Origin of the sequence: Pelomonas sp. SE-A7 (assembly GCF_030345705.1) — a bacterium.
Taxonomy (GTDB): Bacteria; Pseudomonadota; Gammaproteobacteria; order Burkholderiales; family Burkholderiaceae_C; genus JAUASW01.
Genome location: NZ_JAUASW010000001.1, coordinates 510,991 through 741,676, shown reverse-complemented (window position 1 = coordinate 741,676; position 230,686 = coordinate 510,991). Strand labels below are relative to the sequence as shown.

The following is a 230,686-nucleotide window of genomic DNA, read 5'->3' as shown; positions in this document are numbered from 1 at the left end:
TGTAGCTGTCCGACGAGTGGATGATGTTCTGCACCGTGGCCGTGCCGTCGGGGCTCTTGACCAGGGCGCGGCTGAACAGGTGGTCGTGGCCGCTGAGGAAGTAGCGGGTGCCGGTGGCGGCCATGCCCTTGATCAGCTTGTTGCGCTCGGTCGGGCTGGACGAGGGGTTGGCGCCCAACAGGTTGTCGACATGGTTCTGGCCGATCAGCGGCTTGTGGGCGAACAGGAAGGCGTGGGTGTTGGCCGGCCGGTTCTGCAGTTGCTGCACGATCCAGTCGACCTGGTCCAGCGTGGCCGTGTTGGCGCTGGTGCCGGTGTTGTTGGTCCGGACGTACTGGTCGATGGCGATGAAGGTCGCATTGCCGTACTCGAACGCATAGGTCAGGCCGCCGAGGCCGGCCGGCGTGGCCGGGCTGCGGTGGCCGGTGGCACCGACCACGTTGGCACCCATGCCGCGGGTCTGCGGGAAGTTCTGCAGGAAGCGGTTGGCCGCGGCCAGCGAGGGCTCGTGGTTGCCTCGCACCGGATAGAAGCCGATGCCGTTGTTGTAGAGCTGTTGAGCGGCGGTGCTCCAGACGTCGAGGCCGGCATTGCTGCCGTTGTCGGTCAGGTCGCCGAACTGCAGCACGAACTTGACCTTGTGCTCGACGAACTTCGGCAGGATCTGGTTCATGATGCCCAGGGCGACGGTGCTGGGGTTGCGCACGGCGTCGTTGGTCGTCCACTGGGTGTCGGCCATGAAGCCGATCTTGACGGGTTCGGCCAGGGCCAGGCTCGAGGCCAGGGCCAGCGGGGCAAGCAGGAACTTGCCTGCGAAGGATTTGCAGGGGCTCATCATGTCTCCGGGGGGAATTGCGGGGCGGGTACGGCGGCGCCATTGGAGCGACGCACCGTGACGGCGCCGTGTCGGAGCGATGTCAGCGCGGTGGCCGACCTATGATCCGCATCCTGTAGCCCCCCACATCAAGGACATGAGCACTCCTCCCCCACGTCTGAGCAGCCTCTCGCACGGCGGCGGCTGCGGCTGCAAGATCGCGCCGGCCGTGCTGGCCGACATCCTCAAGCACAGCGGCAGCGGCGGCCTGGTGCCGCCCGAGCTGCTGGTGGGCATCGCCACCGCGGACGATGCAGCGGTCTACAAGCTCAACGACGAGCAGGCCCTGGTGGCGACCACCGATTTCTTCATGCCCATCGTCGACGACCCGTTCGACTTCGGCCGCATCGCCGCCACCAACGCGATCAGCGACGTCTACGCCATGGGCGGCAGTCCCATCCTGGCGCTGGCCCTGGTGGGCATGCCGGTCAACGTCCTGCCGGTCGAGACCATAGGCCGCATCCTGGCCGGTGGCCAGGCGGTCTGCGCCGCGGCCGGCATTCCGATTGCCGGCGGCCACACCATCGATTCGGTCGAGCCCATCTACGGCCTGGTGGTGCTGGGCCTGGTCCATCCGGACAAGGTCAAGCGCAATGCCGATGCCCAGGCCGGCGACGTGCTGGTGTTGGGCAAGCCGCTGGGCGTGGGCGTGCTGTCGGCGGCGCTGAAGAAAGAGAAGCTGGACGCCGCCGGCTACGAGCAGATGATTGCCAGCACCACGCGGCTGAACACACCGGGGCCGGACCTGGCGGCCTTGAGCGGCGTGCATGCGCTGACCGACGTCACCGGCTTCGGCCTGGCCGGCCATGGCCTGGAGCTGGCGCGCGGCGCCGGCCTCGCGGTCGAGATCGAATGGTCGAGCGTGCCGTTGCTGCCTGGCGTCCGCGAGCTGGCGGCACAGGGCTTCATCACCGGTGCTTCCAACCGCAACTGGGCCTCCTACGGCCGCGAGATCGAGCTGCCACCGGGATTCGCCGACGTGGACCGTGCCCTGCTGACCGACCCGCAGACCAGCGGTGGCCTGCTGGTCAGCTGCAGCGAGGCTGCTCTGCCCGCGGTGCTCGAGGTGTTCCGCCGCCATGGCTTCGTGCAGGCGGCCACGGTGGGCCGGGTCGGCACCGGAAAAGCAGGCCTGGCTGTCCGCTGATCGTCAATTGCACCTTGGTGCAGGTCGAACTGACCCGTAGCCGCGACAGATTCCGGGGGGTTCCCCAGGATGCTGCTGCACAATCGATTCACCTCGACGCAAGACAGGAGACAAGGCGATGACGCATTCGGTGCTGGTCGTCGACGACAGCCGGGCCGCGCGGATGATGATCTGCGGCTGGCTCAAGCAGGAACTGCCCGATTGGGGCATCTATGACTGCGGCGGCGGCGACGAAGCCCTGGCCCTGTTGGAGGGCGCGGTCTTCGACGTGATCTCCATCGACTTCAACATGCCGACCATGGACGGCCTGACCCTGGCCGAGAAGCTGCGCGAGGCGCGCTGCACTTCCAAGCTGGTCATGTACACGGCCAACATCCAGGAGAGCATCCGCCAGCGCGCCGAATGGCTGGATGTGCGCCTGGTCCGCAAGATGGGCACGCGCGACTCGGTCGTGGCCCTGGCCGAGGCCATCAGGGCCTCGCTCGCATCATGATCGGCGCCCAGCTGGACGAACTCGAGGCCGATGCGCTGGCAGAGGTCTTCAACGTCTCGGTCGCCGATGCGGCCAACCTGCTCGGCGGCCTGATGAACGAGCCGGTGGGCCTGTCGGTGCCCAAGGTCGAGTTGATGCCCATGGACCAAGCGATGCTGGAGTTCGCCCGGCTGACCGACGACCGGGTTTGCCTGGTGTCCCAGCATTGCCAGGGCCTGTTCACCACCGAGGCCCTGCTGCTGTTCACCGAGGCCGGCAGCCTGGAGATGGTGCGCTCGCTGATGTCGCCGCACCTGCCCATCGACAGCTTCGACGACCTCGGCCAGGAGACCATGGCCGAGATCGGCAACATCCTGCTCAACACCTGCACCGGCGCCATCTCCAACCTGTTCGGCGCCGAGCTGGCCACCGACGTGCCCCTGGTCAAGGTCGGCAGCCTGCAGGACGTGTTCGCCGAGCTGCTGCTCAACAGCGAAACACTGAAGGTGCTGTTCATCAGCATCGACCTGCAGCTCACCCAGCGCCAGATCCATGGGCAGGTGGCCTACCTGCTGGACGTGCCCTCGCTGGACGTCCTGAGACACAGCATCACTCGCGTCCTGGCCAGCGCCTCACCATGAGCATAGGACCCATCGCCTCGTCGCTGACCGGAGCCCTGCTGGACGGGCTCAGCGTCGGGATCGTGGTTCTGGACCGGGACAAGCAGGTGCTGCACTGGAACGCCTGGATGGCGCGCAGCTCGGCCATCCCCAGCGCACAGGCCCTGGGCCAGCCGCTGAACCTGCTGCTGCCCGAGCTGCAGCACAGCTTCCTGGCGCGCAGCATTGATTCAGCCTTGCAGCACGGCCGCTCCGCCGTGCTCTCGCAGGCCCTGCACAAGACCCTGCTGCCGCTGAGCCGGCGCATTGGCGACCAGGTCGAGGACATCCAGCAGTCGGTGCAGGTGCGACCGCTGCTGCTGGACGGCGGCGAGCGCGGCTGCCTGATCCAGGTGATCGACGTCAGCCAGTCCTGGCGGCGCGAGAAGCTGTTGCTGGCCAGCGAGCAGCGGCTGCGCGCCCTGCTGGGCCACCTGCCCCAGAAGATCTGCTACCGCGACGGCAGCGACCACTGGCTGGAGGCCAACCCGCGCTGGCTGGCCTGGTGCGGCCTGGCCAATTTCCACTACCGCGGCCTGGACGATGCGCAGATCGCCAAGCAGCGTCCGGCCTGCGCGCTGCAGCTGCACCGCATCGCGGAATGGTCCGAAGCGGCCTGGCAGTCCCGCGATCCGCAGGAGCATGAGCTTGAGCTGCAGGTCCAGGGCGAATCGCGCTGCTACCACGTGCTGCTGGTGCCGGCTTTCGAGCAGGATGGTCGACGCAAGAGCCTGCTGGTGATCGTGCGCGACATCAGCGAAGTCAAGGCCAAGGAGGCCCGCATCCGCCAGCTGGCCGAGACCGATGCGCTGACCGGCCTGGCCAACCGCAATGTCTTGCAGGACCGGCTGACGCAGCAGATCGAGCAGTCCGACGAGCGCCACCAGGTCTTCGGCCTGCTGTTCGTCGACCTGGACGGCTTCAAGGGCATCAACGACCAGTTCGGCCACGAGGCCGGCGACCGGCTGCTGCGCGCCGTGGCCCAGCGCATGCAGGCACGGCTGCGGGCCAGCGACACGCTGTGCCGTTGGGGCGGCGACGAATTCGTGGTGCTGATGTCGGCCGGCAGCCAGGCCGAGGCCGTGGCCCGTGTGGCCCAGCAGCTGATCGGCGTGATTGCGACCCCGGTCCAGCTGGACGACGGGGGCAGCCAGGGCTCGGTCGGCGCCAGCATTGGCGTGGCCGTCTATCCGCACCACGGCCGCTCGGCTGCCGCGCTGCTGCAGGCCGCCGACGCTGCCATGTACCGCGCCAAGACCGAGGGCAAGAGCCGCTACGCGCTGGCCGAAGAGGCGTCGTCGGACTGAGGCGGCAGCAGGCCCAGCAGCGCCTCGGCCATGCGCCCGGCAGCGCCGCGATGGGCCGCGGCAAATCCTTCGGCCCGGGCGGCCATGCTTTCGCGCCGGCCGCGGTCGGCCAGCAAGGCGCAGCCCTGGGCCAGCGCCTGGTCCAGGTCGACCACCCGCAGCGCGGCCCCGGCCTCCAGGGCCAGTTCGGCAGCCTGGGCGAAGTTGAAGGTGTGCGGGCCCATCAGCAGCGGACAGCCGCAGGCCGCCGCCTCGATCAGGTTCTGGCCGCCCAGCGGCAGGAAGCTGCCACCCAGCAGGGCCGCATCGGCCAGGCCGTAGTACAGCGGCATTTCGCGCAGGCTGTCGCCCAGCCAGGCCTCGGCCTGCAGCGCAGCGGCGTCAGGCGCATCGCCAAAGCTGCTGCGGCGGGCCAGCTTGAGGCCGGCCGCTTCGACCAGGCTCGCGACTTCATCGAAGCGCTGCGGATGGCGCGGCACGACCAGCAGCAGCGGTCGTTGGGCGGCAGGCAGGCGAGACCAGGCCTGCAGCAGCAGGCTCTCCTCACCCTCGCGGCTGACCGCAAACAGCAGCACCGGTCGCCCCAGCTGCGCCCGCCATTGCCGGCCGCGCGCCAGCAGGCCTTCGTCGGGATGTAGGTCGAACTTCAGATTGCCGCAGACCCGCACCTCGGCCACACCGCTGTCGCGCAGCCGCCTGGCATCGGCCTCGGTCTGGGCAAGCGCCAGGCTCAAGGCCCGCGCCGCCGGTTCCATCAGCCAGCGCAAACGGCGGCCCTGGCGGAAGCTCTTCTCCGACAACCGCGCATTGGCCAGCACCAGCGGCACGCCGGCCTGCGAGGCCTCGTGCTGCAGCGCCGGCCAGATCTCGGTTTCCATCAGCACGCCCAGGCTGGGCTGCCAATGGCGCAGGAAACGGCGCACCGCTCCCGGCGTGTCATAGGGCAGCCAGGATTGGGCATCACCGTCCCGTAGCAAGGCCTTGCCAGCCTCGCGGCCGGTCGCTGTGCCGTGAGTCAGAAGCAGTCGGACTCTCGGCCGCTGCTGCCGCAGCGCCTCGACCAGGGCCCGGGCCGCCAGCGTTTCGCCCAGCGAGACCGCATGGATCCAGACCCGGCCGGGCTCGGCCGTTCCCGGATGCAGGCCCAGGCGCTCGCCCAGATGCTGCCGGTAGGCCGGCTCGGCCGCACCGCGCCGCCAAAGCCGCAGCAGGTACAGCGGCGTGGCCAGCCGCAGAAGGCTCGCGTAGAGCCAGCGGCTGATCGCTTCTTTCAATGGCCCGCCGCGAAGACGGCGTCGGGCTTGACGCGCTTGAGCTGGGCCACGACGTCATGCTGGATGCGCTCCAGCGCCTCCTTCGTATGGCCCTCGAAGCGCAGCACCAGCACCGGCGTCGTGTTGGACGGGCGCACCAGGCCGAAGCCGTCGGCATATTCGACCCGCAGGCCGTCGATGGTGACCACTTCCAGCGCACCCGGGAACTCGGCGATCTGCTTGAGCTGCTTGACCACCTCGTGGTGCTCGCCTTCCGCGCAGGGCACGTTGATCTCGGGCGTGGCGAAGCTGTCCGGCAGGCCATTCAGCACGGCGCTCGGGTCCTCGTAGCGCGACAGGATTTCCAGCATGCGGCCGGCCGTGTACATGGCATCGTCGAAGCCGTACCAGCGTTCGTTGAAGAAGATATGGCCCGACAGCTCGCCGGCCAGGGGCGCGCCGGTCTCCTTCAGCTTGGCCTTGGCCAGCGAATGGCCGGTCAGCCACATGGTCGGCCTGCCGCCATGCTCGCGGATCCAGGGCGCCAGGCGCTGGGTGCACTTGACGTCAAAGATGATCTCGGCCCCCTTGTTGCGCTTCAGGATGTCGGCGGCCAGCAGCATGATCTGGCGGTCCGGCATGATCATCTGGCCGTCCTTGGTGACGATGCCGAGGCGGTCGCCGTCACCGTCGAAGGCCAGGCCCAGCTCGGCGTCGCAGGCATGGACGATGCGCTTCAGGTCCTCGAGGTTCTCGGGACGCGACGGGTCCGGATGGTGGTTGGGGAAGTCGCCATCGACCTTGGAGTAGATGTCGATCACCTCGCAGCCCAGCGCACGCAGGATGGCCGGGGCGGTGGCGCCGGGAATGCCGTTGCCGCTGTCGACCACGATCTTCATCTTGCGGGCCAGCTTGCAGTCCGAAACGATGCGGTGCTGGTACTCGGCCTCGATGTCCATGCGGGCGACCCGGCCCTTGCCCTTGGCATAGTCCTCGGCCTCGATGCGGCGCCGGATGCCCTGGATCTGCTCGCCGTAGACGGCGGCGCCGCCCAGCACCATCTTGAAGCCGTTGTAGTCCTTGGGGTTGTGGCTGCCGGTCACCTGGATGCCGGAATTGCAGCCATGCTTGATGCGGGTGGCGGCCACGTAGTACAGCATCGGCGTCGTCACGGCGCCGATGTCCACCACGTCCAGGCCGGTCGAGGCCAGGCCGCGGATCAGCGCGGCCACCAGGGAGGGGCCCGACAGGCGTCCGTCCCGGCCGACCACGACCGCCTTCTCGCCAATCTTCCTGGCCTCGGTGCCGAAGGCCCGGCCCAGGTGCTCGGCCATCTCCTCGTTCAGGCTCTGGCCGACGACGCCGCGGATGTCATAGGCCTTGAAGGCGGATGCTTGCACTTGCATGGAAGGTCTTCCTCGTAGGGGTCAACAGCTGGAATGGCGGCGATTGTAGGCAGGGACCCCGGGCCTCCCTGTGCTCCTGCCGTAACCGACCGGCCCCTCGCGTCGTCGATTCGCGCCGACCCTGGACCGGCCACGGCCTTGGGCCTGGCCGTCCGGCGCCGCCTGCCTACACTGCCGGGCATGAGATCCCCCTGGAGAGCCCAGCTCCGAACCGCCTGGCGCGATTTCTGGCGCCTCAAGAAACACCGGCAGGAGCCCTGGTGGATGGGCCTGCTGCTGAATGCCAGCGTGGGCGCCCTGGTCGGCCTCAGCTTCGTGCTGCTGGCCGCCCTGTTCTCGGGCAATCTGCTGGACACCTCGTTCTGGCGGCCCAGCCTGGTGCTGTCCATGCAGCTGGGCACCGTCATCGCCCTGCTGAGCCACGCCGGACTGCGCCTGCTGGAACACCTGCTGTCCGAGGAACGGCTGCAGGCGATCAACGAGGGCACGGGGCGCGCAAGCCTGCTGGTCTTCGTGGGCCTGCCCACCCTTTGCAGCGCCCTGGGCCTGGTGCTGATCGACACCCTGCTGCGCTGGCAGCGCCTGGGCGTGCCGGTGGCGCCACGGATTCCAAACGTCGGCACGCTGATCACTTTCCTGTTCTGCGGTGCCCTGTTCTCCCTGCTGAGCTTCTGGCGGCTGCGCGCCCAGCTCAAGGCCCAGCGCACCCGCGAGCAGGTCACCGAGGCCCAGCTGCGGCTGCTGCAGGCCCAGATCGAGCCGCATTTCCTGTTCAACACACTGGCCAACGTCGAGGGCCTGATCGACTACGAGCCCCGCCAGGCGCGGCAGATGCTGAACGCCTTCACCGACTACCTGCGCGCCAGCCTGCAGCAGATGCGGGCCCAGGACGTGAGCCTGGGCCAGGAGCTGGACCTGGTGCAAAGCTACCTGACGGTGATGCAGTGCCGCATGGGCGAGCGGCTGCGCACCCGGACCGAGGTGCCCGAGGCCCTGCTTGCAGCACGCATTCCGCCGTTGCTGCTGCAGCCGCTGATAGAGAACGCCCTGCACCATGGCCTGGAGCCCAAGGTCCAGGGCGGGCTGCTGCAGCTGCGGGCCCGGCCCGAGGGCGCCGGCCTGGTGCTCGAGATCGTGGACGACGGCGTCGGCCTGCGCCACAGCCACGCCCACCCGCGCCGAGGCAACGGTGTGGCCTTGCGCAACATCCGCGAGCGTCTGACGGCGGCCTACGGCCCCAAGGCCCAGCTGCTCTTGGAGGAAGCCGCCGGCGGTGGCACCTGCGTGCAGCTGCGACTCCCTGCGCTGCAACCGCTGCGGCACCCGGCCCCCGGCCCCTTTGTCACGACCTGATGCCATGACCGCCCTCAATTCCCAGCCCACGGCCGTGCTGGCCGACGACGAACCCCATCTGCTGCGCGTGTTGAGCGACCGGTTGCGCGAGCTCTGGCCCGAACTCCAGATCGTCGGCACCGCGGTCAACGGCCTGGAGGCCGCCGAGCAGATCGGCACACTGCAACCCGACATCGCCTTTTTGGACATTCAGATGCCCGGCCTCAGCGGCCTGGACGTGGCCCAGGGCATCGAAGGCCCCACGCGCGTGGTCTTCGTCACCGCCTACGACCAGCACGCCCTGGCCGCCTTCGAGCATGAGGCCCTCGACTATGTGCTCAAGCCGGTGCGGCCCGAACGACTGGCGATGACGGTGGAGCGGCTGCAGCGGGCGCTTCAGGAGCAGGTCGACGACGGGCAACTGGCACGCCTGCTCGGCCGCCTGATGCCGGCCCCGACCGCCGCGGCCCCGGCCGCCTACCTGCGGCATCTGCGCTGCAGCCAGGGCCAGCTCGTTCACCAGGTCGCGGTCGACGAGGTGATGTACTTCCAGGCCGACGACAAGTACACCGCGGTGCGCACCGCCACCAGCGAATACCTGATACGCACGCCCCTCAGCGAACTGCTGCAGCAGCTGGATCCGCAGCGCTACTGGCAGGTGCACCGCGGCACCGTGATCAACCTCGACCAGCTGCAGTGCACCCGGCGCGACGGCAACGGCAAGCTCTACCTGCGGATGAAGGGACTGGACAAGGAGCTGGCGGTCAGCCGGGCCTTCGTCCACCTGTTCAAGGCCATGTGAGCGGCCACCGGGCTTGCCAACCGTCGCCCGCCCTGTCGATTCGTCGTCGCAGCGCCCGCCCTCCGGGTCGGCCCGTCTAGGCTGCGTCCATGCTCAAGCCGACACTCGCGCCCATGTCTACCGCCTCCCAGCGCCTGCTCGCCGAACTGGCCTATGCCCATGCTCGCTATTTCAGGCTCTACAAGCGCCGCGATGAAAAGCTCTGGGCGCGCTTCGCCATCTCCAGCGCCTTTGCGATCTTCTTCCCCAGCTTTTTCATGACCATCGGGGTGGTCTTCGGCAACACCAAGCTCGACCTGCCGAGCGTGCTGGTTACCTATCTGCTGGGCTTCTTCATCGCGTTCTCAATCCACGGGGCCTACCGCGGCGTCGAGCTGCTGGCCTCGGAGGTGCTGCTGGCCCGGCTCAATCGCGGTGGCTGGAAGAGCGGCCTGTTTTTCGCCGGCGTGCCGGTCCTCGTGATGCTGCTGAGCTTCTGGATCTTCATCCAGCTCTTGCGCCTGGTGGCCGAGGTCGAGGTCCAGGAAACACCCTTCGACTCGGCCCGGGCGGCCGGCCGGTTCCTGTTCTTCATGCTGATGTTCAGCCTGGTCGGCACCTATCTCAGCTGGCAGTCCAGCCGCCGCAAGGCCTTGAAGCTGCAGGCCACCGAGGCCCAGCTGCTGCGCCTGCAGGCCCAGATCGAGCCGCATTTCCTGTTCAACAGCCTGGCCGCGGTGCAAAGCCTGATCGACCCCTCGCCCGAGCGGGCCAAGCGCATGCTGGAATGCTTCACCGACTACCTGCGCGCCAGCCTGGCCATCCTGCGCAGCGAATCCTGCACGCTGGAGCAGGAGCTGCAGGCGGCCGAGAGCTATCTGGCCCTGATGCAGATCCGCATGGGCGAGGACCGGCTGAGCTACGAGATCGCGATCGCCGAACCGCTGCGCCGGCTGCGACTGCCGCCGCTGCTGCTGCAGCCCCTGGTCGAGAACGCCGTGACCCATGGCCTGGAAGGCAAGGCCGAGGGCGGCCGGGTCCGCATCGCGGCCTCGCTTCAGGAAGGGCTGCTGAAGCTGCGGGTCGAGGACGATGGCCTGGGGCTGCGCGCCTCGCAGCGCCGCGCCCGTCCGGGCAACGGCCTGGCCCTGAAGAACATCCGCGAGCGCCTGGCCGCCCGCCACGACAACGCCGCCGGCCTGGTGGTCACACCCGGCGAATCCGGTTGCGTGGCCGAGCTCAGCCTGCCCGTTCATCAGCCACAAGAGGAGGAGAAACTGCCATGACCCGCGCCCTGATCGCCGACGACGAAACCCATCTGGCCGACTACCTGCGCAGCCAGCTGCAGCAGCTCTGGCCGGAGCTGGAAATCGTCGCCCTGGCCCGCAATGGCGACGAGGCGGCGAAGCAGATCGCCGAGCTCTCGCCCGAGCTCGCCTTCCTCGACATCCAGATGCCGGGCCTGACCGGCCTGGAGGTGGCCGAGGGCATCGAGGGTCCGACCCGCGTGGTCTTCGTCACCGCCTTCGACGAGTACGCGGTCGAGGCCTTCGAGCACGCGGCCCTGGACTATGTGCTCAAGCCGATCAAGACCGAGCGCCTGGCCCGCACGGTCGAGCGGCTGAAGGTCGCGCTGGCCACACCGGCCGAGCCCGATGCCTCGCTCGCGCAGGCCCTGCACAAGCTGCAGGCACCGGCGGCCGCCCTGCCCCGGCTGCGCTACATCCGCGCCAGCCAGGGAGAGCTGATGCACCAGATCGATGTGCGCGAGGTCCGCTTCTTCCACGCCGACGACAAGTACACCTGCGTGCAGACGGCCGACGCCGAATACCTGATTCGCACGACCATCGCCGACCTGGTGGCCCAGCTGGATCCGGATGAATTCATGCAGATCCACCGCTCGACGGTGATCAACCTGGCCCATCTGTCGGGCACGCGCCGCGACGAGGCCAGCCGGCTGTTCGTGCGGGTCAAGGGCTTCGGTCGTGAACTGCCGGTCAGCCGGGCCTATGTCCACCTGTTCAAGGCGATGTAGCGCCGCGGCGCCCTGCTAGAGTCGTCGCATGCTGCGACGCCACCGACTGCTGCTGCTTGCCCTGCCGTTTCTGGGCTCGGTCCGGGCGGAGCCTGCAGGCAGCGGCCTGCGCTGGGTCGGTGGCGACCTGCCGCCCTTCGTCTGGCAGGGCCAGAACGGCCCGCAAGGCTACGCCTACGAGCTGGCCCTGACCATGGCGCAGAAGCTGGGCCGCAAGCCCCTGGTGGAGTTCTTCCCCTGGGCCCGGGCGGTCAAGATGGCCCAGGAGGAAGCCGACATCGGCATCTTCCCGCTGGCCCGTACGCCCGACCGCGAGGACTCGTTCCGCTGGCTGATTCCGCTGACCCGGGTCCACTACAGCCTGTTCGTGCAGAACGGGCCCGAACCGCTGCCCAGCATGGAGCAGTTGCGCACGCAGCGCATCGTGGTGCTGCGCGGCTCGCCCATCATCAAGAACCTGCAGGCCGCCGGCTTCACGCAGATCAGCGAAGGCAAGGACTACAAGGACATGCTGCGGCGCGTCCAGCTCGGCATGGCCACGGCCGCCTATGCCGGCGCCCCGATGCTGCAGGCCGCCATCGAGGAATTCGGTTTCCGCGCAGCCGATTTCCGCGTCGCCGCGTCGCTGGGCGAGGCCGAGCTCTACATGGCGACCTCGCTGCGATTGCCCTCCGACGAAGCGCGGCTCTGGCAAGCCAGCTACCGCGAACTGGTCCAGGACGGCACCGTCGCCCGGCTGCAGCGCAAATACCAGATCTCGGCGCAGTGACAGGTCCGGAAACGGCGAGTCTTGGCCGCCGCCGCTGCCTAAGATGCGTCCATGAGCCTTGACGCCGCCCACTGCTATCCCGCCCTCGTGGCCCGCGACGCCCGCTTCGACGGCCGCTTCTTCGTCGGCGTGACCTCGACCGGCGTCTACTGCCGGCCGGTCTGCCGGGTGCGCACGCCCAAGGTCGCCAACTGCCGCTTCTTCGCCAGCGCCGCCCAGGCCGAGGCCGAGCGTTTCCGGCCCTGCCTCAAGTGCCGGCCGGAGCTGGCGCCGGGCCAGGCGTTCAGCGTGATGGACGCCTCCCGCACGCTGGCCCGCCAGGCGGCCGAGCTGATCAACGCCTCGGTGGCCGAGCCACCTTCCATCGAGCAGCTCGCCGAACGCCTGGGCATCACCGACCGCCACCTGCGCCGCATCTTCGCGGCCGAACAGGGCGTGACGCCGCTGCAATACCTGCAGACCCGCCGCCTGCTGCTGGCCAAGCAATTGCTGACCGACAGCGATCTGAACATCACCGAGGTGGCGGCGGCTTCCGGGTTCGCCAGCCTGCGCCGCTTCAATGCCGCCTTCCTCGAGCACTACCGCCTGCAGCCCGGCAGCCTGCGCAAGCAGGCCGCGTCGCCTGGCAGCGAGACCCGCGCGCTGCGCCTGGGCTACCGGCCGCCCTATGCGGTGGAGGCGCTCCTGCAGTTCCTGCACGCCCGTGCCATTCCCGGCGTCGAGCAGGTGGACCTGGCAGCGAGAACGCTGAGCCGCACGCTGAGCATCGAGCAGGCCGGCCAGAGCCTGCGCGGCCATCTTCAGCTGAGCTTCGACGAGCAGCGCCAGCAGGCCCTGGTCCGCCTGTCGCCCTCGCTGTGGCCGGCCGTCGGCCGCTTGCTGCCAAGCCTGCGACGCTGGCTGGACCTGGACGCCGAGCCCGAGGTGATCGCCGAGGCCCTGGGGACGCTGAACCCCACACCCGGCCTGCGCCTGCCCGGCTGCCTGGACCGCTTCGAGCTGGCGGTGCGCGCCGTGCTGGGCCAGCAGGTCACCGTGGCGGCGGCGCGCACGCTGGCCTCGCGTCTGGTCCAGCGCTTTGGCGAGCCGCTGGCCGACGCGCCCGACGGCCTGAGCCATCTGTTCCCGCGGCCCGTGGCCTTTGTCGAGGCCGATGTCTCGCAGATCGCCGAGCTGGGCATCATCCGCCGCCGTGCCGAGACCCTGATCGCCCTGGCCCGGCAATGGAACAGCCTGGCCTTCGCCCAAGGCAGCGGCGACCAGGCTGCTGCTGCGGCCGAGCTCTGCGAGCTGCCCGGCATAGGCCCCTGGACTGCCGGCTACATGCTGATGCGCGGCTGGAGCTGGCCCGATGCCTTTCCGCCGGGCGACGTGGTGTTGAAGAAAATGCTGGACGGACGCCCGTTCCCCCAGGACGGCGGCGCCTGGCAGCCCTACCGCAGCTATGCGGTCCTGCAGCTGTGGCGCGAGGCCGCCGCCGCTGCGCCCAAGACAACGAGGAAATGAAGCCATGCAGGCTCAACAACGCATTGCCACCCCGCTGGGCCCGCTGACCGCGCTGCGCGACGACCAGGGCCTGGTCGGCCTCTGGTTCGATGGCCAGAAGCACCACCCCGGCCCGCTAGAAGCGCCGCTGGTCGAACATGACCCGCTGCTGGACCAGGTCGCCTCCGCGCTGGCTGCCTATTTCGAGGGCCAGGTCTTGCCGAAAGACCTGCCCCTGTCACCGCGGGGCACGGAATTCCAGCAGGCCGTCTGGCGCGCCCTGCTCGAGATCCCGGCCGGCCAGAGCCGCAGCTATGGCGAGCTGGCCGCGCAGCTGGGCCGGCCCGAGGCGGCCCGTGCGGTCGGCGCGGCCGTGGGGCGCAACCCGGTCTCCATCCTGATTCCCTGCCATCGGGTGCTGGGCCGCGATGGCTCGCTGACCGGCTATGCCGGCGGCCTGGAGCGCAAGCAGTCCCTGCTCAAGCTGGAGGGCCTGCTGCAATGAAGTCGTCGGATCTCGCCGAACTGCTGCTGCTCGCCGCCGTCTGGGGCGCCAGCTTCCTGTTCCTGCGCTGGGGCGCGCCGGCCTTCGGGCCCCTGACCCTGGCCGGCCTGCGGGTGCTGGGCGCCGCCCTTTTCCTGCTGCCCATACTCATGCACCGCCAGGGCCTGGCCGAGCTGCGCAGCGTCTGGCGGCCCATGCTGGGCCTGGGGCTCCTGACCAGCGCCATTCCCTTCGTGCTGTTCTCCTATGCCGCGCTGGCAATCACGGCCGGCCTGTCCAGCATCCTCAATGCCACCACGCCGCTGTGGGGCGCCCTGGTGGCCTTCGTCTGGCTCAGCCAGCGCCTGGATGCCATGCGGGTGCTGGGCCTGGTCGTGGGCTTCGGTGGCGTGGTCTTCCTGGCCTGGGACCAGGCCTCGTTCAAGCCCGGCGGCAGCGGCTGGGCCATCCTGGCCTGCCTGGGCGCCACGCTGAGCTACGGCCTGTCGGCCAGCTTCACCAAGCGCTACCTGGCGAATGTCTCGGCCATGACCCAGGCCGCCGGCAGCCAGATCGCCGCCACCGTCTGGCTGCTGCCTTTCGCCCTTTGGTTCTGGCCGGCCACGACGCCGGAGCCGCGCGCCTGGGTCAGCGTGGTCGGCCTGGCCCTGCTGTGTTCGGGCCTGGCCTACATCCTTTACTTCCGCCTGCTGCAGCGCGTCGGCCCGACCAATGCGCTGGCCGTGACCTTTCTGATCCCGGTGTTCGCCCTGTTGTGGGGCGGGCTGTTCCTGGGCGAATCCTTGACGCTGCACATGCTGGCCGGCTGCGCCATCGTGCTGCTGGGCACGGCCCTGGCCGTGGGCCTGATCAAGGCGCCGGCCCGGCAGAAGCTGGCCTGACTCAGGCCGGGCTGAGCGTCCTGCTTCAGCCGGCCAGCAGGCCGGCCCGCCTCAGCACCGGCTCGACCAGGCCTTCGCGGCGCAGCGCCTCCACCGCCTGGCGCCAGGCCTGCAACTCGGGCTCGGGCAGCGCCTTGGAGGCGGCGAGCCAGAGCTGCACCTTCTGCAGCAGGGCGCCTTCGCGCACGGCCGAATAGGGCATGCCCATTTCGCGCAGACCGTGACAGACCGAATGGTCGGCGGTCAGCAAAGCCTCGACGCGTCCGGCCTTGAGCATGCGCAGGGCCGTTTCGTTGCTGGCCACCATCTCGAGCTTCCTGAAGCCGGCGGATTCGATCAGCTCGACCATGCCCGCGGACCGCAGGCCGCCGACCTTCAAGGCTCGTGCGGCATCGAGGCTGGCAATATCGACCTTGCTGTCGGCCAGGGCGAACAACATGAAGCGCACGTCGATCATCGGCGCCAGCCACAACAGCAGATCCTCGCGCGCCGGCAGCCGGGCCGGCGGCATCACCAGCAAGGGCTCAGGCCGCGCGGCCTCGTGCAGGATGCGCGCGAAAGGCATCAACTCCAGGCGCACTTCGCGCTTGAGGCGCGTGGCGGCGAGTTGCAGGATTTCGACGGCCGCGCCTTGCAGCGCGCCATCGGCCCTGCGGTAGGAATACGGCGCCGCATCCCCCACCAGCACCCGGGTTGAAGCCGGCCCCGGCACTGCGCGAAGCAGGCCGGGGCTGGTGGCCAGGGCAAGGCTGAAAGTCCGTCGTTGCATGGCTGCGGCTCCTGCGGCTGCAGCCATGCTAGCGCAGCCCCTACTTCATCAGGACTTCGGCCGCACGGCCCAGGGAATCCATCGTCCAGCTGCTGCCATCCGGTCGATAGCCGAAGGTGTTGGTCATGGCGGCGAAGGCCCGCTTGCCGTCCAGCGTCATGCCGGCGATGGCCATGAAGCCCTCATCGGCGCCGGTGTGGAAGATCAGGGCCCGGCCCTCCACCTCGGAGCCCAGCCAGCCGAGCGCGTACTGCCCCGACTTCAGGCCCTTGATGCGGCTGAGGTAGGCCGCCGGCAGCGGCGTGCCGCGGCCCTAGAAGGCCTGCAGATGCAAGCGCTGCCATTCACAGTAGCCGGCAATGCTCAGATTGGCCGAGCCGGAAGGGCCCATCACATCCATCCAGACCTGCCAATCCTCCCGCAGCGGCTGCCAGGCCCGCAGCTGCGAGGCGGCCTCGCCCACATGGCCTTGGGGCTGGTCGTCGCCCAGCGGATGACGCCATTGCACATCCAGCTTCAGGGGCTTGGCCAGCAGACTCTCGAACATCAGCTCGAAGTCCTGGCCTGCAGCGGCTTCCAGCATCGAGGCGGCCAGGGTGTAGCCGGCGTTGGAATACAGGAACTCCTGTCCCACCTTGGCTGCCGGCGCTTGCGCCAACAACCAGGAGGCCATGAAGCTGCGCCGGCCAGACGGCGTGCCGGGCAAGGCGCCAGCAAAGCCTTCCAGGAAGTCGGCGAACTTCATCGCATCCGCTTCCTCGGAGAAGGCCATGAGGCCGCCCAGATGATCCAGCAGCAGGGCCAGCGTCAGGTCCTGGAAGCCGGCATGCATCTGTCCGCGCAGCTCGGGCAGCAGTTCCGCCGGCTTGCTGTCCCAGCGCAGCAGGCCGCGCTCCACGCACAGGGCCGCCAGGGCCGCGGTCATGGCCTTGGTGTTGGAACCGATGATGAATCGCTCGTTGCCCTTGAGGGCACGGCCGCCACTCAATCGGGTGCTGCCGGCGGCCGAACGCAAGAGTTCGGCATCCGGGCCGTCCAGCCGAGCCAGCACCACGCCGACCAGGCCATCCTGGCGGCTGGCCGCCGCCTGTTCGTCCAGCTTCTGCTGGGCCTTGTAGCGCTCCAGCTCAGCGACCGGGTCGGTCAGCGACTTGCCGCCACCGCCACCGCAGCCCGGCAGGCTTGACGCGGCCGCGGCCGCTCCCAGCCAGGCCATCAGTTGCCGCCTTCTCAGCGGCGCCATTGCCTGCTTTCCCATCTCCCTGCTCCCTCGTCGTTGTCGATGGAAGCATTCTGGAAAACACAGGCTTAAGACTGGCCAAAGATCAGGATCTCGAAGCGGGCGCCATGGCCGCCGCGGGCGTTGGACAGCCCGTCGCGCAGGCTCAGCTTGCCGCCCAGGCGGCGCACCGCCTGCTGGACGATGGCCAGGCCCAGGCCGCTACCCGGCTGGTCGGGATGGTGGCCGCGCCAGAAGCGCTCGAACACCAGCTCACGGCGCTCGGGCGCAATGCCGTCGCCATCGTCGCTGACCGCCAGGCTCAGCCCGGATTCGTGACGCGCCAGGCTGACCTCGATCCGGCTGCCGCGCGGCACATAGCGCAGGGCGTTGTCTATCAGGTTCTGCAGCACCGACTGGAAGGCCGTCAGGTCCAGCTTCCAGCTCAGCTGCTCGGGCGCGTCCAGCTCCAGCAGCACGCCGCGTTCGCGGGCCAGCTTGCCCTGAGCCGCCAGCATCTGGGCGCTGAGGCCGGCCAAATCCACCGGCTCGGCCTCGCGGGTCGGCTCGCGGTCCAGCGCCGCCAGATCCAGCAGCTGCTGCGACAGGTGTGCGGTGCGGCGTATCGAGGCCAGGAGCTGGGCCGAAGCCTGTTGCCGCTCGGCTTCATCCTGGGCCGCCGTGAGCACATGGGTCTGGGTGGCGATCACGGCCAGCGGCGTGCGCAGCTCATGGGCGGCGTCGTGCACGAAGGCGCGCTCGCGCGCCAGCCGCTTGCGCAGGCGCTCCAGCAGCGCATCGAAGGCAGTGCCGAGCGGACGCAGCTCGGCATAGCGCAGATCGACGCCCAGCGGCGCCAGCCTGGGATCGGCATCGACACTGGCCAGGCGGCGCGCCAGCCGGCGCAGCGGCGCCAGGCCGGTGTAGACCGCCAGCCAGATCGGCAGCAGCACCAGCGGGAAGGCGATCAGCAGCGAGCGGCCCAGATCGAAGAGCAGCCAGCTCAGCACGCTGCGGTCCGCCAGCGCCGGTTCGGCCACGCGCACCGACCAGCGCGGCCCGTCCTCGCGCCAGGTCCAGTGGCGCTGGCCCAGCATCTGCTGCTCGGCCAGGCCCGGTTTTTCGATGACCGGCGATTCGGCGCTGGCGTAGAGGCGTCGGCCCTGGCGATCGAACAGCTGGATCAGGATTTCGCCAGGCAGCAGCGCGGCCTCGCGGCGCATCTGATTGGTCCGCTTCAGCAGCGCCGCCACCACCCGCGCCGCGCTGGCTTCGTCATCCACTGCTTCCATCGCCGCCGCCAGCAGCTTGCCGTACTGGCGGACGCCGGGGTTGCTTTCCATCGAGGCCTGGTATTCGAACCAGCTCTGCGCCACCAGGGCGGCCGACACCAGCACAAACGCCAGCATCAGGCTGCCGACCAGGCGCCGGGCCAGGCTGGGCTTCAACCAACTCGGCATCTTCATCAGAGCGACTCCAGCCAGTAGCCGACGCCCCGCTGCGTACCTATGCGCTCGGCGCCAATCTTGCGGCGCAGATTGGACAGGTGCACCTCCAGCGCGCCGAAGTCCAGCGCCTCGCCCAGCGGCTCCAGGCGCTGGGCCAGCAGCGGCTTGGCCAGCACGGCGCCTCGCTCCTTGGCCAGCTCAAACAGCAGCTGGTATTCGCGCGGCGACAGCGCCAGCGCCTCGCCATTGAGCAAGGCCCGGTGCCGGCGCGGCTCTATGGTCAGCGCGCCGAACTGCCAGATGTCACTGGCCTGCTGAGCCGCGCGGCGCAGCACGGCGCGCAGCCGTACCAGCAGCTCGGGCAGCTCGAAAGGCTTGACCACATAGTCGTCGGCGCCGCCGTCGAAGCCCGCCAGCTTGTCCTCGAGGGCCGAGCGGGCTGTCATCACCACGATGGGCGTGCTGGCGCCCTGCTGGCGCCAGCGCTGCAGCAGGTCCTGGCCGCTGCCGTCGGGCAGACCCAGGTCCAGCAGCACGGCCTCCTGTTCAGCGGGATCGAGCTTGAGAGGCGCATCGGCCGCGCGCCGCAGCCAGGTGCTGGTGTGGCCCTCCAGGCGCAGCGCGCTCTGCAGCGCCCGGCCCAGGTCCATGTCGTCTTCGATCATCAGGATGTGCATCGTGGCCGGATTGTCGATGCGGGGCATGACGGCGCTTCTAGGTCATGCCGGTTCGGTGCAGTGACGCTGCCCGATACTGCCGGCCATCGAAAAGAGATGGAGAGAGGCGATTCATGGTCAGGCAGCTGGTGTTTGTGGACGGGATAGGCGGCCGCGCCGCAATGCGGAAACAACTGCGGCGCTTCTTTGCCGCGGAGGGCTACGAAGTCCATTGCTTCGACTACCGGGCCGGCAGCGAATCCATCGGCGACATCGAGGCCCGACTAGCCCAGCTGCTTGCAAGCATCGCTGCCAGCGGCGACTACCAGCTGATCGGCTATTCATTCGGCGGCGTGCTGGCCCGTCGGGTGCTGCTCGACGCCAGCTTCGACCTCCCCTTGCCGCATCGCCTGGTAATGCTGGCCTCGCCGTCCGCTGCCTCGACCTTGTCGAGCCGCTTCCGGCATTGGCGGCTCTATCGGCGGCTGACCGGCGAATGCGGCCAGCTGGCGGCCGACGCGGAGGCCATGCAGGCCATCGGCCGACCGGCCGTGCCGACGGCCTGTGTGTACGGCACCTGGCCTTGGTTGGGTGTGCTGGGTCTGCTGGTCGGCTTCGGCAACTGGCACGACGGCATGCTGACCCGCGACGAGGTTGCGCCGCAAGACTTTGAGCAGGCGGTGCCCATGCGAGTCAGCCATGCCTTCATCCCCGCCCACGGACCCGCCCTGCAGGCCATGCGGGCCTGGTTCGAGGCCGAGTCGGCGAGCGCCCGGGCCGGCTAGCCGGCGGCCAGCAGTTCGCGAAGGCCCTGCTCGTCCAGCACAGTCACCCCCAGCTCCTGGGCCTTGTCCAGCTTGGAGCCGGCCTCGGCCCCGGCGATCACGTAGTGGGTCTTCTTGGACACCGAGCCACTGACCTTGCCACCGGCCGCCTCGATCAGGTCCTTGGCCTCGTCGCGGCTGAGCGTGGGAAAGGTGCCGGTCAGCACCAGGGTCTTGCCCATCAGCGGCTGAGGGCCCTGGGCCGCGGCAGCGCCCTCGCCTTCGGGCCAGTGCACGCCGGCCGCGCGCAGCTGTTCCACCGCCTCGCGGTTGTGCGGCTGGGCGAAGAAGGTGTGGATGCTGTGGGCCACGATGGGCCCCACGTCCTTGACCTGCAGCAGCTGCTCCTGCGAGGCGTCCATCAGCGCATCCAGGCTGCCGAAATGCCGGGCCAGGTCCTTGGCCGTGGTCTCGCCGACCTGGCGTATGCCCAGCGCGAACAGGAAGCGGCCCAGCGTCGTGCTCTTGCTCTTGTCCAGCGCATCGACGATGTTCTGCGCGCTCTTCTCGGCCATGCGCTCCAGCGCCGCCAGCCTGGCCACGCCGAGCTTGTAGAGGCCGGGCAGCGAGGTGACCACGCCGCCATCGACCAGCTGGTCGACCAGCTTGTCGCCCAGGCCCTCGATGTCCATGGCCCGGCGGCCGGCGAAATGCAGCATGGCCTGCTTGACCTGGGCCGGGCAGGACAGGCCGCCCGAGCAGCGGTAGTCCATGCCGCCCTTTTCGCGTTCGGTGGCACTGCCGCAGACCGGGCAGGCCCGCGGCATGCGGAAGTTGGGCACATAGGCGGCGCGCGCCGACTTGACGACGCCCACCACCTCGGGAATCACGTCGCCGGCCCTTCGCACGATCACCTGGTCGCCGATTCGCACGCCCTTGCGGCGGAGCTCGAAGACGTTGTGCAGCGTGGCATTGCTGACCGTGGTGCCGCCGACGAAGACCGGCTCCAGCTTGGCTACCGGCGTCAGCTTGCCGGTGCGGCCGACCTGGATCTCGATGCCGTTGAGCCGGGTCAGCTGCTCCTGCGCCGGGTACTTGTGGGCCACGGCCCAGCGCGGCTCGCGGGTGACGAAGCCCAGGCGCTGCTGCAGCGCGCGGCTGTTGACCTTGTAGACCACGCCGTCGATGTCGAACGGCAGGCTGTCGCGCAGCTGGGCGACCCGGCGATGGAACTCGACCAGGCCGGCCGCGCCCCGGGCCACGACCCGGTGCTCGCAGACCGGCAGGCCCATGGCCAGCATCGCGTCCAGCAGGCCCGAATGGGTCTCGGGCACGTCCCAGCCCTGGATCTCGCCCAGGCCGTAGGCGTAGAAGCTCAGCGGCTTCTTGCGCGCCTGCTCCGGGTCCAGCTGGCGCACCGCGCCGGCCGCCGTGTTGCGCGGGTTGACGAAGGTCTTCTCGCCCAGCTCGCGCTGGCGCTCGTTGAGCTGGTCAAAGTCGTCGCGGCGCATGTAGACCTCACCGCGGATCTCCAGCACCGGCGCGCTCACGCCCTTCAGGCGCAGCGGGATCTGGCCTATGGAGCGGATGTTCTGGCTCACGTCCTCGCCGGTCTCGCCATCGCCGCGCGTGGCGGCCTGCACCAGCAGTCCTTGCTCGTAGCGAAGATTGATCGCCAGGCCGTCGAACTTGAGCTCGGCCGAATACTCGACCGCCGCATCGCCCTCACCCAGCTCCAGCTGCTTGCGCACCCGCTCGTCGAAGCTGATCGCGCCCGTGTCCTCGGTGTCGGTCTCGGTGCGGATGCTCAGCATGGGCACGGCATGCACCACCGGCGTGAAGCCATCCAGCACCTGGCCGATGACGCGCTGCGTCGGCGAATCGGGCGTCAGCAGCTCGGGATGGGCGGCCTCCAGCGCCTGCAGTTCCTGGAACAGCTTGTCGTACTCGGCATCGGGCAGCTCGGGCGCGTCGAGCACGTAGTACAGGTGGGCATGGTGGTGGAGCTGCTCGCGCAGCTCGGCGGCGCGTTGGCTCGCGGTGTCAGGGGCTGTCATGGGGAAACAAGAAACTCTCAGGAATTGGCCGCCGGCACGCGAGTGATCATCACCTGGTCGACCCGGTGGCTGTCCACGTCCACCACCTCGAAGCGCCAGCCCTCCCAGACCACCTGGTCGGTGCGTCTGGGGATGCGGCGCAGCATCACCATCAGGAAGCCGGCCAGGGTGTCGTACTGGCCGGCATGCGGCCAGGCCTCCAGCTCCAGCGCACGCTGCACGTCGGGGATGGGCGTGATGCCGTCGGCCAGGTAGCTGCCGTCGTCGCGGCGCACGATCTGCTCCTCGTCGTGCGAGGCCACCAGGCTGCCCATCACCGTGCTCATCACGTCGTTCAGGGTGATCACGCCGACCACCAGGCTGTATTCGTTGACGATGACGGCGAAGTCCTCGAGCTTCTCGCGGAACTGGATCAGCACCTCGGACAGCGTGATCCGGTCCGGCACGATCAGCACCTTCTTGACCAGGGCGCTGTTGTCGCGCAGCGCCAGTGGCTCGTCGCGCAGCACGCGCTGGAACAGGTCGGTGGCATCGACATAGCCGACCACGGCATCGATCTCGCCGTCGCAGACCAGGTAGGTGGAATGCGGGTCCTCGGCGATGCGGGTCCGTATCAGGGCCTCGTCGTCGTCCAGCGAAAGGTAGACGATGCGCTCGCGCGTGGTCATGGCACTCTCGACGCGGCGGGTGTCGAGCTCGAACACATTGGCGATGACCTGGTGCTCGGCGTCGGCCACCGAACCGGCCTGGTTGCCGGCCTCGGTCAGGGCCAGGATGTCGTCATGGGTGATGCGCTCGTCGCGGCCGGCCGGGCGGCCCAGCAGGCGTATCAGGAGGTCGGACAGCGCGCTGAAGGTCCAGGCCAGGGGCTTGAGCAGGGCCACCAGGAAAAGCATGGGCGCGATCACCGCCATGGCCATGCGCTCGGGCTCGTTCATGGAGAGCCGCTTGGGCAGCAGATCGGCCAGCACGATGAACAGGCCGGTGACCGAGGCGAACGAGGCCGCGAAGGCCCAGCTCGCGGCGGATTCGGGCGCCATGAACAGGCGCAGGCCGGCCTCGTAATGCGGCGACAGCACGCCCTCGCCGACGCTGCCGGCCAGGATGGCCAGGGTGTTGACGCCGATCTGCACCACGGTGAAGTAGTAGCCCGGCCGCTCCTGCATGGCCAGCACCTGGGCGGCGCGGGCCTGGCCCTCGTCGGCCAGCTGCTGCAGCTTCAGGCGGCGGGCCGAGGCCAGCGAGATTTCGGCGATGGAGAAGAAGGCGCTGGCGGCGATCAGCAGCGCGATCAGCAGCAGGCTGGAACTCATGCGCGGCAGTGTAGCTGCCGCTTCCAGGCGTTCAGACGGCCTGTAGCCTCACCAACGCCCGGCAGCCGCGGCCCGGCGCGTTGCCGATTTCGAGGCTGCCCTGCATCAGCTCCAGCAGCTGGCGGGTCAGGGCCAGGCCCAGGCCGACGCCGGGGATTCCGGAGCGCTCGCGGCCCAGGCGGTTGTAGGGCTGGAACAGCTGGGCCAGCTGGGCTTCGCTGAAGCCGGGGCCCTCGTCTTCGACGCTGAGGCAGACCTGGGCGCCTTCGGCCCAGGCCGACAGCCTGACCTTGCCGCCGGGCCGGTTGTACTTGATGGCATTGCTGATCAGGTTCAGCAGCACCTGGCGCAGCCGCAGCGGATCGGCCCGCACCTGCAGTCCCTCTCGGCCGACGGACAGCGGCTGCAGGCGCACGCCCTGGCGCACCGCCTCCTCCTGCTGCAGGTCCTGCACTGCCTGCACCAGCGGTCCCAGCGTCACGGCCTCCGGACTCACACGCAGCTGGCCCAGCTCGATGCGGGCCGTGTCCATCATGTCGTCCATCAGGGCCAGCAGATGCTGGCCGGCCTCGGCGATGTGCTGGAGCCGGCGGCTCTGCCCCGGCGTCAAGGGTTCGGCGGCGTCGGCTTCCATCAGCTGGGCAAAGCCGAGCACGGCGTTCAGCGGCGTGCGCAGCTCATGGCCCATGCGGGCCACGAAGCCGGATTTGGCGGCGCTGGCCGCCTCGGCCAGGGCCTGCTGGCGCTGGGCCTGCTGCACCTGGTGGCGTTCGGTGACGTCGAACACCGTGCCGGCCATGCGGACCGCCCGACCGTCGCCGTTCCAGACCGCCTGGCCGCGCAGCTGCAGCATTCGCTCCGAGCCATCGGCATGGCGGGCACGCAGTTCCAGGTGATAAGGGCGGTGCCAGCGCAGGTGGCCGATCAGGGCCTCGCGCAACTGGGGCCGGTCTTCCTCGTGGATCAGCTCATGCCAGCCGGCGATGGACAGGCCGGCGTTTTGCAGCGGGAAGCCTAGCAAGGAACGCGCGGTGCCCAGGAGGATGCCGCTGCCGCCCTCGATGTCCCAGCACCAGACATTGCCGCTGGTCGCCGCCAGCTCGAACAGCTGCAGGTTGTGGCGCAAGGCGTCTTCGCCGCGTTCGCGCACTTCCTGCATGCGGTTGAACTGCTCTGCCAGGTAGCGCAGCTCGCCGCGGGGCGCCTGCACCCGCACGCCACGGTCGCCACGCGCGCTGGCCCGGGCGGCATCGGTCAGGGCCCGCAGCGGCTCGGAAATGCGGCGAGACAGCACCAGCGCCAGCACCATGGCCATCAAGCCGCAGGCCAGCAGCTGCAGCAACTCCTCGCGCAGCTTGGCACCGTGCCGAGCCACCAGCGGCGCCACCGGTTGGCGCACCGACACCAGCCAGTCGCTGCCCGCCACCTTGGCCACCGCGCCGAAGTGCTCGGCCTCGGGATCGACCGTGCCGACCCGCCGGCTCAGGAGCAAACCCGCCTGGCCGCTCAATTCGACGACGCTGCCCGGTGGCAGCGCTGCGGGCATCCAGTCCTCGGTCAGCCGGTTCGCGTCCAGCGACAGCACCAGCAACGCGTCGACGCGACCCTGGCGGTCGCGGTGCGGATGGGTGGTCATGATGACCGGCCGCCCGACCATGCGGCCCATGCGCAGGTCGTGGGTGGCGAAGCCGGCGGCGGCCAGGCCGCGCAACAGCCAGGGCCGGTTGCGGAAGTTCAGCTGACCGATGCCCGCCGGGCTGACGGACGAGCACAGGGCGACACCATCCACAGCCACCATGCCCAGGTTGGCCCAATGCGGATCCAGCGAGGCCATGCTTTCCAGCAGCTGGCCGCAGGCGCGCGAATCCAGACCCGCGGTCTCCGGCCGCTGGGCCAGGAATTCCAGCATCAGGCGGGCCCGGTCCAGCGTGGCGGAGGCCTGGGCCGCAAGGCGGTCGGCCTGCTCCTGCACCTGAGTCTGGGCCTGGCCGCGGGCCTGCCTCATATCGTCGGTGGCCTGACGCAGTTCCAGCGCCACCAGCGGTGCCACCACCAGCAACGCCAGCAGCAGCAATTGGCCTCGCAAACTGGGCCGCCAGCGGCGCAGGCGCAAACCCCATTGCCGCAGGGCCAGCCTGCGCAGAGGCACGGCCGGCAGCGAGGGGACAGGCAGCTCGGCGGACATGGCGCATTGTTGGCAGCCGCGCCGTGCCGCCCCATAGCCGGAACCGCCAAGCACCAGTCAATTGCAGACATCCTTCTGCGGGGCGGTGTTTGCACGCGTGGACCCGGCACCGACGGCTCGCTAGCATCGCCCGCATGAGCAGCTCAGTCCGCAAGGTTCCGGTCCGCTACTTCGCCCTGGTGTGTGACGCCCTGCGCCAGCAAGGGGTGGACACGGTGGCCCTGCTGCGCATGGCCGGCATCGAGCCCGAGCGTTTCGAGCAGCGTGACTCCACCCTGCTGCCCAGCGAGGTCGAAGGCTTCATCGCCAGCGCCCGGCGTCTTTCGGGCCGCAGCGACATCGGCTTCGAGATGGGGCGGCTGATCAAGATGAACTCGCATGACCTGCTGGGCTTCGGCATGATCAGCGCCCGCAATTTCGACGAAGTCATGCGCCTGGTGGTGCGCCACTACCACCTGATGACCGAGACCTTCCAGCTGCGCTACGAGCGCTCGCCCGGCCGCGGCGAGGCGATCTACACGCCGGCCATTCCCATGCCGCTGGAAGTGCTGCGCTTCTATTACGAGGTGCTGGCCCTGGCCCACCAGAACCAGGTGCAGATGATGCTGGGCCAGGTGTCCTTCGACATCTATCTGTCCATGCCCGAGCCGCCGCATCTGCGCCGCTACGACCTGCTGGCGCCGGTGCGCTTCCATTTCGTCGAGCATGCCGTTCCCGGTGTGCGGGTGGTGATGGACAGCGAGCTGCTGGACCGTCCCCTGCCCATGGCCGACCCGCGCGTGCTCAAGGAAGTGGACGAGCGCTGCAGCGCCCTGGCCCAGCGCCCCAGCAACGACGACCGCAGCTGGGGCGAGTACATCACCATGCTGCTGCGCGAATCGCAGGGCGAGCTGCTGACGCTGGAAGACCTGGCGCGCCGGCTCAAGGTCTCGGTGCGCACGCTGGACCGCTACCTGAAGAAGGAAGACCTCAACTTCCGCGACCTCTCCCAGCAGGTGCGCTTCGAGCAGGCCTGCGAACTGCTGCGCGAGCCCGGCGCCACCGTGGCCCAGGTGGCGCTGCGGCTGGGCTTCAGCGACGCGGCCAATTTCAGCCGCGCCTTTCGCCGCGTGCTGGGCTGCTCGCCCAGCGAATACCAGCAGCGCCTCACTTGAGGCGTTAGCAGATATCAGAATCCAACTCAAGTCCCCAAAGTAGCGGCAAGGGTAAGTTCTGTGCGATGAACGCCCTTTGAGCGCTTCAATAGCACGCTACTGAGGCAGTCACGGCATCCAAAAGGCCGGACCCAAGCCTGAAGTGCAGCCCGCCCGAGCGGCGGCGGCTGCTGGAGAGGGAGTACCCGTCGTACAGGAAACGCCGCCGGCCGACCCTACACCTGGCCGGCGCCAGCGATCTGCGGACCACCCGACCGGGGCGGTCCGCAGGGCGGCCCTGCGCGCGTCCGACCTGGATCGCGCGGTGCCATTCCGGGGGCAACCCCAACCCTTAGAAAGCGTGAGACAACGATGAAAAAGAAACTGTCCAAATCATGGCGTCTGGGTCTGATCGTCGGCGCCGGCCTGACGGCCATGCAGGCGGCCCAAGCGGCCGACCGGGTGATTCTGGAGGACGTGGTGGTGGCCACACCGACTGCAAGCGCGCGAATGGCCGGTGGCACTTCGCCCCTGGCCGCCGCGCTGGGACTCGCCGCCGGCGAGCTGCAGGCGCAGCGCAGCCACACCTATGCCAGCGGGCGGGTGGTCACGCGGCACCAGCAGTTCTACCAGGGCGTGCCCGTCTGGGGCGAGGGCGTGGTCGAGCATCGTGATGCCGGCGCCACCAGCTCGCGCATCAGCGGCAGCCTGCTCAGCAATGTCAGCCAGAACATCAGCGCGGCCCGGCCCGGCCTGAGTCAGGCTGGCGCACTGGCCCTGGCCAAGGGTCTGGCCCGCGCCGCCCTCACCGAGAACGAACAGGCCACGCTCTATGTGCGGCTGAACGACAGCGGCGCCGCCCAGCTGTTCTACCTGGTGTCCTTTGTCAGCCAGGGGGGCTCGGAGCCCAGCCGGCCGCACTTCATGATCGATGCCAACAGCGGCGCGGTGCTGGAGCGCTGGGAGGGCCTGACCCACAAGGACGCCACCGGCCCTGGCGGCAATGCCAAGACCGGCAAGTACGAATACGGCATCAACTACCCGGCGATGCAGGTGACCGACGACTGCCAGATGAAGACAGCCAACGTGATCACCGTCAACCTCAACAACGGCACCAGCGGCTCCACGCCGTTCAAGTTCACCTGCTCGCGCAACGAGTACAAGCTCACCAACGGCGCCTATTCGCCGCTGAACGATGCCCACTACTTCGGCAACGTGATCTTCAACATGTATGGCGCCTGGCTGGGCCTGAGGCCGATCAGCCAGACGCTGCAGATGCGGGTCCACTACAGCAGCGGCTACGAGAACGCGTTCTGGGACGGCACGGCCATGCATTTCGGCGACGGCAAGAACACCTTCTACCCGCTGGTGTCGCTGGATGTCTCGGCCCACGAGGTCAGCCACGGCTTCACCGAACAGAACTCGGGCCTGGTCTATTCCGGCATGTCGGGCGGCATGAACGAGGCCTTCTCCGACATGGCCGGCGAGGCGGCCGAGTACTACAGCCGTGGCCGCAACGACTGGCTGGTCGGCGCCGAGATCTTCAAGGCCAATGGCGCCCTGCGCTACTTCGACGATCCGACCCGCGACGGCCGCTCCATAGGCCATGCGTCCAACTACAACAGCAGCCTGGACGTGCACCTGACCAGCGGCGTCTACAACAAGGCCTTCTACCTGCTGGCCAACAAGAGCGGCTGGAACACGCGCAAGGCCTTCGAGGTGATGGCCGACGCCAACCGCCTGTACTGGGCAGCCAACAGCACTTTCAACCAGGGTGCCTGCGGCGTGGAGAAGGCAGCCGCCAACCGCGGCTACACCGTGACCGACGTGACGGCCGCCTTCAACAGCGTGGGCGTGAGCTGCGGCAGCACGCCGCCCATCGTGCTGAGCAGCGGCGTGGCGGTGACCAACATCTCGCTCAGCACCAACGCCAGCCGGCTCTACAGCATCACCGTGCCCTCGGGCCGCACGACGCTGACCTTCAAGCTCTCCGGCGGCAGCGGTGACGGCGACATCTACGTCAAGCGCGGCGCCACGCCCACGACCACGTCCTACGACAAGAAGTCAGACGGCAGCAGCAACGCCGAGACCATCAGCTTCTCGGCGCCGACCGCAGGCACCTACTACCTGCTGCTGAACGCCTACTCCGGCGTCAGCGGCGCCAGCCTGGTGGCGACCTACTGAGCCCTGGCGGCTCGAGCTTTTCCTTCTCTCTCTTTGGCGGCCACGTGCCGCCTTTTTTTTGCTCACTCGGTCTCGCTGCTCAACCTGAACCTCGCCACCGTCTCCGCCAGCTGGGCGGCCTGCTGGCGCAGGCTTTCGGCGGCGGCGGCGCCCTGCTCCACCAGCGCGGCATTGCTTTGCGTCATCTGGTCCAGTGCGCCGACCATGGATTCCAGCTGGCCGATTCCCTCGTTCTGGGCCGCGCTGCTGCGCGTCACGCCCTGCAGTTTCTGACCCAGCTCCAGCACGCTGGTGACGATGTCCTTCATGGTTGCACCGGCCTGCTCGACCTGACGCGAACCGGCCGCCACGCGCTCGGACGAGTCGTTGATCAGCGACTTGATCTGCTTGGCCGCGTCGGCCGACCGCTGGGCCAGGGCCCGCACTTCGGAAGCAACGACAGCGAAGCCGCGGCCCTGCTCGCCGGCCCGCGCCGCCTCGACCGCGGCGTTCAGCGCCAGGATGTTGGTCTGGAAGGCGATGGAGTCGATCACGCCGATGATGTCGCTGATCTGGCGCGCACTGGCGTCAATGCGGCCCATGGTCTGGACCACCTCGCCCACCGCCGCTCCGCCGCGCTGTGCCACCGATTCGGCGCCATGGGCCAGCACGCCGGCTGCCTCGGCCGCCTGGGTGGCGCCGCGCACCGTCTGGCTGAGCTGGGCAGTCGCGCCCGCGGCTCGCTGCAGTTCGGCGGCGGTGCGCTCGGTGCGCTGGCTCAGGTCCAGATTGCCGTGGGCGATCTCTGCGCTGGCATGGGCGATGCTGTCGGTGGAGCTGCGGATCGCTCCGACCAGGCTGCGCAGCTGCTCTTGCATGCTGGCCAGGGCCGCCAGCAGCTCGCCGGTCTCGTCCTTGCGGCTGGCGTCGATCTCGGCACCCAGGTCGCCAGTGGCGATGCGCTGGGCCTCGGCAATCGCCTGCCGCAGCGGCCCGGTGACGCTGCGCAGGATCAACCAGGTGGCCACGGCACCCACGGCCAGGCCCAGCAGGCTGGTCAGGACCAGGGCCGTGCGGGCGGCGGCATAGCTGGCCTGGGCTTCGGCATAGCTGCCGGCCGCGACCTCGGCCTCGTGGGCCAGCAGCTTGACGAGGGCGGTGCGCCATTCGTTGATGGCCACGCGTGGGTCCATGGAGCTGAATGCCGAGCTGGCATTGCCACCCATGCTGACCATGCGTACGGCATTGCGCGCCATGGTGCGGGCCGGCGATCCCGCATCGTCCAGCTGCTTCAGAAGCGCGGTGGTGGCCTCGTCCGGCTGTTCGCCCATCAAGCCCTGCAGCGACTTGGCCGCGGTCTCGTACTGCTTCAGGGCCGATTCGAACTGCTCGGTCTGGGTCTTGGCATCGACCTCATCGGTCACCAGCAGGAAGCCGTAGAGGGCGACGGCCGTGTCGTTGGCGGCGTTCATCATGGCCTGGGTCGCATCGCTGCGCTTGCCGGCCACCTCGACGATCTGGCGCGTCTGCTCGCTCATCCTGTGCATGCCCAGCAGGCCGGCCGCCATGGTCAGCAACAGCAGCAGGAGCACCAGGCCGAAGCCGGCCGTGAGCCGGCCGGACAGTCGCAGCGAGCTCAGGGCCTGCAGCCGGGTCAAGAGCTTGGTCATCATGGGAACGCCTCCTAAGGGTTGGCCCCATGGTCGCGGCAGCGCCGTCGCGCGGCCATGTCCGCTATGGACAAGCGCCGGTCAGATTCCGACAGCCAGGGGTCAACCCTGGCGCTGCATGACTTCGGCCGCATCGCGGCCCTGGGCCAGCAAGGCCCCCATGCGGTTCATCGCCGGCGTGATGTGGCGGAAGTACTTCAGATAGCCGGCGCAGAGGTAGTTGAGGCCGGCCTCGCCATCGGCCGTGCGGATGAAGCGGTTCTTGGGACATTCGCCCTGGCAGGCGAAGCGGAACTCGCATTCGCGGCACTGGCGCGGCAGCGTGTCGGCCTTGGCATTGCCGAAGGCCTGCTGCTGCGGCGAGGCCAGCAGGGCCGCGGGATCGTCCGTGCGCAGATTGCCGAGCCGGTACTCGGGATACATGAAGTGGTCGCAGCTGTAGACGCTGCCGTCATGCTCGACGATGGCGGCGCGGCCGCAGCGCTCGCTGAAGATGCAGGTCGTGGCCGGCAGCTGGCACCAGGCGGCCAGGGCCCATTCGAAGTTCATCACATGGATCACGCCGACGTCGGCGGCGATCCAGTCGTCGAAGACCTCGACCAGGAAGTCGCCATAGGCCTCGGCCGAGACGCTGTGCGGCGTCACGGCCGCATCGGCTTCAAACGAGCCCGGCACCGAGAGCCGCGGCGGCTTGGCGAAGTGCAGTTGCACCACCGCCTCGTCGGCCGGCCGCGGCTGGCGCTCGACCACCGGATTGAACTGGATGAAGCGCACGCCCTCGGTCTTCAGGAAGCGGTAGATCTCGCGTCCATGGCCCTGGTTGGCCGAAGACACGGTGACCAGCACGTTGAACTCGACGCCCTGCTGCTGCAGCAGGCGCAGGCCCTTCATCACGGCATCAAAAGTGCCGCGGCCCTGCTTGTCGGGCCGCGCCGCATCGTGCAGCGGCTGCGGCCCATCGACGCTGAGGCCGACCAGGAATTTCTCGCGCGCCAGGAACTCGCACCAGGCGGCATCCAGCAGCACGCCATTGGTCTGCAAGGTGTTGCTGATGCGCTTGCCGCCGGCCAGCTGCTTCTGCAAGGCCACGGCGCGCTCGAAGAACTCCAGTCCCATCAGCAGCGGCTCGCCGCCCTGCCAGGTGAACTCGACCTCGGGTCCGCGCTGGCTGGCGATGTAGCGGCTGACATAGGCCTGCAGCACCTCGTCGCTCATGCGGTGGCTCTGGCGCGGCGGGTAGTAGCCCTCCTTCTCCAGGTAGAAGCAGTAGCCGCAGTCGAGGTTGCAATGGGCGCCTACGGGCTTGGCCATCAGGTGCAGGCCGGGCAGTGCTTGGGACATGGTCGGAAGATCTCTAGAAAGCGGTGCGCAGGCCGGCCTGCAGGATCTGCTGCTGGGCCACGTAGGAGCGCAGGTCACCGGTGCTGTGGCCCAGGCCCAGGTAGCTCAGGGTGCGCGGCGAGAAGCGATAGACCAGGGACACGGCCAGCTTGCCGTAGCTGGCGCGCTGGCCGCTGGCGCCAAGGTAGCGGACCTGGGTGTGGTTGAGGCCCAGGATCCAGGGCCCGGTCAGGTTCTGCTCCAGACCGACGGTGATGCCATCCAGCCCGGTGGCGGTGAAGGCCACCGGCCCGTCGACCAGCAGGTTGCTCAGCGCGCCGGCCACGCCGTTGCCGGCCGTGGTCGTCAGCTCGCGGTTGCGCTGCAGGGCCGCCATCAGCTTGAGGCCGGGCAGTGCCTCGTGCTGGCCGGCCAGGGTCCAGCTCTTGTTGGCGGCATTGCCGCTGCGCGGGCTGCTCAATTCATAGCTGAGGCCCCAGTAGCCCTTGGCCAGGTTCTGCATCAGGCGCAAGCCATGGAAGCGGTCGGCCGTGGCCTCGCCGGGTGCCAGCTGGGCGGCCAGGACCAGGCCCTGCCAGGCCGGGCTCTGCCACTGCGCCACGTTGTCGGCGCGTGGCGGGTTGACGAACAGCGGCAGGTTGCGGCCGCGGTTGACGATGGCCGTGTTCGGGTTGTGCAGCATGCCGTTGACGAAGGGATTGGCCCGCGCGATCAGCAGGTCGCTCAGCACATACTGCCGGCCCAGCCGCAGCTCGCCGGCCTCGGTGCTGCTCAGCGAGACAAAGGCCTGGCGGCCCCAGGCCCGTCCGCCCTGGCCCAGCTGGCCGGTATCGGCCAGGATGCCCTGCTCCAGCACGGCCATGGCCCGCCAGCCGCCGCCCAGGTCTTCCTCGGCCCGCACGCCGAAACGCGAGGGAATGCCGTTCAGCGTGCCGTCATTCATGACCGTCATGTTGCCGGTGCCCGAACGGCTGCCGGCGCGGTAGGACGAGACGTTCAGGTCCAGCAGGCCGAACACCGTGAACTGGCCCCAGGCCGGCTGCAGGGCCAAGCCAGTCAAGGCGGCGATGAGAGCTCGCTTCATGATCCTGCCTCTTGTGCGTTCGGCACGGCCACTGCCCCTTGCGCCGCCGAGGCCGTGGACTCGCTCAGCGCTGGCGCCACCAGCGGCAGGCGCAGGCGGAACTCCGTGCCCAGCCCGACCCGGCTGCTGACCGTGATGCTGCCGCCCAGCACGCCGACCACCAGCGTGTGGACGATGTAGAGCCCCAGGCCCGAGCCGCCCGAGCCCATGCGCGTGGTGAAGAACGGGTCGAAGATCTTGTTCAGGTGCTCGGGTGGAATGCCGCGGCCGTCGTCCAGCACGGTCAGCACCACCTTGTCCCCCTCGCGATGGGCCTCGATGCGCAGCAGGCCCTGCCGTCCTTCCTCGAAGGCATGCAGCCGCGCGTTCTCGATCAGGTTGCCCAGCACCTGGGACAGCGTGCCCGGGTAGCCGTCCATCTCGATCTCCGGATCGATCGCCAGCTCGGTGCTGTGCTTGAGCTTGCGCCAGGCCGCCGCATGGGCACCGACCAGCTCCTGGACCGTCAATCGCAGCTGGAACTTGCGCCGGCGCGCGCTCGTCTGATCGACCGCGATCTCCTTGAAGTCGCCGATCAGGCCGGCGGCCCGCCGGGTATTGCGCTCGATCACGTCGGCGCTCTCCACGCAAAGGCAGAAGAACTCGTCGGCCGTGCGGCGACGCAGCGCCCCGGTGCCGTATTCGGTGGCGATGGCAGTCGCGCGCTCCTTCAGGGCACTGGCAACCGCCAGCGCGTTGCCCAGCGGCGTGTTCAGCTCATGGGCGATGCCGGCGACCAGGCGGCCCAGCGAGGCCACCTTCTCGCCCTGCACCAGCTGGTCGGCCGCCAGCTGCAAGTCGTCCAGCGCCTTGCGCAACTCGGCGGTGCGTTGCGCCACGCGCTGTTCCAGGTCGGCGTTGAGCGCCTGGATTTCGGCCTCACGGGCGCGCCGCGCCGCCACCTCGGCGCTCAGCTCGGCCGTACGCGAGCCGACCATGCGCCGCAGCTGGAAGATGAAGGCCATGGCCACCAGCACGGCAATGCCCAGTGCGCCAATCAGGCGGTAGTCGCGCTCGTGCTTGTACTGCACCGAGGTCCAGCGTCGGCGGAAGGAGTCGCGCTCGGCGCGCGGAATCTGGGCCAGCGCCTGGTCCACCAGCGGCAGCAGCTCGGGCCAGTCGGCGCGCACGCCCAGGCCGAAGCTGTAGCTGTAGTCGGTCTCGGCCGAGACCCGGATATCGGTCGCGCCCAGCTCCACCAGCTGGTGGCTGCCGCTCAGCAGTGAGCCCACATAGGCCGAAACCTGGCCGCTGCGCATCAGCTCGATCGCTTCGCGCAGGCCGGCAACCTGCACAAGGGTGATGCCCGGCCAATCGTGCCGCAGCTGCGCCTCGACGCCGCTGTCGCCGACCACGGCCAGGCGGCGTCCCTCCAGGCCGGCCAGACCGCCGCTGTGGCCCGAGGCGACGGTGGAATAGAGCACCACCGGCGTGGACAGGTAGGGCTGGCTGACCTTCAGATAGCTCTCGCGCTCGGGCGCGACCGCGGTCGAGGCCATCAGGTCGATGTCCTTGCGCCGCATGCGCTGCAAAAGGTCGGCCACGCTGTCGGCCACCACGATCTCGAAGCGCACGCCCAGCATTTCCTCGACCCGGCTCAGCATGTCGATGGCAATGCCGTGCGGCTTGCCGTCGTCGCCAATCCATTCCAGCGGGGCGCGCGAGCGGTCGATGCCGACGCGCAGCACCGGATGCTGGTTCAACCAGGCACGCTGCGGTTCGGCCAGATTGAGTTCGCGCTGAACCCGTGCGCCTTCGGCCGCCGTCAGCCAGCGTGAGCGGATCAGCTCATGTTCCTCGGGCGTCAGCGAACCCAGGGCCTTGTCGAACAGTGCCAGCCATTCGGGCTGGTCGTTGCGCAATGCGATGCGGATCGTGGCGGCCTCGGAGTAGTAGTACAGCAGGCCCACGACCAGCTTGTTGCCGGCCTCGGCCAGCGCGCGCTGCGAAACCGGCAGGTCGTCGAAGTAGCCGTCGGCCAGCTTGGCCGCCACCTTGTCCACGCCCTCGCGCGGGTTGTCCACCTCGACCACGGTGCAGTCCGGACAGCGCGAGCGAACCACCGGAATTCGCACGGTGTTGCGCACCACGGCCACGCGCCGGCCACCGAAGTCCGACAGTGTGCGCACCCGGCTCGAGTCCTCGGGACGCACCACCATGGCAATCGGCAGCTCCAGATAGGGCCGCGTGAAGTTCAGCTTCGCGCGCCGCTCGGGCCGCTCGCGCGCCGAGATCACGCCATCGACCTCATGGGCCATGGCACGCTTGAGTGCCTGGTCCCAGTTCGAGCCCACCCAGCGCAGCTTGAGGCCCAGCTTGCGGGCGGCCAGCTCGGCATATTCGACCGACGCACCGGCGTAGGACTCGCCGGCCGCATCGACACGGCGGAAGTTCAAGGGGGCGTTGTTCTCGTCCAGCGCCAAGGTGACGACCGGATGCGCGGCGATCCAGGCGCGCTCGGCCGGCGTGAGCTCGGGCATGGGTGCTGCCCGCGCTTCGATAGCGGCCAGGCAGCCGATGAGCAGGATCCAGAGCAAGCGTGCAAAGGTCACCGAGGCTCCCACGGCGAGGCTGGCGGGCCAGTCTAAGCGCAAATCCCGGCCCCGCCGCAAAGCCAGGGCCCGCTATTACCTCGCTTCAGGGCAGGTAGCGGATATGGACGTCGTGGATGCGCCCGTTGAAGGCAAACGGCGCGCGCTCCCGGTAGTCCAGCGACACCGGCGAGCCCAGGTCGCGGCCCACGTCCAGCGTCTCGGTCACGGTGAAGCCCAGCGGCGGCGTGTAGGGCGTCTGGCTGCGGGCCAGTTCCTTGCCGTCGACGCTGAGGATCAGGATGGCCGGCGCGCCCATCTTGGCCGAGGCCATCTCGGTGCGCAGCTCCACCCTGTGGCGGCCCGGCGAGACCGCACCCTGCATCTTGATGCGCGAGACCATCAGCAGGTTGTACTCGTAGTGCAGCTGGCCCTGCTCCACCCACAGCGTGATGCCGCCCTGGTTGCCGCCCACGGCATAAAGCACGCCCGCAGCCTTGTCGCCGAACTCGGCGTCGACCACCACGCTGCTGTTGCGCGAACGCAGATTGGGCGCGGTGAACTCGGGCACGCGCGTGGTGCTCGCGTCCAGGTGCCATTCGCTGCGGTTGGGCGCGATCAGGGCGCGCGGGTCGAGGAAGGGATACAGGCCGGCGCCCAGCGGATAGACCTTGTTGGCCCGGGCCTGCTCGTCGAACAGCTTGCGCAGCTCGGCCAGCTTGTCCGGATGCTGGGCGGCCACGTCGGTGGACATGGAGAAGTCGCCGTCCACCTTGTAGAGCGACCAGACGTCCTTGGCCGGGTCCCAGCCCTGGAATTGGGCGAAACCGGCGATCCATGGCGTGCGCGGGCCCCAGACCGAGGCCATCCAGCCGTCGGCATAGAGGGCACGGCTGCCCAGATTTTCAAAGTACTGCAGGGTCTTGCGGCCCTTGGCCTTGGCGTCGCCGAAGCTGTAGACCATGGAGACGCCGTCCAGCGGCTCCTGCACCACGTTGTCCACCTTGGTCGGCGCCGGAATGCCTATGGCCTCGTAGACCGTGGCCGCGATGTCGTTGACATGGTGGAACTGGCTGCGGATGGCCTTGTCGGCCTTGATCTTGCGGGGCCAGGAGATGGCCAGCGGCGTGCGCGTGCCGCCGAAGTTGCCCGCCACCAGCTTGGTGCCCGCGAAAGGCGTGGAACCGGCCCAGGCCCAGGCCGCGTGGTAGTGGGGGTCGCTGAGCGAGCTGCCCAGGCCCTGCAGCCCGCCCAGCTCCTGCTTGATGACGGCCAGGTTCTGCTGCGTGGTCAGGGTGATGCCGTTGAGCGCATTCATCTCGGCGATCTGGCCCGACAGCATGCCCTCGGCCGAGGCGCCGTTGTCGCTGAACACGTAGATCACCAGGGTGTTGTCGCGCAGGCCCTGGGTCTCCAGCTCGTCGATCAGTTTGCCAATCTGGGTGTCGGTGTGCTCCAGGAAGCCGGCGAAGACCTCCATCTGGCGGGCATGGAACTGGCGCTCGGCCGCGGGCAAGCTGTCCCAGGCCGGCAGCGTGGCCGGGCGGGCGGTGAGCTGTGCGTCCTTGGGCACCCAGCCCAGCTCCTTCTGGCGCTTGAACACGGTCTCGCGGTAGGCATCCCAGCCGCCGTCGAAGCGGCCCTTGTACTTCTCGGCCCAGTCGCCGCCCACGTGGTGGGGCGAGTGCACTGCCCCGGGCGCCCAGTACATGAAGAAAGGCTGCTCGGGCGCGTTGGCCTTGCGCTGGCGCAGCCAGTGGATCGCGTCGGCCGCCATGTCCTCGGTCAGGTGGTAGTCCGGGTTGGCCTTGCGGTCAGGCGGTTCCACCGGCGTGGTGTTGCGGTACAGGCGCGGCTCCCATTGCGAGGTCTCGCCGCCCATGAAGCCATAGAAGTAGTCGAAGCCATGGCCGGTGGGCCAGCGGTCGAACGGGCCCATGGCCGTGGTCTGCAGCGGCGGCGTGTTGTGCCACTTGCCGAAGGCCGCGGTCTGGTAGCCCCAGTGGTGCAGCACCTCGGCCATGGTGGCCGTGCTCTTGGGGATTTCGCCGGTGTAGCCGTCCCAGTCCGTGCCCAGCTCGGCGACCACGCCGTTGCCGGCGCGGTGGTTGTTGCGGCCGGTCAGCAGCGCGGCGCGGGTGGCCGAGCTGATCGCGGTCGAGTGGAATCGGTTGTAGCGCACGCCGGTATCGGCGATGCGGCTGAGCGTGGGCGTGTGGATAGACCCGCCCACAGTGTCGGCCTGGGCATAGCCGGCATCGTCCAGGATCACGACCAGCACATTGGGTGCATCGGCCGGCAGCGGCACCTGGCTCTTGCGGCGCTGGTGCTTGGATTGCATCAGCGTCTCGCCGGCCACGCTGGCCGTGCCGGGCTTGGGGAAAGGCAGCTCGGTCTGGGCCCAGGCCTGGCCGCAGACAAGGGCCGCGGCGGCGGCCAGCAGGCTGGTCTTGGTCTTGTTCATGGCGCTCTCACTTTCGTCTTGCAGCACAACGCCAGGCCACGAACAGCCAGACGATCAGGGACAGGGCACCCAGCATCCAGCTGAGTTCGGGGATGGCCAGCTCGAAGCTGGTCGGCGTCAGCACCACGGTCAGCGACATCAGCTTGTAGGGCGCGACCGCGCGGTAGGCCGGGTCGGTGATCAGGGTCATGAAGGCCCGGCGGCTGGGATAGCGCACCACCAGGGCCCGGTTCCATTCGTCCAGCCCCGGCTCGTGGACCAGCACATTGCGGCCCTGGGCCTTGCCGCCATAGACCGGATAGCCACCGACCTTGAGCAGCATGGGGATGACCACGTCCTCGTAGTGCCGGTTGCTGGCCTGCGGGCTCAGCTGGTTCTCGGCCAGCGAGCCCTCGTAGCGGCGCAGCTCCGGATAGAAGCGCATCAGATTGAGCATGTAGACCGGCAGGCCGTCGTCGGCCTCCAGCCAGCCCCGCAGGTGCTTGCGCAGCTCCACCCGCTCCTCGGGCGGGAACGGAATCCGCTCGGACTCCGCCATGTAGCGCTCGATCTCGCTGCGGTTCAGCGCGCTGCCCGGGTTTTGCCAGCACCAGGCGGCGACCCACAGGACCAGCAGCGCCAGGCCCAGCAGGGCCTCGACTCGGTAGCGTTTCAGGAAGGACGGACTCATGGGCAGGGCATTTCGGGGTCTTGGCGCGATTGTTCGAAGCCCGGCGCCGCTTGCCATGCTCAGTACCCGCCAGTTGCCTGTCCGATTCCGACAGCCCCGCGATTTCCCGCGGCTGGCGTGACCGGACTTGCGTTTGGCAGCTTGGGAGCGGGCGCCTGGAAACCCGGCGGCGGACCATGGCTTCCTCCCCACTCGGAAGCCCAGCCATGGCGATCAAGGACTTGCAGGACAAACTGGTGCTGGTGACCGGCGCCGCCTCGGGCATAGGCCGCGCCACTGCCCTCGCCTTCGCGCGCGCCGGCGCCCACCTGATCGCCACCGACCTCAACCTGGCGGCCCTGGCCTCGCTGCAGGTCGACATCGAGCAGTTGGGCCGGCGCTGCCGCACCTTGCAGCTGGACGTGAGCGACGAGGCCGCCGTGCGCGAGCTGGCCACGCTGCTGCCCAGACTGGGCGGCGTGCCTCATGTGCTGGTCAACAACGCCGGCATCGCCCGGCTGGGTGCCTTCCTGGAAGACGACCTGGCGAACTGGCGTCGGCTGCTGGACGTCAACCTGATGGGCGTGGTCCACCTGTGCCGCCACCTGGTGCCGCTGATGAAGGCGGCCGGCGGCCAGCGCCAGGTGCTCAATGTGGCCTCGGCCGCCGGCATCTACCCGGCGCCCTCGATGCCGGCCTATGCCGCTTCCAAGGCTGCGGTCATGGCGTTCAGCGAGGCCCTGCGCCTGGAGCTGGGCGGCAGCTCGGTCGGCATCTCCACCGTCTGCCCCGGCGTGATCAACACGCCCATCTTCAAGAACCCCAGCCTGGCGGCCGCCAGCTTTCCGGCCGAGCGGATCCAGAAGCTCAGCGAGCACTACCAGCGCCAAGGTTGCTCGCCCGAGGTGGTGGCCACCGACATGGTGGCGGCCGCGCGCTCGGGCCGCCAGCTGGTGCTGACCGGACCCAGCGCCGGCCTGCTCTACTGGGTCAACAAGCTGTCGCCCAGCCTGCTGCGCTCGCTGATGCTGCGGCTGGCGCCGCGCATGGGCTATCTCTGAGCCGGACCCAGCTCAGGCCGGCACGCGGGCCTGGCGCAAGGTCTCGGAAGGCCGCTCGCCAAAGAGCTGGCCGTATTCCTGGGCAAAGCGGCTCAGGTGGAAGAAGCCCCAGCGGGTCGCCACTTCGGTGACCGATTCGCCGCCGGCCCCGGCCAGCAGTTCCTGGCGCACCGAGGCCAGGCGTCGCATGGCCAGGTAGCGCCGCGGGCCGACGCCGAAGACGTCGTTGAAGGAACGCTCCAGCCGCGAGAGGCTGGTGCAGGCGGCCCGGCACAGATCGTCGATGCGGACCATGGGCTCGGGATGCTCGGCCAGCCAGGCCTCGGCGCGGCGCACCACGCGCAGCCGTTCGCCGGCACTGCAGCCGCGCTCCTGCTCGAAGGCCTCGGTCCGGGCCACCAGTTCGCAAAGCAGGGTCGCCAGCGCCTGCTCGGCGGCCTGGGCCAGTTGCTCGGGGCCGTTGGTCGAAGCATCGGCCTCGGGTGACAGCACCGAGGACAGGCCGGCCATCAGGCGCGGCAGGGCCGTGGCCTCGCCCAGGCGCCAGCGGCCGCGCTCTCGCAGCCTTTGCAGCGGCACGCCGGCCGCCTCCAGCCGCTCCGGCGAAACCTGCAGCGCCAGCCACTGGGCGCCGGGAGGCAGGCGGATCATCAGCTCGCTGTGCTCGGGCTGGACCAGCAGGTCGCCGTTGGCGGCGCTGCCACCATAGACCCGCCAGTCCCCGCAGCCGTCCAGCAGCACGCCGAGCGTGATGCGGTCGCGGGTCAGTTGGCCGCGGGCCATCAGGGCGAGGTTGTAGCTGCCCCAGTCCAGCGCCAGGCCTTCGCTGACCGTGTGGGCCACGCGGCCCTGGAACTGGCCGCTCTCCAGCTGCACATGCTCCAGCTCGCTGTCCTGGATCGCCACCCGCATCGCGCCCGGGTCGAAGCTGAGCAGCCGCGTGCTGGACAGCGCGGGGGCTTCGAGGGGTGTGGACGGGGCGGGCATGGGGGCTTGAGCCGGTGTTTCGGCGCGATTCTGAGGCCCGCCCCACGCGCCCACAAGGGCGCGCGGCCACTCGGAAGCCGGCTGTGAGCAGCAGTCCACACCCGCGCGGCCGGCCGGGCCGATAGACGGAAATCGGATAGTCGCCAAGGCGGCCCGCCGCCACCATGCCGGCGCCGGATGGAGGCTCGCGCCCCGTCCGGAACAAGACCTAGACCGGAGACAAATCGATGCGCTGTACCCTGCTGCTGGCCACTGCCCTGGCCGCTGCCCTGCCCTGCCTGGCGCAAACCGCCAGCCCTGCGGCCGCCCCCACCCCCAACCCCGCCACGGCCGCCACCCGCGCCGCCAACGAAGGCCAGCGCGCCAGCCTGCCGCTGGCCGACAAGCGCTCCTTCGACGATGCCCAGCGCGGCCTGATCGAGTCGCTGGGCGACAAGGTCATCATGCGTGCCGACGGCGCCCGCCCGACCTGGACGCTCAGGGGCTTCGAATTCCTGGCCAAGGAAGACGCCCCGGACACGGTCCATCCCGGCCTCTGGCGCCATGCCCGGGTCAACATGGCCAGCGGCCTGTTCAAGGTCAGCGAGCGCATCTACCAGCTGCGCGGCCTGGACCTGGCCAACATGACCGTGATCGAGGGCAAGACCGGCCTGATCGTGATCGACCCGCTGCTCAGCGTCGAGACGGCCAAGGCCGGCATGGAGCTGTACTTCAAGCACCGCCCGCGCAAGCCGGTCGTGGCCCTGATCTACAGCCACAGCCATGTGGACCATTTCGGCGGCGCCCGCGGCGTGGTCGACGAGGCGGACCTGGCCGCCGGCAAGGTGCAGGTCTGGGCGCCGGCCGGCTTCATGGAGGAAGCGGTCAGCGAGAACGTGATGGCCGGCAATGCCATGTCGCGCCGGGCGCTCTACCAGTTCGGCCCGCTGCTGCCGCGCAGCGCGACCGGCCAGGTCGATGCCGGCCTGGGCAAGAGCGTCGCCTTCGGCTCGATCACCCTGATCCCGCCGACCCGGCTGATCGAGAAGCCCAGCGAGACCCACAGCATCGACGGCTTCGACATCGTCTTCGAGCTGACGCCGGGCAGCGAGGCGCCGTCCGAAATGATCATGTACTACCCGCAGGAGCGGGTGCTGAACATGACCGAGGTCGGCACGCAGAACTTCCACAACCTGCTGCCCATGCGCGGCGCCCTGGTGCGCGATCCGCTGTCCTGGTCCAAGTACCTGGGCGGGGCTCTGGACCGCTTCGGCGCCAGGAGCGACACCCTGATCGCCCAGCACCACTGGCCGGTCTGGGGCGGCGAGCGGGTCCAGGGCTTTTTGTCCAACCAGCGCGATGCCTACAAGTACGTGCATGACCAGACGCTGCGCCTGATGAACCACGGCTACGTGGGCGCCGAGATCGCCGACATGATCGAGCTGCCCGCCAGCCTGAACCTGGACTGGTCGGTGCATTCCTTCTACGGCAGCCTCAAGCACAACATCAAGGCCATCTACCAGCGCTACCTGGGCTACTACGACGGCAACCCGGCCAACCTCGATTCGCTGCCGCCGATGCAGGCGGCGCGCAAGGCCGTGGAGTACATGGGCGGCGCCGAGGCCGCCCTGAAGAAGGCCCGCGAGGACTATGCCCGTGGCGAATACCGCTGGGTCGCCCAGCTGGCTTCGCAGCTGGTGTTCGCCGATCCGGCCAACCAGGCGGCTCGCCAGCTGGCGGCCGATGCCTACGAGCAGCTGGGCTACCAGGCCGAATCGGCCACGGCCCGCAACGCCTACCTGCAGGGTGCCAGCGAGCTGCGCCTGGGCGTTCCCAAGGTGCCGGCGGTCAACACGGCCGCGCCCGACGTGGTGCGCGCCATGCCGCTGGAGCTGTTCTTCGACTACCTGGGCGTGCGCCTGAATGCCGACAAGGCGGCCGGCAAGGCCATGACGCTGAACTGGCGCTTCACCGACACCAAGCAGGACTTCGTGGTCCGGCTGCGCAACAGCACGCTGACGGCCTCGGCCGGCCAGCAGGCCGCCAATGCCGACGCCACGCTGGTGCTGAGCCGCGCGACGCTGGACGAGATCACGCTGCAGAAGCTGACCTTCCCGGCGGCGCTGCAGGCCGGCCGCATCCAGGTGCAGGGCAAGGTCGCCCTGCTGGCCGAGTTGTTGGCCATGTTCGACAACTTCCCGGCCATGTTCCCCATCGTCGAGCCGCGCCCCGCGCGCTGATTCCCTCCAGGAGTTCCCCATGCAAGACACATACGACTACATCGTCGTAGGGGCCGGCTCGGCCGGCGCCGTCATCGCCAGCCGGCTCAGCGAAGACCCGAACGTCAGCGTCTGCCTGCTGGAAGCCGGCGGCAGCGATGCCAGCGTGCTGGTGCAGATGCCCTCGGCCGTGGTCGCCATGCTGCCGACCAAGATCAACAACTGGGGCTTCAAGACCGTGCCCCAGCCGGGTCTGAACGGCCGCCGCGGCTACCAGCCGCGCGGCAAGACCCTGGGCGGCTCCAGCTCGATCAACGCCATGCTCTATGTGCGCGGCCACCGCTGGGACTACGACCACTGGGCCGCGCTGGGCAATGCCGGCTGGTCCTACGACGAGGTGCTGCCGCTGTTCAAGAAGGCCGAGCACAACGAGACCCATGACGACGCCTTCCACGGCCAGCACGGCCCGCTCAACGTGGCCGAGGTGCGCGAGCCCAGCCAGCTGAACGACCGCTTCCTGCAGGCCGCCCAGGCCTGCGGCCTGCCGCTCACGCCCGACTACAACGGTGCCGAGCAGCATGGCGCCTTCCGCTACCAGGTGACGCAGAAGAACGGCGAGCGCTGCAGCGCGGCCAAGGGCTATCTGACGCCAAACCTCAGCCGCGCCAACCTCACCGTGGTCACCGGCGCGCTGAGCGAGAAAGTACTGATCGAGGGCCGCCGCGCCATAGGCGTGCAGGCCCGCATCGGCGGCGTCTCGCGCAAGCTGAAGGCGCGCCGCGAGGTGGTGCTCAGCGCCGGCGCCTTCGGCTCGCCGCAGCTGCTGATGCTTTCAGGCATAGGCCCGGCCGAGGCGCTACAGGCCAAGGGCGTCTCGCCCCTGATCAACCTGCCCGGCGTGGGCCAGAACCTGCAGGACCACATCGACTACGTCTTTACCTACCGCACCCGGGCCGACGCCCAGAGCTTCGGTGTCTCGCTGGGCGGCGGCCTGCGCGTGCTGCGCGGCATAGGCCAGTGGAAGCGCGAGCGCCGCGGTCCCATGACCTCGCCGTTTGCCGAGTCCGGCGCCTTCTTCCGCAGCAGCCCCGAGATCGAGGTGCCCGACCTGCAGCTGGTCTTCGTCCAGGCCATCGTCGACGACCATGCACGCAAGCCCCACCTGGGCCATGGCTTCAGCTGCCATGTCACGCTCTTGCGCCCCAAGAGCCGCGGCGTGATGGGCCTGGCCTCGGCGGATCCGGCCGACGCACCGCTGATAGACCCGCGCTTCTTCTCGCATCCGGACGACTTGCCGGTGCTGATGGAAGGCGCGCGCCGCCAGCGCCAGATCCTCGATGCCGCCGCCTTCGACGAAGTGCGCGGCAAGCCGCTCTATGCGCTGGACCAGGCCGACGCCAAGGCCGTGGAGCAGGACATCCGCAACCGCGCCGACACCCAGTACCACCCGGTCGGCACCTGCAAGATGGGCAGCGACGGCCTGGCCGTGGTCGACGAGCGGCTGCGGGTCCGCGGCGTGGAAGGCCTGCGCGTGGCCGACGCTTCCATCATGCCGACCCTGGTCGGCGGCAACACCAATGCGCCGACCATCATGATCGGCGAGAAGGCGGCCCTGATGCTGCGCGAGGACGCACGATGAACAGCCACGACACGCCCTACCAGGACCTGGCCGAGATCGAACGCCTGCAACTGCTGCTGGCACGCCAGCAGGCGGCCTGCGCGGCCCTGCCCTTTCCCGACCTGGCCTGGCGCGCCCAGCGCCTGCGCGCCCTGATAGCCGCCTTGCGCCGCCATCAGGACGCGCTGGTGGCCGCGGTCGATGCCGACTTCGGCGGCCGCTCGCACAGCGAGACCAAGCTGATCGAGGTCATGGGTCCCATCCTCGAGGCCCGCCATGCGCTGGCCAAGCTGCGCCGCTGGATGCGCCCCAAGCGCCGCCACACCGAGTTCCTGTTCCTGGGCAACAACGCCCGGGTCGAGTACCAGCCCAAGGGCGTGGTCGGCATCATCGGCACCTGGAACTTCCCGGTCTACCTGACCCTGGGTCCGCTGGTCGCCGCCCTGGCGGCCGGCAACCGGGCCCTGATCAAGGGCTCGGAATATGCACCGCAGACCCTGCTGGCGCTGCGCAAGCTGCTGGCCGAGGTCTTCACCGAGGACGAGGTGGCGGTGGTCGGTGGCGGCCCCGAGACGGCCCGCGCCTTTACCGCCCTGCCGCTGAACCACCTGGTCTTCACCGGCTCGCCGGCCGTGGGCCGCCAGGTGATGCGGGCCGCGGCCGAGCACCTGGTGCCGGTGACCCTGGAACTGGGCGGCAAGTCGCCCGCCCTGGTCGCGCCGGGCGCCGACCTGGCGGACGCAGCGCTGCGCATAGTCCACGGCAAGGTCTTCAATGCCGGCCAGATCTGCGTCGCGCCCGACTATGCGCTGGTGCCCCGCGGCCAGGCCCTGGCCTTTGCCAGCGCCGCCAAGGCCGCGTTCGCGCGGCTGGCGCCTCAGGTGGGCGGCAACGGTGAGTACACGGCCATCATCACCGAGCGCCATGCGGCGCGGCTGAACCATCTGGTCAGCGACGCCCTGGCCCAGGGCGCCCGCGTGCTGAGCTGCGGCGTGGAGGCCGGCCCCGACAAGCGCATGGCCCTGCAACTGCTGCTGGACACCAAGCCCGAGATGGCCGTGATGCGCGAGGAGATCTTCGGGCCGTTGCTGCCCATCGTCGAATACGACAGCCTGGACGAAGCCCTGGCCCTGATACGCGAAGGCGAACGGCCCTTGTCTCTCTATGCCTTCGGCTTCGACGGCGCCGGCCGCCGGCGCCTGCTGCGCGAAAGCCATGCCGGCGGCGTCACCTTCGACGACTGGGGCTGGCATGTGTTCCAGCATGACCTGCCCTTCGGCGGCGTCGGCAATTCCGGCATGGGCAGCTACCACGGCGAGGAAGGCTTCCGCGAGCTCTCGCATGCCAAGGCCGTTTTCACCAAGCGCCGCTGGTTCCCAATCGGCCTGTTCTATCCGCCCTACGGCAACATCGTCCAGCGCCTGGCCATGAAGCTCTACCTCTGAGGACACCAAGAAATGAACGGACTGATGATGCAGCAGTCGCTGCTGATCTCCTCGCTGCTGACCCATGCGGAACGCCACCATGGCGAGCAGCTGATCGTCTCGCGCCGCGTTGAGGGCGACCTGCACCGCTACACCTTCCGCGACATGGCCGAGCGCGCCCGCCGCGGCGCCAACGCCCTGGCCGGCCTGGGCGTGCAAGCGGGTGACCGCGTGGGCACCGTGGCCTGGAACGGCTACCGCCACATGGAGCTGTACTACTCGGCCTCGGGCTCGGGCGCGGTGCTTCACACGCTGAACCCGCGCCTGCATCCCGAGCAGCTGGCCTGGATCGTCGGCCATGCCGAGGACAAGGTCCTGTGCTTCGACCTGACCTTTCTGCCGCTGATCGAAGCGGTGGCGGCCAAGCTGGCGTCGGTCAAGCACTTCGTGCTGATGACGGACCGTGCCCACATGCCGGCCGCATCGAAGATCGCCAACCTGCTCTGCTACGAGGAGCTGCTGGAAGCCGCCTCGCCCGACTACGACTGGCCCCAGCTCGACGAGCAGAGCGCGGCCTCGCTCTGCTACACCTCGGGCACGACCGGCAATCCAAAGGGCGCGCTCTACAGCCAGCGCTCCACCGTGCTGCACAGCTTCGCCGTGGCTCTGCCCGACGCGCTGAACTGCTCGGCCCGCGACGTGATCCTGCCGGTGGTGCCCATGTTCCACGTCAATGCCTGGGGCCTGCCCTATGCGGCCTGCCTGACCGGCTCGCGCCTGGTCTTCCCCGGCCCGGCCCTGGACGGCAAGAGCCTGCACGACTTGTTCGAAAGCGAGGGCGTGACCGTCTCGGCCGGCGTGCCCACGGTCTGGCAGGGCCTGCTGGCCCATATGGAAGCCCATGGCCTGAGCTTCTCCACGATGCGCCGCACCGTGATCGGCGGCTCGGCCTGCCCGCCTTCGATGATGAGCGCCTTCCAGCAGCGCTTTGGCGTGCAGGTGCTGCATGCCTGGGGCATGACCGAGATGAGCCCGCTGGGCACGGTCTGTCAGCTCAAGCGCCAGCATGAGGGCCTGGCACAGGCCGCGCAGGAAGCGGTGCAGGCCAAGCAGGGCCGCCCGGTGTTCGGCGTGGACATGAAGGTGGTCGGCGAAGACGGTGCCGAGCTGCCGCGCGACGGCCGCTCGGCCGGCGAACTGCTGGTGCGCGGTCCCTGGGTGATCCAGCGCTATTTCAAGGACGAAGGCGGCGACCCGCTGGTGTATGCGGACGGCCAGGGCTGGTTCCCCACCGGCGACGTGGCCACCCTCGATGCCGACGGCTTCATGCAGATCACCGACCGCAGCAAGGACGTGATCAAGAGCGGCGGCGAATGGATCGGCTCCATCGACCTGGAGAACATCGCCATGGCCCATCCGGCCGTGGCCATGGCCGCCTGCATTGGCGTGGCCCATCCCAAGTGGGACGAGCGCCCGCTGCTGGTGGTGGTGAAGAAGCCCGGCGCAGAGCTGACCGCTGATGCGCTCTTGCAGTTCTACGAAGGCAAGATCGCCAAGTGGTGGACGCCGGACGACGTGGTCTTCGTCGAGGCCATTCCGCTGGGTGCCACCGGCAAGATGCAGAAGAACAAGCTGCGCGAGCAGTTCGCCCGGCAGCTGAGCAACTGATCGATCTCAGGCCGGCGCCGTCAGGCTGCTGGCCGGGTCGATCAGGATCTTGGCGTGGCGGTTGGGATCCTTGAGCGCGGTGAAGGCCGCGTCCACGCCGGCCAGGCCGACCTCGCCGGTCAGCAACTGCTCGCAGCGCACCTTGCCATCGGCCATGGCATGAAGGGTGTCGCGGAACTCCAGCGGCGAATAGCCCAGCACGAAGCGCAGCTCGATCTCCTTGTTGATCGCCATGGCCGGCTCGATCTGGTCGGGCTGCATGCAGACGCCCACGACCACGATGCGCGTCATCTGCGGCGCGCCGTTGATGAGGTTCTGCAGCACGCCGGGCGCACCCACGCATTCGAAGACCACCGGACGCTTAGGAACAGCCCCCAGGGCCTCGGCCAGGCGCCAGGCCTGCCACCAGGGCACGGGCAGCCTGCCCAGCTGCTCGCGGGTCGTCATCGCCAGGTCCAGCAGGCCCGGCAGGTCGCCTATGCAGCCCCAGTCCTTCCAGTCCTTGAACGGCGAGTCCTCGCCCGGATTGAGCACCACGTCGGCACCGCAGGCCTTGGCCAGCGCGCGGCGGCCCGGCGCGAAGTCGCTGGCCACCACCGTCTTGACGCCCTTGGCCTTGAGCAGGCAGATGGTGGCCAGGCCCACCGGTCCGCAGCCGATCACCACGGCCACGTCGCTCTTCTTGAGCTCGCTGCGGCGTACCGCATGCCAGGCCACGGCCATGGGCTCGGTCAGCGCGGCCACGCGCGGATCCAGGCCGTTGGGAATGGCCAGCATCATCGAATCCTGCACCAGCATGCGTTCGGCGTAGGCGCCGCCGCAATGCTCGGACAGGCCCAGCGCCTCGATGCGCTCGCCGCGCCTCAGGAAAGGCAGGGCCACGACCGGCGTGCCCGGCTTCAGTTTCGGCTTCGTGCCGGGACCGTAGTCCAGCACCTCGGCGCTGAATTCGTGGCCGAACACCACGGCCTGGGCCGAGCTCTTCAGCGAGTGGTAGCCGCTGCGGCTCATGATCTGGCCCCAGTGGTCGCAATGCTGGCGCACATGCAGGTCCGAGCCGCAGATGCCGCAGCGCAGCACCTTGACCAGCACCTGGCCCGGCTCGGGAATCGGCTCCGGCAGCTCGCGCACTTCGAGCTGCTGGTTCTGGCAGACGACGGCTTTCATCAAGGCTCCTGGGGCAGGCGCTGCACGGCCGGTGGTACCCAGCGGCCTTCCAGCAACTCGGCCTTGGGGTCGTAGATGCGCAGCATCAGCTTGAAGCGGCCGCTCTTGGGTGCCGGCAGCCAGTTGGCAATGCCTTCGCTCGGGCGCTGCTGCTGGATCACCAGCTCCAGGCTGCCGTCCTTGCCGCGCTTGAGCGAATCACGGTCGCCGAGGGCAAAGCGGTTGATCTCGTTGGCGACGAAGAAGCTGGCTTCGTCGTACATCGTCAGCGACCAGAAGGCCCCCGCCGGCGGCAGCTGGCCCGGCGCAAAGCGCAGGCGATAGCGCTGGCCGGCGTCCAGGAATTCGCCGTCGGCATCCTTGGGCGTCACCGGATAGACCGCGTCGATGGCGCGGTTGGCACCGAAGCCGACCAGGCTGACGATGGCGCGCTGCAGGTAGCGGGTCTGGTAGTCGCCCAGGCCCAGCGGCATCAGCCAGCCGTTGTGGCGATTCAGCGAGCGGTCGATCAGGCCGTTCAGCACGCGTGCAGCGCCCTGGGCCAGGCTGCCCTGGGCCGTGTCGACCTGGGTACCGGCCGAGCGCTGCTCGAACACGGCCTGGGCCAGGCGGCGCGCGGCCTCCAGGCCTTCGCGCGTGTCGGCATCGAGGCTGGCGGGGTCGAAGGGCTGGCCGGCGCGGATGCCGAGCTTGTCCAGCAGGGCCACCGCTGGCGCGTCGGCAGCGGCCGGTGGGTTGTCCACCAGCGCGCGGGCCAGCAGCGAGTAGTAGCTCGCCACGTCGAGCATGGAGACCTGTCGCACGACGGCCGTCAGCGTGTCGACCTTGTCCGCTGCCGGAGCTACCGAGGGCGGCTCGGCGCCGGCGAGGGTGCGCAGCGAATACTGGTCCTGCAGCGCATGGACGGCGGCATAGTCCTGCGGACCCGAGGTCACCGTGCGGCCTATCAGCATCACGTAGCGGGTCGGCGCGTCTATGCGCGTCATGGAGGATGGCACTTCGCCCTTCCAGCCCGGGCCGACGATGGCGTAGTCGCGCGCAGCGCTGCCGTACTGGCGGGTACCCGGCGAGGCGAAGGCGTTGGTCCAGCTGTCCATCAGCTCCAGCAGCAGGTAGCGGCCGCTCATCTCGGGATGGTGCAACACCAGCGGCTCGGCACCCAGGTCCAGCCAGGCGATGGTGTAGAGCGTGTCGGCGTTGGGCGCGACCACGTCGCGGAAGTCCGCATCCGGGAAGGCGCGCACGTGGTTGAGCCGGTTGATCGGTCCGGCCCCTGGCTTGGGCTTGGCCAGCTGCCAGGCCCCGGGCGCGGTCTGCACGCTGCGGGTCAGCTCGGCCGTGACCAGCGGATAGGCGTAGACATAGGCCTGCCAGCCCCGCCACAGCGCCAGAAGCTTGGGGCCCTGCCAGGCCGCGAGCAGCACCAGGATCAGCAGCAGCGCTGTCAGCAGGCGCCGCGCGCCGGTCCGGGATCGGGTCATTCGAGTCCTTGGCAAGACGGGGGCTTGCAGGTGGCAATGATCAGCTGCGCAAAGCGCACGGCGTCGTCCTCCTGCAGGAAATGGCCACCGCGCAAGGTGCAATGCGGCTGCCCGGCGGCACCAGGGACGCGACGGCGGAACTCGCGGTCCAGCCCGCGGGTGATGGGGTCACCGTCGCTGTAGCAGCAGATGAAGGGCTTGTGCCACTGCTCCAGCACGCGCCAGGCGCGACCGTTGTCGTCGCTGCCGCGCGGGTTGAAGCCGAGCACCGGCACCAGCGAGGGATAGACCCGGGCAGCCACTGCATGGGCGGCATCCGGGAATGGCGCGTCATAGGCCGCCCGCTCGGCCCGGCTCAGCCGCCGGCGGGTGCCGCCTTGCACGATCCAGCCGATCGGGAACCAGGGGCTCCAGCGCGAGAAGGCCCGCCACAGCGGAAAGGCCCAGCCGATCTTCAGCTCATGCGTGGGCAGGCCGCCGTTGCCGAGCAGCACACGGTCGAAGCGCTCCGGGCATTCGGCCAGCAGGCGCAGCCCGATCAGCGAGCCCCAGTCCTGGCAGACCAGCGTGACGCCGCGCAGGTCCAGCGCCTCCAGCCACTCGCGCATCCAGGCCACCTGGCCTTCGTAGCTGTGAGCCTCGCGGCGCAGCGGCTTGTCGGACTTGCCGAAACCGACCAGGTCGGGCGCCAGCACGCGCAAGCCGGCGGCCGCCACCGGCGGAATCATGTGGCGGTACAGGTAAGACCAGGTCGGCTCGCCATGCAGCATCAGCACCGGCTTGCCATCGCGCGGGCCCTCGTCCACGTAATGGACGCGCGGGCCGGACTCCAGCGGCAGGTAGTTGGCCTGGAACGGATAGTCGGGCAGATCGGCGAAGCGCTCGTCGGGGGTACGCAGCAGTTCCATCAGGGGCGTCCGTATCAGGCCGACGGGGCGGCCTGCAGCAGATGGTCCTGGAACTGCTCGCGCAGCTTGTTCTTCTGCATCTTGCCGGTGGCGCCCAGCGGGATCGCGTCGACGAAGACCACGTCGTCCGGGGTCCACCACTTGGCGATCTTGCCTTCGTAGAACTGCAGCAAGGCCTCGCGGGTGACTTCGGCGCCGGGCTTCTTCACCACGATCAGGAGCGGGCGCTCGTCCCACTTGGGATGGCGGGCCGCCACGCAGGCCGCCATGGCCACGGCCGGATGGGCCATGGCGATGTTCTCCAGGTCGATGGAACCAATCCATTCGCCGCCGGACTTGATCACGTCCTTGGCGCGGTCGGTGATCTGCATGAAGCCGGCCGCGTCTATATGGGCCACGTCGCCGGTGGGGAACCAGCCGTCCACCAGCGGATTGCCGCCCTCGCCCTTCAGGTAGTCGCCGACCACCCAGGGGCCGCGCACCAGCAGCTCGCCGCTGGTCTTGCCGTCCCAGGCCAGTTCCTTGCCCTCTTCGTCCACCACCTTCATGTCTATGCCGAAGATGGCGCGGCCCTGCTTGGCCTGCACCGCATAGCGCTCTTCCTTGCTGTAGTCCAGCTGGCTGGGCTTGAAGGTGCAGACCGTGCCCAGCGGGCTCAGCTCGGTCATGCCCCAGGCATGCAGCACCTCGACCGCGTATTTCTCCTGGAAGGCGCGCATCATGGCCGGCGGGCAGGCCGAGCCGCCGATGATGGTGCGGCGCATGGTGCTGAAGCTCAGACCATTGGCTTCCACATGGGCCAGCAGACCCTGCCAGACCGTGGGCACGCCGGCCGAGACGGTCACGCGCTCGCTTTCGAACAGCTCATGCAGGCTCTTGCCATCGAGGCCCGGGCCCGGGAACACCAGCTTGGCGCCGGTCATGCAGGCGATGTACGGCAGGCCCCAGGCGTTGACGTGGAACATGGGCACCACCGGGAGGATCACCTCGCGGGCCGAGCAGTTCAGCGCATCGGGCAGCGCGGCCGCATAGGTGTGCAGAACGGTGGAGCGGTGGCTGTAGAGCACGCCCTTGGGATTGCCGGTCGTGCCGCTGGTGTAGCAGAGGCTGGAGGCGCGGTTCTCGTCGAAGCGGGGCCAGATGAAGCCGTCGTCCTGGCCTTCGATCAGCTCCTCGTAGCAAAGCAGATCGGGGATCTTGCTTTCCTTGGGCATGTGGGCCCGGTCCGTCATCAGCACGAAGTGCTTCACCTTCGTCAGCTTGGCGGCCACGGCCTCGACCAGGGGCAGGAAGGTCAGGTCGAAGCAAAGCACCTGGTCCTCGGCATGGGCGGCTATCCAGCACAGCTGCTCCGGATGCAGGCGCGGGTTCAGCGTGTGCAGCACGGCGCCCGAGCCGGACACGGCATAGTACAGCTCCATATGGCGGTCGGTGTTCCAGGCCAGGGTGCCGACGACATCGCCGTCCTGCACGCCCAGCTGGGCCAGGGCCTTGGCCAGGCGGCGCGAGCGCTGGGCCAGCTGCTTGTAGGTGGTGCGATGGATATCGCCCTCGCAGCGGCGGGTCACGATCTCCTGCTCGGCGTGGTGGCGCTCCGCATGGACCAGCAGCATGGAGATCAGCAGCGGCTGCTGCATCATTTGTCCGTTCATATCAGGCCACCTTGATGTGCTTGTCGTTGAGTAGGAAGTGCGACAGGGCCGGAATCAGCACCAGGGCGCCGACCATGTTCCACAGGAACATGAAGGTCAGCAGCACGCCCATGTCGGCTTGGAACTTGATCGGGCTGAAAGCCCAGGTGATGACGCCGGCCGCCAGCGTCACGCCGACCAGGGCGACGACCCGGCCGGTGAACAGCACGGCATCGCCATAGGCCTCGGAAAGCGTGAGGCCACGGCGCTGGCCGGCCAGCTGCACGCTCAGCAGGTAGAGCGCGTAGTCCACGCCAATGCCAACGCCCAGCGCGATCACCGGCAGCGTGGCCACCTTGACGCCAATGCCCAGCCAGACCATCAGGGCCTCGCACAGGATGGAGGTCAGTACCAGGGGCAGCACGGCCACGACGGTGGCGCGCCAGCTGCGGAAGGTCACCAGGCACAGCAGGATCACGGCCGCATAGACGTAGAGCAGCATGGTCGTGTTGGCCTGCTTCACGACGATATTGGTCGCGGCCTCGATGCCGGCGCCGCCGGCGGCGGGCAGCAGCTGCAGCTTGGCGGGATCCAGCTTGTTCTCGGCCGTCTTCTCGGCGATGAAGCGCTCGGTCGTGGCCAGCACCTGGGTCAGGGTCTCGGCCTTGTGGTCGGCCAGGAAGGCCACCAGCGGCATCACCGAGCATTCGGTGTTGAACATGTCGGGGTTGTTCACCGAAGCCTGCTGGGCGCCGTAGTTCAAGACGTCCTGGTTGCGGCTGATGGTCAGCCACTTGGGATTGCCCTCGAAGCTGCCGGCGGTGATCTGCCGAACCACGTCCTGCAGGCCCAGGGTCATGCGCACCTGGGGCAGCTGCTGCAGCTCCCAGGCCAGCTGGTCGACGGTGTCCAGGGTCTCGTACTTGAGGCAGCCCTCGGCAGGCGTCTTGACGATGACGGCGAACACGTCGCTGGACAGCGCGTAATGGCTGGTGACATAGGCGTTGTCCTGGTTGTAGCGCGAGTTCGGCCGCAGCTCGGGCGCGCCCGGGTCCAGGTCGCCGATCTGCAGGCGCTGGCTGACGACGAATCCGGCCACGCCCAGGGCCAGCGAGACGATGACCGTGGCCGCGGCCCAGCTGCGGCGTTCGGCGAAATGGTCGAGGAAGACCCACAGGCCGCGGTGACCGGCCAGCTGGCGCTGCTCGGTCTCCAGCGCCCGCCTGGCGGCGCGCGGGCTGACACCAACGAAGCTCAGCAGCACCGGCAGCAGCAGCAGATTGGTGAACACCAGCACGGCCACGCCGATGCTGGCGGTCATGGCCAGCTCGCGAATGACCGGGATCGGGATCAGCACCAGCACGGCAAAGCCCACGGCATCGGCCAGCAAGGCGGTGACGCCGGCCAGGAACAGGCGACGGAAGGTGTAGCGCGCCGCGACCAGGCGGTGGGTGCCGCGGGCAATGTCCTGCATGATGCCGTTCATCTTCTGGGCGCCATGGCTGACGCCGATGGCGAACACCAGGAAGGGCACCAGCATCGAATACGGATCCAGCTCCAGCTTGAAGATCGCCAGCAGGCCGATCTGCCAGACCACGGCCACCAGCGAGCAGGCCAGCACCAGGGCGGTGGAGCGCATGCAGCGGGTGTAGCCGAACAGCAGCAGCGCCGCGATGACGATGGCGACGCCGAAATACAGCGCCACCTGCAGGAGCCCGGCCAGCAAGTCGCCGACGATCTTGGCGAAGCCGATGATGCGCACCTTGAGGCCCTCGGCCTCGTACTTGGCACGCAGCGAATCCAGGTCCTTGGACAGCTGCCAGTAGTTCAGGCGCGAGCCGTCGGGCTGGCGCTCCAGCAGCGGCAGCACGATGGCGCTGCTCTTGAGGTCGTTGGCGATCAGGCTGCCGACCAGGTTGGCCCGGCCCGCGTTGAGCCGCAGCTTGGCGATGCTGTCGGCCGAGCCGTCGAAGCCGTCGGGCATGACCGGGCCGCCGTTGAAGCCCTCCTCGGTCACCTCGGTCCAGCGCACCGTGGGCAGCCACAGCGACTTGACCCAGGCGCGGTCCACGCCCGGCGTCAGGAACAGCTCGTCGTTGAGCCGCTTGAGCTTGTCCAGGTAGGCCGCCTCGTAGACCGAGCCGCCGGGGTTCTCGACCACGATGCGCAGCTGGTTGCCCATGCCGCGCAGCTCCTTGCGGTGCTGCAGGAAGTTCTGGATATAGGGATGACCGGTGGGGATCATCTTCTCGAAGCTGGCGTTCAGCGCCACCTTCGAACACATGAAGCCCAGGATCAGCGTGGCCAGCGCACACAGGAACAGCACGGTGCGGCGGCGGTTGAACACCGCGCGCTCCAGCCAGCTGCCGGAGTGGCGCGGGAAGTCCGCCAGGTCGCGCACGACCGGCATCTCGGAAGAAGTGGTGGAGATCGCCATGATTACGGGGTGGGCAAGGCCACGCTGCGCAGGCCGCGGGCACCGCCCAGCACCAGGCGGTCTGCCGTCAGGGCCAGGGTCGCCAGCGGCACGCCTTCAGGCAGGGCCACGCGCTGGAAGCTGGCGCCGCCATCGCGGCTGCGCACCAGGTTGCCGCCCTGGTCGGCCAGCCACAGGGCGCCGTCGCGGCTGCGGGTCGAGGCGGTGATGCTGGCCGCCAGGCCGGTGGTGACCGGGGTCCAGCTCTTGCCGCCATCGCGGCTCAGCCTGGCATTGCCGCGCATGCCGTGCGCCAGCAGGGCATCGCCGGCATCGAGCAGGCCGAAGAAGCTGCCCTTGTAGCCGGCGTCCAAGGTGACGAAGCGCTGCGACTTGGCGTCCAGCTTCATCAGCAGGCCGGCCTCGCCGGCGATGAAGAGGCTGCCGCCCTGCGCGCGGATCGCATAGAGGTTCAGCAGGCGCGGGTTGTCGGTGCGCTCGAACCAGGGGGTCCAGGTCTTGCCACCGTCGCGGGTCTGGAAGATCAGGTTGTAGGCGCCGACGACAAAGCCCTCGTCGCCGCTCGTGAAAAACAGGTCGAGGAAGGGCTTGTCCGGGCCGGCTGCCAGGTTGCGCTCGGCCTCGGCCAGCAGGGCCTCGCGTTCCTTGCCGGCTGGCAGCTTCTTGAGATGGTCCAGCAGCAGCTGGTTGGCGCGGCGGCCGTCGAGCAATTGCTGCCAGCTGGCGCCGCCGTCGCTGGAGCCCAGCACCACGCCGTCATGCCCCACGGCATAGCCGCGCTTGGCATCGACGAACTGCAGGGCCGTGAGGTCGGAGGACAGCGGCACGCGCGCCTGGGTCCAGTGCTGGCCCTGGTCATCGCTGTAGGCGATATGGCCTCGCTGGCCGGCCGCCACCAGGCGGTTCAGGCCGGCATGGTCGATGCCGTTGATCAGCCGCTGCTCCAGCAGCCGGCTCTCGCGGGCCGGTCGACCCAGGGGATCGGCCAGGCTGGCAAAGCACAGCGCAAACAGGCAGCAGGCGAGAAGAAGGTGTTGCTTCATGAGCAGAAGGTGGGGCGCGACCCGGACGAGAGAGAGGAGAGAGACAGCAAGAGACCGGGCCGCGCCCCGTAACAGGTGGGAGGGGAAGGCCTGCGCCCTCCCCTGGGCCGGTCAGCGAACGCCGGCGCCGGCCAGCGCTTCGGACGACCACTGGGCCGCGGGCAGCCCATCGATCAGCTTCACGCCGACGTTATAGGCACCCAGCATGCCGGAGACGTTGTAGCCACCGCCGACGAAGTCGTGGAACCACTGGGCGCTCGCCGCCGGAGCCGGATGCTCGTAGGCCGGCGTGACCGAGGCGAAGCCCGAGCGGAACAGCTGGCCACGGGCGTCGTACTGGTCGGAGGCGACGGCATACCAGCTGTCCTCGTCCAGATAGAAGGTCCGCTTGGCGTAGATGTGGCGCTTGCCTTCCTTCAGCGTGGCCTCGACCACCCAGACCCGGTGCAGCTCCCAGCGCACGTAGTCGGGATTCAGGTGGTTGGCCGTGGTCACCGCCATCGGCTCCTTGGCATAGGTCAGCTTGTAGCCGTTGTACGGAATCAGCATCTCGCGCTTGCCGACCAGCTTCCAGTCGTAGCGGTCCAGCGCGCCGTTGAAGATCCAGCCTTCGTCATAGGTCGAGGCGCCGGCCGAGCCCGGGTTGGGCGTGTCGTAGGCGATGTCCGGTGCGAGCTTGACGCGACGCTGACCCGGCAGGTACTGCCAGGCCTTGCGGCCGTTCTTCATCGGGTTGATGTAGTCCTGGGCCAGCAGGGCCTCGCCGGCGCGGCGGGCCGGCGCGACATAGGCGATCTTGGTGCGGAAATAGATGTCGGCTTCACCCGAGGCGCCGCTGCGCTTGGGGTCGTAGTACGGGTACTCGACGTTGATCTGGCCGGTCGTGGCCAGCACGGCCTTGCCCGAGGAGTCCACGTTGATCGAGTCGTACTGCGTGTAGTAGCCGTGGCCGCCGAAGCGCAGCAGGTGGTTCCACATCGCCTCGTTGCCGGTCTTGGGGATGGGGAACGGATAGCCGGCGTAGGTGCCTTCGATGCCCAGGCCACCGTCGTTGGTCTTGACCGAGGTGGCGTTCTTCTGGGTGTTGTCGACCACGTACTTGGGGTAGCCCACGCTGCGGTGCGTCGGGTAGACGTCGATGCGCATGCTGGGATAGCGCTTGAGCAGCTCCTTGGCGCCGGCGGTCAGCTTGCTCTCGTACTTGGCCACGTCGGCGGCCTTGATCGAGTACAGCGGCTTGTCGGCGGCGAACGGATCGGGGCGCACGCCCGTGCCCTTCTGGTAGGCGGCCGGGATGTCCTTGAGGCCGCCGGTGTAGTCGGGAATGCTCTTGTCGGCATTGCCGGCCATCTCGGCGCCGACCGCGGTCAGGCTGGTGCCCAGCTTCTTGGCTTCTTCGGCGCTGACGCCGGCCAGGGCCTGGGACGTGCCCAGGGCCAGCAGCGCGGCCGCGATCAGGGTTTGCTTGGGGTTCTTCATCGCTTGTCTCCGGGTTCTGGTCAGAACGTGGTCTTGAAGGTCAGCAGCGCATGGCCGCGGTCGGTCAGGGCCGAGGCCACGCCGTTGGGCACGTTCATGGCGCCGGTGGCCGTGGTGGTGTAGGAGCCGTAGAAGCCCACGTAACGCAGGGCCAGGCTGTACTTGCTCCGGATGTCGGCCGACACGCCGATCGAGAAGTTGCCGGCGTTCTTGTTGCCGCCCGACATCACGGCCGAGTTGCCCTTCAGGCCGCCGCTCCAGGCCATGGGCATGGAGATGTCGACGCTGGGGAAGACCTGGAACCAGGTCGGCGTGAAGTTGACGCCCATGCCCATGTAGTTCTTGGTCACGGCGTCGATGTTGGCCGCATTGCTGGTGTACGGAGCGCCGCCCTTGAAGGCGCCGGCGTTCTGGGTCACGCTGATCCAGCGGTTGAACACCATCTCGGCCGACCAGGAGGCCGCGTCGAACAGCGGCGTCTTGGCCATGGTGCCGATCAGGCTCAGCACGCCGTGAGCGGTGGTGCCGCGGGCGCCGGGGATGTCGCCGCTGTCCAGGGCCGTGGTCGGCACCTGGCCGGCGGCGGGGTTGACCAGCTTGGCCGGCAGCACGGTGACCGGCGCGCTGTTCAGCGGCATGTTCTTGCGGTAGCTCAGCTCGGCGCCGACGCTGATGCCGAACAGGCTCTTGGACAGGCTCAGGCCGTAGATGTCGATGTCGCGGCCGAAGAAGGCGCGGTACTGGCCGACCTGGCCGGCCAGGATCTGCGGCACGGTGGCGGCCGCCGGATTCACATAGCAGGTGGTGGCGGCCAGCGCGGTGAAGCCCAGCGCGCCGCAGGTGGCGGCCGGCACGGTGGCCACGGCGGGCGCCACGGTCAGCTGCGGCTGGATGTCGGAGGTGCGGCGCACATAGAGGCCGGCCGTGCCGTCCAGCCAGTCCGGGCTCCAGCGGGCCGACAGACCCCAGTCGCCGCTCTTCTTGGGCTTGCCGATCTCGCCCATCAGCATGCGCTGGTTGGGGCCGACGACCAGGGAGCTGCCGCCATTGAGCAGCGCGTCGTTGACGGTCAGGTAGCTGCCCGACTCGGGATAGCGGGCGCCTTCCCAGTCGAAGAAGGCCTGGGCGCCCAGCGTCAGCTCGGGCGTGGGGGTCAGCTGGGCCGTCACCGAATTGCGCGGACGGAACAGTTCCTTGGCTTCCACGCCTGGCGTCGCATAGCCCTTCCACAGGTCCAGCGCGTACTGGCCGTAGGAAATGCCGTGCAGGGCGCCGGCGCCGGTCAGGGCCTCACCCCAGTAGACCGTGTGGCGGCCGGCGCGCACCGACAGCGGCATGTCGCCGAGCTCGAAGTTGCCGAAGACGAAGGCATCCAGCAACTCGCCCGACGCGCCCTTGGCATAGCGGCTGGTCACGCTGGAGAGCGTGCCCGGCGCCGGCTGGCCGCCGACCAGGTTGTTGGCCGTGGCGGCAAAGCTGTTGTTCAGCTTGTTGTAGGCCGCATCGGTCCACAGCGCGCCACTGACGCGGAAGCCATAGCGCTTCTCGACCACCAGGTCCATCTCGCTCAGCAGGTCCAGGCGATTGGCGACCAGGCGGCCCTTGTTGAAGTTGCGGTCGCCGTCGTCGTAGTTCGGGTTGCCGAGGATGGCCGGGTCAGCCTTCTGCGTCCGCACGCCGAGGTTGTAGCGCAGCGTCGTATCCAGGCGCAACTGGGCATCGGGGGTTCCGAGGTCGAACTCGGCGGCCTGGGCGGCACCGCAAAGCAGCGCGCCGATGGCGAGCGCCGAAGCACTCAGTTGGAATTGGTTCCGGGGCACATTCGTCTCCTGTCGGTCGGTTCTTGTGGGAAGGGAAGAAATCGGTTCTCAGCTACTGGCGGTCAGGTCGCGCGGCGTGACGCAATGCAGGCTGCAATAGTCCAGGTAGCGCTGCAGCGCCGTGCGCCAGTTCTCAATGGCCATCACGCCACCCTGCTGATCAAAGAGCACGCGGTCGCCGACCGCGACGGCCAGCACCACCGTCGGCTCGTCCTCGCTCAGCACCTCGGCGCTGAGGCGGCTGCCGGCGGTCTGGAACACCACGCTGCCGGGACCGGCGATCCAGTCGTGCTCGGCAAACTTCCAGCGTCCGCTGACCGTGTAGAGGATGGCGTGACCGCCCTGCTGGTGCGGAGGCATGCGCGTGCCCGGCGCCAGCCGGACCAGGGCGATGACCTCGCCGCGCACCGGGTCGAGGCGGAAGTACTTGAGCTGCACACCTGGCAGCTGCGGCGACAGCACGAGCCAGGGCAGCGACTCGTCGTCGACGACCGCGGTCTGGACCTGCTGGTAGTACATGGCCACGCTCCGGTGACAAGGGTTGGACGGCTGGGGATCAGCCCTGCGAGGCAGTACCCGATCCCATGACGGCAATGGTCGCGACAGCCCCCTTGGCTGCACATATCCTGTGCCGCCACCTGTTGGTCAATTTCCGCCAACCCAGGGCCAACCCCGACCGTCGGCTGCAAGCCATCACAGGCTGCGCCACAGGGCATCAGGCCGGGGCCCGGCCCCCACGCTGATAGCGCGCCGGCGAGACGCCGACCACTCGCCTGAAAGCGCGGCTGAAGTTGGACACGCTGCTGAAGCCCAGCAGCAGGCCCACCTCGCTGGCGCTGGCGCCAGGCTCGGACAGCAGCTCGCAGGCGCGCTCGAAGCGGATCTTGTCGGCCAGGTGGCGGAAGCTGAGCCCCTCCTTCTTGAGCTGTCGGTCTATGGTCCGCGCTGACACGTTGACCCGTTGCGCCAGGCTGCTCAGCGTCAGCAGCAGGCCCTCCGACTCGCGCAGCATCATGCCGATGTAGTCCCCCCAGGAGATGCCCCCCAGGCCGGGCCGCTGGGCCAGGGCCGAGCAGCGCTGGTCGACCTCGCGTACCAGGCGCGGATCGGCCATGGCCAGCGGGCGGTCCAGCAGCTCGGGCGGCATGACGACGCGCACGCCAGGCGGCGCATCCTGCTCGAAGTGGAATCGCACCGGCGCCAGCGCCTGGTAGCGGGCCTTGTGCGGCGGCGCCGGCATGGGCAGGTAGACGTCGTAGGCCGGCACCTCGCCGCCCAGCATCAGCTGCACCTGGTTGTGGTGAGCCAGGGCCAGCGTCTCGTACAGGAAGTGCAAGGTCTCCAGCGGCATGTCGATCAGCGGCGTGTACAGGCTCACGCTGGCGGCCTGGGGGTCGGTGCGCCGGTACCTCAGGGCGAAGGCCTCGTTCATCAGGTGGTAGTGCCGGGCCACCAGCTTCATGGCCTCGTGCCAGCTGGCGCAGCTGAGCATGCCGTAGCCCAGCTGCTGGTGAGAGTTCATCTTGATCAGGCCGCCCAGCTGGAAGCCCAGGTCACCGCGGCCGGTGACACGGCGGGCGGTCGAGACCAGGGCGTCGAGCTCGGCAATGCCCAGCTTGGCGTCGGCGCGCTCGAAGCGGGCCGCTTCAAGGCCGGCCATCCTGAGCAGGCGGGCCACGTCGACGCACTGCTCGCGCAGCGCGTCGAGCATCAGGGCGAAGTAGCGAGCCGGGATGCGCCGGGTGGGACTGAGCATCGTTCGGTCCGAGAAGGACAATGCCGCGGCCAGTGTAGGACGCGGCAGCTTGGAAGGGGAGCGTGCAAGCACGCGCCGCAAAGGGATCAGCGGAAGGCGGTCAGGTCGCGCGGCGTCAAGCCGTGCTGCTCGCAATGGGCCAGGTAGCGCTGCAGGCCGGTCTTCCAGTTCTCGATGGCCAGCACCTGGTTGTCGGGCGTCATGAAGATCAGGTCGCCGACCACGATGTTCAGCACCTGGATATGGCCTTCCTCGCTGACCACCTGGGGCGTGTGGCTGGAGGCGGCCGTCTCGAACACGACGCTGCCGGGGCCGGCGATCCAGTCATGCTCCACATACTTCCAGCGGCCTTCGATGGTGTAGACGATGACGGTGCCCGAATGGTGGTGCTTGGGCAGCTGCTTGCCGGCCGGCGCCTTCATCAGCACGATCATCTCGCCGCGGATGGGGTCGAGCTTGAAGTACTTCAGGAACACGTCGTCCGCATAGGGCGTGAACGGCACCCAGGGCAGGGATTCGTCGGCGATCACGCTGGTTTCGACCTGGTCGCAGAACATGGCGGCAGTCTCCGTTCGGTGATGGGATGCCCAATGCTGAGCCCTGGGCTGGCGGCCGGACAGCTCCGGCCCGGACACTTGGCTGTCCACTTCGGACAACAAGGCCGTCACCAAGTCGTGCGCGACAGCCGACCCGGCCGGTGCTACCTTCGGTCCCTGGCTGTCTGCACTTCGAAGGATCGACGATGAAGCTTTCCAACGTTCGAGTAGGCCTGCGCATGGGCCTCGGATTCGGTGCCCTGCTGCTGATGATGCTGTTCATGGGCCTGTACGCGGTCAGCCGCGTCAACCAGGTCCAGGCCAACGTCACCGACCTCAGCGAGAACTGGCTGCCCAGCACCCAGCAACTGGGCGGCATCAATGAATCCCTGAACCAGATGCGCCGCGCCGAGCTGCAGATGCTGCTGGGCGGCGGCGCCAAGGCCATCGAGGATGAAGGCGCCCGGCTGGCCAAGCAGTGGCAGGTCTTGCCTCCCCTGCTCAAGTCCTATGGAGAAAGCCTCAGCAGCGAGGCCGAGCGCCAGCAGTTCAAGGAGTTCGCCAGCATCATCGACAGCTACAAGAGCTCGCAGAACAAGCTGGTCGACATGGTCAAGGCCGGCCAGCAGGAAGAGGCCCTGGCCTACCTGCGCGGCGAGTCGCGCAAGGTGTTCCGCTCCACCGCCGACGCCATCGGCAAGCTGACCGAGATCAATACCGCCGGCGCCAAGGCGGCCAAGGCCGATGCCGAGAGCAGCTACAAGTCGGTGCTCTGGGGCATCTGGCTGATGGTGGCCGTGGCCATGGGCCTGGGCGGCCTGGTCGCCTGGCTGATGACGCGCTCGCTGACCCAGCCGCTGCGTGAAGCGGCCGACGCCGCCGACCGCATTGCCGGCGGCGACCTCAGTGCCGACGTGCAGAGCGCCCGCGGCGACGAACTGGGCGACCTGCTGCGCTGCCTGGCCCGCATGCAGGAAGCGCTCAATGCCTCGGTCAGCACGGTGCGCTACAGCGCCGACTACATCGCCGAGGCCAGCCGCGAGGTCTCCAGCGGCAGTGCCGACCTGTCGGCCCGCACCGAGCAGGCCGCCTCCAACCTCGAGGAAACCTCGGCTGCGATGCAGCAGCTGACCGAGAGCGCCCGCAACAGCGCCGCCTCGGCCCTGGAAGCCAGCCGCCTGGCCGCCACGGCCTCCACCGTGGCCGAGCAAGGCGGCAGCATGGTGGCCAAGGTGGTCAGCACCATGGACGGCATCCAGCAGTCCTCGCGCAAGATCAGCGACATCATCGGCGTGATCGACGGCATCGCCTTCCAGACCAATATCCTGGCGCTGAACGCCGCCGTCGAGGCGGCCCGGGCTGGCGAACAGGGCCGCGGCTTTGCCGTCGTGGCCGGCGAAGTGCGCACCCTGGCGCAGCGCAGCGCCCAGGCGGCACGCGAGATCAAGGCGCTGATCTCCAGCTCGGTCGAACAGGTCGAGGCCGGCAACCGCCAGGTGGCCGACGCCGGCTCCACCATGGGCGAGGTGGTCGACTCGGTGCGCCGCGTGACCCAACTGATTGCCGAGATCGCCAACGCGGTGCAGAACCAGACCGGCAGCCTCAGCGAGGTCAACACCGCTGTCACCCAGCTCGACGGCATGACGCAGCAGAACGCCGCCCTGGTCGAGGAATCGGCGGCCGCTTCGGAGTCGCTGCGCGAGCAGGCCAGCAAGCTGGCCGAGGTGGTGGCGCGGTTCCGGCTGAAGTCGGTCTGAGCTAGGGTGTGAGCCCGTAACGCTGGGCCAGGCGGGCCAGTTCGCCGCTGGCCCGCAGCTCGGCCATGCCTCGGTCCAGCCGTTCGACCCAGCGCTTGCTGTCGGGGCGGTCGCGGGCAAAGCCGATCACCAGCGGCAGGGTCTGCTCCAGACAGCCGGCCTCGCGCAGCTGCTCGGCGGGCAGGCCCAGCTCGCGGCTGAGGTGGCGCAGCACGGCCTGGTGCTCGACGATCAGGTCCACCCGGCCGCGCTGCAGCTTGGCCAGCATGTTGCGGCCGGCGTTCTCGCCATAGCTCAAGTCCAGCTGCGCACGATCGGCGCGGCCCAGCCAGCGGTCGAAATCGGCGCCGTCATAGCCATAGTCGGCAATGGCGGCCAGGCGCCTGTCCTTCAGCGACTCCAGCCCCGCATAGCGCCAGGTCTTGCCAGCCAGCTGGTAGAAGCAGGCACGCGACCGCAGCACGGGCTGGCTCAGTCTCAGACGGTGATCCAGGGCCGGTGCATAGATGCCGTCGATGCGGCCCGCCAAGGTATCCACCATGGCCCGGTTCAGGGGCATCAGCCGCGGCTTGAGCACCACCTCGGGCAGCGCGCGCTGAACTGCCTCGACCAGCAGGCCACCGCCCAGCTCGCGCCCGCGAGCACAGATGAAGGGGCACCAGTCGTCCGAGGCCAGGCTCAGCGTCTGCGGGCCGGCCAGGGCCGCTTGGCCCGGCAGCCACAGCATCAGGGGCAGCAGGAACCGGCCAAGCATCCGGGTCATGCGGCCAGCCGGTTTCAGCTGAACAAGCGTCGCGCCGCGGCCGAGCCGGCCGCCAGGTCGCGCGAGGCCAGGGCGCGGTACAGCGTGCCCAGCTCCTGGTCGATGGCGGCGAAGGCGTGCAGGTTGAGCACCTGGCCGCGGTCGTCGCAGATGTCGGCCTCGATGTCGCGCGACAGGCCGCGGGCCGCTTCCTGCCAGGCCGCAAAGGGCTCCTGGCCTTCGGCCGTCTGCGGCACGTCCAGCGCCAGCGTCAGCTCGCGCAGCGAGGAGGCCTGGGGATCTTCGGCCAGCGCGGCCTGCGATTCGAAGCTCAGGGTCAGCACCGGCGGCGCGCCCTCCTCGTCCGAAGGCAGGACCAGGCGGCCGGGAATCGCACCCGGCACGAAGCCCTGGCGCAGCGCCAGCTGCTGGACGAAGCCCAGGGTCCAGGCGGCACTGCGGGCCTTGAGCAGCACAGCCAGCTGCGCATCATGGGCACTGGCGAACTGATCCAATTCGCGGGCGCGAGCCACGACCTCCAGCATGTCCGGGAAGTCCACCGAGGCATTGATGCCGTCGGCGAAGGCCTGGACCTTCTGGACGAACTCGGAATACTCGATCTCGTTCAGCGCGCCGCTGCGGTTGGCCAGCTGCAGGCCGGCCTGGAATTCGCTGTAGCGCTGCAAGGGCTGCGGCAGTTCCCAGTCGCCGGATTCGGCATTGAGGCCTTCGATGTGGAAGGGCTTGGTGCCGGCGCGCCGGCTGGGCGGCATCGAGGCCGCAGCCATCTCGCCACTGACCGGGGCATCCAGGCTCAGCGTGGCGATCACGTCGATCAGCGCGTCGATGCGGGCCGAGGGCTTGCGCGGTGCCAGGCGGGCGGCTGAGGGCGCGGTCGAGTCCAGTTCCTCGGCCACGGCGGCGCGGGCCTCGCCCAGGCTGGGCTCCTGGCGTTCGTCGCCCAGCTGGGGTTCGGCCGCCGGTTCGGCGCGGCGCGGGCCGGCCTTGCGGGCGCTCCAAGCGCCATGAGCGACGACACCGGCCAGCAACAGGCCGCCGAGGATGGCAAGCAATGCGGTAAGGGTCATGCGAATCCTTCCGCAGGGCCGCCCCAAGGAAGGATTGCGCCCCCTCGGGGGGCAGCGAGCGAAGTAAGCGTGGGGGTTGTCATGCTTCAGCCATGCTGAGTGCGGCTTCCATATCCACCGCGACGATGCGCGAGACGCCCTGCTCCTGCATGGTCACGCCTATCAGCTGTCTGGCCATTTCCATTGCGATCTTGTTGTGCGAGATGAAGAGGAACTGGGTGACGGCGCTCATCTCCGACACCAGCTTGGCATAGCGCTCGGTATTGGCGTCGTCCAGCGGCGCATCCACCTCGTCCAGCAGGCAGAACGGCGCCGGGTTGAGCTGGAAGATCGCGAACACCAGGGCGATGGCGGTGAGCGCCTTCTCGCCGCCCGAGAGCAGGTGGATGGTCGAGTTCTTCTTGCCGGGCGGCTGCGCCATCACCTGCACGCCGGCGTCGAGGATCTCGTCGCCGGTCATCATCAGCCTGGCCTGGCCGCCGCCGAACAGGCTGGGGAACATGCGGCCGAAATGCTCGTTGACCTGGTTGAAGGTCGTGCCCAGCAGGTCGCGGGTCTCCAGGTCGATCTTGTGGATCGCATCCTCCAGCGTCTTCATGGCCGAGGTCAGGTCGGCGTTCTGCGCATCGAGGAAGGTCTTGCGTTCGCGGGCCGCGGTCAGCTCGTCCAGTGCGGCCAGGTTGACCGCACCCAGCGCCGCGATCTCGCGGTTGATGCGGTCGATCTCGCCCTGCAGGCCGTAGAGCTTGACCGCGCCTTCTTCGATGGTCTTGGCGAGCTCCTCGAGATTGACGTTGGCTGCGGTCAGCTGCTCCATGTACTGGGCGCCGCCCAGCATGGCGGCCTGCTCTTCCAGCTGCAGCTTGGTGATGCGCTCGCGCAGCGGGTCCAGGCTGCGCTCGAATTCCAGGCGCTGCTCGTCGGCCTTGCGCAGGCGCAGGCTGAGGTCGTCGTAATTGCTGCGGACCGCGGCCAGGGCCTGTTCGCGCTCCAGCTTCAGCGCTAGCGCGTCCTGCAGGCCGGCTTGCGCGGCGGCATCGTTCAGCGTGGTGAGCTCGGTCTGCAGGCTTTCGCTGGAGGCCTGGTTCTGCTGGACCTGGGCCTGGGCGGTTTCGATGGAGCGCTGCAGCTCGCCGCGGCGCGAGGCCAGGGCACGGGCGCTGAACTGCGCCTCCTGCGAACGGCGCTCCAGCGCGCGCAGCTGTTCGCGAGCTTCGCCCAGCTTGCGCTCGGCATTGATCACGCCCTCTTCCAGCTCGGCGTGCTTCTCTTGCGTGTTGGCCAGCTGCAGGTCCAGTTCCTCGAATCGGGCTTCGCCGGTCATGCGGCGCTCCTGCAGCTCCTCGGCCTGGGCATCGATCTCGGCCAGCTCCTCTTCGAGCTGGGTGCGGCGCGTGCTGGCGGCTTCGGCCTGCTGGCTCAGGCGCAGCAATTCCACATGCAGCTGATGGGCGCGGGTCTGGGCCTCGCTGGCCTCGCGGCGCACGCCGGCCAGGCGCTGGCTTGCTTCGGTGTAGGCGGCGTCGGCGCGGACCACGCGGCTGCGGGCGTCTTCGGTGATCAGGCCCTGGGCGCGCAGCTCGCGCTCCAGGTTCTCGATCTCCTGGGCGCGGGCCAGCAGGCCGGCCTGCTCGGAATCGGGCGCATAGAAGGCCACGGCGAACTGGCTGACCGCATGGCCCTCGCGGGTCATGATGACCTCGCCGTGGGTCAGCTTGTCGCGGGCGGCCAGGGCCTCGTCCAGCGTGGCGGCGGTGTAGACGCCTTCCAGCCAGTCGTTCAGCAGCGCTTTCAGGCCGCCGTCGTTCAGGCGCAGCAACTCGGAGAGGCGCGGCAGCGTCTGGTGGGTGTTGACGATGCCGGGTTGCGGCGGCGAATAGAAGGCCAGGCGGGCCGGCGGCGCATCGGCCGCGAAGGCGCGGACTATGTCCAGGCGGCCGACTTCCAGCGCTCCCATGCGCTCGCGCAGCGCGGCTTCGAGGGCGTTCTCCCAGCCGGTCTCGATATGCAGCTTGGTCCACAGGCCGGCCAGGCCTTCGAGCCCATGCTTGGCCAGCCAGGGCTTGAGCTTGCCCTCGGTCTGGACCTTTTCCTGCAGCGCGCGCAGCGCTTCGAGGCGGGCCGAAAGCTCGGACTGGCGGGCGATCTGGCTGTTGGCGTCAAGCTGCGCAGCGGCACGGGCCTCGTCCAGCGCCGGCACCTGCTCGGACAGCTCATGCAGACGGGCATCCATCAGCTCGCGCTGTTCGTCGGCGGCTTCGCTCTGGGCCTTGAGTTCGGCCAGCTTGTCCTGGTCGGGCACGGCCAGGCCGGCACGCTCGGTCGCAAGGCGCTCGCGGCGGGTGCGCAAGGTGCGCGACTGTTCGTCGATGTTGCGGCTGTCGGCGGCCAGCACCTGGATCTGCTGCTGGACTTGCGTCACGTGGACCCGCTGCTCGTTGGCGCGGCCCTGGGCGGCACGCAGCAGGTCTTCGCTGTTCGGCAGGTTGAGCGACTGCTCCTCGGCCTGGGCGGCGAGGACCTCGCTCTGCTCCTCGGCCATGGCGATCTGGGCGGCGATGCTTTCCAGCTCGTCGTTCGCCTCGGCGCAGCGCTGCTGCCATTGCTCGTTCTGGGCATTCAGCTCGGCCAGGCGTTGCTCGACGCGGTTGCGGCCCTCGACCACGTAGCGGATGCGTTCCTCCAGCCGGCTCACTTCCAGCTGGGCTTCAGCGAAGCGCCCCTGCGAGGCATGCAGCTCGTCGCCGGCGGCGTAATGGGCCTGGCGCACCGTCTCCAGCTCGGCCTCGACATGGCGCAGCTCGGCCGTGCGGGCCTCCAGCGCATTGACCGCTTCCAGCTGGGCCGTCTTGACGCGCGCTTCCTCGCCCGCGGCATCGCGGTGCTTGAGGAACCACAGCTGGTGCAGCTTGAGCGTGCCCTGGTCCTGCAGCGAACGGTAGCTGGCGGCGACCTCGGCCTGGCGCTCCAGCTTGTCGAGGTTGTTGTTCAGCTCGCGCAGGATGTCCTCGACCCGGGTCAGGTTCTCGCGCGTGTCCTTGAGCCGGTTCTCGGTCTCGCGGCGGCGTTCCTTGTACTTGGAGACCCCGGCGGCCTCCTCGAGGAACATGCGCAGTTCCTCAGGCTTGGATTCGATGATGCGGCTGATCGTGCCCTGGCCGATGATGGCGTAGGCGCGTGGACCCAGGCCGGTGCCAAGGAACACGTCCTGCACGTCGCGGCGCCGCACCGGCTGGTTGTTGATGAAGTAGCTGGAGGTGCCGTCGCGGGTCAGCACGCGCTTGACCGCGATCTCGGTGAACTGGTTCCACTGGCCGCCGGCCCGGGCGTCTTCATTGCTGAACACCAGCTCCACGCTGGCGCGGCTGGCCGGCTTGCGGTTGCCCGAGCCGTTGAAGATCACGTCCTGCATGGACTCGCCGCGCAGCTCGCTGGCCTTGCTCTCGCCCAGCACCCAGCGCACGGCGTCCATGATGTTGGACTTGCCGCAGCCGTTCGGTCCGACCACGCCGACCAGCTGACCCGGCAGCTGGAAATTGGTCGGGTCGGCAAAGGACTTGAAGCCCGAGAGCTTGATCGAGTTCAGGCGCATGGCTTGAGGAATCCGACTTCTAAGCCGTTGATTTATCGAAAGAAAAGCCCCTCGGCGGGGCTTTGTCTCGGGGCCGGATGATACCATCGGCCCCTCCCCGAAATTGCGTTGCGCCTGGCCCTCGGACAGGCGTGCGCCCGCATGGAACAGAACATGGCCAAGACCGCCCCCGCTGCCGCCAAGAAGCCGGCTGCCAAGACCGCTGCCAAGCGCCCGAACAAGGCCTCGAACAAGGCCGCGCCCAAGATGCGGGAGATGCCGCCCAACCCGCCTTCGCGCCCCAGCAAGGAAATCCACGCCTTCCCCAACCCGGCCCCCGAGCGCGACTACGTGATCCAGTTCCAGGTGCCCGAGTTCACCTGCCACTGCCCGCTGACCGGCCAGCCCGACTTCGCCCACTTCACCATCGACATGATCGCGGACCAGTACTGCGTCGAGCTGAAGAGCCTGAAGATGTACTTCTGGAGCTATCGCGACGAAGGCGCTTTCCACGAGAAAGTGACCAACACCATCCTCGAGGACATCGTGAAGGTCACCGACCCGCGCTTCATCCGCATCACCGCCAAGTGGTACGTGCGCGGCGGCATCTACACCAATGTGGTGGTCGAGCATCGCAAGAAGGGCTGGAAGCCCCAACCGCGCGTGGATCTGCCTTCGCACTCGTTCGAGTCCGGCCTGCTGCGCTGATCCCAGCTTGGCCTTCGCCTTTGACCCCAGCACCCAGGCCCGCGCGGTCGAGGTGCGCCGCAGCCGCATCGACGGCTATGGGGTGTTCGCCGCCGAGGCCATTCCGGCCGAGGCGCTGATAGGCTGGCTCACCGGCGAGGCCATCACCGTGGCCGAAGCCCGGCGCCGTGCCGAAGGTCGCCAGCGGCTGATGCTGGTCGAGCTGTCGAACAGCCGCGCCATCGATGCCACGCGCTCGGCCGACGCCATGCGCTTCACCAACCATGGCTGCCAGCCCAATGCGCGGCTGCGGGTCGAGGACGGCGAGATCGCCATCCTGGCCCTGCGCGGTATCGCCTCGGGCGAAGAGATCACCGTGGACTACGGCAGCAGCCACCATGAAGGCAGGCTGGCCTGCCGCTGCGGCGCGGCCGGCTGCGCGGGCTGGCTCTGAACTGGCTCAGCGCTTCATCACCGGGTTGCGCCGCCAGTCCTCGTACTTCTCGTCCACCAGGCGCAGGCTGTTGAGCCCGGCCAGGTGGCGCTTGAGCATGGCGTCGAACTCGGCCAGCCGGTGCAGGCAGGCGCTGCGGCGCGACCAGCCCACGTAGTTCAGCGCCTCGGCCGCGAAAGGCTTGAGCGCCTTGTACTTGGCCTCATTGCCGCTGGAGATCAGGTGCGAGAGCGCCGGGTAATGCGGCGAGATGAAATAGTCGATGCGGCCGGCGTCCAGCTTCAGGAAGTTCTCCTTGATGCCGGGGCCGATCTCGACGTTGAGGTTCTGCTCTATGAACTCGTCCAGCCCGTCGCCGAAGCGGGTGCCGTGCGTGGCACCGCCGCGCAGGCCGCGCAAGTCTTCGCGCTTGGTGAACCTGAGCTCCTGCCCCACGCGAACGAAGACCGAGGTCGGGTTGGTGAAGATCGGCGTCTCGGCATAGACCAGGAACTGCTCGCGCTCGGCATTGCGCTTGAGCTCGGTGATGATGTCCACCTCGCCGAACCTGGCGGTCTGCAGCACCCGGACGAAGGGGCCCACATAGCGCAGCTCATAGGGCAGCTTGATAGCCTGCAGCACCGAGAGCACCACGTCGACGCTGGCACCGCGCAGCGCCTCGCCGTCGTACCAGGCATAGGGCGGGAACTCCGGATCGGCCGTGACCACGACCTTGTTGCAAGCCGGCTGCCCTTGGGCCGCGCAGCCCGGCGCCAAGCCTGCAGCCAGGGCGATCACAAGCAGGATCTGGTGGATGCGCATCGAGTCCTCCCCCAGGCCGGCATCCGGCCAAGACATCGTGGACGCTCCCCTATCATGGCGGCATGTCATTGCCTGTCAATCCGCGCCTCGACCTGTTACATCCCTACCCCTTTGAGCGTTTGCGCGCCCTGACACAAGGCATAGAGCCCAATCCTGAATTCCGCCCCATCTCGCTGGGCATGGGCGAGCCCAAGCATCCGGCACCGGCCGTGGTCGAGCAGGCGCTGGTCGCCGGCCTCAAGGGCCTCTCGAACTACCCGGCCACGCTGGGCACGCCGGCGCTGCGCCAGGCCATAGGCGCCTGGATTGCACGCCGCTATGGCGTCAGCCTGGACGCCGACACGCAGTTGCTGCCGGTCAACGGCTCGCGCGAGGCCTTGTTCGCCTTTGCCCAGACCGTGATCGACCCGAGCCGGCCCGGCGCCACCGTGGTCTGCCCCAATCCGTTCTACCAAATCTACGAGGGCGCGGCCCTCTTGGCGGGTGCGCAGACGGCCTTCGCCAACAGCGACCCGAAGCGCAACTACGCCGCCGACTGGTCGCAGATCGACGAGGCCACCTGGACCCGCACCCAGCTGCTCTATGTCTGCTCGCCGGGCAACCCGACCGGGGCCGTGATGCCGCTGGACGAATGGCGAATGCTGTTCGAGCTGAGCGACCGCCACGGCTTCGTCATCGCATCGGACGAGTGCTATTCCGAGATCTACTTCCGCGAAGAGGCCCCGCTGGGCGCGCTCGAGGCTGCGGCGAAACTGGGCCGCAGTGACTTCCGCCAACTGGTCGTGTTCAGCAGCCTGTCCAAGCGCTCCAACGTGCCGGGCCTGCGCTCGGGCTTCGTGGCCGGCGATGCCGAGTTGCTGAAGAAGTTCCTGCTGTACCGCACCTACCACGGCAGTGCCATGAGTCCCCTGGTCCAGACCGCCAGCGTGGCCGCCTGGAACGACGAGGCCCATGTGGTGGCCAACCGGGCCGAGTACCGCGCCAAGTTCGAGCGGGTGACGCCGCTGCTGGCCGAGGTGCTGGACGTGGCCCTGCCCGACGCCGGCTTCTACCTCTGGGCAGCCGTGCCCGGCGACGATGACATCGCCTTCGCCCAGGGCCTGCTGGCTCAATACAATGTCGCGGTCCTGCCGGGCAGCCTGTTGGCCCGAGAGGCGCATGGGCACAACCCGGGCGCCGGACGGATACGCCTGGCCCTGGTGGCCGACCAAGCCGAATGCCTGGAAGCGGCCGAACGCCTAGCCCGCTTCACCAAGACCTACCTAGCCTCCCTCTCCTCTTCTTCCTCATGAGCCAACAACTGCAATCCGTCATCGACCTCGCCTGGGAAGGTCGCACCTCGCTGAGCCCGACCGCCGCCCCCGCCGAGGTGCGCGAGGCCGTCGAGCATGTGATCGCCGAGCTGGACGCCGGCCGGTTGCGCGTGGCAGAGCGCCAGGGCGTGGGCCAGTGGACCGTCCACCAGTGGATCAAGAAGGCCGTGCTGCTGTCCTTCCGCCTGAACGACAACCACCTGATGGCCTCGGGCGAGCTGAACTTCTTCGACAAGGTGCCGACCAAGTTCGCTGGCCTGAGCGAGGAAGCGATACGCGCCACCGGCGTGCGCGTGGTGCCGCCGGCCGTGGCCCGCCGCGGCAGCTTCCAGGGCAGGAACGTGGTGCTGATGCCTTCCTACGTGAACATCGGCGCCTATGTGGACGAAGGCACGATGGTGGACACCTGGGCCACCGTCGGCTCCTGCGCCCAGATCGGCAAGAACGTGCACCTCTCCGGCGGCGTCGGCATCGGCGGCGTGCTGGAGCCGCTGCAGGCCAACCCGACCATCATCGAGGACAACTGCTTCGTCGGCGCCCGCTCGGAAGTGGTCGAGGGCGTGATCGTCGAGGAGAACTCGGTGATCTCTATGGGCGTCTACATCGGCCAGAGCACGCCTATCTACGACCGCGAGACCGATACCGTGAGCTACGGCCGCGTGCCGGCCGGCTCGGTGGTGATCAGCGGTTCGCTGCCCAAGGCCGAGGGCAAATACAGCCTGTACGCTGCCATCATCGTCAAGAAGGTCGATGCCGGCACCCGCGCGAAAACCAGCATCAACGACCTGCTGCGCGCCTGATACGGTTGCCGGTGGTTCTGTCACACAGGGAGTCCGCATGAGTGGTGGGAACATGGAGCGCATCCTGCGCCTGATGGCCGAAAAGGGCGCGTCGGACGCCTACCTCTCGGCGGCCATGCCGGTGCTGATACGCATCAACGGCCAGATGCTGCAGCTGTCGGACCAGCAGCTGACGCCCTCGCAGCCGCGCCAGCTGATCTCCGAGGTCATCGACCAGGCGGCGCTGGACGAGCTGGACAAGACCGGCGAGCTGAACATGGCGGTCTCGGTGTCCAAGGTCGGCAGTTTCCGGCTCTCGGGCTTTCGCCAGCGCGGCTCCATTGCCGCCGTGTTCCGCCATATCCCGCACCAGATTCCCTCGCTGGACAGCCTCAACCTGCCGGACATCCTGGGCAAGCTGATCCTGGAAAAGCGCGGCCTGATCCTGATGGTGGGCGCCACCGGCACCGGCAAGAGCACCACGCTCGCCTCGATGCTGGAGATGCGCAACCAGAACATGACCGGCCACATCCTCACGATCGAGGACCCGGTCGAGTTCCTGTTCAGCAACAAGCGCTCGGTGGTCAACCAGCGCGAGGTCGGGCGCGACACGGCCTCGCTGCAGGTGGCTCTGAAGAACGCGCTGCGCCAGTCGCCGGACTGCATCCTGATCGGCGAAATCCGCGACCGCGAGACCATGACGGCTGCGATCTCATACGCGCTGTCAGGCCACCTGGTGCTGGCCACGCTGCACGGCAACAACAGCTACCACGCGCTGAACCGCATCCTGTCCTTCTACACGCCGGAATCACGTCCGGCCCTGCTGAACGACTTGTCGGCCGGCCTCAAGGCCATCATCTCGCAGCGCCTGGTGCGGGCCACGGCCGGTGGCCGCGTGCCGGTGACGGAAATCCTGCTGAACACCAAGCTGGTGTCGGAGCTGATCGAGAAGTCCGACTTCAACGGCGTCAAGGAGGCGATGGAAAAGTCCATCGCCGAGGGCTCGCAGACCTTTGAGGAGCATTTCGCCAAGCTGATACGCGACGGCGTGATCACACGCGAGGAAGGCCTGCTGTTCGCCGATTCGCCGACCAATCTGATCTGGCGTCTGCAGAACGAGAACGCCAGCGAGAACAAGCAGGCGCCCAAGAAGGAAGAAGTGGCCAGCGACCAGGCCAGCTTCACCGAGATCCAGCTCGACGTGCATGGTGGGTGAATGAGCGATGCGACGCTGCCCCTGGTCGAGGCGCTGATCGCCCGGCCCTCGGTCACGCCCGAGGACGGCGGCTGCCAGGACCTGATCGCGAACCGCTTGAAGAAAGCCGGCTTCGAATGCGAGCGGCTGGACAGCGGCCCGGCCGATTTCCGCGTCAGCAATCTGTGGGCCATCAAGCGCGGCAGCGCGTCTGACGGCCCGGTGCTGGTGATGGCCGGCCATACCGACGTGGTACCGCCGGGCGAACTGGCGGACTGGAAGTCACCGCCCTTCGTGCCCAGCTACCGTGATGGCCGCCTGCATGGCCGTGGCGCGGCCGACATGAAGACCTCGGTGGCCGCCATGGTGGTGGCGGCCGAGCAGTTCGTCGCCAGCCATCCGACGCACCGCGGCAGCGTCGCCCTGTTGCTGACCAGCGACGAGGAAGGACCGGCGCGCGACGGCACGGTGGTCTGCTGCGAAAGGCTCAAGGCCCGCGGCCAGCGGCTGGACTATTGCATAGTCGGCGAGCCCACCTCGGTGAACAAGCTCGGCGACATGGCCAAGAACGGCCGCCGCGGCACGCTCAGCGGCCGGCTGCGCGTGATCGGCATCCAGGGCCATGTGGCCTATCCGCAGCTGGCGCGCAACCCAATCCACCAGGCGGCTCCTGCGCTGGCCGAGCTGACGGCCACCGAATGGGACCGCGGCAACGACTACTTTCCCGCGACCAGCTTCCAGATCTCCAACATCGCGGCCGGCACCGGTGCCGGCAATGTGATCCCGGGCGAGCTGAAGCTGGATTTCAATTTCCGCTTTTCGACCGAGTCCACGCCGGAAAGCCTCAAGACCCGGGTCCACGCCTTGCTGGACCGCCACGGCCTCGACTACCGCCTGGAATGGACGCTGGGCGGCGAGCCCTTCCTGACTCCGGTGGGCAACCTGACCGAGGCGCTGGCCGCTGCCATCGAAACCGAGACCGGCCTGAAGCCGGCGCTCTCGACCACGGGCGGCACTTCGGACGGCCGCTTCATCGCCAAGATCTGCCCGCAGGTGATCGAGTTCGGACCCATCAACGCCAGCATCCACAAGATCGACGAATACGTGCCGGTGGCCGACATAGAACCCCTGACCGCCATCTACCGGCGCACCCTGGAAAGCCTGCTGCTGTGACAAGCACCCTGATCGCCTGCATAGAGGCACAAGCCGCCCGCCTGACCGAGGCGGGCGTTTCATTTGGGCATGGCACGACCAATGCCTTCGACGAAGCGGCCTGGCTGGCACTGTGGTCGCTGGGCCTGCCGCTGGACCAGCTCGACGAGCATGAGCAGCAAGACCTGGCCCCCGACCAGCTGGCCAGGATAGAGGCCCTGGTCGGTGAGCGCATCTGCAGCCGCAAGCCGGCCGCCTACCTGACCCGCGAAGCCTGGCTGCAGGGCGTGCCCTTCTACGTGGACGAGCGCGCCATCGTGCCGCGCAGCTTCATCGCCGAGCTGATCGCCGACGCCAGCATCGATGCCTGGCTGTCCGACCAGACCCGGCGCGTGCTGGACCTCTGCACCGGCAACGGCAGCCTGGCCGTGCTGGCCGCCATGGCCTGGCCCGAGGTCTCGGTCGATGCCATCGACCTGAGCCCGGAAGCACTGCAGGTGGCCCGCATCAATGTGGACAAGCATGGTCTGCAGGAGCGCATCCGCCTGCTCCAGGGCGACGGTCTGAAGCCGGCCCAAGGCCCCTACGACCTGATTCTCTGCAACCCGCCCTACGTCAACAGCGGCTCCATGGCCAAGCTGCCGGCCGAGTACCGCGCCGAGCCCGAGCTGGCCCTGGCCGGTGGTGCCGACGGCATGGATTTCATCCGCCAGCTGCTGGCCGATGCGCCGGCCTGCCTCAGCGAGCATGGCGTGCTTGTGCTCGAGATCGGCAACGAGCGAGAGTTCTTTGAAGCCGCGTTCCCGAACCTGGAAGTGGCCTGGATGGAAACCACGTCCGGCGATGACCAGGTCCTGCTAGTTACCCGAGAGGCGCTGACCGCCGAATGATCACGTTAAGAAACATCACGCTGCGACGCGGCACCAAGATCGTCCTGGACGACGCCAGCGTCACGCTGCAACCCGGCGAAAAGGTCGGCCTGGTCGGCCGCAACGGCGCCGGCAAGTCCAGCCTGTTCTCGCTGCTGACCGACCGCCTGCAAAGCGACAAGGGCGATATCGAGATCCCGCGCCAATGGGCCGTCGGCGAAGTCGCGCAGAACATGCCCGAGACCGAGATGCCGGCCACCGAGTTCGTGCTGGAAGGCGACACCCGCCTGATGGCCGCGCGCAAGGCACTGGAAGAAGCCGAGGCCGCCGAGGACGGCCATGCCATGGCCGATGCCCACGGCATGCTGATGGACGCCGGCGCCTTCGATGCCAAGCCGCGCGCTCAAGCGCTGCTGATGGGCTTGGGCTTCAAGGGCGCGCAGGTCGATGCACCGGTCAACAGCTTCTCGGGTGGCTGGCGCATGCGGCTGCAACTGGCCCGTGCCCTGATGTGTCCGGCCGACCTGATGTTGCTGGACGAGCCGACCAATCACCTGGACCTGGACGCCCTGGTCTGGCTGGAAGCCTGGCTGCAGCGCTACGAAGGCACGCTGATCATCATCAGCCATGACCGCGAGTTCCTCGACGCGATCACCAAGGTGACGCTGCATCTCGACGAGGCCAAGCTGATGCGCTACGGCGGCAACTACACGGCTTTCGAGGCCATGCGCGCCGAGCGTCTGGTCTTGCAGCAGGCGGCGTTCGAAAAGCAGCAGGACCGCATGGCCCATCTGCAGAAGTTCATTGACCGCTTCAAGGCCAAGGCCAGCAAGGCCAAGCAGGCACAAAGCCGGGTCAAGGCGCTGGAGCGCATGGAAAAGCTGGCGCCGGTGCTCACCGCCTCGGACTTCTCGTTCGAGTTCCGCGAGCCGGTCAGCCTGCCCAATCCCATGCTGATGTTCGATGAAGTGGCCTGTGGCTATGACACTGACGAAGGCGAGAAGATCATCGTCCGCGGCATTGACCGCTCGGTGCTGGCCGGCCAGCGCATAGGCATCCTCGGCGCCAACGGCCAGGGCAAGTCCACGGTGGTGAAGACCGTGGCCCGTATGCAGCGGGCCATGGGCGGCAAGATCACCGAGGGCAAGGGCCTATCCATAGGCTACTTTGCCCAGCAGGAAATGGACGTGCTGCGGCCAGACGAAGGTCCGCTGTCCCACATGGTCCGGCTGGCCAAGGAAGTCAGCCCCTCGGCCCGCGAACAGGAGCTGCGCGACTTCCTCGGCCAGTTCCGCTTCGTAGGCGACATGGTCAACCAGGCCGTGGGCAGCCTCTCCGGAGGCGAGAAGGCACGCCTGGTGCTGGCCATGTTGGTCTGGCAGCGCCCCAACCTCTTGCTGCTGGACGAGCCGACCAACCACCTGGACCTGCAGACCCGCGAGGCGCTCTCGATGGCGCTGAACGAGTTCGAGGGTACGGTGATGCTGGTCAGCCATGACCGCGCCCTGCTGCGCGAGGTCTGCGACGAGTTCTGGCTGGTCACCAAGGGTGGTGTCGGCCCCTTCGACGGCGACCTGGACGACTACCAGAAGTGGCTGCTGGAACAGTCCAAGGAAGCGGCCAAGCTGGCCAAGGAGGCCGCGAAGAAAGCGGCCTCGGCTCCGTCTGCGCCAGTGGTGGTGGCTGCGCCGCCGCCCGCACCCATCACTTCACGCGAGGATCGCAAGGCCAGCGGCCAGGCTCGCCAGAAGCTGGCCGAACAGACCCGCCCGCTGCGCAAGGAGATGGAAGGCATAGACGCCAGGCTGAACAAGCTGGCGGACGAGCGCACGGCCATTGAATCCAAGCTGGCCGATGGCTCGACCACCCCGGCGCAGATTGCCGAACACGGCAAGCGCCTGAAAGCGATCCACGACGAACTGGAGGCCGCCGAGATGCGCTGGCTGGAGCTCAGCGGCCAGGTCGACGCACTGCACGCAGCAGCCGACTAGCGCACCAAGACCGCGGCCATCGCCAGCGCCGCGGGCAGCGCCTGCACGAACAGGATCTTCTTGCCCACCGTGGCCGCGCCATAGACGCCGGCCACGACCACGCAGCCCAGGAAGAACAGCTGAACGTCAAGCTTGCCCGCGACCAGGCCCCAGGCCAGGCCCGCGGCCAGGAAGCCGTTGTACAGCCCCTGATTCGCCGCCAGCACCTTGCTGGCCTCGGCGAAGTCCGGCTCCAGCCGGAACACCTTGCGCCCCAGCGGCTTGGTCCAGAAGAACATCTCCAGCACCAGGAAGTACAGGTGCAGCAGGGCCACCAGGCCCACCAGCAGCTTCGCCACGATTTCCATCTCGCTTCTCTCCTTGGACCCGGGATCGGGTCGAATACCCATTTAAATTGTGTGCAATTAAATTGCCAGCTACATTATTGCCCATGAACCGCAGCAAGACACCCCGCAGCGCCGAGCCGGCCGACGACTGGCTCAAGCTCGACCATCAGCTCTGCTTCGCCCTGTACTCCGCCTCGCTGGCCATGACCAAGCTCTACAAGCCTTTGCTGGAGCCGCTGGGCCTGACCTATCCGCAATACCTCGTGATGTTGGTGCTGTGGGAGCAGGATGGCATCAGCGTTTCCACGCTGGGCCAGCGTCTGACGCTGGACTCGGGGACGCTGACACCGCTGCTCAAGCGGCTTGAAGCCATGGGACTGGTCAGCCGCCAGCGCTCTGCCGAAGACGAACGGCGCGTCGAACTGTTCCTGTCGCCGCAAGGCCGCTCGCTGAAGAGCCTGGCCCAAGAAATTCCGCCGCAGCTGGCTTGCGCCGCTGCCTGCTCGCTGCAAGAGCTCGCTTCACTGACCCGCCGCCTGCACGAGCTGCGTGGCGCCCTTTCCTCACCCCCACCCTCCTCCACTGAAAAGGAATGAAGACCATGGCCCTCGACAAAGTCCTCTACACCGCCCGTGCCACTTCGACCGGCGGCCGCGAAGGCAAGTCCGCCTCCAGTGATGGCGCACTGAACGTCGCGCTGTCGACGCCGCGTGAACTCGGCGGCGCCGGCGGCCCCGGCACCAATCCCGAGCAGTTGTTCGCGGCCGGCTATTCGGCCTGCTTCATCGGCGCGATGAAGGCCGTGGCCGGCAAGATGAAGCTGGCACTGCCGGCCGATCTGTCGATCACCGCCGATGTCGGCATCGGCCCGATTCCCGCTGGCTTCGGCATCCAGGTCGCCATGGCGATCAGCCTGCCCGGCATGGAGCGCGCACAGGCCGAGGCCCTGGTCGCTGCCGCCCACCAGGTCTGCCCCTACTCGAACGCCACCCGCGGCAACATCGACGTGACGCTGACCATCGTCTAAGGACGGAGGGCCGTCGAAGGGTCAGGCCAGCAACTGCAGCAGCAGTTCTATCCTGGCCTTGACCGGGCTCAGCGCTCCCGCGCTGGGCAGCTCGCCGCCTATCACCGGGCCCGCATCGCAGCGCGTGCTTCTCAGCACGGACACACCGCGGTCGCGGGCCTTCTGCAATGCAGCTGTGAGGCCGTTGGACAAGGTGCCGTTGCCGGTCCCGGCGACGACGATGCCATGAACGCCGTGGGCCAACATCGCCTCCACGACCCGACCATCGGCACCTGCATGGTTCTGGACAATCTCGACCCAGGGCCATTGGCTTGCATCGCGCGCGATGCGCGACAGGCCCAGCGGCGGCAGTTCCGCTTCAGCTTGCGACAGCCATCTCACGCGCCCTTCCTCGACCGTTCCAAGGGCGCCGCCTTCCACCGAGGCAAATGCATCGATGGCGTAGCTATGAACCTTGCGCAAGCGGGTCGCCCCATGAATCCGACCGGCAAGCACGGCGAACACGCCTGAGGCAGCCTGCGAGGCGACAGCCACGGCATCCAGCAAGTTCTGCGGGCCGTCGGCCTGCAGGGCGGTCGACGGGCGCATGGCTGCGGTCAACACGACCGGCTTGCGCGGCGCGAGCACCCGCATCAGCAAGTAGGCGGTTTCTTCCAGGGTGTCGGTTCCATGGGTGATGACCACGCCTCGCACATCGTCACGCTGCAGGTGCCGGTCAACAGCCTGCGCGAGCCGCTGCCAGGTCGCAAAGTCCATGTCCTTGCTGTCCAGCTGCGCGACCTGCTCCGTCTCCAGCTTGAACGCCGCCAGCGGCGGTGCCGCAAGCACCAATTGATCCACGCCGACCTGGCCAGCCTTGTAGCCGACGTTGTCCGCGGCATCCGCCGCCTTGCCGGCGATGGTGCCTCCTGTACCGAGGATGACGATGCGTTCAGCTTTGTCTTGCAATTTGAAATTCCTGGATGAAAATACAGCCACTGGATAAATGACCAGCCAGCAACCTGCCGCAGAGGACCTCGTGGACGACAGCCCCAAACTCACCGCCCGACAGCAGCAAATCCTCGACCTGGTGCGCGAGTCCATCGCGCAGACCGGCGCCCCACCCACCCGAGCCGAAATCGCCGCCGAACTGGGCTATCGCTCGGCCAATGCGGCTGAGGAGCATCTGCAGGCCTTGGCTCGCAAGGGCGTGATCGAACTGGTGGGCGGCACCTCCCGCGGGATCCGGCTGAAGTCTGACACATTGCGCGCGCTGAACGCGGCTCGCGAGCGCCAGCAATTCAACTTGCCCTTGCCTGGCATTAGCCAATTGAGCCTGCCGCTGGTCGGCCGTGTTGCCGCTGGCAGCCCTATCCTGGCCCAGGAACACATCGAGCAGCACTACAGCGTGGAGCCTGGCCTGTTCGCCCGCAAGCCCGACTACCTGCTGAGGGTCAAGGGCATGAGCATGCGGGACGTCGGCATCGTCGATGGCGACTTGCTTGCCGTGCAGAAGACCAGCGAGGCTCGCAACGGACAGATCGTGGTCGCCCGTATTGGCGAAGAGGTCACCGTCAAGCGCTTCCGTCGCGGCCGCAATGGCATTGAGTTGCTGCCCGAGAACCCCGACTTCGAGCCCATCCTGGTGGGTGCAGGCGATGAGAGCTTCGCGCTTGAAGGTTTGGCCGTGGGGCTGATCCGCTCGCAGTTTTGAGTTGGAGCGGACCAACATGGTGAGCAAAGCTTTGCATCGCGACGAATGCCGGGAACTGGAACAGATTCCGAACGTCGGCCCAGCCGCCGCGGCCGACCTACGCTTGCTTGGCATAAGCAAGCCGCAGCAGCTCAAAGGGCGTGATGCATTCGTGCTCTACCAGGAACTCTGCGCGCGCACCGAGCAGCGCCACGATCCCTGCGTGCTGGACACCTTCATGGCCGCCGTTGATTTCATGGCGGGCGCGGCACCGTCACCCTGGTGGCATTACACGGCGCAGCGCAAGGCGCTCTACGGGCATATCTGAGAGGCTTCCGGCAGTATGTCGGTTACTCCCCGGCGCCTGCTCGAAAGACACAAGTTTGTAATCGTGTAAAGAAAAAGCCCTGGATACTTTCATATCCAGGGCTTTCAATATTTGGCGGAGTGGACGGGGCTCGAACCCGCGACCCCCGGCGTGACAGGCCGGTATTCTAACCAACTGAACTACCACTCCGCGTGGAGCAATTTATGCAATTCCTTTGCTCTCGAGTTTGTCGCCAAACTCTCGCTTGAGAGATTGCCAAGCTTGCCAAACTTGCCCGTCTTGCGACGGGATTGACCAACTAAATTGGCGTCCCCTAGGGGATTCGAACCCCTGTAATCACCGTGAAAGGGTGGTGTCCTAGGCCTCTAGACGAAGGGGACTAATCTTTCGTTACCTGAACTGCGCGCCACGCAAGTAGAAACTTGGTGGAGGTAAGCGGGATCGAACCGCTGACCTCTTGCATGCCATGCAAGCGCTCTCCCAGCTGAGCTATACCCCCGTTTGTCAGGGCGCGCTGTTCAAGCGATGGTGACAGTATATCACCAAAATACCAGCCTTCATTCAATTGACTGAATGCTGATATCAGCAAACCTTGGCGGAGTGGACGGGGCTCGAACCCGCGACCCCCGGCGTGACAGGCCGGTATTCTAACCAACTGAACTACCACTCCGCGTGGAGCAATTTGTGCAATCTCTCTGCTCTCGAGTTTGTCGCCAAACTCTCGTTGGAGAGATTACCAAGCTTGCCAAACTTGGCGTCCCCTAGGGGATTCGAACCCCTGTAATCACCGTGAAAGGGTGGTGTCCTAGGCCTCTAGACGAAGGGGACTAATCCTTCGTTACCTGAACCGCGCGCCACTCAAGTAGAAACTTGGTGGAGGTAAGCGGGATCGAACCGCTGACCTCTTGCATGCCATGCAAGCGCTCTCCCAGCTGAGCTATACCCCCAATCAAACTACTCGGCTTGCGCCTTTGGTTTACTCGACTGGTTGCTTCACTACTCTTTCGAATCAGTGAATCGCGCTGTTCAAGCAAGACGACGATTATAGGACGATTTTCAGACGGCGCGCAAGCGCTCAATCACTTTTTCTTTGTCGAACAGCTCGAGCATCGCATCGACCGAAGGCGTCTGCGCTCGACCGCAGACCAGCACCCGCACCGGGATGGCCAGTTGCGGCATCTTTAGACCCTGTGCACCGATCACTTCCTTGATCGCCGCCTGGATGCTCGCTTTGTTCCATTCGATGGTGGCAAAGCGCTCGGCAAGCTGAGCCAGCGCCGGCTTGATTGCCTCGCTCACGTGGGTCGCAAGGTCCTCCGCTGAAGGAGTGACTGGCACGAAGTACATAGCCAGCCAATCGGCCAACGCCACCGTCGTAGCACAGCGATCCTTGAACAGCGCGCACATCGGCTGCAGCTGCTCCACGTCGGCTGCAATACCACGCTTGGCAAGCTGCTCAGCGACCAAGGCCGCCAGGCGCGCTTCGTCGATCTGCTTGATGTACTGGCTGTTGACCCAATCCAGCTTGGCCGGATCCCACTGAGCGGGGCTCTTGGACAAATGCGAGCCATCGAACCAGCTCACCAGTTGTTCACGCGAGAACAGCTCATCGTCACCATGGCTCCAGCCCAGGCGCGACAAGTAGTTCAGCATGGCCTCCGGCAGATAGCCGTTCTCTTCATAGGCCGTCACGCTGACCGCGCCGCGGCGCTTGGACAGCTTCAGGCCGTCGTCGCCCAGGATGATGGGCAGATGGCCGAAGGCAGGCAGCGGCGCATTCAGCGCCTTGAAGATGTTGATCTGCCAGGGCGTGTTGTTGATGTGTTCGTCACCGCGGAAAACGTGGGTGATCTTCATGTCGTAGTCATCGACGACCACGGCGAAGTTGTAGGTCGGCACGCCGTCCGGCCTAAGAATGATCAGGTCGTCGATCTCGCGGTTGTTGATCGTGATCGGCCCCTTGACGACGTCATCCCAGGTCACGTCGCCATCGATGGGATTCTTGAAGCGCACGACCGGCGGCACATCGACCGGCACCGTCGGCAGTTGCTTGCCCGCTTCGGGGCGCCAGGTGCCGTCGTAGCGACGCTTCTCGCCGCGCGCATCCTGCGCAGCCTTCATGGTCTCGAGCTGCTCGGGCGTGCAGTAGCAGCGGTAGGCCTTGCCCTCGGTAATCAGTTGCTCGACGACGGCGTGATAGCGATCCAGTCGCTGCATCTGGTAGATCGGGCCTTCGTCGTACTCCAGGCCCAGCCAGTGCATGGCGGCCATGATCTGGTCGACCGAATCCTGCGTCGAGCGGGCCACGTCGGTGTCCTCGATGCGCAGCACGAACTGGCCACCATGGTGGCGGGCGTAGGCCCACGAGTACAGCGCCGTACGGGCCGTGCCCAGATGCAGGAAACCGGTGGGCGAAGGAGCGATGCGGGTGCGCACCGTGGGGTTGGCTTGTTGGCTCATCAGTTCTTCAAGGTGGAAAGGCCGCGCAGCAGGTCGTCGCAGATGTCGTCGACATGCTCCAGGCCGACAGCCAGGCGCATCAGGCCCTGGCTGATGCCGGCCGCCTGCCTTTGCTCTTCGCTCAGGCGGCCATGCGAGGTTGTTGCCGGGTGGGTGATGATGGACTTGGTATCACCCAGGTTCGTGGCGATGCTCAGCACACGGGTGCTGTCAATCACATGGAAGGCGGCTGCACGCGCCTCTTCGGGCGTTGCTGCCTTCAGCTCGAAGGACAGCAGCGCCCCGCCCTGCCCGTTCTGCTGGCGCATCGCCAGCTCATGCTGGGGATGCGACTCCAGCGTCGGGTAGTAGACGCGTGCCACCTCGGGCCGGGCCTCCAGCCAGCGGGCCACGGCCAAGGCCTGCTCGCTCTGCGCCTTCATGCGCAGGCTCAGCGTTTCCAGGCCCTTGAGCACGACCCAGGCATTGAACGGCGAAAGCACCATGCCCACAGTGCGCAGCACAGGACCGAGCACATCACGGATCACTCGGCTGCTGCCACAAAGCGCGCCGGCCATCACTCGACCCTGGCCGTCCATGTACTTGGTGGCCGAGTGCATGACAAGATCGGCACCAAGCTCGACCGGCCGCTGCAAGGCGGGCGTCGAGAAGGTGTTGTCGACCACCAGCTGCGCGCCGGCCGCATGGGCCATGTCGGCCAGGGCCCGGATGTCGCAGACCTCGGTCAGCGGATTGGTGGGCGTCTCGGCAAACAGCAGCTTGGTCGCCGGCTTGATTGCCGCGCGCCACTCGGCCAGATCTGTCTGCGAGACGAACGTGGTCTCGACACCGAACTTGCCGAATTCCTTTGCGAACAGGTTGATGGTCGAGCCGAACACCGAGCGCGAGCACACCACATGGTCACCGGCCTTGAGCAAGCCCATACACAGCAGCAGGATGGCGCTCATGCCGCTGGACGTGGCGACAGCGGCTTCCGTGCCTTCCATTGCAGCAAGGCGGGCCTCCAGCGCACGCACCGTCGGGTTGCTGGTGCGCGAGTAGGTGAAGTCCTCGGAGTTGGCGAAGCGCCGGGCCGAGGTTTCGGCATCGGGCTGCACATAGGCACTAGTCAGGAACAGCGCCTCGGAGTTCTCGCCGTACTGGCTCGGCGCCAATGCGCTACGCACGGCCAGCGTCTCGGGGCGCAGGCCGGCTGGCAGGCGGGCCCGTGCGAGGCGGCGCTCTTCGTCGCTGGAACTCATCAGCCTTCGCTCCCGCTCTGCAGGGCCAGGCGGGTGCGGGCCGGGCCATCTTCTTCTTCCGGCTGCGACTTGCGCTGCGACTGGATGGCTGCAAAGTCATCGGCCGACACATCGCCGGTGATGTAATGGCCGTCGAAGCATGAGGCCTCGAAACCGCTGAGCCCCGGCCGCAGCGAGGCAACCACGCGCTTCATCGCATCCACGTCCTGGTAGATCAGCGCATCGGCGCCGATGTACTCGCGCACCTCCTCGATGCTGCGGCCATGAGCGATCAGCTCTTCCTTGGTCGGCATGTCGATGCCGTAGACATTGGGGAAGCGCACCGGCGGCGCCGCCGATGCCAGATAGACCTTGCGGGCGCCAGCCTCGCGGGCCATCTGCACGATTTCCTTGGAGGTCGTGCCGCGCACGATGGAGTCGTCCACCAGCAGCACGTTGCGCCCCTTGAACTCCAGGCCGATGGCATTGAGCTTCTGGCGCACCGATTTCTTGCGTGCGCCCTGCCCCGGCATGATGAAGGTGCGGCCTACGTAGCGGTTCTTGACGAAGCCTTCGCGGTAAGGCTTGCCGATGCGATGGGCCAGCTGCATGGCCGAGGGGCGGCTCGACTCGGGAATCGGGATCACCACGTCGATCTCGCTGGGCGGCATGGTCGAGATCAGGCGCTGGGCCAGGGTCTCGCCCATGTTCAGCCGGGCCTGGTAGACCGAGATGCCGTCCATCACCGAGTCCGGGCGGGCCAGGTAGACGAACTCGAACATGCAGGGATTCAGCGTCGGGCTCTCGGCGCATTGCTCAGTGTGCAGCTGGCCGTTCAGGTCGATGAACAGGGCCTCGCCCGGTGCCACGTCGCGCTCCAGCTTGTGGCCCGTGCCTTCCAGCGCCACGCTCTCGCTGGCGACCATGAATTCACCGTCGGCCGAACGGCCGAAGCACAGCGGACGGATGCCGAACGGGTCGCGGAAAGCCACCAGACCGTGGCCGGCGATCAGCGCGATCACGCCATAAGAGCCCTTGATGCGCTTGTGGACAGCCCGCACCGCTTTGAAGACGCCGGCCGGCGTCAGCGGCAGGTCGCGCGCGGCCAGCTCCAGCTCATGGGCCAGCACATTGATCAGCACCTCGGTATCGCTCTCGGTGTTGATGTGCCGACGGTCGATGTCGAACAGCTCGGCCTTCAGCGCATGGGCATTGGTCAGGTTGCCGTTGTGGACCAGCACCAGGCCGAACGGTGCGTTGACGTAGAACGGTTGGGCCTCTTCCTCGCTGTACGCATTGCCGGCCGTCGGATACCGCACCTGGCCCAGGCCCACCGTGCCCGGCAGCGCGCGCATGTTGCGAGTCCGGAATACGTCGCGCACCATGCCACGCGCCTTGTGCATGAAGCACTTGCCGCCTTGCATGGTGACGATGCCAGCGGCGTCCTGGCCGCGATGCTGGAGCAGCAGCAGCGCGTCGTAGATCAGCTGATTGACCGGCTGCTTGGAGAGCACTCCCACGATGCCGCACATGATTGAAGTCCTTGTTCCTGAATGTCTGAATCAACCTGTCCGCTCGTGACGGTCAGGCCGGGATGAATTTGACGAGCGAGTCCGGCAGCACCGGCTTGATGCCCTGCAGCAGCGCCAGCAGGGGCGGCGCCAGCACCGAGTCCTGCCAAGGTGGGGTCTCGCGGACCGGCGTCAAGCCGACCAGCAGCACCACGAGCAACGCAAAGAGCAGGCCGCGCAGCACGCCGAAACCAGCGCCGCCGACGCGATCAATCAGGCTCAGCGGCGTGGCCTGGATCAGCAGGCGGACCAGCTTGGCACCCAGGCTCCAGACCAGCAGCACCAGCAAGAAGGCCAGCAGGAAGGCGCAGACCTGCAAGGTGGCCGGGCTCAGCCGCTGCTCCGGCAGCCACTGGGCGATGTACGGCGATACATGGGGAGCCGCGAAATAGGCAACAAACCAGCCGACGATGGACAGGATCTCGAACACCAGGCCGCGCCATAGCCCCACGCCGACCGACACGGCCAACAAGGCCAGCAGAATCCAGTCGAGCGCGGTCATGGGCGGCCTCGCGGTCTCGTCAGAGTGTCAGAACCGCAACTGACAGGCCGGTACCGCGCACCTTGGCAGCGGCCTTGTCAGCCTCGTCCCGGCTGCCATAGGGGCCGACGCGCACGCGAATGCGCTTGCCGTCGGCCGTCTCGACCGCCTGGGTGTAGGTCTTGAGGCCGAGCTTTTCGACCTTCATGCGCGCCTCTTGCGCCGCCTTGGCTTCGCCGAAGGCGCCGACCTGCACGATGAAGCGGGCCGTCGCCGTTTCGCTGGCCTTGGGTGCCGGCTTGCCGTCGAGCAAGGCCTGGACGCGCGCGGATTCCTGCGCGGCCTTGTCGGCAGCCGCTTTGTCAGCAACCACCTTGTCCGAAGGCTTGGGTTCGACCACCGGCTTGACAGTGGGCCTATCGGCCGGCTTGGGCTTGGCTTCGGGCTCGACCTTGGATGCTGCGGCCACGCCAGGAGTTGGCGCCGTCGCGACGGGCTCGGCCACCGGCTCGCTGACCGGCGCCACGGTGGCGCGGGAGGCCGGCGGAGCAGCCGGAATCTGCAGCGGCGCGGCGGCTTCCTTGCGGGGGATCTCTATGGGCAGGTCGACCGGGATGGGGCGAGGCTGGGTCTCGAACACCAGCGGGAAGCCGATCACGCCTATCAGCACCAGCATGGTGGCGCCAATCAGTCGGCGGCGGGCACGCAGGCGCAGTTGCTGGACTGCGTCGGCCGAATCCGCCACCGGCTTGGCCGCCGGCTTGTCCGTAGCGCGCTTGAAGAAGGACATCAAACCCATGTGGAGTGGTTCCGGGAAGAGGCTGTTTCAGGGCTGACTCAGGACGCCGGCGCCTGCTTGGCCGACTGCAGCCGCGGCACTCCGTTCTTGAGGACACCGCCTACGGTGTAGAAGGAGCCGAAGACCAGAATTCTATCAGCGGGGTCCGCCTCGGCCGCCGCTGCGGCCAGGGCTGAAATCGGGTCCTCGTGCCTATGAACGGCCACCCCGTTCGGTGCCTTCAATGCGCCTGCGCTGCGCAACGATTCGAACTGCGCAGACAGGGCCTCGGCCTTGGCCGCACGGGGGATTTCGAGGTCGCAGAAATGCCAGACATCGACCAGCGGCGCGATCTTCTCGAAGATATGGGCCAGGTCCTTGTCGGCCATGGCGCCGAACACCGCATGGGTGCGCGGGAAGAAGCCCATCTGGTCGAGGTTTTGGGCCAGCGCCGCGACCGCATGGGGGTTGTGGGCCACGTCCAACACCAGGGCCGGCTGGCCCGGCACGACCTGGAAGCGGCCCGGCAATTCGACCAGGGCCAGCCCGGTACGCACGGCCTGGGCGCTGACCGGCAGGCGTTCATACAGAGCCTCGAACACAGCCAGCACGCCAGCTGCGTTGAGCAGTTGGTTGACGCCCCGCAGCGCCGGATAGGCCAGGCCCGAGAAACGCCGCGAGCGGCCCGCCCACTGCCATTGCTGGCGGTCGCCGCTGTACGTGAAATCGCGCCCAAGCTGACGCAGGTCGGCGCCGACCTGCTCTGCATGCTGAGCCAGCGTGGCCGGAGGCATGGGATCGCTGACCACCACCGGCCGGCCCGGTCGCATGATGTGGGCCTTCTCGCGTCCGACCGATTCCCGGTCCGGCCCCAGATATTCCGTGTGGTCCAGGTCGATGCTGGTGATCACGCTGCAGTCGGCATCGATGGTGTTGACCGCATCCAGCCGCCCGCCTAGGCCCACCTCCAGGATGACCAGGTCAAGCGCTTCTTCGGCCAGGCGGCTGAGGATGGCCAGGGTGGTGAACTCGAAGTAGGTCAGCGCCTGATCGCCGCGCGCCGCCTCGATCCGTTCGAAATGCGCCAGCAGGGACTCGGCAGCCACTGGCGCGCCAGCCACCCGGCAGCGCTCCTGGAAGTGCACCAGATGGGGCTTGATGTAGAGCCCGACCTTGAAGCCGGCGTGCAGCGCGATGGACTCCAGCATGGCGCAGGTCGAACCCTTGCCATTGGTGCCGGCCACCATCACCACCGCGGTGTCTGCGCCGAAGCGCAGGCCCATGGCATCGCGGACGCGGTTGACCCGCTCCAGCGTCATGTCGATCTCTTTGGGATGGAGTTGCTCGCAATGGGCGAGCCAGTCGGCCAGGGTCTTCATGCGGTCTTCGGAAAACAAGACGGCCAGGCTGGTGAAGCCTGGCCGCCGGGGTTGCGCTGAATGTCTTGGAAAACTCAGGCCACCGCGTCGGCGCTCTGGCGCTGCAGCATGGCGAGCTGACGGGCGATGGTCTCGCGCAGCTGGCGGCGGTCCACGATCATGTCGACGGCGCCCTTCTCCATCAGGAACTCGGCCCGCTGGAAGCCCGGCGGCAGCTTTTCACGCACCGTGTTCTCGATCACGCGCGGGCCGGCAAAGCCGATCAGGGCCTTGGGTTCGGCAATCACGACGTCACCGACGAAGGCGAACGAGGCCGAGACGCCGCCCATGGTCGGGTCGGTCAGCACGCTGATGTAGGGCAGCTTGGCCTTGGCCAGCTTGGTCAGGGCCGCATTGGTCTTGGCCATCTGCATCAGCGACAGCAGGCCTTCCTGCATGCGGGCACCGCCGGTGGCGGTGAAGCAGATGAACGGCGTCTTCTGCTCCAGCGCGGTCTCGACGCCGCGCACGAAGCGCTCGCCGACCACCGAGCCCATCGATCCGCCCATGAAGTCGAACTCGAAGCAGGCCGCGACGACCGGCACGCTCATCACCGCGCCGCCGACAACGACCAGGGCGTCGGTTTCACCGGTGTTCTCCAGCGCTTCCTTCAGGCGGTCGGGGTACTTCTTGCTGTCCTTGAACTTCAGCGAGTCGGTGGGCAGCACCTCCTGGCCGATCTCGTAGCGACCTTCACCATCGAGGAAGGCATCCAGGCGAGCCCGGGCGCCGATGCGGTGGTGGTGGGAGCACTTGGGGCAGACATTGACGTTCTGCTCCAGGTCGGTCTTGTAAAGCACCGTCTCGCAGGACGGGCACTTGATCCACAGGCCTTCGGGCACCGTGCGGCGCTCGGCGGGGTCGGTTTGCTGGATCTTGGGCGGCAGCAGTTTTTCGAGCCAACTCACGATTCAGTTCTCCTGTTTGTCTGTTGTGACGCCGAGTCGCCGACGGGTGGTCAGCGGTCCAGCGCGGCGCGGATCTCGGCCATGAAGGCCGCCGCGGTCGAGGCGACATTATCGCGTGGCTGGACCTCGAGCAATTGAACCAGGCGCGAGCCTATGACCACGGCGTCCGAAACCTCCGCCACGGCCCGGGCCGTGGCCCCGTCGCGGATGCCGAAACCCACGCCCACCGGCACGCTGACATGGCGGCGGATCCGGGGAATCACCTCGGCCACGGCGGCCGTGTCCAGGTGGCCGGCGCCGGTCACGCCCTTCAGCGAGACGTAGTAGACATAGCCGCTGGCAATCGCGCCGATGCTGGCCATGCGCTCCTCGGTGCTGGTCGGCGCCAGCAGGAAGATCGGATCCAGCCCCTGGGCCTTCAGCGCCGCGGCAAAGGCTTCGACCTCTTCCGGCGGGTAGTCAACGATCAGCACCCCGTCCACCCCGGCCGCCCTGGCATCGGCGGCGAATCGCTCGACGCCGTAGCGCTCCACCGGGTTGGCATAGCCCATCAGCACCACCGGCGTCTTGTCGTCGCTGGCCCGGAATTGCTGGACGAAGCCCAGCACCTGGCGCATGCCAATGCCATGCTTCAGCGCCCGCTCACCGGCGCGCTGGATCACGGGCCCGTCGGCCATGGGATCGGAGAACGGTACGCCCAGCTCGATCACGTCGGCCCCGCCCCGGGCCAGCGCATGCATGATCTCGACGGTGGCATCCGGGTACGGATCACCGGCGGTGACGAAGGGGATCAGGGCCTTGCGGCCCTTGGATTGCAACTCGGCAAAGGTGGCGGCGATGCGGCTCCCAAGCCGTTCGCCGGGCCGCCCCAAGGACGGCTTGATCCCCTCGGGGGATCGGCCAGGTATTCCCTGGACGAGGGGCTCATTCATTGCGGAGCTCCCTTCACCGTGTGGCCAGCTTGCGAAGGCTGGTCATAGACCTTGGCGCCCGACAGGTCGGCCACCGTGCCTATGTCCTTGTCACCACGCCCGGAGAGGTTGACCAGCAGGATCTGGTCCGGCTTCATGGTCGGCGCGAGCTTGATTGCATGGGCCACGGCATGGCTGGACTCCAGCGCCGGGATGATGCCCTCGGTACGGCACAGCCTGTGGAAGGCGGCCAGCGCCTCCTGGTCGGTGATGCCGACATACTGGGCGCGGCCAATGTCCTTCAGGTAGGCATGCTCCGGGCCAACGCCGGGGTAGTCCAGGCCGGCCGAGATCGAGTGCGTCTCGATGATCTGGCCGTCCTCGTCTTGCAGCAGGTAGGTACGGTTGCCATGCAACACGCCCGGGCTGCCGGCACTCAGGGTGGCGGCATGCTTGCCACTGGCCACGCCCTGCCCTTCGGCCTCGACGCCAATCAGCTTGACGTCCTGGTGCTCGATGTAGGGATAGAAGATGCCGATGGCATTCGAACCACCGCCTACGCAGGCGATCACGGCGTCCGGCTGGCGGCCGACCATGGCCGGCATCTGCGTCAGGCATTCGTCGCCGATGATGCGCTGGAAGTCGCGCACCATCATCGGATACGGATGCGGGCCGGCCACGGTGCCGATGATGTAGAAGGTCGACTCGATGTTGGTGACCCAGTCGCGCATCGCCTCGTTCAGCGCGTCCTTCAAGGTCTTGGAGCCCGACTCCACCGGCACCACGGTGGCGCCCAACAGGTTCATGCGGTAGACATTGGGCGACTGGCGCTTGACGTCCTCGCTGCCCATGTAGACCACGCATTCCATGCCGTAGCGGGCGCAGATGGTGGCCGTGGCCACGCCGTGCTGGCCGGCGCCGGTCTCGGCGATCACGCGCTTCTTGCCCATGCGCTTGGCGAGCAGGGCCTGGCCAATGGTGTTGTTGACCTTGTGGGCACCGGTGTGGTTCAGGTCTTCGCGCTTGAGGTAGATCTGGGCCCCACCGAGCTCGCGGCTGAGACGGTCGGCGTGGTAGATGGGGCTGGGGCGGCCGACGAAATGCGCCAGTTCCTTCTGGAACTCGGCGATGAACTCGGGGTCCTTGCTGTAGTGGGCGTAGGCCTCGTTCAGCTCGTCGAGTGCGTGGATCAGGGTTTCGGCGACGAAGCGTCCGCCATAGGGGCCGAAATGCCCGCGGGCATCGGGTTGGTCGTAAGACATGGGAATGTTCTCTTTCAGGTGAGGCTGCTTGCTGCGAGCTGCGCATCCGCCTGGCGGACCGCATTGCAGAACTGGCGCATCAGCGCGGCACTCTTGAGGCCCTTGGCCTCCTCGACGCCGGAGCTGACGTCAACGGCCCAGGGCCGTACCCGAAGAATCCCTTCGATCACATTTCCGGCATGCAACCCACCAGACAAAACGACTGGACGGGGCACGTTTGTTGGAAGCAGTGACCAATCGAAGACCTTTCCTCCACCGCCATAGCCATCGACATGGGCGTCGACGAGCAGGCCGGCTGCATCTGAAAATTGAGCTGCGAAGTCTAGCAAATCAAAACCGGGCGCCATGCGAGCGGCGCGCAGGAAGGGCCGCCCCGGCAAGCGGCAATCAGCAGGCGTCTCGTCGCCATGGAATTGCAACAGCATGTTCGGCAGGGCCTGCAGCGCCTCGGCCATCAGCTCGGCAGAGGCATTGACGAACAGGCCGACCGGTGTGACGAAGGGAGGCAGCAGCCTGGCCAGTTCTGCAGCCCGTTGCGGACTCACGAAGCGTGGGCTCTTGTCGTAGAACACGAAGCCGATGGCGTCGGCACCGGCCGCGACAGCCACGGCCACATCGGCCTCGCGGGTCAGGCCGCAGATCTTGATGCGGGTTCTTGTCACCATGTTCAGGGCAGCCAGTCGAGCGCGTCCACCTGCTCGGGAAGATTGAGGTGGGCATCGTAGTACGGGCCTATGAAGTAGAGCCCATCCGGGGCGAAGGTCGGTGCGGCCACCTGCCGGCTGCGCGCTGCCAGCACCTCTCCCACCCAGCCAGGCGCGCGGTTGCCGCTGCCCACGGCGATCAGGCAGCCCATCAGGTTGCGCACCATGTGGTGCAGGAAGGCCGAGGCATCGAATTCGAAGCGCCAGTAGGCGCCACGCTTGCTGATGTGGATGGCCCTCAGTTGCTTGACCGGCGAGGCGGCCTGGCATTCGGCCGAACGGAACGAGCTGAAGTCATGCTCGCCGACCAGCAGGGCCGCGGCTTCGCGCATGGCCTCGCCATCCAGCGGACGGAACACCCAGCCGCAGGCGCCGCTCTCTATCGCCGGCCGCACCACCGATTCGCGCAGCAGATAGGCATAGCGCCTGCCCCGCGCATGGTTGCGAGCATGGAAATCGGCCGCAGGAAATGCGCACCACTGGATCGCCACGTCCCTGGGCAGATAGCGGTTGGTGCCGCGTATCCACGAGAACGGCTCGCGCTCGACCTCGGCATCGAAGTGCACCACCTGGTTGAGACCATGGACACCGGTGTCGGTACGTCCGGCGCAAATCGTGCGGATCGGGTGGGCGGCAAACTCGCTCAGGGCCGCTTCCAGCACGTCCTGCACCGTGCCGCCGCCGGGCTGGCTCTGCCAGCCCTTGTAGGCCTCGCCGCGATAGCTCAGGCCCAGGGCCACTCTCACCGTCATCTCAGGATCCCTCAAAAGAAAAAGCGCCCGGCCGGGGCCGAGCGCCTTTCGGGAAGACCGCAAGTATCGGTCAGCGCAGTTCGTCGAGCATGGCCTGGGCCTTGGCCTTGAGCGGGCCGGTGGCCTTGGCGACCAGCTCCTGCAGCACGTCTCGCGCGCCCTCGGTGTCGCCGATCTGGCGGAACTCGTCGGCCAGCTCCAGCTGGCGCTGCAGCGGGTCGCCTTCGTCACCACCGAGGTCGGGCAGGGACATGTCGGCCGCAGGCTCGGCGGCCGGCGGAGGCGCCGCGGGCAGGTCCAGGTCGATGGACGACAGGTCGAAGTCCAGCGAACCGCCCTGCTCCGCCGCGGCCGGCTGGGCCGTGTCGAGCTGATCCAGGTCGAATTCCAGATCGTCGGCGGGCGCGGGCGCAGGTGCCGGTGCAGCCGGCGGCTTGGACAGGTCGAAGTCCATGTCCATCGGCGACTGCTCGACCGAGATCGCCATGGCCTGGGTCGCCTCCATCGAGGTCATCGCCGGGGCCGGTTCGTCGCCGCCCAGGTCGAGGTCGAGGTCCAGGTCACCCAGGCCGCTGGCCGGACCCGGATCTTCCTGGCGAGCCATCATCGGCTCGGTCGCCATGCCGGCCGCCGCCACGGTCTGCGGCAGCGTGCTGGCATCCATGGGCTCCGGTCGGCCGCCCATTCCCGGGCTCAGCAACTGGGCCGGGGCGCCACCCGGCTGGTACAGCGGATTGTCAGGATCGATCTGGCGGCCCAGCTCCTGCGCCTTGGCCCAGTCCTCGCCCTGTCCCTGCGTCTCGGCATACAGATGGACGGCCAGTTGCTCGAAGCCCTTGGTGTCGCGGCGCTTGGCGTAGACCTCCAGCAGCTTGAGGCGGATCGCCATGCGCTCAGGATTGGCCCGCAGCGCTTCCTTGAGGATCTCCTCGGCCTGCAGGTCGCGGCCATAGGCCAGGTAGACGTCAGCCTCGGCCACCGGGTCCACGTCGCCGATGGCATCCAGCTGGCTGAGCGAATAGCTCATCGAGGACTGGCCCGTGGTCGAGGCGTCGCGGGTGTCGACGCGTTGGCCACCGGCCGAGCCGAAGAACGAATCCGGCTGCAGGCGGCTTTCGTGGAATCCGGTATCGGGCTTGGACGTCTTGCCGGCATTGCGAGCGCGCAGCTGACGCAGTCCGAAGAAACCCAACAAGGCAATGATGGCGGCGGCGCCCGGCAGCACGAAGGGGCTGCCCAGCAGGCTGTCCAGCAAGCCAGGCTCGTTCGGTCCCGGGGCAGGGGCCGTGACCGTCTTGGGCTTGGAGGCCGGCGTCGGCAGGCCCGACAGGCTTGGGCCGCTAGGCGGCGGCGCCACGGCGGCCGGCGAGCTCGGCGGAGGAGCGACGGCGGCCGGGCTGCTGGGCGGCGGCGCCACGGCAGCCGGACTGCTGGGTGGCGGCGCCACGGCCTTGGGTGAACTCGGCGGAGGGGCAGCGAGCGGCGGCGCACTGGGCGGAGGTGCCGCGGGCTTGGCGGCCTGAGTCACGGGGGCAGGCTTGGCCGCGCTGGACAGCTTCTTCAGCTCTTCCACATTGCGGGTCAGTTCGGCCACACGAGCGGCCGAATCCTTCTTCTCCGTGTCCTTGGAGGCCTTGCCTTCCGAGCCAGTGACGCCGGCCTTGCTCAGGGTCAGCTTGTCAGGCGAAGGCGCGGCGGCCGGCTTGCGGTCTTCCACCGCCGCCTGGACCTGGCCCTTGGCCTGGCGCGGGCTCTCGTCCTGCTTCAGCACCGGTGCGGCACCGGCGAGGCGCTGGCGGTAGGTTTCGAAATCGGCGCTCTGCGCAATGATGACCTGACGTGCCTCGCCCTGCGAGACCGCATTCAGCTCTTCGCTGGACGGCACCTGCAGCACCGAGCCCGACTTCAGCCGGTTCATGTTGCCTTCGATGAAGGCATCGGGATTGAAGCGGAACAGGCCGACCAGCATCTGATCCAGCGAGATGCCTGGAGCCTGGGTCTTGGACGCCACCTTGGACAGTGTGTCGCCCGGCTTGACCTGGTACTGGCTGGCATCACGTTGCGGCACGGGAGCCGCCGGCGGCGGTGCGGCCGGCGCGCGGGCTGGAACCGCCGGACGCTGGGGTGCGGCTGATACGGTGGGCGCCGGAGCAGGTGCCGGCGTGGCCGGAATCGGAGTGGTCTCGGCGGGTGCCGGCGACATCACCGGCGCGGTGGCCACGGCCGGAGATGCAGCCTGACGCGAAGGTGTGGCCGGCGGATCGAACAGCAACGTGTACTCGCGCACCAAGCGGCCGCCGGTCCAGGTGATCTCGAGGATCACATCGACAAAGGGCTCCTGGACGGCGCGATCACTCTGGATGCGGAAGTACGGGCGGCCATCGGCGCGACGGACCAGCTGCACCTGGGTGTTGCTGAGCACCGAGTTGAACTCCACGCCATTGCTGCGGTAGAGCTCGGGCGGCGCGATGCGGACCTTCAGCGAACCGGCCTCCTCGGCGCTGAGGCTCGCGACCTCGATCTCTGCCTTCAGCGTTTCGCCGAGGGCGGACTGCACGGACAGTCGACCGAGGCCCAGGGCCCAGGAGGAGGTGGCGGTCAGCGTTGCCATCGCTGCCACCGCGACATGAGTCAGGGCAAAGCGCCCCATTGCGCGGGTTTGGTTTTTCAAGGCGTCCCCCAAAACGACAAGGCGGGGCCACCCAGGGTCCCGCCTTTTCTTGCGACGATGCTCTCGTTGCCTGCGTGCTGCACGATGCCCTCAGTGACCGAGCGGTCCGAAAACACAACAGCGGCAAGCATATACGCTGCAACGCTCATGCAAAGCGTGAATACGCCCTATGAGCGGGCCCTCATTTACCCCCTGTCACCGCTTGTAGCTTCAGGGCAACGGGGGCTCGCGAGGCCCTAGGGGGAATTACCGAGCCAGCAGGATGCGCAGCATGCGGCGCAGCGGTTCGGCCGCGCCCCACAGCAACTGGTCGCCGATGGTGAAGGCGCCGAGGTACTCCGGGCCCATGGCCAGCTTGCGCACGCGGCCGACCGGAATGGTCATGGTGCCGGTCACGGCCACGGGGGTCAGGTCTTTCAGCGTGTCCTCGCGGGTGTTGGGCACGTACTTCACCCATTCGTTGTCGGCGCGGATCATGGCCTCGATGTCGGCCAGGGGCACGTCCTTCTTCAGCTTGAAGGTCAGGGCCTGGCTGTGGCAGCGCATGGCGCCGACGCGGACGCAGAAGCCGTCGACAGGAATATCGTCGCTGCCGAGGATCTTGTTGGTCTCCGCCATGCCCTTCCACTCTTCCTTGGATTGGCCGTTGCCCAGGTCCTTGTCGATCCAGGGGATCAGCGAACCGCCCAGCGGCACGCCGAAGTTGGCGGTCTCGGCAGCGGTCAGCGCGCGCTGCTTGGCAACCAGCTTGCGGTCGATTTCTAGGATGGCGCTCTTGGGGTCGTCCAGCAGCGAGCGCACCTCGGCGTTCAGCGTGCCGTACTGAGTCAACAGCTCGCGCATGTGCTGGGCACCGCCGCCCGAGGCGGCCTGGTAGGTCTGGGTGCTCATCCACTCGACCAGACCGGCCTTGTAGAGGGCGCCCACGCCCATCAGCATGCAGGAGACCGTGCAATTGCCGCCGATCCAGTTCTTGCCGCCGTTGGCCAGGGCCTTCTGGATCACCGGCATGTTGACCGGGTCCAGGACGATGACCGCGTCGTCGGCCATGCGCAGCGACGAGGCGGCGTCGATCCAGTGGCCGTTCCAGCCAGCCGCACGCAGCTTGGGGAAGACCTCGTTCGTGTAGTCGCCGCCCTGGCAGGTGATGACGATCTCGCAGCGCTTGAGCTGCTCGATGTCGAAGGCGTCCTGCAGCTTAGTCTCGTTCTTGGCCTGGGCCGGAGCGGCACCGCCGGAGTTCGAGGTGCTGAAGAACAGCGGCTCGATCAGGTCGAAGTCCCGTTCTTCGCTCATGCGGTCCATGAGCACCGAGCCGACCATGCCGCGCCAGCCCACCAATCCAACCAATGTCGTCATCACGTGTTCCTCAATCGCTCTACAAGTCAAACAAACCCTGGGGTTTCTTCTTCCCCGGCTCGCTTCGCCGGGTTTGTAGGGGCGAGACGAACCGGAGCTGAACTAGCCCTTAATGGTTTTGGTCATGGTGATGGCGGCAACGACCGCATCACCCATCTCGCGGGTGCCCACCTTCTGGGTGCCCTCGCTCCAGATGTCCGCAGTGCGCAGACCCTGGGCCAGCACCGATTGAACCGCCGACTCGATACGAGCGGCAGCTTCGGGCTGGTTGAGGGAGAACTTGAGCATCATGGCAGCGGAGAGGATTGTAGCCAGCGGGTTGGCTATGCCCTTGCCGGCGATATCCGGTGCGCTGCCATGGCTGGGCTCGTACAAGCCCTTGCTGTTCTTGTCGAGCGAAGCCGAGGGCAGCATGCCGATCGAGCCGGTCAGCATCGCAGCCTCGTCCGACAGGATGTCGCCGAACATATTGCCGGTCACGACCACGTCGAACTTCTTGGGCGCCTTCACGAGCTGCATGGCCGCGTTGTCCACGTACATGTGCTCCAGCTCCACGTCCGGATAGTCCTTGTGGACCTCGGTGACCACGTCCTTCCAGAACTGGAAGGTCTCCAGCACATTGGCCTTGTCGACCGAGGTGACCTTCTTGCTGCGCTTGCGCGCGGCCTGGAAGGCCACATGGGCGATGCGTTCGATCTCGGGGCGCGAATAGCGCATGGTGTCGAAGGCTTCCTCGGCACCGGGGAAATGGCCATCGACGGCAGTGCGGCGGCCCCGCGGCTGGCCGAAGTAGATGTCGCCGGTCAGCTCGCGGATGATCAGGATGTCGAGGCCCGCCACCAGCTCGGGCTTGAGGCTGGAGGCATGGGTCAGTTGCTCGTAGCAGATCGCCGGACGGAAGTTGGCGAACAGGCCCAGGTGCTTGCGCAGGCCCAGGATGGCCTGCTCGGGGCGCAGCGGCCGGTCCAGCTTGTCGTACTTCCAGTCGCCCACGGCGCCGAACAGCACGGCATCGGCCGCTTGCGCCAGCTTCAGCGTGCTCTCGGGCAGCGGATGGCCGGCCGCCTCGTAGGCAGCGCCGCCCACCGGCGCGCTTTCCATCTCCAGCGGCAGGTCCAGCACCTTCAGGACCTTGACCGCCTCGGCAACGATCTCGGTGCCTATGCCGTCGCCCGGCAGAACAGCAATCTTCATGGGATTCATCCGATCAAACGGTGGTTCAGCCAGGGCTTGCTGGCAATGCGCTCGGCCTCGTAGGCCTTGATCTTGTCGGCATGGCGCAGCGTCAGGCCTATGTCGTCGAAGCCATTGAGCAGGCAGTACTTGCGGAACGGCTGCACCTCGAAAGACAGCTCCGTGCCGTCCGGCTTGATGACGACCTGGCGCGCCAGGTCCACGCTCAGCTGGTAGCCCGGGAAGGCCGCCACCTCGTCGAACAGCTGAGCCACCTGCGACTCGGGCAGGACGATGGGCAGCACGCCGTTCTTGAAGCAGTTGTTGAAGAAGATGTCGGCGAAGCTCGGCGCGATCAGCGCGCGGAAGCCGTACTGCTCCAGTGCCCAGGGCGCGTGCTCGCGGCTGGAGCCGCAGCCAAAGTTGCTGCGGGCAATCAGCACCGAGGCGCCCTGATAGCGCGGCTGGTTCAGCACGAAGTCCGGATTGGGCTTGCGACTGGCCGGGTCCTGGCCCGGCTCGCCGTGGTCCAGGTAGCGCCATTCATCGAACAGGTTGGGGCCGAAACCGGTGCGCTTGATCGACTTGAGGAACTGCTTGGGAATGATGGCGTCGGTGTCGACGTTGTCGCGGTCCATGGGCGCGACCAGGCCCTTGTGGAGGGTGAACTTGTCCATTACGAAATCCTGCGCACGTCGACGAAGTGGCCCTGCATGGCCGCGGCGGCCGCCATGGCCGGGCTGACCAGGTGGGTGCGGCCGCCAGCGCCCTGGCGTCCTTCGAAATTGCGGTTGCTGGTCGAGGCGCAGCGCTCGCCCGGCTCCAGCCGGTCGGCGTTCATCGCCAGGCACATGGAGCAGCCCGGCTCGCGCCATTCGAAGCCGGCGGCCTTGAACACCTGGTCCAGGCCTTCGGCTTCCGCCTGGGCCTTCACCAGGCCCGAGCCTGGCACGACCAGGGCCAGCTTGACGTTGCCGGCGATGCGGCCACCGACGCGGCGCACCACGGCCGCCGCCTCGCGCATGTCCTCGATGCGGCTGTTGGTGCAGGAGCCAATGAAGACCTTGTCGATGCGGATGTCGCTGATCGCCTTGTTGGGCTCCAGGGCCATGTACTGCAGCGCGCGCTCGATGGCATTGCGCTTGACCGAGTCCTTTTCCTTGTCGGGATCGGGCACACGGTCCTCGATGGACAAGACCATCTCCGGGCTGGTGCCCCAGGTGACTTGCGGACGGATCTGCGTGGCGTCGAGTTCGACGACGGCATCGAAATGCGCGCCGGCATCCGAGTGCAGGCCGCGCCAGTACTGGACGGCCTGCTCCCATTCCACGCCCCCTGCAAACCGGCCGGTTTGCGGGTCGGTACCTGGCGTGTACGGCCGACCCTTGACGTAGTGGATCGTGGTCTCGTCCACGGCGATCAGGCCGGCGCGCGCACCCGCCTCGATGGCCATATTGCAGACCGTCATGCGGCCTTCCATGCTCAGCGCGCGGATGGCCGAGCCGGCGAACTCGATGGTGTAGCCGGTGCCGCCGGCCGTGCCAATGCGGCCGATGATGGCCAGCACGATGTCCTTGGCGCCCACGCCCGGCATGACCTGGCCCTCGACCCGGATCAGCATGTTCTTGGCCTTCTTGGCCAGCAGGGTCTGCGTGGCCAGCACATGCTCGACCTCGGAGGTGCCAATGCCATGGGCCAGCGCGCCGAAGGCGCCATGGGTGGAAGTGTGGCTGTCGCCGCAGACCACGGTCATGCCCGGCAGCGTCGCGCCCTGCTCCGGGCCGATCACGTGGACTATGCCCTGGCGCTTGTCGTTCATCTTGAACTGCGTCAGGCCATGGCGGTCGCAGTTCTTGTCCAGCGTATCGACCTGCAGCTTGGAGACCGGGTCAGCAATGCCTTGCGAGCGGTCGGTCGTCGGCACGTTGTGGTCGCTGACAGCCAGGTTGGCGGACAGGCGCCAGACCTTGCGATGGGCCATCTCCAGGCCTTCGAAGGCCTGCGGACTGGTGACCTCGTGGACCAGGTGGCGGTCGATGTAGAGCACGGCCGTGCCGTCCTCTTCGGTGTGGACGACATGCTCGTCCCACAGCTTGTCGTAGAGAGTTCTCGCGCTCATGGCTTGATTTCCTTGGGAATGGGCGACAGCGCATCGATAAAGCGCTGCACCACGGTGGGCAGGCGCTCGACGCGCGCCACGCCCAGAACATAGTCGCGCTGGGCCCAGGTTTCATCGAGGCGCAGCAATTGCACCGAGAACACCTGGGCGAAGCGTTCGGCCGGGCCCTGGGGCAGCACGGCCACGCCCAGCCTGGCCTCGACCAGCTGGGCAATCGCGTCGAAGCCGCGCACGGCCAGGCGGGCATTCAAGGTGCGGCCGCGGGCCAAAGCCTGTTCGCGCATCAGCTCCTGGGCCGAGGCGCCGGCATGCAGGCCGACCAGGTCGAAGTCCAGCAGGTCGTCGAAGGACACGCTCTTGCGGCCCGCCAGCGCATGACCCTCGGGCACCAGCACGGCCAGGCGGCCGTTGCGGTAACGGCGGGTCTCGAGGCGGTTGTCCAGGATGGGCGGCGTGAACACGCCGATGTCGGCCCGGCCTTCGGCCACGGCCGTCTGCGTCTCGGAACTGGTCATGTCCTCGAGGCTGATGCGTATTTGCGGATGGTTCTGCAAGAAGGCCGCCATGTCGGCCGGCAGGCATTCGGCAATCGCGCCGGCATTGGCAGCGATGCGCAGATGGCCCTTGATGCCCCGAGCGAACTCGACGACTTCGCTCTCCAGCGCATGCAGCGAAGCGTTGAGCGATCGGATGTGGCGCACCAGGGCCCGGCAGGCCTCGGTGGGCTCGACGCCGCGGGCACGGCGCTCGAACAGCTGCACGCCCAGGCGCGATTCCAGGTCGGAGATCCGCTTGCTGGCGGCCGCCAGGGCCAGGTGTTCGCGCTCGGCTCCGCGGGTGATCGAACGGGTCTGTTCGATGGCCAGCACGAGATTGAGGGTGGTGAGGTCCAGGCGCATGGGTGACTTCTTGGGCTGGTGGATTCTCCCTTCGCGTGAACACGGCAAATACCGCAGATCAAAACGAAGGATTCGTGGATGGCGAAGTTTAGGCCGGCTTACCTCTGGTCACCAAGTCGGACTGGCAAGACCCGGGCGATTCCTATACTGGCCCGACCAACAAGGGGGATTGATATGGAGAAGAACCGTCGTAGCGGACTGCTGTCGCTGGCCATGCTGGGTGCAGGCTTGCTCGGAGCCTGCGCCCAGGTCGGCGAGGCGCCAAGCCCGCAGACACCCAGGCCGCCCGTCAAGGCGCCGCCTGCAATATCCCCACCGCCGCCAGCAGCGCCGGTTCAAGTGACACCCATGCCGCCGCCGAGCCCTGCCCCGCGCCGGGGCCCCGTCGTCGAAAGCAAGGTCCAGCAGGATGCCTTGCAACGCGTCGAGATCACGGGCAATGCCCCGGTCGCGATGCCGTCCCACAGCTTCATGCCGGCGCCCGCTCGGGTCGCTCTGCCACCACCGGCCAATACCGCCAAGTACGAGAACTTCAGCGACAACCCCTGGCGCCGGGTTGCAGAACACCCGACCTCCACCTTCAGCGCCAGCGTCGATACCGGCAGCTATGCCAACGTCCGCCGCTTCATAGGCCGCGGCCAGTTGCCGCCGCGGGATGCCGTGCGGGTCGAGGAGCTTGTGAACTACTTCGGTTACGACTACGCCGAGCCGCCGGCCCGGCAGGAGCAGCCCTTCACCGTCGATGCCAAGCTCAGCCGCTCGCCCTGGAACCACGAGCGCGGCCTGCTGCGCATCGCCATCAAGGCGCGCGACGCCGCCAAGGCCTCGCTGCCGCCGGCCAACCTGGTCTTCCTGGTCGATGTGTCCGGCTCCATGAGCCCGCAGGACCGCCTGCCCCTGGTCAAGTCGGCCCTGGGCCTGCTGGCACAGCAGCTGCGGCCGCAGGACCGGCTCAGCATCGTCAGCTATGCCAGCGGCACCCGGCTCGTGCTGCCGGCCACGCCGGGCAACAAGAAGACCGAGATCCAGCTGGCCATCGACAGCCTCTCGGCCGGTGGCGGCACCTATGGCGAGGCCGGCATCCGAATGGCCTATGCCCAGGCCCGCGAAGCCTTCATAGACGGCGGCATCAACCGCGTGCTGCTGGCCACGGACGGCGACCTGAACATAGGCGTGGTCGACCCGGCCCAGCTCAAGGCCCTGGTCGAGGAGCAGCGCAAGGCCGGCGTGGGCCTGACCGCGCTGGGAGTCGGCGACTCCAACTACAACGAAGCCCTGATGAAGAAGCTGGCCGACGCCGGCGACGGCAGCTACCACTACATGGATTCGCTGCAGGAAGCGCACAAGGTGCTGGTCAACGAGATGACCTCGACGCTGGCCGTCGTGGCCCAGGACCTGAAGCTGCAGGTCGAGTTCAACCCGGGCCAGGTCGATGAATACCGGCTGATCGGCTACGAGCTCAACGCCCTGACCCGCGAGCAATTCAAGGACGACAAGGTCGATGCCGGCGACGTGGGCGCCGGCCACACGGTCACGGCCCTTTACGAATGGGTGCCGCGCGGCGCCAGGGGCAATGTGGATCCGCTGCGCTACCAGCCCAGCCCGACGGCGGCCAAGGCGGACGGCAAGAGCGGCGAGTTGGCCTGGATCAAGCTGCGCTACAAGAAGCCCGGCCAGGCCGACAGCCAGCTGGTCGAGTTCGGCGTGGCGCGTCCGGCCCAGCTGCCCGGCATAGAGCAGGCCGACCCGGAGCTGCGCTTTGCCGCCGCCGTGGCCGGCTGGGGCCAGTGGCTGCGCGGCAGCACCCTGATCGGCGAATTCGGGCCGCAGCAGGTGCTGACGCTGGCCCGCGAATCGCGCGGCAGCGACCGCTACGGCCACCGCGCCGAATTCCTGCGCCTGGCTGAGCTTTCGGCCGCCCTGAAGCGCTGAAGCGCTGAAGCAAGACCTGGCACCGCCAGGTCTTCACCGGCTCGCCACGCCCGGCCTGCCCTGCTAATCTGCACCCATCTCGGTCTTGGGGCAGCCAGGGCTGCCGGGAGCAAGGGCATTGAGCGAATCCGCGTCGCAAGCCGTGCCAGAGCGTATGCCTGCCGAGGCACGCTGGGAGCGCGACGCCCAGGGCACGCCGCTGCTGGTCCTGAGCGGCGACTGGCGCGGCCGCGGCGACCTGCCCCCTGCCCCCGAAGCTCCGCCCGGTGAGCAGATCTGGCGGCTGGATGGCCAGGGCCTGACCAGCTTCGACAGCCTGCTGCCCGCCGCACTCTGGACCCTGTCCAACCAGAGCGGCCATGCCCTGGACCTCAGCGCCCTGCCGCCCGGCCTGCGCGGCCTGTTGCAGCTGGCCACCAACAAGGCCGGCGGCTCCTCGGCAGAACCGCCGAAGAAGCGCCGCCCGCGCTGGCTGACCCTGGTCGGCCTCGACTGGCTGGGCCGCTACGAGCGCACCCGCGACACGCTAACTTTCGTCGGCGAAGTGCTGCAGGCGCTCTACAAGGGCATGCGCGGCACGACGGCCATGCGCGGCGAAGACCTGGCCGGCCAGCTGCATGCCACCGGCCCGGCCAGCCTGCCCATCGTGGCCCTGGTCAGCTTCCTGGTCGGCCTGATCGTGGCCTACATGGGCGCGGCCCAATTGCAGCGGCTGGGCGCCCAGTCCTTCATGGCCGACCTGGTGACCGTGGGCGTGGTGCGCGAAATCGCGGCCCTGATGACCGGCATCATCCTGGCCGGCCGCGTCGGCGCCGCGTTCGCCGCCCAGATCGGCAGCATGCAGGCCAACGAGGAGATCGACGCGCTGCGGGCCATGGGGCTCAACCCGATCGAGCACCTGGTGCTGCCGCGGGTGCTGGCCATGGCCTTGATGGCGCCCCTGCTCACCGCCTTCGCCGCCGCCGTCGGCATGCTGGCCGGCCTGCTGGTGGCCGTGGGCATCTTTCAGGTCGAGCTGCTTGACTATCTGTATCGCAGCAGCAAGGTGCTGACCCTGTCGCACGCCGGCATAGGCCTGCTCAAGGGCACGGTCTACGCCATCCTGGTGGCCCTGGCCGGCTGCCGTCAGGGCATGTATGCCGGCCGCAGCGCCGAGGCCGTGGGCGAGGCGACCACCAAGGCCGTGGTCCAGGCCATCGTCTGGATCGTCGTCGCCGCCTCGGCCCTGACCATCGCCTTCCAGAGGCTGGGCTGGTGATGGCAGACGCACGGCCCTCCCTGCTCAGCGCCGAGAACCTGACGCTCAGCGTCGCCGGCCGCGTCTTGCAACAAGGCCTGACGTTCGAAGTGCGGCGCGGCGAGATCCTGGCTCTGATAGGCGGCAGCGGCTGCGGCAAGAGCACCCTGATGCGCCATCTGGCCGGCCTGCAGCAACCGGCCTGCGGCCGCGTCTTTCATGAGGGCATCGACCTGGCCGAGGCCGACGAAGCGCAGCTCGCCCGGATCCGCAAGGGCTTCGGCGTAATGTTCCAGTCCGGCGCGCTGTGGAGCTCGATGACGGTGGGCGAGAACGTGATGCTGCCGCTGACCGAGTTCGCCGAGCTGGACGAGGCCGGCGTCGAGCAGCTGGCGCGCTTCAAGCTGGCCCTGGTGGGGCTGGACGGCGCCTTCGAGCAGATGCCGTCGGCGCTCAGCGGCGGCATGAAAAAGCGCGCCGCCATCGCCCGCGCCATGGCCCTGGACCCGCCGCTGCTGTTCCTGGACGAGCCCTCGGCCGGCCTGGACCCGCTGACCTCGGCGCGGCTGGATGATCTGATCCTGAATCTGCGGGATCATCTGGGCACCAGCATCGTGCTGGTCACCCATGAGCTGCAGAGCATCTTCGCGGTGGCCGACCGCGCCCTCTTTCTCGATGCCAAGGAGAGAACCATGACCGCGCTGGACACGCCCCAGCGGCTGCTGCAGGCCGGCCCCGCCGCCGTGCGCCAGTTCCTGCGCGGGAGGGCCGAGGCATGAGGAAACGCCACGGCCATCCCGCCCTGCTGGGCCTGTTCGTCGTCACCGCCCTGCTGCTGCTCTTCGTCGCGGTCTTCGTCATCGCCGGCGGCAAGCTGCTCAGCGGCAAGGAGAAGGTGGTGATGCATTTCAACGGCTCGATCTACGGCCTGCAGGTCGGTGCGCCGGTGGTGTTCCGCGGCGTGCACCTGGGCAGCGTCAGTGCCATAGGCGTGGCCTACGACGGCGCCAACAGTTCGGTAATCATTCCGGTCGTGGCCGAGCTCGAACGCGAGATGCTCGGCAACCTGACCGGCGAGCACGGCAAGGACTCCACCGCGCTTTCGCTCAACGCCCTGGTCTCGCGCGGCCTGCGCGCCCAGCTGGGCCTGCAGAGCCTGCTGACCGGCCAGCTCTACGTGGACCTCGACTTCCGCCCCGGCAAGCAATCCCGCGTGTCGGGCACCGAGCAGCGCCATATCGAGATCCCCACGGTGGACACGCCCTTCCAGGACCTGCGCAACCAGGTCGACGGCCTGGACATCAAGCGCCTGGTCGGTGATCTGTCGGCGCTGGCGAACAGCGGCCGCAAGCTGATCGAGGGCCCCGAGCTGAGCCGTGCGGTCAAGGACATAGAGAGCATGGCGGCCAATCTGCGCAAGCTCAGCGAGCAGCTGGAGAGCCGCGCCGGCCCGCTGGCCGACAACACCCAGGCCACGCTGCAGACCACCCGCGAGGCCATGGAGAAGATGAGCAAGGCCGCGGTCACCGTCGATGGCGCGGCCGAGAAGGTCAGCAGGACCTTCAACCCCGACGGTCCGATGGTGAGAGACCTGCGCCGCGTGGCCGACGAACTGGCCAAGGCCGCCGCCGCGGTCACCAGCGCGGCCCAGGACGAAGCGCCGCTGAACCAGAACCTGCAGCGCGCGCTGAAGGACATTGGTCAGGCCGCGCGGTCATTGCGCGAGCTGGCCGACACCTTGGACAAGCAGCCGGAATCGGTGCTGAAGGGACGCAAATGACCGCGACGAAAGCCACGCTCCTGCTGCTCGCGACGCTGGCCGGCTGCGGCACCTCACCGCCCGTGCAGCTCTACCAGCTGCGCGCCGATCCACCCGGCCTGGTGGCTGCGCCGGCAAGCAGCGGAGCCGCCACCTGGGCCCTGGGCCCGGTCGTGCTGCCCGACTACCTGGATCGCGACGCCATCGTCCGCACCAGCGGCCAGGCCAGCCTGGTCAGCAACCCGGGCGAGCGCTGGGCCGAATCCTTGCGCGACGCCGTGCCGCGCCTCTTGCAGCAAGACCTGGCACGGCTTCGCGGCAGCGACTCGGTCTGGCGCCTGCCCTTGCCTCCTGGCGTAGCCGCGGCGCGGCAACTGCGCGTCGAGATCCAGCGACTCGATGCAGACAGCAGCGGCCGCAGCGTCGTTCTTCAGGCGCGCTGGACCTTGATCGACAGCAGCGGCGCCAGCAAGCCGGTCGTGGCCGAACGCCGCATCGACGTGGCCGTGACCGGCAACGACACCGATGCCCTGGTCAGCGCGCACCGCAGCGCGCTGTGGCAGCTGGCGCAGGCGATTGCCGGTCAGCCCTGAACGCCAACTCAGATCAGCCCAGCGCCGCCACCACCTCGGGCGGCGCCTGCACCAGCTCGATCAGCACACCCTCTCCGCCAATCGGGAACTCGTCGTTCGACTTGGGGTGGATGAAGCAGATGTCGTAACCGGCCGCGCCCTTGCGGATGCCGCCGGGAGCGAAGCGCACGCCGTTGGCCGTCATCCATTCCACGGCCTTGGGCAGGTCGTCCACCCACAGGCCCACGTGGTTCAGCGGCGTGGTATGGACGGCCGGCTTCTTCTCCGGGTCCAGCGGCTGCATCAGGTCGACCTCGATCTTGTGAGGCCCGCTGCCGATGGCGCAGATGTCCTCGTCCACGTTCTCGCGCTCGGAGACGAAGTTGCCGGTGACCGTCAGGCCCAGCACGTCGACCCAGAGCTTGGCAAGGCGCTGCTTGTCGGGACCGCCGATGGCGATCTGCTGGATACCGAGGATCTTGTAGGGTTTGCTTGGGCTCATGGGGGAACTCCTGGGATTCGGTCAGAGATCGAGCCGGCCGAACAGCCAGCCGGTCTTGTGGCCGGCCAGCACCGCGACCGATTGTTGGTCAATGAAGGGAATATGGGGGCCGAGGCCGAAGAAGGCATCACGGAACCAGGGTCCCAGGCGCTGATGGGATTGGAACAGCGGCGTCAGCGCGCGGCTGGCCTGGGTGTAGAAGCGCAGATGGGCACGGCGCAGGCGGCTGTAGCGCTCGAACAGCGCCGGCCAGTCCTCGCAGTCGGGCAAGGCCGCCGCCAGCACATGGGCATCGACCAGGGCCATATTGGCCCCCTGCCCCAGCTGCGGGCTCATGCCGTGGCCGCAGTCGCCAATGGCCAGCACCCGGCCGTCGTTCCAGCGGCTCATCAGCACGTCGGCATAGCGGGCCTGGCGCAGCTGGGCCGGGTCGCGCAGCGCCTCCAGCACCGGCTCGCAAGCCGGGTAGAGCTCGAGCATCTGGCACTTGAGCGCAGGCAGGCCGGCGGCATCGGTCTGCGGCCAGGCCTGGACCTTGTCCAGCGGCAGGCTCCAGAACAGATTGATGCCAGGCTGCGCCTGCGGCGCGTCGTCGTAGTTGCGACCGACCGGCATCAGACCCAGCATCTGCCGCGCGGCACGGAATCGCTGACGCAAGCCCTGGGCTTCGAAGCCTTGCGGCAGGGGCAGCACGGTCCAGACCGCGCCCCAGGGAAAGGTGCGGGCCGATTGCCGCACCCGCATCTGCTCGCGCAGCCGCGAGAAGCTGCCGTTGGCCAGGATCAGCGCCTCGTAGCGGTCGCTGCCGACGCCGGATCCATCGGCAGCGAACAGACGCACGCCGCTGGCATCCTGTTCATAGCGTTCGACCGGCTCGCCGCAGATCCAGCGCAGGCCCGGCGTGGCACGGACCCGCTGCCACAGCAGGCCCATCAGTGCGCCGCGCTGCAGGCCGAGGCCGAATTCGCCGTCGCGGTAGCTCATGCGCAGCACCGGACGGCCGTCCTGCGTGTCGCCGTAGAGCGAATCAACACGGGCGCCATGGGCCAGGGTCTCGTCCAGTAGGCCCAAGGCTGCCAGCACGCGCTGGCCAGTGGGTTGCAGAAGCAAGCCTGCGCCTATGGGCTGCGGCTGCTGCACGGCCTCGATCAGGTCGACTGCAATGCCCTGCTCGGCCAGCCGGATGGCCGCGGCGCAGCCGGCCACGCCGGCACCGACGACGGCAACCGGACCGCGGCTATTCAAAGCGCAGGATGGGCTGGTCCACCGCCAGACTCTCGCCGGTCTTGGCCAGCACCTCGGCGACCTTCACATCGCGCTCGGCAACGAGGATGTTCTCCATCTTCATCGCCTCGATCACCGCCAGGCGTTCGCCGGCCTGCACCAGTTGGCCCGGCTGGACCGCGATCTGGACCAACAGGCCCGGCATGGGTGAAAGCAGGAACTTGCTGGTGTCCGGCGGTGCCTTGTAGGGCATCAGCTGCTGCAGCTCGGCGGCGCGCGGCGACAGCACCGTCACCTCGATGGCGCGGCCGTTGTGCTGGATGCGGTAGGCCAGCGGATTCTTGGCCGTGCCGCGCTCGGCCTGGGCGGTGAACGGCTTGCCGTTGACCGTGCCGCTGAGCCGCACATCGTTGAGCCGCGACTGGCAGACGATGCGGTAGCTCCACTTCTCGGGGCCGTCCATCACGTCGATCAGGGCCTCGCCCTGGCTGCCGCTGAACTCGTAGACATGCAGGGCATGGCGCTCGAAATCGCCATGGCCTTCGTTGACCACGGCCACGTAGTCATGCTCGACCTTGACCTCGTGGCCGGCCAGCTGGCCGCTGATGCCGGCGGCGCGCTCACGGGCCTTGCGGCGGATAAAGCCGGCCAGCGCCACGAGGAACAGCGGGTCGTCATGCGGCACGTCCTCGGCCAGGAAGCCACCGTGGTAGTGCTGGGCGATGAAACCGGTGTTGAAGTTGCCGGTGGCGAAATCGGGATGGGTCAACAGCGCCGACTGGAAGGGGATGTTGCTGGAGATGCCGCGGATCACGAAGCCGTTCAGCGCCTCTCGCATCTTGGCGATGGCGTCCTTGCGGTCGCGGCCGTGGACGATCAGCTTGGCGATCATCGAGTCGTAGAACATCGGGATCTCGCCGCCCTCGTAGACGCCGGTGTCCACGCGCACGCCGCCGAAATTCATGCCCTCGTAGCTCTCGCCTTGCAGCGTGTTCGTGCCCTGCTCCAGATTGGTCACCGGCGGCTGGTACTTCACCAGGCGGCCGGTCGAGGGCAGGAAGTTGCGGAACGGATCCTCGGCATTGATGCGGCACTCGATGGCCCAGCCTTCGCGCCTGATGTCGGCCTGCTTCAGGTTCAGCGGCTCGCCGGCGGCGACGCGAATCATCTGCTCGACCAAGTCCAGCCCCGTGATGCACTCCGTCACCGGATGCTCGACCTGCAGGCGCGTGTTCATCTCCAGGAAGTAGAAGCTCTGGTCCTTGCCGACCACGAACTCCACCGTGCCCGCGCTCTGGTACTTCACTGCCTTGGCCAGGGCCACGGCCTGCTCGCCCATGGCCTTGCGGGTCTCGTCGCTGATGAAGGGCGAAGGCGCTTCCTCGATCACCTTCTGGTGGCGGCGCTGGATCGAGCATTCGCGCTCGTGCAGGTAGACCACATTGCCCTGCGAGTCGCCCAGCACCTGGATCTCGATGTGGCGCGGCTCCTCGACGAACTTCTCCATGAAGACGCGGTCGTCGCCAAAGCTGTTGCGGGCCTCATTGCGGCAGGAGCTGAAGCCCTCGAAGCATTCCTTGTCGTTGAAGGCCACGCGCAGGCCCTTGCCACCGCCACCGGCGCTGGCCTTGATCATCACCGGATAGCCAATGCCCTTGGCGATTTCCACCGCCTCTTCGGGCGAGAGGATGGGCTGGTTGTGGCCGGGGATGGTGTTGACGTTTGCCTCGTTGGCCAGCTTCTTGGACGCGATCTTGTCGCCCATGGCCGCGATCGAGTAGTGCTTGGGGCCTATGAAGGCCATGCCTTCTTCCTCGACCCGGCGCGCGAAGTCCTCGTTCTCGGACAGGAAGCCGTAGCCGGGGTGGATGGCCTGGGCGCCGGTCTGCCTGGCCGCCGCGATGATCTTGTCGGCCACGAGATACGACTCGCGCGAAGGCGCCGGGCCCAGCAGCACGGCCTCGTCGGCCAGCTCCACGTGGCGGGCATCCTTGTCGGCCTCGGAGTACACGGCCACGGTCTTGATGCCCATCTTGCGGGCCGTCTTGATCACGCGGCAAGCGATCTCTCCGCGATTGGCAATGAGGATCTTGTCAAACATCTTCAATCTCCAGTGTTCTTCATCACAGCCTGAGGCCGGGCAGACGCCCGCTCAGGCATTGCTCGGTCCAGTCGACCAGGCGGGCATCCATCCACTCTCGGGCCTTGCCGGCGGCCGGGCCGGCGCCCTGGTAGGCAAAGCCCAGCATCACCGGTGCACGGCGGGCGTAGTCGCTGCCGTCGTCCAGCTGGCCGGCACGCTGCAGGTCGGCTTGGGCGGCGCCGCGGCTCAGGCCCTCGGCGCGATAGAGCAGGATCACCGGCACCTCGGCCAGGTCGTCATGGCAGCGCTGCAGACGCGGCGCCACGGTCTTGCCGAAAGCCGCGAGCGCACAGGCCTCGAAGGCTTCGCGGCCCTGCTCGGCTGTGCCCTGCTCCGCTTGCACCGCCTTGGCATGGGCGGCCACGCAGGCAGCGGCCCGCGGGGCGGCGGCGGCATGCGAGGCGAGCAGGCTCATGGCGGCCATCAGCAGCAGGCTCAGAGCGGGATGTTGCCGTGCTTGCGCCACGGGTTCTCCAGCTTCTTGTCCTTGAGCATCACCAGCGAACGGCAGATGCGCTTGCGGGTCTCATGCGGCTGGATCACGTCGTCGATGAAACCGCGGGCGCCGGCCACGAAGGGGTTGGCAAAGCGGGCCTTGTACTCGGCCTCGCGGGCGGCCAGCTTCTCGGGGTCGTTCTTGTCCTCGCGGAAGATGATCTCCACCGCGCCCTTGGCGCCCATCACCGCGATCTCGGCATTGGGCCAGGCGAAATTGACGTCGCCCCGCAGATGCTTGGAGGCCATCACGTCATAGGCGCCGCCGTAGGCCTTGCGCGTGATCACGGTCACCTTGGGCACCGTGCATTCGGCGTAGGCGTAGAGCAGCTTGGCGCCGTGCTTGATGATGCCGCCGTACTCCTGGCTGGTGCCGGGCATGAAGCCGGGCACGTCGACGAAGGTGATCACCGGGATGTTGAAGGCATCGCAGAAGCGCACGAAGCGCGCCGCCTTGATCGAGCTCTTGATGTCCAGGCAGCCGGCCAGCACCAGCGGCTGGTTCGCCACGATGCCGACGGTCTGCCCCTCCATGCGGGCCATGCCGATGATGATGTTCTTGGCGTAGTCGGGCTGCAGCTCGAAGAAGTCGCCGTCGTCGACCGTCTTGAGAATCAGCTCCTTCATGTCGTAGGGCTTGTTCGGGTTGTCCGGCACCAGGGTGTCGAGCGACATGTCGATGCGGCTGCCTGGGTCGCCGCTGGGCCGGCTGGGCGCCTTCTCGCGGTTGTTCAGTGGCAGGTAGTTGAAGAAGCGCCGCAGCATCAGGATGGCCTCGACGTCGTTCTCGAAGGCCAGGTCGGCCACGCCGCTCTTGCTGTTGTGCGTGGTCGCGCCGCCCAGTTCCTCGGCGGTCACTTCCTCATGCGTCACGGTTTTCACCACCTCGGGGCCGGTGACGAACATGTAGGACGAGTCCTTCACCATGAAGATGAAGTCGGTCATCGCCGGCGAGTAGACGGCGCCGCCGGCGCAGGGGCCCATGATCATGCTGATCTGCGGAATCACGCCCGAGGCCAGCACATTCTTCTGGAACACGTCGGCATAGCCGCCCAGCGAGGCCACGCCTTCCTGGATGCGCGCGCCGCCGTAGTCGTTCAGACCGATCACTGGCGCGCCGACCTTCATCGCCTGGTCCATCACCTTGCAGATCTTCTCGGCATGCGATTCGCTCAGCGCGCCGCCGAACACAGTGAAGTCCTGGCTGAAGCTGAAGGCCAGGCGGCCGTTGATCATGCCGTAGCCGGTGACCACGCCGTCGCCCGGGATCTTGTTGTCCTGCATGCCGAAGTCCACGCAGCGGTGCTCGACGAACATGTCCCATTCCTCGAACGTGCCTTCGTCGAACAGCAGCTCCAGCCGTTCGCGAGCGGTCAGCTTGCCCTTGGCATGCTGGGCGGCGATGCGCTTCTCGCCACCGCCCAGTCGCGCCTTGGAGCGCTTGTCTTCGAGCATCTGCTGGATGTCATGCATGGTTCTGGTCTCCGTAAAACTTCGAGAGCAGCTCTCTTGCTGCGGTCGACGGGGCAAGACGCCCCTGCAGCACATGCTGCGTGGTATCGGACAGCGCCGCCCGCACGGACGGCGACTGCTTGAACTGGTGTTCCAGGTCGGCGTGGATGCGCTCCCACATCCAGGCCAGCGACTGTTGCTGCCGCTTGGCGGCGAAGCGGCCATTGGCGGTCTGCACTTCCTTGAATCGGCTCACCGCCTCCCAGAAATGCGTCAGGCCTTCGCCCTTGAGCGCCGACATCTGCATCACGCGCGGATGCCAGATCGTGGTGTCGTGGTGAGCATGCTCGGGATGACCGTGCAGCCCATAAAGACGCAAGGACGACGAGATCTGGGCTTGGGCCCGCGTCGCCGCCGCATGGTCAAGGTCGGCCTTGTTGATGACCACCAGGTCGGCCAGCTCCATCACGCCCTTCTTGATCGCCTGCAGGTCGTCGCCGGCATTGGGCAGCTGCAGGAGGCAGTACATGTCGGTCATGCCGGCCACGGCCGTCTCGCTCTGGCCCACGCCGACGGTCTCGACGATGACGATGTCATAACCGGCCGCCTCGCAGACCAGCATGGCTTCGCGAGTCTTCTCGGCCACGCCGCCCAGGGTGCCGCTGCTGGGACTGGGGCGGATGTAGGCGCGCTCGTCCATGGAGAGCTTTTCCATCCGCGTCTTGTCGCCGAGGATGGAGCCGCCCGAGATGCTGCTCGAAGGATCGACCGCCAGCACCGCCACGCGGTGCCCGGCCGCTATCAGCGACAGGCCCAGCGCCTCGATGAAAGTGCTCTTGCCGACGCCGGGCACGCCGGAAATGCCGAGCCGCAGCGATTGGCCGGAGCGCGGCAGCAGCTCGGTCAGCAGCGCATCGGCCTCGGCGCGATGGTCGGCCCGGGTCGATTCCAGCAGCGTGATGGCCTTGGCGATGGCGCGGCGCTGGGCCGGGCCGGGTTCGCCTGTGACCGCCGCGGCAAGAAGGCTCATCAGGCGGTGGCCTTGCGGATCTGCTCCAGCACGTCCTTGGCGCTGGCCGGAATCGGCGTGCCGGGGCCGTAGATGCCCTTGACGCCGGCCTCGTAGAGGAAGTCGTAGTCCTGCTGTGGAATCACGCCGCCGACGAAGACGATGATGTCGTCCGCGCCCTGCTTCTTCAGCTCGCCGATGATGGCCGGCACCAGGGTCTTGTGGCCGGCGGCCAGCGTGGAGACGCCGACCGCATGCACGTCGTTCTCGATCGCCTGGCGGGCGCATTCCTCGGGGGTCTGGAACAACGGGCCCATGTCCACATCGAAGCCCAGGTCGGCATAGGCCGTGGCCACGACCTTGGCGCCGCGGTCATGGCCGTCCTGGCCCAGCTTGGCGATCATCACGCGCGGACGACGGCCGGCAGTTTCGGCAAAGGCCTTGATCTCGTCCTGCAGCTTGGCCCAGCCTTCGGCGGAATCGTAAGCAGCGGCATACACACCGGTCACCTTTTGCGTATCGGCGCGGTGGCGCCCGAACACTTCTTCCAGCGCGTCGGACACCTCGCCGACGGTGGCGCGCAACCGGATCGCCTGGATGGAAAGATCCAGCAGATTGCCCTGGCCCGAGCGGGCGGCTTCGGTCAATGCCGCCAGCGCAGTCTGGACCGCCGCAGTATCCCGCTTCGCCTTGATGCTCTGCAGCCGGGCGATCTGGCTGTCGCGCACCTTGACGTTGTCCACCTCGAGGATCTCGACCGGGTCTTCCTTGGCCAGCTTGTACTTGTTGACGCCGACGATCACGTCCTTGCCCGAGTCGATGCGAGCCTGCTTCTCGGCCGCGCTGGCCTCGATCTTCAGCTTGGCCCAGCCGGAATCCACCGCCTTGGTCATGCCGCCCATGGCCTCGACCTCCTCGATGATGGACCAGGCCTTGTCGGCCATGTCCTGGGTCAGCGATTCCATCAGGTAGCTGCCGGCCCAGGGGTCGACCACGTTGGTGATGTGGGTCTCTTCCTGGATGATCAGCTGGGTGTTGCGAGCGATGCGCGAGCTGAACTCGGTGGGCAGCGCGATGGCCTCATCCAGCGAATTCGTGTGCAGCGACTGCGTGCCGCCGAACACCGCGGCCATGGCCTCGATGGTGGTGCGCACCACGTTGTTGTACGGGTCCTGCTCGGTCAGGCTCCAGCCCGAGGTCTGGCTGTGGGTGCGCAGCATCAGGCTCTTGGGGTTCTTGGCACCGAAGCCCTTCATGATCCGGCACCACAAGAGGCGCGCGGCGCGCATCTTGGCGATCTCCAGATAGAAGTTCATGCCCACGGCCCAGAAGAAGCTCAGGCGGCCGGCGAACTCGTCCACGTCGAGGCCGGAGGCGGTGGCCGTCTTCACGTATTCCTTGCCGTCGGCCAGCGTGAACGCCAGCTCCAGCGCCTGGTTGGCCCCGGCCTCCTGCATGTGATAGCCGGAAATCGAGATCGAGTTGAACTTCGGCATGTTCCTGGCCGTGTAGCCAATGATGTCGCCGATGATGCGCATCGAGGGTTCGGGCGGGTAGATGTAGGTGTTGCGGACCATGAACTCCTTGAGGATGTCGTTCTGGATGGTGCCGCTCAGCTTGTCCTGGCTGATGCCCTGCTCTTCCGCCGCCACCACATAGCCGGCCAGCACCGGCAGCACGGCGCCGTTCATGGTCATGGAGACCGAGACCTTGTCCAGCGGAATGCCGTCGAACAGGATCTTCATGTCCTCGACCGAGTCGATGGCGACGCCGGCCTTGCCGACGTCGCCGGTCACGCGCGGATGGTCGCTGTCGTAGCCGCGGTGCGTGGCCAGGTCAAAGGCCACCGAGACGCCCTGCCCGCCGGCCGCCAGAGCCTTGCGATAGAAGGCGTTCGATTCCTCGGCCGTCGAGAAGCCGGCGTACTGGCGGATGGTCCAGGGCCGCACCGCATACATGGTGGCCTGCGGGCCGCGCAGGAAGGGCTCGAAGCCGGGCAGCGTGTCGGCATGCGGCAGGTTCGCCGTGTCGGCCGCGGTGTAGAGGGGCTTGACGGTCAGGCCTTCGGGCGTCTGCCAGTTCAGGGCCGAGACATCGCCACCGGGCGCCGACTTGGCAGCGGCCTTGTGCCACTGCTCCAGCGTGGCGGGCGTGAATTCGGCGCTTTGGCCAGGGAGGGGGCGGACAGGCTCGGACATGGGAACAACTCCAAAGATGCGGCATCATAACCGCTCTCGTTATTCATAATTATGAATTCAGAACAGGGCTAGAATCCGCCGCATGTCCGCCGCCACCCACCCATCGAGCGACCCGGCCGCTGCCAAGCAGCTGGCCCCGCGCGCCCTCTACCAGGAGGTGGCCGAGCGGCTGCGCCAGCTGATCTTCGGCCGCCAGCTGGAGCCGGGATCCTGGATCGACGAGCTCAAGCTCTGCGGCGAGCTGGGCATCAGCCGCACGCCCATGCGCGAGGCGCTCAAGGTGCTGGCGGTCGAAGGCCTGGTGACCATGAAGGTGCGCCGCGGTGCCTATGTGACCGAGATGAGCGAGCGCGACGTGCGCGAGGCTTATCAGCTGCTAGCCCTGCTGGAGAGCGATGCCGCCGCCCGGGTGGCGCAGGCCGGCAGCGACGAGGAACTGGCCGAGCTGCAGGCCATCCACGACCAGCTTGAAAAGGCGGTGCGGCAGCGCGATGCCTTCTTCGCCGCCAACGAGCGCTTCCACTTGCGACTGCTGGAGATCGAGAACAACCGCTGGCGCCAGCAGATGGTCAACGACCTGCGCCGCGTGATGAAGCTGAACCGCCACCATTCGCTGTTCAAGCAGGGCCGACTGGCCGAATCGCTGGCCGAGCATCGCGAGCTGATGACCGCCCTCGCCCGCCGCGACGGCACAGGCGCGGCCAAGCTGATGCGCCAGCATTTCGAGAACGGCCTGGCGGCCGCGACCGCCAAGGCCTGATCGATCAGTCGCGCCAGACCTGGTTCAGGGCCTCGATCGCCTCGGCGATCGGATAGTGGTGATTGCCGACGAACAGGCCGGACTGGTCCAGGTATTCGGCGTTCTTGAGCCTGCCATGGACCTCGTGGTCGAAGTACTGGACCACCGTGTTCTTGGCGAAGTTGCCCGCCACGATGGGCCGGCATTCAAAGCCCGCGTTCTGCAGCACGGCCACCAGCTCGCGCCGGTCGCGCCCGGCGTCGGGCCTGATCATCAGGCTGAAGCCGAACCAGCTGCTCTGGCCGCATTCGCGCTGGATGGCCAGGCGCGGATGGTCGGCCATCGCTTCCTGCAGCGCGCGGCCGTTGGCGCGCCGTGCGTCGATCAGGCCCGGCAGACGCTTGACCTGCTCTATGCCCAGCGCGCCCGACAGCTCCAGCGGCCGAAGGTTGTAGCCTGGCAGCACGAAGCGGAACGATTCCTCGAACGGGTCGTCGCTCTTGGTGCCGCAGACATGGTTGAGCTTGGGCAGGTTGCGCGTCCAGCCATGGGCACGCAGCGACAGCATCACGTGGTACAGCTCCTCGTCGTCGGTGACGACCATGCCGCCTTCCATTGTCGAGATGTGGTGCGAGAAGAAGCTGCTGTAGCTGCCCATCACGCCGAAGGTGCCGGCCTGGCGCCCCTGGTAGGTGGCGCCCATGGACTCGCAGTTGTCCTCGATCAGCACGATGTCGCGGCCCGCCGTCAGCGCCGCGATGGCGCCGAAGTCATTGGGATTGCCGAGCAGGTTGACCGCCATGATGGCGCGGGTACGCGGCCCAATGGCCGAGGCCAGCGCCTCTAGGTCGTAGTTCAGCGTGTCCAGGTCGATGTCGACGAACTTCAGGCGCAGGCCGTACTGGTGCAGCGGGTAGTAGGTGGTCGGCCAGGACACGGCCGGGACGATGATCTCGTCGCCGGCCTTCAGGCGCAGCTTGTCGTTCTTCGTATAGAACAGCGCGGCCGTCATCAGGAGGTTGGCCGACGAGCCCGAATTGACCATCACGCAATAGCGGCTGCCGGTGTAGGCGGCGAAATCACGCTCGAACTGGGCCACCTTGGGGCCCATGGTGAACATGCCGCTGGCAACGACGCCGGCCATGGCGGCATATTCCTCGGCCCCCCAGGACGAGGTGGCGAGCGGGAATCGGTAGGGGCTGCTGCTGCTCATCGCGCGTGCTTCTCCAGGAAATACTCGTAGCAAAGGGCTATGCCTTGCTCCAGCGTGTGGCGCGGGGCCCAGCCCCAGGCGGTTTGTCGCGAGATGTCGACCAGCTTCTGCTTCATGCCGACCGGTCGGTCCAGGTCATGAACGAAACGGCCCTGCCAGCCGACCACCTTGGCCACCGCCGCGTAGTACTCGTTGATCGTGTGGTCGTGGCCCAGGCCTATGTTCATCAGCTCGGGCGCCGAGCCGCCCTGCTCCACGTGCCGGGCCACGGCATCGGCCAGGTCGGCGGCATACATGAACTCGCGCCGGGCCGTGCCGTCGCCCCAGATCTCGACGGTCTCGGCTCCTTCGGCCTTGGCTTCGTGGATCTTGCGGATCACGGCCGGAATCAGGTGGGAATGGGCCGGGTCGAACTTGTCGTGGCGGCCGTAGAGATTGCAGGGCAGCAGGGTCTTGTAGTCGAGAGCGGGCTCCTCGCGCCGCAGGTACTGGCACAGCCGGGCCGCGTAGATCTTTGCGATCGCGTAGCCCTCGTTGGTCGGCTCCAGTTCGCCGTCCAGCACCTGCTCCTCGCGCAGCGGATTGCTGCCGTGGCGCGGATACATGCAGGAGCTGCCCAGGTTGATCAGGCGTCCGACGCCGGCCGCCCGCGCCGCCAGGATCACGTTGCGGCCCATGTCCACGTTGCGGACCAGGAAGTCCACCGGACGGGCGATATTGGCCTGGATGCCGCCGACCAGGCCGGCGGCATGGATCACCACATCGGGCCGGGTCTCGCGCAGAAAGGCCTCGACCGCCTCGTAGCTCTCCAGGTCCAGCTCGGCCCGGCCGGGCGCGATCAGCTGCCACTGCGCCGCCGCCGGATGCTCGGCGATATTGCGGCCCACCATGCCGGCGCCGCCGCTGACGAAGACGCGCAGGGCAGCCCTCATTCGACCGACACCGGCAGCTCGTAGCCATGGCTCTTCAGCAGCGCATGGCGCATGGCCTGGTCCAGGTCGCCGGCCACCATTTCCTTGACCATCTCGGCCAGGGTGATCTCGGGCGTCCAGCCCAGCTTTTCCTTGGCCTTGCTCGGGTCGCCCAGCAGGGTCTCGACCTCGGTCGGGCGGAAGTAGCGCGGATCGACCCGCACGATCACGTCGCCGACCTTGAGCGCGGGCGCCTTGGCCGGGTCCTCGATGCTGGTGACGGTGCCCACCTCCTCGACGCCCTGGCCCTGGAAGCGCAGGCCCAGGCCCAGCTCGCGCGCCGTCATCAGGATGAACTCGCGCACGCTGTGCTGCACGCCGGTGGCAATGACGAAGTCGTCGGGCTGCTCCTGCTGCAGCATCAGCCACTGCATGCGCACATAGTCCTTGGCATGGCCCCAGTCGCGCAGCGCGTCCATATTGCCTACGAACAGGCATTGCTCCAGGCCCTGGGCGATGTTGCTGAGGCCGCGGGTGATCTTGCGGGTCACGAAGGTCTCGCCGCGGCGCGGGCTCTCGTGGTTGAACAGGATGCCGTTGCAGGCATACATGCCATAGGCCTCGCGGTAATTCACCGTGATCCAGTAGGCATAGAGCTTGGCCACCGCATAGGGGCTGCGCGGATAGAAAGGCGTGGTCTCGCGCTGCGGCACTTCCTGCACCAGGCCGTAGAGCTCGCTGGTGCTGGCCTGGTAGAAGCGCGTCTTCTTTTCCAGGCCGAGGATGCGGATCGCCTCCAGCAGGCGCAGCGTGCCCATGGCGTCGGCATCGGCCGTGTACTCGGGCGATTCGAAGCTGACCGCCACATGGCTCTGGGCGCCCAGGTTGTAGATCTCGTCCGGCTGCACTTCCTGGACTATGCGTATCAGGTTGCTGGTGTCGGTCAGGTCGCCGTAGTGCAGGTGGAAGCTGGCGCCTTCTTCGTGCGGGTCCTGGAAGATGTGGTCGATGCGAGCCGTGTTGAACGAGGAGGCGCGGCGCTTGATGCCGTGGACCTGGTAGCCCTTTTCGAGCAGGAACTCGGCCAGGTAGGAGCCATCCTGGCCGGTCACGCCGGTGATCAGGGCCACCTTGGGTTGGGACTTGTTGTCATTGCTCATCATTGGTCCTTTGCAGCCAGGGCGCGCCGCTCATGCAGCCACGGCCCTCACCACATATTGCAAGGGCAGCGCATCGCGCACCGCCCCTTCGGGATCGCGGCCCATGGCCTGGGCCATCTGGCGTATCGCGTTCAGCACCGGCTCGCGGCACGGCTCGTCGAAGATACGCGGAATACCGCCCTCCACCCGCAGGCCAGCCTGCTGGAACATCTCGAACAGGGTCACGCGGGTGAACCAGCGCAGATGCGTGCGGTCCAGCAGGCCACCCGACTCGTAGCGGAAGTCGCCCACCGACAGCCGCCCCTGCAGGCTCCAATGCTGGGCGTTGGGAATGCTGGCGACGACGCTGCCGCCCGGCGGCAGGATGGCGCGGATGCGGCGAAGCACGGCCCAGGGGTCGCGCAGATGCTCCAGGACATCACCGAAGACCCAGCAGTCGCGGTCGGCGTACTGGTTGAACAGCGCGTCCTCGCAGCTTTCCAGGTCCAGGGCCCGCACGCCGTCGCAGAAACGCGCAGCGATCTCGGCGGCCTTGGGGTCCAGCTCGATGCCCAGGTAGTGGACGCCGGGCCGGCTGCTCTTGACCGCATGCGCCAGGGCGCCGGTGCTGCAACCCACTTCGACGATGGCCTTGGCCGAATCGGGAATCAGGGTCAGGAGGTCAGGGTTGTGGCCGGTCGGCGGCGCCAGCTTGGCCTGCTTGGCCGCCACCTCGGCGAACCACTCGTCCAGGTTGTAGCTGCCGGTGGCCGTGCTCGTGCCCTTGCCGATGTGATCGACGTAGACCTTCTTGGTGCCCATCAGCACATCGTTGCCGCACCAGTCCAGGTGGCGCAGCAGGCCCGACTTGCCGGCATCGTGCAGGGCCAGCATCGGTGCAGTCATCGGCGCCCCGTGCTTGATCGGCATCGGCCACTGCCGCATCACCTCGGCATTGCAGAGCATGCAGGGCGGATGCAGATAGGGCACGGCGCCATAGGCATAGGGAATGTCGAAGCCCTCGCGGTTCACATAGGCCACGCCGCCGGCGCCGTAGTCGCCCGGCTGCAGTGCCTCGGCCAGCGCCTCGAGGAAGCCTTCGCGCAGGATGACGATGTCGGTGTCCAGGAACAGCACCCGGCCGTTCAGGCCCAGGTTCTGGATCGCCCAGGCCATGCCGGGACCATGGTGGATGTTGTAGCCCATCGCATGCAGTTGCACGCCCTCGACGCAGGCTGCGGCCGCTCGGATCGCCTCGGCATGCTCGGGCGTGGAGCCGTCCACCACATGGACCGGGTTCGGATAGAAGCGGCGCAGCGAGACCAGCAGGCCCTTGAGCAGCTCGGGCGCGTTGTACGAGACCGTGACGATGGGAATCTGGTGGATCGGGTTCATTGGCCCTGTCCTTCCGTCTCGACCTGGCCGACCACCCGGGCCGGGTTGCCCGCCACGATGCTCATCGGTGGCGCCTCGAAGCCCGGAATCAGCACGGCGCCGGCCGCGATCACGCAGCCGCGCCCCAGCTTGACGCCCTTGAGCACCGTGACCCGCGAGCCTATGAAGACCTCGTCGCCGATCTCGACCGCCGCCGGCCGCGGATCGGGAGAGCGGCGGTGCGGCAGGCGCAGGTCATGCGAGTTGCTGTCCATCACATGGAGTTCCGGCCCGACCAGCACATTGGCGCCGAAACGGATGCTGGCGCCCTCAGAGATCAGCACGCAGCGGTTGTTGAACACACAGCCCGGACCGACCTCGATCAGCGACTCCGGCGTGCGCGCTTCTATATAGGTACAGGCATAGGCACCCGGCGAGCGCGGCACGCCGAAGACGGCGCTGCCGTCGATGCGGATCCGGCCCTGGCCCTTGAACTGGGTCGGCGCCAGCAGGTTGAGCGTGCGGGCGCCCTCGCCGCTCAGCTCGATACGGCCCCGGTCCGAGGTGTGGAAGAAATAGTGGATCAACAGGCCGCGGACCCAGGTCTCCAGCTCCAGCGGCGGATTGGCGGCGAGGCGCTGGCGCAGGCGTTCGATCAGCTTCTGCATGGCGGGCTCAGAACTTGTGCAGGCTCAGGAAGTCCTGCCAGACCGGCAGGAACTCGTCCTCGGCTCCGGGCACGCCGTCGCGCATCCGGATCAGCACCGGCAGCAGCGGCTGCATGTCCGGCTCGGCCGCATAGCGCTGCTGCACCGCCAGGGCAATGCCGTCATAGCACTGGCGGGCATGGGCTTCGCCGAGCTGGCCGATGCGCCTGGCGCCCACGGCCAGGGCCGCGTAGCCCAGGTGGGCCGCCTTCATGTGCTTGCCGTAGAGCTGGTTGGAATGGCCCTCGCCACCGGTGCGGAAATGGCCCAGGCGGTCCTGCACATAGGCCACCGGCCCCTGCAGGCTGGCGGCCAGGAAGGCGCCCAGGTCCCACAGGCCGGCATAGGACACGCCGCCGAAGTCGGGCTTGAACAGCAGGGCGGCGCTGCGCGGGTTCATCACGCAATTGGAGAACTCGCCGAACCAGTTCTGGCATTGGGGGATGGTGGTCGTGAACATCGCCCCGGCGTCCAGCGAGACGATGCGGCTCATCGATTGGACGATGCCGGCCGGGATGGGCATGCCCTCGATGGGCTGGCCCCGTTCATTGGAAGTCCAGCGTGCGCTGATGCTGCACGAAAAAGCCCCGGCGCCATGAACCGCCCGGTGCGTGGCATAGAAGTCGGGGTAGATGACGTCGTCGTCCAGCAGCAGATGCACCAGCTCGGTGCTGCTGTCCCAGAGCTTGAGCAGATGCAGGAAGTTCTCGTAGGCGCCCGCCTGGGGCCCCCGATGGATCTCGATAGGCAGCCGCTCGCGCGCCACGGCCATGGCCGGCGAACTCAGTATTTCCCCGAACTCTCCGTTCGGGCTGTCGTCCGAAACGATGATGCGGCCGGGCTTGTGCGTCTGAGTGACCAGGCTGGTCATCAGCTCGACCATGTACTTGGTCTTGTAGGCGGGAATCAGCGTGGTGATCTGCATGGGCGGCCAGGCCGGTCCCAATTCCGGCGCAGCGTGATTTAACTCTCAGTTTCTGGCCCCTCATGCGAAAAACAGCCAAGTTTTGCGCCATCTTTTGCAAACTTTGCTTGCGGCCCCCGCCCCTAGCATGGACAGACCCTGCAACCGGTCCGTCCTTCGCCCTGAATTGCCCATTCTTATAGCAGCGGCGTACGGTTTTGCTGGGGGTCGTCCTTTATGCTCAAGTTCCGGGCATGGGGGCCGAAAACCGAATGAAGCGGGAAGGCTCGCTGTGCAAGCTATTGCGCAAACGGCCGTCCCAAATGAAGACAGGGCGCATGACCAGGCGCCGATGAGATACGCGTCGAAGATGCCATCCCCGGGTGGCAATTCAACAATGAACCAAGTGAGTTAAAGATGGCCTCAATCATTACCAGCCTCTCGACTGCTCAGATCGCCACCCTGTCGACGAGCACTTTGAGCAAGCTGACGACGGAAGACTGGGCAGCCTTCAACTCCGACCAGATTGCGGCGCTGACCACCAACCAGGTCCGCACGCTCGGAACCTTCGCGATCACCTCGCTGTCCAGCGACCAGATCGCCAAGTTCCAGACCGAAGACCTGCGGGTTCTCAGTTCGACCGCCCTGCGTGCCATCAGCACCGACAAGCTCGGCGCGCTGAATTCCGACCAGTTCGGCGCCCTGACCACCAGCCAGGTGTCCTCGCTGACGACGTCGCAGATCAGCGGCCTCAACACCGACGACCTCAATTCGCTGAACAGCGACCAGTTCAAGTCCTTCGGCTCGGCCCAGATGACGGGCCTGACGACCGACCAGATCGCCAAGCTGGAAACCGATGACCTGCGGGCCCTGAATACCGGCGCGCTGCGCGCCCTGCGCACCGACCAGCTCGGCGCCCTGGGCTCCGACCAGATCGCCTCGCTGACCACGGCCCAGGTCGTATCGCTGACGACCGGCCAGTTGGCCAATCTGACCACCGACGACCTGAATGCGCTGACCAGCGACCAGTTCAAGACCCTGGGCTCGGCCCAGGTGGCCGGTCTGGGCACCGACCAGATCAAGGCCTTGCAGACCGACGACCTGGCGGCGCTCAACAGCGCTGCGGTCAAGGGGCTGACGTCCGCCCAGATCGCTGCATTGCGAACGGACGAAATCACGGCGATGGGAACGGCCCAGTTCAATGCACTGGGATCGGCCCAGGTGGCGGGCCTCAGGACCGACCAGATTGCCAAGCTCGAAACCGACGACCTGCGCGCGCTCAACACGAGCGCGCTTCGTGCTTTGAGCAGCGACCAATTCGCCGCCCTGACCTCGGACCAGACCGCGGTGCTGACCACCGCCCAGGTGGTGGCCCTGACCACCGGCCAGATCGCGGCCATGGCCAGCGATGACCTGAACGCCTTCACGACCGACCAGTTCAAGATCCTGACCTCGACGCAGGTCGGTGCCATCACGACGGACCAGGTGGCCAAGCTGCAGTCCGACGACCTGGCCGCCATCTCCACCGCCGGCATCAAGGGCCTGACATCGGCCCAGATCGCTGCACTGACCACCGACGAAGTGGTGGCCCTGGCCACGCAGCAGGTGGCGGCTCTGGGCTCGGCCCAGGTGGCCGGCCTGCGCACCGACCAGATGGGCAAGCTGGAAACCGACGACCTGCGGGCCATCGGCACGGCCGCCCTGCGCTCGCTGTCGACCGACCAGCTCGGCGCCCTGGGTTCCGACCAGATCGGCAGCCTGACCACGGCCCAGGTCAACGCCCTGAGCTCGACCCAGATCCAGGGCCTGGTCAGCGATGATCTGAACGCCTTCACGACCGACCAGTTCAAGTCCATGGGCTCGTCGACCATCGGCGCCCTGACCACGGACCAGGTCAAGACCATGCAGACGGCCGATCTGGCCGCCGTCTCCACGGCCGGCGTGCGCGGCCTGACTTCGGCCCAGGTCGAGGCGATGACGACCGACGAGATCCAAGCCATGAGCACGGCCCAGTTCGCGGCCATGACCTCGGCCCAGCTGAGCGGCCTGCGCACCGACCAGATCATCAAGCTCGAAAGCGATGACCTGCGCGCCATCAACACCGGCGCCCTGTCCAAGCTGAGCTCCGACCAGGTCGCTGCCCTGACCAGTGACCAGGTTGCCTCGTTGACCACCGCCCAGATCGCGGCCCTGGCCACCACGCCGGTCAACCAGCTCGGTGCCTTCTCGACCGACGACATCCGCGCGCTGACCACGGCCCAGGCCGCGGCGCTGACCTCGGCCCAGATCAAGGCCCTCGGCACCGACCAGGTCGCCAAGCTCGAGACCGACGACCTGCGCGCCATCAATACCGGCACCATCAAGGCCCTCGGCACCGACCAGCTGGCGGCCCTGAACTCCGACCAGATGGGCGCGCTGAGCACGGCCCAGGTGGTCTCGCTGACCACCACCCAGGTGGCCGGCCTCAACAGCGATGACCTGAACGCCCTGGTGACCGACCAGGTCAAGGTCCTGACCTCGACCCAGATCGGCGCCCTGACGACCGACCAGCTCAAGACCATGACCACGGACGACGTGGCCGCAATCTCCACCGCTGGTATCAAGGGCCTGAACTCGGCCCAGCTGGCTGCACTGACGACCGACGAAGTCGTGGGTCTGAGCACCCAGCAGATGGCCGCCCTGGGCAGCGCCCAGGTGCAGGGCCTGCGTACCGACCAGATGGCCAAGCTGGAAACCGATGACCTGCGCGCGCTGAATACCTCGGCGCTGCGGGCTCTCGGCAGCGACCAGCTCGGCGCCCTCACCAGTGACCAGCTGGCCGCGATGACCACGGCCCAGGTCAATTCGCTGACCTCGACCCAGATCAAGGGCCTGGCCTCCGACGACCTGAACGCCTTCACCAGCGACCAGTTCAAGGCGATGGCCTCGTCCACCGTCGCGTCGCTGAGCACCGATCAGATCGCCAAGCTGCAGACCGACGACCTGGCGGCCATCTCGACCGCCGGCGTGCGTGGCTTCGGCTCCGACCAGATCGCCGCCCTGACCACCGACGAAATCGTGGCCATGACCACGGCCCAGTTCGCCGCCCTGACCTCGGGCCAGGTGGCAGGCCTGCGCACCGACCAGATCATCAAGCTGGAGAGCGACGACCTGCGTGCGCTGAGCACCGGCGCCCTGTCCAAGCTGACGTCGGACCAGACGGCCGCGCTGACCAGCGACCAGGTCGCTGCGCTGACCACCGCTCAGGTGGCGGCCCTGGCCACCACGCCGGTCAACCAGATCGGCTCGTTCTCGACCGACGACATCAAGGCCCTGACCACGGCCCAGGCCGCGGCACTGACCTCGGCCCAGATCAAGGGCCTGGCCACCGACCAGGTGGCCAAGTTCGAGACCGATGACCTGCGTGCCATCAGCACCGGCGCCATCAAGGCCTTCGCCACCGACCAGCTGGCCGCCCTGAATTCCGACCAGATCGGCGCCCTGACCACGGCCCAGGTCGTGTCGCTGGGCACGGCCCAGGTGGCCGGCCTGAATACCGACGACCTGAACGCCCTGGTGACCGACCAGTTCAAGGTCCTCACCTCGGCCCAGGTCGGCGCGCTGACGACCGACCAGGTCAAGGCCCTGCAGACCGACGACCTCGCGGCGATCTCCACCGCCGGCGTCAAGGGCTTCGGCTCGGCCCAGGTCGCGGCCATGACGACGGACGAGATCCGCGCCATGACCACGGCCCAGTTCGCCGCCATGGGCAGCACCCAGGTTGCCGGCCTGCGCACCGACCAGATGGCCAAGCTGGAGACCGACGACCTGCGCGCCATCAACACCGGCGCCCTGCGTTCGCTGGGCACCGACCAGCTCGGCGCCCTGGGTTCCGACCAGTTGGCGGCGATGAGCACGACCCAGGTCAACGCCCTGACCTCGACCCAGATCCAGGGTCTGGTCAGCGATGACCTGAACGCCTTCACGACCGACCAGTTCAAGAACATGAGTTCCGGTCAGATCGCGGCCATCGCGACCGACCAGATCAAGACCCTGCAGACCGATGACCTGGCAGCCATCTCGACCGCCGGCATCAAGGGCCTGAACTCGGCCCAGATCGCTGCACTGACCACGGACGAAGTCGTGGCCATGGGCACGGCCCAGTTCGCCGCGCTGAGTTCCGCCCAGGTGGCGGGCCTGCGCACCGACCAGATGGCCAAGCTGGAGACCGATGACCTGCGCGCCATCGGCACCGGCACCCTGCGTTCGCTGGGCACCGACCAGCTCGGCGCGCTGGGTTCCGACCAGTTGGCCGCGATGACCACGACCCAGGTCAACGCCCTGACCTCGACCCAGATCCAGGGTCTGGTCAGCGACGACCTGAACGCCTTCACGACCGACCAGTTCAAGAACATGAGCTCGGGTCAGATCGCGGCCATCGCGACCGACCAGATCGTCAAGATGCAGACCGACGACCTGGCGGCGATCTCGAGCGCCGGCGTCAAGGGCTTGAGCTCGACCCAGGTCGCTGCGCTGACCACGGACGAAGTCGTGGCCATGACCACGGCCCAGTTCGCCGCCATGGGTTCTGCCCAGTTGGCGGGCCTGCGCACCGACCAGATCATCAAGCTCGAAAGCGATGACCTGCGCGCCATCAACACGGCCGTGCTGTCCAAGCTCAGCTCCGACCAGATCGCCGCGCTGACCAGCGACCAGGTCTCCCAGCTGACCACCGCCCAGGTGGCGGCCCTGGCCACCACGCCGGCCAACCAGCTCGGCGCCTTCTCGACCGACGACATCAAGGCCCTGACCACGGCCCAGGCCGCCGCGCTGACCAGCTCGCAGATCAAGGGCCTGGGCACCGACCAGGTCGCCAAGCTGGAGACCGACGACCTGCGGGCCATCAGCACGGCTTCGGTCAAGGCCTTCGGCACCGACCAACTGGCCGCCCTGAACTCCGACCAGATCGGTTCCCTGACCACGGCCCAGGTCGTGTCGCTGACCACGGCCCAGGTGGCCGGCCTGAACAGCGACGACCTGAACGCCCTGGTCAGCGACCAGGTCCGTTCCCTGACCTCGACCCAGATCGGTGCGCTGACGACCGACCAGGTCAAGACCATGCAGACCGATGACGTGGCGGCCATCTCGACTGCCGGCATCAAGGGCCTGAACTCGGCCCAGGTCACGGCCATGACCACGGATGAGATCGTGGCCATGACCACGGCCCAGTACGCCGCCATGGGCAGCGCCCAGGTGGCCGGACTGCGCACCGACCAGATGGCCAAGCTGGAAACCGACGACCTGCGTGCCCTCAACACCGGCGCCCTGCGTGCGCTGGGTACCGACCAGCTCGGCGCCCTGGGCTCCGACCAGCTGGCCGCGATGACCACGACCCAGGTCAACGCCCTGACCTCGACCCAGATCCAGGGCCTGGTCAGCGACGACCTGAACGCCTTCACGACCGACCAGTTCAAGAACATGAGCTCCGGTCAGATCGCGGCCATCGCGACCGACCAGATCGTCAAGATGCAGACCGACGATGTGGCGGCCATCTCGACCGCCGGCATCAAGGGCCTGAGCTCGGCCCAGATCGCCGCGCTGACGACCGACGAGGTCGTCGCCATGGGCACGGCCCAGTTCGCCACGCTGAGCACCGCCCAGGTCCAGGGCCTGCGCACCGACCAGATCATCAAGCTGGAGAGCGACGACCTGCGTGCCATCAGCACCAGTTCGCTGTCCAAGATGTCGTCCGATCAGGTGGCGGCACTGACCAGCGACCAGGTGTCCCAGCTGACCACCGCCCAGGTGGCGGCCCTGGCCACCACGCCGGCCAACCAGCTCGGCGCCTTCTCGACCGACGACATCAAGGCACTGACCACGGCGCAAGCCGCGGCGCTGACCAGCTCGCAGATCAAGGGCCTGTCGACCGACCAGGTCGCCAAGCTCGAGACCGACGACCTGCGTGCCATCAGCACGGTGGCGGTCAAGGCCTTCGGCACCGACCAGCTCGCCGCGCTGAATTCCGACCAGATCGGCGCCCTGACCACGGGCCAGGTCGTGTCGCTGACCACGGCCCAGGTGGCCGGTCTGAACAGCGATGACCTGCGTGCCCTGGTGACCGACCAATTCAAGGTCCTGACCTCGGCCCAGATCGGCGCGCTGACGACCGACCAGGTCAAAGCCATGGCCACGGACGACCTGGCGGCCATCTCGACCGCGGGCGTCAAGGGCCTGAACTCGGCCCAGATCGCCGCCATGACCACGGATGAGGTGGTGGCCCTGAGCACGGCCCAGGTCAACACCCTGGGCTCGGCCCAGGTGGCCGGCCTGCGCACTGACCAGATGGCCAAGCTGGAGACCGATGACCTGCGGGCCATCGGCACCGGTGCTCTGCGTGCGCTGGGCAGCGACCAGCTCGGCGCGCTGACCTCGGATCAGCTGGCCTCGATGACCACGATCCAGGTCAACTCGCTGACCTCGTCGCAGATCCAGGGCCTGGCCACGGACAAGCTGAACGCGTTCAACACCGATCAGTTCAAGGCCATGGCCTCGGCCACGGTGGCCGCGATGACCACCGACCAGGTCAAGTCGCTGCAGACCGATGACCTGGCCGTGCTGTCCACTGCCGGCATCCGCGGCTTCAGCACCGCCCAGATCGAGGCGCTGACGACCGACGAGGTCAAGGCGCTGACGACCGCGCAGTTCGCCGCCCTGGGCACCAACCAGGTGGCCGGCCTGCGCACCGACCAGATCATCAAGATCGAGAGCGACGACCTGCGTGCCATCAGCACCGCAGCCCTTGCCAAGTTCAACACCGACCAGTTCGCCGCGCTGACCAGCGACCAGGTCTCGCAGCTGACCACCGCCCAGGTGGCCGGCCTGGCCACGACGCCGGCCAACCAGCTCGGGGCCCTGTCCACCGACGACGTGCGCGCACTGACAACGGCCCAGGCCGCGGCGCTGACCAGCACGCAGATCAAGGGCCTGTCGACCGACCAGGTCGCCAAGCTCGAGACCGATGACCTGCGCGCCATCAGCACCTCGGCGATCAAGGCCTTCGGCACCGACCAGCTGGCGGCACTGAACTCCGACCAGATCGGCGCCCTGACCACGGCCCAGGTCAGCTCGCTGACCACGGCCCAGGTGGCCGGCCTGCAGACCGATGACCTGACGGCGATGACCACGGACCAGTTCAAGGTCCTGAGCTCGGCCCAGGTCGGGGCGCTGACGACCGACCAGATCAAGGCCCTGCAGACCGACGACCTGACGGCCATCACGACCGCCGGCGTCAAGGGCCTGAGCTCGGCGCAGATTGCGGCCATGACCACGGACGAGGTGGTGGCGCTGAACACCGCCCAGGTCAGCAGCCTCGGCTCGGCCCAGGTGCTGGGCCTGCGCACCGACCAGATGGCCAAGCTGGAGACCGATGACCTGCGGGCCATCGCCACCGGCGCCCTGCGCTCGCTGGGCACCGACCAGCTCGGCGCCCTGGGCTCCGACCAGCTGGCCTCCATGACCACGGCCCAGGTCAATGCCCTGACCTCGACCCAGATCCAGGGTCTGGTCAGTGACGACCTGAACGCCTTCACTTCCGACCAGTTCAAGTCCCTGGGCTCCGCCTCGATTGCCGCGCTGACCACCGACCAGGTCAAGACGCTGCAGACGGCCGACCTGGCCGCGGTGTCCACCGCCGGCATCAAGGGCCTGGGCACCGACCAGATCGGCGCGCTGACGACCGACGAGATCGTGGCCCTGGGCACGGCCCAGGTGGCGGCGCTCGGCACCAACCAGGTGGCGGGCCTGAGGACCGACCAGATCGTCAAGTTGGAAAGCGATGACCTGAGGGCGATCAACACGGCGGCCCTGGCCAAGTTCTCCAGCGACCAGTTCGCCGCCCTGACCAGCGACCAGGTCGCGCAGCTGACCACCGCCCAGGTGGCGACGCTGGCGACCACGCCGGTCAACCTGCTCGGCGCCCTGTCGACGGACGACATCCGGGCCCTGACCACGGCCCAGGCCGCGGCGCTGACCAGCTCGCAGGTCAAGGGACTGTCGACCGACCAGATGGCCAAGCTGGAGACCGATGACCTGCGGGCCCTGAACACGACGGCCCTGCGTGCCCTGGGCACCGACCAGCTGGCGGCGCTGAACTCCGACCAGATCGGCGCGCTCACGACGGCCCAGGTCAGCTCGCTGACCACGACCCAGATGGCCGGCCTGCAGAGCGATGACCTGAACGCCCTGGGTTCCGACCAGGTCAAGGTGCTCGGCTCGTCCCAGATCGCCGCGCTGACCACCGACCAGGTCAAGACCATGCAGACCGACGATGTGGCGGCCATCTCGACCGCCGGCATCAAGGGACTGAGCTCGGCCCAGCTCGCGGCCATGACCACCGACGAGGTGGTGGCCCTGAACACGGCCCAGTTCTCGTCGCTCGGCAGCAACCAGATCGTCGGCCTACGGACCGACCAGATGGCCAAGCTGGAGACCGATGACCTGCGTGCCATCAGCACCACCACGCTGCGGGCCCTGACCAGCGACCAGCTCGCCGCCCTGACCACCGACCAGCTCGGCTCGATGACCACGGTCCAGGTGAACACGCTGACCTCGGCGCAGATCCAGGGCCTGGCCACGGACAAGCTGAACGCCTTCACCAGCGATCAGTTCAAGGCCATGGCCTCATCCACGGTCACGGCGCTCAGCACCGACCAGATCAAGGGTCTGCAGACCGATGACCTGGCCGCCCTGTCCACGGCCGGCGTCAAGGGCTTCAGCTCGGCCCAGATCGAGGCCCTGCGCACCGACGAGATCGTGGCCCTGACCACGGCCCAGGTCAGCACGCTGAGCTCGGCCCAGATCGCCGGCCTGCGCACCGACCAGATCATCAAGCTGGAAAGCGATGACCTGCGCTCGCTGAGCACCTCGGCCCTGTCCAAGTTCACGACCGACCAGTTCGCGGCGCTGACCTCCGACCAGATCGGCCAGCTGTCCACGGCCCAGATCGTGTCGCTGACCTCGCAGCAGCTGACCAGCCTGTCGACCGACGACATCAGGGCGCTGACCACGGCCCAGGCCGCGGCCATGACGACGGCCCAGGTCAAGGGCCTGTCCAGCGACCAGATGGCCAAGCTGGAAACCGACGACCTGCGTGCGATCAACACGGCCGCCCTGCGTGGCCTGGGTACCGACCAGCTCGCCGGCCTGACGACCGACCAGCTCTCGGCCCTGACCACGGCCCAGGTGGTCTCGCTGACCAACGCCCAGGTGGCCGGCCTCACGACCGACAAGCTGAACGCCCTCACCAGCGATCAGTTCAAGGCGCTGAGCTCGGGTCAGGTGGGTGGCCTCTCGACCGACCAGGTCAAGGCCCTGCAGACCGACGACCTGGCGGCGATCAACTCGGCGGCCCTGCGCGGCCTGAGTTCGACCCAGATCGGCGTGCTGACCACCGACGAGATCGTGGCCATGAACACGGCCCAGTACGCCTCGCTGACCTCCGCCCAGGTGGCCGGCCTGCGCACGGACCAGATCGCCAAGCTGGAGACCGATGACCTGCGCGCCATCGCCAGCAGCAGCCTGGCCAAGTTCGGCACCGACCAGCTGGGCGCCCTGGGCTCCGACCAGATCGCCTCGCTGACCACGGCCCAGGTCAATGCCCTGACCTCGACCCAGATCCAGGGTCTGGTCAGCGACGACCTGAACGCCTTCACGTCCGATCAGTTCAAGTCCATGACTTCGAACCAGATCGCTGCCATCAGCACCGATCAGGCCAAGGCCCTGCAGACCGACGACCTGGCGGCGATCTCGACCGCCGGACTGCGCGGCATGAGTTCCGATCAGCTCGGCGCCCTGCGCACCGACGAGATCGAGGCCATGACCACGGCCCAGTTCGCTTCGCTGACCACCAACCAGGTGGCCGGCCTGCGCACCGACCAGATCGCCAAGCTGGAGACGGACGACCTGCGTGCCCTGTCGACCGGTGCACTGTCCAAGCTGAGCACCGACCAGTTCGTGGCCTTCAGCTCCGACCAGGTGGCTTCGCTGACCAACGGACAGGTGGCCAGCATCACCTCGGCCCAGGTCACGGCCATGGGTTCGGACGACCTGAACGCCCTGAGCACGGCCCAGTTCGGCGCGCTCACCGCGACCCAGGTGGCGGGCATCAGCAACACGATGATGGCCAAGCTGGAGACCGACGATCTGCGCTCGATCAGCGTGTTCGGTATCCGCGCCCTGGCCACCGATCAGCTGAACTCGCTGACCACCGACCAGGTCAACGCGCTGACCGGCCTGCAGGTCTCGGTGCTCACCAGCACCCAGATCCAGGGTTGGGCGACCGACGATGTCCAGTCGCTGCGCTCCGACCAGGTCGCCTCGCTGACCTCGGCCCAGATCGGCTTCATGAGCAGTGACCAGATCAAGACCTTCTCGACCGATGACATACGTGCCCTGGGTACCAGCGGCATCAAGGGTCTGGCGTCCGAGGATCTGTCGGCACTGAGCTCCGATCAGATCGGGGCGATGACCAGCGCCCAGCTCGGCTCGCTGAGCACGGCCCAGGTCATCGGCATAGGCACGGACGACATCGACAACATCGGCACCGATGCACTGCGCGGCCTCTCGACCGCCGCCCTGCACGCCCTGGGCACCGACCAGTTCCTGGCCTTCACCAGCGACCAGATCGGCTCGTTCACGACGGCGCAGATCACGGCGATCACGACCGATCAGCTGCATGCGATCACGACCGACGAGATCGGCGCGTTCGGCTCGGCCCAGATCGCGGCGTTCAGCTCGACCCAGGTCGGGGCGCTGACGACCGACCAGCTGCGTCGCTTCGACTCGGACGACATCCATGCGCTGACCACGGCCCAGATGGCCGGCATCACGACGGACCAGATCCGCTCGCTGACCACCGACCAGATCGACGGCCTGGATTCGCAGGACATCGCCAAGATGAACATGACGCAGGTGGGCGCCTTCACCTCCGACCAGATCGCCTCGATGGACGGCGGCCAGCTCGATGCGCTGTGGCTCGCCACGCCTATCGTGCTGGATCTGGATGGCAACGGCATCCAGACCCTGTCGGCGGCCCATGGCGTCAGCTTCGACCTGAACGGCACCGGCAACGCCCAGAAGTGGGGCTGGGTCGGCGGCAACGACGGTCTGCTGGTGATGGACCTGAACCACGACGGCAAGGTCGACAGCGGCAAGGAGCTGTTCGGTACCGGCACGGTCCTGGCGAACGGCCAGCATGCAGCCAACGGCTACCAGGCCATGGCCGCCCTGGACGTCAACCACGACGGCAAGCTCGACGTGCTCGATGCCGGCTTCAAGGACCTGAAGGTCTGGGTCGACAAGAACCACGATGGCGTCAGCGATGCCGGCGAGCTGCTCGACCTGTCGTCGCTGGGCATCGTCGAGCTGGACCTGAACGCCAAGGCCGGCACGGCGACCGACAACGGCAACCTGATAGGCCTGGTGTCCGGCTACAAGACCGCCGACGGCAAGACGCACGAGATGGCCGACGTCTGGTTCGCCAAGGACGTCAAGCCCGAGGCTGCGCCTGCCGAGGCCAAGGTCACGGTCCACGACGTGCTGGCACCGCCTCCGGGCAACGTGCTGGGTGAGGCCTCCGCCTCGACCAACTTCGCCCCGCCGGCGCCGCCTGTGCTCAGCCACCTGACGCCGCACAAGCGTCTGGACGACGACGAGCGCCTGCCGCCGCTGATCTGACCCTGAGGTCCGGCCGGGGTTCGCCCCGGCCCCAGCGCCGCCCCGCCACGGTTCACGCCGCGCCGGGGCGGCTTGCCTTATGCTGGGCCGCCCGAAACACGGGCCATGACACGGAGACCGAACGACGTGAGCAGCAGCAAGCCGCCCTTCCTCCACCCGAGCAGCGAGGTGCAGAGCCACGAGATCGGCGACGGCACCAGCATCTGGCAGTTCTGCGTCGTGCTGGCCGGCGCCCGCATTGGCCGCGACTGCAACATCAATGCCCAGTGCTTCATCGAGAACGACGTGGTGGTCGGCGACCGGGTCACGGTCAAATGCGGCGTCCAGCTCTGGGATGGCATCACGCTTGAGGACGATGTCTTCGTCGGTCCCAACGTCAGCTTCACCAATGACAAGTTCCCGCGCTCCAAGCAGTACCCGGACAGCTTCCAGCGCACCATGGTGCAGCGCGGGGCCTCCATCGGTGCCAATGCCACCATCCTCGGCGGCGTGACCATAGGTGCCGGCGCGATGATCGGTGCCGGCAGCGTGGTCACCAGGGACGTGCCGGCCGGCGAGCTGTGGGTCGGCAACCCTGCCCGTTCGCGCGGCAGGGCCTGAATTTCATTCCAAAGGACATTGCAATGCAAAGACTGCTGGCCAGCCTGGTCCTGCTCGCCCTGCTTTCGGCCTGTGCCACCGCCCCCTACGAGGGCTCGCCCCGCCAGGCCGACGACCATCGCCAGCTCAAGGCCGCGCTGGATGCCTCGGTCGCCGGCTGGAACGAGGGCGACCTGCGCCGCCACCTGGGCCTGTACGACGAGTCCATCACCTTCATGACCAAGCAGGGCCCGCGGCCCGGCATCGCGCCCATAGAGACGGCCTTCCGCGCCAAGTACTTCAACGGCGACAAGCCCAAGCAGGCCCTGCGCATGGAGCAGGTGACGATCAGGTCGCTGTCCAGCGACTCAGCCCTGATGAATGGCCGCTTCGTGCTCTCAGGCGGTGGTGAGGCGGAACAGAGCGGCTGGTTCAGCCTGGTCTGGCTGCGCATGAAGGACGGCAGCTGGAAGGCCGTGCACGACCACAGCAGTTGAGCAAATCGCGGTTCAGACGCTGGCCCGCACCGCCTTGATCAGTCGCTCGATCTGCGGTTCGCTCATGCCCGGCCACAGCGGCAGGCTCAGGACCTCGCGGTGCATGGCCTCGGCGATCGGGAAGTCGCCGTCGGCATGGCCCAGCTCGGCATAGGCCGGCTGCCGGTGCGGCGGCACCGGGTAGTGGATCAGCGTGCCTATGCCCTCGCCTGCCAGGCGCTGCTGCAGGCCGTCGCGGTCCGCATGGCGGACCACGAACAGATGCCAGGCCGGCTCGGCCCAATGCGGCACGAAAGGCAATTGCAGATCGCAGCCTGCCAGGCCTTGCAGCAGGCGGGCCGCGATGGCGCGGCGCTCGTTGGTGGCGGCCTCCAGCAGCGGCAGCTTGGCGGCCAGCACGGCGGCCTGGATCTCGTCCAGCCGCGAGTTGATGCCCTTGACCTCGTTGTGGTACTTGCGCTCGGAACCGTAGTTGCGAAGCACCTTGACCTGCTTGACCAGGCCTTCGTCGCGCGTGGTGATGCCGCCACCGTCGCCGAAGGCGCCCAGGTTCTTGCCCGGGTAGAAGCTCCAGGCCGAGATATCGGCCAGGCCGCCCACCGGCCTCACCTTGTAGCGCGCCGCATGGGCCTGGGCGCAGTCGTCCAGCACCTTGAGTCCATGCCGCGAGGCGATGGCGTTGATCACATCCATGTCGGCCGGCTGGCCGTACAGGTGGACCGGCAGGATGACCCGCGTCCGCGGCGTGATCGCTGCCTCGATGCGGGCCGGGTCCAGGTTGAAGCTGCGCGGGTCGGGCTCGACCGGCACCGGCCGCGCCCCGCACTGGCTGACCGCCAGCCAGGTCGCGATATAGGTGTTGGAGGGCACGATGACCTCGTCGCCCTCTTGCACGCCCAAGGCCCGCAGGCCCAGGTGGAGCGCATCCAGGCCGTTGGCCAGGCCGGCGCAATGCAGGCTGCCGCAGTGGTGCGCCCAGGCCTGCTCGAAGGCCTCCAGCTCCTTGCCCAGCAGGAACCAGCCGCTGGCCGCCACACGCTGCAAGGCGGCGTCAATGTCCTTCTGCGCGCTGCGGTAGGCCGGCTGCAGGTCGAGGAAGGGAATCGGCGCGTCCATCAGCTGGCCTTGCTGCCGACGGCGGCCAGGAAGTCGTCGTAGCTGCGGATGTAGTCGTCCGCGTCGTAGCGGTCCGAGGCCAGCACCAGCAGCACGGCATCGGGCGAGAACTGGTACTGGATGCCCCAGACCATGGGCGGGATGTGCAGGCCCAGGCGCGGGCTGTCCAGCAGCAGCTCGTCGCGCTGCTGGCCGTCGTCGACGACCACGCCCACGCTGCCTTTCACGCAGACCAGGAACTGGTGGCAGGCCTTGTGCGCATGCTCGCCCCTCACCTCGCGGGTCGGCACGTCGTAGACCATGAAGAAGCGCTGCGGCGTGAACGGCAGGTGCGCGCCTATCTCGCCGAAGCTCAGCGCGCCGCGCAGGTCCACGACCTTGGGCAGGCGCACCAGGACGGCGCCGCGGGCATGCAGGGTGGGCAGCGCGGCCGATTCGGCCACCTGGCCCGGCAGCGCGAGCTGGGGGGTGTCCTTGTAGCCCGTGATATGAGCCGGGTTGCCGGCCACGATGGCGTTGGGCGGTACATCGCGGGTAACCACGGCGCCATCCATCACCTGGGCCCCCGGGCCAATGGTGAGACCCGGCCTGATGGTGGCGTTGGAGCCGATGCTCGCGCCGGCCCGCACCAGGGTCCGTGCCGGCAGCGCCGACCGGTCGCAGGCGAACGTGGCGTTGGGGCCGATGAAGACGTCTTCCTCCAGCGTCACGCCATTCCACAGCTGCACGCCGCATTTCACCGTCACGCGGTCACCGACGACGGCCTCGGCCTCGATCAGGACATGGTCGCCGATCGTGACCCCGCGGCCGATGCGCGCACCGCTCAGCACATGGCTGAAGGCCTGGACGCTGGTGCCTGCGCCCAGGTTCGAAGACTCGACGAGGGCCTGGGGATGGATAAGGACGGCGCTATCTGGCTGCAAGGCATGCTCCGGTGTTCGTGCGGTGGCGCAGCTACTCTAGCGCGCAAGTCTCCGCCGCCGGCCTTCCTCGATATAGAGGCCGAGGTTGCGCAGGAAATCCCAGTACTGTTTCGAGCGCTGGTAGTTGGCCTCCAGCGCACCGAGACGCCCCCAGTAGTCGGCCACCGTCAGCCGGTCGATCATCTCGACCATCTCGTCCACCGTTGACGGCAGCAGCATGCCGGCCGGATCGAAATACCTGGCGATGTTCGGTGCGCCGAAATAGATCGGCACCGTGTAGCTGCGCAGGCAGTCGATCAGCTTCTCGGTGAAGTAGTGGTCCTGGTATTCGTTCTCCACGATGATGGAAAACATCGATTCGAACAGGCCGGCCTTGTCGGGAAAGGGATAGGGCGCCAGGTTCTCTATGCCCTCGGGCGGCCTCATCTGGGAGGTGTAGAAGCGGGTCGGCACCCGGAGCGCAGCCCCGCGTGCCCAGATCTGGCGACGGTCGCGATAGCCGCTGAACAAGGCCTCGGAGCCCACGCCGTTGCTGTACAGGAAGGAGACGTCGAAACTCTTGCGCTCGGGCAAGGTCTTGACCCAGTTGCTGCCGAACACGGCCAGCGCCGCATTGGGCAGGTCCAGCAGACTGTCCTCGTTGGTCAGTATCAGATCGAAGAGCGGCGCCACCTCGCGTACCTGCGCCGCCGGCAGCTTGAGCTGACGTGGCTCGGTGAAATGGGACAGCACCGAGAAACGACCGGAATCGGGCCGCGCCCGCGGCGCGCAATGGTGGATCTCGCAGGGAAACGGCAAGACCAGATCCAGCCAGGAGATGCCGAAATTTTCAGCCTTGAACATGGCCGGTCTTCGTCAATGGCGGGCCGCGTCGCGCCCGCCTCCGCCCATCAGGCCGCGCGCCATCAGCTCCGCATTGGCCGCGGCCAGCCGATCTTCCTGCAGCTCCTGGCTCATCACCCAGGCCCCGAAGCGACGCAGGCCGGCTTCCAGGCTGACCTGCGGCGCGAAGTCCAGGGCTTCGGCCAGGCGGGAGACGTCGGCCACGTTGTGGCGGATGTCGCCGATCCGGAACTCGCCGGTGACCCGCAGCTGTGGCGTGGCGCCAAGGGCCATCGACAGCAGGCTGGCCGCTGCCTGCACCGAGGTGCCGACGCCGCTACCCACATTGAGGATGCTGTTGACCGGCTCGGCCACCGCAAGGCAGCGCCGCATCGCCTCGGCCACGTCGCTGACATGGACGAAATCGCGCGACTCGAGGCCATCCTCGAACAAGGGCAGGAACTCGCCCCGGCGGACGCGGTTGGAGAAGATCGACAGCAGGCCGGTGTACGGGTTCTTCAGCGACTGGCCTTCGCCATAGACGTTTTGCAGCCGCAGCAGGGCATAGCCTATGCCCAGCGACTGGCAGCAGACCTTGACCAGGTCCTCCTGCGCCAGCTTGGTGCTGGCATAGACCGAGGCCGGCGATACGGCGTCGGATTCGCGCGTGGGCACGGCCTCCAGGTCGCCCCCGCAATGCCGGCAGGCCGGCTCCCAGCGCGCGGCCTGCAGTCGTTCGCTGCTCCGGACGGACGGATAGGCGCGCTCCTGCGGCGAGCAATGCGGGCAGCGATAAGCGCCTTCGCCGTAGACCGAACGGCTCGAGGCCAGCACGACGCGGCGCACGCGCCGGCCGGGCTGGTTGACCAGCACGTCGAACAGCATGGCCGTGCCCATCACATTGACCTCGTTGTAGCGGGCGATCTCGTACATGGACTGGCCCGTGCCGGTCTCGGCGGCCAGGTGGACGATGTGATCCGCGCCCTGCAGGGCCTGTTCGCAGGCGGCCCGGTCGGTCACCGAAGCCCGGATGAATTCGCAGGCCGGGGCCGACAGCCAGGCAGGTGCCCGGGCATCCGCGCCGTGAACCTGCTCCGACAATGGGTCGAGCACGCGGACGCGATAGCCCTGCTTCAGCAGCAAGGGCACCAGTTCGGAACCAATGAAGCCGGCCCCGCCGGTGACAAGCACCAGTTCGGCATCAGGCTTGGTGTTCGCGTCCATGCTCCGACCTCATTTCTTGAGCAGCAGGGCCAGCTTGTTGAACCCCCAGCTCGTGGCCGGCAGGTCGAACAGCTGGGCGCTGGCCACGCTGGCCGTCAGCGCCTCGTTCTCCTTGCGGGTCAGGAAGGCGCTGTCGAACTTGCCGCTGCCCATGAATTGCTCGACCAGCTCCACCGTCGACTCGCCTTCGGCCACCGTCATGTCGTAGCCATAAAGCGTCTTGCCGTTCCAGACCGATCGGTCGGAGGTGTGCAGGTCCTCGATCCAGTACTGGGCGCCGGGCTTCATGTAGGGAAACAGGGCGCCCAGGCTGACCTGCTGGTGCATCACCACGTGCGAGCCGTCGTCGATCAGCAGGTCCAGCGGGCCGATCTGCTGCATCAGCTTGGCCAGCGCCACGCGGTCCGACTGGTCGCAGAGATGGGTGGTCACGCGGTCGTTGTCATGCTGTTTCTGCGGCACGACGTCGATGGCATGGATGCGCGCGTTCGGAAAATAGTCGTACCACATCTTCAGCGAGGGGCCGCTGCCCACGCCGATCTCGAGCAGCGTGATCGGCTTGTCTCGCAGCGCCTCGAAGTAGCGGCCGTAGACGGTCGTGAAATGCAGGCGCGGGCCATGGTGCCCTTCGCTGGGCGCGACCGTCCCCTTGTCCGACGCATACAGATTGGCCAGGCGGGTCAATTCGTCCATTCGATACTCCTCGAAATTCTTCCTGCGGAAATAGCTGATCTCGTTCAGCCGGCGCTCGTCCGAGACGTTGCTCGACACCTGCATGGAATGCATGCGGATGGTGACGCAGCAGTCCTCGATGAGCAGCGGCTCGCCATATTTCTGGCCGAGCCGGATGTGCATGTCCGAATCGTTGATGACGATCAGCGACTCGTCAAAGCGGTCCGGCTGCGCCCGGTTGTTGACGAAGAAGGACACCGACGGGCAACCGATCAGGGTGCGCAGCTCGCCATTGATGTGCGGCTTGATGTAGCGCGTGGTCGCGCGCTCGTTCTCGTAGTAGTGGTTGAAGCCGAAGCCGCCCCAGGAACAAGTCGGGTTGGCGCGCAAGCCGTCGACCATCTTCTGCAGCGCCTGCGGGTCGCAGAACCAGTCGTCCATGTGCATGATCTTGATGATCTCGCCGGTGGCCTCCGCCATGCCGTCGTTCATGTTGACCGAGCTGTTGCCCCGCCCACGCTCGTTGCGCCGGTAGCGCACCGGAAAACTCCAGCGCGCCAGGTAGTCCTCGATGACGCTGTCCTTGGAATGGTCGATGACCACCACCTCGAAGTTCCGGTAGGTCTGGGCCTCGACACTGCCCAGGCACTGATCGAGCAATGCGCAGGCCTTGCCCCCGTATTCGTAGGTGGGAACAACGATGCTGACCGAGTAGTCCTTCAATTCAGCCGCCATGGTGCTGTCTCCCGCAGTCCTGCTTCTTCATGCCGCTCCCGCCCTGCTCCCGGCTGTCGCCATCAAGGCCTCGACCTCCCGCAGCGGCAGGTCGAAAGCCTGCACGGCGCCCCGCAGGGCCTGCCAGCGCGGCGGACAGGGCGAGAGTGTTGCATCGATGGTCACCCACTCCTGCGGGCAGAAGATGCTCCCGCCCTGTGGCTCGCCGAACCAGGCCGCCCACCAGGAATAGCTCGAGTTCGAGATGACGAAGTGGCGGCACAGCGACATCAGGTACAGGTCGCTGCGATCGTCGCCGCTGGCCACCATCTGATAGCGGTAGCCGAGCTGGTTCAGCAGGTGACGCGAATAGTTGGGCTCGTCGGTGAACACGAAAAGCTCGAGCCCGGGATGGGCCTGGGCAATCAGCTGCAGGGCCGCCGCGTAGTAGGCGGGCCGGCACAGCCCCATATGACCGTAGTCGCGCCGCCGCAGATGCACGGCCACGGCGGCGGGACTCGAGCGCAGGCGTTCGAGCAGGGCCGAATCCACCGTCGGTGCCACCTGTGCAGCCAGTTGCGCATGGGTCTCGCGCGCGATGTCGGCGTCAAAGAATCGTTCGCTCTGCCAGTAGCCCTCCAGGACCAGCACGCGAGCATCCGGCGGCAACTGCTGCACCTGCTCGACCGACTGGATCTGCCCCTCTTTCAGCGCATAGGCGCCGGGTCCGGCAAGCTCGGACAGAAGCCCGCTCCTGGCACCCGGCTGCAGGTTCCAGATGCCGGCCTTGAAGCCATAGGGGTCATGGCCGAAATAGCTGATGTCGGTCAGCATCTCCACGCCCAGGCGCCGGGCCAGGCTCCTGGCGAACACATGCTGGAACAGCTGGTTGCCCAGTCCTCCCTTGGCATAGTTGAGTACGACGGGCTTGGCCGACATCAGAATCTCCGGGTCAGGCAGCCAGGTGACGCAGCAGCGCGCCGGTCACCATGCTGGCGTACTCGTCCGCGTCGGGCACGAAGCGCGCCAACCGGGTCATGGTCGGGCCGCATTGCTGCAGCACGGCCAAAGCCAGTTCGCGCGAGGGGAACTGGGTCTGCAAGGCCAGGAACTGCGGCAGCAGGCCGGGTGCCTCGCCCTGCAGGAAGGCGGCCATGTAGCGGATCTTGATCTGCACATCGCGCTCGAACTGCAGCTGGGCCTTCTGGCGGCTGACCTGCCCGGCATGCTTGCGGTACCAGGTCAGGGTCTCGGGAATGTTGGCGAACTGGATGCCCAGCAGGCTGGCCCGGCACCAAAGCTCGTAGTCCTCCGCAAAGTCGAAGCGCACGTCGTAGACGCCGACCTGCTCGAAGACCTGGCGCCGGCACATCACCGAGGGGTGGGCGATGGCGCAACGCTGCAACAGGGCCGTGCGGATGGCCGGGCTGCTCGTCGGGTGGGCCAGCACAAAGCGTTGCTGCGGCTCCTCGGTCGAGAACACCTGCATGTGGCTGCCGCAGACCCCGACCCCCGCGTGGGCCTGCAGGAATGCCAGTTGGCGCTCCAGGCGCTGCGGCTGGGCCAGGTCGTCCGCATCGAGCCGGGCGACGAACTCGGAGTCGCCGGCCGCGAGGCCGTCGTTGATCGAGCGCGCGACGCCTTGCGAACTCTCATGCGTGACGACGCGCAGGGCCGGCAGGCGGTGGGCATGGCCCTCGGCAATGCGGGCGGTCTCGTCGGTCGAACCGTCGTTCACCAGGACCAGTTCGAAATCCCGGAAGCTCTGCACGGCCAGGCTGTCCAGCGTCTCGGCCAGCGTGGCTGCGCCATTGCGCACCGGCATCACGATCGAGATCAAGGGCATGGGCAGGAACTCGGCAGCAAGGGCAGATCTTTGGATCTCGGGATGATAGAGGTCTGCCCCGCTCCCAATGAGCTCAAGTAGGCGGGCGCACAAGCCCAGTTCGGCGTTTCCGAGCCCCGGGTTCACCCGCAAATCGGCCCTTTGAGCAGAGCCGGGCGCGGCTACGATGCGGCCAATCGATGGAGGAACCCTGCATGGCAGCCGACCGGCCTTTCTTCAGCATCCTGACTCCGACCCACCTGCGCCCTGCCCTGCTGCGTCGTTCGCTGGGCTCCCTGCTCGGTCAAGGCTTCCAGGACTTCGAGATCATCGTCGTGGCCGACGCCTGGGATGCGGCCAGCGCCCAGGCCGCCGCCGAGTTGCTGCGGCCGCAGGACCGCTTCTTCAAGCGCGACGGCAAGCCCGGCCCGGCCGCCAGCCGCAACGCGGCCCTGGACCTCGCCCGCGGCGAGTGGATCGTGTTCCTGGACGACGACGACAGCTTCGAGCCCCACCACCTGGCGACGCTGCATGCCGCCATCCAGGCCGGCGGCTCACCGGTGCTGTTCACCGACTGCGCCGTGGTCACCGAGGATCGCACCCAGCCCGGCATGCCGCCGCTGTCGCGCCAGCAATTGGCCTTCGGCGCGCAGGACGTGCAGCAGCTCTGGGTCAAGAACTTCATTCCCAACCATGCGCTGGCCTACCGGCGCTCGCTGCTGGAAGGCATCCGCTTCGATGCCCACATGGCTTCGCTGGAGGACTGGGAGTTCCTGGTCGCCGTCTGCGAGCGGGCCCTGCCGCGCTACTACCCGGGCGGCGGCGTGGTGATGCACAAGGACTACGTCAACCCCGGCACCCGCCGTGGCACGGCCGAGAACTCGAACAACAGCCTGGTCATCCTCGACTTCCTCTACACCTACCGGCGTTGGCCGGCGCCCACGCCCGAGCTGAAGGCGCAGCGCCAGGCACTGCTGACCGGCGTGGGCCTGAGCCTGCCCATCGAGTGGTTCTAGCCGGCTGACGGCCATGCGGCATTTCGACGCCGAGGCCACGCGCGCCGCCCTGCCCTTCGCGGCCCTGATCGAGGCACTGCGCCAGCAGTTCATCGAGGGCTGCGAGGTGCCGCTTCGCCACCAGCATGCGGTCGGGCAAGACCTGACGCTCTTGATCATGCCGGCCTGGCAGGCCGACGGCTTGCTGGGCATCAAGACGGTCAGCATCGCGCCGGGCAATGCAGGTCGTGACCTGCCGGGCCTGTACTCCAGCTACAGCTTGTTCGATGCGGCCACCGGCCAGCCACTGGCCCTGATGGACGGCAACGAGATCACCTCGCGGCGCACGGCCGCTGCCTCGGCGCTGGCCGCCTCGCGCCTGGCATCGCCACAGGCTCGGACCCTGCTGGTAGTGGGCAGCGGCCGGGTCGCCAGCTTGCTGCCCGAGGCCTACAGCACCGCCCTCCCCGGCATCGAGCGCATCCTGGTCTGGTCGCGGCGGGCCGAGGCGGCCGAGTCGCTGGCATCGCAGCTGCGCCGCTTGGGGTTGCCGATTTCCGCAGCCGCCGATCTCGAAGCCGCGGTCCGCCAGGCCGACATCGTCAGCTGCGCCACGCTGAGCCGCGAGCCCTTGATACGCGGCGCCTGGCTGGCCGAGGGCAGCCACCTGGACCTGATGGGCGGCTTCACGCCCGAGATGCGCGAGGCCGATTCCGCCGCGGTGAGCGGTGCCGATCTCTGGGTCGACACCGACGAGGCCCTGCGCAAGAGCGGCGACCTGCTGCTGCCGCAGGCCGAAGGCTGCTTGCTGCTTGACGCCAGGCGCGGAGACCTCGCCGACCTCTGCCGGCTCGGCCCGGGCGAGGCCCACCGGCCCGGCCGGCGAACCCTGTTCAAGTCGGTCGGCACCGCGCTGGAAGACCTGGCCGCCGCGCGCCTGGTCTACGGTGGTCGGGCCGGCTGAAGCCTTCAGCGCCCCACCAGCTTCAGCTCCAGGTCCACGCTGTTGATGAACGTGCCTTCGACGGGCACCTCGACCAGGCGCTCCAGCGCACCCACCAGCCCCAGCTTGGCCGCCTGATCGCGGGCAATGCGCAAGCGATGGCTGCCGGGCGCCACCTGGTGCAGCAGGTAGTAGCCGTCGGCCGAGCTGGTCGTGGCAGCCAGCAGCTCGCCCTGCTCGTTGATCAGCTCCAGCTGGGCATCGCCGATCACGCGGCGCTTGCCCTGGGCATCGACCAGGTAGACCGTGCCCTCGATCTCCGAGGTCGAGATCACGGGGAACTCGACCATCTCGACCCGCCCCGGCCGTGGCAGCACACGCACGCCTGGCGTCAGCGGCTTCCACTGCGGATCCTCCAGCGTGCCGCTGTCCAGCGCTATGTCGGCATAGCGGCCCGAGGGCAGGCGGTTCAGAAAGGCCACGCCGCCGGCATCGGTCAGGCGCGGATGGCGGCCACCGCCGTTGATGATGAAGCCGGCATTGGGCACCAGCTCCTCGTCCGGGTCGCGGCGGCCATTCATGTTGCGGTCCACGAAGGCGCGCGCCGACACCGCGCCGGTGCTGGCCAGCGGCAGGCCGTCGAAGCTCCACTTGCCGCTGCGCGGGTCGCGGCCCAGGGCCAGGAACAGTTGCACGCCCACCGCCAGCTCATGCTGGCTGGAGTAGCTGCCGCTGATGGCCAGGCCGAATTCGCCGAAGTTCTTGCTCAGGCCGGCCGATACCAGGGTCAGCTGCGAATCCAGTGCATGCAGCAGACCGCCGGTGATCTGGTAGCCCTCGGCCAGGTTGCGGTCGGCGCTCAGGGCCACCGCCTGGATATGGCTCCTGGGCTCCAGCGTGTAGGCCAGCTGCAGGTTGAGGCCGGTGCTGGCAACGCGGCGGCTGAGCTGGAGGCTGCCGTCCACGCTGTCGGTGCCCAGGCTGCGCTGCCAGCGCAGGTAGTTGGAAAGCGCCGTGCCGCGCAGCATGGTCGCCACGCGGCCGGCCACCAGGTAGTCGGCCGGGCCACTGTTGGGCAGGCTGCGCTGGGCATCCAGCGTCAGCGACAGCGTCGGCAGCCAGCTGGTCTTGACCACGCCGTTGGTCCGCAGCTGCTGGCGCTGGCGCAGGCCCAGGCTTTGCGGAGAGAAGACGTCGTTGTCGAAGCGCCCGCGGCGCTGCAGATGGTTCAGGTCGAGCGAGAAGCTGCCGAGCCGGGTCTTCAAGCCCAGGTCCGCCAGCTGGCCGCCCGGCATGGCCGAGAGCTGCGAGCTGAGGATCATCGAGCTCAAATAGCCCAGCAGGCCGACCTGGCCATAGGTCTGCTGCAGGCCGGCGGCCCGCGGCCGGCTGACGGCGCCCAGATTGGCGCTCAGGCCCTTGGTCAGCCCGACGTCCACCTGCGCCACGTTGCGGACCTCGCCGTTGTCCGCATGGTGGCTGGCCAGCGAATAGAACAGCTCGCCCGGCTTGGTGCTCGCCTGGTCCAGCAGGAAGTTCTGGCGCTCGACCCGCAGCTGGCCGAGCGGGCCATGGAACACCAGGCGGAACTCGTTGGCGCCGAAGGACAGCGGCAGGTCGTCGAACGAATACTGGCCGTCGGGCCGGGCCGTCTGGTAGGCGATCAGGGCATCGTTGTAGTACAGGGTCACGTCCCAGCCGGGCGGCAGGTCGCCGCGCAAGCTGTGGCGGTCGAAGCTGGTCGGCTGGTCCAGCGAGCGATTGCTGAGGGCGATGCCGGCACCCTTGGGACTGCCCAGCATCAGGTTGCGGACACTGGGCACGACGATGTTGCCCAGCACCACCGAGCGGGCCTTCAGCGGGCCGAGCAGTCCGGCCTCGGGGTCGTTGCGGCCCAGGGTCATGCGCAGCTCGGGCTTGGAGCTGGCGCTGGTCTTCTGCAGATAGGCCGAGCCTTCCATGCCCAGCAGGTCGCTGGTCAGGTAGGCCGTGTAGGCCTTGCGGAAGCTGTGGGAGCCGCGGCCGTAGCGCGCGTCCGCACCCAGCGACTGGTCAATGAAGGGCACGCCAATCAGGCCCGGTTGCGAGGGTTGCAGCGGGTACTCGGGCCGCACCGTGGCCTGCAGTCCCGCCAGACGGCCGGCCTGCCGCTCGCGCTCCAGCTTGTCCTGCAGCGGCAGCCGTTCGCGGGCCTTGATGCGCAGCTGCAGCCTCTGCAGATCGATCCGCAGATCTACCGGCAGCCAGCGCGCCAGCAGCTGGGTCGAGACATAGATGTCGTCGCCGATAACCGTGGCCAGGCGCGGTTCGAAGACCTGCTCATGGCCGGCCACGCTGACCAGCGATTCGGCCAGGTTGAGGGCGAACGGCCGGTCCTCGCTCAGCACCATGCCGGTGGCACTGCCCTGGGCCGGCTGCACTTTGACGGCGAGGGTCAGCAGCCGGGTCAGCTCGCCCAGCGGCAGGAGGATCTGGCGTTCGTCCTGGAAGGCGCTGAAGCTGTCCGACAGCAGCTGGTCGTCCAGCAAGACCTCGAGCACCAGCAGGCTGGCTTCCAGCTCGCTTTGCTTGCGCTGTACCGGCCGTGGAGGCGGTTCGGCCGGTGCCGCCTCGGCCTTGGGCGCCGGGCCGTATTCCTTCTCAAGCCTGGCCAGCACCGGCAAGCGCTGGCGCGACTTCAGGCGCAGCTCGCGCCGGGACAGATCAGCCTCGATGTCCACCGGCAGCCAGCGTGACAGCAACTGGTTGGAGACGAAGATCTCGCCGCCCACGGCCTGCGCCAGGCGCGGATCGAAAACCTGCTGGCGGCCGCCGATGTTGACCCGGCCCTCGGCCAGGTTGAGCGCGAACATCTGGTCGGGTTGCAGCAGAAAGCCGCCGGCAGCGCCCTGCTCGGGTCGCACCGTGATGCCCAGCACCAGCAGGCGCGACAGCTCGCCCAGCGGCAGCAGCACCTGGAAGCCGACCTGGATGGTCTCGACCCGCGCGGCCAGCGGCAGGCCATCCAGCTGTACGGCCAGCGGACGCAGCTGGACCGGCGCCAGCACGGCCGCGCGCGGCTTGGCCTTTGGCTTGTTGTTGGTGGCCGCCTCGGCCTTGTTGCCGGCCAGGCACAGCACGGCCAGCAGCAGAGCAGAAGAAAGATAGCGGCGGCCGTGCTTCATGTCGGATGAATCCGGCCCCGCCACCCCTCAGGGCAGGACCAGGCTGGCTTCGGCCAGCAGCTTGCCGCCGGCCTCGGGGCGGTCGCGATAGCTGACCTTGAGCGTGCCGCCGCGCAGGGCCGTGCCGGCCGGCAGCTGCAGCGGCAGGCGGGCGCGGCGCAGCGCATTGGGCGCATAGACGGCCACACCGCCGGCCTTGGCCAGCTCGACGGTGACGCCAGCCGTGGTCGTGAACACCACCAGCAGGTCGCCGTAGACCGAGCGATTGCCCTGGCGGTTCATCTGCAACTGCAGCTGGCCGCCAGGCGCGGCCGGCGTGGCGGTCAGCAGGCTGAGCTCGGACAACGAGACCGAGGCCTGAGTTGCGCCATGCCGCACGATGACCGGAATGGAGGCACCGACCAGGGCCTGGATCGCGATGCCCACATCCTTGGCGCTGCGCTGGGCCACGGCCTCCACGCTGCTGCTGCCGCTGGCCTCCGCGACCCGGTCGATCTGCAGGTGGGAGCGGTACTCGCCGGCCGCGAGCCCATCGGGCTTGCGCAGCTGCAGGCGCACGACCTGGGAGCCACCGGGCGGGAGGGTTACCTGGCGCGGCGAATAACGCAGCAGTCCATCGGCGAACTGTTCGCCGGGGCCGGGCGTCTCTATGGCGATGAACTCGCCGTTCTCGCCCATCCGGCGGTTAACCAGGCTGAGGCGGTAGGTCTCGGGCGACTTGCCTTGGTTCATCAGCTCGACCTGGGCCGCGCGCTGGTTGCCGTCGAAGACCAGGCGGGTCGGAAACAGCACCAGGTCGGCCAGGGCCAGCGGACTCGACAGCATCAGCAGGACGCCGAGCAGCCAACGGGACAACAGGAAATTCGCAGGACTCATGGCAGATGCGGCGGGGCCGCTCCTATTGATAGTTGATCGTGACGGCGAAGGAACCGCTGTAGCTGCCGGCCGGCTGCAGATTGCCGACCGTCAGCGTGGCGCCCACGGCGAGGTTGAGCGTGCCACCGCCGGAGAGCGTGCCTACCGGGCCGGGACTGCTGACGAAGCCGTTCAAGGCCATGGTGTTGCCCCCGTCGCTGAGCTGCACCGTGCCGTCCAGCGGCAGGCTGATCACCACATTGGCGTTGGAAGTGCCAACCACCGTGAAGCTGGCGGCCGAGGCCACAGCCCCCTGGCTGACCAGCAGGACGGCGCCGGTCTTGCTCCGCAGCCCGGCGGCACTGACGCTGACGGTGCCGCCACCGCCGGCGGTGAAGCTGCCGAAGCTGAGACTGCCGCCGGCCGTGATGTCCTGCGGCACGACACGCGGGCTGACGAGGAGCAGAAAGGCTGCGGCAAGGGCCCGCCGGCGCTGAGGCCGGCTCTCAGTTGAAGGCGACCACGATGGCCACATGATCGTCCTTCTTGGCGCCGGGCGGTGGGCTCAGGCTGACCGCCGTGGCCAGCTCGCCTTGCAGCAGGCCGCCGCTCAAGGGCTCGATCAGCCGGCTGAGCGCGGCCACCACGCCCCCTTCGCCGCCCGCGCCGCCCGGCAGATTGAGCAGGGTCGACAAGGTCTGACCGCCTTCGCCACCGCTGGACACCGGCCCCGCCAGCACGGCCGGCGCCAAGTTGACGAGCCGGACCAGCACCGAGCCGGTGGCAGGACCGGCCGGCCCCTGATTGGCTGCCAGCAGCTCGGAAATCGACAGGACTGCGCCCAGCTGCCCGCTGACGCTGACCGGCTCGACCACGGTGGCGGAGGCCATCGCGGCAGCGCTGCCCGCGGCATTGGCCTGCGGCGGCATCGGTTGCAAGGCCAGCGACAGGCCAATCATCGCCAGGGCCCGCGAGAACAGGCCGGCGCGGGACAGAGCTTGCAGGCAGTGCATTGCAGCCCCTGGCCGCCACAGCGGCACCACACTCAGTTGTAAGCCACCGTCACCTTGACGATGCCGGTATAGGTGCCGGCCGCTTGCCCGGCGCCCACCGTCAGCTTGGCGCCCACGAAGATATAGGCGGCACCGCCCGACAAGGTGCCGGTCGTCGCATCGGTATTCGGGTCGGTCTTGCCGCTGCCCGTGGCGAGGGTCAGGGACTCGGTGATCCAGTCGATGGCCATGGTGTTGCCGCCGCTGGTCAGGACCGTGTCGCTGCCGGTGTAGTCGATGGAGAAGGTGGCAGCGCCCGTGCCGGTGACGTCAAAGCGAGCCGCGGTGGGCGTTGCGCCGCTGCTGGGCATCGGTGTGGTACCGCCGGCACTGGTACGCGTGCCGTCGGTGGACACCGTCACGGCGCCGTTGCCGGCGATCAGGCTGCCGAACACCAGGTCGGCGGCCTGGGCCACCGCAATCGGCTGCAGCACGACGGCCGTGGCACTGGCCGTGGCGTTGTCGGCTGCCGGGGCCTGGCTGGCTGGCAGGGCCGCCAGCAAGGCGGCCAATGCCAGCAGGCCCGGTTTCAGAGAGCTCGTGAACTGCGTCTTCATGGCGATGCTCCTTGCAAACATCCGTTGAGACACCGTCGGTCTTGACCGAGGTCATCAGCATAGGGATGCCCGGTCCCCCTGCCAATCAATATCGACATATGAAATGCCGCAGTGAAGGCAATTTCGCCACAGCGGACGCCCAAGGGCTCACCGCCGGACTGGCGCCAGGGATTCATCTCAAGGGCGTCATCACGCCGCGGCCCAGCGACCAGAGCAGCGCCACCGCCTGCTGGCCGTCGTAGATGGCATTCACATGGGCGACCCGCAGCGCGTAGTACTCGGCCTCGGAGCCCATCACGTCGAACAGCGAGCGCCGGCCCAGCTGCTGCCATTGCTGCAGGGTGGAGGCGCGGACCCGGTCGCTGTTGCGCAGGATCTCGACGATGCGCCGCGCCCGGTCGAAGGCGGCCGTCGCGGCCTCGTGCATGTCGCTCGCCCGGTAGATGCGCGACTCGATGGCGTCATCGCGTTGCAGGCGCGCCGCTGCCGCCCTGCGGCGGGCGGCATCCATGCCGGCATCCGAACCCGGCGACAGGATGGGAATGCTGAGGTTGACGCCGGCGGTCCATTCCTGGCCCTTGCTCAGGCCGGTCAGTGCCCCGGTGCTGACGGCGGCGCTGACGATGGGCTTGTTGTTGGCCGCCACCAGCTCGGCGTAATTGGCCTGGGCGCGTGCCTGGGCCTCGAGCTGGATGACTTCGGACGCGCTGCGGGCATCCTGCTGGATGTCGGCCAGATTGGGGATGGTGTTCAGCAGGCTGGAATAGCTGGCGCTGGCCGGCAGCGGCTCGCCGACGAAGCGCTTGAGGCGGATCTCGGTCTGGCGCAGCGCCGACATCGTCTGCTCGACCGCCATCTCGGCCTGCTGCTGGCTCTTCTGGGCCTGCACCAGCTCGCTGGCGCGGCCGCGGTCGGCCTTGACGATGATCTCCAGTGCATCGACCAGGCAGCTCATCTTGCGCACGTACTGGCCGTAGACCTGGGCCTGCAACACATAGCGGCCGCGGTCCAGGGCCAGCGAGACCGTGTTCAGCGCCAGCTGCTGTTCGCTGCTGATCATGCCCTGGCGGGCCGATTCGGCCAGCTGGGTTCGCCAGGCCGTGGCCTTTTCGACCCGGCCGAAATCGAACAGCGGTGCCGTGGCCGTCAGGCCCAGTCGGCCCTGCATGCCACGCTTGTCCTGGATGCCGTTGTTCATGCTGCCCACATGGTTGGCGTAGGCATCGATCGTGAGTCTGGGCTTGCCCTGTTCCCTGGCTTCTTCCCAGTCGGCCCGCGCCGCCTGCGCCAGCAAGGTCACGGCGCCTATGGACTGGCTTCTCTGCAGGGCCTTGTTGACCAGGTCGATGATCTGGGCGCGCGGATCCACGCCGCTGAGCTCCAGCATCGAGGCGTCGCGGCCGCTGCGCGAGGGGCCGGCATCGTCCTCGTTGCAGCCACGCTGTGCCGCCGCCGGGTTGAGCACCAGCAAGGGCAACAAGGCGAGCAAGGCCATGCGGATTTTTGACATGGCGCTACTTCATCACAGGCCTGGCCCGCGAAAGCCCGGAACAGCGGTGCGCCCCGGGCGCTTATCGGCAGAGGCCGTGCGGCCTCAGCGCTCCTTGAGCGCGTCGCGCGACTTCATCATCGGCTGCACCAGGAACTGCAGCACCGAGCGCTGGCCGGTCTTGATCTCGATGCTGGCCGTCATGCCGGGCAGCACCGGCAGGTCGTCGCCCTTGTACTTGAGGCCCTTGCGCTCGGCGCTGATCAGGGCGCGGTAGTAGCGGTTGTCGCCGCCGGCCACTTTCTCGCCGTCGACGATGGCGTCGGGGCTGATCTGCTCGATCTTGCCTTCAAGCCCACCGAGGTTGTTGAAGTCGTAGCCGGCCAGCTTGATCACCGCCTCCTGGCCCACATGGACGAAGCCGACTTCCTTGGGCGGCAAGCGTGCCTCGATCAGCAAGCGGGTACCGATGGGCACGATTTCCATCACCGGCGCACCGCTGGTGACGATGCCGCCTATGGTGTTGCTGCGGATGTTCTTGACCAGGCCCTTGACCGGCGAGCGCAACACGGTGCGGGTCAGCGCATCCTTGCGCACCACCTGCTGCTCGTCCAGCATGGCCAGGTCGCTTTGCAGCTTGACCAGCTCGGTCGTGGCCTCCTGGCGGAAGCGGCCCTGGCGCTCGCTGCGCTGCTGGCGCAGCTCGTTGACCTGACGGGTCAGGCGCATCACCTCGACGTCGCTCATCAGGCCCTTGGCGGCCATCTGCTGCGACACGTTCTGTTCCTTGACCAGCAGGGCAATGCTGCGGTCCATGGTCGACAGCGCCTCTTCCAGCAGATGCTGGCGAGCCTGGTAGGCCTGGGTCTCGGCCTGGACCAGGCGCGGCACGGCCGTCACCTCGGCCGGGAAGACCAGGCGGCCGCCGCTGGACTCGGCCTGCAGCCGGGCCTGGGTGGCCAGCATGGCCACGCGACGCAGCTGGCCTTCGTTCTCCTGCGCCTCGAAGCGCGTGGGGTCCAGTCGCACCAGTTCCTGGCCGGCCTCGACCTGCTGCCCTTCGCGCACCAGCAGCTCGCGCAGGATGCCGGGCTCCAGGCTGGCGATCACCTGTTCGCGGCCATCGGGCACGACGCGCCCTTCGCTGCGGCTGACCTGGTCGACCTGAGCCAGCGCCGCCCAGGTGATGGCCGACACCACGACCGCCAGCAGCAGATAGAGCACCCACATCACGCGCGGCAAGGGTTCATCCACCTGGGCTGCGGCCAGGCTGCTCATGAACAGGCCTTCTTCGCGCGGAACGGACATTTCAGACGGACGGAGAACGCTGCACCGGCTGAGACGCCGGATGCATATGGAGATTCGACGAAGCGGCCGCCTCGGCCGGGGCCGGGCGGGCGCCGGACAGCGCGGCCAGCACCTGGTCGCGCGGACCATCCAGCACCAGCTTGCCGGCATCCAGCACGGCAATGCGGCTCACCAGCTCCAGCACGGCCGGACGGTGGGTCACGACGATCAGGGTGCAGCCCTGTATCGCCTCGCGCAGCTGGCGCAGGAACAGGATCTCGCTCTGCGCATCCATGGAGCTGGTGGGCTCGTCCATCAAGAGCAGTTGCGGCCGGTTCACCAGGGCGCGGGCCAGGGCCACCATCTGGCGCTGGCCGCCGGACAGCAGGCTGCCCATCTCGCCGACCGGCAGGTCCCAGCCCTGCGGATGGGAGGCCACCACGCGGTCCAGGCCGGTCAGGCGGGCCACCTCGACCAGGCGGGCCGAGTCGATCTCGCTGCGGCCCATGGCCACGTTCTCGCGCAAGCTGCCGTGGAACAGCCGCGGCTCCTGCGACACGAAGCCGACCTTGGCGCGGAACTCGGCCGGGTCGATCTGGCGCAGGTCGATGCCGTCCACCTCGACCATGCCCTCGGTGGGCTGGTAGAGGCCGGCCAGCAGGCGCAGCACGGTGGACTTGCCGCTGCCGATGCGGCCCAGCACGGCGATGCGCTCGCCGGCGTCGATCTTCATGTTGACCGTCTTGAGCACCTTGGGCGAAGGCGTGCCGCCGGTGGGCGGATAGGCGAAGCCCACCTCGCGCAGGCCGAGGCGGCCGGTGTAGCCGGTCAGCGGCACATAGTTCTTGTCCGATTCGCGCTCGACCGGGCGGGCCATCATGTCGTCGATGGACTGCATGGCCGCGCGGGCGCTCTGGTAGCGCGCCGCCAGGCTCACCACGCTGCCCAGCGGCGCGATGGCGCGGCCGGCGAACATGATGGCGCCTATCAGGGCGCCCGAAGAGATGGTCTTGTCCTGGATCAGGTAGACACCCCAGATCAGCATCACCAGGGTGATCGCCTGCTGCAGCGTCATCGTCAGGTTGCTGGACAAGGCATGCATGGTCCGCATCTTCAGGCCCGACTCGGCGGCCACGGCATTGCTGACTTCGTAGCTGTGCTGGAAGCGGCCCTCGGCTCCCGAGGTCTTGAGGTCTTCCAGCCCCTCGATCACCTCGACCAGGGAGCCCTGCAGCTCGGCCTGCTCGGCCATGTTGGTGCGCACGGCGCGGCGCAGATAGCTCTGCATGCCCAGGGTCAGCGCTATCAGCAGCGGCACGGCCAGGGCCACGACCCAGCCCAGCGGGCCGCCGATCACGAAGGTCATCGCGATGAAGACCGCGATGAAGGGAAGATCGGACACCACCGACATCGACGCCGAGGTGAAGAAGTCGCGCACCACCTCGATCTGGCCCAGGTAGTGGGCATAGCCGCCGGCGGAACTCGGCTTGTGTTCCATGCGCACGCCCACGGTCTGGCGGAACAGCTTGGAGCCGATGATCAGGTCGGCCTTGCGGCCGGCCAGGTCGATCAGGTGGGCGCGCAGTTGGCGGGCGAACAAGTCGAACAGCAGGGCCAGGCCGGCACCGATGGCCAGGGTCCACAGCGTGGCCATGGCGTCGTGGTGCGGAATCACCTTGTCGTAGACCACCGAGGTCACCAGGCCCGAGGCCAGCATCAGCACATTGCTAAGCAGGGCCGCCAGCATGGCGCCGCGGTAATAGGGGATGAAGCGCTTGAGCGTGCCCCACAGCCAGTGGCTGCCGCTGTCGCGCAGCAGCAGGCTGTTGCGCGCATTGGCGCGCGGCTGCTCCTGCGGCGAAACGAGCATGACGAAGCCGCTGTACTCGCTCTCCAGGTCGGCCCCCGTCACACGGCAGGCCTTGGCCTCGGGCCCCGGGAACACGACCTCGAATTCGCCGCCCTCGAGCTTGCGCACCAGCACGCAGGCATCGCCACCGTTGAGCAGCATGACCGCTGGCAACACCAGGGGGCTGATCTCGGCGATGGAGCGGCGCAGCAGGCCGGCCTCATAGCCGGCCTCACGCATCATGCGCATGGCCTGGTCGGGGGCCAGCACGCCGTTGAAGGCCGAGCCGGCACGCAACGAGGCCGCCGAGCGCGGCTTGCCATGGTGCTGGGTCAGCCAGACCAGGGCCTGCAGCAGCGGATCGCCCAGCTCGGCCGCCGCGTCGTCGGCCCGCGGCTCAGGCGTCGGCGGCGCTTCGGAGCCGTCGGCGGCCAGATACAGGCCGCCGGCGCCCTTGGCGGGTCCGTCGAAGAAGGGGTCGTGGCGCTGCGGCACGGTTCAGGAATCCGGTAATGCGTCCTTCAGCCCGGCTGACGCTGGCGGGCCGCCAGGGCCAGGGCCTCGAACTCGGCCTCAAGATCTCTCACCAGGCCGGGAATGTCAAACAGTTTGGACGAACGGCCCTGCTCGGCCAGGTAGCGCTTGTAGGACGCCGCCCGGGCCGGATTCAGGCCGATCTGTATCGCCCGCTGCTCGTATTCTTCCAGCGAAAAGGTGACCAGGTCCGGCAGTCCGACATTCGTCAGCAGGCTGCCGCACATGCGCGAGATGTAGCTGCGGCCGGAGCGGGTCAGCATGGGCGTGCCCATCCAGAGGCAGTCGCTGGCCGTGGTGCCGGCGTTGTACGGGAAGGTGTCCAGCACCAGGTCGGCCAAGGTGAAGCGGGCCAGGTACTCGGGCGGCGCCACCCGCGGAGCGAAGATCAGACGCTCGGCCGCAACGCCATGCTCGGCCGCGACGCGCAGCATGTTCGCCTGGGCCCATTCGTTGTCCGCCAGCAGCCACAGCACGCTGTTCGGCACGGCGCGCAGGGTGCGCATCCAGGCCGAGAAGGTCTCTTCGTTGAACTTGTGGTTGTTGTTGAAGGTCGCGTAGACAAACGCGTCTTCGGGCAGCTTGTATTGCGCCCGGGTCGGCAGCGGCCCCACCTCGCGCTGGCGGTCGCTGGCCTGGTAGCAATTCGGGACGTAGAGCGGCTTTTCGGTGCAGTACGGCAGGTATTCCGGCGGCATGGTGAAGCGGTCGGCAATGATCCAGTCCTCGCCCGGCAGGGCCGAGGTCGCCGGCAGTCCCAGGTAACCGGCCTGGATGGGCGCCGGCCGGTAGGCCAGGATGTTGGGCCGGGCGCCGCTGGTCAGGCCTTGCAGGTCGACGATCACGTCGATGCCGGCCTCGGCGATCAGCCGCGCCGCGGTGATGTCGTCGACGCCGGCCAGCGGCAGGCGCTTGTCCATGGCCTTGCGGATGCGGGCCTGCTGGGCCGTGCCGTCATCGACGCTCCAGCACAGGGCATGGACCTCGAAGCGCTCGCGGTTGTGCAGCTCGAACAGTTCGGCCGTGAGCAGGCCGACTGCATGCATGCGCAGGTCGCCCGACAGGTAGCCGATCTTGATCTTGCCGTCGCGGCGCTTCTTGGCCGAGGCCTCCAGGTGGAAGGCCGGACCCTTGTACTTGACCACCTTCTCGTGGACGAAACGCTGGGCCGCCATCAACTGCACCACCGGATCGTCGGTAGCGCTCAACGTGGCCAGCAGCGAGGTGTTGACCAGCAGGGCGTTGTGGGTGACCTCCGCGAAGGGCTGGTAAACCGGCCAGTCGCACTGCTTCTGGCGGATGTGGACCAGATGCTGGAGCACGTCGCCCTGGTCGGCCTTGAGCTCCAGACTGCGGCGCATCAGGGCCTGCGATTCGGCATAGCGGCGCTCGGTCTCCAGCAAACGGGCCGAGTTGTTGAGCGCATGCAGGCGCAGGTCCAGCGGCTCGGCGCCCACGGCCTCGAAGCGCTCGGCCTCGTAGACCCAGCGCCATTCCGCCAGCGCCTCTTCGGTGCGGCCCAGGTGTTCCAGCTGGTGGCCCAGGTTCAGGCGCGCCTGGGCGAAGTTCGGATGCAGGGCCAGTGCCTGGCGGTAGACCGGCTCCGCCTCGGCATGGCGGCGCAGGTCGCCCAGCAGCGAGCCCCAGTTGAAGCAGGCCACATGGCCATAGGGTGTCGGCGAGGCCAGCACCCAGTTCTGGTACAGCTGCAACAGCGCCTCGATGCGTCCCTGCGCCTGCCACTGTTGCGCCAACGCCATCAGCTCGGCCAGCTGGAACTGGCCCTGGCGGGCTCGCTGGAGCACGGCCAACTCGGCCGGTTCGAACTGGGGTGCCGTTGCGGGCGGAGTGGAGTCGGCGGTCACGGCTCGGGCAAGCGTCTGCGCAGGGGGCGATGAAAGTTCCATGAGGCAATGCGGCCGCCAAGGCAGGCGACCTCCGAATGGGTTCGCCCGATGTTAGAAGCCCGGCCGCCTCCCACAGGCACCGATTAGGCGTCCGAAAGCGCATCTATTCACGCTCGGCCCATCTACGGGTTTCCATGTAGGACTTTTTCCTACAGGTTTTTCAGCTCGGAGAAACAGGGAGAAATCCTGCCTAATCAAGGCTTTAGAGCAGACTCCTGATCCACAGAATCAAGATGCGCCCGCGAACCGGAGGAGGTTGGCGGTCCAGCCCAGGAACAGCCAGAACAAAGCCATGCTGAACACCCTCTTCAGTCGTTGGAACCGCAGTCCCGAGCTCGCCGCGCCCAGCACCCAGTCGCGCAGCAGCACCAGCAGCGTCGACACGCTGTTCCAGAGCCTGCTGCGGCTGATTCCCGGCGAGGCCGACCCCTGGCGCAACCAGCCCAAGCCCAGCCATCGCGAGACGCTGAGCCGCGCCCGCGGCGAATTCCTGCAGGGCCTGCAGGACGTCCAGGGCGAGATGCTGCCCCCCTTGCTGACCGCCATCCGCAGCAGCCGTTCGCTCCGCGACCTCTGGCACCTGCGTCCGGCCGTCTACACCGAGGTGGCCCGTTGCCACAGCCAGTACGAGGCCGAGCGCCGCCTGGCCAAGCTGGACAGCTTCTTCGATCCGGGCGCCGGCCGTCGCGGCCACTGAACACCATGAGCACCCTGACCCTGCGCGAAATCCCGAACTTCCCGCCCCCCTGGGCCTTTGCCTCGCTGGGCGGTGGCCAGGAGCGCCGCGGCCGCAACCGCATGCGCGAGGCCTTCGTCCACCTGAAGCTGGCCTGCACCCGCATCGCCGCCGAAGTGCCGGGCCTGCTCGGCCTGGAACTGCAGCGCCAGGTACGACAGGCCTGTGAGCCCATCGAGCTGTGGATGCTGCGCGGCGCCCTGCTCCAGGCCCTGCCGCCCGAATGCGAATGCGCCGAGGTCTACAAGGCCGACATCGAGCTGGCGATGGCGAAGGCCTTCCCGCGCCAACACGCCTGAGGCCTCCGGGCCCGATTCAGTTCCGGCCGAGGAAGTCGGCCTTGCCCAGTTCCACGCCCGCATGGCGCAGCAGTGCGTACATCGTGGTCGCGTGGAAGAAGAAATTCGGCAGCGCATAGAAGCGCAGATAGTCCTCGCCCCGGAACTTCAGCGGATCGCCCTGGCGGCGCGGCACCGTGATGGTCCGCTCTTCGCTGCCGTCAACTTCGGCCGCCGGAATCGAATTGACATAGGCGATGGTCTTGCGGATGCGCTCGGCCAACTCGTCCAGCGAGGCCTCGTTGTCATCCCAGCGCGGCAGATCCTGGCCGGCCAGGCGGCCTACGCAGGCCTTGGCGGCATCGCTGCAGATCTGGATTTGCCGGGTGAAGGGCAGCATGTCGGGCGCCAGGCGCAGGCCGAGGTAGACCGAGGGGTCGAACTTCTTGGCCTCGGCATGGCGGGCGGCGGCCTCCAGCCAGGTCAGCATGTTGTTGAGGGTGCGGGCGAAGATGGGGGCGCTGGCCGCATGCATCGAAATGCTCATGACGTGACTCCTTGTAAGAGCCGCCGATGCTAGCGATTTGCCTGAGAGTCTGCTGGCGGAGGCTCGGGCAGAATGGCGCCGCCCCGCCATGAACATCATCATCCTCGACGACTACCAGGACGCCGTGCGCAAGCTGCGCTGCGCGGCCAAGCTGGACCATCTGCAGGCCAAGGTCTTCACCAATACGGTCAAGGGCATTGGCCAGCTGTCGGTGCGGCTGCGCGATGCCGAGGTGCTGGTGCTGGTGCGCGAGCGCACCCAGTTTCCGCGCCAGCTGCTGGAGAAGCTGCCCAAGCTCAAGCTGATCTCGCAGACCGGCCGTGTCGGGCCCCACATCGACGTGGAAGCCTGCACGCGGCTGGGTATCGCCGTGGCCGAGGGCGTGGGCTCGCCGGTGGCGCCGGCCGAGCTGACCTGGGCCTTGATCATGGCCTCGATGCGGCGCCTGCCGCAGTACATAGGCAACCTCAAGCATGGCGCCTGGCAGCAGGCCGGGCTCAAGGCCGCGTCCATGCCGGCGAATTTCGGCATAGGCATGCAGATGCGGGGCAAGACGCTGGGCATCTGGGGCTACGGCAAGATCGGCGAGATGGTGGCCGGCTATGGCCGTGCCTTCGGCATGCAGGTGCAGATCTGGGGCAGCGAAGCCTCGCGGCTGCGCGCCAGCGCCGATGGCCACCAGGTGGCCGAGAGCCGCGAAGCCTTCTTCGAGCAATGCGACGTGCTGTGCCTGCATCTGCGCCTGGTCGATGCCACGCGGGGCATCGTCACGCTGGAAGACCTGTCGCGGATGAAGCCGACCTCGCTGTTCGTCAACACCTCGCGCGCCGAACTGGTGGCCGAGGGCGCCCTGGTCTCGGCCCTGAACCGCGGCCGCCCCGGCATGGCCGCCATCGACGTGTTCGAGAGCGAGCCCATCCTGCAGGGCCATCCGCTGCTGCGGCTGGAGAACGCGGTCTGCACACCCCACATCGGCTACGTGGAGCAGGACAGCTACGAGCTCTACTTCGATGCCGCCTTCGAGAACGTGCTGAACTTCGTCAAGGGCGAGCCCACCCACATCGTCAATCCAGACGCACTCAGGGTGCTGCGCTGATGGACGGCCCGGCGGCCGCCGCACGGGCGCAACCGTCCGGGCCGGCGGCCCTGTTCTGGGCCTTCACGCGGCTGGCCCTGCAGGGCTTCGGCGGCGTGCTGGCGGTGGCCCAGCGCGAGCTGGTCGAAAGACTGGGCTGGCTGAGCAAGGCCGAGTTTGTCGAGCTGCTGGCCATCGCCCAGGTGCTGCCCGGCCCCAATGTGGTCAACATTTCGCTGATGATCGGTGACCGCTTCTTCGGCTTGCGCGGCGCTTTCGCGGCCCTGGCCGGCATGTTCGCCCTGCCCTGCGTCATCGTGCTTTCGCTGACCGCGGCCTCCGCCCAGCTGCTGGCCCATCCGGCCATGGCCGGCGCGCTGCGCGGCATGGGCGCCGTGGCCGCCGGGCTGATCCTGGCCACCGGCCTCAAGCTGATGGGCAGCCTGCGCAGCAGCGTGCTGGGCCGCGCCGCCTCGCTGGCCCTGGCCGTGGCCACGGTGGCCGCGATTGCCGGCCTTCGCTGGCCGCTGATCTGGGTGGTGCTGGGCCTGGGCGGCCTGGGCATGCTGATGGCCTGGCGGCGGATCCGCGCCCTCGAGCAGGAGCGGCCCTGATGCACCAGGTCGACCTGCTGCAGATGTTCCTGCACTTCCTGGGCCTGTCCCTGCTGTCCATAGGCGGGGCGATCTCGACCGCGCCCGAGATGCACCGCTACCTGGTCGGCGAACAGCATTGGCTGTCTGACACCACGTTCACCAATTCCATCGCCCTGGCCCAGGCCGCGCCGGGGCCCAACATCCTTTTCGTCGCCGTGCTGGGCTGGAACATTGCCGGGCCGCTGGGCGCTGCCGTGGCCATGGCCGGCATGATGCTTCCCTCGACCACCCTGGTGCTGATCGCCACACGATGGGCCCGCGACAACCGCGAGCGCCTCGCGGTCAAGGCCTTCAGCGCCGGCATGGCGCCGCTGACGCTGGGCCTGATCGTCGCCACCGGCTGGCTGCTGGCCCTGCCCTACCTGGCCGATCCGGCCCATCGCGTAGCCACCCTGGTGCTTGTGGCTGCCACCGTGCTGATCACACTAAAGACGCGGATCAGCCTGGTCTGGCTGGTGCTGGGCGGTGGCGTGTTGGGCGCAGTGGGCGTGGTCTAAGCCACGCAGCTGCGGTTGCGGCCCTCGGCCTTGGCGCGGTAGAGCGCGCCATCGGCATCCTGGATCAGGCTGGCCAGCGACTGCGCCGGCTTCAGTCCGGCCACGCCCAGGCTGAGGCTCACCGCCAGCTCATGGGCTTGATGGCGGATCGGGCGGGCCGCCACCGAAGAGCGGATCCGCTCCGCCAGCAGCAGGCCCTGCTCCACCCCGGTCTCGGGCAGCAGCAGCAGGAATTCCTCGCCACCCCAGCGCGTCAGCAGATCACCGGCCCGGCAGCTCTGCCTGAGCAGTTCGCCGACGGCTACCAGCACGGCGTCGCCGGCATCGTGGCCATGGCCGTCGTTGATGGCCTTGAAGTGATCCACGTCCAGCATCAGCACGCACAGCGGCCGGCTGCTGCGCTCGGCGGTACTGAACGGACCCTGGGCCTGCTCGTCGAAGGCGCGGCGGTTCAAGAGGCCGGTCAGCGGATCGATGCGCGCCAGCCGCTCCGCACTTTCGCGGGCCCGCTCCTGGTAGCGCATGCGAGCCGCCAGGGCCAGGGCGAACAGCGTGGCCTCGACCATCAGGCCCAGGTCGATGGCGTGAAAGCTCAGCTCGTTCATGGGCAGGCCGCCCCACACCGACAGGATGGTCGCGAGCGTGCCGCCCATGCCGCACAACGCGGCGGCGAGGAAGTAGCCGGCCGCGCTCTGGCGCCTCCTGCAGGACCACAGGCCCAGGGCCACGACGATCACCGTGACACAGGCCAGGAAGCCGAACGAGAACCAGACGGCCGGCTCATGGGCATCGACGGCTGCCAGCAGGACCATGCCCAGCAGGCCAACCCATTGCAGGCCGCGCATCGCCCGCCAGACCCGTGGCGCCTCGGCGCGCGTGTCCAGGAATCGGTTGGCGAACAGCAGGCCGCAGACGCCGAAGACCACCATCAGCGACAGGATCACATAGCGCTGGAAGCCCGGCTGCTCGGGCCAGATCCAGGCATGGCCGTGGCCGGTGTAGCTCAGGTTCACGCAGATGAAGCTGAGCAGGTAGAGCGAGTAGTAGAGGTGGCTGCGCGCCCGCAGGCCGACGTAGAGCACGGCGTTGTAGGCCATCAGCGCGAACAGGAATCCGTAGAGCAGGCCGTAGCCGTAGTTCTGTATCCGCTCCATGCGCATCTGGTCGCGCTCGCTCAGCAACTGCAGCGGCACCAGCATGGGGTCGGGCGTCTCGGCCCGCACGAACAGCTGGCTGCGCCCCGGCGGCAGCGCCAGCTCGAACACCTGGCCGAGGCCGGGTACGGCGTGCTCGGCGCCGGGCAATTCGTCGCCGGTGTGCCAGCTCAGCAGGCTGCCGTCGGGCCTACGCAGGTAGACGTCCACATGGTCCACCCAGGTCATGCCGGCCACCAGGCGCAGGCTCAGCGTCTGGCTGCGGGGATTGTTCAGTTCCAGCTGCTGCCAGACCGAGCGCGCGCCCAGACCATCGGCCAGCACCTGGCGCCGGCCCGGCTGGAAGCGGCCCTGGCGCAGCGCCTCCTCGGCGCCGGCCAGGTCCAGCACCGGACCGGTCTCGACCAGGCTGCGCGCCTGCAGGCCCAGCGGGCCAGGCGGCAAGGGGTCTACATCGACTGCGTGCGACAGCGGCAGCAGCGCGATCAGCAGCAGAACGGCCAGCAGACCTTGGATCAGGCGCATCTGGGTGTCCCCGGCGCTGACTGAGCCCCTGGCGCTGCCTGGGCTCAGGACTCCTTGGTACCGAAGATCTTGTCGCCGGCGTCGCCCAGGCCCGGAATGATGTAGCCCTGCTCGTTCAGGTGGCTGTCGACGGCCGCGGTCCAGCAGCGCACATCCGGATGGGCTTCGCCCAGGGCCTTGACGCCCTCGGGCGCAGCGACCAGCACCAGCGCACGGATGTCCTTGCAGCCGCGGCGCTTGAGCAGGTCGATGGTGGCGTTCATGGAGCCGGCCGTGGCCAGCATCGGGTCGACGATCAGGGCCGTGCGCTCTTCCAGCTGGCCGACGAAGCGTTCGAAGTAGTGCACCGGCTTGAGCGTTTCATGATCGCGGGCCAGGCCGACCACACTGACCTTGGCGTTGGGCATCATGTCCAGCACGCCGTCCAGCATGCCGAGACCGGCGCGCAGGATGGGCACGACGGTGACCTTGCGGCCGGCGATCTGGTCCACCTCGGTCGGGCCGCTCCAGCAATCAATCGTGGTCTTCTCCAGCGGGAAGTCGGCCGTGGCCTCGTAGGCCAGCAGGCGGGCCACCTCGCCGGTCAGCTCGCGGAACTTCTTGGTCGAGATGTCGGCCTCGCGCATCAGGCCGATCTTGTGCTTGACCAGCGGGTGTTTGACTTCGATGACGGCCATGGCTTGTACTTCTTGTTGGGGGAGTGGGCGGATTATCCGCGCTGGCGCAGCGCCTCGAACAGGCAGACACCGGCGGCGACCGAGACATTGAGGCTCTCAACCGCGCCCTTCATCGGGATGTTCACCAGCTCGTCGCAGGTCTTGGCGGTCAGCTGGCGCATGCCGGCCCCTTCGGCGCCCAGCACCAGGGCCACCGGGCCCTTGTAGTCCATCTGGTAGATAGCCTTCTCGGCGCGGTCCGAGGTGCCTATCACCCAGATATTGCGTTCCTTCAGCTCGTTCAAGGTGCGGGCCAGGTTGGTGACCATGAAGTAGGGCACCGTCTCGGCCGCGCCGCTGGCCACCTTGGCCACGGTGGCGTTGATGCCGACCGCATGGTCCTTGGGCGCGATCACGGCATGGGCGCCGGCACCATCGGCCACGCGCAGGCAGGCGCCGAGGTTGTGCGGATCGGTCACGCCGTCCAGCACCAGCAGCAGCGGCGCCTCGCCGGCTTCCTCGAGGTCTTCCAGCAGCTCGTCCAGCGTGCGCTGCGGCGCCACGGCCTGGGCCCGCGCCACCACGCCCTGGTGCCGGGTGTTGCCGCAGAGCTTGGCCAGGCGATCGTCGTCGCTGTCGATCAGCTTGACGCCGGCTTCCTTGGCCCTTTCGACGAACTGGCGCATGCGCTGGTCGCGGCGCGTGGCATCGATGTGGATCTCCTGGATGGAGCCCGGCGCGGTCTTCAACCGCACGGTGACGGCATGGAAGCCGAACAGGATCTGCTTGGGTGCGCTCATCGCGGCATTGTCGTCGCAGTCCAGGCCGTCAGGAGGCCGATCAAGACCGGCTGGTGCAGCATGTAGAAGCTCAGCGACCAGCGGCCCAGCACGGCCAGCGGCCGCAGCGGTGCCGCCAGCGCGCCCTGCAGCCAGGCCGGCCGGGCGGCCAGCAGCCAGCGGCCGAGCACGAAGCCCCACAGCATCAGGCCCAGCCATGGCAACAGGGGAACATAGTCCTCGGTGATCGGTTTGGCCGTGACCAGGCCGGTCCAGTTGGTCCAGCGGCTGTCGAAGAAAGCGTGCTGAACCAGGCGCGGCATGGCGAGCGCCACGGCGCCCAGCGCCAGCAGCGCGCCCTGCCCCAGGCGTGGCCCCAGCCAGCGCAGGATCAGCAGCATCACCGCCAGGCCGTGCAGCACGCCGAAGCTGATCCAGCTGTTCGGGAACATCAGGGCCGAGCCCAGCGAGACCAGCAGCGCACAGCCGGCCACCTGGCCCCAGCGCCGCCAGAAGCGCTGCCAGCCCAGGCCCTGGGCCTGGGCCACGGCCTGCGAAAGGCCGGCGCACAGCAGGAACAGGCTGACGATCAGCATGCGTTGCCGGGTCCAGAACGGGTCGCGGTAAAAATCGGCCTCGATCCGCTTGAAAAACGCGAGGTCGAAACAGAAATGGAAGGCCGCCATCCAGACGATGGCGGCGCCACGCAGGGCATCGAGCCGGTCGTAGCGTGGCGAAGAACAGGAGCTGGGCATCAGGCGCGCAGTCTATGCCGGCCGGATCAGACGAGGACCGCAAACAATGACCAGAAAACCAACCCGGCAGCTGCTGATGGCCCTGCTCGCCCTGGCCGCCACCGCAGGCAGCTGGGCGCAACAAGCGCGCACCGTGACCCCGCGAGGCGCTCTGGAACCGCAGGAGCAGGCCACGGTCAACCTGTTCCGCAAGACCTCGCCCTCGGTGGTCCACATCACCACGCTGGACGTGCAGCGCGACCTGTTCTCGCGCCATGTGCAGGAGGTGCCGCACGGCACCGGCACCGGCTTCATCTGGGACGAGCAGGGTCACATCGTCACCAACTTCCACGTGATCCAGGGCAGCGACCTGTTCCGCGTCACGCTGTCCGACCAGAGCAGCTACGACGCCAAGCTGGTCGGCGCCTTCGTGGACCGGGACATCGCCGTGCTGCGCATCCAGGCGCCGCGCGACAAGCTGGTGCCGATCGCCGTGGGCTCCAGCCGCGAGCTGCTGGTCGGACAGGGCGTGTTCGCCATAGGCAACCCCTTCGGCCTGGACCAGACCCTGACCCGCGGCATCGTCTCGGCCCTGAACCGGGAGATCGAGTCCTTGAACCGGCGTGCGATCCGCGGCGTGATCCAGACCGACGCCGCCATCAACCCGGGGAACTCGGGCGGCCCGTTGCTAGATTCAGCCGGCCGCCTGATAGGCGTCAACACGCAGATCTACAGCCCCAGCGGCGCCAGCGCCGGCATAGGCTTCGCGATCCCGGTGGACGAGGTCAACCGGGTCGTGCCGCGCCTGATACGCGACGGCCGCTTCATCCGCCCGGCCCTGGGCGTGACCGCCGGCCCGCCGCAGCTGCACCAGGCGCTGCAATTGCCCAAGGGCGTGGCCATCGTCGCCATGGGCCCGCGCAGTCCGGCCCAGCAAGCCGGCCTGCAGGCCTTCTCGCGTGCCCGCAACGGCCGCATCCAGGCCGGCGACGTGATCACGGCCATCAACGACGAGGCCATCGCCAACCTGGACGACATGCTGGCCCTGCTGGAGAAGCGCCAGCCCGGCGACACGGTCAAGCTGACGCTGTGGCGCGAAGGCAAGACCCGACACCAGCCGGTCAAGCTGGCCGAGTCGGACGGCTAGCTAGCACGGAAGCCCCTTGGCTGCATTAGGCCCGCGGCGTCCAAGGTTGGCCCTCGCTGCCTAGACTGCCGGCCATGGCATTCCCACCGCTTTCCATCCTCGACCTCGCGCCAATCGTCGAAGGCGCCACCGCCGCCGACGCCTTGCACCAGAGCATCGCCCTCGCCCGCCATGCCGAGGGCCTGGGCTACCAGCGTTTCTGGGTGGCCGAGCACCACAACATGGAGGGCGTGGCCAGCTCGGCCACGGCCGTGCTGATAGGCCAGCTGGCGGCGGCGACAAGCACGATACGGGTCGGCGCCGGCGGCATCATGCTGCCCAACCATGCGCCGCTGACCATTGCCGAGCAGTTCGGCACCCTGGCCACGCTGTTCCCCGGCCGCATCGACCTGGGCCTGGGCCGCGCGCCCGGCACCGACGGGCCGACCATGCGTGCGCTGCGCCGCCACCTGAGCAGCGCCGCCGAGGACCGTTTCCCCGAAGACGTGCTGGAGCTGCAGGCCTACCTGGGTCCGGCCCGCGAAGGCCAGACTGTGCGGGCCATCCCCGGCCAGGGCACCGAGGTGCCGATCTGGATCCTGGGCTCCAGCCTCTACGGCGCCCAGCTGGCGGCCTACCTGGGCCTGCCCTTCGCTTTTGCCTCGCATTTCGCGCCGGCGATGCTGATGCAGGCGCTGGAAATCTACCGGGTCCAGTACCGGCCCAGCGTGCGCCATCCCAAGCCTCATGCCATGGTCGGACTCAATGTGGTCGTGGCCGACAGCGATGCCGAGGCCGCGCGCCTTTTCACCTCGCTGCAGCAGCGCTTCCTGGGCATGCAGCGCGGCCAGCGCGGGCCGCTGCCTCGGCCGGTGGAGACCATGGACGGGCTCTGGAACGACTCGGAACGGCTGGCCGTGGAGCGCATGCTGGCCGAGGCCGTTGTGGGCTCGCCGGTGACCGTGCGCGCCGGCCTGCGCGCCACGCTGGAACGCACCGGCGCCGATGAGTTCATCGTCGCCTGCGGCGTCCACGATGCGGCGGCGCGGCAGCGCTCCTACGCGCTGCTGGCCGAGCTCTGGCGCTGAAGAAACAGCGGCCTTATTCGTTCCAGTCGAAACGCCACCAGGCCAGGGCCGCCAGCAGCAAGCCCGAGAACAGCAGCACGCCGAAGGCCTTGACCGCCTCGATGACTTCCAGGCCGCGCCAGGTCATGGCGTCCAGCCCGTCCACGGCCCAGCGCACCGGCACCACCACGGTCAGCTCCTGCACCCATTGCGGGAACACGAAGCTCGGCACCCAGGCGCCGCCCAGCATCATCATCAGGAGCGTGGCCAGGATGGCCAGGCCGCGCGTGGCCTCGGGCGAGCCGCCCATGGCCGACAGGAACAGGCCGAAGCCCGCGGTGAACAGGCCATAGCCGAACACGATCAGGCCCAGGCCCAACCAGCTGCCGCCAACCCGGTAGCCGAAGATCAGCATGCCGGTCAGCATCACGATGGCCAGGATGCTGGAGGCGATCAGGGTGGTGCTGCAGAAATGGCTGCCCAGCAGGCTGAAGCGCGACAGCGGCGCCGAGCGCAGCCTCAGCCACAGGCCGGCGCGTCGCGACATCAAGATCGCCACGCCCAGTTCCACGCCCATGAAGAGCACGAACTGCACGCCCATGCCGGCAAAGGCATGGGCATAGCCGTTGTAGCCCTGCTGGCCCGAGCTCAGTGCCCGCTCCTGCAGCTTGAACGGCGGGCTCATGGCGGCCATGGCACCGCCCTGCCCGGCCTGCGGTGCCGACGCGGCGTCCTGGCGTTGCTGCAGATCGCGCAGGCTGCCGAACAGCTGGGTCAGCGCGGCCTTCTGGCCCTCGTCCATGCCCTTGTCCTCGCGAACCTTCTGCAGGCCCTCGTCCATCAGCCTGGCGCCGCTCTGGCCGCTGAAGGCATGGCTCATGGTCTGCTGCATCGCATGCTGCGAGAACAGGCCGGCCAGCAGGCCCTTGGCCATCTTCTCGGACGGGTCGTAGATCAGGTCGACCGCAATCTTCTCGGCCGTGCCGCCGCTCATCAACGAGCGCCCGGCCCGCTCACCGAAACCGGCCGGCAGCAGCAGGCCGGCGCGCAGCTTGCCGTGCAACACCAGATCTTCCGCGGCGGCCCGGTCCAGCAGCTCGACCTTCAGCGAGGCGTCCTCGCTCATCGCCTTGACGATGCGCTGCGAGAGCTCGCTCCTGTCTTCATCGACCACGGCCACCTTGACCTGCAGCGGCTTGTCGTCGCCGCCCTTGCCGCCGAACAGCGAGCCGAAGAAGGCCGCGATGACGATGGGCATGGCCAGGTTGATCAGCAGGGCGCGGCGGTTGCTCAGGTAGAGGCGGATCTGGACCGCGACGAGTGCCATCAGTGCTTGCATGTTCTTGTGCTCCTCGTTCGTTCGTTCGGGCGTTCAGTCGCGCAGGCTGCGGCCGGTCAGCGACAGGAACAGCGCCTCCAGGCTGGCGCGGCCCGACGAGAGCTGCAGCACCTGCACGCCTTGTGCCTGCAGCTGGTTCAGCAGATCGGGCACGGCCTCCAGCGTGCTCAGCCCCATGCGCAGCTGGTCGCCCTGGCGCTCCAGCGACTGCACGGCCTCATGGGCCTGCAGGGCCGGCTCGTCGGGCGTGCCGGCGATGCGCAGCTCCAGGCTCGCCGCCATGGGCAGCCGCGCCAGCAAGGCCGAGAGGCTGTCCTGCGCGATCACGCGGCCCTGGTCCATGATGACGATGCGGTCGCACAGCCGCTCGGCCTCTTCCATGTAGTGGGTGGTGTAGAGCAAGGCCCGGCCCTGGGCGCGCAGCTCGATCAGGGTGTCGAAGATGGCATTGCGACTCTGCGGATCGACGCCCACGGTGGGCTCGTCGAAGATCAGCACGTCGGGCTCGTGGACCAGGGCGCAGGCGATGTTGAGCCGGCGCTTCATGCCGCCGCTGAACTGGTCAACCTTGTCGCCGCGCCGCTCGGCCAGGCCGGCCACCTGCAAGGCGGCAACCACCCGCTGCCGACGCGTCTCGCCGGACAGGCCGTAGAGCGAGGCGAATGCCTTGAGATTGGCCTCGGCCGACAACTGCTCGTAAAGGCCCAACTCCTGTGGCACCAGGCCTATGCGGCGCTTCTTGGGATCGGCATCGCCGATCAGCGCCTGCCCGTCGATCAGGACCCGGCCCTGGTCGGGCGGCAGCAGGCCGCAGATCATGGCCACCGTCGTGCTCTTGCCAGCGCCGTTGGGGCCCAGCAGGCCCAGCGTCTGGCCAGCGCGCAGCTCCAGGCTGAGTTCGTTGACGACCTGGCGGCCGCCGAATGATTTGCAGAGTCCCTCGACCGTGAGCATCCGACCTCCTGGGGGAAAAGTCGGCGGATGATAGCGAGGCCATGTGCGAATGGCGGAGAGCCGCGCAGAATTATTCGGGCCTCGCCGGCCGGCCGCTTCTGCGTCGGCCGGCCGGTGTCTTGCGCCCCCGAGACGCGTCATCCCCGACGCCCCGGACAGGGACGCCTGACACCAGGGTCCCCTCTCTCCTCACTCGGCGATCTGCGTCGCCGTGGCCGGATTACAGCCAGTTGTGCGAATAGCGGCAATCAAGCTGATCGAAGCTGATTTGCCGGATAGCTGTCGGTTATGAGCGCAAGTCGCCGAGAAAAAGGCTTTCGATCTGGGCCCTAAGCCAGGCGATGGCCGGATCGCCGCCCTGGGCGCTGTGCCAGTACTGGCGGACCAGGATGGGCGGCAGCGGCAGCGGGCAGTCGACGATGCGCAGGCCCGGAATCACGGCCACACGCTGGGCCACATGTCGGGTGGCGGTAAAGATGTGGTCGGACTGCGCGACCACGTAGGGCGCGATCAGGAGCGAATGCACGCGCACCGTGATGGCGGCGGCACCCGCCACGTCGACGATGGCCTGCTCCACGCGGCTGAAGGCGTGCATCCGGTCCGGCAGCGAGGCGACGATGTGCTGCTCCCGGCAGAAGGTGGCCAGATCCAGGGTCTCGCGGATGCGCGGATGGTCCTGGCGCACCAGGCAGACGTACGGCACCTCATACATGGGTTGCGAAAGCACGCCAGGGCCGAAGTCGGTGTAGGCGCCCAGGGCCAGGTCGACCTCACCGCTGGCCAGGGCCGATTCGGTGTGACGGCTCATCAGGGGCACGACTTCGAAGCGCAGACCCGGCGCGATCTGGCCGACGCGGGCAATCAGGCGCGGCATGAAATGGATCGCGCCGACTTCCGAGCAGCTGATGCGCAGGACGCGGTGCGAGCTGGCCGGATCGAAATCCGGCTGCGCCCGCAGCTCGCCGTCGGCAATGCGCAGCATGTCGGCAATGGCCACGTACAGCTGGCGGGCCCGGGCCGTGGGCTTCATGCCCAGCTTGCCGCGCAGGAACAGCTCGTCGCCGTAGTAGCGGCGCAGCAGGGCCAGCGACTTGGACAGCGCCGGCTGGCTCAGCCGCAAGTGGGCCGCCGCCGCGGTCAGCGTGCCCAGCCGGTAGATCGCTTCGAAGGCCCGGTAATGCAGCAACTCCGGTGAGCGTTCGGCGTGGTCGTCGCCGTCGTTCGCTCCCCGTGCTGCCATCAGCCTACCCAATGACGAGCGTTCTGGAACATGCGCATCCAGGGGCTGGCGGCGCTCTTGTCGCCGTCGGTCCAGCTCATCAGGACGTTGCGGAACACCCGCTCCGGATGCGGCATCAGCACCGTGAAGCGGCCGTCAGGCGTGGTCACCGAGGTCAGGCCACCCGGGCTGCCGTTCGGGTTGAACGGATAGGCCTCGGTCGGCGTGCCGTCGTTGGCCACGTAGCGCATGGCCTTGGCTACCTTGTTCGCGTCACCGCGCTGCGAGAAGTCGGCAAAGCCTTCGCCGTGTGCGACAGCGATGGGCAGGCGGGTGCCGGCCATGCCCTGGAAGAACAGGCTGGGCGACTCCAGCACCTCGACCAGGGACAGGCGCGCCTCGAACTGCTCGCTCTTGTTGCGGGTGAACTTGGGCCAGGCCTCGGCGCCCGGGATGATGGGCGACAGCGCCGCCATCATCTGGCAGCCGTTGCAGACGCCCAGGGCAAAGCTGTCCTGGCGGGCGAAGAAGGCCTTGAACTGTTCGGCCAGCACCGGGTTGAACATCACCGAGCGGGCCCAGCCTTCGCCGGCTCCCAGCGTGTCGCCGTAGCTGAAGCCGCCGCAGGCGATAAAACCCTTGAACTGGTCCAGGCCGACGGCGCCGACCTGCAGGTCGCTCATGTGCACGTCAAAGGTGTCGAAGCCGGCCTGGGCCAGCACATAGCTCATCTCGACATGCGAGTTGACGCCCTGCTCGCGCAGGATGGCGATCTTCGGTCTCGCGCCGACGTTGACGAACGGAGCAGCCACGTCCTGGCTCGGATCGAACGTCAGGTGGACGTGCAGGCCCGGGTCTTCGGCACGGCCGGCAGCGGCATGCTCGCTGTCGGCGCAGGCCGGGTTGTCGCGCAACTGGGCGATGCGCCAGGACACTTCGTCCCAGGTCTTGTGCAGCGTTTCCAGCGGCGCGGCAAACACCTTCTTGGCGTCGCGCCAGACTTCCATCTGGCCGTTGGCATTGGGCTTGCCGACCACATGGCTGCAGGTCGAGAGGCCGTGCTTGCGCAGCAGCTGCAGCACGGCATCGCGCTCGCTGGTGGCCACTTGCAGCAGAGCGCCGAGTTCCTCGTTGAACAAGGCCTTGAGGCTCAGTTCCTCGCGGCGGGCGGCGACCTGGCCGGCCCAGTTCTTGGCGTCGCCGGCATCGGCCAGGCCTTCGCCCTCGGTGACCAGCAGGTCCACGTTGAGGCTGATGCCGCGATGGCCGGCAAAGCCCATCTCGCAGGCCGCGGCCCAGAGGCCGCCGTCGCCGCGGTCGTGATAAGCCAGCAGCTTGCCCTCGGCGCGCAGCTCGTTCACGGCGCTAACGAGCTTCTTCAGCAGCTCGGCATCGTCCAGGTCGGGCACTTCGCCGCCGAACTGGTTCAGGGCCTGCGCCAGGATGGAGCCGCCCATGCGGTTCCTGCCCTGGCCGAGGTCGACCAGGATCAGCGTGGTATCACCAGCCTGCAATTGCGGCGTCAGCGTGCCTCGCACATCGGCGATGGAAGCAAAGGCCGAGACGATCAGCGAGACCGGGGCCGTGACCTGGCGGGTCTGGCCATCGCTGCCCGACCAGCGGGTGCGCATGGACAGCGAATCCTTGCCCACCGGGATCGAAACACCCAGCTGCGGGCACAGCTCCATGCCGACAGCCTTGACCGTATCGAACAGCGCCGCGTCTTCGCCGGGCTCGCCGCAAGCGGCCATCCAGTTGGCGCTGAGCTTGACCCGCGACAGCTCGATGGGCGCGGCCAGCAGATTGGTGATGGCCTCGCCCACGGCCATTCGACCCGAGGCGGGCCCATTGACCGCGGCCAGCGGCGTGCGCTCGCCCATGCTCATGGCTTCGCCGGCAAAGCCCTTGAAGTCGGCCAGCGTGACCGCGCAATCGGCCACCGGCACCTGCCAGGGACCGACCATCTGGTCGCGGTGGTTGAGGCCGCCCACGGTGCGGTCGCCGATGCTGATCAGGAAGCGCTTGGAAGCCACGGTCGGGTGGCGCAGCACATCGAGGGCGACCTTGGACAGGTCCACGCCGGTCAGCTCCAGGCGGCCGGCGTCGCGGGCCACACGCTTGACGTCGCGGTGCACCTTGGGCGGCTTGCCCAGCAGCACGTCCATGGGCATGTCGATGGCGCGCTCGCCGGCTTCGCCGTCCTCGAGGATCAGCTCGCGAACTTCGGTCGTGCGGCCCACCACGGCGAACGGGCAGCGCTCGCGCTCGCACATGGCCTGGAACAGCGGAAGCGACTCCGGCGCGATGGCCAGCACATAGCGCTCCTGGCTCTCGTTGCACCAGATTTCCTTGGGCGCGAGGCCGGACTCCTCCAGCGGCACCTTGCGCAGGTCGAAGATGGCGCCGCGGCCGGCGTCGTTGACCAGTTCCGGGAAGGCATTGGAGATGCCGCCAGCGCCCACGTCATGGATGGCCAGCACCGGGTTCTTTTCGCCCAGGCCCCAGCAATGGTTGATCACCTCTTGGGCCCGGCGCTCGATCTCGGGGTTGCCGCGCTGGACCGAATCGAAGTCCAGGTCGGCCGTGTTCGTGCCCGCGGCCATCGAGCTGGCGGCGCCGCCGCCCATGCCTATGCGCATGCCGGGGCCGCCCAGCTGGATCAAGAGCGTGCCGGCCGGGAACTCGATCTTGTGGGTCAGGTCGGAGCGGATCGCGCCTATGCCCCCGGCGATCATGATGGGCTTGTGATAGCCGCGCTGGACGCCGTCGACTTCCTGCTCGTAGACGCGGAAGTAGCCGCCCAGATTGGGACGGCCGAACTCGTTGTTGAAAGCGGCGCCGCCCAGCGGGCCGTCGATCATGATCTGCAGCGCGCTGGCAATGTGCTCGGGCTTGCCGACGTTGCTCTGCTCCCAGGGCTCGGCCAGGCCGGGCAGGCGCAGGTTGGAGACCGAGAAGCCGCTCAGGCCGGCCTTGGGCTTGGCACCTCGGCCGGTGGCACCTTCGTCGCGGATTTCGCCACCGGCGCCGGTCGAGGCGCCCGGATGCGGCGAGATCGCCGTCGGGTGGTTGTGCGTCTCCACCTTCATCAGCACATGGGCGGTCTCGGCGCGGGCTTCGTACTTGGGAGCCCGCTGGTCACCGGCCGGCATCCAGCGCTCGATGGCATGGCCTTCCATGATGGCCGCGTTGTCCGAGTAGGCCACCACCGTGTGCTGGGGCGAGAGCTTCTCGGTGTTGCGGATCATGCCGAAGAGCGACAGCGGCTGGTCTTCGCCATCCACCGTGAACTTGGCATTGAAGATCTTGTGGCGGCAGTGCTCGCTGTTGGCCTGGGCGAACATCATCAGCTCGACGTCGCTGGGGTTGCGCTTCAGCGTGTTGAAGGCGTTGACCAGGTAGTCGATCTCGTCGTCCGACAGCGCCAGGCCGAAGTCCTTGTTGGCCTTCTCCAGCGCGGCGCGGCCCTGGCCGAGCACGTCCACGTGCTCCAGCGGCTGGGCGGTCTTGTCGTCGAACAGATGGGCCGCATCCTCGCGGGCCAGCAGCACGCTCTCGGTCATGCGGTCGTGCAGCAGCTCGGCGCAGGCGACCTGCTCCTCGCGGCTGAGCGTCTTGGCGCCACCAAGCAGGCCGCTCTTCAGCGTGATCCGGTATTCGGTGACCCGCTCGACGCGGTGCACGGCCAGGCCGCAGTTGTGGGCGATGTCGGTGGCCTTGGAGGCCCAGGGGCTGACGGTGCCCAGGCGCGGCGCGACGACCACCAGGGCGCCATCTTCGCTCGGGCCTTCGTAGGCGTCGCCGTAGTTCAGCAGCTCGGCCAGTTTGGACTGGCCAGTGGCGTCGAGGGCCTGGTCGCACCAGACCCAGTGCACATGGCGCGCATGGACGCCGTTGATCTTCTCGTTGATGGCCTGCAGACGCGGCAGCAGGGCCTGGGAACGGAAAGCAGACAGCGCGTTGCCGCCTGCGAACGAGAGCAGATGCTTGTGGTGTGCCATGAAGTCCCGCGATCGCTGCGCTGCCCGGGTCGGGCAGGCTTTCTAGAAACGCGGGATTCTACCGAGGGAAACCCCTAGCTCCGGCCAGGCCGGGCAAGTTTCACCGGGGCGTAAACAAACTCAGACCGAGGCCTTCATCGCGGCCACGATGTCTTCGCAGCGAGCCAGCAAGGCGCCCTGGTCGATGCTGGTCAGCTCACGGTGCTTCAGCAGCTGGCGGCCGGCCACCCAGACGTCGGACACATGCTCGCGGCCGGCCACGTAGACCAGCTGGGCCTCGGGGTTGTAGACCGGCCGGCATTCCAGCGCGGCCAGCGACACGGCCACCACGTCGGCCTGCTTGCCCACTTCCAGCGAACCCAGCTCGTCGCCGCGGCCCATGGCCTTGGCGGCGCGGATGGTGGCCATTTCCAGTGCCGTGCGGGCCGAGACCGTGGTGGCGTTCTGGGTGACGCCCTTGGCCAGCAGGGCCGCGGCACGGATCTCGCCGAACATGTCCTGGCGGTTGTTCGAGGCCGCACCGTCGGTGCCCAGGATGGTGTTGACGCCGGCCGCTTCCAGCGCGGTCAGCGGCTGTATGCCCGAGGCCAGCTTGAGGTTGGAGTTCGGGTTGTGGACCAGGTGCACCTTCTCACGCGCCATCAGCGCGATCTCTTCCTCGTTCAGGTGGACCATGTGGACGGCGATCATGCGCTCGTTCATCAGGCCCAGCTTGTGCAGCCGCGCCAGCGGCCGCATGCCGTGCTGCTTGACGCTCTCGTCCACCTCGAACTGGGTCTCGTGGATGTGGCAGTGCATCTGCAGGTCATGCGCTTCAGCCAGCTTGCGCAGCTTGACGAAGGTCTCGTCCGACACCGTGTAGGGCGCATGCGGCGCCGAGGTCCAGTCCAGCAGCTTCTCGCCCTTGAACTGCTCGTAGGCGGCCAGGCCCTTGGCGATGTAGTCGTCCGGACCCGAGGCATAGCCGGTCGGAAAGTCGATCACATTGATGGACACGCCCGAGCGGATGCCGCTGTCCACCGCGGCGCGAGCCATGGCGGTGGGGAAGAAGTACATGTCGTTGAGGTAGGTCACGCCGCCGCGCAGCGCCTCGGCCGCCGACAGCATCGAGCCCTGGTAGACCCAGTCCTCGCTTACCCATTTCTTCTCCAGCGGCCAGATGTGGTTCTGCAGCCAGTCCATCAGCGGCACGTCGTCGGCCACGCCGCGCAGCAGCGACATGGCCGAGTGGGTGTGGGCATTGATCAGGCCGGGAATCAGCACATGCTCGCGCAGCTCGACGCGGTCTGCATCGGGATACAGGGCCGCGGCCTGGTCCCAGGGCAGCAGGGCCGCGATGCGTTCGCCGTCCATCACCAGCGTGTGCTGGGCCAGGGTGCCGGTGCCGGCGGCCATGGGAATGATCCAGCCGGCGTTCAGGAGGGTGATGCTCATGGTCTGTCTGTCCTTGATGCTTGTGTTCGCTATGTTCTTCAATCGAAGGCCGCGGCGAACAGGCGCCGCACGCCGTCGGCGTCCACGCCTATGCAGGCATGCTGGCGCGGGCAGCCGCTCCAGGGCGTCTGGCCCGGATTGACCCGGCCATGGTCCTGGATGGTCTGGCCAATGGCAATGCCCTGCTGCACCACCCGCACCGGCCCGCTGCGCAGCTTGAACAGCGACGGGGCTATCACGTAGGCCGCGGCGCTGGCGTCGTGCGAGTAGATGCCGTCGATGCCATCGCGCTCGTCGTAGAAGTCCTGGTAGTGGCGGGTCGCTTCCCACAGGAAGTCGCCCACGCCCTGGCCCTTGCCGCGCAGCGTGGCGAGGAAGGCGTTCTTCATCACCACTTCCTGGGTCACGTCCAGGCCGATGATGACCACCGGCCAGGCGGCGGTGAACACCAGGTCGGCCGCCTCGGGGTCGTTGATCACATTGGCCTCGGCCACCGGGCTGACATTGCCGCCATGGCCATGCGTGCCGAAAGCGCCGGCCATCACCACCACTTGCCTGACCTTGGCGGCGATGCCGGGGTCGTGGCGCAGGGCCAGGGCCAGATTGGTCATGGGGCCGACCGCGACCAGGGTGATCTGCCCCGGCTCGGCATTGACCAGGTCGCAGATCAGCTCATGGGCCGGCCGCGAATCGAGAAAGCGCTGCGTGCGCGGCAGCCTGGCGTACATGCCGCCGAGCGCATCTTCGCCATGCACGTGGGCCGGAAAATCGCGCTGGGCCACCGCCTGCAAGGGACCGGCGGCGCCCGCGGCCACCGGCACATCGAGACCGTAGTAGCCGGCCAGAGCCAGGGCATTGCGCGCCGTCGTCTCGATGGCGGCATTGCCGAAGGCGGCCGTGATCGCCCTCATCCGCACCGACGGATGGCGGGCGAGCAGGAACAGGGCCATCGCATCGTCGATGCCCGGGTCGGTGTCGAAGATAACCTGGTGCTGGACGGCTTCGCTCATGCCTGACAGCCCTCCTCAGCGGATCTCGGCGCGGCGCGGCATGGCCGACTGCACGCCGCTGCGACTGACGGCAATGGCCGCCGCCGCCTGGCCCAGGCGCACTGCATCGAGGGGCGACATGCCTTCGGCCAGGCCGGTGGCCAGCCCGCCGACAAAGGTGTCGCCGGCACCCACGGTGTCTATGGCTTTCACGGCCTGGGCCGCGACACGATGCTCGCCGCTGGCATCGACCAGCAGCGCGCCTTGCGATCCTAGGGTCACCAGCACGGCTCGCGGGCCGCGCTGCAGCAAGGCCTTGGCCGCTTCGGCTGCGTCTGCCTTGCCGCTCATCTGCCTGGCCTCGGTCTCGTTGACCACCAGCCAGTCGCTCAGCGCCAGCAGCCCGGCATCGACGGCGAGCGCGGGCGCCGCGTTCAGCACCGTGGTCACGCCGGCCGCACGGGCCAGGGCGAAGGCTTCGGCAATCGCCGGCATAGGCACTTCCAGCTGGGCCACGACCACGCGGGCCGACTGCAAGAGCTGGGCACTGGCCTGCACGTCGGCCGCGTTCAAGAGCGCATTGCTGCCCGGCACATAGACGATGGAGTTCTCGCCGCCCTCGCTGGCCACCATGATGACCGCGATGCCCGGCAGGGCCAGCGGATCGACGGCGCAGCCGCTGGTATTTATGCCCTCGTCGCGCAGTGCCTGCAGCAGGGCCTCGCCATGCTGGCGGGTGCCGACGTGGGACACGAAAGCCACCGAGGCGCCGAGGCGCGCGGCGGCCACGGCCTGATTGCCGCCCTTGCCGCCCGGGGCCATCACGAAGTCATGGCCGACCAGGGTCTCGCCCGGGGCTGGCAAGCGGCGCGAATGCGCCACCATGTCCATGTTGAGGCTGCCGACGACGACGACGGCGGGCTTGCTGCTCAGTTTCATGGGCTCACCGGCCTCGCGATCAGGCGCGGCGCCGAGCTGCTCTCCCGCACCACCAGGCGCGGGGTCAGCAGCACGTCCTTGAGCGGCGCACCGGGGTTTTCAATGCGGTCGATCAGCACCTTGCCGGCTTCGCGGCCCAGCTCCTTGATCGACACGCCCACCGTGGTCAGCGCCGGGTAGACGAAGGCGCTGAGCTCCACATCGTCAAAACCGACCACCGACATCTGCTCGGGCAGTTTGAGTCCGCTTTCGGCCGCGGCGCGCAGCGCGCCAATGGCCATCATGTCGTTGCTGGCGAAGATCGCCGTCAGCGCCGCCGAGCCGCGCAGCAGCTGGCGCGCGGCCTCGTAGCCGCCGGTGTTGCTGAAGTCGCTTTCGATCAGCCAGTCGGCCTCCGGCTCGATGCCGCGCTCGGCCAGCGCGCGGCGCCAGCCTTCGACCCGCTCGCGGGCCACCTCGAATTCGCCCGGGCCGCTGACGCAGCCGATGCGTCGGTGGCCCAGGTCCAGCAGGTGGCGCACCGCCTGGTAGGCACCTTCCTGGTTGTGGACCGAGACCCGGTCGGCATTGGCGCCGGGCACCAGGCGGTCCACGGTCACGGCCGGCACCGTGGCCAGCTTGAAAATGCGGGCCAGGGCCGCCGCGTCGCCGGCCGACGAGAGCAGCAGGCCGTCGACCCGCTTCTCCAGCAAGGTGCGCATGTATTGCTGCTGGCGGCGCGGGTCGTTGTCGGAATTGCAGAGGAAGACCGAGTAGCCGGCCGAGCGGCAGCAGTCCTCGACGCCGCAGACCAGCTCGGCGAAGAAAGGGTTGACCACGTTGGGGATCAAGACGCCGACGATCTTGGTCTCGCTCTTGCGCAGCGAGCGCGCCACGGCGCTGGGCAGGTAGCCGATCTCCTCCACCGCCGCCAGCACGCGTCGCCGCGCATCGGCGCTGACCGGCCGCGTCTCGTTCAGGACATGGGAGACGGTGGTGAAGGACACGCCGGCCAGGGCCGCGACGTCTTTGATGGTGCTCACGGAGGATTCGCTTGAAGCTGTATCGCTGGAACGCCCGGCCGGTGGTTCGGCAGGCGGATGGCCATGGGACTGCAAACGTTTGGCGGCCGCAAGCATAGCGCATGAATCCGGCCATCGGCAGCTTTGCGCAAACCCGGCGCGGCACGGCCATTCGGCTGGCGCCGCAGGCGCAAAAGACAAAGCCCCCGGGGCCTAGGCACCGAGGGCTTTGCGCGGTTGCGGGTCGTCGTATCAGCGTTGGCCGATAGGCTTCACATTGCGGCTGGTAGCGCCGACGAACAGCTGGCGCGGACGGCCGATCTTGTATTCCGGGTCGCCGATCATCTCGTTCAGCTGGGCGATCCAGCCGACCGTGCGGGCCAGGGCGAAGATGGCGGTGAACAGCGGCACCGGGATGCCGATGGCGCGTTGCACGATGCCCGAATAGAAGTCCACGTTCGGGTAGAGCTTGCGGGCGACGAAGTACTCGTCTTCCAGCGCGATCTTTTCCAGTTCCATGGCCAGCTTGAACAGCGGGTCGTCGTGCAGGCCCAGCTCATTCAGCACCTCGTGGCAGGTCTCGCGCATCAGCTTGGCGCGCGGGTCGTAGTTCTTGTAGACCCGGTGGCCGAAGCCCATCAGCTTGACGTTGCTGTTCTTGTCCTTGACCTGCTTGATGAACTCGCCGATCTTGGCCACGCCACCCATCTGCTGGATGTCGTTGAGCATGTTCAGGCAAGCCTCGTTGGCACCGCCGTGAGCCGGTCCCCACAGGCAGGCCACGCCGGCGGCGATGGCCGCGAACGGGTTGGTACCCGACGAGCCGCACAGGCGCACGGTCGAGGTCGATGCGTTCTGCTCGTGGTCGGCGTGCAGCGTGAAGATGCGGTCCATGGCCCGCACCAACACCTCGTTCGGCTTGTAGTCCTCGCAGGGCGTGGCAAACATCATGCGCATGAAGTTGCCGGCGTAGCTGAGGTCGTTCTTCGGATAGATGAAGGGCTGGCCGATGGTGTACTTGTAGGCCATGGACACCAGCGTGGGCATCTTGGCGATCAGTCGGATCGCCGAGATCTCGCGGTGCTCGGGGTTATTGATGTCGGTGCTGTCGTGATAGAACGAGGACATCGCACCCACCAGGCCGGTCATCACAGCCATCGGGTGAGCGTCACGACGGAAGCCGCGCAGGAAGAACTGCATCTGCTCGTTGACCATCGTGTGGTGCATCACGCGGTACTCGAAGTCGGCCTTCTGCGACTCGTTCGGCAGCTCTCCGTACAGCAGCAGGTAGCAGGTCTCGAGGTAGTCGCAGTTCACGGCCAGCTGCTCGATCGGGTACCCGCGGTACAGCAGCTCGCCCTTGTCGCCATCGATGTAGGTGATGGTCGAATTGCACGAGGCCGTCGACAGGAAGCCCGGGTCGTAGGTGAACTTGCCGGTCTGGGCATACAGCTTGCGGATGTCGATCACATCCGGGCCGACCGTGCCCTTGTAGATCGGCAGATCCATCTGGGGGCTGCCGTCGGAGAACGACAGGGTGGCTTTGACGTCGGACGGTGTCATGGGAGTTCCTTCTGACTCTGGGGGATTCTTGACTTCACTTCGGGGTGCGCAGCTGGCTCAGCACATGCAGGACTCGCGGATTGGCCAGGTCGTCCTGCGGCTCCTTGCGGGCCAGCAGCAGGTCGAGCAGGTCGTTGTCCGAGAGGTCCATCAGCTGCATCAGCCCGTCGGCCTCGGCTTCGCTCAGGCCATTCTCGTGGGCCGCGAAAAACCGCTCGATGAAAAGGTCGTTCTCCAGCAGGCCGCGCCGGCAGCGCCAGCGCAGCTTGGAATAGGCCCTCTCGTCGATCAGCGTTTCCATCACGGCTTGTTGCTTGAAGGTCAGACCGCGCGGCGGACCATCAGTTCCTTGATCTTGCCGATGGCCTTGGTCGGGTTCAGACCCTTGGGGCAGACATCGACGCAGTTCATGATGGTGTGGCAGCGGAACAGGCGGTACGGATCCTCGAGGTTGTCGAGGCGCTCGGCCGTGGCTTCGTCGCGGCTGTCGGCGATGAAGCGGTAGGCCTGCAAGAGGCCGGCCGGTCCGACGAACTTGTCGGGGTTCCACCAGAAGCTCGGGCAGCTCGTGGAGCAGCTGGCGCACAGGATGCACTCATACAGGCCGTCCAGCTCCTCGCGCTCCACCGGCGACTGCAGGCGTTCCTTGTCGGGCAGCGGGTTGTCGTTGACCAGGTAGGGCTTGATCGAGTGGTACTGCTTGAAGAACTGCGTCATGTCGACGATCAGGTCGCGCACGACGGGCAGGCCCGGCAGCGGCTTCAGCACCACGGTACCCGGCAGCGAACGCATGTTCGTCAGGCAGGCCAGGCCGTTCTTGCCGTTGATGTTCATCGCATCCGAACCGCAGACGCCTTCGCGGCACGAGCGGCGGAAGCTCAGCGTGGGGTCGACGGCCTTGAGCTTGACCAAGGCGTCCAGCAACATGCGCTCGTTGCCATCGAGTTCGATCTCGATGGTCTGCATGTAGGGCTTGGCATCCTTGTCCGGGTCGTAGCGGTAGATCTGGAAAATGCGCTTCATTCTGTTCAATCCTTTAGAACGTCCGGACCTTGGGCGGCACCGATTCCACCGTCAGCGGCTTCAGGTTCACCGGCTTGTAGTCGAGGCGGTTGCCTTCGGAGTACCACAGCGTGTGCTTCATCCAGTTGGCGTCGTCGCGGTTCGGATAGTCGTTGTGGGCATGGGCGCCACGCGACTCCGGACGGGCGGCAGCCGAGGTCATCGTGGCCTTGGCGGCCTCGATCAGGTTCTCGACTTCCAGCGCTTCCACGCGCTCGGTGTTGAACACCTTGGACTTGTCCTTCAGGCCAATGCCCTTCACGCGCTCGGCCACCTCGAGGATGTTCTTGACACCCTCGTCCATCACGGCCTGGGTGCGGAACACGCCGGCATGCTTCTGCATGGTCGAGCGGATGTCGTTGGCGACGCCTTGCGCGTACTCGCCGTTGCTGCGGCTTTCCAGCGCGGCCAGGCGGGCCAGCGTGCGGTCGGCGGCGTCCTTGGGCAGGTCCTTGTGGCTCCTGGTCTTCAGGTTGAAGTCCACGATGTGGTTGCCGGCCGCGCGGCCGAACACCACCAGGTCCAGCAGCGAGTTCGTGCCCAGGCGGTTGGCGCCGTGCACCGACACGCAGGAGCATTCGCCCACGGCATAGAGGCCGTTGATGATGTCGTTGTGCTTGCCGTTGTTCGGCACCACCACCTGGCCATGGATGTTGGTCGGGATGCCGCCCATCTGGTAGTGGATGGTCGGCACGACCGGGATCGGTTCCTTGGTGATGTCGACGTTGGCGAAGTTGTGGCCGATCTCGAACACCGAAGGCAGGCGCTTCATGATGGTCTCGGCGCCCAGGTGAGTCATGTCGAGCAGCACGTAGTCCTTGTTGGGACCGCAGCCGCGACCTTCCTTGATCTCCTGATCCATCGAGCGCGAGACGAAGTCGCGCGGTGCCAGGTCCTTCAGCGTCGGGGCATAGCGCTCCATGAAGCGCTCGCCGTTGCTGTTGCGCAGGATGGCGCCCTCGCCACGGCAGCCCTCGGTCAGCAGCACGCCGGCACCGGCCACGCCGGTCGGGTGGAACTGCCAGAACTCCATGTCTTCCAGCGGGATGCCAGCACGCGCCGCCATGCCCAGGCCGTCGCCGGTGTTGATGAAGGCATTGGTCGAGGCGGCATAGATGCGGCCGGCACCGCCGGTGGCCATCAACACGGTCTTGGCTTGCAGGATGTGGACCTCGCCGGTCTCCATCTCCAGGGCGGTGACGCCCACGCAGTCGCCGTCGGCGTCGCGGATCAGGTCCAGCGCCATCCATTCGACGAAGAACTGGGTCTTGGCCTTGACGTTCTGCTGGTACAGCGTGTGCAGCAGCGCATGGCCGGTGCGGTCGGCCGCGGCGCAGGCACGCTGCACCGGCTTCTCGCCGTAGTTGGCCGTGTGGCCGCCGAACGGACGCTGGTAGATCGTGCCGTCGGGGTTGCGGTCGAAGGGCATGCCGAAGTGCTCAAGCTCGTAGACGACCTTGGGCGCCTCGCGGCACATGAATTCGATGGCGTCCTGGTCACCCAGCCAGTCCGAACCCTTGACGGTGTCGAAGAAGTGGTAGTGCCAGTTGTCTTCCGACATATTGCCCAGCGAGGCACCGATGCCGCCCTGGGCAGCCACGGTGTGCGAGCGGGTCGGGAAGACCTTGGACAGCACGGCCACGTTCAGGCCGGCCAGCGAGAGTTGCAGCGAGGCGCGCATGCCGGATCCACCGGCACCGACGATCACCACATCGAACTTGCGCTTCGCGAGCGTCGATCCAATTTGCATTTTCAGAGTCTCCACAGCACTTGGATCGCCCAACCGGCGCAACCCACCAGCCAAACCAGGGTGAAGATGTGCAGCGCGAGGCGCACACCGACCGGCTTGACGTAATCCATCCAGATGTCCCGCATGCCGACCCAGGCGTGGTAGGCCAGCGAGATGATCAGAGCGAAGGTCACGACCTTCATCCATTGCTGGCTGAAGATGCCGGCCCAGCGGTCATAGCCCAGGGGACCGGGCAGCAGCACCTGCACCAGCAGGACGATGGTGAACAGCGCCATCAACAGGGCCGTCACGCGCTGGGCCAGCCAGTCGCGCAGGCCATAGCTCGCACCGGTGACGATGCGCTTGGAACCAAAGGTAGTCATGTTCTTGTGCCTCTCTCGCGATCAGTACAGGCCGAACAGCTTGGCACCCAGCGCGGCGGTGAGCGCCAGGCTCAGCACCAGGGTGACCAGGGCCGAGGAATGGCCGAATTCCTTGCTGACGCTGTGCGTGGCGTCCATCCACAGGTGGCGCACGCCAGCGATGAAGTGGTGCAGATAGCCCCAGATCAGGCCCAGGGTCGCCAGCTTGACCAGCCAGGCCGGCACGAAGCCGAGGCCGCCGACGAAGGCGTTGGTGAAGCGGTCGTAGGAGATTTCCGACGTGAGGCTGGTGTCGAACATCCAGATCACGAAGGGCAGCAGCAGGAACATCAGCAGGCCGCTGATGCGATGCAGGATCGAGACGATGCCGGCCGGGGGCAGGCGGTACGACACGATCTGAGTCACGTGGATGTTGCGATAGACCGGTCGCTTCTTATTCGCTATGTCTGTCATACCCGACCTTGTTTAATCAATATGAAACCGAGGGATTTTATTGCAATGCAACAGCGCTTCCAGGCAAGCGGTGCGTGTGGCGCAAGCAGATTTCTGAGGGTCAATTCAAGTCGTTGCGGTAGTAATGCGTTGCCGTGTGGTAAAGGCCGCGGCGCAGTTCCACCGGCCTGTCGCCATAGGTGAACGAGAGTCTTTCGACGCTCAGCAGCGGCGTGCCCAGTGGCACCTGCAGCAGCTCCGCCACTTCAGCGTCGGCGGCCACTGCCCTCACCCGCTCCTGGGCGCGGATCATGTGCACGCCGAACTCCGTCTCGAACAAGCTGTAGAACGGCCCGCGATGCTGGTTCAGCCGCTCGGTGGTCAGTCCCTTGAACAGGCCGCCGGGCAACCAGATGTCGTCCAGCACGACCGGCCGGCCTTCGCTATGCAGCAGCCGACGCACCTCGACCATCGGGTCGCCGGCACGCATCTGCAGCTGGCGCGCTATCCAGGCCGGCGCCCGCTGGCGCTTGCAGTCCAGCAGTTGTCGGCCCAGGCCCGCGGGCTGGCCTTCGTCGGGCATCAGGCGCAGGAAGCGGTACTGCTGCTGCTGCTCGGCATGAGTCGCAACGAAAGTACCGCGGCCCTGACGCCGGACCAACAGATTCTCGGCCGCAAGTTCGTCAATAGCCTTACGGACCGTGCCCTGGCTGACGCCGTAGCGCTGGGCCAGCTCGATCTCGCTCGGGATGCTCTCGCCGGCCTTCCATTCGCCGCCCTGCAGCCCGGCAATGATCAGCCCCTTGATCTGTCGATACAGGGGGCTGAACGAGGGGCTGTGGGATTCGGCGCCCACGGACGGGGGCGCGGCGAGCTCGCGGGGCATGGGCGGCATTCGACCACAGTCGCCGGGCCAGCGTCCACCGTCAGATGCATCACATCTTCTATAAGACATAAGAGTGTCGGATTTGTGCAATGCAACACGCATAATCCGGCCTCGAAGACAGGCGCGCCGGCCGGTCAGGCGCGGGTTTGCCCGCCCCTTGGCCTACACTCTGCGACTGCCTTCAGGCCGCCCTCGCCGCCGTAGCACCGGGCGGGCCGCGCACCGATTTCTTTCGTCTTTGTTCCCAACTTCGGAGAGTTCCATGAGCAAGAAACCCGTTCGCGTCGCCGTCACCGGCGCCGCCGGCCAGATTGGCTACGCCCTGCTGTTCCGCATCGCCTCCGGCGAAATGCTGGGCAAGGACCAGCCGGTGATCCTGCAGCTGCTGGAGATCCCCGACGAGAAGGCCCAGAACGCGCTGAAGGGCGTGATCATGGAGCTGGAAGACTGCGCCTTCCCGCTGCTGGCCGGCATCGAAGCCCACAGCGATCCGATGCAAGCCTTCAAGGACACCGACTACGCACTGCTGGTCGGCTCGCGTCCGCGCGGCCCGGGCATGGAGCGTTCGGAACTGCTGGCCATCAACGGCGCCATCTTCACCGCCCAGGGCAAGGCCCTGAACGCCGTGGCTTCGCGCAACGTCAAGGTGCTGGTGGTCGGCAACCCGGCCAACACCAACGCCTACATCGCGATGAAGTCGGCTCCGGACCTGCCGGCCAAGAACTTCACCGCCATGCTGCGCCTGGACCACAACCGCGCTGCCTCGCAGCTGGCTGCCAAGACCGGCAAGGCCGTGGCCGACATCGAGAAGCTGACCGTCTGGGGCAATCACTCGCCGACCATGTACGCCGACTACCGCTTCGCCACCATTGGCGGCGCCTCGGTCAAGGCCATGATCAACGACGAGACCTGGAACCGCGAAACCTTCCTGCCGACCGTGGGCAAGCGTGGCGCCGCCATCATCGCCGCCCGCGGCCTGTCGTCGGCCGCCTCGGCTGCCAACGCCGCCATCGACCACATGCGTGACTGGGCTCTGGGCACCAATGGCAAGTGGGTCACCATGGGCATCCCCTCGGGCGGCGAATACGGCATCCCCAAGGAAGTCATGTTCGGCTACCCGGTCACCTGCGAAGGCGGCGAATACAAGATCGTCGAAGGCCTGGAAATCGATGCCTTCTCGCAAGAGTGCATCAACAAGACCCTGAACGAGCTGCTGGACGAGCAGAACGGCGTCAAGCACCTGCTGTAATCAGCTCAGCGCTTAGGCAATACTCGAAGGGTCGGCCTCTGCCGGCCCTTTTTCATTTGTCCCTCCCTCACCGATGACCGCACTGCACCCCCAGCAAGCCCTGTTCGAAGAAGGCGATGCCGCCACCGCCCTGCCCGTGGTCGACCACTACTGCGGCGTCGAGGCACGCATGCGCAAGAGCCTGGAGCTGCAGGGCCAGATGGGGCCGGTGTTCGACGTGACACTGGACTGCGAGGACGGCGCGCCCATTGGTGGCGAGGCCGAGCATGCACTGCTCGTTGCCGAGATGCTCACGAGCCCGCTGAACCAGCATGGCCGTGTCGGCGCCCGCGTCCATCCGCCGGGCCACTCCAGCTTCGAAGCCGATGTCGACACCCTGATTGCCAAGGCCGGCGATCGTCTCGCCTACCTGATGGTGCCCAAGCCGCGCAGCGCCGCCGAGGTGGCCCGCGCCTGCGACTTCATCGACGCCAGCTGCGCCCGGCGTGGCAAACCGCGGCCGCCGGTCCACACGCTGATCGAGACCCATGGCGCCTTGGCCGAGGTGCAGGCCATTGCCGCCCATCCGCGCATCGAGTCGCTGTCCTTCGGCTTGATGGATTTCGTCTCGGCCCATCGCGGCGCCATTCCGCGCAGCGGGCTCACGGTGCAAGGCCAATTCAGCCATCCGTTGGTGGTGCGCGCCAAGCTGGAGATCGCCGCCGCCGCCCACGCCCATGGCAAGACACCTTCGCACTGCGTGGTGACCGAGTTCAAGCATGCCGCCGCATTGCAGGAGGCCGCGACCAAGGCGGCACGCGAGTTCGGCTACACGCGGATGTGGAGCATCCACCCGAATCAGATCCAGCCCATCATCGACGCCTTCGCTCCCAGCGTGGCCGAGATCGACGAGGCGGTCGAAATCCTGCATGCCGCCCAGGCCGCGCAATGGGCGCCCATCCAGCATCGAGACACGCTGCACGACCGCGCCAGCTACCGCTTCTTCTGGCAGTTGCTGCAGCGCGCACATGCCACCGCGCAGCCGCTGCCGGCCGAAGCCCGCCAGGCCTGGTTCGCCACGCCCTGATACATCGCTTACCGCGGCCGCCTTGTCGCCCATGGCGGCTTCGCTATGCTGGCAAACGATAGGCAGGCGCGCCGTTCGGCAAGCCCACAATCCTGATGTTCCTCCCTGGCAGTCCCATGAACAGCAAGCTTCACTCCCTCAGCCTCCTGGCCGCGCTGGCCGCTTTCGCAACCAGCAGCACGGCTTTCGCCGCCGCCGCTGTCGAGAAGCAAGCCAAGCCCACCAACCGCCTGGTCGCCAAAGCCAAGCCTCAGACCGCGGTCGCCCCCTTGCATGCCGACGAGCCGGCCCCGGCGCTGAGCGAAGAGCAGATGGCTGTCGCACCGCGAGTCCATGCCGGCGAAGTGCCTTGCGAGTTCAACCAGAAGGTCCACATCACGCCGCATCCGGAGCATCCGGGCCGCTTCCGCCTGCAGTTCGGCAAGATGGTCTACAACATGACGCCCGAGCCCACCACGACGGGCGCCGTGCGACTGGAAGACAAGAAGAACGGCGTGGTCTGGCTGCAGATCCCCACCAAGTCCATGCTGATGAACAGCAAGATCGGCCAGCGCATGGTCGATGCCTGTGTCCACCCAGCCCAGGCCGCCGCACCCGTGCCGACCACGGCCGAGGCCGGCATTGGCATCACGCCGGGAACCCAGGCGACCAGCTCCCGCTGAGCTCATAACCGCACAGCGAACAAAGGAGGCCGCAGGCCTCCTTTTTTCATGTCCTGCGGCCAGGTACGGGACTTGAAGTATGTAGAATCAATGCATACTTTCTGCGTCATACCACCGACGGAGTCCCGCATGGAAGCCACCGTTGCCGAACGCGGCCAGATCACCCTGCCCAAGGCAGTCCGCGATGCCCTGGGGCTGACCAAGGGCACGACGCTCAAGGTCGAGCTCGACGGGGGCCGCATCATCCTGCGCAAGAACGTCGACGACGCGCTGAGCAAGCTGCGCGGCCGCTTCAAGCTGGCCGAGGGCTTTCAGAGCACCAATGAAGCGATGCGGGCGCTGCGCGGTCGGGCCCCCGGCGATCCCTACCCCGCCCCCAGCGAAGAAGACGAATGATCGCCGTCGACTCCTCCGTGCTGGTCGACGTGCTGACCGGCGACGCCGAATACGGCGAGGCCTCGTCCCGTGCGCTGGCCCAGGCCTTGAGCGAGGGCGAGGTCGTCATCAGCGAAGCCGTCGTGGCCGAGGTACAAACGCTGCTCGACACTCGCGAGACCGTGATGGATGCGCTGAACGAATTCGGCATCCGCTTCGAACCCATTCATGAAGCGGCCGCCGTGCGCGCCGGCCATATGCAGCGCCGCTACCGCGACCGTGGCGGCAAGCGCGAACGCGTGGTCGCCGATTTCCTTATCGGCGCCCATGCGCTGCTGCAGTGCAAGGCGCTGATCACCCGCGACGAAGGATTCTTCCGCGACTACTACAAGGGCCTGAAGCTGATCGTGCCCCAGGCCCTTTGAACCGACCAACACCACTCAAGACCCCTCCAGGAGAAGTCATGCTGCAAGCCTATCGCCAACATGTAGCCGAGCGCGCCGCGCTGGGTATCCCGCCGCTGCCGCTGGACGCCAAGCAGGTCGCCGAGCTGATCGAGCTGATCAAGAACCCGCCGGCTGGCGAGGATGCTTTCCTGCTGGACCTCCTGACCCACCGCGTGCCCCCGGGCGTCGATGACGCCGCCAAGGTCAAGGCCTCGTTCCTCGCTGCTGTCGCCCATGGCGACATCAAGGTCGGCCTGGTCTCCAAGGCCAAGGCCACCGAGCTGCTGGGCACCATGGTCGGCGGCTACAACGTGCATCCGCTGATCGAGCTGCTGGACGACGCCGAAGTGGCCGAAGTCGCCGCCGCGAGTCTGAAGAAGACCCTGCTGATGTTCGACTACTTCAACGACGTGGCCACCAAGGCCAAGGCCGGCAACGCGCACGCCAAGCAGGTGATGCAGTCGTGGGCCGATGGCGAGTGGTTCACCTCGCGCCCCGAGGTCGAGAAGAAGATCACCATCACCGTCTTCAAGGTGCCTGGCGAGACCAACACCGACGACCTGTCGCCCGCCCCTGACGCCTGGAGCCGCCCGGACATCCCGCTGCATTACCTGGCGATGCTGAAGAACACCCGCCCCGACGCGGCCTTCAAGCCGGAGGAAGACGGCAAGCGCGGCCCGATGCAGTTCATCGAGGACCTGAAGAAGAAGGGCCACCTGGTCGCCTACGTCGGCGACGTGGTCGGCACCGGCTCCTCGCGCAAGTCGGCCACCAACTCGGTGATCTGGGCCACCGGCCAGGACATCCCCTTCGTGCCGAACAAGCGCTTCGGCGGCGTCACGCTGGGCGGCAAGATCGCGCCCATCTTCTTCAACACGCAGGAAGACTCGGGCTCGCTGCCTATCGAGGTGGACGTCAGCAAGCTGGAGATGGGCGACGTGATCGACGTGCTGCCCTATGACGGCAAGCTGGTGAAGAACGGCGAGACTGTTGCCGAGTTCAAGCTCAAGAGCGATGTGCTGTTCGACGAGGTGCGCGCCGGCGGCCGCATCAACCTGATCATCGGCCGCTCGCTGACCGCCAAGGCCCGCGAGTTTCTGGGCCTGGCTGCCTCGACGCTGTTCCGCCTGCCCTCGGCCCCGGCCGAGACCAAGGCCGGCTTCACGCTGGCCCAGAAGATGGTCGGCCGCGCCGTCGGTCTGCCGGAAGGCCAGGGCGTGCGCCCGGGCACCTATTGCGAACCCAAGATGACCACGGTCGGTTCGCAGGACACCACCGGCCCGATGACCCGCGACGAGCTGAAGGACCTGGCCTGCCTGGGCTTCTCGGCCGACCTGGTGATGCAGAGCTTCTGCCACACGGCCGCCTACCCGAAGCCGGTGGACGTCAAGACCCACCGCGAGCTGCCCGCCTTCATCTCCAACCGCGGCGGCGTCGCCCTGCGTCCGGGCGACGGCGTGATCCACAGCTGGCTGAACCGCCTGCTGCTGCCCGACACCGTCGGCACCGGCGGTGACTCGCACACCCGCTTCCCGATCGGCATCTCCTTCCCGGCCGGCTCGGGCCTGGTGGCCTTCGGTGCCGCCACCGGCGTGATGCCGCTGGACATGCCCGAATCGGTGCTGGTGCGCTACAAGGGCCAGATGCAGCCCGGCGTCACCCTGCGTGACCTGGTGCATGCGATCCCGCTGTACGCGATCAAGGCCGGTCTGCTGACCGTGGCCAAGGCCGGCAAGAAAAACATCTTCTCGGGCCGCATCCTCGAGATCGAAGGCCTGCCTGACCTGAAGGTGGAGCAAGCCTTCGAGCTGAGCGACGCCTCGGCCGAACGCTCGGCCGCCGGCTGCACGATCAAGCTGAACCCGGCACCGATCAAGGAGTACCTGACCTCCAACGTCGTGCTGATGAAGAACATGATTGCCGACGGCTATGCCGACGCCAAGACGCTGCAGCGCCGCATCGAGAAGGTCGAGGCCTGGCTGGCCAAGCCCGAGCTGCTGGAAGCCGACAAGGACGCCGAATACGCGGCCGTCATCGAGATCGACCTGGCCGACATCAAGGAACCCATCCTCTGCTGCCCCAACGATCCGGACGACGCCAAGACGCTTTCCGACGTGGCCGGCACCAAGATCGACGAGGCCTTCATCGGCTCCTGCATGACCAACATCGGCCACTTCCGCGCCGCAGCCAAGCTGCTGGGCGGCCAGCGCGACATCCCGGTCAAGCTGTGGGTCGCGCCGCCGACCAAGATGGACCAGAGCGAGCTGATCAAGGAAGGCCATTACGCCGCCTTCGGCACGGCCGGTGCGCGCACCGAGATGCCGGGCTGCTCGCTGTGCATGGGCAACCAGGCCCAGGTGCGTGAAGGCGCGACCGTGGTCTCGACCTCGACCCGCAACTTCCCCAACCGCCTGGGCAAGAACACCAATGTGTTCCTGGCCTCGGCCGAGCTGGCCGCGATCGCCTCCAAGCTGGGCAAGATCCCCAGCGTCGAGGAGTACCACGCCGAGATGGGCATCATCAACAAGGATGCCGACAGCGTGTACCGCTACATGAACTTCGACCAGATCGAGGAATACGCCGAGACCGCCAAGGGCGTCAGCGCCTGAGCCACGGCTCGTCTATGAAAGGCCCGCCTAGGCGGGCCTTTTCTTTTGTCGCCCCGCGCATCGGGGACCGACGGCGCCATCAGGTCGGGCGCATACTGGCTCGGCCCGCCCGTTGGACGACATGCACGCAACGCGGCACGGCGTGGCAGTCGCGTTGCAGAAGTGGCAGGTTGTGATGAAGCCACCGTCTTCCGTGCTCAGCGAGTTGGAGCGGGCGCGCGAAATGGTTCTTGCTGGCCGCATGCCCGAGGCACGCCAGCTGCTGGACACGCTAGTCGGCTCGGCGCAGACCGACGCCGAGAAGCTGCTGTTGGACATAGGCCGACTCCAGCTCGAGCTGCGGGCCAACCCCAAGCTGAACGACGCCGGCACGCTGGCGGCCGCGATGCAGGCCCTGGACGGCGCGCAGAAGCTGCCCGAGCAACCACTGATCGAGGCCCTGGCCCTGTCCAATCTCGCCATCGTCCAGCTCCGGCTGCGGATCTACCATGCCGCCCTCTCCGGGCTGGAACGCGGCCACCTGCTGGCCGAGAAGACCGGCGACGCCCGGCTGGCCGGCCGCCTGCTCGCCACGCGCTGCTACGTGCTGCTGCAGGCCGAGCTGTATGCGGAGCTGGTGGGCCTGGCCGAACAGTTGCTGGAGCATCCGGAGCGCTTCGAAGCCCGCAGCCTGCACCATGTGCTGAACAACGCCGCCGTGGCCTGCACCAGCCAGGTCGAGCTCAGCAACGACTGGAACGACCCGCAGGCGCTGGGCGCCTCACCGCTGTGGCAGAAGGGCATGCGCTGGCATGCGCAGGCGCTTGCCCATGCGCGGCGCGAGAACCTGGCCTTCGAACAACTGCTCAGCTCGATCAACGTGATGCTCAGCGCCGCGCTGGCCGGTGCGGCCGACATGGCCCGCAAGCACCTGGCCGAGCTCCGCAAACCCGAGTCCAAGCCCTTGCTGGACCTGCTGGACGGCGCCGAGGAAGGCTGCGTGCTGGTGGAGCTGCTGCTGGCCTGGCAGGCCAGCCACACGCCGGCCGCCTGGACCGCCCTGCTCGACTTCGAGCGCAATCTCGACCGCAGCGGCGAGAACATGCGGATGGTGCGCGAGCATGCGCTGCGCGCGATCAGCCGTCTGGGTCTGTCGGCAGGCCAGCCGGATCGCGCCGTCTGGGCCAGCCAGCAGCTGCTGGCCCAGCAGCGGCAGCATCTGCAGGACATCAGCAACAGCCTGGGCCAGACCCTCGACGATGCATTGCGGCTGCAGCGCGTGCTGATAGACAACGAGGGCCTGAGCCGCCAGGGCAATGAGCTCGAACGCTCGCTGGCCCAGCGCAACAGCGAGCTCAACCTGGCGCTGAGCCGCGTGCAGGCCGAGGCCACGGTGCGCAAGGCCGCCGAAGCAGCGCTGCAGCAGGCCAATGAAGAGCTGGAGCTGCGGGTGCAGCAGCGGACCCAGGACCTGGAGCAGGCCTTGCGGCAGATCCTGCAACAGGAGAAGCAATTGGCCCTGGGCCGCGTGGTCGTCGGCATGGCCCATGAGCTGAACACGCCGCTGGGCAATGCCCGGATGGCTGCCTCGGTGATCCGCGAGCGCAGCGAGGAGCTGCTGCAGCTGCTGCAGGCCGGCCAGCTGCAAAAGCGCACGCTGGAAGCCACCACACACACGCTGCACGACTGCGCCACACTGCTGGACCGGGCTGTCGATTCGGCCGGCTCGCTGGTGCAGAGGCTCAAGACTCTGTCCACCGGGACGGTGGCCGAGCCGCTGAGCCGCTTCGACGTGGTCGGCCTGGTGCGCGACATGCTGCAGGTGCGTCAGGCCATGCTGTCCGAGCGGGCTGTCGATGCGCGGCTCGAAGGGCCGCAGGAGCTGATGCTGGAGGGCTATCCGCTGGCCTTGCAGGACGTGATCGGCGAGTTGATAGACAACGCGCTGAACCACGGACTCGACGGCAAGCGCGGCCGGCTGCAGTTCTCCATTGACCGCGAGAACAGCCTCTGCAGCCTGCGCCTGCAGGACACGGGACGAGGCATTCCGGCCGACGACCTGCCCAAGGTCTTCGACCCCTTTTTCAGCGGCCAGCTAGGCCGCGGTGGCGCGGGCCTGGGGCTGAGCGTGGCACGTACCCTGGTCGAGGAGCTGATGCTGGGTCGCATCGAGGTTCGCTCGCTGGGCCACGGCACCTGCGTGGAACTGCGCCTGCCCTGCGGCGGCGCCTAGGGCGAGGAGCAAGCCGGCGGATCGATGCCCAAAGTGCGCAAGCGGCCGGACCAGCGGGCGTCGCAACGCAAGCGCGGCAGTGCTTCGTCGAGCGCCTTGGCCAGTTCGTGTTGACCCGGCCGCAGCATCAGATGCCGGCTGAACTGGGACCGTCCAGGAAACTCGACCGCCATCACCCGGCCGACAAACTCGGGCAGAGCCGCCATGGCGGCATAGCTCAGCGTATTCATCTGCAGGAAGTCGACCCGGCGATTGCACAGGGCGCGCAGCAGATCGGTGGCACTGGTCGAGCTGTCCTTCTTGAGCCGGCCCTCGGCCAGCATGGCATCCAGGGCCGGGTAGCGGCTGCCCAGCATGGACCCGAAGCGCAGGCCTTCCAGCGGCTTCAGCGAATCCAGCGTCGGGGCCTCGCCATTGCGGAACACCAGCAGGTTGCGGTCCTCGAACAGCTTGGCGCTCCAGTGCCAGCGGTGCAGGCTGGCGTCGTCGACGAAGCTCGGGTTCAGGAACAAGACCACACCCTCGAATCCGGCCGGATCAGCCAGCGTGCGCCGGACCAGCTGGATGCGGGGCAGGTTGTGCAGCTTGAACCGGTAGCGGCCCTGCAACTGCCGGTTCAGCGCGTCGACCAGGTCCTGGGCCAGGCCGCTGCCATCGGCCTCGACAAAGGGCGGATAGGCGTAGGTGTTGTAGGCCGCCAGGCGTTGCTCGTCGGCTTGGGCGCGCGCGCAGGCGGCCCAGGCCGACAGCAGGATCAGTGCCTTGCCGATTGGGTGCATGCAGGAGTCAGGCTTGTCTGGCGGGCCATGGGCGGCCATTGTTGCGCTCGTCGCCGCCCGGCTCAAGTAGCACTGCTAGCATCGCCCGCCATGAAGTACCGCTCCTATTTCGCCGTCCTGACGCTGCTGCTCAGCCTGCCCCTGGATTCCTTCGCCGCCGAGCTGAGGCTGCGCATCCTGCAGACCACGGATGTGCACATGAGCCTGCTCGACTACGACTACTACCAGGACAAGCCCACGACCGACTTCGGCCTGGCCCGCACCGCGACCCTGATCGCCGCCGCGCGCACCGAAGCACCCAACAACCTGCTGTTCGACAATGGCGACCTGCTGCAGGGCAATCCGCTGGGCGACCAGATGGCCCGCATCACGCCGCTGCGCAAGGGCCAGGTCCATCCGGCCATCAAGGTGCTGCAGTGGCTCAAGATCGACGCCGCCAACATCGGCAACCACGATTTCAACTACGGCCTGCCCTTCCTGCGCCAGGTCATGGCCGGCGCCAAGTATCCCTACCTCAATGCCAACGTGATGCTGGCCGACCGGCCGGCCCAGCATGCCTTCAAGCCCTACGTCATCCTGCAGCGCGACTTCAAGGACGAGGCCGGTGCCCGTCAGAGGCTCAAGATCGGCGTGATCGGTCTGGTGCCGACGCAGATCATGATGTGGGACCGCCAGAACCTGGAGGGCAAGCTGGTGGCGCGCGACATGGTCGAGACCGCGCGCCGGCTGATTCCGGAGATCCGGGCGAAGGGCGCCGACCTGATCATCGTCATCGCCCACACCGGCTTGGACAAGGCCGAGGCCGGGCCCATGGCCGAGAACGTGGCCGGCCAGTTGGCCCAGGTGCCGGGCGTCGATGCGCTGCTGCTGGGCCATGCCCATGCCGAGTTCCCGGGCCCCGAATTTGCCGAGTACCCGGGCGCCGACATCAAGACCGGCCGCCTGTACGGCACGCCGGCGGTGATGCCGGGCCGCTGGGGCGACCACCTGGGCCTGATCGATCTGCGCCTGGACAAGGTCGAAGGGCGCTGGAAGCTGATCGACAGCCAAGCCAGCCTGCGCCCCATCCTGGACTCGCGCAGTCGCAAGCCCCTGGTCGAGGCCGCTCCGCAGATCGGCCAGCTGATCGCCGCGGAACACCAGGCCACCCTGGCCCATGTGCGCGCCGAGGTTGCGCGCAGCGAGGCGCCGGTGTTCAGCTATTTCGCCCAGGTGGCCGACGATCCCTCGGTGCAGCTGGTGTCCAACGCCCAGCTGGCCTACGGACGCCGCGTGGTCCAGGGCACGGCCTGGGAGCGCCTGCCCCTGCTCTCGTCCGCCGCCCCATTCAAGGCCGGCGGTCGCCAGGGCCCGGGCAATTACACCGACATCCCGGCCGGACCCATGGCCATCAAGAACGTGGCCGACCTCTACGTCTACCCCAACACCATCAAGCTGGTGAAGCTCAGCGGTGCCGAGGTGCGCGAATGGCTGGAGATGTCGGCCGGCCAGTTCCGCCGCATCGACCCCAAGGGCCCGGCCGAGCAGCCGCTGATCGACGAGGAATTCCGCTCCTACAACTTCGACACGCTGGACGGCGTGCAGTACGCAATCGACCTGACCCAGCCCGCCCGCTATACGCCGGAGGGCAAGCTGGTGGCACCGGACAGCCACCGCATCGTCGGGCTGAACCATGGCGGCCAGCCCGTGGACGACAAGGCCGAGTTCCTGGTGGTCACAAACAGCTACCGGGCCACCGGCGGCGGCAACTTCCCGGCCCTGAAATCGGACCGCATCGTGATCGACACGCCCGACGAGAACCGCGAGGCCGTGGCCGCCTACCTGGCCAGCCAGGCGCGCTTCAATCCCAGCGCCGACGGCAACTGGCGGCTGCTGCCGGTGCCGGGCGTCAAGCTGCGCTTCGTGTCCGGCTCGGGTGGCATCAAGTACCTGGACCGCATGCCGCAGATCCAGTTGCTGCGCGACCGCGGCGACGGCTGGGCCGACTACGAACTGAGGCCCTGACCGCGGCCCAGAAAAGCAAGAAGCCGGCAATGCCGGCTTTCTTGTTGAGGATCAGGGGGCGCTCAGGCCTGGATGTCCAGCAGCGCGCCCTCGGCCCGGACCTGGGTCTGCAGCACCCGCAGATTGGCGACGAAGGCATAGGTGGCAGACTTCTGCTCGACCATCTCGGTCGTCTCGGACACGCCGGGATTCTCCTCGGTGCGCGACTTGGCGCCTACGCCGCCGCCCGCCAGGCTGGTGAGCTCCACGGTCTCGCGCTTGAAGCCTTCGGTCTGCAGGTTGGCCACGTTGTGGGCCGACGCGCGCAACCGCTCGTTGGCGGCGGACATGCCGGACAAGGCGGTCGAAAGGCTGATCATCTTGGGAGGCTCCTGGAGGCGCGGAACCCTAAAACCGGGCTCCAGACCCCCCGACTATCGGCGATGTCGGCCAAAACTTTAAGAAAAAAGATGAAAAACCTGTGCTTTTCCGGCTTTGGCCCGGGCGGAAGTCACAGTCAGCCGGCCAGTTCCTCGAAGCCGCCGGCCGAAACAAAGACTCGCACCGAGTCGCCGCCGGCCGCCTTGCCCTCGGCACAGGCCAGGGCACCGGCACCCAGCACGGCGTCCACGGTCTCCAGCGTGGGCTGCAGCTGGACAACGCCGACGCAGGCCTTGACCCGGGTGCGGTGCAGGCCCCAGCGCAGCCGGAAGCTGGCGATGGAGGCACGCATCTTCTCGGCCACGATCTGGGCGTAGTGCTGGTCGCAGTCCGGCAGCAGCACGGCGAAATGGTCGTCGTCCAGGCGGGCCACCAGGTCGGAGGCCCGAACCTTGGTGATCAGCATCTGGCCCAGGCCGTAGAGGAAATGGTCGGCCACCTCGCTGCCCATGGAGGCGATCACCTCGCTGAACTTGTCCACGTCAACCCACAGCACCGACACCGGCTCGTGGCGGCGGCTGCCGACGTGATCCGACAGGCGGCGTTCAAATTCGCGGCGGTTGGCCAGCTCAGTCAGCGCATCGTGCTTGGCGGTCCAGGTCGGCTGCATGCGCATCTGGCGGGCGGCGGTCACGTCTTCGACGATCCACATGGCCTCGCCGCCGGGCTGGTCCCAATGCACCGGCGTGGCCTGCAGACGGCCCCAGAAGCGGCTGCCGTCGCGGCGCACGTACTCGACCTCCTCGTCCAGCGGACGGCCGGCCAGGAAGGCGGCGGCGGACTTGTCGACCAGGCCGCTGTGGGCGCCGTCCGACACATGCAGGGCCCGCACCGGCTCGCCCGACAGGTCGGTTTCATCGCCGTGGCCGAACAGATGGTTGAACTGCTCGCTGGCCAGCTCGATTCGATTGCCCAGCACGAAGGCTACGGCCAGCGGCGACCTCACCATCAGCGCCCGCATGCGAGCCGCGATCACCTCGTGCCCTGCACCATCGGCGGCGCCGTCCGTCTTGTTCTGGCTGCTCATGAGGTCTCCTGTTTTCGCGGGCGAAAAGCCTGTCCGTCTCCAACTATTGCAGGTGTACCCGTTTTGCTGTCTGACGGAAACCCCAATCGCCAAGCGCGGCGTGGCGCGCACAGCGCCCGGACGCCGCCGCCGGACCGTGGGCCCAGGGGATTTCCGCCATGTCGGCGCCCGGGGTTTCTCGGAAGAATGCCGCGACCCGCCGGCCACGCCAGGCCGGCCCAGCAAGGGAGCGAAGGAATGCAAAAAGCACAACACAAGCGGCAACGCCTGGCCGGACTGGTCGGCCTGGCGCTGTTGACCGGCGGCGTCGCCTGGGCCCAGAACGGCAGCGACCGGATCGAAGGCCTGCGCGACAACAGCCCGCGCTGGCATGCACTGACCGAGGCCCGCCTGGTGCTGGCCCCGGGCCAGGTGATAGAGAAAGGCACGGTGGTGCTGAAGGACGGCCAGATCGTCGCCGCCGGCGCTGACGTCGCCATCCCCAGCGGCGCCCGGGTCTGGAAACTGCCGGGACGCAGCATTTACGCCGGCTTCATCGACCTGTCCGCCACGGCCGGCGTGCCCGCCTCGCTGCGGGCCCAGCGCAGTGGCGCTGCTGCAGCGGCCACCGCGAATCCCGCCGCCCTGTCGGGCCGCGGCAGCAGCGCCCGCAATGCCCAGGTCCATCCGGAGCAATCGGTCGCCGCCCTGCTGGAACCCAAGGCCGACGAGCTGAAGGCCGCCCGCGAGCTGGGCTTCACCGCCGTGCTGGCAGCGCCGGCCCAGGGCATCTTCCGCGGCCAGAGCGCCCTGCTTGCCACCGGCGAAGGACTGGACGCCAAGAGCCTGGTGCTGGCCACCGACGTGGCCCAGCACATGTCGCACGAATTCGAGCGCGGCCGCAACGCCGGCTATCCGAGCTCGCTGATGGGCGCCATCGCCCTCGCCCGCCAGACCCTGCTCGATGCCCGCTGGTATGGCCAGCCGGCCGGGACCGGCGAGCGGCGCGAGTTCAACAGCTCGCTGGCCTCGCTGCAGCCGGTGCTGCAGGGCAAGCAGGCCGTGGTCTACCAGGCCGACGACGAGCAGGACTTCCTGCGCGTGGCCAAGCTGCGTGACGAGTTCGGCCTCAAGGTCGTGCTGCAAGGCAACGGCTACGAATACCGCCGCGCTGCCCAGCTCAAGGAGCTGGCCATGCCGGTGATCGTGCCCTTGAACTATCCGGCCGTGCCCGAGGTCGAGAACCCCGACCTGGCGGCCGACATTTCGCTGCAGCAGCTGCAGCACTGGGAGCTGGCGCCGTCCAATCTGTCGGTGCTGGCTTCCAGCGGCGTCGAATTCGCCATCAGCCCGCGCGGCCTGAGCGATGCCAAGCGCGACTTCTGGCCGCGCATCCGCCAGGCGGTCAAGCGTGGCCTCAGCCCCGATGCTGCCCTGGCCGGACTGACCACGGTGCCGGCCAAGCTGCTGGGCCAGCAGCAACGCCTGGGCAAGATCGCCGCAGGCCAAGCCGCCAACCTGATCGTCGCCAGCGGCGACCTGTTCGGCAGCGAGTCCAGCGAGATCGAGCTGGCCTTCGTCGATGGCCGGCCCTCGGCCACCGAGGCCTGGCAGCGCAAGGACGTGCGCGGCAGCTGGAAGCTCAGCGGCCAGGACAAGCCGCTGGTGATCGCCGGCACGCCGGCCCGGCCCCAGGCCAGGCTGGACGGCAAGAGCTGCGAAAGCCAGCTGCGCGGCGACCAGTTCTTCCTGCGCTGGCCTTGTGCCGGCGGCGAAGGCGGTGGCGCCTGGCAGCGGCTGCGAATCCAGGGCGAACGCCTGGTCGGCGACACGCTGACGGCCGAGCGCGAAAAGGCCCATCAGGACACGCCAGCCAAGCCCGAGCCCAAGGTCGAGCTGGCGGCGCTGCAGCGCTATCCGGCCGGTGCCTTCGGCATCAAGCAAGGCGGCGTGGCGCCCAAGCAGATCCTGGTACGCGGCGCCACGATCTGGACCAGCGGCCCGGCCGGCAAGCTGGAGCGGGCCGACATGCTGGTGCGCGACGGCAAGATCGTGCAGATCGCCAAGGAGATCGGCAGCGTCAGTGGCGACACCACGGTCATCATGGCCATGGACATGCACCTGACGCCGGGCCTGATCGACGCCCATTCCCACACCGCCATCGCGCGCGGCGTCAACGAAGGCTCCAGCTCGATCACCGCCGAGGTGCGCGTGGCCGACGTGATCGACGCCACCGACATCAACATCTACCGCGAGCTGGCCGGCGGCCTCACGGCGGCCAATCTGCTGCACGGCTCGGCCAACACCATCGGCGGCCAGAGCCAGGTGATCAAGCTGCGCTGGGGCCTCGATGCCGAGGCGCTGAAGTTCAAGGAGGCGGCGCCGGGCATCAAGTTCGCGCTGGGCGAGAACGTCAAGCAGTCCAACTGGGGCGACAGCAACACCACCCGCTATCCGCAGACCCGCATGGGCGTGGAGCAGCTGCTGCGCGACGCCTTCCAGGCGGCCCGCGACTACCAGGCCCGCATTGACGAGTGGAAGCGCAATCCCAAGGGCAGCGAGCAGCCGCGCCGCGACCTGCAGCTGGAGACCCTGGTCGAACTGCTGCAGCGCAAGCGCGAGATCCACATCCACTCCTACCGGGCTGATGAGATCCTGATGTTCACCAAGATCGCCAAGGAGTTCGGCCTGAAGGTGGCGGCCTTCCAGCACGTGCTCGAAGGCTACAAGGTGGCCAAGGAGATCGCCTCGATTGGCGCCGGCAGCTCCACCTTCAGCGATTGGTGGGCCTACAAGATGGAGGTCGTGGACGCGATTCCGTACAACGGCGCCATCATGCAGAAGGTCGGCGTCGTCACCAGCTTCAACTCCGACAGCAACGAGCTGGCGCGACGCCTCAATACCGAGGCGGCCAAGGCGGTGCGCTATGGCGGTCTGTCTGAAGCCGAGGCGCTGAAGTTCGTCACCCTCAACCCGGCCAAGCAACTGGGCGTGGCCGACCGCGTGGGCTCGCTGGAAGTGGGCAAGGACGCCGACTTCGTGCTCTGGAACGGCAACCCGCTGGCCACGACCAGCCGCGCCGAGCAGACCTGGATCGAGGGCCGGCTGTACTTCTCGCGCGGCGACGATGCTCGCATGCGCGAGCAGCAGCGCGCCGAGCGCGAACGGCTGATCGCCAAGGCCCTGCCGCTGCGCATGAGCGGCGCCGGCGCTGGCGCAGCAGCAGGCCGCACGGCCGGCAGCGAAGCCACACCCACCCAGGCCGACGAGGCCCGTCTGCAAGCCTGGCTGCACGAGCAGGCCCGCTATGCCGAGAGCTACGGCAATGGCGAATGGCATGAATGCACGGAGGAGGTCCACCAATGAAAACGATCACCATGAAGCGCCACCTGCTGGCCACTGCACTGCTCGCCCTGACGGCCTCCGTCGCGCAGGCCAACCCAAATGTGCCGCCGCCTGCGCAGAGCAAGCCGCTCCTGATCACCAACGCCACGCTGAACACGGTCAGTGGCCCGGTGGTGAGCAATGGCCGCATGCTGGTTGAAGGCGGCCGCATCAAGGCCATTGGCGGCGCCGAGCTGCAGGCCCCGGCCGGCGCCCAGGTGATAGACCTGCAGGGCCGCCAGGTCTATCCCGGCATGGTCTCGGCCAACACGGTGATGGGCCTGGTCGAGGTCAGCGCCGTGCGCGCCACGGTGGACACGGCCGAGACCGGCGCCGTCAACCCGAACGCCCGCGCCCTGGTGGCCATCAATGCCGACAGCGACATCATCCCGGTGACCCGCGCCAGCGGCGTGCTGACCGTGCTCTCGGTGCCGCAGCCGCGCGCCGGCATAGGCCTGGTGGCCGGCACCTCGGCCCTGGTGCAGCTGGACGGCTGGAACTGGGAAGACATGGCCCTGCGACCCGAAGTCGGCCTGCATGTGACCCTGCCGACGATGCGCAGCGCGAACAGCCTGTTCGCCACCGGCACCGACTCGCCGCGCGACGAACTGCGCCGCACGGTCAATGCCAAGCTCAAGCAGTTGGACGAGGTGTTCGAGATGGCAGCGGCCTATGCCAAGGCCAAGGCCGCCGACCCAAAGACCGCGCTGGACACCCGCTGGGAAGCCATGCTGCCGGTGGTGCGGGGCGAGCGCCCGGTCTTCGTCGATGCCGACGACCGCTGGCAGATCCGCCAGGCCCTGGACCTGGCCGAGCGCTTCAAGCTCAAGCTGGCGATCGTCGGCGGCGCCGACTCGGCCGCCCTTGCCGGCGAGCTGAAGGCACGTGACGTGGCCGTGGTGATCGGCTCGGTCAACCGCCTGCCGCTGCGCCGCGACGACGATGTGGATGCGATCTACCGCCTGCCCGGCGAGCTGGCCCGTGCCGGCGTGCGCTTCTGCATCGCCCGCGAAGACCGCGACCCGTCCAACGAGCGCAACCTTGGCTTCGAGGCCGGCCAGGCCGTGGCCCATGGCCTGAATGCCGACGAGGCGCTGAAGGCGATCACGCTCTACCCGGCGCGCATCCTCGGCGCCGAGAAGGAGCTGGGTTCACTGGAGGTGGGCAAGTACGCCACCTTCTTTGTGGCCGACGGCAGCCCGCTGGACATCCGCAGCGCCGTGCAGCGCATCTTCATCCAGGGCCGCGAGATCGAGCTGAAGGACAAGCAGACCGGTCTGCGCGACAAGTACCAGCAGCGCTACCACGCGCATTGAGCGCGGGGGGCCTCGGCGCGCGCCTTGTCGGCTTCGGTCGGCGGGCCGCCGCGGTCCATCACGATGCGCCAGCGGCCCGGTGCCTCCTGGCGCCAGACCGAGAAGAAGCGGCCGGTCAGCTCGCCCTTGGGATTCCAGACCGGCCCGGTGGAATGAGCCAGGGTTCCGTCGGCCAGCACCTCGACCTGGTCGGGCTCCCACCTAAACGGCGCCTCGGCGCCCTCGTAGAAGCGCTGCCAGAACTGCTTGACGGCGGCCTTGCCATGCAGAGGCTTGGGCCCGCTGAAGAACAGGGTGTTGTCGGCCAGCAGCCGCTCGAAGCCGGCCAGGTCGCGCTTCGCCATCGAGGCGGCGAATTCGCATTCGGTGTTCCAGACCTGGCGCTTCAGCGCCTCCAGGTCCTGGGCCAGGGCCGCCGTCGAGGCGAGCGTTGCCATCGTCATCAGCAGCAGCGGAACGGTCTTCAAGCGCATGGGGGACTACTCCTTGTGAAACCGGCGCCGATTCTGCTCAGCGGCGACGCGCTGGCAGGAAGTCAGGCCGGCGGTGCGATCTGTTCGGCCCAGTCGTAGAGCGCGCCCAGGATGTCCTGGCCGCGCTCGTCGGCCGTTTCGCTGAGCGCATCGACCTTCTCGAAGAAAGCTTGCAGGGTCTGCGCCCCGCCCTCGCCCCGATGCAGCCGCGCGGCGCAATGCGCTTGCCAGCGCTGGCGCTCTTCGCCGGACAGGGTCTCGGCGAAGTTGCGGGCCCGCCAGCGGAACACCAGTTCCTCGAGCCGGCCGTCCTGGAACGTCAGCTTGCCCTCGGCGGCACGCTGGGCGATCTGCTCCGGCGTCATGCCCAGCAGGCGTTGCAGGGCCCGGCGGTCATCGGGGCTCAGGAAGCCGCCGTACAAGTCCTCGTCCACATCGGCCCCGCCCTCGCCGCCGGGGCGCTGGAACACCTCGCCCCAGAGCCCGTCCAGCAGGCGGCCCTTTTCCATCAGCAGCTGGGCATGGCCCAGGCCCTGCTCGATGTCCAGCCCCCAGCGCTCGGCCATGGCCGGCGACAGCGTCTTCAGATTGGCTATCACGACCGGCGACTTGTTGACGTGGATGGACTTGATGGGCAGGCGCGTCACGCCCTCGGGCAAGTCGTCCTGGCGAGTGAACATGCGCTCGCGGATGGTGGAGGCATTGAGCGTCAGCAACTCGGTGGGATCAACGCTGCAGTCCCACACGACCAGCTCGTTCTTGTTGGTCGGATGCGGGGCCAGCGGCCAGACCAGGGCGATGCAGCCGCGCTCCGGCCCATACATGCCCGAGACATGCAGAAAGGGCTTGCCCACGCCGATCTCGGCCCAGACCGCCTCCTTCTTGCGCAGCTTGAGGCAGAACTCCCAGAGCTTGGGCTGCTTGTCGCGCAGCAGCCGGGCCAGGGCGATGGTGGCGCGCACGTCGGACAGTGCATCGTGGGCCGCCTCGTGCAGCAGGCCGTTGGCCACGGTCAGGTGCTCCAGCTTGAACGAAGGCCGGCCGTCCTCGTGCCTGGGCCACTGGATGCCATCCGGCCGCAGCGCATAGGCGCAGCGCACCACGTCGAGCAGGTCCCAGCGGCCGCAGCCGTTCTGCCATTCGCGGGCATAGGGATCGCGCAGATTGCGCCAGAACAAAAAGCGCGTGACCTCGTCGTCGAATCGGATGCTGTTGTAGCCCAGGCCCACGGTGCCGGGTCTTGCCAACTGGTCTTCGATGGCGGCGGCGAACTCATGTTCTCTCAAGCCCTGCTCGGCGCAGAGCTGGGGCAGGATGCCGGTCAGCAGGCAGGACTCGGGGTCGGGCAGGCTGTCGGTCGGCGGCTGGCAGTACACCATCAGCGGCTCGCCGATCTCGTTCAGCTGCTCATCGGTGCGGATGCCGGCGAACTGGGCCGGCCGGTCGCGGCGCGGCACCCTGCCGAAGGTCTCGTAGTCGTGCCAGTAGAAGCTCAGGTCTTGCATGGCCGGCACGATAGCAGCACCTGGCCGAGCCACCGCTCAGGCCTTGGGCATGACCTCCTCCAGGAATCGCTCCATCGCCTGCAGCACCTGCACCCGATGCGGAACATGGCTGAGCGGATGGTCGCCACGGTCCAGCTTGATGAACTGATGCGGTTTGCCCGCCTTCTTGAGTGCCGCGGCCATCTTGACCGAGTACTGGTACTCGACCTGGCGATCCACCGTGCCATGAACCAGGACCACGGGCACCTGGATCCGATCGGCATGCAGGCAGGGCGAGGTCGCCTCCAGGCGGGCACGGTCGTCACGGGCATGGCCGATCTGGCGGCGCACGACCTCCTTGCGGGCCATGCCGACGATGTCGTCGCAGAGCATGACCAGGTCGGTCACGGGCGCGACGGCAAACGCACCGCGGTACAGGGCCGGCGTCTTGATCACGCCCATCAGCGCTGCGTAGCCACCGTAGCTGGAGCCGATGATGGCGACCCGCTTGGGGTCGGCCCGGCCGAGCCGGACCAGCTCGGCCACGCCGTCTTCCAGGTCCTCCTGCATTTCCAGGCCCCAGCGCCGCAGGCCGGCCTCCAGGTGTGCCTGGCCGTAGCCGGTGGAACCGCGGAAGTTGAGCTGGAGCACCAGGTAGCCGCGGTCGGCGAGGAAGGCGGCCCAGCTGTCGAAGCCGGCCGTGTCGGCCGATTGCGGACCGCCATGAGGAAGCACCACCAGGGGATAGGGTTCGGCCAGCTTGCCTGCGGGCCGGGTCAGATAGCCGTGCAAGGGCAGGCCATCGCGTGCCTTCATGCGGAAGCTCAGCCGCTTGCCGAGTGCCTGCTCTGACAGTTCAGGGTAGCTGTCTGCCAGCAGGCGGAGGCTGGGCTTGTCGCCGAAGCGGGCGAGATAGAAACGCTCGGGCCGGCCCTTGCCGGCCGAGCGCACGACGAACTGCTGGCCTGCGCGGTCGTGGCTGAAAAGGGCGTTGGCCTGATCGGGCAGCGAGGCGTCGAGCGACGCCTGCAGGTCGCGGAAGGCAGGATCCCAGTAGAAGCTGGCCCCTCCCGTGAAGACCCGCATTCGAATGCCGACGGCCTCGCCTCGCTTGTCGCGTATCAGGCTGCCGCTCAGCTCATAGCGATCGTCGGCCAGCTTGAGCACAGGCTTGGCGTCTTCCTTGCCCAGGTCCAGCGTGAACACCGCGTCCAGGCCCTCGAACTTGGCAGTCACGTACAGCTGCTGCGGATCGAGGCCGAAGCCCAGCGGATTCAGGGCCTCGGCTTCGAACGCCGCTGTCTTGCTCAGCAGCCGCCAGTTGCCCCCGTCGATGTCGCAGGCCCAGACGGTGCGCTCGCCTTGCGTGGTGTGACCGATCCCAATGCGCACGCGATGCTGCCCATCCGTGAGCCAGTCGAAGACCTCGCTGCGCATGCCGGCATAGGTGCTGCGCTCTGCCGTGTAGACATTGACCTTGAAGACCGAGGGCTCGGCCATGTCGTCCCTGGCCGGCAGGGCCATCAGGATGTGATCGTGATCATCGGGCAGCATGTCGACCACGTTGTCCTGATGCCAGGCCCATTTCAGGCCGCGCGCCATAACACCGCGAGGCTTGACCAGGTTGATCATGTTTTTGCCGTCGGCGTCCACCGCCATCAGCCGGCTCTCGGTGATCTCGACCTGCCCGACCGTGCCCTTCTCGCGCACCGTATAGAACCCCAGGCTGACCAGCAGGCGGGTGGGGTTGACCCAGGCCAGCCAATTGATCATGAACTCTAGGTTGTCTGTTGCCAGCACGACCGACACCGGTCCGTCATCGGCCGTTCTGGTCACCAGCAGGCTCCGCGCGCCATCGTTGACGATGGCCGCGATCAGCTTGCCATCCGGTGACAGTGCCAGTTGCTCCATCATGGGCCGCCGCGCGAAGTCAGCCAGCGGCAACAGTTGTCGTGTCGAATCGGTGGCGGCGACTGCGCTGCCGTTTGCCGCCGCGCCGGCAGCCAGGCCGAGGCCGGCCTCGAGAAGAGTCCTGCGCTTGATCATCTCCATCCTCCCTGTCTTGTATTGATCGCGCTGGGCTTAGCCCATGCGCGGCCGACATTTTCATTTGGGCGACAGGCGCACGGGATCCGGGTATTCCAGACCGCCCCCCCATAATGCGGCCTCGTCCGCCCCAAGCCCGCGCAGGCCCCGATGACCGCTGAAGCATCCCGTCGTTTTCCCTGGCCCCAGTTCCTGTCAGCGCGCGGCTTCACGCCAGGGCGCGTCGCCCTGATCCTCGGCGGCCTGATCGCCCTGTTCATCCTCTTGCTGGGCATCGCAGCGGCCCTGGTCTACCCCAACCTGCCGGACTTGGACAAGCTGACCGACTACCACCCCAAGCAGCCGCTGCGGGTCTACACCAGCGATGGCCAGCTGATGGCCGAATTCGGCGCCGAGCGCCGCCGCTACCTGACGCTGGACCAGATCCCCAAGCGCACCAAGGACGCGCTGCTGGCGGTCGAGGACGCCGAGTTCTACCGCCACGACGGCATCTCGTTCACCGGCATTGCCCGGGCCGTGGTCAACAACCTGTCCAACCCCTTCGCCGAGCGCAAGAAGGGCGGTGGCTCGACCATCACCCAGCAGCTGGCGCGCGACATGTACCTGACCAAGCGTCAGCCCTATTCGCGCAAGTTCGTGGAGATCCTGCTGGCGCTCAAGATCGAGACCCAGCTGAGCAAGGACCAGATCCTCGAGATCTACATGAACCACATCTACCTGGGGCAGCGGGCCTACGGCTTTGCCGCCGCCTCGGAGGCCTATTTCGGCAAGCCGCTGGACCAGCTCAGCCAGGCCGAGACCGCCATGCTGGTGGGTCTGCCGCAGAACCCCTACTACGCCAATCCGATCAGCAATTTCCAGCGCGCCAAGCGCCGCCAGCTGATCGTGCTGGAGCGCATGGCCGACGTGCGCGTGATCAGCCCCGAGGATCACGAGGCCGCCAAGAAGGAGAGGCTGCACATCCGCTCGGCCCAGGACCAGCGCCTGCATGCCGAGTACGCGGCCGAGATGGCCCGCCAGGTGGTGTTCGCCAAGTACGGCGAAGAGGCCTACACCCGCGGCATCAATGTCTACACCAGCTTGGTGGCCGAGCAGCAGCAGGCCGCCTACAAGGGCCTGCGCAAGACCCTGATGGACTACGAGCGCCGCAAGGCCTATCGCGGGCCCGAGGGCTTCGTCGAGCTGCCCGACGACGGCAGCGAGGAAGACGGCGTGATCGGCCATGCGCTGATCGAGCATCCGGACAACGACGAGCTGCGCGCCGCCGTCGTCACCTCGGTGGCGCCGGGCAAGCTCAAGGCCAGCCTGCAGAGCGGCGACGACATCAGCATCAGCGGCGAAGGCCTGCGCCCGGTGCAGGCCGCGCTGTCGGAGAAGGCGCGCGACAGCCTGCGCATCCGCCGCGGCTCCATCATCCGCGTGCTGCGCGGCGCACCGACCAAGGCCGAGCCGCAGGGCGCCTGGCAAGTGGCCCAGTCGCCCGAGGCCGAAGGCGCCTTCGTCGCGCTGGAGCCGGGCACGGGCAAGGTCCATGCGCTGGTGGGCGGCTTCGACTTCGCCAAGAACAAGTTCAATCACGTCAGCCAGGCCTGGCGCCAGCCGGGCTCCAGCTTCAAGCCCCTGGTCTACTCGGCCGCGCTGGAGCAAGGCCTGACCCCCGACACCGTGGTCAACGACGCGCCCATCACCATAGGCGACTGGGAGCCCAAGAACTACGAGAGCCAGTACGACGGCCCGCTGACGGTGCGCCAGGCCCTGGCCAAGTCCAAGAACATGGTCACGGTGCGGGTGATGCAGATGCTGGGCGCGGCCAAGGTGCGCGACTGGGCCGGCCGCTTCGGCCTGGACGTGGACAAGCAGCCCGACAACCTGACCCTGGGCCTGGGCTCGGGCTCGGTCACGCCGCTGCAGATGGCGCAGGCCTATGCCGTGATCGCCAACGGCGGCTACCGCGTGGCACCGCTGCTGATAGAGAAGATCACCGACAGCAAGGGCCAGGTCTTGTTCGAGGCCAAGCCCGAACCGCTGACCGAGGAGCAGCGCGCCATTCCCGAGCGCAATGCCTTCGTCACGGCCAGCCTGCTGCAGGAGGTCGCACGCAGCGGCACAGCGGCGCGCGCACAGGGAGCGCTGCGCCGCCCCGACATCTATGGCAAGACCGGCACCACCAACGATGCGGTCGATGCCTGGTTCGTCGGCTTCCAGCCCGGCCTGGTGGCGGCGGTCTGGATAGGCCATGACAACCCCAAGCCCATGGGCGACCGCGAGTCCGGCGGCGGCCTGGCCCTGCCCGCCTGGATCGACTTCATGAGCGTGGCCCTGCGCGGCGTGCCGGTGGCCGAGCTCCAGCCGCCGGCCGAGGGCCTGGTGCGCCAGGGCGCCGGCTGGGTGTTCGAGGAATACGCCGGCGAGGCCGGTATCCGCAGCATAGGGCTGGACAGCGCGCCGCCGGCCGCGCCAGCATCGGCACCGGGCTGACTCTCAAGCATTCAGGCGAGGTCGTGGCGATGAACAGCAAGCACCTGGCGATCCCCCTGCTGGCCCTGCTGCTTGGCGGCGCGGCCCGCGCCGACGATGTATTGATCACCGACCGGCCCGGCCTGGTCGAATCGAGCAGCACCGTCGGCAAGGGCCGCCTGCAGCTGGAGACCAGCCTGGCCTTTGCTCGCGACAAGAGTGGTGGCAGCACGGCGAGGCTGCGCTCCACACCAACACTCTTTCGCATAGGCACGGGCGAAGACTGGGAACTGCGAATAGAGACCGACGGTGCCCTGCGCTCGCGCCTCACCGAATCGGGCATGAGCCAGCGGGCCAGCGGCTATGCCGATACCGCGCTGGGCCTCAAATGGCATGTGCAGGATGGCGATGAGGCGAGCGGCAAGCCCGGCCTCGCGTGGCTGTTTCACCTGGACATGGACAGCGGCTCGGCGGCCTTCCGCGGCCAGGGCCTGCGGCCCTCGGTGCGCCTGACGGCCGAATGGGAGCTGCCGCGCGACTGGTCGGCGGGCCTGATAGGCGGGCTCTACCGCGACCGCGTCGAGTCGGGGCGGCACTTCACCGGCGCCATCCTGGGCGGAAGCCTGGGCTTCGCCCTGAACGAGGCCTGGCATGGCTATGTGGAACTGGCCGGCGAGCAGCTGGCCTCGCAGCGCCATGGCGGCAAGACCATCACGGCCGGCGCCGGAGTGACCTGGCTGCTCGCCAAGGCCCTGCAGCTGGACCTGTCGTTCTCGCGCGGTGTCAACAAGGCCGCGCCGGACTTCGCCTGGGCGCTAGGCCTGTCGACACGCTTCTGACCTCAGCGCTTGCGGGCAATCACGCTGCCGATGGAGTAACCGGCGCCGAAAGAGCAGATCACGCCCAGCTCGCCCGACTTGAGGTCGGCGCGGTGGCGGTGGAAGGCGATGATGGAACCGGCCGAGGCCGTATTGGCGAACTCGTCGAGGATCAGCGGCGCCACGTCCGAGCCGGCTTCGCCGCCGACCAGCTTCTTGATCACCAACTGGTTCATGCCCAGGTTGGCCTGGTGCAGCCAGTAGCGGCGCACGGCCGTGGGCTCGATCTGCTGGCTGGCCAGGTGGGCCTCGATATGGGCGGCCGCCATGGGCACGACTTCCTTGAACACCTTGCGGCCTTCCTGGCGGAAGGTCTTGTCGCGGCCGTTCGGGTCGCTGTCTTCCATCCGGTTCATGAAGCCGAAGTTGTTGCGGATGTTGTTCGAGAACTGGGTGACCAGCTTTGTACCCAGGATCTCCCACTGGTCCTGCGAAGTGGCCGTGTCGGCGCGCTCCACGATCACGGCGGTGCAGACGTCGCCGAAGATGAAGTGGCAGTCGCGGTCCTTCCACTCCAGGTGGGCCGAGGTGATCTCGGGGTTGAGCACCAGCACGCAGTTGGCCGTGCCGCTCTTCACCGCATTGACCGCCTGCTCGATGGCGAAGGTGGCCGAGGAGCAGGCCACGTTCATGTCGAAGCCATAGCCGCCGGCGCCAATCGCCTGCTGGATCTCGATGGCCATGGCCGGGTAGGCGCGCTGCATATTGGCGCTGGAGCAGAGCACGGCATCGATGTCGGCGCCGGTCTTGCCGGCCTGCGCCATGGCGTCCTTGGCGGCCACGACGGCAATCTCGGCCATCAGCGACAGCTCGTCGTCGGCGCGCTCCTGGAAGCGCGGGTACATGCGCGCCGGGTCCAGCACGCCGCCCTTCTCGATCACGTAGCGCTGCTTGATGCCCGAGGCCTTCTCGATGAACTCGACGCTGGAATGCGTCAGCGCCGCCTGGCTGCCGGCCGCAATCGCCTCGGCGTGCTCGGCGTTCTGCAGGTCCACATAGGCATTGAAGGCGGCGACCAGTTCTTCGTTGCTGATGGTGTGCGGCGGCACATAGATGCCGGTGCCGCTGATGACGACTTGGTTCATGCGTTCCTTCTGGACTGCTGGCGAGGAAAGACGGAAGAAGGCGCGATTTTACCGATTGGTGCACAGCCGCCCCGGCCTGGGGCGCGCATGCGTAGAATCGGGCACCGGGCCCAAATTTAGGGACCCGGTTTTTTGTTTCGCCACCCTGCCCCGCCGCAGGGCCTCGGTGGAACAAACCGGTCTCCTAGTCAAGCGCTCGCAGCCCAGGGCCTGCACTGCTCAACGCAGCCCCGATGCGAACTTGGAAACCTCATGGAAATCTTCGACTACGACAACATCCTGCTGCTGCCGCGCAAGTGCCGCGTCACCAGCCGCGCCGAATGCGACACCTCGATCGAGTTCGGCCCGCACCGCTTCAAGCTGCCGGCCGTGCCGGCCAATATGAAGACCGTGGTGGACGAGCAGCTGACCGAATGGCTGGCCGCCAACGGCTACTTCTACGTGATGCACCGCTTCGACCTGGACAACGTGGCCTTCGCCCGGTCCATGCGCGACAAGGGCCTGATCGTCTCGCTCAGCTCGGGCGTCAAGCCGGCCGACTACGAGGTGATCGACCGCCTGGCGGCCGAAGGCCTGGGCGCCGACTACATCACCATCGACATCGCCCACGGCCATGCCGAGAGCGTGCAGCGCATGATTGCCCACATCAAGCAGAAGCTGCCCGACACCTTCGTCATCGCCGGCAACGTGGGCACGCCGGAAGGCGTGATCGACCTGGAGAACTGGGGCGCCGACGCGACCAAGGTCGGCATAGGCCCGGGCAAGGTCTGCATCACCCGCCTGAAGACCGGCTTCGGCACCGGCGGCTGGCAGCTGTCGGCGCTCAAGTGGTGTGCCCGCGTGGCCACCAAGCCCATCATTGCCGACGGGGGCATACGCCACCATGGCGACATCGCCAAGAGCGTGCGCTTCGGCGCCTCGATGGTGATGATCGGCTCGCTGTTCGCCGGCCATGAGGAGTCGCCCGGCCAGACGGTCGAGGTCGACGGCAAGCTTTACAAGGAGTACTACGGCTCGGCCTCGGACTTCAACAAGGGCGAGTACAAGCATGTCGAGGGCAAGCGCATCCTCGAGCCGATCAAGGGCAGGTTCGGCGACACCATCCGCGAGATGCAGGAAGACCTGCAGAGCTCGATCTCCTATGCCGGTGGGCGCGCTCTGGCCGATTTGAAGAAGGTCAATTACGTGATTCTCGGGGGAGAGAACGCAGGAGAGCACCTCTTCATGTGATCTCCGGATAGCCGGTCAGGGCGTGCCCTTGGCCGGCTTCGGATAGTGCTTCATCACGTCGATGGGCGCGGCATAGTTGGAGCTCCAGGTCTGCTCATGCAGCGCGGCCACGCGCTCGGCCATGGCCTTGTCGCGCATCACCACTTCCAGGTTGCGCGACTTGTCCAGGTAGCCGCCGCTCCAGTTGCTGGTGCCCACCCAGGCCAGCTCGCCGTCTATCACCATCGTCTTGGTGTGGATCACCCGGGCGAAAGGAATGAAGCCGGTCGAGGCCCGCGGCAATGTCACGATGCGGATCTCTATGCCGGGCAGCAGGGCCAGGCTCTTCAGGTGGTCAATGGCCGGCTCCTCGGTGTTCCAGTTCGACACCATCAGCTTGACCTTGACCCCGCGCTGCAAAGCCGACCGGATCGCGTTGTCTATCACCGCATAGAACGGCCGGCGGCCCGGCGCATAGCTCAGCGGCACGTAGTCCAGCAGCTGGACCCGTACTTCCTTCTGTGCTTGGGCCAGCAGGCGCGGCAGCACTTCTTCCGAGTCGCCCACGCCGGGCGGGTTCCAGGATCGCGGGCTGGACAGCAGGAAGCTCTTCCTGTCGATGTCGAAGGGCTGGGCCGGCTGGGCCAGCACCGGCACCGGCTTGCCGGCCGCGATCAGCGCTTGCGCCTGCCAGTCCTGCTCGAAGATCGCCTGGACCTGAGCCACGACGGTGGCGTCGCTGATGCGCAGGCCGGTCTCGTGGATGTGCTTGAGGGCGCGCCAGTCGAAGTTCTGGCTGCCGACGAAGGCCTGGGCACCGTCCACCACGAAATACTTGGCGTGGATGATGCCGTTGCCGCTGAGCTTGTTGTAGTCCAGCAGGCGGAACTCGATGCCGGGGATCTTCCTGAGCCGCTCCAGCGTGGCGGGCACCGACAGGCGCTGGCCCTTGTCTTCCATCAGGAAGCGGATCTTCACGCCGCGCGCCGCGGCCGCCTCCAGCCGTCCGATCAGCTCGTCCAGCGCCTCGCCCGGCTCGCCCGCCACATAGAACTGGGCGATGGCGATTTCCTTCTTGGCGCCATCGAACATCTGGCGCCAGACCCCCACCGGTTCGCGCAGGTCGGGCGTGGCCAGGCTGGTCTCTACCGGTGCCGTGTGGACCAGCTCGAAGCCGGGGATGGCGAAGTCGGCATGGGCCTGGAAGCTCGCGAGCGAGGCCAGGGCCAGGGCAAGGAGACGCAGGGTCGGACGCATGGGCAGGGCCTTCTACTTCAGGGCGGGAGCTGGAATGTACCCGTTCAGCCCAGCGTCAGCGCCGCCTCGAAACCCGGATCGGCATTGCGCAACTCCAGCCGCGAGCCATGGGCCACGGCCACCAGCTTGCACAAGCTCAAACCCAGCCCCACACCGCCCTCGTTGCGGCTGCGGGCGGCGTCGGGGCGATAGAAGGGTTCACCCAGCTGCGACAGCGCCTCCGGCGGCACGCCGGGGCCATGGTCACGCACGGCCAGCCTCACGCCCTGCCCCGCGCGGCTCAGCGAAACCAGCACCGGCCCCTGCGCCGCATCGTTGTGTCGCAGCGCATTGCCCACCAGGTTGCGCAGCAGCAGCTGGATGCGCATGGGATCCAGGCGCAGCAGCGGCAGGCCGGGCTCGATGCGCAGCGCCACCTCCTCGCCGACCGAATCGCGCACCAGGGCCGCCAGATCACAGTCGCGCAGCTGCAGGGCGCTGTGGCCGCCGCCCAGGCGTTCGCTCTCCAGCAGCGCCTGGATCAGGTCGCGCATCTCGGCCAGCTCCTTGAGCAGGCCCTGCTTGGAATCGCCGTCCTCGATCAGCTCGGCATGCAGCCGGGCCCGGGTCAGCGGGCTGCGCAGCTCATGGCTCATGGCCAGTAGCAAAGCCCGCTTGCCATCCAGCATGGCCTGGATGTCGGCCGCCATCTGGTTGAAGCGGTGGGCCAGGTCGCCCAGTTCGTCGCGGTGGAAATAGCGGATCCGGTGGTCCAGCTCGCCGCGGCCGAAGGCCTCGACTCCGGCGGCCAAGGCGCGCAGTGGCCGCAGCATGCGGCGTATGGCACCGAAGGCCAGGCCAATCACCAGCAGCAGCAAGGCCCCGGCGGTCCAGGCCCCGACCTGGCCCTCCTGCGCCCCATAGAGGATCAAGCCACCCAACACGGCCAGCGAGACGAAGACCGCAATCAGCCGTGCGCCGACCGAGTGCTTGAATTGCGCATGGTGGCGATGCCAGCGCTCATGCCAACGCTGGCGGGCCCGCAGCCGCCACATCAAGGAGCGCTTGCGGTTCAGCTCCATGCGCCGCTTGAAGCGGCGCTTCATCGCCCGATGTTGCAGGGCTCGTTCGGCTCTCATGCCGACCTCGCGGGCAGCGCGAAGCAGTAGCCCGCATTGCGCAGTGTCTTCAGGGCCTCCAGCGGCTCCAGCTTGCGGCGCAGCCGGCTGACCAGGATGTCCACCGCCCGGGTGTAGAGCTCGGCCTCCTGGCCGCGCAGCTTGTTGAGGATCTCGTCGCGCGAGAACACCCGGCCCGGCTCGCGGGCCAGCATCAGGAGCAGCTCGTACTCGGTGCTGGTCAGCTCGATGGCCTCGCCGCTGGCCTGGCGGACTTCGCGCCGCACCGAATCGATGCTGAGGCCCTCGAACAGCAACTCGCTGCTGGGCGCCGCAGGTGCGAAGCGGGTGCGGCGCAGTATGGTCTGCAGCCGCGCCGCCAGCTCACGCGGTTCGAAGGGCTTGGCCAGGTAGTCGTCGGCGCCCAGCTCCAGGCCGACCACGCGGTCGGTCAGGTCGCCGCGGGCGGTCAGCATCAGCACGGGCATGTCCTTCCAGGGCTCGCTGCCGGAGCGCAGGCGCTTGCAGAACTCGAAGCCGTCCATCTCGGGCAGCATGCCGTCCAAGATCAGCGCATCGAAGCGCTGGCGGCCCAGGCGCTGCAGCGCCTGGCTGGGCCGGGTCACGGACTCGAGTTCGAAGTCGAAACGGCGCAGGTATTGGGCCAGCGGGCCCGACAGGGCCTCGTCGTCGTCGATCAGCAGCAGGCGGTGCATCGCTTCATTGTGCCCGGCGGCCGCTGCGCACCCGCAGCAGGAAACGCAGGGCCTGCTGCTGCTCGAAGTCCAGGCTGTCGAAGAAATCGGCCGCCGCCTCGACCAGGGCCGGACCGGCCTGGTGCAGGCTGTCCAGCTGGCTGGCCAGCAGCCGCCGGGCGGCCTCGCGGTCGAAGCTCTCGCTGGCCACCAGCGGCTCCAGTCCGGCCAGCGACAAGGTGCTGCGCAGCTCGCGGCGCTGCCGCATCAGCTGCAGCTGGAGCTGGTCCAGCAAGGCCTGCTGGGCCTGGTTCAGGTCCAGGTGCCCGGCCAGGTAGTCCAGCGCATCGGCCTGGCGACCGAGCAGCCGGGCGTGGTGGTGGCGGCCATGGCCATGGTGGCCGTGCAGGTGATGGTGGTGGTGCCAGCGGTGGAACAGGTTCATTCCGAGGAAGCGCATCGCTCAATCCTTGTGGGTTTGCGGTCGGGATGGAACGGATGATTCCGGGACCGGCTCCCCGGGGCATCTCAGCGCGGTATCGCCGGGTTTCGTTTTGTATCGCTGCAGGAGCGCGCCTCTACAATCGCCCCTCCCCCGTAGCCCTGACCACCGGCGGCCCCCTGAGGCCGCCCGCGCGCCATGACCGAACTTGCCAAGTCCTTCGAACCCGCCGCCCTTGAAGCCCATTGGGGCCCGCTGTGGGAGTCACAGGGCCTCTACAAGCCGACGCTGGACGCCAGCCGCGAGTCCTTCTGCATCCAGCTGCCGCCGCCCAACGTGACCGGCACACTGCACATGGGCCATGCGTTCAACCAGACCATCATGGACTCGCTGACCCGCTACCACCGGATGCGCGGCCAGAACACGCTATGGGTGCCGGGCACCGACCATGCTGGCATCGCCACGCAGATCGTGGTCGAGCGCCAGCTGCAGGAAAAGGGCCAGAACCGCCATGACCTGGGCCGCAAGAACTTCGTCGCCCGCGTGTGGGAGTGGAAGCAGGAATCCGGCAACACGATCACGCGCCAGATGCGCCGCATAGGCGACTCGGTCTCCTGGGAGCATGAGTACTTCACCATGGACGAGAAGCTCTCGTCCGTGGTCGTCGACACCTTCGTCAAGCTGTTCGACGAAGGCCTGATCTACCGCGGCAAGCGCCTGGTCAGCTGGGACCCGATCCTGAAGTCGGCCGTGTCCGACCTGGAAGTGGAGAGCGAGGAAGAAGACGGCTCGCTGTGGCACATCCGCTATCCGCTGGCCGAAGGCACGGAATCGCTGGTCGTGGCCACCACCCGACCCGAGACCATGCTGGGCGACACGGCCGTGATGGTCCACCCCGAGGACGAGCGCTACAAGCATCTGATCGGCAAGCAGGTCCGACTGCCCATCACCGGCCGCCTGGTGCCGGTGATCGCCGACGACTACGTGGACAAGGAATTCGGTACCGGCGTCGTCAAGGTCACGCCGGCCCATGACACCAACGACTACCAGGTCGGCGTCCGCCACAGCCTGCCGATGCTGACCATCTTCACAAAAGAAGCAAAGGTCATCGACAACAACGCTCCTGGTGCGGAGGAAGGTTGGGAGAACTATGTTGCACCACACTCAGGTGGTGGCAAAGTTGGCCCGGTTTCTAGCGGCTATCCGATGGCAGACCAGATCGGGATTCCGCCTTCATTGCAGGGCCTGGACCGCTTCGTCGCCCGCAAGCAGATCGTGGCCCAGCTGGAAGAGCAAGGCCTGCTGGTCGAGGTCAAGAAACACAAGCTGATGGTCCCGCGCTGCGCCCGCACCGGCCAGGTGATCGAGCCCATGCTGACCGACCAGTGGTTCGTGGCCATGAGCAAGGCCGGCGCCAACGGCAAGAGCATTGCCGAGGAGGCCATCGAGGTGGTCGCCTCGGGCGAAGTGAAGTTCGTGCCCGAGAACTGGGTCAACACCTACAACCAGTGGATGAAGAACATCCAGGACTGGTGCATCTCGCGCCAGCTCTGGTGGGGCCACCAGATTCCGGCCTGGTACGACGAGGACGGCAAGGTCTACGTCGCCCGCACCGAAGCCGAAGCGCAAGCCAAGGCCCCGGGCAAGACGCTGACCCGCGACGAGGACGTGCTGGACACCTGGTTCTCCTCGGCCATGGTGCCCTTCTCCACCCTGGGCTGGCCCGAGAAGACGCTGGAGCAGGACCTGTTCCTGCCCTCCTCGGTGCTGGTCACCGGCTACGACATCATCTTCTTCTGGGTCGCCCGGATGATCATGATGACCAAGCATTTCACCGGCAAGGTGCCCTTCAGGCATGTCTACATCCACGGCCTGGTGCTGGATGCACAGGGCAAGAAGATGAGCAAGTCGGAAGGCAATGTGCTGGACCCGGTCGACCTGATCGACGGCATCGAGCTGGCCCCGCTGCTGGACAAGCGCAGCACCGGCCTGCGCAAGCCCGAGAACGCGCCCAAAGTGCGCAAGGCCACCGAGAAGGAATTCCCCGAAGGCATCCCCGGCTACGGCGCCGATGCGCTGCGCTTCACCTTTGCCTCCATGGCCACGCTGGGCCGTTCGATCAACTTCGACTCCAAGCGCTGCGAGGGCTACCGCAACTTCTGCAACAAGCTGTGGAACGCCACCCGCTTCGTGCTGATGAACACCGAAGGCCAGGACTGCGGCCTGGCCCATGAAAAGGGCCAGTGCCCGCCCGGCTACAACCAGTTCAGCCAGGCCGACCGATGGATCGTCAGCGAGCTGCAGCGGGTCGAGCAGGCCGTGGCCCAGGGCTTTGCCGACTACCGTCTCGATAACGTGGCCGGCGCCATCTACGACTTCGTCTGGAACGAGTACTGCGACTGGTACCTGGAGATCGCCAAGGTGCAAATCCAGACCGGCGACGAGAGCCAGCAGCGCGCCACCCGCCGCACGCTGATCCGCGTGCTGGAAACCACGCTGCGCCTGCTGCACCCGGTGGCGCCCTTCATCACCGAAGCTCTGTGGCAGGTGGTGGCCCCCATCGCCGGCCGCAAGGACACGGACTACATCGTGACCGCCGCCTACCCGGTGGCCGTGCCCGAGCGCATCGACACCCAGGCCGAGGCCTGGATGAACAACCTCAAGGCCGTGGTCGGCACCTGCCGCAGCCTGCGCAGCGAGATGGGCCTGTCGCCGTCAGACCGCGTGCCCCTGCTGGTCGGTGGCGACACCGGCTTCATCAAGGAATCCGCGGCCATCCTGAAGACCCTGGCCAAGCTGGCCGAGGTCCAGATCATCGACGACGAGGCCGCCTTCCAGGCCGCCAGCTCGATGTCGCCGGTGCTGGTCCATGGCGATGCGCGCCTGGCACTGAAGGTCGAGATCGACGTCGAGGCCGAGAAGGCCCGCCTGGGCAAGGAGATCGCCCGCCTGGAAGGCGAGATCAGCAAAGCCGAGGCCAAGCTGGGCAACGAGAGCTTCGTGGCGCGCGCGCCGGAGGCCGTGGTGGCCCTGGAGCGTCAGCGCGTGAATGAATTTAGCAATACCGTGACGCGCTTGCGCGCACAGTTGAGTCAGTTGCTGAACCGCTGAAGCGGTTTACCGCCACCGTGGCTCGTCTGAAGGATCAGGCAGCTCGGCTGGGAAAGTAGAGCGGAATTCGGCCTGCGGCTCCGGCGTGGCCCCGAGCAGCTCGTCGATGCGCCGGGCCACGCCCCAGGCCGCCCGGGTGCGCGACTCCTTGGTCGTGCCGGCCAGGCGCGGCGTGACCTGGAGCCCGGCAATGCCGTGCAGCGGCCGGTCGGCATCCAGCAGACCCGGCTCCATGGTGTCGAACCACGCCGCCAGGATGCGGCCCTCCTGCAGCACGCGGGCCAGGGCCGTGTCGTCCACCAGGGCCGAATGGGCGGTGCAGACCAGGACCTGGCCATGTTTGGCAAAGCCCAGCACCCGCTCGCCCAGCAGGCCGCGGTAGCGCTGGAAATAGCCCAGCAGCAAGGCCGTGCCGTCGCTCAGCTCCATCAGCTCGCGCAGCGGCAAGGGCTCTATGCCCCACTGGGTCCAGATCGGGTCGCTCTGGTGCAGGCTGGGGTCGTAGCCGACGACCCGGGTACCGAACACCGGCAGCAGCTGGGCCAGCATGCGGGCCGCCGGCGTCATGCCTATGAGGCCTATGGTGGCGCAGCCCAGTTCGCGGCCGACCAGCATGCCGTCGCTCGACAGCACCGGCACCCTGCGCAGGAGGGCCAGCAAGGCGCCAACCACGAACTCCGCCTCGGCCGAGGCCGTGGCCGTCAGGCTGCGCACCACCTCGACCCGCGCGGCCCGGCAGGCCTCGGCGTCGATGTTCTCGGCTCCGCCGCTCATGCGGCCGACCACCCGCAACCGCGGCGCGGCGCGCAGCAGCGGCGCATCCACCGCCACCGAGGGCGGCAGCACCACGGCCTGCACCTGGTGCAGGGCCTCGCGCAATTGATGGGGTTCGGTGGCCAGGTCCGGGGCGTAGTGCACCGGATGGCGCTCGGCCAGCCACTGCATCACTTCCGCTTCCAGCGGCTCGACGATCAGAAGGCTCATGCCGCGACAAACCCCACGTCCACAGACACAGCACGCAGGAGGCTGCGTGCAACAATGCCCTGCAATCCATTCAACAGGCAATCCGGCATGGCATTCAGCAATTCGGTCACGAAAGCAATATTCCCTGTGGCAGGCCTGGGCACGCGCTTCCTGCCGGCCACCAAGGCCCAGCCCAAGGAAATGCTGCCGGTGGTCGACAAGCCGTTGATTCAGTATGCGGTCGAGGAGGCCTATGCAGCCGGCGTCCGCGAGATGATCTTCGTCACCGGCCGCCACAAGCGACCGATCGAGGACCACTTTGACATGACCTTCGAGCTGGAGGTAGCCCTTGAACAGGCGGGTAAGGCGGAGTTGCTGGAAGTGGTGCGCAGCGTCAAGCCCGAAGACATGGAATGCATCTATGTGCGTCAGGCCCAGGCCCTGGGTCTGGGCCATGCCGTGTTGTGCGCACAGCGCCTGGTCGGCAATGAGCCGTTCGCCGTGCTGCTGGCCGACGACCTGATGGTCGGAGAAACCCCCATCCTCAAGCAGATGGTCGAGCAATACGGTGAATGGCGGGCCTCCATCCTGGCCGTGCAGGAAGTGCCGGCCGAGCACACCCGCCGCTACGGCATCGTGGCCGGCAGCGCGGTCAACGACAAGCTGGTCGACGTGGACCGCATCGTCGAGAAGCCCGCTCCCGAGGCCGCGCCCTCCCGCCTGGGCGTGGCCGGCCGCTACATCCTCACGCCGGGCGTGTTCCACGAGATTGCCAACCAGCCGCGCGGCGTGGGTGGCGAGATCCAGCTGACCGACGGCATTGCCGGCCTGCTGCGCCGCGAGAAGGTGTTTGCCTACCGCTATGACGGCAAGCGCTACGACTGCGGCAGCAAGGAAGGCTTCCTGCAAGCGAATGTGGAGCTGGCTCTGGCCCATCCGCAGCTGGGTGCCGGCTTCCGCGACTACCTCAAGGGTCTGTCGCTTTGAGGCGGGCCGTCGAAGGCCCTGTCACAAACATCGCTTACATCTCGGTCTAGCGGCTTCCCGTAAGCTCCCTCCCGGCGCGTCGAATGGTCGGCCGCCCTGCCCTGCCTTGCCGTTTCCTGAAGCATGACCGAACTCGATCGCCGCCGATTTCTGCTGAGCCTTGCCAGCCTGCAGGGAACCGTGCTCGGCGGCTGTGGCGGTGGTGGAGCCGACGGCTCCAGCGTCACCTCGCCGGCCCCCAGTCCCGCCCCGACGCCAGCGCCCAGTCCAGCACCTGCGCCGACGCCGGATCCGGCCCCGGCGCCCGTACCGACGCCAGCACCGGCACCGGCACCAGCCGGCCAGCTGCAGCTGGTCGGGCCGACCGAAGGGCTGGAAAAGTCGCTCTCCTCGCTGTTCACCGTGTCCTGCTCGGTTCCGGTGGGCAGCCGGGTCCGCATCACCCCCAGCGACGGCGCGGGCGGGCAGTTCTGGTCTTCGCTGAGCCAGGAAGGCGACTACGGCTCGGTCTACCTCACGGCCGCCCGGCCCACGGCCAGCTTCCTGTACGCGCCCGGCTCCAGCGGCAGCAAGTCCATCTCGCTGACCAATGACGGCGGGCTGACCAATCCCACGGCCTTTGCCTATGCCGCGACGGCAGCGACGCCAGGTTCAGCGACGCCGTTCAGGCTTGTCCGCGGCAGCACCACCATCGGCCGCTATGCCACGCTGCAGCAGGTCAAGGACCAGGGCGGCTGGCAGTCCGGCGACGTGGTCAAGGCCACCGGCGGCACCTACGTGGTCTATGCCACCACCGACCCGGGCAACACCACGCTTGTCAACAACATGGGCGGCGTGCAAACAGGCGTGCTGGTCGATCTCACCATCGAATGGGAAACGCCCGGCCAGCCCATGGTGCTGGACTACAGCCGCTACTGGATGGTCAGCATGCTCAGCGGCGGCCAACCGCAGCTGCTGACCATGGGCCAGAGCTGCCGCAACCTGACGGTCCGCGGCCTGCACTTCCGGGGCGCCCGCCCGCCTCAGGTCGAGAGCCGCACGGGTGCTGCCATCTGGACCACGGTCAGCAATGCCAACGGCACCTATCCCGCGGCCACGCTGACGGTCGAGTACTGCAAGTTCTGGCAGTGCATAGACGGCATCCACACGCAGGAGACCCACTACGGCCTGAGCACCTATGTGCGCTACAGCGTGTTCGAGGACAACAGCGATCCGCAGGGCCTGCGCCACGACATCTACACCGGCCGCAACGCCCTGACCTACATCCTGGGCTGTACCTTTCGCAAGACGCCGGGTCAGGGCTATCCGCAAGCCGGCATGGGCCATGCGATCAAGTCCCGCAGCCGGGCCACGACGGTCCAGGGCTGCATGCTGGACGTGCAGATGTTCAGCGACGGCACCGGTGGCTGCGCCCAGAACATCAACACGCCCAATGGCGGCGTGGTGGTGATCACCGGCAATGTCGTCAACCACTATGGCTCACTGAGCAACAACAACGACGGCAACTGCCTGCGCTATGGCGAGGACCAGTACCAGCAGGGAGTCGACACCAACCCCGACCCGTCGCTGACTTCGCATTCGCTGCTGCTCGCGCAGAACACGCTGCGCAAGTACAACGGCCGCGCGCCGGACGGCAGCGACAAGCCGCTGATCAACGTCTATCCCACCGGCACGCCCACGCAGTTGCTCAGCGGCGCCGGCATCCAGATCCCGGTCAGCTCGGTGATACGCAACAACCTGGTGGCCGCGGACACGGCCCGGGCCACGGCCTTCGTCACCAGCTATCCCAACAATACCGAGGTGCCGGTGGCGTCGCTGGCCAATACCGGCGAATACACCGGCGAGCCGGTCAACGGCGTGCCGGCCGTCAACGATGCGCCCTATGAATGGGCCGGTGACTTCACGCCGCCCACGCCGCGCACCGACACGCTGCGCGGCGGGCGGACCCGCTACCTTCCCGGCTGGATACCCACCACGGCCTGGCGCTGGACCGAGATTCCCGGCACCGCCTGGCTGGACAGCATTCGCACCGATGGCACGGGCCTGGCACCGCGCATCACCGACGTCGACCCCGGTCCGTCGCGAAGCTACCTGGCCCTGTGGGACTATTCCGGCCCGGTCTACAGCCGCAAGAACCACGAGCTCTGGATGTTCGGCGGTGGCCACGCCGCCACCACCATCAACATGCTGACCCGCTGGAACCTGCACAAGGAGCAGCCGGACATCGAGATCGTCAACCCGGCCACGCCCGAAGTCGAAAGGCGCGCTTGGGCCCTGCTGACCGACAAGTTCAAGACGCAGGCCTATTTCCCGTTCGACAACAAGCCCTACTCGGCCCATGCGTACTGGAACACCATGTACGTTGACGCCCGCGACGAGTTCGTCGTGTTCGGCATTGCCGGTACGGCCAGCTCGGCCGACGGCATCACCATGTCCGGGCCCGGCCTGAACTTCCGAGACGTGGCCGGCCATCCCCGCAAGGGCCCCTGGCGGGCACCCAAGTACTACGCCGACATCCCGACCATAGGTGGCGTGGCGCAGGAGGCCAACACGCCGCGCGCGCTCAGCCCGGATGGCTCGACCATCTACTACTGGCCGCATGAGCAGGCCATGCGCAAGTACAGCTTCGCGACCAACAGCTACAGCGTGGTGGGTGGCGGCAATCTCGCCATGCCCAGCACCCGGCTGGCGGTCAGCCCCGATGGCAAGTACAGCCTGCACGTGGGCCCCAGCAGCACCGGCGGCTGGGCCGTGGAGAGCTGCGACCTGGCGACCGGCGTGCGCAGCAAGGTGACGGTCAGCGGCTACACGCTGCCGACCGCGCTGCAGTGCTATGGCGTGGAGTGGATAGAGCCGCTGGGCTGTTATCTGACGCTCTGGATCACCGAGGGCGCGTTCAACAACGACTCGATCCGCACCGATCCCAACATCTCGACCGTCGTGGTCGCGACGCTGAAGATGAGCGGCACGACCAGCGCCGTGGCCGCCGAGAAGGTCATGACCGGCCAGGCGCCGACCAAGTGCAACAGCCTGCGCGGCATGTATTACGACCCCATGTACCGCTGCCTGATCGTGGGCATGACCCCCCTCAAGCCGCTGCTGGCAGTGAAGATCGCCTGAGGCGCCGGCTAGCCTAGACCAGCACCTCGACCACGCCGGCATGCCCCAGGAAGTCCTGCGGGCTGGCGCTGGCGCCATAGGCCCCGGACTGGAACACCACCAGCAGGTCGCCCTCGCGGGCGGCCGGCAGGTCCATCTTGTCGGCCAGCAGGTCCAGCGGCGTGCACAGCGGGCCCACGGCCGAGGCGGTCTCGCGCTCGGCGGCATCGGCCCGGTTGCCGATGGTGACCGGGTAGTTCTTGCGCACCACCTGGCCGAAATTGCCGGATGCCGACAGATGGTGGTTCAGGCCGCCGTCGGTGACCAGGAAGACCGTGCCGCGCGAGATCTTGCGATCCAGTACCCGCGTCACATAGACGCCGGCCTCGCCGACGAAATAGCGGCCCAGCTCGATCACCAGATGGGCCTCGGGCATCTCGGCCTTGGCCCGGTCCAGCAGCTGCTGCAGATTGGCACCTATCGGGGCCAGGTCCAGCCGCTCCTCGCCCGGGAAATAGGGAATGCCGAAGCCGCCGCCCAGGTTGAGGAAGCGCACCGGCGAAGGCGCATGGGCCGCCAGTCGCAGGGCCAGTTCGTAGGACTTCTGCTGGGCCTCGCAGATCGCCTCATGCTTGAGGTTCTGCGAGCCGGCAAACAGGTGGAAGCCTTCAAAAGCCAGGCCCAGTTCGCCAATGCGCTGCAGCAGCTCGGGCACCTGTTCGGCATCGACGCCGAACTGCTTGGGCCCGCCGCCCATGCGCATGCCCGACCCCTTGAGCTCGAAGTCCGGATTGACACGCACAGCCACGCGGGCCGGCTGGCCCAGCTCCTTGGCGATACCGGCGAGCAGCTCGACTTCGCGGAAGGATTCGATGTTCAGCAGCACGCCGGCCGCCACGGCCTGGCGCAGCTCGGCCTCGCGCTTGCCTGGACCGGCAAAGCTGACCTCGGCCACGTCGGCACCGGCATCCAGGGCGATCTTGAGTTCGCCCGCCGAGGCCACGTCTATGCCGTCGACCAGGCCCGCCATCAGGCCGACCACGGCCGGCATCGGGTTGGCCTTCATCGCGTAGTGCAGCTTGACGGCCGCCGGCAGCGCGGCCCGCAGCTCGGCCACGCGCTGCCTCAAGAGGCCGCGGTCATAGGCATAGAACGGCGTCTGGCCGACTCGGGCGGCAAGCGTAGAGAGCGGCAGGCCGCCGACGATCAGCTCGCCGCGCTCGACGCGGAACTGGGACATGGGCGCATGAACCGGCGCCTTGCGGGGAAGCATGGGGGTGTCGGACATCAGGGCTGGGCCGCGGCCCATTCGGTGGACAGCAGCTTGCGATCGATCTTGCCGTTGGGATTGCGGGGCAGCGGGCCCGGGCGCTCTTCGATGCCGGCCGGCAGCATGTAGGCCGGCATGTGCTTGCGGCATTCGGCCGCGAGAAGCCCCTGGTCCAGGTGCTCGCTGCCGGCGGGCGGCGTGGCGATGACCTGGATGGCCTGGCCCAGCTGGGCATGCTCCACGCCGAAGGCCACGCATTCGCCGACCAGCTTGGTGGCGTAGAGGATTTCCTCGACCTCGTTCGGGCTCACGCGGTAGCCCGAGGTCTTGATCATCTCGTCGCGCCGGCCGATGAAGTACAGAAAACCCTCGCCATCCTTGCGCACGTTGTCGCCCGAGAACACGGCGTATTCCGGCAGTTGCAGGCCCGGATCGCGGCCCGGCAGCAGCTTGTAGCGCTCGGCGGTCTTCTCGGCGTCGTTCCAGTAACCCATGCCGACCAGGGCGCCCCGGTGCACCAGCTCGCCCGGCTCGTCGGGCGCGCATTCGCTGCCGTCCTCGCGCAGCACCAGGATCTCGGCGTTGGGAATGGCCTTGCCTATGGAATCAGGCCGGCGGTCGACCTCCTCCGGCGGCAGATAGGTCGAGCGGAAGGCCTCGGTCAGGCCATACATCAGGAAGGGCTTGGCCGAAGGCGCGCGCTGGCGCAACGCCTCCAGGGTCTCGCGGGGCATGCGGCCGCCGGTGTTGGCGAAGTAGCGCAGGTTGTCGTCGATCGCGGCCGGCCATTCCATCTGGGTCAGCTGGATGTAGAGCGGCGGCACGGCGGTCAGGCCGGTGACTTTCTCGCGCTCCAGCGCCTTGAGCACGTCGCGCGGCAGCAGGTAGTTCAAGAGCACGACGCGGGCGCCGCTGTGGAAGGCCGTGGTCAGCTGGCTGAAACCGGCATCGAAGGATAGCGGCAGCGCGGCCAGCAGCGTGTCCTCGGGCCGGTTCTCCAGGTACGAGGCCACGCTCTTGGCGCCGGCCACCATGTTGCGGTGCGACAGCACCACGCCCTTGGGCTTGCCGGTCGACCCCGAGGTGTAGAGGATGGCCGCCATGTCCGTGTCGATCACGCGGTGGCCGGGTGCGGCCGGCGTGGCCAGCAACTCGGTCCAGTCGAGCAGCCCCTGGCCCTGGGCCGAAGGCGCGCCGGTCAGCACCACATGGCGAACGCTGGGGCAGGCCGCCAGCTCCTCGCCCAGCAGGCCATGGCGCTCGGGCGAGGTGATCAGGACCTGGACCTCGCAGTCGCGCAGGATGAAGCCGACCTGCTCGGGCTTGAGCAGCGGGTTCAGCGGCACGAAGACCAGGCCGGCGGCCGGCGCGGCGAAGCTGGCCACCACGGTCTCGAAGCGCTTCTCCAGGTAGATGCCGACCCGCGCCGCGCGCGGCAGGCCCAGCTGGACCAGGGCGGCGGCCATGGCCTGCACCTGGGTCGCCAGCTCGGCGTAATTCAGCGTGCTGCCCTGGTAGCTGAGCGCGGCGGCCTCGGGCGTCTGCTCGGCGCTGCGCAGGATCAGGTGGTGCAGATGGCTGGCGTCGTTGCGAGCGGACATCGGACTTTGGGGAGCTTGCTTGGTCAGCCCGCAATGTAGCGCAGCAAGCAACACCCGCCCCGCAGCCTCTGTGACGCAAGCCGCAAAGACCTCTATTTGAGGGGCAACCCCTCCCAGGGGGGTCCAGACCCCGACGGTAAGATGCCCGGCTAGCCAGAAATGCGCCTTGCGCGCCCCAGAGTTCCCCATGCAAATCGAGACCCACGTCCTTCGCATCCTCGACGAAGTCCTGAGCCTGGACGGCCGCAGCGCCGGCTTCGACCGCAACACCCACCTGCTGGGTGCCATTCCCGAGCTGGACTCGATGGCCGTGGTCAGCCTCATCACCGGTCTGGAAGAGCAGCTGGGCATCGTCGTGGACGACGACGACATCGACGGCGCCACCTTCGCCACCGTCGGCTCGCTGGTCGACTTCGTCACCGCCAAGCTGGCCTGAGGCGGCCGCGCGAGCCGCCGAGGACCCCGGTGTCGCGAATGCATCCTGCCGCACACCCGAGCCCGAGCTTGTCGGCGCTGCTGCGCCCTCGCCCTGACGCGGCCAGCCAGTCGCTGCTTGCCACACCCGGGCTGGAGCTGAGTTACAGCGGCCGTGCGGCCCTGTATGCCGCCTTCCGCGAAATCGCCGCCCAAGGTCGCACCGAGGTGCTGATCCCGGGCTACCACTGCCCCAGCTGCGTGACCCCGGCGCTGGAGGCCGGCCTGAAGCCGGTGTTCTACCGGATCCGCCGCGACCTCTCGGTGGACCGCGAAGACCTGCTGAGCAAGGCCGGCAGCGACACGGCGGCCGTGCTGCTCATCCACTTCTTCGGCATTGCCACCGAGCTGGACTGGCTGCAACCGCTGCGCCAGACCGGCGTGGCCCTGCTGGAGGATTGGTCGCATTCCTTCCTGCAAGGCGATCCGCCGCGGCTCGCCGGCAGCGATGCCGACAGCGACTACCGGGTCTACAGCTTCTGGAAAATCGCCCCTATTGGCGTGGGTGGCGGCCTGTGGCGCTCGCCGGAGCGCAGGGCCCGAAGCGAGTGGCTGACGCCGCCGCGCCGCGAGCGTGTGGTCCATTTCAAGCGCATGTTCGAAGAGGCCCTGGAGTCCTCCGAGCACCGGCGCCTGCAGCAGCTGTTCCAGCGCATCGAGCAGTGGCGCGTGGGCCGCAAGCTGACCACGTCCTCGTCACCGGACGGCTCGGTTGACGACGGTCCGGATGCAAGCGCCCTGCTGGCCGGCGAGGCCCATTACCCGTTCGTGCCGCGTCTGGTCGCCTCTTCCATGCCTTCGCTGGCGCGCCGCATGCTGGCGGCCAGCGACTTCCGCGACATCGCCCGCCGACGCCGCGCCAACTACCAGGTCTATGCGGAGCAGCTGGACGGCAGCGGCCCGGTCAAACCGCTGATCCCGGACGCACCGGCTGACGCCTGTCCCTGGGTGTTTCCGGTGCTGGTCGAGCGCCGCAACGAGCGTGACCACCTGTGGCGCGCCCGCGGCGTGGCCCTGCACACCTTCGGCATCTACCTGCACTCGCAACTGGCACAGGCCGATGCCCAGACCCTCGCCGATGCCGTCTACCTGGCCGAGCATTGCCTGTGCCTGGCGGTCCATCAGGACCTCGATCGGGAGCAGATCGCGGCCTCGGCAGCCCTGCTGCGACAGGACCCCTTGTCACCCCCATGAACATCGTCGTCGAGGTCCTCACCGAGCACACCGATCTGCTGGCGCTGAAAGGCGCCTGGGACTGTTTGGCCCAGGAAGAGCCGCAGGCACTCGAGGGCATTGACGCCACCGGCGCCTTCGACTGGTTCGAGACGCTGCGCCGGGCCTTTCCGGAGGCCGGAGACTGCCGGGTGGTCGTCGCCCGGCGTGGCGACGAGGTGCTCGGCCTGCTGCCACTGGTCAAGACCGCCCAGTCCCGCCTGGGTCCGGTGCTGGGCCTGATCACCGACCAGTACTGCGGACGCATTGCCCCGCTGATGAAGTCGGCCGACCCGCAGGTCTGGACCGCACTGCTGCGCGGTGCCGATCGTGCCTTCCCCGGCTGGATCAGCCTGCACATGAACCTCAAGGCCGGTCACCCCTCGGTCCGCCTGGCCCTGGACGAGGCGCGCCAGCGCGGCTACGACGTCCAGCCTGGTGAGTCGCTGGAATCGCCGTACTTCCCCCTGCGGGCCAGCGCCGACGAATTCAAGGCCGGCATCTCCAAGAGCGTGCTGCAGATGCTGCGCACGGCACGCAACAAGTTCGCCAAGCTGGGGCCCATTGAATTCCGCGAATACACCCGGCCCGAACAGGCCCAGGAGCTGATCGAGCTGGTGCTGGCGGTGGAGCGCCAATCGTGGAAGCACGAAGCCGGCACGGCCATCACCCGGCAACCCCGCCAGGAGGCCTTCTACCGCGCGCTGTTTCCCCATGCGCTGGAAACCGGGCTGCTCTACGCCGCCGCGCTCTGGCACGAGGGACGTCCCATCGCCCATATCTTCGGCACCATGCGGCAGCAGGTCTTCTGCTGCCTCAAGCACAGCCACTGTGCCGAGTTCGACAAGCTCAGCCCCAGCTACCTGCTGAACGACTACGCCTTCGGCCGCCTGCGTGACCTGGGCATGATCAGCTTCGACTTCATGGGCCGCAGCGAGCCCCACAAACTGCGCTGGTCCGACCGCAACGGCAGTTACGTCTGCCAGGGCCTGAGGCTGTTCAACCGCACGCCCAAGGCCCGCCTGGCGGGCTATATCCGGCGTTGGCACGCAAGACTCCGCAGCACAGATCAGAAAACCAAAGAGGAAGCGGCCCACCATGACGAATAAGGCCCTGCTGGTCGCCTTCCACTTCCCGCCCATCAAAGCCAGCAGCGGCCTGGAGCGCTCGCTGTCGCTGGCCCGCCACCTGCCGCGCTTCGGCTGGGAGCCGCTGGTGCTCAGCGCCTCGCCCTCGGCCTATCCGGCCACCAGCGACGAGCGCATGGGCCAGATCCCGCCCACGGTCG

Annotated in this window: 186 protein-coding genes and 6 tRNA genes (2 of these 192 running past the window's edge); 71 read left to right on the top strand and 121 right to left on the bottom strand. The window is 67.8% G+C overall.

Annotated elements, in window-relative coordinates:
* Positions 1 to 835: the 5' end (the start) of a metallophosphoesterase gene (locus QT382_RS03280; RefSeq protein ID WP_289252615.1), read on the bottom strand. It extends 944 nt beyond the left edge of the window; the window shows 835 of its 1,779 coding nt (coding positions 1–835); the start codon lies at positions 833 to 835; the stop codon falls past the left edge of the window.
* 136 nt (positions 836 to 971) lie between these two features.
* Here QT382_RS03280 and selD point away from each other — a divergent pair, with 136 nt between their 5' ends.
* The 4 genes from selD to QT382_RS03260 all read left to right on the top strand — a co-directional run bounded on the left by selD (position 972) and on the right by QT382_RS03260 (position 4,459).
* Complete coding sequence (gene selD / locus QT382_RS03275) at positions 972 to 2,021, top strand: selenide, water dikinase SelD (protein ID WP_289252614.1); 1,050 nt, start codon at positions 972 to 974, stop codon at positions 2,019 to 2,021.
* Positions 2,022 to 2,139: 118 nt separating this feature from the next.
* Positions 2,140 to 2,514, top strand: a complete 375-nt coding sequence (locus QT382_RS03270) for a response regulator transcription factor (protein WP_289252613.1) — start codon at positions 2,140 to 2,142, stop codon at positions 2,512 to 2,514.
* Positions 2,511 to 3,134 (top strand): chemotaxis protein CheC, encoded by a 624-nt coding sequence (locus QT382_RS03265; protein ID WP_289252612.1) that lies wholly within the window; start codon positions 2,511 to 2,513, stop codon positions 3,132 to 3,134. Before QT382_RS03270 ends, QT382_RS03265 begins: the two co-directional genes overlap by 4 nt.
* Positions 3,131 to 4,459, top strand: coding sequence for a diguanylate cyclase domain-containing protein (locus QT382_RS03260; protein ID WP_289252611.1), 1,329 nt, complete (start codon positions 3,131 to 3,133; stop codon positions 4,457 to 4,459). The genes QT382_RS03265 and QT382_RS03260 overlap by 4 nt, the downstream gene beginning before the upstream one ends.
* Here QT382_RS03260 and QT382_RS03255 read toward each other — a convergent pair.
* Positions 4,426 to 5,733: a 3-deoxy-D-manno-octulosonic acid transferase gene (locus QT382_RS03255; protein ID WP_289252610.1), complete on the bottom strand. Its 1,308-nt coding sequence runs from the start codon at positions 5,731 to 5,733 to the stop codon at positions 4,426 to 4,428. The genes QT382_RS03260 and QT382_RS03255 overlap by 34 nt on opposite strands.
* Positions 5,730 to 7,118, bottom strand: coding sequence for a phosphomannomutase/phosphoglucomutase (locus tag QT382_RS03250; RefSeq protein WP_289252609.1), 1,389 nt, complete (start codon positions 7,116 to 7,118; stop codon positions 5,730 to 5,732). The genes QT382_RS03255 and QT382_RS03250 overlap by 4 nt, the downstream gene beginning before the upstream one ends.
* 180 nt (positions 7,119 to 7,298) lie before the next feature.
* Between QT382_RS03250 and QT382_RS03245 the strand changes: the two genes are divergently transcribed.
* The 8 genes from QT382_RS03245 (at position 7,299) to QT382_RS03210 (ending at position 14,906) form a co-directional block, all read left to right on the top strand.
* Positions 7,299 to 8,471, top strand: coding sequence for a sensor histidine kinase (locus tag QT382_RS03245; protein WP_289252608.1), 1,173 nt, complete (start codon positions 7,299 to 7,301; stop codon positions 8,469 to 8,471).
* 4 nt (positions 8,472 to 8,475) lie between these two features.
* Positions 8,476 to 9,252 carry a LytR/AlgR family response regulator transcription factor gene (locus QT382_RS03240; RefSeq protein ID WP_289252607.1) on the top strand — a complete coding sequence of 259 codons (777 nt, stop codon included), beginning with the start codon at positions 8,476 to 8,478 and terminating at the stop codon, positions 9,250 to 9,252.
* 113 nt (positions 9,253 to 9,365) lie between these two features.
* On the top strand, positions 9,366 to 10,517 hold the full coding sequence (locus tag QT382_RS03235) for a sensor histidine kinase (RefSeq protein ID WP_289252606.1): 1,152 nt from the start codon (positions 9,366 to 9,368) through the stop codon (positions 10,515 to 10,517).
* Positions 10,514 to 11,266 carry a LytR/AlgR family response regulator transcription factor gene (locus QT382_RS03230; protein ID WP_289252605.1) on the top strand — a complete coding sequence of 251 codons (753 nt, stop codon included), beginning with the start codon at positions 10,514 to 10,516 and terminating at the stop codon, positions 11,264 to 11,266. Before QT382_RS03235 ends, QT382_RS03230 begins: the two co-directional genes overlap by 4 nt.
* Before the next feature lie 28 nt (positions 11,267 to 11,294).
* Positions 11,295 to 12,035, top strand: a complete 741-nt coding sequence (locus QT382_RS03225) for a substrate-binding periplasmic protein (RefSeq protein ID WP_289252604.1) — start codon at positions 11,295 to 11,297, stop codon at positions 12,033 to 12,035.
* A 51-nt stretch (positions 12,036 to 12,086) separates the two neighbouring features.
* On the top strand, positions 12,087 to 13,541 hold the full coding sequence (locus QT382_RS03220; RefSeq protein WP_289252603.1) for an Ada metal-binding domain-containing protein: 1,455 nt from the start codon (positions 12,087 to 12,089) through the stop codon (positions 13,539 to 13,541).
* Between the two features lie 4 nt (positions 13,542 to 13,545).
* Complete coding sequence (locus tag QT382_RS03215) at positions 13,546 to 14,025, top strand: methylated-DNA--[protein]-cysteine S-methyltransferase (protein ID WP_289252602.1); 480 nt, start codon at positions 13,546 to 13,548, stop codon at positions 14,023 to 14,025.
* Positions 14,022 to 14,906: a DMT family transporter gene (locus QT382_RS03210; RefSeq protein WP_289252601.1), complete on the top strand. Its 885-nt coding sequence runs from the start codon at positions 14,022 to 14,024 to the stop codon at positions 14,904 to 14,906. Before QT382_RS03215 ends, QT382_RS03210 begins: the two co-directional genes overlap by 4 nt.
* A 25-nt stretch (positions 14,907 to 14,931) precedes the next feature.
* On the opposite strand, the gene QT382_RS03205 is transcribed toward QT382_RS03210, so the two are convergent.
* The 5 genes from QT382_RS03205 to QT382_RS03185 all read right to left on the bottom strand — a co-directional run bounded on the left by QT382_RS03205 (position 14,932) and on the right by QT382_RS03185 (position 19,019).
* On the bottom strand, positions 14,932 to 15,675 hold the full coding sequence (locus tag QT382_RS03205) for a substrate-binding periplasmic protein (RefSeq protein WP_289252600.1): 744 nt from the start codon (positions 15,673 to 15,675) through the stop codon (positions 14,932 to 14,934).
* Positions 15,676 to 15,715: 40 nt separating this feature from the next.
* On the bottom strand, positions 15,716 to 15,898 hold the full coding sequence (locus tag QT382_RS03200) for a hypothetical protein (RefSeq protein ID WP_289252599.1): 183 nt from the start codon (positions 15,896 to 15,898) through the stop codon (positions 15,716 to 15,718).
* 90 nt (positions 15,899 to 15,988) lie between these two features.
* A complete protein-coding gene (locus tag QT382_RS03195) occupies positions 15,989 to 16,891 on the bottom strand; it encodes a serine hydrolase domain-containing protein (RefSeq protein ID WP_289252598.1) in 903 nt (300 codons plus the stop codon).
* Between the two features lie 92 nt (positions 16,892 to 16,983).
* Complete coding sequence (locus QT382_RS03190) at positions 16,984 to 18,360, bottom strand: sensor histidine kinase (protein WP_289252597.1); 1,377 nt, start codon at positions 18,358 to 18,360, stop codon at positions 16,984 to 16,986.
* On the bottom strand, positions 18,360 to 19,019 hold the full coding sequence (locus QT382_RS03185) for a response regulator (protein WP_289254677.1): 660 nt from the start codon (positions 19,017 to 19,019) through the stop codon (positions 18,360 to 18,362). The genes QT382_RS03190 and QT382_RS03185 overlap by 1 nt, the downstream gene beginning before the upstream one ends.
* Before the next feature lie 44 nt (positions 19,020 to 19,063).
* Between QT382_RS03185 and QT382_RS03180 the strand changes: the two genes are divergently transcribed.
* A complete protein-coding gene (locus tag QT382_RS03180) occupies positions 19,064 to 19,783 on the top strand; it encodes an esterase/lipase family protein (RefSeq protein ID WP_353957252.1) in 720 nt (239 codons plus the stop codon).
* Here QT382_RS03180 and ligA read toward each other — a convergent pair.
* From ligA to QT382_RS03165, 3 genes are read right to left on the bottom strand one after another with little or no spacing between them, the layout of a single operon-like run.
* Positions 19,780 to 21,819 carry an NAD-dependent DNA ligase LigA gene (ligA, locus tag QT382_RS03175; RefSeq protein ID WP_289252595.1) on the bottom strand — a complete coding sequence of 680 codons (2,040 nt, stop codon included), beginning with the start codon at positions 21,817 to 21,819 and terminating at the stop codon, positions 19,780 to 19,782. The genes QT382_RS03180 and ligA overlap by 4 nt on opposite strands.
* Before the next feature lie 17 nt (positions 21,820 to 21,836).
* Complete coding sequence (paeA, locus tag QT382_RS03170) at positions 21,837 to 23,132, bottom strand: polyamine export protein PaeA (RefSeq protein WP_289252594.1); 1,296 nt, start codon at positions 23,130 to 23,132, stop codon at positions 21,837 to 21,839.
* A 31-nt stretch (positions 23,133 to 23,163) separates the two neighbouring features.
* On the bottom strand, positions 23,164 to 25,317 hold the full coding sequence (locus tag QT382_RS03165; RefSeq protein ID WP_289252593.1) for a sensor histidine kinase: 2,154 nt from the start codon (positions 25,315 to 25,317) through the stop codon (positions 23,164 to 23,166).
* A 134-nt stretch (positions 25,318 to 25,451) separates the two neighbouring features.
* On the opposite strand from QT382_RS03165, the gene QT382_RS03160 reads away from it, so the two are divergent.
* The gene (locus QT382_RS03160) at positions 25,452 to 26,471 is read left to right on the top strand and encodes a helix-turn-helix domain-containing protein (protein WP_289252592.1); all 1,020 of its coding nucleotides are present in this window, start codon (positions 25,452 to 25,454) and stop codon (positions 26,469 to 26,471) included.
* Positions 26,472 to 26,822: 351 nt separating this feature from the next.
* Positions 26,823 to 28,634, top strand: coding sequence for a M4 family metallopeptidase (locus QT382_RS03155; protein ID WP_289252591.1), 1,812 nt, complete (start codon positions 26,823 to 26,825; stop codon positions 28,632 to 28,634).
* Between the two features lie 62 nt (positions 28,635 to 28,696).
* Here QT382_RS03155 and QT382_RS03150 read toward each other — a convergent pair whose 3' ends face one another.
* The 6 genes from QT382_RS03150 to QT382_RS03125 all read right to left on the bottom strand — a co-directional run bounded on the left by QT382_RS03150 (position 28,697) and on the right by QT382_RS03125 (position 38,412).
* On the bottom strand, positions 28,697 to 30,286 hold the full coding sequence (locus QT382_RS03150; protein ID WP_289252590.1) for a methyl-accepting chemotaxis protein: 1,590 nt from the start codon (positions 30,284 to 30,286) through the stop codon (positions 28,697 to 28,699).
* A gap of 99 nt (positions 30,287 to 30,385) precedes the next feature.
* The gene (locus QT382_RS03145) at positions 30,386 to 31,624 is read right to left on the bottom strand and encodes an anaerobic sulfatase maturase (RefSeq protein ID WP_289252589.1); all 1,239 of its coding nucleotides are present in this window, start codon (positions 31,622 to 31,624) and stop codon (positions 30,386 to 30,388) included.
* Between the two features lie 13 nt (positions 31,625 to 31,637).
* On the bottom strand, positions 31,638 to 32,708 hold the full coding sequence (locus QT382_RS03140) for a porin (RefSeq protein WP_289252588.1): 1,071 nt from the start codon (positions 32,706 to 32,708) through the stop codon (positions 31,638 to 31,640).
* Positions 32,705 to 35,299, bottom strand: a complete 2,595-nt coding sequence (locus QT382_RS03135) for a transporter substrate-binding domain-containing protein (RefSeq protein ID WP_289252587.1) — start codon at positions 35,297 to 35,299, stop codon at positions 32,705 to 32,707. The genes QT382_RS03140 and QT382_RS03135 overlap by 4 nt, the downstream gene beginning before the upstream one ends.
* Before the next feature lie 85 nt (positions 35,300 to 35,384).
* The gene (locus QT382_RS03130) at positions 35,385 to 37,742 is read right to left on the bottom strand and encodes an arylsulfatase (RefSeq protein WP_289252586.1); all 2,358 of its coding nucleotides are present in this window, start codon (positions 37,740 to 37,742) and stop codon (positions 35,385 to 35,387) included.
* A gap of 7 nt (positions 37,743 to 37,749) precedes the next feature.
* The gene (locus QT382_RS03125) at positions 37,750 to 38,412 is read right to left on the bottom strand and encodes a DUF1330 domain-containing protein (RefSeq protein ID WP_289252585.1); all 663 of its coding nucleotides are present in this window, start codon (positions 38,410 to 38,412) and stop codon (positions 37,750 to 37,752) included.
* Between the two features lie 206 nt (positions 38,413 to 38,618).
* Between QT382_RS03125 and QT382_RS03120 the strand changes: the two genes are divergently transcribed.
* Entirely contained in the window at positions 38,619 to 39,452 is an 834-nt protein-coding gene (locus QT382_RS03120) for an SDR family NAD(P)-dependent oxidoreductase (RefSeq protein WP_289252584.1), read from the top strand.
* 12 nt (positions 39,453 to 39,464) lie between these two features.
* Here QT382_RS03120 and QT382_RS03115 read toward each other — a convergent pair whose 3' ends face one another.
* Positions 39,465 to 40,439, bottom strand: a complete 975-nt coding sequence (locus QT382_RS03115) for a helix-turn-helix domain-containing protein (RefSeq protein WP_289252583.1) — start codon at positions 40,437 to 40,439, stop codon at positions 39,465 to 39,467.
* 227 nt (positions 40,440 to 40,666) lie between these two features.
* Here QT382_RS03115 and QT382_RS03110 point away from each other — a divergent pair, with 227 nt between their 5' ends.
* Genes QT382_RS03110 through QT382_RS03095 form a run of 4 tightly spaced genes read left to right on the top strand, consistent with a single transcriptional unit; the run spans position 40,667 to position 47,347 of the window.
* The gene (locus tag QT382_RS03110; RefSeq protein ID WP_289252582.1) at positions 40,667 to 42,658 is read left to right on the top strand and encodes an alkyl/aryl-sulfatase; all 1,992 of its coding nucleotides are present in this window, start codon (positions 40,667 to 40,669) and stop codon (positions 42,656 to 42,658) included.
* A 19-nt stretch (positions 42,659 to 42,677) separates the two neighbouring features.
* Positions 42,678 to 44,276: a GMC family oxidoreductase gene (locus QT382_RS03105; protein ID WP_289252581.1), complete on the top strand. Its 1,599-nt coding sequence runs from the start codon at positions 42,678 to 42,680 to the stop codon at positions 44,274 to 44,276.
* The gene (locus QT382_RS03100) at positions 44,273 to 45,700 is read left to right on the top strand and encodes a coniferyl aldehyde dehydrogenase (protein ID WP_289252580.1); all 1,428 of its coding nucleotides are present in this window, start codon (positions 44,273 to 44,275) and stop codon (positions 45,698 to 45,700) included. The genes QT382_RS03105 and QT382_RS03100 overlap by 4 nt, the downstream gene beginning before the upstream one ends.
* 12 nt (positions 45,701 to 45,712) lie before the next feature.
* Positions 45,713 to 47,347 (top strand): 3-(methylthio)propionyl-CoA ligase, encoded by a 1,635-nt coding sequence (locus tag QT382_RS03095; RefSeq protein ID WP_289252579.1) that lies wholly within the window; start codon positions 45,713 to 45,715, stop codon positions 47,345 to 47,347.
* A gap of 6 nt (positions 47,348 to 47,353) precedes the next feature.
* Here QT382_RS03095 and QT382_RS03090 read toward each other — a convergent pair whose 3' ends face one another.
* From QT382_RS03090 to QT382_RS03040, 11 genes are all read right to left on the bottom strand, one after another.
* A complete protein-coding gene (locus QT382_RS03090) occupies positions 47,354 to 48,514 on the bottom strand; it encodes a zinc-binding dehydrogenase (RefSeq protein WP_289252578.1) in 1,161 nt (386 codons plus the stop codon).
* On the bottom strand, positions 48,514 to 49,995 hold the full coding sequence (locus tag QT382_RS03085; protein WP_289252577.1) for a DUF1254 domain-containing protein: 1,482 nt from the start codon (positions 49,993 to 49,995) through the stop codon (positions 48,514 to 48,516). Before QT382_RS03085 ends, QT382_RS03090 begins: the two co-directional genes overlap by 1 nt.
* Positions 49,992 to 50,903, bottom strand: a complete 912-nt coding sequence (locus tag QT382_RS03080) for a haloalkane dehalogenase (protein ID WP_289252576.1) — start codon at positions 50,901 to 50,903, stop codon at positions 49,992 to 49,994. Before QT382_RS03080 ends, QT382_RS03085 begins: the two co-directional genes overlap by 4 nt.
* A 14-nt stretch (positions 50,904 to 50,917) precedes the next feature.
* Positions 50,918 to 52,555, bottom strand: coding sequence for a 3-(methylthio)propionyl-CoA ligase (locus QT382_RS03075; RefSeq protein WP_289252575.1), 1,638 nt, complete (start codon positions 52,553 to 52,555; stop codon positions 50,918 to 50,920).
* Between the two features lies 1 nt (position 52,556).
* Positions 52,557 to 54,971 (bottom strand): efflux RND transporter permease subunit, encoded by a 2,415-nt coding sequence (locus QT382_RS03070; RefSeq protein WP_289252574.1) that lies wholly within the window; start codon positions 54,969 to 54,971, stop codon positions 52,557 to 52,559.
* Between the two features lie 2 nt (positions 54,972 to 54,973).
* The gene (locus tag QT382_RS03065) at positions 54,974 to 56,014 is read right to left on the bottom strand and encodes a WD40/YVTN/BNR-like repeat-containing protein (RefSeq protein WP_289252573.1); all 1,041 of its coding nucleotides are present in this window, start codon (positions 56,012 to 56,014) and stop codon (positions 54,974 to 54,976) included.
* Between the two features lie 111 nt (positions 56,015 to 56,125).
* On the bottom strand, positions 56,126 to 57,493 hold the full coding sequence (locus tag QT382_RS03060; protein ID WP_289252572.1) for a DUF1329 domain-containing protein: 1,368 nt from the start codon (positions 57,491 to 57,493) through the stop codon (positions 56,126 to 56,128).
* A gap of 20 nt (positions 57,494 to 57,513) precedes the next feature.
* Positions 57,514 to 59,313, bottom strand: a complete 1,800-nt coding sequence (locus QT382_RS03055) for a DUF1302 domain-containing protein (RefSeq protein ID WP_289252571.1) — start codon at positions 59,311 to 59,313, stop codon at positions 57,514 to 57,516.
* 48 nt (positions 59,314 to 59,361) lie between these two features.
* Positions 59,362 to 59,832, bottom strand: coding sequence for a 2,4'-dihydroxyacetophenone dioxygenase family protein (locus QT382_RS03050; protein ID WP_289252570.1), 471 nt, complete (start codon positions 59,830 to 59,832; stop codon positions 59,362 to 59,364).
* Positions 59,833 to 60,028: 196 nt separating this feature from the next.
* Positions 60,029 to 61,069, bottom strand: a complete 1,041-nt coding sequence (locus QT382_RS03045; protein WP_289252569.1) for a helix-turn-helix domain-containing protein — start codon at positions 61,067 to 61,069, stop codon at positions 60,029 to 60,031.
* Between the two features lie 86 nt (positions 61,070 to 61,155).
* Complete coding sequence (locus QT382_RS03040; RefSeq protein ID WP_289252568.1) at positions 61,156 to 61,626, bottom strand: 2,4'-dihydroxyacetophenone dioxygenase family protein; 471 nt, start codon at positions 61,624 to 61,626, stop codon at positions 61,156 to 61,158.
* Between the two features lie 185 nt (positions 61,627 to 61,811).
* Between QT382_RS03040 and QT382_RS03035 the strand changes: the two genes are divergently transcribed.
* The gene (locus QT382_RS03035) at positions 61,812 to 63,362 is read left to right on the top strand and encodes a methyl-accepting chemotaxis protein (protein ID WP_289252567.1); all 1,551 of its coding nucleotides are present in this window, start codon (positions 61,812 to 61,814) and stop codon (positions 63,360 to 63,362) included.
* Position 63,363: 1 nt separating this feature from the next.
* Here the strand turns inward: QT382_RS03035 and QT382_RS03030 are convergent, their stop codons facing one another.
* The 3 genes from QT382_RS03030 to smc form a co-directional block, all read right to left on the bottom strand.
* Positions 63,364 to 64,125 carry a substrate-binding periplasmic protein gene (locus tag QT382_RS03030; protein WP_289252566.1) on the bottom strand — a complete coding sequence of 254 codons (762 nt, stop codon included), beginning with the start codon at positions 64,123 to 64,125 and terminating at the stop codon, positions 63,364 to 63,366.
* A gap of 14 nt (positions 64,126 to 64,139) precedes the next feature.
* Positions 64,140 to 65,192 (bottom strand): cell division protein FtsZ, encoded by a 1,053-nt coding sequence (locus QT382_RS03025; protein ID WP_289252565.1) that lies wholly within the window; start codon positions 65,190 to 65,192, stop codon positions 64,140 to 64,142.
* Between the two features lie 79 nt (positions 65,193 to 65,271).
* Entirely contained in the window at positions 65,272 to 68,784 is a 3,513-nt protein-coding gene (smc, locus tag QT382_RS03020; RefSeq protein ID WP_289252564.1) for a chromosome segregation protein SMC, read from the bottom strand.
* A 255-nt stretch (positions 68,785 to 69,039) separates the two neighbouring features.
* Here smc and queF point away from each other — a divergent pair, with 255 nt between their 5' ends.
* Both queF and QT382_RS03010 read left to right on the top strand, forming a co-directional pair.
* Positions 69,040 to 69,471, top strand: coding sequence for a preQ(1) synthase (queF, locus tag QT382_RS03015; RefSeq protein WP_289254676.1), 432 nt, complete (start codon positions 69,040 to 69,042; stop codon positions 69,469 to 69,471).
* A gap of 7 nt (positions 69,472 to 69,478) precedes the next feature.
* Positions 69,479 to 69,904: an SET domain-containing protein gene (locus QT382_RS03010; protein WP_289252563.1), complete on the top strand. Its 426-nt coding sequence runs from the start codon at positions 69,479 to 69,481 to the stop codon at positions 69,902 to 69,904.
* A gap of 6 nt (positions 69,905 to 69,910) precedes the next feature.
* Here the strand turns inward: QT382_RS03010 and QT382_RS03005 are convergent, their stop codons facing one another.
* Complete coding sequence (locus tag QT382_RS03005) at positions 69,911 to 70,741, bottom strand: substrate-binding periplasmic protein (RefSeq protein WP_289252562.1); 831 nt, start codon at positions 70,739 to 70,741, stop codon at positions 69,911 to 69,913.
* A 26-nt stretch (positions 70,742 to 70,767) separates the two neighbouring features.
* On the opposite strand from QT382_RS03005, the gene dapC reads away from it, so the two are divergent.
* Genes dapC through QT382_RS02975 form a run of 6 tightly spaced genes read left to right on the top strand, consistent with a single transcriptional unit; the run spans position 70,768 to position 78,004 of the window.
* Positions 70,768 to 71,997 carry a succinyldiaminopimelate transaminase gene (gene dapC / locus QT382_RS03000; protein WP_289252561.1) on the top strand — a complete coding sequence of 410 codons (1,230 nt, stop codon included), beginning with the start codon at positions 70,768 to 70,770 and terminating at the stop codon, positions 71,995 to 71,997.
* Positions 71,994 to 72,818 carry a 2,3,4,5-tetrahydropyridine-2,6-dicarboxylate N-succinyltransferase gene (dapD, locus tag QT382_RS02995; RefSeq protein ID WP_289252560.1) on the top strand — a complete coding sequence of 275 codons (825 nt, stop codon included), beginning with the start codon at positions 71,994 to 71,996 and terminating at the stop codon, positions 72,816 to 72,818. Before dapC ends, dapD begins: the two co-directional genes overlap by 4 nt.
* Positions 72,819 to 72,855: 37 nt before the next feature.
* Positions 72,856 to 74,013, top strand: a complete 1,158-nt coding sequence (locus QT382_RS02990; protein WP_289252559.1) for a PilT/PilU family type 4a pilus ATPase — start codon at positions 72,856 to 72,858, stop codon at positions 74,011 to 74,013.
* On the top strand, positions 74,014 to 75,165 hold the full coding sequence (gene dapE / locus QT382_RS02985) for a succinyl-diaminopimelate desuccinylase (protein WP_289252558.1): 1,152 nt from the start codon (positions 74,014 to 74,016) through the stop codon (positions 75,163 to 75,165). It begins immediately after the preceding gene.
* Entirely contained in the window at positions 75,162 to 76,034 is an 873-nt protein-coding gene (gene prmB, locus QT382_RS02980) for a 50S ribosomal protein L3 N(5)-glutamine methyltransferase (RefSeq protein WP_289252557.1), read from the top strand. Before dapE ends, prmB begins: the two co-directional genes overlap by 4 nt.
* Positions 76,031 to 78,004, top strand: a complete 1,974-nt coding sequence (locus QT382_RS02975; RefSeq protein WP_289252556.1) for an ATP-binding cassette domain-containing protein — start codon at positions 76,031 to 76,033, stop codon at positions 78,002 to 78,004. The genes prmB and QT382_RS02975 overlap by 4 nt, the downstream gene beginning before the upstream one ends.
* Here the strand turns inward: QT382_RS02975 and QT382_RS02970 are convergent.
* Entirely contained in the window at positions 78,001 to 78,351 is a 351-nt protein-coding gene (locus QT382_RS02970; RefSeq protein WP_289252555.1) for a DUF1304 domain-containing protein, read from the bottom strand. The genes QT382_RS02975 and QT382_RS02970 overlap by 4 nt on opposite strands.
* Before the next feature lie 83 nt (positions 78,352 to 78,434).
* Between QT382_RS02970 and QT382_RS02965 the strand changes: the two genes are divergently transcribed.
* A complete protein-coding gene (locus QT382_RS02965; protein ID WP_289252554.1) occupies positions 78,435 to 78,926 on the top strand; it encodes a MarR family winged helix-turn-helix transcriptional regulator in 492 nt (163 codons plus the stop codon).
* Positions 78,927 to 78,931: 5 nt separating this feature from the next.
* Positions 78,932 to 79,357 (top strand): organic hydroperoxide resistance protein, encoded by a 426-nt coding sequence (locus QT382_RS02960; RefSeq protein ID WP_289252553.1) that lies wholly within the window; start codon positions 78,932 to 78,934, stop codon positions 79,355 to 79,357.
* A 21-nt stretch (positions 79,358 to 79,378) separates the two neighbouring features.
* Here QT382_RS02960 and QT382_RS02955 read toward each other — a convergent pair whose 3' ends face one another.
* A complete protein-coding gene (locus QT382_RS02955; protein WP_353957251.1) occupies positions 79,379 to 80,398 on the bottom strand; it encodes an asparaginase in 1,020 nt (339 codons plus the stop codon).
* On the opposite strand from QT382_RS02955, the gene lexA reads away from it, so the two are divergent.
* On the top strand, positions 80,376 to 81,050 hold the full coding sequence (gene lexA / locus QT382_RS02950; protein ID WP_289252552.1) for a transcriptional repressor LexA: 675 nt from the start codon (positions 80,376 to 80,378) through the stop codon (positions 81,048 to 81,050). The two genes, QT382_RS02955 and lexA, sit on opposite strands and share 23 nt — an antisense overlap.
* 16 nt (positions 81,051 to 81,066) lie before the next feature.
* On the top strand, positions 81,067 to 81,357 hold the full coding sequence (locus QT382_RS02945) for a helix-hairpin-helix domain-containing protein (protein ID WP_289252551.1): 291 nt from the start codon (positions 81,067 to 81,069) through the stop codon (positions 81,355 to 81,357).
* A gap of 112 nt (positions 81,358 to 81,469) precedes the next feature.
* On the opposite strand, the gene QT382_RS02940 is transcribed toward QT382_RS02945, so the two are convergent.
* The 23 genes from QT382_RS02940 to QT382_RS02830 form a co-directional block, all read right to left on the bottom strand.
* Positions 81,470 to 81,546 (bottom strand) — tRNA-Asp (locus QT382_RS02940).
* Positions 81,547 to 81,661: 115 nt separating this feature from the next.
* A tRNA-Glu gene (locus QT382_RS02935) sits at positions 81,662 to 81,737 on the bottom strand.
* 43 nt (positions 81,738 to 81,780) lie between these two features.
* Positions 81,781 to 81,856 (bottom strand) — tRNA-Ala (locus QT382_RS02930).
* Between the two features lie 94 nt (positions 81,857 to 81,950).
* Positions 81,951 to 82,027: transfer RNA gene (locus tag QT382_RS02925), tRNA-Asp, on the bottom strand.
* Between the two features lie 82 nt (positions 82,028 to 82,109).
* Positions 82,110 to 82,185 (bottom strand) — tRNA-Glu (locus QT382_RS02920).
* A 43-nt stretch (positions 82,186 to 82,228) separates the two neighbouring features.
* Positions 82,229 to 82,304, bottom strand: a tRNA-Ala gene (locus QT382_RS02915).
* A 109-nt stretch (positions 82,305 to 82,413) separates the two neighbouring features.
* Complete coding sequence (gene gltX / locus QT382_RS02910) at positions 82,414 to 83,817, bottom strand: glutamate--tRNA ligase (RefSeq protein ID WP_289252550.1); 1,404 nt, start codon at positions 83,815 to 83,817, stop codon at positions 82,414 to 82,416.
* Positions 83,817 to 85,058 carry an O-succinylhomoserine sulfhydrylase gene (locus QT382_RS02905; protein WP_289252549.1) on the bottom strand — a complete coding sequence of 414 codons (1,242 nt, stop codon included), beginning with the start codon at positions 85,056 to 85,058 and terminating at the stop codon, positions 83,817 to 83,819. The genes gltX and QT382_RS02905 overlap by 1 nt, the downstream gene beginning before the upstream one ends.
* On the bottom strand, positions 85,058 to 86,569 hold the full coding sequence (purF, locus tag QT382_RS02900; RefSeq protein ID WP_289252548.1) for an amidophosphoribosyltransferase: 1,512 nt from the start codon (positions 86,567 to 86,569) through the stop codon (positions 85,058 to 85,060). Before purF ends, QT382_RS02905 begins: the two co-directional genes overlap by 1 nt.
* A 52-nt stretch (positions 86,570 to 86,621) precedes the next feature.
* Positions 86,622 to 87,110, bottom strand: a complete 489-nt coding sequence (locus tag QT382_RS02895; protein WP_289252547.1) for a CvpA family protein — start codon at positions 87,108 to 87,110, stop codon at positions 86,622 to 86,624.
* A gap of 19 nt (positions 87,111 to 87,129) precedes the next feature.
* A complete protein-coding gene (locus QT382_RS02890) occupies positions 87,130 to 87,888 on the bottom strand; it encodes an SPOR domain-containing protein (protein WP_289252546.1) in 759 nt (252 codons plus the stop codon).
* Between the two features lie 38 nt (positions 87,889 to 87,926).
* Complete coding sequence (gene folC / locus QT382_RS02885; RefSeq protein WP_289252545.1) at positions 87,927 to 89,246, bottom strand: bifunctional tetrahydrofolate synthase/dihydrofolate synthase; 1,320 nt, start codon at positions 89,244 to 89,246, stop codon at positions 87,927 to 87,929.
* 74 nt (positions 89,247 to 89,320) lie between these two features.
* The gene (gene accD / locus QT382_RS02880) at positions 89,321 to 90,193 is read right to left on the bottom strand and encodes an acetyl-CoA carboxylase, carboxyltransferase subunit beta (RefSeq protein ID WP_289252544.1); all 873 of its coding nucleotides are present in this window, start codon (positions 90,191 to 90,193) and stop codon (positions 89,321 to 89,323) included.
* A gap of 50 nt (positions 90,194 to 90,243) precedes the next feature.
* A complete protein-coding gene (trpA, locus tag QT382_RS02875) occupies positions 90,244 to 91,125 on the bottom strand; it encodes a tryptophan synthase subunit alpha (RefSeq protein ID WP_289252543.1) in 882 nt (293 codons plus the stop codon).
* A complete protein-coding gene (trpB, locus tag QT382_RS02870; RefSeq protein WP_289252542.1) occupies positions 91,122 to 92,366 on the bottom strand; it encodes a tryptophan synthase subunit beta in 1,245 nt (414 codons plus the stop codon). The genes trpA and trpB overlap by 4 nt, the downstream gene beginning before the upstream one ends.
* A gap of 14 nt (positions 92,367 to 92,380) precedes the next feature.
* A complete protein-coding gene (locus tag QT382_RS02865) occupies positions 92,381 to 93,031 on the bottom strand; it encodes a phosphoribosylanthranilate isomerase (protein WP_289252541.1) in 651 nt (216 codons plus the stop codon).
* 2 nt (positions 93,032 to 93,033) lie between these two features.
* On the bottom strand, positions 93,034 to 93,816 hold the full coding sequence (gene truA, locus QT382_RS02860) for a tRNA pseudouridine(38-40) synthase TruA (RefSeq protein ID WP_289254674.1): 783 nt from the start codon (positions 93,814 to 93,816) through the stop codon (positions 93,034 to 93,036).
* Between the two features lie 76 nt (positions 93,817 to 93,892).
* Positions 93,893 to 96,433 carry a motility hub landmark protein FimV gene (locus QT382_RS02855; protein ID WP_289252540.1) on the bottom strand — a complete coding sequence of 847 codons (2,541 nt, stop codon included), beginning with the start codon at positions 96,431 to 96,433 and terminating at the stop codon, positions 93,893 to 93,895.
* Between the two features lie 306 nt (positions 96,434 to 96,739).
* Positions 96,740 to 97,852, bottom strand: a complete 1,113-nt coding sequence (asd, locus tag QT382_RS02850) for an aspartate-semialdehyde dehydrogenase (protein WP_289252539.1) — start codon at positions 97,850 to 97,852, stop codon at positions 96,740 to 96,742.
* 102 nt (positions 97,853 to 97,954) lie between these two features.
* Positions 97,955 to 99,046, bottom strand: coding sequence for a 3-isopropylmalate dehydrogenase (leuB, locus tag QT382_RS02845; RefSeq protein ID WP_289252538.1), 1,092 nt, complete (start codon positions 99,044 to 99,046; stop codon positions 97,955 to 97,957).
* A 5-nt stretch (positions 99,047 to 99,051) separates the two neighbouring features.
* Complete coding sequence (gene leuD, locus QT382_RS02840; RefSeq protein WP_289252537.1) at positions 99,052 to 99,702, bottom strand: 3-isopropylmalate dehydratase small subunit; 651 nt, start codon at positions 99,700 to 99,702, stop codon at positions 99,052 to 99,054.
* Positions 99,702 to 101,144, bottom strand: a complete 1,443-nt coding sequence (leuC, locus tag QT382_RS02835) for a 3-isopropylmalate dehydratase large subunit (RefSeq protein WP_289252536.1) — start codon at positions 101,142 to 101,144, stop codon at positions 99,702 to 99,704. Before leuC ends, leuD begins: the two co-directional genes overlap by 1 nt.
* Complete coding sequence (locus QT382_RS02830) at positions 101,141 to 102,043, bottom strand: LysR family transcriptional regulator (RefSeq protein WP_289252535.1); 903 nt, start codon at positions 102,041 to 102,043, stop codon at positions 101,141 to 101,143. Before QT382_RS02830 ends, leuC begins: the two co-directional genes overlap by 4 nt.
* Positions 102,044 to 102,391: 348 nt before the next feature.
* On the opposite strand from QT382_RS02830, the gene QT382_RS02825 reads away from it, so the two are divergent.
* The 5 genes from QT382_RS02825 to QT382_RS02805 all read left to right on the top strand — a co-directional run bounded on the left by QT382_RS02825 (position 102,392) and on the right by QT382_RS02805 (position 107,564).
* The gene (locus tag QT382_RS02825) at positions 102,392 to 103,975 is read left to right on the top strand and encodes a vWA domain-containing protein (RefSeq protein ID WP_289252534.1); all 1,584 of its coding nucleotides are present in this window, start codon (positions 102,392 to 102,394) and stop codon (positions 103,973 to 103,975) included.
* 142 nt (positions 103,976 to 104,117) lie between these two features.
* Positions 104,118 to 105,233 carry an MlaE family ABC transporter permease gene (locus QT382_RS02820; RefSeq protein WP_289252533.1) on the top strand — a complete coding sequence of 372 codons (1,116 nt, stop codon included), beginning with the start codon at positions 104,118 to 104,120 and terminating at the stop codon, positions 105,231 to 105,233.
* Positions 105,233 to 105,991: an ABC transporter ATP-binding protein gene (locus QT382_RS02815; protein WP_289252532.1), complete on the top strand. Its 759-nt coding sequence runs from the start codon at positions 105,233 to 105,235 to the stop codon at positions 105,989 to 105,991. The genes QT382_RS02820 and QT382_RS02815 overlap by 1 nt, the downstream gene beginning before the upstream one ends.
* On the top strand, positions 105,988 to 106,992 hold the full coding sequence (locus QT382_RS02810; RefSeq protein WP_289252531.1) for an MlaD family protein: 1,005 nt from the start codon (positions 105,988 to 105,990) through the stop codon (positions 106,990 to 106,992). Before QT382_RS02815 ends, QT382_RS02810 begins: the two co-directional genes overlap by 4 nt.
* Positions 106,989 to 107,564 (top strand): PqiC family protein, encoded by a 576-nt coding sequence (locus QT382_RS02805; protein WP_289252530.1) that lies wholly within the window; start codon positions 106,989 to 106,991, stop codon positions 107,562 to 107,564. Before QT382_RS02810 ends, QT382_RS02805 begins: the two co-directional genes overlap by 4 nt.
* Positions 107,565 to 107,577: 13 nt before the next feature.
* On the opposite strand, the gene QT382_RS02800 is transcribed toward QT382_RS02805, so the two are convergent.
* From QT382_RS02800 to scpA, 7 genes are read right to left on the bottom strand one after another with little or no spacing between them, the layout of a single operon-like run.
* On the bottom strand, positions 107,578 to 108,045 hold the full coding sequence (locus QT382_RS02800; RefSeq protein WP_289252529.1) for a VOC family protein: 468 nt from the start codon (positions 108,043 to 108,045) through the stop codon (positions 107,578 to 107,580).
* Positions 108,046 to 108,066: 21 nt separating this feature from the next.
* Positions 108,067 to 109,290, bottom strand: coding sequence for an FAD-dependent oxidoreductase (locus QT382_RS02795; protein WP_289252528.1), 1,224 nt, complete (start codon positions 109,288 to 109,290; stop codon positions 108,067 to 108,069).
* Positions 109,283 to 111,370: an acetyl-CoA carboxylase biotin carboxylase subunit gene (locus QT382_RS02790; protein ID WP_289252526.1), complete on the bottom strand. Its 2,088-nt coding sequence runs from the start codon at positions 111,368 to 111,370 to the stop codon at positions 109,283 to 109,285. Before QT382_RS02790 ends, QT382_RS02795 begins: the two co-directional genes overlap by 8 nt.
* Before the next feature lie 22 nt (positions 111,371 to 111,392).
* On the bottom strand, positions 111,393 to 111,878 hold the full coding sequence (locus QT382_RS02785) for a hypothetical protein (RefSeq protein WP_289252525.1): 486 nt from the start codon (positions 111,876 to 111,878) through the stop codon (positions 111,393 to 111,395).
* The gene (locus QT382_RS02780) at positions 111,848 to 113,380 is read right to left on the bottom strand and encodes an acyl-CoA carboxylase subunit beta (protein ID WP_289252524.1); all 1,533 of its coding nucleotides are present in this window, start codon (positions 113,378 to 113,380) and stop codon (positions 111,848 to 111,850) included. Before QT382_RS02780 ends, QT382_RS02785 begins: the two co-directional genes overlap by 31 nt.
* Entirely contained in the window at positions 113,373 to 114,389 is a 1,017-nt protein-coding gene (meaB, locus tag QT382_RS02775; protein WP_289252523.1) for a methylmalonyl Co-A mutase-associated GTPase MeaB, read from the bottom strand. Before meaB ends, QT382_RS02780 begins: the two co-directional genes overlap by 8 nt.
* Positions 114,389 to 116,566 (bottom strand): methylmalonyl-CoA mutase, encoded by a 2,178-nt coding sequence (gene scpA / locus QT382_RS02770; protein WP_289252522.1) that lies wholly within the window; start codon positions 116,564 to 116,566, stop codon positions 114,389 to 114,391. Before scpA ends, meaB begins: the two co-directional genes overlap by 1 nt.
* Before the next feature lie 82 nt (positions 116,567 to 116,648).
* Here scpA and QT382_RS02765 point away from each other — a divergent pair, with 82 nt between their 5' ends.
* Positions 116,649 to 117,326 (top strand): GntR family transcriptional regulator, encoded by a 678-nt coding sequence (locus tag QT382_RS02765; protein ID WP_289252521.1) that lies wholly within the window; start codon positions 116,649 to 116,651, stop codon positions 117,324 to 117,326.
* Between the two features lie 4 nt (positions 117,327 to 117,330).
* Here the strand turns inward: QT382_RS02765 and QT382_RS02760 are convergent, their stop codons facing one another.
* The 6 genes from QT382_RS02760 to QT382_RS02735 are packed head-to-tail and all read right to left on the bottom strand — an operon-like array spanning position 117,331 to position 123,574.
* Entirely contained in the window at positions 117,331 to 118,518 is a 1,188-nt protein-coding gene (locus QT382_RS02760) for a DegT/DnrJ/EryC1/StrS family aminotransferase (protein ID WP_289252520.1), read from the bottom strand.
* A complete protein-coding gene (locus QT382_RS02755) occupies positions 118,515 to 119,450 on the bottom strand; it encodes a GDP-L-fucose synthase family protein (RefSeq protein WP_289252519.1) in 936 nt (311 codons plus the stop codon). Before QT382_RS02755 ends, QT382_RS02760 begins: the two co-directional genes overlap by 4 nt.
* Positions 119,447 to 120,589, bottom strand: a complete 1,143-nt coding sequence (gene gmd, locus QT382_RS02750) for a GDP-mannose 4,6-dehydratase (protein ID WP_289252518.1) — start codon at positions 120,587 to 120,589, stop codon at positions 119,447 to 119,449. Before gmd ends, QT382_RS02755 begins: the two co-directional genes overlap by 4 nt.
* Positions 120,590 to 120,619: 30 nt before the next feature.
* Positions 120,620 to 121,963, bottom strand: coding sequence for a bifunctional glycosyltransferase/class I SAM-dependent methyltransferase (locus QT382_RS02745; RefSeq protein ID WP_289252517.1), 1,344 nt, complete (start codon positions 121,961 to 121,963; stop codon positions 120,620 to 120,622).
* Positions 121,960 to 122,610, bottom strand: a complete 651-nt coding sequence (locus QT382_RS02740) for an acyltransferase (RefSeq protein WP_289252516.1) — start codon at positions 122,608 to 122,610, stop codon at positions 121,960 to 121,962. Before QT382_RS02740 ends, QT382_RS02745 begins: the two co-directional genes overlap by 4 nt.
* A gap of 7 nt (positions 122,611 to 122,617) precedes the next feature.
* Positions 122,618 to 123,574, bottom strand: coding sequence for a glycosyltransferase family protein (locus tag QT382_RS02735; RefSeq protein WP_289252515.1), 957 nt, complete (start codon positions 123,572 to 123,574; stop codon positions 122,618 to 122,620).
* Between the two features lie 396 nt (positions 123,575 to 123,970).
* Here QT382_RS02735 and QT382_RS02730 point away from each other — a divergent pair, with 396 nt between their 5' ends.
* The 3 genes from QT382_RS02730 to QT382_RS02720 all read left to right on the top strand — a co-directional run bounded on the left by QT382_RS02730 (position 123,971) and on the right by QT382_RS02720 (position 136,341).
* A complete protein-coding gene (locus QT382_RS02730) occupies positions 123,971 to 135,265 on the top strand; it encodes an SPM autocatalytic domain-containing protein (protein WP_289252514.1) in 11,295 nt (3,764 codons plus the stop codon).
* A 126-nt stretch (positions 135,266 to 135,391) separates the two neighbouring features.
* Positions 135,392 to 135,865: an acyltransferase gene (locus QT382_RS02725; RefSeq protein ID WP_289252513.1), complete on the top strand. Its 474-nt coding sequence runs from the start codon at positions 135,392 to 135,394 to the stop codon at positions 135,863 to 135,865.
* Positions 135,866 to 135,888: 23 nt separating this feature from the next.
* Positions 135,889 to 136,341: a YybH family protein gene (locus tag QT382_RS02720; protein WP_289252512.1), complete on the top strand. Its 453-nt coding sequence runs from the start codon at positions 135,889 to 135,891 to the stop codon at positions 136,339 to 136,341.
* Positions 136,342 to 136,353: 12 nt separating this feature from the next.
* Here QT382_RS02720 and QT382_RS02715 read toward each other — a convergent pair whose 3' ends face one another.
* The 7 genes from QT382_RS02715 to QT382_RS02685 are packed head-to-tail and all read right to left on the bottom strand — an operon-like array spanning position 136,354 to position 143,658.
* Positions 136,354 to 137,457, bottom strand: a complete 1,104-nt coding sequence (locus QT382_RS02715) for a DegT/DnrJ/EryC1/StrS family aminotransferase (protein WP_289252511.1) — start codon at positions 137,455 to 137,457, stop codon at positions 136,354 to 136,356.
* Complete coding sequence (locus QT382_RS02710) at positions 137,457 to 138,380, bottom strand: WxcM-like domain-containing protein (protein ID WP_289252510.1); 924 nt, start codon at positions 138,378 to 138,380, stop codon at positions 137,457 to 137,459. The genes QT382_RS02715 and QT382_RS02710 overlap by 1 nt, the downstream gene beginning before the upstream one ends.
* A 36-nt stretch (positions 138,381 to 138,416) precedes the next feature.
* Positions 138,417 to 139,223 (bottom strand): hypothetical protein, encoded by an 807-nt coding sequence (locus tag QT382_RS02705; protein ID WP_289252509.1) that lies wholly within the window; start codon positions 139,221 to 139,223, stop codon positions 138,417 to 138,419.
* A gap of 12 nt (positions 139,224 to 139,235) precedes the next feature.
* Positions 139,236 to 140,426, bottom strand: coding sequence for an NAD-dependent epimerase/dehydratase family protein (locus QT382_RS02700; protein WP_289252508.1), 1,191 nt, complete (start codon positions 140,424 to 140,426; stop codon positions 139,236 to 139,238).
* A 9-nt stretch (positions 140,427 to 140,435) separates the two neighbouring features.
* Complete coding sequence (locus QT382_RS02695; protein WP_289252507.1) at positions 140,436 to 141,833, bottom strand: glycosyltransferase; 1,398 nt, start codon at positions 141,831 to 141,833, stop codon at positions 140,436 to 140,438.
* A gap of 27 nt (positions 141,834 to 141,860) precedes the next feature.
* The gene (locus tag QT382_RS02690) at positions 141,861 to 142,751 is read right to left on the bottom strand and encodes an alpha-1,2-fucosyltransferase (protein ID WP_289252506.1); all 891 of its coding nucleotides are present in this window, start codon (positions 142,749 to 142,751) and stop codon (positions 141,861 to 141,863) included.
* Positions 142,752 to 142,764: 13 nt separating this feature from the next.
* On the bottom strand, positions 142,765 to 143,658 hold the full coding sequence (locus QT382_RS02685) for a glycosyltransferase family 2 protein (protein ID WP_289252505.1): 894 nt from the start codon (positions 143,656 to 143,658) through the stop codon (positions 142,765 to 142,767).
* Between the two features lie 194 nt (positions 143,659 to 143,852).
* Between QT382_RS02685 and QT382_RS02680 the strand changes: the two genes are divergently transcribed.
* Together QT382_RS02680 and lhpI are read left to right on the top strand one after the other, a co-directional pair.
* Positions 143,853 to 144,653 carry a glycosyltransferase family 2 protein gene (locus tag QT382_RS02680; protein WP_289252504.1) on the top strand — a complete coding sequence of 267 codons (801 nt, stop codon included), beginning with the start codon at positions 143,853 to 143,855 and terminating at the stop codon, positions 144,651 to 144,653.
* A gap of 13 nt (positions 144,654 to 144,666) precedes the next feature.
* A complete protein-coding gene (lhpI, locus tag QT382_RS02675; protein WP_289252503.1) occupies positions 144,667 to 145,596 on the top strand; it encodes a bifunctional Delta(1)-pyrroline-2-carboxylate/Delta(1)-piperideine-2-carboxylate reductase in 930 nt (309 codons plus the stop codon).
* A 5-nt stretch (positions 145,597 to 145,601) separates the two neighbouring features.
* On the opposite strand, the gene QT382_RS02670 is transcribed toward lhpI, so the two are convergent.
* The 9 genes from QT382_RS02670 to QT382_RS02630 form a co-directional block, all read right to left on the bottom strand.
* Positions 145,602 to 148,739: a hypothetical protein gene (locus tag QT382_RS02670; RefSeq protein WP_289252502.1), complete on the bottom strand. Its 3,138-nt coding sequence runs from the start codon at positions 148,737 to 148,739 to the stop codon at positions 145,602 to 145,604.
* A gap of 27 nt (positions 148,740 to 148,766) precedes the next feature.
* Positions 148,767 to 149,615 carry a fimbrial biogenesis chaperone gene (locus QT382_RS02665; RefSeq protein ID WP_289252501.1) on the bottom strand — a complete coding sequence of 283 codons (849 nt, stop codon included), beginning with the start codon at positions 149,613 to 149,615 and terminating at the stop codon, positions 148,767 to 148,769.
* Positions 149,616 to 149,637: 22 nt separating this feature from the next.
* The gene (locus QT382_RS02660; RefSeq protein ID WP_289252500.1) at positions 149,638 to 150,036 is read right to left on the bottom strand and encodes a DUF4402 domain-containing protein; all 399 of its coding nucleotides are present in this window, start codon (positions 150,034 to 150,036) and stop codon (positions 149,638 to 149,640) included.
* 64 nt (positions 150,037 to 150,100) lie between these two features.
* Entirely contained in the window at positions 150,101 to 150,607 is a 507-nt protein-coding gene (locus tag QT382_RS02655) for a hypothetical protein (RefSeq protein ID WP_289252499.1), read from the bottom strand.
* A 32-nt stretch (positions 150,608 to 150,639) separates the two neighbouring features.
* Entirely contained in the window at positions 150,640 to 151,203 is a 564-nt protein-coding gene (locus QT382_RS02650; RefSeq protein ID WP_289252498.1) for a DUF4402 domain-containing protein, read from the bottom strand.
* Between the two features lie 172 nt (positions 151,204 to 151,375).
* Positions 151,376 to 152,713: a TolC family protein gene (locus QT382_RS02645; RefSeq protein WP_289252497.1), complete on the bottom strand. Its 1,338-nt coding sequence runs from the start codon at positions 152,711 to 152,713 to the stop codon at positions 151,376 to 151,378.
* A gap of 84 nt (positions 152,714 to 152,797) precedes the next feature.
* A complete protein-coding gene (locus QT382_RS02640) occupies positions 152,798 to 153,970 on the bottom strand; it encodes a beta-barrel domain-containing protein (RefSeq protein WP_289252496.1) in 1,173 nt (390 codons plus the stop codon).
* A gap of 31 nt (positions 153,971 to 154,001) precedes the next feature.
* Positions 154,002 to 156,323: a type I secretion system permease/ATPase gene (locus QT382_RS02635; protein ID WP_289252495.1), complete on the bottom strand. Its 2,322-nt coding sequence runs from the start codon at positions 156,321 to 156,323 to the stop codon at positions 154,002 to 154,004.
* A 26-nt stretch (positions 156,324 to 156,349) separates the two neighbouring features.
* A complete protein-coding gene (locus QT382_RS02630; protein ID WP_289252494.1) occupies positions 156,350 to 158,167 on the bottom strand; it encodes an O-linked N-acetylglucosamine transferase, SPINDLY family protein in 1,818 nt (605 codons plus the stop codon).
* A 394-nt stretch (positions 158,168 to 158,561) separates the two neighbouring features.
* Between QT382_RS02630 and QT382_RS02625 the strand changes: the two genes are divergently transcribed.
* Both QT382_RS02625 and QT382_RS02620 read left to right on the top strand, forming a co-directional pair.
* Positions 158,562 to 158,966: a hypothetical protein gene (locus tag QT382_RS02625; RefSeq protein ID WP_289252493.1), complete on the top strand. Its 405-nt coding sequence runs from the start codon at positions 158,562 to 158,564 to the stop codon at positions 158,964 to 158,966.
* Positions 158,967 to 158,971: 5 nt separating this feature from the next.
* Entirely contained in the window at positions 158,972 to 159,304 is a 333-nt protein-coding gene (locus QT382_RS02620) for a hypothetical protein (RefSeq protein ID WP_289252492.1), read from the top strand.
* A gap of 16 nt (positions 159,305 to 159,320) precedes the next feature.
* On the opposite strand, the gene QT382_RS02615 is transcribed toward QT382_RS02620, so the two are convergent.
* On the bottom strand, positions 159,321 to 159,830 hold the full coding sequence (locus QT382_RS02615; protein ID WP_289252491.1) for a DUF1993 domain-containing protein: 510 nt from the start codon (positions 159,828 to 159,830) through the stop codon (positions 159,321 to 159,323).
* A gap of 88 nt (positions 159,831 to 159,918) precedes the next feature.
* Between QT382_RS02615 and QT382_RS02610 the strand changes: the two genes are divergently transcribed.
* Genes QT382_RS02610 through QT382_RS02600 form a run of 3 tightly spaced genes read left to right on the top strand, consistent with a single transcriptional unit; the run spans position 159,919 to position 162,058 of the window.
* Positions 159,919 to 160,926, top strand: coding sequence for a D-2-hydroxyacid dehydrogenase family protein (locus QT382_RS02610; RefSeq protein ID WP_289252490.1), 1,008 nt, complete (start codon positions 159,919 to 159,921; stop codon positions 160,924 to 160,926).
* Complete coding sequence (locus QT382_RS02605; protein ID WP_289252489.1) at positions 160,926 to 161,519, top strand: chromate transporter; 594 nt, start codon at positions 160,926 to 160,928, stop codon at positions 161,517 to 161,519. Before QT382_RS02610 ends, QT382_RS02605 begins: the two co-directional genes overlap by 1 nt.
* Positions 161,519 to 162,058 carry a chromate transporter gene (locus QT382_RS02600; RefSeq protein WP_289252488.1) on the top strand — a complete coding sequence of 180 codons (540 nt, stop codon included), beginning with the start codon at positions 161,519 to 161,521 and terminating at the stop codon, positions 162,056 to 162,058. The genes QT382_RS02605 and QT382_RS02600 overlap by 1 nt, the downstream gene beginning before the upstream one ends.
* On the opposite strand, the gene QT382_RS02595 is transcribed toward QT382_RS02600, so the two are convergent.
* From QT382_RS02595 to QT382_RS02580, 4 genes are read right to left on the bottom strand one after another with little or no spacing between them, the layout of a single operon-like run.
* Entirely contained in the window at positions 162,055 to 163,737 is a 1,683-nt protein-coding gene (locus QT382_RS02595; protein ID WP_289252487.1) for a sensor domain-containing diguanylate cyclase, read from the bottom strand. The genes QT382_RS02600 and QT382_RS02595 overlap by 4 nt on opposite strands.
* A 44-nt stretch (positions 163,738 to 163,781) precedes the next feature.
* Complete coding sequence (upp, locus tag QT382_RS02590) at positions 163,782 to 164,414, bottom strand: uracil phosphoribosyltransferase (protein ID WP_289252486.1); 633 nt, start codon at positions 164,412 to 164,414, stop codon at positions 163,782 to 163,784.
* A 32-nt stretch (positions 164,415 to 164,446) separates the two neighbouring features.
* A complete protein-coding gene (rlmB, locus tag QT382_RS02585) occupies positions 164,447 to 165,193 on the bottom strand; it encodes a 23S rRNA (guanosine(2251)-2'-O)-methyltransferase RlmB (protein WP_289252485.1) in 747 nt (248 codons plus the stop codon).
* Positions 165,190 to 165,927: an acetyltransferase domain-containing protein gene (locus QT382_RS02580; RefSeq protein WP_289252484.1), complete on the bottom strand. Its 738-nt coding sequence runs from the start codon at positions 165,925 to 165,927 to the stop codon at positions 165,190 to 165,192. The genes rlmB and QT382_RS02580 overlap by 4 nt, the downstream gene beginning before the upstream one ends.
* A 46-nt stretch (positions 165,928 to 165,973) precedes the next feature.
* Between QT382_RS02580 and QT382_RS02575 the strand changes: the two genes are divergently transcribed.
* Both QT382_RS02575 and QT382_RS02570 read left to right on the top strand, forming a co-directional pair.
* Positions 165,974 to 167,053, top strand: coding sequence for a S1C family serine protease (locus tag QT382_RS02575; RefSeq protein ID WP_289252483.1), 1,080 nt, complete (start codon positions 165,974 to 165,976; stop codon positions 167,051 to 167,053).
* Positions 167,054 to 167,127: 74 nt separating this feature from the next.
* On the top strand, positions 167,128 to 168,120 hold the full coding sequence (locus tag QT382_RS02570) for an LLM class flavin-dependent oxidoreductase (protein ID WP_289252482.1): 993 nt from the start codon (positions 167,128 to 167,130) through the stop codon (positions 168,118 to 168,120).
* 13 nt (positions 168,121 to 168,133) lie between these two features.
* Here the strand turns inward: QT382_RS02570 and QT382_RS02565 are convergent, their stop codons facing one another.
* The 15 genes from QT382_RS02565 to QT382_RS02495 form a co-directional block, all read right to left on the bottom strand.
* Positions 168,134 to 169,438, bottom strand: a complete 1,305-nt coding sequence (locus tag QT382_RS02565) for an ABC transporter permease (protein ID WP_289252481.1) — start codon at positions 169,436 to 169,438, stop codon at positions 168,134 to 168,136.
* Positions 169,439 to 169,471: 33 nt separating this feature from the next.
* Positions 169,472 to 170,392, bottom strand: coding sequence for an ABC transporter ATP-binding protein (locus QT382_RS02560; protein ID WP_289252480.1), 921 nt, complete (start codon positions 170,390 to 170,392; stop codon positions 169,472 to 169,474).
* A gap of 286 nt (positions 170,393 to 170,678) precedes the next feature.
* Positions 170,679 to 171,632, bottom strand: coding sequence for a LysR family transcriptional regulator (locus QT382_RS02555; protein WP_289252479.1), 954 nt, complete (start codon positions 171,630 to 171,632; stop codon positions 170,679 to 170,681).
* On the bottom strand, positions 171,632 to 175,612 hold the full coding sequence (gene purL, locus QT382_RS02550) for a phosphoribosylformylglycinamidine synthase (RefSeq protein ID WP_289252478.1): 3,981 nt from the start codon (positions 175,610 to 175,612) through the stop codon (positions 171,632 to 171,634). Before purL ends, QT382_RS02555 begins: the two co-directional genes overlap by 1 nt.
* Positions 175,613 to 175,732: 120 nt before the next feature.
* Entirely contained in the window at positions 175,733 to 177,046 is a 1,314-nt protein-coding gene (locus tag QT382_RS02545; RefSeq protein WP_289252477.1) for a TRZ/ATZ family hydrolase, read from the bottom strand.
* Positions 177,047 to 177,084: 38 nt separating this feature from the next.
* Complete coding sequence (locus QT382_RS02540; RefSeq protein WP_289252476.1) at positions 177,085 to 178,056, bottom strand: nucleoside hydrolase; 972 nt, start codon at positions 178,054 to 178,056, stop codon at positions 177,085 to 177,087.
* A 15-nt stretch (positions 178,057 to 178,071) separates the two neighbouring features.
* Complete coding sequence (gene rbsK / locus QT382_RS02535; protein WP_289252475.1) at positions 178,072 to 178,974, bottom strand: ribokinase; 903 nt, start codon at positions 178,972 to 178,974, stop codon at positions 178,072 to 178,074.
* Complete coding sequence (locus QT382_RS02530; protein ID WP_289252474.1) at positions 178,971 to 179,996, bottom strand: LacI family DNA-binding transcriptional regulator; 1,026 nt, start codon at positions 179,994 to 179,996, stop codon at positions 178,971 to 178,973. The genes rbsK and QT382_RS02530 overlap by 4 nt, the downstream gene beginning before the upstream one ends.
* A 231-nt stretch (positions 179,997 to 180,227) precedes the next feature.
* Positions 180,228 to 181,538: a citrate synthase gene (gene gltA / locus QT382_RS02525; protein ID WP_289252473.1), complete on the bottom strand. Its 1,311-nt coding sequence runs from the start codon at positions 181,536 to 181,538 to the stop codon at positions 180,228 to 180,230.
* A gap of 34 nt (positions 181,539 to 181,572) precedes the next feature.
* Positions 181,573 to 181,839 carry an FAD assembly factor SdhE gene (locus QT382_RS02520; RefSeq protein WP_289252472.1) on the bottom strand — a complete coding sequence of 89 codons (267 nt, stop codon included), beginning with the start codon at positions 181,837 to 181,839 and terminating at the stop codon, positions 181,573 to 181,575.
* Between the two features lie 20 nt (positions 181,840 to 181,859).
* On the bottom strand, positions 181,860 to 182,561 hold the full coding sequence (locus QT382_RS02515) for a succinate dehydrogenase iron-sulfur subunit (protein ID WP_289252471.1): 702 nt from the start codon (positions 182,559 to 182,561) through the stop codon (positions 181,860 to 181,862).
* A 13-nt stretch (positions 182,562 to 182,574) separates the two neighbouring features.
* The gene (sdhA, locus tag QT382_RS02510) at positions 182,575 to 184,350 is read right to left on the bottom strand and encodes a succinate dehydrogenase flavoprotein subunit (RefSeq protein ID WP_289252470.1); all 1,776 of its coding nucleotides are present in this window, start codon (positions 184,348 to 184,350) and stop codon (positions 182,575 to 182,577) included.
* 2 nt (positions 184,351 to 184,352) lie between these two features.
* On the bottom strand, positions 184,353 to 184,712 hold the full coding sequence (gene sdhD / locus QT382_RS02505; RefSeq protein WP_289252469.1) for a succinate dehydrogenase, hydrophobic membrane anchor protein: 360 nt from the start codon (positions 184,710 to 184,712) through the stop codon (positions 184,353 to 184,355).
* A 21-nt stretch (positions 184,713 to 184,733) separates the two neighbouring features.
* Positions 184,734 to 185,165, bottom strand: coding sequence for a succinate dehydrogenase, cytochrome b556 subunit (gene sdhC, locus QT382_RS02500; RefSeq protein WP_289252468.1), 432 nt, complete (start codon positions 185,163 to 185,165; stop codon positions 184,734 to 184,736).
* Positions 185,166 to 185,265: 100 nt separating this feature from the next.
* On the bottom strand, positions 185,266 to 186,039 hold the full coding sequence (locus QT382_RS02495) for a GntR family transcriptional regulator (RefSeq protein ID WP_289252467.1): 774 nt from the start codon (positions 186,037 to 186,039) through the stop codon (positions 185,266 to 185,268).
* Between the two features lie 253 nt (positions 186,040 to 186,292).
* On the opposite strand from QT382_RS02495, the gene QT382_RS02490 reads away from it, so the two are divergent.
* From QT382_RS02490 to QT382_RS02460, 7 genes are all read left to right on the top strand, one after another.
* The gene (locus QT382_RS02490; protein WP_289252466.1) at positions 186,293 to 187,279 is read left to right on the top strand and encodes a malate dehydrogenase; all 987 of its coding nucleotides are present in this window, start codon (positions 186,293 to 186,295) and stop codon (positions 187,277 to 187,279) included.
* Between the two features lie 73 nt (positions 187,280 to 187,352).
* Complete coding sequence (locus QT382_RS02485) at positions 187,353 to 188,345, top strand: HpcH/HpaI aldolase/citrate lyase family protein (RefSeq protein WP_289252465.1); 993 nt, start codon at positions 187,353 to 187,355, stop codon at positions 188,343 to 188,345.
* Positions 188,346 to 188,461: 116 nt separating this feature from the next.
* Positions 188,462 to 189,007: a hypothetical protein gene (locus QT382_RS02480; protein WP_289252464.1), complete on the top strand. Its 546-nt coding sequence runs from the start codon at positions 188,462 to 188,464 to the stop codon at positions 189,005 to 189,007.
* A 129-nt stretch (positions 189,008 to 189,136) separates the two neighbouring features.
* The gene (locus QT382_RS02475) at positions 189,137 to 189,403 is read left to right on the top strand and encodes an AbrB/MazE/SpoVT family DNA-binding domain-containing protein (protein ID WP_289252463.1); all 267 of its coding nucleotides are present in this window, start codon (positions 189,137 to 189,139) and stop codon (positions 189,401 to 189,403) included.
* Positions 189,400 to 189,807 carry a type II toxin-antitoxin system VapC family toxin gene (locus QT382_RS02470; RefSeq protein ID WP_289252462.1) on the top strand — a complete coding sequence of 136 codons (408 nt, stop codon included), beginning with the start codon at positions 189,400 to 189,402 and terminating at the stop codon, positions 189,805 to 189,807. Before QT382_RS02475 ends, QT382_RS02470 begins: the two co-directional genes overlap by 4 nt.
* A gap of 38 nt (positions 189,808 to 189,845) precedes the next feature.
* Entirely contained in the window at positions 189,846 to 192,437 is a 2,592-nt protein-coding gene (gene acnB, locus QT382_RS02465) for a bifunctional aconitate hydratase 2/2-methylisocitrate dehydratase (RefSeq protein WP_289252461.1), read from the top strand.
* Between the two features lie 175 nt (positions 192,438 to 192,612).
* Positions 192,613 to 194,649, top strand: coding sequence for a sensor histidine kinase (locus QT382_RS02460; protein WP_289252460.1), 2,037 nt, complete (start codon positions 192,613 to 192,615; stop codon positions 194,647 to 194,649).
* Here the strand turns inward: QT382_RS02460 and QT382_RS02455 are convergent.
* Complete coding sequence (locus tag QT382_RS02455) at positions 194,646 to 195,428, bottom strand: substrate-binding periplasmic protein (protein ID WP_289252459.1); 783 nt, start codon at positions 195,426 to 195,428, stop codon at positions 194,646 to 194,648. The two genes, QT382_RS02460 and QT382_RS02455, sit on opposite strands and share 4 nt — an antisense overlap.
* Positions 195,429 to 195,518: 90 nt before the next feature.
* Between QT382_RS02455 and QT382_RS02450 the strand changes: the two genes are divergently transcribed.
* On the top strand, positions 195,519 to 197,432 hold the full coding sequence (locus QT382_RS02450; protein WP_289252458.1) for a bifunctional 2',3'-cyclic-nucleotide 2'-phosphodiesterase/3'-nucleotidase: 1,914 nt from the start codon (positions 195,519 to 195,521) through the stop codon (positions 197,430 to 197,432).
* A 62-nt stretch (positions 197,433 to 197,494) separates the two neighbouring features.
* Here the strand turns inward: QT382_RS02450 and QT382_RS02445 are convergent, their stop codons facing one another.
* A complete protein-coding gene (locus QT382_RS02445; protein WP_289252457.1) occupies positions 197,495 to 197,791 on the bottom strand; it encodes a flagellar basal body protein in 297 nt (98 codons plus the stop codon).
* A 137-nt stretch (positions 197,792 to 197,928) separates the two neighbouring features.
* A complete protein-coding gene (locus QT382_RS02440; protein ID WP_289252456.1) occupies positions 197,929 to 198,879 on the bottom strand; it encodes a GGDEF domain-containing protein in 951 nt (316 codons plus the stop codon).
* Positions 198,880 to 199,116: 237 nt separating this feature from the next.
* On the opposite strand from QT382_RS02440, the gene QT382_RS02435 reads away from it, so the two are divergent.
* Together QT382_RS02435 and QT382_RS02430 are read left to right on the top strand one after the other, a co-directional pair.
* Positions 199,117 to 202,224, top strand: a complete 3,108-nt coding sequence (locus tag QT382_RS02435) for an amidohydrolase family protein (RefSeq protein ID WP_289252455.1) — start codon at positions 199,117 to 199,119, stop codon at positions 202,222 to 202,224.
* Positions 202,221 to 203,558, top strand: coding sequence for an amidohydrolase family protein (locus QT382_RS02430; RefSeq protein WP_289252454.1), 1,338 nt, complete (start codon positions 202,221 to 202,223; stop codon positions 203,556 to 203,558). The genes QT382_RS02435 and QT382_RS02430 overlap by 4 nt, the downstream gene beginning before the upstream one ends.
* On the opposite strand, the gene QT382_RS02425 is transcribed toward QT382_RS02430, so the two are convergent.
* The 3 genes from QT382_RS02425 to QT382_RS02415 form a co-directional block, all read right to left on the bottom strand.
* The gene (locus QT382_RS02425; RefSeq protein ID WP_289252453.1) at positions 203,543 to 204,031 is read right to left on the bottom strand and encodes a YybH family protein; all 489 of its coding nucleotides are present in this window, start codon (positions 204,029 to 204,031) and stop codon (positions 203,543 to 203,545) included. The two genes, QT382_RS02430 and QT382_RS02425, sit on opposite strands and share 16 nt — an antisense overlap.
* 62 nt (positions 204,032 to 204,093) lie before the next feature.
* Positions 204,094 to 205,536, bottom strand: a complete 1,443-nt coding sequence (sbcB, locus tag QT382_RS02420) for an exodeoxyribonuclease I (RefSeq protein ID WP_289252452.1) — start codon at positions 205,534 to 205,536, stop codon at positions 204,094 to 204,096.
* Between the two features lie 36 nt (positions 205,537 to 205,572).
* Positions 205,573 to 207,561, bottom strand: a complete 1,989-nt coding sequence (locus QT382_RS02415; protein WP_289252451.1) for an alpha/beta hydrolase family protein — start codon at positions 207,559 to 207,561, stop codon at positions 205,573 to 205,575.
* Positions 207,562 to 207,711: 150 nt separating this feature from the next.
* Here QT382_RS02415 and QT382_RS02410 point away from each other — a divergent pair, with 150 nt between their 5' ends.
* Together QT382_RS02410 and QT382_RS02405 are read left to right on the top strand one after the other, a co-directional pair.
* On the top strand, positions 207,712 to 210,039 hold the full coding sequence (locus tag QT382_RS02410; protein WP_289252450.1) for a penicillin-binding protein 1A: 2,328 nt from the start codon (positions 207,712 to 207,714) through the stop codon (positions 210,037 to 210,039).
* A 29-nt stretch (positions 210,040 to 210,068) separates the two neighbouring features.
* Positions 210,069 to 210,857, top strand: a complete 789-nt coding sequence (locus QT382_RS02405) for a transporter (protein WP_289252449.1) — start codon at positions 210,069 to 210,071, stop codon at positions 210,855 to 210,857.
* A 2-nt stretch (positions 210,858 to 210,859) separates the two neighbouring features.
* On the opposite strand, the gene QT382_RS02400 is transcribed toward QT382_RS02405, so the two are convergent.
* Positions 210,860 to 211,981, bottom strand: coding sequence for a beta-ketoacyl-ACP synthase III (locus QT382_RS02400; protein WP_289252448.1), 1,122 nt, complete (start codon positions 211,979 to 211,981; stop codon positions 210,860 to 210,862).
* A gap of 252 nt (positions 211,982 to 212,233) precedes the next feature.
* On the opposite strand from QT382_RS02400, the gene QT382_RS02395 reads away from it, so the two are divergent.
* Positions 212,234 to 213,211: a GMP reductase gene (locus tag QT382_RS02395; protein ID WP_289252447.1), complete on the top strand. Its 978-nt coding sequence runs from the start codon at positions 212,234 to 212,236 to the stop codon at positions 213,209 to 213,211.
* A gap of 15 nt (positions 213,212 to 213,226) precedes the next feature.
* Here QT382_RS02395 and QT382_RS02390 read toward each other — a convergent pair whose 3' ends face one another.
* From QT382_RS02390 to QT382_RS02375, 4 genes are read right to left on the bottom strand one after another with little or no spacing between them, the layout of a single operon-like run.
* Complete coding sequence (locus QT382_RS02390) at positions 213,227 to 214,447, bottom strand: phospholipase D-like domain-containing protein (protein ID WP_289252446.1); 1,221 nt, start codon at positions 214,445 to 214,447, stop codon at positions 213,227 to 213,229.
* A 44-nt stretch (positions 214,448 to 214,491) separates the two neighbouring features.
* On the bottom strand, positions 214,492 to 215,565 hold the full coding sequence (locus tag QT382_RS02385) for a sensor histidine kinase (protein WP_289252445.1): 1,074 nt from the start codon (positions 215,563 to 215,565) through the stop codon (positions 214,492 to 214,494).
* A complete protein-coding gene (locus tag QT382_RS02380) occupies positions 215,562 to 216,260 on the bottom strand; it encodes a response regulator transcription factor (protein ID WP_289252444.1) in 699 nt (232 codons plus the stop codon). Before QT382_RS02380 ends, QT382_RS02385 begins: the two co-directional genes overlap by 4 nt.
* A 4-nt stretch (positions 216,261 to 216,264) precedes the next feature.
* Positions 216,265 to 216,699: a Spy/CpxP family protein refolding chaperone gene (locus QT382_RS02375; RefSeq protein WP_289252443.1), complete on the bottom strand. Its 435-nt coding sequence runs from the start codon at positions 216,697 to 216,699 to the stop codon at positions 216,265 to 216,267.
* Positions 216,700 to 216,879: 180 nt separating this feature from the next.
* On the opposite strand from QT382_RS02375, the gene QT382_RS02370 reads away from it, so the two are divergent.
* On the top strand, positions 216,880 to 219,792 hold the full coding sequence (locus tag QT382_RS02370) for a valine--tRNA ligase (RefSeq protein WP_289252442.1): 2,913 nt from the start codon (positions 216,880 to 216,882) through the stop codon (positions 219,790 to 219,792).
* Positions 219,793 to 219,798: 6 nt separating this feature from the next.
* Here QT382_RS02370 and QT382_RS02365 read toward each other — a convergent pair whose 3' ends face one another.
* A complete protein-coding gene (locus QT382_RS02365; protein ID WP_289252441.1) occupies positions 219,799 to 220,776 on the bottom strand; it encodes an NAD(P)-dependent oxidoreductase in 978 nt (325 codons plus the stop codon).
* Positions 220,777 to 220,863: 87 nt separating this feature from the next.
* Here QT382_RS02365 and galU point away from each other — a divergent pair, with 87 nt between their 5' ends.
* Positions 220,864 to 221,742: a UTP--glucose-1-phosphate uridylyltransferase GalU gene (gene galU, locus QT382_RS02360; protein WP_289252440.1), complete on the top strand. Its 879-nt coding sequence runs from the start codon at positions 220,864 to 220,866 to the stop codon at positions 221,740 to 221,742.
* A gap of 123 nt (positions 221,743 to 221,865) precedes the next feature.
* Positions 221,866 to 224,862, top strand: coding sequence for a hypothetical protein (locus QT382_RS02355; protein WP_289252439.1), 2,997 nt, complete (start codon positions 221,866 to 221,868; stop codon positions 224,860 to 224,862).
* A gap of 13 nt (positions 224,863 to 224,875) precedes the next feature.
* Here the strand turns inward: QT382_RS02355 and QT382_RS02350 are convergent, their stop codons facing one another.
* Together QT382_RS02350 and QT382_RS02345 are read right to left on the bottom strand one after the other, a co-directional pair.
* Entirely contained in the window at positions 224,876 to 226,114 is a 1,239-nt protein-coding gene (locus QT382_RS02350; RefSeq protein WP_289252438.1) for a pyridoxal-dependent decarboxylase, exosortase A system-associated, read from the bottom strand.
* 14 nt (positions 226,115 to 226,128) lie between these two features.
* Entirely contained in the window at positions 226,129 to 227,712 is a 1,584-nt protein-coding gene (locus QT382_RS02345; protein ID WP_289252437.1) for an acyl-CoA ligase (AMP-forming), exosortase A system-associated, read from the bottom strand.
* 187 nt (positions 227,713 to 227,899) lie between these two features.
* Here QT382_RS02345 and QT382_RS02340 point away from each other — a divergent pair, with 187 nt between their 5' ends.
* The 4 genes from QT382_RS02340 to QT382_RS02325 form a co-directional block, all read left to right on the top strand.
* Positions 227,900 to 228,148: a phosphopantetheine-binding protein gene (locus QT382_RS02340; protein WP_289252436.1), complete on the top strand. Its 249-nt coding sequence runs from the start codon at positions 227,900 to 227,902 to the stop codon at positions 228,146 to 228,148.
* A 68-nt stretch (positions 228,149 to 228,216) separates the two neighbouring features.
* Complete coding sequence (locus QT382_RS02335) at positions 228,217 to 229,380, top strand: DegT/DnrJ/EryC1/StrS family aminotransferase (RefSeq protein ID WP_289252435.1); 1,164 nt, start codon at positions 228,217 to 228,219, stop codon at positions 229,378 to 229,380.
* Positions 229,377 to 230,507 (top strand): GNAT family N-acetyltransferase, encoded by a 1,131-nt coding sequence (locus QT382_RS02330; RefSeq protein ID WP_289252434.1) that lies wholly within the window; start codon positions 229,377 to 229,379, stop codon positions 230,505 to 230,507. The genes QT382_RS02335 and QT382_RS02330 overlap by 4 nt, the downstream gene beginning before the upstream one ends.
* Positions 230,497 to 230,686: the beginning of a glycosyltransferase gene (locus tag QT382_RS02325; protein ID WP_289252433.1), read on the top strand. It continues 1,094 nt past the right edge of the window; 190 of the gene's 1,284 nt are visible here — the first part of the coding sequence; the start codon lies at positions 230,497 to 230,499; its stop codon lies off the right edge, out of view. The genes QT382_RS02330 and QT382_RS02325 overlap by 11 nt, the downstream gene beginning before the upstream one ends.

Bases quoted from the DNA above. Each gene is read 5' to 3' on its own strand.
- selD (WP_289252614.1), top strand. From the start codon at position 972: ATGAGCACTCCTCCCCCACGTCTGAGCAGCCTCTCGCACGGCGGCGGC.
- QT382_RS03270 (WP_289252613.1), top strand. From the start codon at position 2,140: ATGACGCATTCGGTGCTGGTCGTCGACGACAGCCGGGCCGCGCGGATG.
- QT382_RS03265 (WP_289252612.1), top strand. From the start codon at position 2,511: ATGATCGGCGCCCAGCTGGACGAACTCGAGGCCGATGCGCTGGCAGAG.
- QT382_RS03260 (WP_289252611.1), top strand. From the start codon at position 3,131: ATGAGCATAGGACCCATCGCCTCGTCGCTGACCGGAGCCCTGCTGGAC.
- QT382_RS03250 (WP_289252609.1), bottom strand. From the start codon at position 7,118: ATGCAAGTGCAAGCATCCGCCTTCAAGGCCTATGACATCCGCGGCGTC.
- QT382_RS03245 (WP_289252608.1), top strand. From the start codon at position 7,299: ATGAGATCCCCCTGGAGAGCCCAGCTCCGAACCGCCTGGCGCGATTTC.
- QT382_RS03240 (WP_289252607.1), top strand. From the start codon at position 8,476: ATGACCGCCCTCAATTCCCAGCCCACGGCCGTGCTGGCCGACGACGAA.
- QT382_RS03235 (WP_289252606.1), top strand. From the start codon at position 9,366: ATGTCTACCGCCTCCCAGCGCCTGCTCGCCGAACTGGCCTATGCCCAT.
- QT382_RS03230 (WP_289252605.1), top strand. From the start codon at position 10,514: ATGACCCGCGCCCTGATCGCCGACGACGAAACCCATCTGGCCGACTAC.
- QT382_RS03225 (WP_289252604.1), top strand. From the start codon at position 11,295: ATGCTGCGACGCCACCGACTGCTGCTGCTTGCCCTGCCGTTTCTGGGC.
- QT382_RS03220 (WP_289252603.1), top strand. From the start codon at position 12,087: ATGAGCCTTGACGCCGCCCACTGCTATCCCGCCCTCGTGGCCCGCGAC.
- QT382_RS03215 (WP_289252602.1), top strand. From the start codon at position 13,546: ATGCAGGCTCAACAACGCATTGCCACCCCGCTGGGCCCGCTGACCGCG.
- QT382_RS03210 (WP_289252601.1), top strand. From the start codon at position 14,022: ATGAAGTCGTCGGATCTCGCCGAACTGCTGCTGCTCGCCGCCGTCTGG.
- QT382_RS03205 (WP_289252600.1), bottom strand. From the start codon at position 15,675: ATGCAACGACGGACTTTCAGCCTTGCCCTGGCCACCAGCCCCGGCCTG.
- QT382_RS03195 (WP_289252598.1), bottom strand. From the start codon at position 16,891: ATGGCCTGGCTGGGAGCGGCCGCGGCCGCGTCAAGCCTGCCGGGCTGC.
- QT382_RS03190 (WP_289252597.1), bottom strand. From the start codon at position 18,360: ATGAAGATGCCGAGTTGGTTGAAGCCCAGCCTGGCCCGGCGCCTGGTC.
- QT382_RS03185 (WP_289254677.1), bottom strand. From the start codon at position 19,019: ATGCACATCCTGATGATCGAAGACGACATGGACCTGGGCCGGGCGCTG.
- QT382_RS03180 (WP_353957252.1), top strand. From the start codon at position 19,064: ATGCCGGTTCGGTGCAGTGACGCTGCCCGATACTGCCGGCCATCGAAA.
- ligA (WP_289252595.1), bottom strand. From the start codon at position 21,819: ATGACAGCCCCTGACACCGCGAGCCAACGCGCCGCCGAGCTGCGCGAG.
- paeA (WP_289252594.1), bottom strand. From the start codon at position 23,132: ATGAGTTCCAGCCTGCTGCTGATCGCGCTGCTGATCGCCGCCAGCGCC.
- QT382_RS03165 (WP_289252593.1), bottom strand. From the start codon at position 25,317: ATGTCCGCCGAGCTGCCTGTCCCCTCGCTGCCGGCCGTGCCTCTGCGC.
- QT382_RS03160 (WP_289252592.1), top strand. From the start codon at position 25,452: ATGAGCAGCTCAGTCCGCAAGGTTCCGGTCCGCTACTTCGCCCTGGTG.
- QT382_RS03155 (WP_289252591.1), top strand. From the start codon at position 26,823: ATGAAAAAGAAACTGTCCAAATCATGGCGTCTGGGTCTGATCGTCGGC.
- QT382_RS03150 (WP_289252590.1), bottom strand. From the start codon at position 30,286: ATGATGACCAAGCTCTTGACCCGGCTGCAGGCCCTGAGCTCGCTGCGA.
- QT382_RS03145 (WP_289252589.1), bottom strand. From the start codon at position 31,624: ATGTCCCAAGCACTGCCCGGCCTGCACCTGATGGCCAAGCCCGTAGGC.
- QT382_RS03140 (WP_289252588.1), bottom strand. From the start codon at position 32,708: ATGAAGCGAGCTCTCATCGCCGCCTTGACTGGCTTGGCCCTGCAGCCG.
- QT382_RS03130 (WP_289252586.1), bottom strand. From the start codon at position 37,742: ATGAACAAGACCAAGACCAGCCTGCTGGCCGCCGCCGCGGCCCTTGTC.
- QT382_RS03125 (WP_289252585.1), bottom strand. From the start codon at position 38,412: ATGAGTCCGTCCTTCCTGAAACGCTACCGAGTCGAGGCCCTGCTGGGC.
- QT382_RS03120 (WP_289252584.1), top strand. From the start codon at position 38,619: ATGGCGATCAAGGACTTGCAGGACAAACTGGTGCTGGTGACCGGCGCC.
- QT382_RS03115 (WP_289252583.1), bottom strand. From the start codon at position 40,439: ATGCCCGCCCCGTCCACACCCCTCGAAGCCCCCGCGCTGTCCAGCACG.
- QT382_RS03110 (WP_289252582.1), top strand. From the start codon at position 40,667: ATGCGCTGTACCCTGCTGCTGGCCACTGCCCTGGCCGCTGCCCTGCCC.
- QT382_RS03105 (WP_289252581.1), top strand. From the start codon at position 42,678: ATGCAAGACACATACGACTACATCGTCGTAGGGGCCGGCTCGGCCGGC.
- QT382_RS03100 (WP_289252580.1), top strand. From the start codon at position 44,273: ATGAACAGCCACGACACGCCCTACCAGGACCTGGCCGAGATCGAACGC.
- QT382_RS03095 (WP_289252579.1), top strand. From the start codon at position 45,713: ATGAACGGACTGATGATGCAGCAGTCGCTGCTGATCTCCTCGCTGCTG.
- QT382_RS03090 (WP_289252578.1), bottom strand. From the start codon at position 48,514: ATGAAAGCCGTCGTCTGCCAGAACCAGCAGCTCGAAGTGCGCGAGCTG.
- QT382_RS03085 (WP_289252577.1), bottom strand. From the start codon at position 49,995: ATGACCCGATCCCGGACCGGCGCGCGGCGCCTGCTGACAGCGCTGCTG.
- QT382_RS03080 (WP_289252576.1), bottom strand. From the start codon at position 50,903: ATGGAACTGCTGCGTACCCCCGACGAGCGCTTCGCCGATCTGCCCGAC.
- QT382_RS03075 (WP_289252575.1), bottom strand. From the start codon at position 52,555: ATGAACGGACAAATGATGCAGCAGCCGCTGCTGATCTCCATGCTGCTG.
- QT382_RS03070 (WP_289252574.1), bottom strand. From the start codon at position 54,971: ATGGCGATCTCCACCACTTCTTCCGAGATGCCGGTCGTGCGCGACCTG.
- QT382_RS03065 (WP_289252573.1), bottom strand. From the start codon at position 56,014: ATGAAGCAACACCTTCTTCTCGCCTGCTGCCTGTTTGCGCTGTGCTTT.
- QT382_RS03060 (WP_289252572.1), bottom strand. From the start codon at position 57,493: ATGAAGAACCCCAAGCAAACCCTGATCGCGGCCGCGCTGCTGGCCCTG.
- QT382_RS03050 (WP_289252570.1), bottom strand. From the start codon at position 59,832: ATGTACTACCAGCAGGTCCAGACCGCGGTCGTCGACGACGAGTCGCTG.
- QT382_RS03045 (WP_289252569.1), bottom strand. From the start codon at position 61,069: ATGCTCAGTCCCACCCGGCGCATCCCGGCTCGCTACTTCGCCCTGATG.
- QT382_RS03040 (WP_289252568.1), bottom strand. From the start codon at position 61,626: ATGTTCTGCGACCAGGTCGAAACCAGCGTGATCGCCGACGAATCCCTG.
- QT382_RS03035 (WP_289252567.1), top strand. From the start codon at position 61,812: ATGAAGCTTTCCAACGTTCGAGTAGGCCTGCGCATGGGCCTCGGATTC.
- QT382_RS03030 (WP_289252566.1), bottom strand. From the start codon at position 64,125: ATGACCCGGATGCTTGGCCGGTTCCTGCTGCCCCTGATGCTGTGGCTG.
- QT382_RS03025 (WP_289252565.1), bottom strand. From the start codon at position 65,192: ATGACCCTTACCGCATTGCTTGCCATCCTCGGCGGCCTGTTGCTGGCC.
- smc (WP_289252564.1), bottom strand. From the start codon at position 68,784: ATGCGCCTGAACTCGATCAAGCTCTCGGGCTTCAAGTCCTTTGCCGAC.
- queF (WP_289254676.1), top strand. From the start codon at position 69,040: ATGCCGCCCAACCCGCCTTCGCGCCCCAGCAAGGAAATCCACGCCTTC.
- QT382_RS03005 (WP_289252562.1), bottom strand. From the start codon at position 70,741: ATGTCTTGGCCGGATGCCGGCCTGGGGGAGGACTCGATGCGCATCCAC.
- dapC (WP_289252561.1), top strand. From the start codon at position 70,768: ATGTCATTGCCTGTCAATCCGCGCCTCGACCTGTTACATCCCTACCCC.
- dapD (WP_289252560.1), top strand. From the start codon at position 71,994: ATGAGCCAACAACTGCAATCCGTCATCGACCTCGCCTGGGAAGGTCGC.
- QT382_RS02990 (WP_289252559.1), top strand. From the start codon at position 72,856: ATGAGTGGTGGGAACATGGAGCGCATCCTGCGCCTGATGGCCGAAAAG.
- dapE (WP_289252558.1), top strand. From the start codon at position 74,014: ATGAGCGATGCGACGCTGCCCCTGGTCGAGGCGCTGATCGCCCGGCCC.
- QT382_RS02975 (WP_289252556.1), top strand. From the start codon at position 76,031: ATGATCACGTTAAGAAACATCACGCTGCGACGCGGCACCAAGATCGTC.
- QT382_RS02970 (WP_289252555.1), bottom strand. From the start codon at position 78,351: ATGGAAATCGTGGCGAAGCTGCTGGTGGGCCTGGTGGCCCTGCTGCAC.
- QT382_RS02965 (WP_289252554.1), top strand. From the start codon at position 78,435: ATGAACCGCAGCAAGACACCCCGCAGCGCCGAGCCGGCCGACGACTGG.
- QT382_RS02960 (WP_289252553.1), top strand. From the start codon at position 78,932: ATGGCCCTCGACAAAGTCCTCTACACCGCCCGTGCCACTTCGACCGGC.
- QT382_RS02945 (WP_289252551.1), top strand. From the start codon at position 81,067: ATGGTGAGCAAAGCTTTGCATCGCGACGAATGCCGGGAACTGGAACAG.
- gltX (WP_289252550.1), bottom strand. From the start codon at position 83,817: ATGAGCCAACAAGCCAACCCCACGGTGCGCACCCGCATCGCTCCTTCG.
- QT382_RS02905 (WP_289252549.1), bottom strand. From the start codon at position 85,058: ATGAGTTCCAGCGACGAAGAGCGCCGCCTCGCACGGGCCCGCCTGCCA.
- purF (WP_289252548.1), bottom strand. From the start codon at position 86,569: ATGTGCGGCATCGTGGGAGTGCTCTCCAAGCAGCCGGTCAATCAGCTG.
- QT382_RS02895 (WP_289252547.1), bottom strand. From the start codon at position 87,110: ATGACCGCGCTCGACTGGATTCTGCTGGCCTTGTTGGCCGTGTCGGTC.
- QT382_RS02890 (WP_289252546.1), bottom strand. From the start codon at position 87,888: ATGGGTTTGATGTCCTTCTTCAAGCGCGCTACGGACAAGCCGGCGGCC.
- folC (WP_289252545.1), bottom strand. From the start codon at position 89,246: ATGAAGACCCTGGCCGACTGGCTCGCCCATTGCGAGCAACTCCATCCC.
- trpA (WP_289252543.1), bottom strand. From the start codon at position 91,125: ATGAATGAGCCCCTCGTCCAGGGAATACCTGGCCGATCCCCCGAGGGG.
- trpB (WP_289252542.1), bottom strand. From the start codon at position 92,366: ATGTCTTACGACCAACCCGATGCCCGCGGGCATTTCGGCCCCTATGGC.
- QT382_RS02865 (WP_289252541.1), bottom strand. From the start codon at position 93,031: ATGGTGACAAGAACCCGCATCAAGATCTGCGGCCTGACCCGCGAGGCC.
- QT382_RS02855 (WP_289252540.1), bottom strand. From the start codon at position 96,433: ATGGCAACGCTGACCGCCACCTCCTCCTGGGCCCTGGGCCTCGGTCGA.
- asd (WP_289252539.1), bottom strand. From the start codon at position 97,852: ATGACGACATTGGTTGGATTGGTGGGCTGGCGCGGCATGGTCGGCTCG.
- leuB (WP_289252538.1), bottom strand. From the start codon at position 99,046: ATGAAGATTGCTGTTCTGCCGGGCGACGGCATAGGCACCGAGATCGTT.
- leuD (WP_289252537.1), bottom strand. From the start codon at position 99,702: ATGGACAAGTTCACCCTCCACAAGGGCCTGGTCGCGCCCATGGACCGC.
- leuC (WP_289252536.1), bottom strand. From the start codon at position 101,144: ATGAGCGCGAGAACTCTCTACGACAAGCTGTGGGACGAGCATGTCGTC.
- QT382_RS02830 (WP_289252535.1), bottom strand. From the start codon at position 102,043: ATGCGCCTGGACCTCACCACCCTCAATCTCGTGCTGGCCATCGAACAG.
- QT382_RS02825 (WP_289252534.1), top strand. From the start codon at position 102,392: ATGCCGCCGCCGAGCCCTGCCCCGCGCCGGGGCCCCGTCGTCGAAAGC.
- QT382_RS02815 (WP_289252532.1), top strand. From the start codon at position 105,233: ATGGCAGACGCACGGCCCTCCCTGCTCAGCGCCGAGAACCTGACGCTC.
- QT382_RS02810 (WP_289252531.1), top strand. From the start codon at position 105,988: ATGAGGAAACGCCACGGCCATCCCGCCCTGCTGGGCCTGTTCGTCGTC.
- QT382_RS02805 (WP_289252530.1), top strand. From the start codon at position 106,989: ATGACCGCGACGAAAGCCACGCTCCTGCTGCTCGCGACGCTGGCCGGC.
- QT382_RS02800 (WP_289252529.1), bottom strand. From the start codon at position 108,045: ATGAGCCCAAGCAAACCCTACAAGATCCTCGGTATCCAGCAGATCGCC.
- QT382_RS02790 (WP_289252526.1), bottom strand. From the start codon at position 111,370: ATGTTTGACAAGATCCTCATTGCCAATCGCGGAGAGATCGCTTGCCGC.
- QT382_RS02780 (WP_289252524.1), bottom strand. From the start codon at position 113,380: ATGCATGACATCCAGCAGATGCTCGAAGACAAGCGCTCCAAGGCGCGA.
- meaB (WP_289252523.1), bottom strand. From the start codon at position 114,389: ATGAGCCTTCTTGCCGCGGCGGTCACAGGCGAACCCGGCCCGGCCCAG.
- scpA (WP_289252522.1), bottom strand. From the start codon at position 116,566: ATGTCCGAGCCTGTCCGCCCCCTCCCTGGCCAAAGCGCCGAATTCACG.
- QT382_RS02765 (WP_289252521.1), top strand. From the start codon at position 116,649: ATGTCCGCCGCCACCCACCCATCGAGCGACCCGGCCGCTGCCAAGCAG.
- QT382_RS02760 (WP_289252520.1), bottom strand. From the start codon at position 118,518: ATGAGCAGCAGCAGCCCCTACCGATTCCCGCTCGCCACCTCGTCCTGG.
- QT382_RS02755 (WP_289252519.1), bottom strand. From the start codon at position 119,450: ATGAGGGCTGCCCTGCGCGTCTTCGTCAGCGGCGGCGCCGGCATGGTG.
- gmd (WP_289252518.1), bottom strand. From the start codon at position 120,589: ATGAGCAATGACAACAAGTCCCAACCCAAGGTGGCCCTGATCACCGGC.
- QT382_RS02745 (WP_289252517.1), bottom strand. From the start codon at position 121,963: ATGAACCCGATCCACCAGATTCCCATCGTCACGGTCTCGTACAACGCG.
- QT382_RS02740 (WP_289252516.1), bottom strand. From the start codon at position 122,610: ATGCAGAAGCTGATCGAACGCCTGCGCCAGCGCCTCGCCGCCAATCCG.
- QT382_RS02735 (WP_289252515.1), bottom strand. From the start codon at position 123,574: ATGCAGATCACCACGCTGATTCCCGCCTACAAGACCAAGTACATGGTC.
- QT382_RS02730 (WP_289252514.1), top strand. From the start codon at position 123,971: ATGGCCTCAATCATTACCAGCCTCTCGACTGCTCAGATCGCCACCCTG.
- QT382_RS02720 (WP_289252512.1), top strand. From the start codon at position 135,889: ATGCAAAGACTGCTGGCCAGCCTGGTCCTGCTCGCCCTGCTTTCGGCC.
- QT382_RS02715 (WP_289252511.1), bottom strand. From the start codon at position 137,457: ATGGACGCGCCGATTCCCTTCCTCGACCTGCAGCCGGCCTACCGCAGC.
- QT382_RS02705 (WP_289252509.1), bottom strand. From the start codon at position 139,223: ATGTTCAAGGCTGAAAATTTCGGCATCTCCTGGCTGGATCTGGTCTTG.
- QT382_RS02700 (WP_289252508.1), bottom strand. From the start codon at position 140,426: ATGGACGCGAACACCAAGCCTGATGCCGAACTGGTGCTTGTCACCGGC.
- QT382_RS02695 (WP_289252507.1), bottom strand. From the start codon at position 141,833: ATGGCGGCTGAATTGAAGGACTACTCGGTCAGCATCGTTGTTCCCACC.
- QT382_RS02690 (WP_289252506.1), bottom strand. From the start codon at position 142,751: ATGTCGGCCAAGCCCGTCGTACTCAACTATGCCAAGGGAGGACTGGGC.
- QT382_RS02685 (WP_289252505.1), bottom strand. From the start codon at position 143,658: ATGCCCTTGATCTCGATCGTGATGCCGGTGCGCAATGGCGCAGCCACG.
- QT382_RS02680 (WP_289252504.1), top strand. From the start codon at position 143,853: ATGGCAGCCGACCGGCCTTTCTTCAGCATCCTGACTCCGACCCACCTG.
- lhpI (WP_289252503.1), top strand. From the start codon at position 144,667: ATGCGGCATTTCGACGCCGAGGCCACGCGCGCCGCCCTGCCCTTCGCG.
- QT382_RS02670 (WP_289252502.1), bottom strand. From the start codon at position 148,739: ATGAAGCACGGCCGCCGCTATCTTTCTTCTGCTCTGCTGCTGGCCGTG.
- QT382_RS02665 (WP_289252501.1), bottom strand. From the start codon at position 149,615: ATGAGTCCTGCGAATTTCCTGTTGTCCCGTTGGCTGCTCGGCGTCCTG.
- QT382_RS02655 (WP_289252499.1), bottom strand. From the start codon at position 150,607: ATGCACTGCCTGCAAGCTCTGTCCCGCGCCGGCCTGTTCTCGCGGGCC.
- QT382_RS02650 (WP_289252498.1), bottom strand. From the start codon at position 151,203: ATGAAGACGCAGTTCACGAGCTCTCTGAAACCGGGCCTGCTGGCATTG.
- QT382_RS02645 (WP_289252497.1), bottom strand. From the start codon at position 152,713: ATGTCAAAAATCCGCATGGCCTTGCTCGCCTTGTTGCCCTTGCTGGTG.
- QT382_RS02640 (WP_289252496.1), bottom strand. From the start codon at position 153,970: ATGAGCAGCCTGGCCGCAGCCCAGGTGGATGAACCCTTGCCGCGCGTG.
- QT382_RS02625 (WP_289252493.1), top strand. From the start codon at position 158,562: ATGCTGAACACCCTCTTCAGTCGTTGGAACCGCAGTCCCGAGCTCGCC.
- QT382_RS02620 (WP_289252492.1), top strand. From the start codon at position 158,972: ATGAGCACCCTGACCCTGCGCGAAATCCCGAACTTCCCGCCCCCCTGG.
- QT382_RS02615 (WP_289252491.1), bottom strand. From the start codon at position 159,830: ATGAGCATTTCGATGCATGCGGCCAGCGCCCCCATCTTCGCCCGCACC.
- QT382_RS02610 (WP_289252490.1), top strand. From the start codon at position 159,919: ATGAACATCATCATCCTCGACGACTACCAGGACGCCGTGCGCAAGCTG.
- QT382_RS02605 (WP_289252489.1), top strand. From the start codon at position 160,926: ATGGACGGCCCGGCGGCCGCCGCACGGGCGCAACCGTCCGGGCCGGCG.
- QT382_RS02600 (WP_289252488.1), top strand. From the start codon at position 161,519: ATGCACCAGGTCGACCTGCTGCAGATGTTCCTGCACTTCCTGGGCCTG.
- QT382_RS02595 (WP_289252487.1), bottom strand. From the start codon at position 163,737: ATGCGCCTGATCCAAGGTCTGCTGGCCGTTCTGCTGCTGATCGCGCTG.
- upp (WP_289252486.1), bottom strand. From the start codon at position 164,414: ATGGCCGTCATCGAAGTCAAACACCCGCTGGTCAAGCACAAGATCGGC.
- rlmB (WP_289252485.1), bottom strand. From the start codon at position 165,193: ATGAGCGCACCCAAGCAGATCCTGTTCGGCTTCCATGCCGTCACCGTG.
- QT382_RS02580 (WP_289252484.1), bottom strand. From the start codon at position 165,927: ATGCCCAGCTCCTGTTCTTCGCCACGCTACGACCGGCTCGATGCCCTG.
- QT382_RS02575 (WP_289252483.1), top strand. From the start codon at position 165,974: ATGACCAGAAAACCAACCCGGCAGCTGCTGATGGCCCTGCTCGCCCTG.
- QT382_RS02570 (WP_289252482.1), top strand. From the start codon at position 167,128: ATGGCATTCCCACCGCTTTCCATCCTCGACCTCGCGCCAATCGTCGAA.
- QT382_RS02565 (WP_289252481.1), bottom strand. From the start codon at position 169,438: ATGCAAGCACTGATGGCACTCGTCGCGGTCCAGATCCGCCTCTACCTG.
- QT382_RS02560 (WP_289252480.1), bottom strand. From the start codon at position 170,392: ATGCTCACGGTCGAGGGACTCTGCAAATCATTCGGCGGCCGCCAGGTC.
- QT382_RS02555 (WP_289252479.1), bottom strand. From the start codon at position 171,632: ATGGCAGCACGGGGAGCGAACGACGGCGACGACCACGCCGAACGCTCA.
- purL (WP_289252478.1), bottom strand. From the start codon at position 175,612: ATGGCACACCACAAGCATCTGCTCTCGTTCGCAGGCGGCAACGCGCTG.
- QT382_RS02545 (WP_289252477.1), bottom strand. From the start codon at position 177,046: ATGAGCATCACCCTCCTGAACGCCGGCTGGATCATTCCCATGGCCGCC.
- QT382_RS02540 (WP_289252476.1), bottom strand. From the start codon at position 178,056: ATGAGCGAAGCCGTCCAGCACCAGGTTATCTTCGACACCGACCCGGGC.
- rbsK (WP_289252475.1), bottom strand. From the start codon at position 178,974: ATGAAACTGAGCAGCAAGCCCGCCGTCGTCGTCGTCGGCAGCCTCAAC.
- gltA (WP_289252473.1), bottom strand. From the start codon at position 181,538: ATGACACCGTCCGACGTCAAAGCCACCCTGTCGTTCTCCGACGGCAGC.
- QT382_RS02520 (WP_289252472.1), bottom strand. From the start codon at position 181,839: ATGGAAACGCTGATCGACGAGAGGGCCTATTCCAAGCTGCGCTGGCGC.
- QT382_RS02515 (WP_289252471.1), bottom strand. From the start codon at position 182,561: ATGAAGCGCATTTTCCAGATCTACCGCTACGACCCGGACAAGGATGCC.
- sdhA (WP_289252470.1), bottom strand. From the start codon at position 184,350: ATGCAAATTGGATCGACGCTCGCGAAGCGCAAGTTCGATGTGGTGATC.
- sdhD (WP_289252469.1), bottom strand. From the start codon at position 184,712: ATGACTACCTTTGGTTCCAAGCGCATCGTCACCGGTGCGAGCTATGGC.
- sdhC (WP_289252468.1), bottom strand. From the start codon at position 185,165: ATGACAGACATAGCGAATAAGAAGCGACCGGTCTATCGCAACATCCAC.
- QT382_RS02495 (WP_289252467.1), bottom strand. From the start codon at position 186,039: ATGCCGCCCATGCCCCGCGAGCTCGCCGCGCCCCCGTCCGTGGGCGCC.
- QT382_RS02490 (WP_289252466.1), top strand. From the start codon at position 186,293: ATGAGCAAGAAACCCGTTCGCGTCGCCGTCACCGGCGCCGCCGGCCAG.
- QT382_RS02485 (WP_289252465.1), top strand. From the start codon at position 187,353: ATGACCGCACTGCACCCCCAGCAAGCCCTGTTCGAAGAAGGCGATGCC.
- QT382_RS02480 (WP_289252464.1), top strand. From the start codon at position 188,462: ATGAACAGCAAGCTTCACTCCCTCAGCCTCCTGGCCGCGCTGGCCGCT.
- QT382_RS02475 (WP_289252463.1), top strand. From the start codon at position 189,137: ATGGAAGCCACCGTTGCCGAACGCGGCCAGATCACCCTGCCCAAGGCA.
- QT382_RS02470 (WP_289252462.1), top strand. From the start codon at position 189,400: ATGATCGCCGTCGACTCCTCCGTGCTGGTCGACGTGCTGACCGGCGAC.
- acnB (WP_289252461.1), top strand. From the start codon at position 189,846: ATGCTGCAAGCCTATCGCCAACATGTAGCCGAGCGCGCCGCGCTGGGT.
- QT382_RS02460 (WP_289252460.1), top strand. From the start codon at position 192,613: ATGAAGCCACCGTCTTCCGTGCTCAGCGAGTTGGAGCGGGCGCGCGAA.
- QT382_RS02455 (WP_289252459.1), bottom strand. From the start codon at position 195,428: ATGCACCCAATCGGCAAGGCACTGATCCTGCTGTCGGCCTGGGCCGCC.
- QT382_RS02450 (WP_289252458.1), top strand. From the start codon at position 195,519: ATGAAGTACCGCTCCTATTTCGCCGTCCTGACGCTGCTGCTCAGCCTG.
- QT382_RS02445 (WP_289252457.1), bottom strand. From the start codon at position 197,791: ATGATCAGCCTTTCGACCGCCTTGTCCGGCATGTCCGCCGCCAACGAG.
- QT382_RS02440 (WP_289252456.1), bottom strand. From the start codon at position 198,879: ATGAGCAGCCAGAACAAGACGGACGGCGCCGCCGATGGTGCAGGGCAC.
- QT382_RS02435 (WP_289252455.1), top strand. From the start codon at position 199,117: ATGCAAAAAGCACAACACAAGCGGCAACGCCTGGCCGGACTGGTCGGC.
- QT382_RS02430 (WP_289252454.1), top strand. From the start codon at position 202,221: ATGAAAACGATCACCATGAAGCGCCACCTGCTGGCCACTGCACTGCTC.
- QT382_RS02425 (WP_289252453.1), bottom strand. From the start codon at position 204,031: ATGCGCTTGAAGACCGTTCCGCTGCTGCTGATGACGATGGCAACGCTC.
- sbcB (WP_289252452.1), bottom strand. From the start codon at position 205,536: ATGCAAGACCTGAGCTTCTACTGGCACGACTACGAGACCTTCGGCAGG.
- QT382_RS02415 (WP_289252451.1), bottom strand. From the start codon at position 207,561: ATGATCAAGCGCAGGACTCTTCTCGAGGCCGGCCTCGGCCTGGCTGCC.
- QT382_RS02410 (WP_289252450.1), top strand. From the start codon at position 207,712: ATGACCGCTGAAGCATCCCGTCGTTTTCCCTGGCCCCAGTTCCTGTCA.
- QT382_RS02405 (WP_289252449.1), top strand. From the start codon at position 210,069: ATGAACAGCAAGCACCTGGCGATCCCCCTGCTGGCCCTGCTGCTTGGC.
- QT382_RS02400 (WP_289252448.1), bottom strand. From the start codon at position 211,981: ATGAACCAAGTCGTCATCAGCGGCACCGGCATCTATGTGCCGCCGCAC.
- QT382_RS02395 (WP_289252447.1), top strand. From the start codon at position 212,234: ATGGAAATCTTCGACTACGACAACATCCTGCTGCTGCCGCGCAAGTGC.
- QT382_RS02390 (WP_289252446.1), bottom strand. From the start codon at position 214,447: ATGCGTCCGACCCTGCGTCTCCTTGCCCTGGCCCTGGCCTCGCTCGCG.
- QT382_RS02385 (WP_289252445.1), bottom strand. From the start codon at position 215,565: ATGAGAGCCGAACGAGCCCTGCAACATCGGGCGATGAAGCGCCGCTTC.
- QT382_RS02380 (WP_289252444.1), bottom strand. From the start codon at position 216,260: ATGCACCGCCTGCTGCTGATCGACGACGACGAGGCCCTGTCGGGCCCG.
- QT382_RS02375 (WP_289252443.1), bottom strand. From the start codon at position 216,699: ATGCGCTTCCTCGGAATGAACCTGTTCCACCGCTGGCACCACCACCAT.
- QT382_RS02370 (WP_289252442.1), top strand. From the start codon at position 216,880: ATGACCGAACTTGCCAAGTCCTTCGAACCCGCCGCCCTTGAAGCCCAT.
- QT382_RS02365 (WP_289252441.1), bottom strand. From the start codon at position 220,776: ATGAGCCTTCTGATCGTCGAGCCGCTGGAAGCGGAAGTGATGCAGTGG.
- galU (WP_289252440.1), top strand. From the start codon at position 220,864: ATGGCATTCAGCAATTCGGTCACGAAAGCAATATTCCCTGTGGCAGGC.
- QT382_RS02355 (WP_289252439.1), top strand. From the start codon at position 221,866: ATGACCGAACTCGATCGCCGCCGATTTCTGCTGAGCCTTGCCAGCCTG.
- QT382_RS02350 (WP_289252438.1), bottom strand. From the start codon at position 226,114: ATGCTTCCCCGCAAGGCGCCGGTTCATGCGCCCATGTCCCAGTTCCGC.
- QT382_RS02345 (WP_289252437.1), bottom strand. From the start codon at position 227,712: ATGTCCGCTCGCAACGACGCCAGCCATCTGCACCACCTGATCCTGCGC.
- QT382_RS02340 (WP_289252436.1), top strand. From the start codon at position 227,900: ATGCAAATCGAGACCCACGTCCTTCGCATCCTCGACGAAGTCCTGAGC.
- QT382_RS02330 (WP_289252434.1), top strand. From the start codon at position 229,377: ATGAACATCGTCGTCGAGGTCCTCACCGAGCACACCGATCTGCTGGCG.